Below are 230,686 nucleotides of genomic sequence, written 5' to 3'. Positions count from 1 at the left end.
GGCAGTGACCGCCCGGAGAGGAAGAAGTCCAGGCTCGTCTTCACGCTGCGTTTGGCCGCGAATCCGATGCCGAGGACGACGACGAAGTAGATGGCCAGGATCGTGTAGTCGAGCCCGTTGGTAGGGAGCCGTAGCCCCTCGGCCAGGGTGATCATGGTGGGAACTCGCTTCGTTGCGCGATCGGAACGCACAGAAAGCTACGCGCGGCCGGTCAGAAACTGAACACTTTTGTTCGGTTGAGTTGTTGGATCGTGATGGACGCGGCCGATATGTCAGTGAATGCCCGGTGGAGGGGCTGGCGTTGACGCAACTGTTTAGTTGTGCTTCATTGTGTTTGTTTGTGTTTGGTCGGAGGGGGAGGAGCTCCCGTGAAGAAGACGACGACGCGGCTCGCGGACGGCCGGGAGCTGATCTATTACGACTCGCGTGACGATGTCGTACGCGACGCCGTCGACCACCGCCCCCTCGACCCCGTCGCCACCGCCTCCGAGATCCGCCACGATCGCCTCCTCGGCGACGATGTCGCCATCGCCTCGCACCGCCAGGCCCGCACCTACCACCCGCCGGCCGACGAATGCCCGCTGTGCCCCTCCCTCGGGGGCCGGCTCTCCGAGATCCCCGCCCCCGACTACGACGTCGCCGTCTTCGAGAACCGCTTCCCCTCCCTCGCCGGCGACAGCGGCCGCTGCGAGGTCGTCTGCTTCACCTCCGACCACGACGCCTCCTTCGCCGACCTCACCGCGGAGCAGGCCGCCCTGGTCCTGGAAGCCTGGACCGACCGCACCGCGGAACTCTCCCAACTCCCGGGCGTGGAACAGGTCTTCTGCTTCGAGAACCGCGGCGAGGAGATCGGCGTCACCCTCGGCCACCCGCACGGCCAGATCTACGCCTACCCCTTCACCACCCCGCGCACCGAGCGGATGCTGCGCTCGCTCGCCGCCCACCGCGAGGCCACCGGCGGCAACCTCTTCGACGACGTGGTCGCCGACGAGCTGGCCGACGGCCGCCGCATCGTCCTCGAAGGCGAGCACTGGGTGGTCTTCGTCCCCTACGCCGCCCACTGGCCCTACGAGGTGCACCTCTACCCCAAGCGCCGGGTCCCCGACCTGCTCGCCCTCGACGACGCCGCGCGCACAGAATTCCCACAGATCTACCTGGAAGTCTTGCGACGCTTCGACCGGATCTTCGACGAGGGCAACGGCCGGGGAGAGCGCGCGGCCGGCGCCGCCCGCACGCCGTACATCGCCGCCTGGCACCAGGCGCCGCTGCGCGCCGAGCACCGTGCCGAATTCGCACTCCACCTCGAGCTTTTCACCATTCGCCGGACTTCCGGCAAGCTGAAGTTCCTCGCGGGTTCCGAATCCGGCATGAACGTGTTCATCAACGATGTGCCGCCGGAGGCCGCGGCCGAGCGACTGCGAGAGGTAGCGAGCGAGTCATGAGCAAGCCTGTGTCTTCCAAGTACCTGGTGACGGGTGGAGCCGGATACGTCGGAAGCGTGGTGGCCCAGCACCTGCTGGAGGCCGGTCACGCGGTGACCGTCCTCGACAACCTCTCCACCGGCTTCCGGGCCGGCGTCCCCGCGGGCGCCGAGTTCATCGAGGGCGACATCCGCGACGCGGCCAAGTGGCTGGATGCCTCCTACGACGCGGTGCTGCACTTCGCCGCCTTCTCGCAGGTCGGCGAGTCCGTCGTGAAGCCCGAGAAGTACTGGGACAACAACGTCGGCGGCACCATGGCGCTGCTGGGTGCCATGCGCGCGGCGGGCGTGCGCAAGCTCGTCTTCTCCTCCACCGCGGCGACGTACGGCGAGCCGGTGAACACCCCGATCACCGAGACCGACCCGACCGCCCCCACCTCGCCCTACGGCGCCAGCAAGCTCGCCGTCGACCACATGATCAGCGGCGAGGCAGCCGCCCACGGCCTGGCCGCCGTCTCGCTGCGCTACTTCAACGTCGCCGGCGCCTACGGCAGCTGCGGCGAGCGCCACGACCCCGAGTCGCACCTCATCCCGCTCGTCCTCCAGGTCGCCCAGGGCAAGCGCGAGGCGATCTCCGTCTTCGGCGACGACTACCCCACCCCCGACGGCACCTGCGTCCGCGACTACATCCACGTCGCCGACCTCGCCGAGGCCCACCTCCTCGCCCTCGAAGCGGCGACGTCCGGCGAGCACCTGATCTGCAACCTCGGCAACGGCAACGGCTTCTCCGTCCGTGAGGTCATCGAGACCGTCCGCAAGGTCACCGGGCACCCCATCCCCGAGATCACCGCCGCGCGCCGCGGCGGCGACCCCGCCGTCCTGGTGGCCTCCGCACAGACCGCCGTCGACCGCCTCGGCTGGCGGCCCAGCCGCGCCGACCTCGCCGGAATCGTCGCCGACGCATGGGCTTTCGCCCAGGAGAGCCGGACCGCGTAGATCCCGCGGGCCCGATCGCCCTCCGGGCTCGTCCTCACACGCCGGACGGGCCGGAATTCGCGGCCCGCACCACGACACACAGGACGAAGGATTCCACGTGACAGCCACGGAGCACGGTCCCAGCCGCACCGCAGCCGCCTTCCGCGACGTATACGGGACGGAGCCCCAGGGCACCTGGGCGGCGCCCGGCCGGGTCAACCTGATCGGTGAACACACCGATTACAACGACGGCTTCGTGATGCCACTGGCCCTCCCGCACACCACCCTGGCCGCCGCCTCGGCCCGCACCGACGGGGTGCTGCGACTGCACTCCGGCGGCGCCGACGGCGGCATCGTCGAGCTGCGCATCGACGCTCTGCGGCCGGCGCCGGGCTCGGCCTCCGAGGTGCTGGAACAGAGCCGGGGCGGAGCGCAGCGGAGCGGCGGCTGGGCCGCCTACCCGGCGGGCATCGTCTGGGCGATGCGGGAGGCCGGCCTGCCCGTGGGCGGCGCGGATCTGCACTACGACAGCACAGTGCCCACCGGCGCCGGACTCTCCTCCTCCGCCGCCCTGGAGGTCGCCACCGCGCTCGCGCTCAACGACCTCTACGGGCTGGACCTGGCCCCGCAGCGACTGGCGCAGCTCGCCCAGCGGGCCGAGAACGCGTTCGTCGGCGTGCCCTGCGGAATCATGGACCAGACCGCAGCGGCCTGCTGCACCGAGGGCCACGCCCTGTTCCTGGACACCCGCGACCTCACCCGGCGCCAGGTGCCGTTCGATCTGGCGCAGGAGGGGCTGCGGCTCCTGGTCGTGGACACCCGGGTGAAGCACGAGCTGGGGGACGGCGCATACGCCGAGCGGCGCGCCGGCTGTGAGCGTGGCGCGCGGGCGCTCGGCGTACGGGCCCTGCGTGATGTGCCCTACGCACATCTTCCCGAGGCGCTGGCCACCTTGGCCGACGAGCCGGTCGTACAGGCCCTCGTCCGGCACATCGTCACCGAGAACCACCGCGTCGAAGAGGTCATCGACCACCTCGACGCCGGCCGCACCCGCGCCATCGGCCCGCTGCTGACCGCCGGCCACGCCTCGCTCCGCGACGACTTCAAGATCTCCTGCCGCGAGCTCGATCTCGCCGTCGACACCGCCCACGCGGCCGGCGCCCTCGGGGCCCGGATGACCGGCGGCGGCTTCGGCGGCTCGGCGATCGTGCTGGTCGAGGCCGCGGACGCGACGGCCGTCAGCACGGCGGTCACCGAGGCGTTCGCGGCGGCCGGACATGCCGCGCCGAGGATCTTCGAAGCCGTCCCGAGCGCGGGAGCGCACCGCCTGCGGTAGGGCGCGACCGACGGCGTGCGGCCACCGGGAAAGCGCCAAATGGCCCGGGTGGGGGAGCAGTTTCGGCAATCACCTTCCCTTGCCGCACCCTGTCCGTACTCTGAGATCCAGCACCGGTGGGGGCCGGTGTGATCAGGGGGCGAGACCGTTCGGGTACGGCGCCCGGGGTGGGGTAGTCATGTCGGCACGGCGGCGGCCGTGCGGCTGAGGCGATCTTCAATCCGCGCGTCGTGCCCGCTATGGTCCGTTCACCGAGACAGGGGGTCTCTGTGCAACGCATCCGGGTTCTGGTGGTCGACGACCACCGCATCTTCGCCGAATCCCTGGCAGCCGCGCTCGCCGCGGAACAGGACGTGGACGTGGCGGCCGCGGGCAGTGCCCCGGCGGCCCTGCGCAATCTGGACCGGGCGGCCACCGACGGCCGCCGCTTCGACGTGCTGCTCGCCGACGCCGACCTCGCCGCGCCGCTGCTCGCGGTGCCCGCGCAGGCCGCGGTACGCGAGGCCGCACCGCGCGGCTGCCCGCGCGACGGCATCGCGCTGGTCTCCGGCCTGCGCACCAGCCACCCGTATCTGCGCACCGTCGTTCTCGCCGACCGCGACGACGCCCGCCGCGCGGCAGCGGCCCTGCAGGCCGGCGCCTCCGGCTGGGTCGCCAAGGACTGCTCGCTGTCCCGGCTGCTCGCCGTGATCCGCGGCGTACTGCGCGACGAGACGCATCTGCCGCCCGCCCTGCTGACGGGTGTGCTGCGCGAGCTGACGGCCGCCCGCAAGCACCGTTCGGAGAGCGAGCGGCTGGTGGAATCGCTGACACCGCGCGAGCGCGAGGTGCTGCGCTGCATGGTGGCGGGCCTGGGCCGCAAGGCGGTCGCCGAGCGGCTGTTCCTCTCCCCGCACACCGTCCGCACCCATATGCAGAACGTGCTCGGCAAGCTCGGGGTGCACTCCACCCTCGCGGCGGTGGCGCTGGCCCGCCGGGCCGGGGTGGGGCCGGTCGAACTGGAGGCGGCGGCCGCGGCGGCCTCGGTGCCGGTGCCCTGAGACCGCCGCACGGGCGTGTGGCCTTACGCGACGGGATCCGTCAGTACGGCCACCCCCCGGGCCGCCAGCGCGACCCGGCCTGTGGCTCCGGCCGCGTCCTGCGCTGCGAGGGCGTCCCGCATCGGCGCCGGCAGATCGACCTCGACGGCCTCGGCCCCGTGGTTGAGCAGGAAGACATACCGCTCGTCGGCGCCCTCGCGGACGGTGGCCTGGACGCCCGCCGGCAGCCCCGGCAGTACGGGCGTCACGCCGGCGGCCGCGCGGATGTCGTCCAGCAGGGCCCGCATCAGCGCCGCGTCGAGCCGGGTGCCGGCGTACCAGGCGGTGCCCTGCCCGTAGTTGTGCCGGGTCACCGCGGGCCGCCCGGCGAGCTCTCCGGTCGTGAAGTGGGCCAGCGCCTCGGCTCCTTCGAGGTCGATGGCCTCCGACCACAGGTCCGCCCGCCCCGTATACGCTCCGTCGCCGACCGAAACCGACCGGCCCGCGTCCAGCGGCCAGAACTCCTCCACCCGCAGCCCCAGCAGCTCCCGCAGCGGCGCCGGATAGCCGCCCGGATGCACCCGGTCGTGCGCGTCGACGATCCCGGAGAAGAAGGACACCAGCAGCTGCCCGCCGGTGCGCACATAGGCGGCCAGCCGCTCGGCGTCGGACGCGGTGAGCAGATACAGATTGGGCACGACCACCAGCCGGTAGCCGGACAACTCGCGCTGCGGCGGCACCACGTCGCAGGCCACCCCCGCCTCGAACAGCGGCCGGTAGTGGTCCAGCGCGATCCGCGAGTGGTCCAGCGCGGTCGACGGCTTGGAGTCCAGCTCCAGCGCCCACCAGCTGTGCCAGTCCGCCAGCAGCGCCACCTCGGCCCGTGACCGCGCCCCCTCGATGCCCGGCAGCGACGCCAGCTCCCGCCCCAGGTCCGCCACTTCGCGGAAGATACGGGTGTCGGTCCCGCCGTGCGGCAGCATCGCCGAGTGGAACTTCTCCGCGCCGCCCAGCGACTGCCGCCACTGGAAGTACAGCACCGCGTCCGCGCCCTGGGCGACGGCCTGCCAGCTCCACAGCCGCATCGCGCCGGGCGGCTTGGGGCCGTTGCGGGGCCGCCAGTTGACCGCGCTCGGCGCCTGTTCCAGCAGCATCCAGGGCTGCCCGGAGCGCGCCGAACGCATCAGGTCGAAGACATAGCCGGCCCGGATGTGGTCGTCGGACGCGTACGGGTCCTGGTAGAAGTCCAGCGCCATCGCGTCCATGTGCGCCGACCAGGCGAAGGCGTCGACCGGCTTGTGCTGCGGCATCAGATTGGTGGTGATGGGCACCTCGGGGGTCAGCCGCGTAAGGACCGCTTTCTCGGCGAGATAGCAGGCGCGCAGCGCCTCGTCACCGAAGCGCAGATAGTCCAGCTGCTGGGCGGGGTTGGGGAAGGTGGGCGCGGCGCGGGGCGGCAGCACCTCGTCGAAGTCGCCGTACGCCTGCGACCAGAAGGCCGTCGACCAGGCGGCGTTGAGCGCGTCGACGCTCTCGTAGCGCGCACGCAGCCAGCGACGGAAGTCGTCGGCCGACACCTCGCAGAAGCACTGGCGGGTATGGCAGCCGTACTCGTTGCCCACATGCCACATGGCGAGCGCCGGGTGGCCGGCGTAGCGGGTGGCGAGCTGCTCGACGAGGCGTACGGCGTGTGCGCGGTAGACGGGGCTGGAGGGGCAGTAGTGCTGCCGGCCGCCGGGCCAGCGGCGCTGCCCGTCGGGGCCCTCGGGCAGGATCTCGGGGTGGGCGCGGGAGAGCCAGGGTGGTGGGGAGGCGGTCATGGTCGCCAGGCAGACGGCGATACCGGCGCCCGCCAGACCGTCCATGACCCGGTCGAACCAGCCGAAGTCCCATTCCCCGGGCCGGGGTTCGACCTTCGCCCAGGAGAAGATCCCGGCGGTGACCATGGTGACATGGGCCGCCTTCATCAGCTTCAGATCCTCGGCCCACACCTCCTCGGGCCACTGCTCGGGGTTGTAGTCGCCGCCGAATTGGATGCCCATCGGACCCCCTGCATCGAAGCTCAGGACGGGGCGCGCCGCCCCGCCGCCCGGTTCACGAAGAGTTCTTGTACACGCTCCAGCCGCCGTCCACGACGAGGCTCGCACCGGTGACGAAGGACGCCTCGGGGGAGAGCAGAAAGGCGATGGCGGCGGCGATCTCCTCGGGCCGTCCCAGCCGCCGGGCCGCCGTCTCCGCGGCGCTGGCCTGCCGTTCCTCCTCGCCAATGTCCTCCCAGGCCGCCGTCAGGACGGGGCCCGGCAGCACGCTGTTGACCCGCACCTCGGGCCCGTACTCCACGGCCAGTTGGCGCCCCAGAGCGGTCAGTCCGGCCTTGGACGCGGCGTATGCGGGCCGCCCCGGCAGCCCGATCAGCGCATGCACCGACGAGGTCAGCACCACCGCGCCGCAGCGCGCCCGCAGATCGTCCAGGGCGGTGCGCACGCCGAGGAACGCGCCGGTCAGATTGACCGCCAGCTGCCGGTCCCAGTCCGCGAGCGGGGTGCGGTCGGCGGCCGCCACATACGGCAGATAGGCGTTGCTGACCAGCCCGTCCACCGGCCCGTAGCGCTGCCGCGCCGCCTCGATGGCCCGCCGCCAGTCGTCCTCGCCGGCCACATCGCAGTGCTCGTACGAGGCCCGGCCGCCGGCCGCCCGGATGCGCCGCGCGGTGTGTTCGCCGCGCGCGTCGTCGATGTCCAGGAGCAATACGCCGGCGCCCTCGGCGGCCAGTCGGTCGGCGGTGGCCGCCCCGATCCCGCCGGCGGCCCCGGTCACCACGACCGTACGGCCCTCGAACCGCCTGCCGTACGGGCCGTTCGCCGGATGCGGTACGCGCTGCTGGCTCATGGCGCGATCCAAGCCCACGAGAGGAGCGGCGGGCAAGGGGACGTGGTACAGGAGGGGCGCGTGCCGAAATAAGGGGCGCACGAAGAGTGTTCGCGCGCCCTCAAAAAGGGCGTGCACCACCCCGTCGCACGCCGTTGCGGGGCCTTGCCCGGAGGTGTGCGCGGGCTGGTCCGCCACCTCGGTCGACAGCGCCCGCGGCGCTCGCCCGGGAGTGTGCGCCCCCCACCCACCCCGGAAATGTGCCGCGCATCCGGCCGGGAACGGCGCCGGACGTCTACCCGGGGGTGTTGTCGAACGGAGCGGTCAACCGCCGCAGCAATCCGGCCAGTTCGCCGCGCTGCTGGCGGGAGAGCTCGGCGAGAATGGCGCGTTCCTGTATCAGCAGTCCGGCCAGCGACTGATCGGCCTTGTCACGGCCCTCGGCGGTCAGTCTGACCAGCACTCCACGCCGGTCACTGGGGTCGGGCAGCCGCTCGACGAGGTCCTTCTTCGCGAGCCGGTCGATGCGGTTGGTCATCGTGCCGGAGGTGACCAGGGTCTGGGTCAGCAGTGCCCCGGGGGAGAGTTGGTACGGCGCCCCGGCGCGGCGCAGCGCGGTGAGTACGTCGAACTCCCAGGGCTCCAGGCCCACCTCGGCAAAAGCGATGCGGCGGGCCCGGTCGAGGTGCCTGGCCAGCCTGGAGACGCGGCTGAGGACCTCAAGTGGTTCCACGTCGAGGTCCGGGCGCTCGCGCCGCCATGCTGCGACCAGTCGGTCGACCTCGTCCTCCATGACGATCAGTGTAGAGGGTCTGTCGACATGAAGTCTCTTGACGTCGAGATATATTTCGCTGGACTATGGGGCATCGTCGGCGGGGGCTCGGTTTCCAGCCGAGACGGCCCGAATCAGACCGTGCCGGCCTTGTGTCAGCCCTGCACCAGCAAAGGGGTTTCGAACATGCACGACGCACCAACCTGGGATCCGCAGCAATATCTCCGCCACTCCGGGCACCGTACCCGTCCCTTCCACGACCTGCTCGCCCGGATACCGGAACCCCCCTTGCAGGGCCGCCCCGCCCGCATCGCCGACCTCGGCTGCGGTCCCGGCAACGTCACCGCCCACCTCACCGCCCGCTGGCCCGACGCGCACATCACCGGCTACGACAACTCCCCCGAGATGCTCAAGGAAGCCGAGACCCACGCCGGCCCCGCCCCGGGCGGCGGCCATCTCGACTTCGCCCCCGCCGACGCCGCCGACTGGGCGCCCGACGAGTCCTACGACCTGATCGTCTCCAACGCGGCGCTGCAATGGGTCCCCAACCACCCCGAATCCTTCCCCCGCTGGATCGACGCCCTCACCCCCGGCGGCACCCTCGCCTTCCAGGTCCCCGGCAACTTCACCTCACCCAGCCACGCCCTCCTCGGCGAACTGTGCGACGCCCCCCAGTGGCGCGAGCGCCTGACCACCCACGGCCGCCGCTTCGTCCACATCCTCGAACCCGCCGACTACCTGGAACGCCTCACCGACCTCGGCTGCGCCGCCGACGTATGGGAAACCACCTACGTCCAGCTCCTGGAGGGCGACGACCCGGTCCTCGACTGGGTCAAGGGCACCGCCCTGCGCCCCGTCCTGACGGCCCTGGAAAACGATCCCGCCGCCCGCGAGGCCTTCCTCGCCGAATACCGGGATCTGCTCCGCAAGGCCTACCCCACCAGCCGCCACGGCACGGTCTTCCCGTTCCGCCGCATCTTCGCCGTCGCCCAGAAGCCGGCCATCTGACCCCACCCGCCCCACACCCCGAGGTGACGCCGTGATCACCGGCCTCGACCACATCCAGCTCGCCGCACCCCCCGGCACCGAAGACGCCCTCCGGGTCTACTACCGGGACCTCCTCGGCATGACGGAGATCCCCAAGCCCCCGGCGCTCGCGGCCCGCGGAGGCTGCTGGTTCGAGGCCGGCACGGCTCAGCTCCACCTGGGCATCGACCCGGACCACCGCCCGTCGGCCAAGGCCCACCCCGGCATCCGCGTCCACGGCATCGACGCTCTCGCCGCCCGCCTGACCGCCGCCGGAGCCCCCGTCACCTGGGACGACAACCTGCCGGGGCACCGGCGGTTCTACTCGCTCGACCCGGCGGGCAACCGGCTGGAATTCCTGGAGGCGCAGATCTGACGCTGAGGTCTTGCGTTGCCCGATCAGCCGCGGCTTCGGCTCCAGGCCGTCCAGGCCGTCCAGGCCAGAATTCACCAGATGCGCGGCGACCTCGTCCCCTGAGCAGCAGGCCCGCGGCCCGTGGACGGCAGAGCCGGCTACGGGATGGCGTCACCCTCGCCGAGCATGTGCGGGAAGAATCGCGCGCGTTCCTCCGCGTCGGGGCCCAGCAACGTCCCCCACGAGCCGTCGGAGAAACCGAATTGGACCTCGTTGAAGCTGCCGTCTTTCAGCCGGGTCCAGGAAAGGATGTCCCGGCGGAAGGACGCACCCAGTTCGATCGCCTCGTCCAGTTTCCCGTTCCAGCGGTTGTACTGGGCGTACACGAACTGGAAATTCCTTTCGGTGAACGCGACCGCGATGATGACGCCCACCTTGGCCCGCGGCTGAGCGGCTGCCAGCCACTGGCCGGCCATGCTGTCCCAGCCGCCGAAGAACGGCTTTTTCTTCTTCTGGCTCTTCGCCCTCTTGGCCGGATCGAGCGTCGTATCCGCCCGACCGGGCGACGGAACATCGGAGGTCGCGGCCCGGAAGAAGAATTCCCCGAGCTTTCCCAGGGAATCTCCCGAGCTGGACCGGCCGTCGGCCAGCACCACGGGCCGCCGCCTGTCCGGCACGTCGCAGCCGTCCGTACCGCTGGACAACGGCGAGCGCGCCGTGGTGAACCCGCCCAGGTAAACCTCGCCCGCGGGCAGTACCGCGGCGACCTTCTGCTCCAGATCGGTTCGCAATGCTCTCAGCTCCTCTCAGCCGAACAGGGAATCAGTCGTGGCGGAGGCGCGGATACACGGCGCGGTCACCTCAGCGGTGAACGTGCCGGCTCCGGTATCCACGGAGGCGGTGAACGCATGCCCCACCGACCGCTCGGGCGCCTCGTCCCCGGCCCAAAGGCGGACTCTTTCCCCGGTGCTTTCCCCGTCCGTCCGCCATCCTTGCGAGGCGAAGGACTCGACCACCCGCGGCAGTGCGCGCATGAGATCGTCGCTCGTCACATTGCCGATGTACCAGCCGTGCCGTGCCGAGCACGCGGACCGCAGGCCCTTGGCCCAGCATGGGGCACACGTGAGGGAGGTGATCTCTCCGCCGCCCATGCTGCCGTGCAGCGCGACGGCGTCCATCAGCCGGCTGGAGTGCCAGTACAGCTCCTGCTTCACTCCGTCCGCCGGCTCGACCGTGGTCGGGGCGCTCTGCCGCATGGCCCGGTAGTCCTCGACCTCCTGATCGGTACCCCAGTCGATGGTCTTCAGGATCTCGGCGAAGAGTTCGGAGTGCAGCTCCCAGTCCTCGCTGGACGGGGAGTCGAGCGCGAAGATCAGCATCTCGCCCGTGCCGGGCAACGGTATGTACACCTGGATCTGTGACTGTTGGACCGCCACCTCCTGACCCGTGGGCGACCATTGCGCGGAGATGATGAAGCCCGACGCGCCGATGCGGCTGAGAGCGGGTCCGCACGGCAGTTCCACGCGCTGGTACGCGTCGTCGGGGTGGGTCCGCTCCAGCGTCTGCTGCGTGGTGCGCAGGAGTTCCTCGTCGTCGTCGCTCTCGTGCTCGATCTGGCTGACGATGATGGTGGAGCCGCTCGGACGGCCCTCCACTTCGAGGAGGCAGAGGCCGGCGTAGATGACGTTGGCTTCCAGCATCAGGTCCATTTGGGACCCGAGCGCCAGCGCGAAGCGAAACCGCTCTTCGTCCGACCGGCCCGCCATCAGATCGGTGACCAGCGTGTACAACTGCTCCGCACCGGTCTCGTAGTCAGGTGCGTCCACGGGCAGTTCCCGTACGAACGGCGGCATGACCCAGCCAATGTTCAGCCGGGTCCGCCGAGGCGCCGGAGGCGCGGCGGTGACCGCCTCTTCGGCGGGGGCGGATGGATACGACATTCTTCGCTCCCTTCAGCCCTCAGGCGGCCAGCGTCTGATGGAACTTCGCACCGGACGGGCCGGGCGCCTGGGTCTTTGTGTCGCCGCCCTCGGTGAGTTGGTGATAGGCGCCGTTGAGGGTGGAGCCCGTCTTGATGATCAACTGTGTGGGGGCGCCCGGGAGTTCCGTCTTGAGGAGTTTGCTGGAGACCCAGTTGATCCCCTTCTGGCCCAGACCGTCGGAGAGTGCCTCAGCCATGCCCGAGGGGGTGTTCTTGATGACGTTCCCTGCCCCGAGCGCCTTGCCCGCCCCGGCCAGCTTTCCGCCGAACTTGGCTCCGGCCGCGGCGGCCGCGCCCCAGCCGCCCTTCGCCGCCTTGATCGCTCCGCCGACGCCCGGGACGATCCCGAGCGCATCGAGCCCGATCTTCCACCCCGGTGTGCCGTTGCCCCGTGCGTTGCCGATCCAGTGGCCTGCCATGGCACCCGCCGCGAAGACCGCTGAAGCTCCGCCGAGCACGGTGCCCACCGCCGTGCCGACACCGGGGATGATCTGGCACGCGAGAGCGGCAGCCGCCAGGCCGGAAGAGATGGTCGACAGGAGATCCGCGTTCTCCACCAGCCAGTCCGTGAATGCCCGGAAGCCGGCCTTCAGTCCGTCGATGGCCTTGTTCCACCAGTGGATGTCCGGCGGGTGGTTCTCCGAGGCCTTGAGAATCGCGCGCTCGGCCTCGCCGGCGCGGTCTTTCCACTGGGCGTAGATGCGCTCGGCTTCGCGGACGAGATCGTCCAGCTTGTCCTGGGAGTTGTTGACCTTGTGTGTAGCCGTGTCCAAATCAGCCATGAGCTGCTTGAACCCGGGGTCCTCCGCATCCACGGTCGCCAGGTTGAGCGAGTTGTACCGCTTTTCCAGCTGGTCGTAGTGTTCGCGGTTGGCCGTCACATCCTTGCGGGCTGCCGCGGCCTCCGCCTCGACCTTTCCGGCCTTGTCCTGGAATCCCTGCAGGTGGGTGTGCCAGCCCCGTAAGGCCTTTGCGCAGTCGTGCATGGATTCGCTGCCCTGGTGGAGGTACTTGGGCAGTTCGCCGAGTTTCTTCGCGAAGTTCTGCGCCGCCTCGCCTTCCCATGCGCCGTCGCTCTTACCGATCGACTTGAGCATATGGTCGAGTTCATCCAGCTCGTCGCCCACGGACTTCACATCCGAAGCGAGTGCCTGGATCTGGTCCAGATCTCCCTTGGCCGGATTGAATTTGACGCCGGGCCAGGCCGAGTCGTCATCGATGAACATGCTGCGCCAGGACATGTTTCTCCCCCTGTGGTCAATCTTTTCTGCGGTATTGTGCTGAGCTGGATCAGACTGCGCCGGTGGTTACTTCTTGCCCATCATCTTGGCGTTTTCTTCTTCGCCTGCCTTATAGGCGTCCAGCGTCAGCTTGAGCTTCTCGTGAATCTCCTTCGCGGCACCCGAGATGCGCTTGATGCCGTCGCCCCACTGATCCTGGAACTCGTCACATGCATCGTCGAGACCGTCGGTGCCCAGAGTCTTCGGGCCCACCTTGTTGAGTCGCTGCTGCGCGTCCCGCATGCGGTCGTCCGCATCCGCGAGCTTCTTGAGCATCGCCTGGATGCGCTCGACATCGATTTTGAAGTCTGTCGCCATGGCGCGATTCCCCCATCGCTCGGCTATTTCTTGAGCGCGACGATCCCGGATCGGCGCATCCGTTCACCGTATCGTGATCATCCGTTGGGGCGAAAGCGCCGAGGTAAAGGAGGGGCAATGTGAAGCGAGGGGAGTACGGCAAAGATATATTAAAGAAATGGGAAAGTCGGCGTGAGGCATGCCGGAAATGTCGCCAAATGCATCGAACTTCCACATGATGTCTGCGTAGCGGCGCTCCATGAAAAGGAGAGCAGCGCCCGGCTCCGGCGCTACTCGCCGTACAGCGCGGCCTGCGCATGGACGAGGCGCACATCCAGCAGCCCGGTGTCCGCGCGGTATCGACCGGTGTTGAAGTCGAGGGCGGCCTTCCTCGGTCCGCCGCCGGCCCGCATGCGCCAGCGGGCGCGGTGGGGCTTGCTCCACAGCGAACCGCTCGGATGCAGGTCACCGTTGAGGAGGTGAATCAGCGCCATAATGGCCCAGAACGGTGAGATCGCCCAATATGCGATCCAGCCGCGGATATTCCCTTTATAGGCGACCGCGCTGCACTGCTTGCCCGCGTCCTCGATGCGCCACGCCTGGCGAATTCCCAGTGGGGAACGCTCGTGGATGATCCGGCCGATGAAGCGACCGGATCCGTCATGCACCGCATACACGGTCTGCGGGTCGGCGGCGCCGGCCTGGGGGACGACGGTGCACAGGGTGTGGGCGGGCTCCGCCGCAGTCGTGAGGGCGAAGGTCGGCTCGTGGTCGTCACTTCCGCCGTGGCGATGAACCCGGGCCAGTGGTGATTCGGCGGCGAACCTCCCGTTTCCCGTCTGAAGAGCCCCCCATGCCTCATGCCCGGGCAGCGCGGTGAATTGCTGCGCAAACTCTTCCCGCGAAAGGCAGAAATTTATCTCGGTCATTCGGCTTATTGCTCCTGTTCCGGCACGCCTCGTTCCGCAAAGTTCTCACCCTCGCGTACCCGGATGACCGTCTCGTGGCTTCTGGTGAGGCGCGGTACATGACAACAGCCGACCAGTGTGTCAGAAGACGATCACCAGGTGGGTCGCCATTCGGACACCACTCACGTCCCTCAGTTCTTGCGGTGCCCTATCAGTCGCGGCTTCGGCTCCAGGCCGTCCAGGCCGTGCCAGGCCAGATTCACCAGATGCGCGGCGACCTCGGCCTTCTTGGGCTTGCGGACGTTCAGCCACCACTGGCCGGTCAGGGCGACCATGCCCACCAGGGCCTGCGCATAGAGCGGCGCCAGCTTGGGGTCAAAGCCACGGGCCTTGAACTCCAGGCCCAGAATGTCCTCGACCTGGGTGGCGATATCGCTGATCAGCGACGCGAAAGTGCCGGTCGACTGGGCCACGGGGGAGTCGCGGACCAGGATGCGGAAACCATCGGTGAAGGTCTCGATGTAGTCGAGGAGCGCGAACGCCGCCTGTTCGAGGAGTTCACGGGGATGGCCGGCGGTCAGTGCGCCCGTCACCATGTCCAGCAGCTGCCGCATCTCGCGGTCCACCACCACCGCGTACAGGCCTTCCTTGCCGCCGAAGTGCTCATAGACCACCGGCTTGGACACCCCGGCCTTGGCCGCGATCTCCTCCACCGACGTGCCCTCGAAGCCCCGCTCGGCAAAGAGCGTGCGACCGATGTCCAGCAGCTGCTCCCGGCGCTCCGCACCGGTCATCCGGACCCTGCGGGCCCGCCGCGTCCCCGCTGCCGGGGACGGCTTGCCTTTGCTGTTGCTCGCGCTGCTGTTGTCGATCGCCACCCGTCAATCATGCCTCCCCCGGCTACCGCTGGGAGGTACCCCCACCGGCCGTCTCCTTGCGCCGGGCATCGATACGGGACGCGTTCGGCCACCGGACGTCATACGCCCAGCCCGCCAGCTCGAACCAGCGGATCAACCGGGCGCTGGAGTCCAGCTGCCCCTTCATCACACCGTGCCGGGCGCTGGTCGGGTCCGCGTGATGGAGGTTGTGCCACGACTCACCGCAGGACAGCACCGCCAGCCACCAGACATTGCCGGAACGGTCACGGGATTTGAACGGGCGCTTGCCGACCGCGTGGCAGATGGAGTTGATCGACCACGTGACGTGATGCAGCAGCGCGACCCGGACGAGCGAGCCCCAGAAGAACGCGGTCAGCGCGCCCTGCCAGGACCAGGTGACCAGGCCGCCGACCAGCGGCGGGATGAGCAGCGACACCGCTGTCCACAGCACGAACTGGCGGGAGATCGTACGGATCGCATCGTCCTTGATCAGATCCGGTGCGTACTTGTGCTGCGGGGTCTGCTCCTCGTCGAACATCCAGCCGATGTGCGCCCACCACAGGCCCTTCATCAGGGCGGGCACCGTCTCACCGAAGCGCCACGGCGAGTGCGGGTCGCCCTCGGCATCGGAGAATTTGTGGTGTTTGCGGTGATCCGCCACCCAGCGCACCAGCGGCCCCTCGACGGCCAGCGACCCCATGATCGCCAACGCGATCCGCAACGGCCGCTTCGCCTTGAACGAACCATGTGTGAAGTAGCGGTGGAAGCCGATCGTGATGCCATGGCAGCCGACGTAGTACATCGCCGTCATCAGCCCGAGATCCAGCCAGCTCACCCCCCAGCCCCAGGCCAGCGGCACCGCGGCCACCAGCGCCACGAACGGGACGGTGATGAAGAGCAGGAGTGTGATCTGTTCGAGCGACCTGCGCTGCTCGCCGCCCAGCGTCGCGGACGGCACGGCGCCGGCAGCCGCATCGACGGACGAACCGGCAGGAATCGGTGGATCTTCTACGGCTTCAGGGCCAGCGGTCATGGTGTCCCTCGTCGGGGGGCTCGGGGCTCGGGGGCACGGCTACGGCTACGGGACCGTAACCTACGGTCTCGTAAGTATGGCAGCGACACCGCCACGGGCAAGGCCGTGACAGGCCCCCGCACCCCACCCGCCCCCGCGGATGCCCACCCAGCGGACGGTGTGATCCGCCGACGCCGGGCAGACCTATCCTGGGGACGTCGGACAGCGCGGTCCGCAACCCGCCCGCATCAGACGTGCCAACCCGTCGTCCGCGGCCACCCTTCCACGAGCCGCGGTGCGACGCCCCTCCTAGATCGCTGCAAGGAGCCGCACCTGTGAGCAGTGCCGACAACACCGCCGCCGAGACCACACCCACCGAGCGCCCCGAAGCCGGCACCAGCGACAACATCGCCCTGCGTGCCGACATCCGCCGCCTCGGTGACCTCCTCGGCGAAACCCTCGTGCGACAGGAGGGACAGGAGCTGCTCGACCTCGTCGAGCGGGTACGCGCCCTGACCCGCTCCGACGGCGAAGCCGCGGCCCGCCTCCTGGGCGACACCGACCTGGCCACCGCCGCCAAGCTGGTCCGCGCCTTCTCCACGTACTTCCACCTCGCCAACGTCACCGAGCAGGTCCACCGCGGCCGCGAGCTGCGCGCCCGACGCGCGGCCGAGGGCGGCATCCTCGCCCGCACCGCCGACATGCTCAAGGACGCCGACCCCGAGCACCTGCGCGAAACCGCGGCCAACCTCGGCGTCCGCCCCGTCTTCACCGCACACCCCACCGAGGCCGCCCGGCGCTCCGTCCTCACCAAGCTCCGCAAGGTCGCCGAGCTGCTGGACCGCACGGACACCACCGAGCGCCGCCGCGTCGACCTCCGCCTCGCCGAGAACATCGACCTCATCTGGCAGACGGACGAGCTGCGGGTAGCCCGCCCCGAGCCGACCGACGAGGCCCGCAACGCCATCTACTACCTCGATGAGCTGGGACGCGGCGCGGTCGGCGACGTCCTCGAAGACCTCGCCGCCGAGCTGGAGCGCGCCGGCACCGAGCTGCCCGCCGGCACCCGCCCGCTCACCTTCGGCACCTGGATCGGCGGCGACCGCGACGGCAACCCCAACGTCACCCCCCAGGTGACCTGGGACGTCCTGATCCTCCAGCACGAACACGGCATCACCGACGCCCTTGAGCACGTCGACGAGCTGCGCGGCGCGCTGTCCAACTCCATCCGCAACTGCGGAGCCACCGACGAACTCCTCGCCTCGCTCAACCGCGACCTCGAACTCCTCCCGGAGATCAGCCCGCGCTACAAGCGGCTCAACAGCGAAGAGCCCTACCGCCTCAAGGCGACCTGCATCCGGCAAAAGCTCGTCAACACCCGCGACCGCCTCGCCGGCGACACCCCCCACGTCCCCGGCCGCGACTACCTCGGCACCGCGGAACTCCTCGACGACCTCGCCCTCATCCAGAGCTCGCTGCGCGAACACCGCGGCGGCCTGGTCGCCGACGGCCGCCTGGAGCGCACCCTGCGCACCATCGCCGCCTTCGGCCTCCAGCTCGCCACCATGGACATCCGCGAGCACGCCGACGCCCACCACCACGCACTCGGCCAGCTCTTCGACCGCCTCGGCGAAGAATCCTGGCGCTATGTCGACATGCCGCGCGAGTACCGCCGCAAGCTCCTCGCCAAGGAACTGCGCTCCCGTCGCCCCCTCGCCCCCACCCCGCCGCCGCTCGACGAGGCCGGCGCCAAGACCCTCGGCGTCTTCCGCACCATCCTCGACGCCAAGCGGACCTTCGGCCCCGAGGTCATCGAGTCCTACATCATCTCGATGTGCCAGGGCTCCGACGACGTCTTCGCCGCCACCGTCCTCGCCCGCGAGGCCGGCCTGATCGACCTGCACGCCGGCTGGGCCAAGATCGGCATCGTCCCGCTCCTGGAGACCACCGACGAGCTCAAGATCGCCGACCAGCTGCTGGACGAAATGCTCGCCGACCCCTCGTACCGGCGCCTGGTCGCCCTGCGCGGCGACGTCCAGGAAGTCATGCTCGGCTACTCGGACTCCTCCAAGTTCGGCGGCATCACCACCTCCCAGTGGGAGATCCACCGCGCCCAGCGCCTGCTGCGCGACGTCGCCCACCGGCACGGCGTACGCCTGCGCCTCTTCCACGGCCGCGGCGGCACCGTCGGCCGCGGCGGCGGCCCCTCCCACGACGCGATCCTCGCCCAGCCCTACGGGACACTGGAAGGCGAGATCAAGGTCACCGAGCAGGGCGAAGTCATCTCCGACAAGTACCTGGTGCCGTCGCTGGCGCGGGAGAACCTGGAGCTGACCGTCGCCGCCACGCTCCAGGCGTCCGCCCTGCACACCGCGCCCCGGCAGTCCGACGAAGCCCTCGCCCGCTGGGACGCGGCCATGGAAACCGTCTCCGAAGCCGCCCACGGCTCCTACCGGCGCCTGGTCGAAGACCCCGACCTGCCCGCGTACTTCTTCGCCTCCACCCCCGTGGACCAGCTCGCCGAGCTCCACCTGGGCTCACGCCCCTCCCGCCGCCCCGACTCCGGCGCCGGCCTTGACGGACTGCGCGCCATCCCGTGGGTCTTCGGCTGGACCCAGTCCCGCCAGATCGTCCCCGGCTGGTACGGCGTCGGCACGGGCCTGAAGGCCGCCCGCGAAGCCGGACTCGACACCGTCCTCGACGAGATGCACGAGCACTGGCACTTCTTCCGCAACTTCCTGTCCAACGTCGAAATGACACTGGCCAAGACCGACCTGCGGATCGCCCAGCACTACGTCGACACCCTCGTCCCCGACGACCTCAAGCACGTCTTCGACGTCATCAAGGCCGAGCACGAGCTCACCGTCGCCGAGGTCCTGCGCATCACCGGAGAGACCGAACTCCTCGACTCCAACCCGGTCCTCAAGCAGACCTTCCACATCCGCGACGCCTACCTCGACCCGATCTCCTACCTCCAGGTCTCGCTGCTGCACCGCCAGCGCACCGCCGCCGAACGGAGCGAGGAGCCGGATCCGGTACTGGCCCGCGCCCTGCTGCTCACCGTCAACGGAGTCGCCGCCGGACTGCGCAACACCGGCTGACCCACCCCCGCCACACGACAGCGGCCCGCCCCCTCACCAAAGAGGAGGCGGGCCGCCGCCGTACAGGCCTACAACGCGGCAAACGCCGCCCCGAGCAACACCGCCCCCAACAACCCCATCACCCACGCCGTACGCCGCAACCGCATCCCCCCGGCCACCACCAACGCCGCCAGCAACAACGACCCGGCAAACGGCACCCACGCATGCAAGATCCCGGCCGGCCCCGTCCGCACCGCATGCGCCGTACCCGGCTTGATCGTCACCTCGACCCGCGCACCCTTGTCCGGCGCCGCCGCCTGCGCAATGGTCACCTTCGCCCGCCGCCGGCCCTCCCCCTCCGTCGGCACATACGGCCCCGTGCACCGCTCCGCCGCACACGCCGACACCGTCATCGTCCCGCGCTCCCGCGCCTTGACGAGCATCGCGTACTGCGCCGTGTTCCACGACGTCCACACCCCCGCGACCAGCAGGAGCAACGCCAGCAGACCCATCAACCCGGTCCTGGCGACAAGCAGCACCCCATAGGTGCTCTCACCGACCCGCCGGGAACGACTGCGTCTGACCGAACTGGTGCGCGTACTGCTTCTGGGCATGGCGGCGATCCTTGGCCATCCACCAGCACCCGGTCAACCTCGGACAACGGTTCGTCAGAGCCTGACCCCCGCTGTCCCATTCACGAGTTGTACGTACTCTGCGCCCGTTCCAAACCATCCACGATCAATGTCTCCACGGCATCCGAAGCACGATCCACGAAATAATCCAGCTCCCGGCGCTCCGCCGAAGAAAAATCCTTCAGCACAAAATCCGCCACCTGCATACGACCCGGCGGACGCCCGATCCCGAACCGCACCCGGTGATACTCCGCACCCAACGACTTCGTGATCGACTTCAAACCGTTGTGACCGTTGTCGCCACCACCCAGCTTCAACCGCAACGCACCGAAATCAATGTCCAACTCATCATGAATCGCAATGATGTTGGCCACCGGCACCTTGTAGAAATCCCGCAACGCCGTCGTCGGCCCACCCGACAGATTCATGAACGACAACGGCTTCGCCACCACCACCCGGCGACTCCCCAGCCCCGGCGGACCGACCCGCCCCTCCACCACCTGCGCCCGCGCCTTGTGCGCCTTGAAACGGCCACCCATCCGCTCCGCCAGCAGATCAGCCACCATGAACCCCACATTGTGGCGATTGCCCGCATACTCCGGACCCGGATTACCCAACCCCACAACCAGCCACGGATCAGCGTCCGCCATCTCAGCCACTCCCACATCCGCCGGCAACACCCACCGGCCCCGACCACAATTTGCCCATGAAACAGCCCAACCGCCACCCCGCACCCAAAGGCGCGCGGCAGCGGTTGGACAAAGCGCCAAGAGCCGTCTCAGCGAAAACGCCAAGAACCGTCCCGGCAAAAGCGACTCAGGCCTGGGCCTCTTCGCCCGCCTCGGCAGCCCCCTCGGCCGGCGCCTCCGCCTGCGCCGCGACGACCTGCAGCACCACAGCGTCCTCGTCAACGGCCAGCGACGAACCCGACGGCAGCGTGATGTCCTTGGCCAGCACCGAAGAACCGGCGTCCAGACCCGCGATGGAGACGGTCACCGACTCCGGGATGTGGGTGGCCTCGGCCTCGACCGGCAGGGTGTTGAGGATGTGCTCCAGCAGGTTGCCGCCCGGAGCCAGCTCGCCCTCGGTCTGGATCGGCAGCTCGACGGTGACCTTCTCGCCCTTCTTCACGGCCAGGAAGTCCACGTGGACCAGGAAGCCACGGATCGCCTCACGCTGCACGGCCTTCGGGATGACCAGCGCGCTCTTGCCGTCAACGTCCAGACGGAGCAGCACGTTCGGGGTCTTCAGAGCCATCATCAGCGCGTGGCTGTCGATCGCGACGTGCTGCGGCTCGGCACCGTGACCGTAGATGACGCCCGGAACCTTGTTCTCGCGGCGGGTCTGGCGGGCAGCGCCCTTACCGAAGTTGGTACGCACCTCAGCGGCAAGCTTGACCTCAGCCATGACTGCACTCCTCGTATCTCAGAAAAATCTGGTGGGCGTTACCCGGCCCACGACAGACCTGCTACGAAGAGCGCGTCGATAACGGACCGCCGTACCTCACAAAGAGGACGGCCTCCCTCGCCGAGCAACTCCACGAGTCTACCCGGCCGGGAGGCCGCCCCAAAGTCGATCTCCGATTACGAGATCAGACTCACTGCTCCTCGAAGAGGCTCGTCACCGAACCGTCCTCGAACACCTCACGGATCGCCCGCGCAATCGTCGGCGCCATCGACAGCACCGTGATCTTGTCCAGCTCCAGCTCGCCCGGCGTCGGCAGCGTATTCGTAAAGACGAACTCGCTCACCTTGGAGTTCTTCAGACGGTCCGCCGCCGGCCCCGACAGAATGCCGTGCGTGGCCGTCACGATGACATCCGCCGCACCATTGGCGAACAGCGCATCCGCCGCCGCGCAGATCGTGCCACCGGTGTCGATCATGTCGTCGACCAGGACACACACCCGGTCCTGCACATCGCCGACGACCTCATGGACGGTGACCTGGTTCGCCACGTCCTTGTCGCGCCGCTTGTGCACAATCGCAAGAGGAGCATCCAGACGGTCACACCAGCGGTCCGCCACACGCACCCGACCCGCGTCCGGCGAGACCACGGTCAGCTTGTCGCGGTCCACCTTCGCACCCACATAGTCCGCCAGGATCGGCAGCGCGAAGAGGTGGTCCACCGGGCCGTCGAAGAAGCCCTGGATCTGGTCCGTGTGCAGATCCACCGTGACGATACGGTCCGCACCCGCCGTCTTGAGCAGATCGGCGATCAGCCGGGCCGAAATCGGCTCCCGGCCACGGTGCTTCTTGTCCTGACGGGCATAGCCGTAGGAAGGGATCACCACAGTGATGCTCCGGGCCGAAGCCCGCTTGAGCGCATCAATCATGATGAGCTGCTCCATGATCCACTTATTGATCGGAGCCGTGTGGCTCTGAATCAAAAAGCAGTCCGCGCCACGCGCCGACTCCTGATAGCGCACATAGATCTCACCGTTGGCGAAGTCAAAAGCCTTCGTCGGGACCAGGCCCACACCCAGCTGATCCGCGACCTCCTCCGCCAGCTCGGGGTGGGCGCGGCCGGAGAAGAGCATCAGCTTCTTCTCGCCGGTCGTCTTGATCCCGGTCACAGCAAATCTCCTCGAATCACAGTTTGCCTGCGCTTATCACGGTACGCCCCGCACGGCGCACCCCTTGCACGATCACCGCTCGCCCTCGGACTCCTGGCGAGCAGCCGCAGCAGCCTGCGCGGCGGCACTTCCAGGCCGCTTACGCGCGACCCAACCCTCGATATTCCGCTGCTGGCCACGCGCGACCGCCAGCGAACCCGGGGGCACATCCTTGGTGATGACCGAGCCGGCAGCCGTATAAGCGCCATCCCCGACCGTGACAGGAGCCACAAACATGTTGTCCGACCCCGTCTTGCAATGCGAACCGACCGTGGTGTGGTGCTTCGCCTCACCGTCGTAGTTCACAAAGACACTCGCCGCGCCGATATTGGTGAACTCACCAATCGTCGCATCCCCCACGTAAGAAAGATGCGGCACCTTCGTGCCCTCACCGATCGACGCGTTCTTCATCTCCACATACGTACCGGCCTTCGCACGAGGACCAAGATCCGTCCCCGGACGCAGATACGCGTAAGGACCGACATTCGCGCCCTCACCGATACGCGCACCCTCGGCCACCGTGAACGACGCCACCGCACCCGCACCCACCGACGTATCCGCCAGCCGCGAATGCGGACCCACCTCGGCACCCGTGCCGATATGCGTCGAACCGAGAAGCTGCGTACCCGGATGCACCGTCGCGTCCTGCTCGAACGACACCGACACATCCAGCCACGTCGACGCCGGATCCACGATCGTCACACCGGCCAGCATCGCCCGCTCCAGCAACCGCTCGTTCAGCAGCCGGCGCGCCTCCGCCAGCTGCACCCGGTTGTTGATCCCGAGGATCTCCCGGTGATCGGCGGCCACCGCGGCACCGACCCGATGCCCGGCCTCCCGCACGATCCCCAGCACATCGGTGAGGTACTCCTCACCCTGACTGTTGTCCGTACGCACCTTGCCCAGCGCGTCCACGAGCAGCCGCGCGTCGAAGGCGAAGACCCCCGAGTTGATCTCCCGGATCGCCCGCTGGGAGTCGCTGGCGTCCTTGTGCTCGACGATCGCGGTCACCGCACCGGTGCCCGCCTCCCGCACGATGCGACCGTAGCCGGTGGAGTCCGGGACCTCCGCCGAAAGAACGGTCACGGCGTTACCGTCCGCCGCGTGCGTGGCACTGAGCTGCTCAAGGGTCTCGCCGGTCAGCAGCGGGGTGTCACCGCAGACCACGATCACGGTGCCGTCGAGGGCGACACCGCTGTTGGTCAGCTCGTCCAGAGCCGTACGGACGGCGTGGCCGGTGCCCTTCTGCTCGTGCTGCACCGCGGTGCGCACGGCCGGGTCGACCTCGGAAAGATGGGCCTGCACCTGCTCACGGGCATGGCCGACGACCACGATGAGATTCTCGGGGTCCAGCTCACGGGAGGCGGCGACGACATGTCCGACGAGGGAGCGGCCGCAGATGGCGTGCAGGACCTTTGGGGTCGCCGACTTCATGCGGGTTCCCTCACCCGCTGCGAGAACGACGACGGCTGCCGGGCGGTTGGCGCTCACGGGGATGCCCTTCGGCTTCTTGGCTACTTCGGGTGGTGGTCATCCGAAGGATACCGGTGCGTATTGCACCCGAAACGCGCGCGGGTCCTGACCTGGGGGTCAGGACCCGAACTTTGCTTGTCGTGATGCTTGCTCCCCTGCCAGGGCTCGAACCTGGAACAAGTCATCCAAAGTGACCCGTGTTGCCAATTACACCACAGGGGAGTGCGTAAGCTGCCAAACCGGACATTCCGTCAGGCTGGCCGCTTGGCACCCAACACTATGCCGTACCACCAGCCTTCGATGCGACGGTATAGGTCAGCGCTTTGCCGCACCCGGACCACGAGGCAACCGTGATAGCCCTCCCCGACGTTCTTGCGGATGGTCTTGGGGTTGTGTTTCTTGATGGTGGTCTTCTGGAGTGCGGCGACATCCACGCCGACAAGATCGGCCCAGTAGTGCTCGGCGGTTGCCACGTCCGCCGTGCTGTGGATCATCACCCGGTAGCCGACTCGCTCCGGTTCCACTCCGAGTAGGTTCAGCCACGCCAAGTAGAGCCGGATCACGTTTGGGTCGCTGTTGACGAAGGTGACGCCCTCCCGCCGGGCGTGCGGCTTGTCCTTTGTGCCTTCCGCCCAGTAGAGGGCGACCCCCGCGATGAACAGCTCGCGGTCCGAGAGCGTGCCGATTTCTCGGGCGGCATCGGTCTTGGTCTGCCGGCGCTCCTCCTCCCGCCGCTTGAGCGTCGCCTCCCAGCCGCGCCGGGCGATGGCGGACGCCTCCTCGCGTGTACGCGGAGCCGGCTTCGGCAGATCTCGTACCCACAGCGAGATCGAGCTCTTCGAGCAGCCCAGTTCGACCTGGATCTCGTCGTAGGTCATGCCCTGCAGGCGCAGCTCGCGTGCCTTCGCCCGTAGGTCGTCCTTGGCGTTCGGTCGGCGGGTCCAGTCCGGGGCCGGTACGCCTTCCAGGAGGCGGTTGAGGATGTCGTTGTTGTGGACGTGGAGGCGGTCGCGGATCTGGCGGCGGCTGAGGCCGGCGTGGCGCAGGGCGACGGCTTGGGGGCGTAACGATTCGTAGTCGGGGTGGTCCCGACGGGTGTGCGTCATGGGAACAGGGTGTCGGGTACACGTGTGCAGAAAGGGGGAAAATGTGGTCGATTCAACAGTTCGAGGGATAACCGGCGGTAAGGGCTCGTAATGGGCCTGACCTGTGCTCGGAACGCGGCGGGGGAACGGGGGCGGGCCGCCCGTAGGCTGGACGGTATGACCGCGACGGGGGCAAGTGAAGGTGTGGGCGCGCGGGGTGCGCCGGTGAGTGGGCCGTGGTGGTGGGCCCGGCGGCGCAGTGCCGTGCTGGATGTGTTTTTGGCGGCGGCTTCGGCGGCGGAGTGTGCGTTCGAGGGTGTGCTGTTCGCGCAGGAGGCGCAGCTGCCCGAGTTGGTCGGGGTGCTGCTCGGCCTGTTGGTGGGGCCGGTGCTGTTGGTGCGCCGGCGATGGCCCGTGGTGGTCGTGCTGGTCTCGATAGCGGTGATGCCCGCGGAGATGGGCGGGCTGCTGAGTGTGGTGGGGCTGTACACGCTTGCCGCGTCGGATGTGCCGCGTCGGATCACGGCGCTGTTGGCGTCGATGACCGTGGTGGGGACGTTGGTGACGACGTTCCTCAACCTGCGGCAGGACATGGCGGCGCAGGAGGACTTCAATCCGCCGATGTGGTTCGTGCCGGCGATGGCGCTTGCGGTGGGGCTGGTGCTGACGGCGCCGCCGGTGCTGTGGGGTTTGTACATCGGGGCGCGGCGGCGGCTGGTGGAGAGCTTGCGGGAGCGGGCGGACGGTCTGGAGCGTGAGCTGTCGCTGCTGGCGGACCGGGCCGAGGAGCGGGCGGAGTGGGCCCGTAACGAGGAGCGGACGCGGATTGCCCGGGAGATGCACGATGTGGTGGCGCACCGGGTGAGTCTGATGGTGGTGCATGCCGCGGCGTTGCAGGCGGTGGCGTTGAAGGATCCGGAGAAGGCGTCGAAGAACGCGGGTCTGGTCGGGGACATGGGGCGCCAGGCGCTGACGGAGTTGCGCGAGATGTTGGGGGTGCTGCGTACGGCCGAGGGGTCGGCGGTGCGTGGTGGTGCGGGGTCGGATGCGCCGGAGCGGTTGGCGGCGGTGGCTTCGCAGGTGGGGGCGAAGGTGCAGGTGTCGGCCTCGGCGGAGCGGGCTTCCGTGCGGTCGCCGTCCGGTGAGCGTGCCGGTGCCGGGGTGTCGGCGTCGGCGTCGTCGGCGGACGGTGCGGGGGAGTCGGATGCCGAGGGGCCGTGTCTGGCGGAGCTGGGGGATCTGGTGGGGCAGTCCCGGGCGGCGGGGATGGCGGTCGAGTTGTCGGTGGAGGGTGTCGGTGTCGTCGGGCGTCGGTATGCGGCGCGGGTGGAGCGGACGGTGTACCGGGTGGTTCAGGAAGCGCTGACGAATGTGCACAAGCATGCGCCGGGTGCGCGGGCGCGGGTGCGGCTGGCGCATCGGGACGGCGAGGTCGCGGTGCAGGTGGAGAACGGGCCGTGTGAGGGCGGTGCGGCGGATGCGGGGCTGCCGAGCGGCGGGAACGGTCTGGTGGGGATGCGGGAGCGGGTGACGGCGCTGGGGGGTGTGTTCGTTTCCGGCCCTACGGAGGCGGGTGGTTTTCGGGTGTCGGCCGTGGTGCCGGCATCGCATGTCGCCGGGTGATGTCGCCGTACCGCCGGGTGATGTCGCCGTACCGCCTGGTGGGGGGCTCAGTCCTGGCGTGTGAGGCCCAGGCGGGTGGGCCGGGTGCCGAGGACGAGGGTGCTCAGGGCGGTGTCGATGGTGGGGCCGAGGTACCAGTCGCCTGTGTGGTCGAGGCTGTAGATGCGGCCTTCGGTGTCGATGGCGAGGGTGGCCTGGGCGCAGGTGGTGCCGTCGGGGGCGGTGAGTTCTTCGCGGCCGAGGGGGGCGACGTCGGTTTCCAGGGCGCGGCCGAGGTCGCCGAGGGTGCGGGCGAGGTGGAGGCCGTGCAGGGGGTCGATGACGAAGGGGGCGGGGGCGAGGTGGCGGCCGGGGCCGGGGCCGGCGATGCGCAGGCCGCCGAATTCGGCCCAGGCTTCGACGGCGGCGGGGAAGACGGTGTGGCGGTGGCCTGCGGGGGAGGTGTGGGCGCGGAGGGTGTCGGCCCAGTGTTCGGCCTGCTTTATGTCCCAGCGGCCGGGTTGCCATCCTGCTTCGTGGAGGGCGACGTCGACGGCGGCGGGGAAGCGGGTGGAGTCGGTGCGGTCGTGGGCGGGGGTGCGGGGGCCGGGGGTGGTGGGCGGCATGGTGGCGGTCAGCTTCCTGTGGGCGTCGCGCCGATGGGCATGACGCCGAAGTGGGCGAGGAGCGCGTCGCAGGAGCGGCAGGGCGGGGCGTAGCTGCCGTGCTGGGGGTCGCCGTCCTCGCGGATGTGGCGTGCGGTGATTTTGGAGTGTTTCAGGGAGCGGCGGGCTTCGCCGTTGGTGAGGGGTTTGCGGGAGGCGCGTTTGCCGCGGTTGTTTTCGACGGCGGTGAGGTGGCGGGAGAGCAGGACGGCTTCGGGGCAGCGGCCGGTGAAGCGTTCGCGTTGTCCGGTGGCGAGGGTGTCGAGGAAGTCCTGGACGAGGGGGTGCAGGGTGGGGGGCTGTTCCGCCTTGCTTGCGGTGCAGGTGAGGGTTTGTCCGCGTACGGACAAGGCGGCGCCGATGGTGGGGAGGATGCCGTCGCGGCGGTGGTGCAGAACGGGCGCGCGTTCGGTGTCGGCGGTGCCGCTCCAGCCGATGCGTGGGTCGCCGGTGGCGGAGCTGTGGTGGCGTGCAGTGGTGCTCATGGTGGTGCTTTCCCTCCCTGCAATCCACCCCGGTTGCGAGGTCAGCCTGCCAAATGTGCTGGGTGTTGCGGTAGTCGGGAGCACTGTCGGTGATCTCACTGGGAGCTGACGGGGTGTTGGTCGGTGGGGTAACGGGGCTGGTGGGCGGGGTGGTGCGCGGGGGGCTCGGGGGTGGTGGGCCGGTGGGTGACGCCGGTGTGTCGCGGGGCTGACGTGCGGGGGCGGGGGCGGGGGGAGGGTGTTGCGGTACGGCATAGGCTGTGCCTCAAAGCCAGCTTCAGCCAGGGGGCAACCGCGATGACGACAGGTCGGCAGGCGGCGGGACATGCCGCGCCACCGAATACGGCCTATGCCGGGCAGGTCGTGCATTTCCCGGACCCGGTTCGTGCAGCGCGGTATCCCGCGGGGGTGCGGATGGACGGGCGGGGCTTCCCGGAGTTCTCGCCGTATGCCCGGGCGGCGGCGGAGATTGCCGAGCCGCCGGAGGGTTTCGGTGTCGATGAGTTGCGGCTGACGGATTATGTGTCGGCGAATGCCGCGCTCCATGCGCAGGGGCATGAGCTGTGGATAGATGTGCCGGCGGTGGCGACGCCGCACGGCTGGACCTGGCATCACGTGGCCGGTACCCGGCGGATGGAGCTGATTCCGGTCGAGGTGAAGGCGCTGTTGCGGCATCACGGTGGGCTGGCGACGGCTGCTGTGGAGCACGGCAAGCGCGGCACGCGGCCGTTGCAGGAGACCCGGCCGGTGCATTTCGGGCTGCCGCACCGTGATCTGTCGGTGGGTGAGGAGCAGGTGGCGCAGGCCGAGGAGGCGCTGGGCTATCGGCTGCCGGGTGCGTACCGGTCGTTCCTGAAGGCGGCGGGCGGGTGCGCGCCGGTGGGTGCGGCGCTCGACGCGGAGTTGGGGCTGCTGGTGGACCAGCCGTTCTTCACGGTGCGGGACGACGCGGCGGTCAACGATCTGGTCTATGTGAACAAGTGTCTGCGGGACCATTTCACCAAGGACTATCTGGGCGTGGCGTTCGTGCAGGGCGGTGTGGTCGCGGTGAAGGTGCGCGGCGAGGCGCTCGGTTCGGTGTGGTTCTGCCCGTATGACGATGCGCGGGATCAGGACGGGTGGACGGTGCAGGAGCGGGTGGAGCGGCTGTTGTTGCCGTGCGGTGCGGATTTTGACGAGTTCCTGCTGCGGCTGGCGGGGAATCCGCCGGAGTTGGAGACCGTGGCGAACCTGATGGTGGACGGCGGTTTCGCGTACGCCGTCGCGGTGGGGGGTTGAGCGCGGTGGTGACGTTCGCGCAGGCGCAGGAGCGCGCGGAGCAGTGGGTGAACGGCGAGGTGCCGGCGCCGCTCCATCGTGAGGTGCGGGTGCGGGAGTTCGATCTGGGTTTTGTGGCCTGGGCGGAGGACCGTGAGGGGGGTCCGGCGACGGATGGCGGCCGGGCGCGGCTGGTGATCGCGCGGGACAGCGGGGAGACGACGCTGTGGCCGGGGCTGCCGGTGGGTGAGGTGATCCGGCGGTACGAGGAGGCGTACGGCGCTCCCGTGGACGGCGGGTACGGCGCGGCCGAGCCCGCGCCGCAGCGGATCGATCTGGAGGCGACGTCGTTTCTGCTGACGCCGCCGGAGTGGTTGCAGGAGGCGGCGGACGCGATCGGCATTCCGGACCGGCGGGGTGAGGGGGGCGCGGCGTCGGGTGCCGGCCCGGCTCCTGCGCCTTCGCGGGCCGAGGTGCCGTCGCAGGCTGCCGCGCCGTCGGCTGCGGATGCCTGGGCCGAGGTGAGTGTGAACGGCGCCGAGGGCGGGGTCACGCAGCTCGGCGGGGATGCGGCGGAGGCGGGTGCCGGCGCGGCCGCGTCGGCCGGTTCCGCCGTTCCGTCGGGTGCGGCGACGCCGTGGGCCGGGACGGACACGACCGCCGAGGTGGGGGCCGAGGACCGGTCGGTGGGGCTGCCCGCGACGGTCTTCGCGCCGCCGCTGGCCGGTTTCGACGAGGAGGACGACACTCCTTCGACACCGCGGGCGCGGCCGGATGCGAAGACCGAACTGCTGCACGGCGGCAGTCAGTTGCCGCGTACGCAGGTTGCGCCCGCGCTGGATCTGCCGGGCGGGGCCGCGCCGCAGGGCGCTGCGGTCGGCGGGCCCGTACCGCCGCCGATGCCGCCGGTGCCGCCCGCGGCGGGGGGACTGCCGGATCTGCCGCCGCCGTCCGGGGCGCCGGTCGTGGAGGTGCCGCCCCCGCCGGGTGCCGGTTCGTCCGCTGCCGCCGAGCCGGGGGTGGTGCCGGTGCCCGCGCCGCCCGCGAGCGGTGGGGTGCATGCCGCGGCGACGATGCTGGCCGACGGCGCTTCGCTGCCCGGTAACGCGGCGGCGGGTCCGCCGCCGCCTCCGGGCGCGCCCGGCACCCCCGGGGCGGGCCGTGCCGGTGGGATGGACCGGGCGGGGGTCGCGGAGGCCGCTACGGGCAAGGCCGAGGTGCGTCCGCCCGGCGGGCCCGCGGCGTCCGGTCCCGGTGCGTCCGGTGCGCCGGCCGGTGGTTACGTACCGACGCAGCTGGTCTCGCAGCTGGACGGGGCGGATCTGGATCTCAGTGCGGTGGACGGCACGGGCGGGACGGGTGAGCCCGGTGCCGGTGGTACGGGTGCCGGCGGGGTGCATGCCGCGGCGACGATGTTCGCCGACGGTGCGGCTCTGCAGGCGAGCCTCGGGGGCGCCAACGGGCCGGGCGGTGCCGCCGGCGGGCCCGGTGTGCCGCCGCCTCCGGGTGCGCCCGGTGTGCCCGGTGCGCCCAAGCCTCCCGGTCCGCCCGGCAAGCCCGGTGCGTCCGCGGGCGGTCGGGGCTCCGGTGGTCAGGGCGGTCCGCCCCCGCCGCCGCCCGCTCCGCCCGCCGCCGGCGGTACCGGTGGCGGCGGGGTGCATGCCGCGGCGACGATGCTCGCCGGTGGTGCCGCACTGTCCGGCGGTCCTGGCGGCCCCGGTGTGCCGGCGCCGTCGGCCGGTCCCGGCACTCCGCCCCCGGGCGTCCCCGTGAGCCCGCCCGGTCAGCCCGCCCCGCCCGGGCCGTTGCCGGGCCCGCCCGGTGCGCAGGGCCCCGCAGGCCCCGGTGCGTACGGCTATCCGCAGGCGCCCAGCGGTCAACCGACCGTCGGCCCCGGCTATATGGCCGTCCTCAGCTATCGCGCGCCGGACGGTTCCGAGCAGAAGATCGTGCGCCGCTCGGCACCCGGTACGCCGCATCCGGAGTGGCAGCTGCTGCACGAGCTGCGCGGGATGAACGTTCCGCCGCAGCAGGTGCTGGAGCTCCACACCGAGCTGGAGTGCTGTGATCTGCCGGGTGGTTACTGCGCCCGGATGATCCGGGACAACTGGCCGCAGGTGCGGATCAGCCACACCGCCGCGTACGGCAAGGACCATGCCTCGCGCCAGCAGGGCGTACGGCATCTCGTCGAGCATCAGGGCGAGTTGCACCAGGTCGCGGACGGTCCGGCGCGGCCGGCGCCGGTGCGGGTGCCGTTGCCGCATCCCTCGCAGGTGCAGCCGGTGCCGCCGGTGCCGCCGCAGGCGATCGGCCAGGAGCTGGAGCAGGCGTTCGGGCCGCAGGGGATCTTCCGCTTCGACCAGCGGGCGGTCTCCCGCCACGGTGTGCCCGAGGTGGTGGCGCAGATGCTGGTGTGGGCCGGGCTGCCGGTCGATTTCGGGCCGTTCTTCTGGGCGCAGGCGCAGCCGGGCCGTCCGGTGCCGACGCTGGCGGAGCTGGCGGCGGAGCGGATGGTGCAGCCGGCGTCGGATGCCGGTTCGTATCTGGTGATGGGCAACGACTTCGGCCGTCAGCTGTGTGTGCAGTACGGGACCGCGCACATCGTGGCGGTGCCGATGGAGGCCGGAGCCCCCTCGGGACAGGGGAGTCATCCGGCGACGCCGCAGTTCGTCAACAGCGGGCTGCCGGAGTTTGTGCGCTGTCTGGCGATGCTGGGGCGGATGTGGCGGCTGCGCTACGGGCTGACGCCGGAGCAGGCGGGTCGTTGGACCGTCGACTTCCAGGCGCAGCTGGTCGCGCTGGATCCGCCGGCGCTGGGTTCGCCGGAGACCTGGTGGTCGGTGCTGCTCGAACAGATGTGGGACGGGCTGCTGTAGCGCGGACCGGGGGCACGGCAGCGGGGTCTGCCGTGAGGACATGGTCATGGCGCTCGACCTGCGGGATGGGCCGGGCGCCATGACCATGCGTATATGGGCCGTCCGATATCCCCGTTGCCGCAGTCGACGACGACGCTGTACCGGGCGGGGCGGTCGCGGTGGTGGCACCGGCGTGCGCCCTGCCGATGGCGCGGACCGGGCCCGTCCCGGCGCCGCGGGGCCTGGGGCACTGCGCTCCTGGTGCTGCTGGTGCTGGTCGTCCTGGTGGCGGCGGGCGGGGCCGGGCTGTACCTCTGGGCGGGGCAGCAGCTGCGGCATGTGTCAGCGCTGGGCGACTACGCCGGGCGGCCGGCCGCGGGCAGGGGCACGAATTGGCTGCTGGTCGGCTCGGACAGCCGCGGCGAGCTGACCCCGCGGCAGCGCAGGGATCTGCATGTCGGCAACAACCAGGTGCAGAACACCGACACGATCATGGTGCTGCACTCCGGCGGGCGCGCCCCCACGCTGGTCAGCCTGCCGCGCGACAGCTATGTCCCGGTGCCGGGGTACGGCAGCCGGAAGATCAACGAGGCGTATGCGGACGGCGGTCCGCAGCTGCTCACCCGAACGGTGGAACAGGCGACGGGGTTGCGGATCGACCGCTACGCCGAGGTCAGCTTCCTGGGGCTCGTACAGGTCGTGGACGCGCTGGACGGGGTGCGGCTGTGTCTGGACGAGCCGTTGAAGGACGAGAAGTCGGGCGCGGACTTCGCGGCCGGCTGCCGGCGGATGAACGGTACGCAGGCACTGGCGTACGTACGGGCCCGCTATGCCGACCCGGAGGGTGACCTCGGACGGGTGAAGCGGCAGCGGCAGCTGATCGGCGCGGTGGCGGACGAGATGCTCGGCGCCGATGTGCTGCTCGATCCCGTCCGGACGCAGCGCGTACTGGATGTCGCGCTGTCGGCGGTGGCGGTGGATGAGAGGGCGGGAATCGGGCAGTTGGCGAAGATGGGCTGGTCGATGAGGGAGATCGCCAAGGGGGGCGGGACGGCGACCACGGTGCCGGTGCGGCTGCCCGGAGTGATGGTCAGCGGCGCCGGTTCGGTGCTGCTGTGGGACGAGAACGGGGCGAGCCGGTTGTTCCGGGCCCTGCGCAACGATGATCCAATTCCGACTTCTGACGATAAATAACGCATCCTGTGTGGGTGGGTTGGGGCGGAGTGTCGCGATGGTGCGGCTTCGAGCCGGTCCGCAGGGAAGTGCGGGTAACTGCACAGTGCTGGACGGAGCCACGCGGAATGCCGCGGGAAGAGGGGCTTGAGGGATGAGTGCATCGGTTTCGCCTCACGGGTTCGAGACCGTACGAGGGCGCGGCTACCGGCCACAGGACGTGGATCGCCGCGTCGAGGGGCTCTCGATCGACCGTGACTCCTGCTGGGAGCGCGCCGCCCGGCTCACCGTCCTGTGCAACGAGATGGAGTCCGAACTCGTGGCACTGCGCGCCTATGTGGCGCAGCAGCCGCCGGAGACGTTCGAGTCCCTCGGCGCCGAGGCACGGCTGATCCTGACCACGTCGGAGTCCGAGGCGGAGCGGCTGCGGGCCGAGGCGCAGAAGGCGGCCGAGGAGGTCCGCAGTGAGGCCGTCGCGTACGCGGACCGGGTCCGTGACGCGGCGGACGAGGTGGCCTGTGCGCAGCGCACCGAGGCGGACGCGTGGGCGCGGCGCACGGAGGAGACGGCACGGGACGAGGCCGCCTCCCTGGTGACCGAGGCGGCCAAGGAGGCCGAGGAGCTGCGGGGCGAGGCGGCCGACGAGCTGGCCAGGACGGTTCGGCACAGCGCGCAGCTGCTCCGCGACCAGGAGAAGCAGCAGGCCGAGGAGGGGGATGCGGCCGCGCGGGAACTCGTCCGGCTGGAAGCGGAGATGGACCGGCTCGTCGCCGAGCTGGACGCCCGCGGGGAGGCCACGGTCGCCGAGCGTCGGCGGCTCGACGCGGAGGCCGCGGAGGCCGCCCGGCACCGCCAGGAGGATGCCGAGGACCGTGCCGCCGGGCTTTTGGCCCAGGCCGCGGTCGAGGTGGAGCGCATCGAGCGCGCCACCGACCGGGCGCTGCGCGAACACCAGGAGGAGCGCGAGGAGGTCCGCGCCCATATGACGCATGTCCGCAACACCCTGGCCGCGCTCACCGGGAAGGACCCGATGGCGGAGGCGGACGACGGCGGTGACCCCGACGGCGGACAGGCGGTCGACCCCGACGAGGAAGACACCCTGGAGACCCAACTGCCCCGCCGGGACGGCGTCGCGCGCGGCTGACCGTACGGCCCGCGCCTGCCCGTCTACGTCCCGCCCGGTTGCTCGCCCTCGCCCGTACGGGTCTGACCGCTCTCTCCCGTACGGGCGTCGGCGTGCACCGGGAAGCGCCGCGGCGCCAGCAGCAGAAGGGCGGTCAGGGCGAGCGCGGCGGCCGTGGCGGCACCGATGTAGACATGGTCGACGGTGATGGCGACGGCGCGGCGGAGGTAGTCGGCGGCCTGGGCGGTGAGCGTGCCGGCGTGTTCCAGGGCGCGCGAGGCCGCGTCGAGGTCGTCGGGCAGGCCGGGGCGGATGGCCGAAGGGGCGTGCGCGAGGCGGTCGTTGAGGGTGGCGTTGGCGATGGCGCCGAAGAGCGCGGCGCCGAAGGACTGGCCGACCTGGCGGCAGAAAAGTATCGAGGCGGTGGCGGTGCCGCGCTCCGCGTAGCAGACCGAGGACTGCACGCCGATGATCAGCGGGAGCTGGAAGAGGCCGATGGCGGCGCCCAGCGCCAGCATGATCAGGGCGGGCTGCCAGGCGGCGCCGGGGTAGGGCAGCAGGGGGAAGGCGAGCAGGATCAGACAGGCGGTGCCGATGCCGAGCATCGAGCAGTTGCGGATGCCGATGCGGCGGTAGACGTGGCTGCTGAGGGCGGCCGAGAGGGGCCAGCTCAGGGTCATGGCCGAGAGTACGAAGCCGGCCGCGGTGGGGCCCAGGCCCAGCACCGACTGGGCGTAGGTGGGCAGGAAGACGGTCGGGGCGACGATCAGCAGGCCCAGGGCGCCCAGGGCGAGGTTGACCGCGCAGATGGTGCGGCGGCGCCAGACCCAGCCCGGGATGATCGGTTCCGCGGCGCGGCGTTCGATCAGGACGGTGCCCGCCGCGCACACCGCGCTCCCGGCGAACAGCAGCAGCGACGGCGCGGAGAGTCAGGCCCAGGCGACGCCGCCCTGCACGAGGGCGGTCAGCAGCAGCCCGCCGCAGGCGAAGACCGCGAGCGCCCCGGGCCAGTCGACCCGGGGCCGGCGGGCCGGGGCGCCGGACTGCCGCGCCGGACGGCCCCGCCCGCCCCGTTCGTCCTCGACGAAATGCCGCACGATCAGCCACAGTGCCACCGCGCCCACCGGCACATTGACCAGGAAGATCCACCGCCAGCCGGCAAAGCTGGCGAGCAGTCCGCCCAGCGCGGGCCCGGCGACCGAGGAGGCGGCCCAGACGCTGGAGAGCTTCGCCTGGATCTTGGGGCGTTCCTTCATCGGGTAGAGGTCGGCGGCGATGGTCTGGACGGTGCCCTGGAGGGCGCCGCCGCCCAGGCCCTGCAGTACGCGGAAGGCGATCAGGGAGGCCATGTCCCAGGCGCCCGCGCAGGCCAGCGAGCCGACGAGGAACAGCACGATGCCGGTGACCAGGACGGGCTTGCGGCCGAAGGTGTCGGAGAGCTTGCCGTAGACGGGCAGGGTGACGGTGACGGCCAGCAGATAGCCGGAGAAGAGCCAGGAGAAGACCGCGAAGCCGCCGAGGTCGCCGACGATCTGCGGGACGGCGGTGGCGATGATGGTGGAGTCCAGCGCGGCCAGCGCCATACCGAGCATGAGGGCCGCGATGACCGGTCCGCGCCGTCGGGGGCGGGCCGGATCGGCCCCGGGAGCCGCCCCCGACGGGTCCGGGCCGCCGGTCCCCCGGTCCGTAGGGCTGTCGCTGTCCCTCGTCGTGCGGCCCACGGGTTCCCCCTCCGCAGTTGGGTGTAGTGGACACCGTTCCGGCCCACACCTTGGCACGTCGGGTCAGGATGCGGAACGGCGCTTCTCGGAGTCCGGGACGGCACCCCGGCCGGGCCCTCGCCGCCCGGGCCCCGCGGAGCCGCGACCGCTTCGGCGACAGGTTGTCGGCGGTCGGGCGTATCGTGGGCAACCCCCGCCCGTACGACGTTGCGGGCTGTTCGCGTTGTTCGCCTCGCTTGCTGGGACGGAACCTTTTCATGAGCCTGACTGGTCTGCTCGACGCCGTCGTACGGGACCCGGCGCTCGCCGAAGCGGTACAGGCCGCGGCCGACGGACACCGGCCGCATGTGGACGTGGTGGGGCCGCCGGCCGCCCGCCCGTTCGTGGTCGCCGCACTGGCCCGCGACGCCAAGCGCCCGGTGCTGGCCGTGACCGCCACCGGCCGGGAGGCCGAGGACCTGGCCGCCGCGCTGCGTACGCTGATGCCGGCCGGCGAGGAGAACTCCGTCGTGGAGTTCCCGTCCTGGGAGACGCTGCCGCACGAGCGGCTCTCACCGCGCTCGGACACCGTCGGCCGGCGCCTCGCGGTGCTCCGCCGGCTGACCCATCCGCGGACGGACGACCCGAGCGCCGGCCCGGTCTCCGTCGTCGTCGCACCGATCCGTTCCGTGCTCCAGCCGCAGGTCAAGGGGCTGGGCGAGCTGGAGCCGGTCAGTCTGCGTACGGGGCAGAGCGCCGATCTCGAAGAGATCGTCGACGGTCTGGCGGCGGCCGCCTACGCACGCGTCGAACTCGTCGAGAAGCGCGGTGAGTTCGCGGTCCGTGGCGGCATCCTGGACGTCTTCCCGCCGACCGAGGAGCACCCGCTGCGGGTGGAGTTCTGGGGCGACGACGTCGAGGAGATCCGCTACTTCAAGGTCGCCGACCAGCGGTCCCTGGAGGTCGCCGAGCACGGCCTGTGGGCGCCGCCGTGCCGTGAGCTGCTGCTGACCGACCAGGTGCGCGAGCGGGCCGCGGCGCTCGCCGAGCAGCACCCGGAGCTGGGCGAACTGCTCGGCAAGATCGCCGAGGGCATCGCCGTGGAGGGCATGGAGTCCCTGGCTCCCGTCCTGGTCGACGACATGGAGCTGCTGCTGGACGTGCTGCCCAAGGGCTCCATGGCCGTGGTGTGCGACCCGGAGCGGGTGCGTACCCGGGCCGCCGACCTGGTGGCCACCAGCCAGGAGTTCCTCCAGGCCTCCTGGGCGGCCAGCGCCGGCGGCGGGGCGGCGCCGATCGATGTGGGCGCGGCCTCCCTGTGGGGCATCGCGGACGTCCGCGAGCGGGCCCGTGAGCTGGGGATGCTGTGGTGGTCGGTCAGCCAGTTCACCTCCGGTGACCTCGCGGACGGCGCCGCCGGCCAGGAGCCGGCCGGGGACGATGCCGTGGACGGCGACACCCTCAAGCTGGGGATGCACGCCCCCGACAGCTACCGCGGTGACACCCAGCGGGCGCTGGCCGACACCAAGCAGTGGCTCGCGGACGGCTGGCGCACGGTCTATGTCACCGAGGCGCACGGCCCGGCGGCCCGCACGGTCGAGGTCCTCGGCGGCGAGGGCGTCCCCGCGCGCCTGGACGGCGACCTGGCCGCGATCTCCCCGTCCCTGGTCCATGTCGCCTGCGGCTCCATCGACAACGGCTTCATCGACCCGTCGCTCAGGCTCGCCGTCCTGACCGAGACCGACCTCTCGGGCCAGAAGGCGGCCGGCAAGGACGCGGCCCGGATGCCGGCCCGCCGCCGCAAGACCATCGACCCGCTCACCCTCCAGGCCGGCGACTTCATCGTCCACGAGCAGCACGGTGTGGGCCGCTACATCGAGATGGTGCAGCGCACGGTCCAGGGCGCCACCCGCGAGTACCTCCTCGTCGAGTACGCGCCGGCCAAGCGCGGCCAGCCCGGCGACCGCCTCTACATCCCCACCGACCAGCTCGAACAGGTCACCAAGTACGTGGGCGGCGAGGCCCCGACCCTGCACCGGCTCGGCGGCGCCGACTGGACCAAGACCAAGGCGCGCGCGAAGAAGGCCGTCAAGGAGATCGCCGCCGACCTGATCAAGCTGTACTCCGCCCGGATGGCGGCGCCCGGCCACACCTTCGGCCCGGACACCCCCTGGCAGCGCGAGCTGGAGGACGCCTTCCCGTACGCGGAGACGCCCGACCAGCTCACCACCATCGCCGAGGTCAAGGAGGACATGGAGAAGTCGGTCCCCATGGACCGCCTCATCTGTGGTGACGTCGGCTACGGCAAGACCGAGATCGCGGTCCGCGCCGCCTTCAAGGCTGTCCAGGACGGCAAGCAGGTCGCCGTCCTGGTCCCCACCACCCTCCTCGTCCAGCAGCACCACGGCACGTTCACCGAGCGGTACGGCCAGTTCCCGGTCAACGTCAAGGCGCTCTCCCGCTTCCAGACCGACACCGAGGCCAAGGCCGTCCTCGAAGGGCTGCGGGAGGGCTCCGTCGACCTCGTCATCGGCACCCACCGCCTCTTCTCCGCCGAGACCAAGTTCAAGGACCTGGGCCTGGTCATCGTCGACGAGGAGCAGCGGTTCGGCGTCGAGCACAAGGAGCAGTTGAAGAAGCTCCGCGCCAATGTCGACGTGCTCACGATGTCCGCCACCCCCATCCCGCGGACCCTGGAGATGGCGGTGACCGGCATCCGCGAGATGTCCACGATCACCACCCCGCCCGAGGAGCGGCACCCCGTCCTCACCTTCGTCGGCCCCTACGAGCAGAAGCAGATCGGCGCGGCCATCCGCCGTGAACTCCTGCGCGAGGGCCAGGTCTTCTACATCCACAACCGTGTCGAATCGATCGACCGCGCCGCCGCCCGGCTCCGCGAGATCGTGCCCGAGGCCCGCATCCAGACCGCCCACGGTCAGATGGGCGAGTCGGCGCTCGAACAGGTTGTCGTCGACTTCTGGGAGAAGAAGTTCGACGTGCTGGTCTCCACCACGATCGTCGAGTCCGGCATCGACATCTCCAACGCCAACACCCTGATCGTCGAGCGCGGCGACAACTTCGGCCTCTCCCAGCTCCACCAGCTGCGCGGCCGGGTGGGCCGTGGCCGCGAGCGCGGCTACGCCTACTTCCTCTACCCGCCGGAGAAGCCGCTCACCGAGACCGCCCATGAGCGGCTGGCGACCATCGCCCAGCACACCGAGATGGGCGCGGGCATGTATGTCGCCATGAAGGACCTGGAGATCCGCGGCGCGGGCAACCTCCTGGGCGGCGAGCAGTCCGGCCATATCGCCGGTGTCGGCTTCGACCTCTACGTACGGATGGTGGGCGAGGCGGTCGCCGACTACCGCGCCTCCCTCGAAGGCGGCGTGGAGGAGGAGCCCCCGCTGGAGGTCAAGATCGAACTCCCGGTGGACGCGCATGTCCCGCACGACTACGCGCCGGGCGAGCGGCTGCGCCTCCAGGCGTACCGCGCCATCGCCTCCGCCAACTCGGAGGAGGACATCGCCGCGGTCCGCGAGGAGCTCACCGACCGCTACGGCAAGCTCCCCGAGCCCGTCGAGAACCTCCTGCTGGTCGCGGGCCTGCGGATGCTGGCCCGCGCCTGTGGCGTCTCGGACATCACCCTGCAGGGCAGCAACATCCGCTTCGGCCCCGTGGAACTGCGCGAGTCCCAGGAGCTGCGCCTCAAGCGCCTGTATCCGCGTACGGTCCTCAAGCCGGCCACCCGCCAGATCCTGGTGCCCCGTCCGACGACGGGCAAGATCGGCGGCAAGCCGCTGGTCGGGCGTGAGCTGTTGGGTTGGGTGGGGGAGTTCCTGACTACCGTTTTGGGCTCGTAGCCCCGCTTTCCACGTTGTCGGGTGACCCGCCGTGGGTCGTCTGTGATTCCCCGCCTTCGGCGGGAGCGGGTGGGGTTGTTGGGTCGCGGGCGCCTGGTGGGTGGCGGGTGCCGGGTGTGGTCCTGCGGGGCCTGTTGTGTGGACTGCTTCGCTTTACGTCCACACAACAGGCCCCTCCGGCCCGCCCCCTCCCGTCTGGTGGGGCGGCTCCCGGCCCGGTGGGGGATGTGTCAAAGACCAGAAGCCCGGCCACGTCGTGGTGCGCCAGGCTTCTGGTCTTTCCTTCCCCTCCCACGGGTGGGGTCCCGTTCGCGTGCGGGAGGGGGCGGGGCCGGAGGGGTGGTGTTGTGGACGTAAAGCGAAGCAGTCCACAACACCACCCCTCCGGCCCCGGACCCGGCACCCACCCCACACCGGGGCCCCACCCCACAAACCCCCACCCCGCCGGAGGCGAGCGGGACTCAGCGGGCGGACGTCCGGTGGAGTACGAGGATGTCCGCGGCACCGCCGAGCACGACGTACGTGGACTTCGGGTGCCGCGCACTCGCCTCGGCGAGCGTCTGCGCCGGGGTGCGGCGCTCGCGTAGCTGGACGGCGATGTAGTCGGGTGATAGCCCGCCCGTGTCGCCGGTCCAGAAGACCCGGGTGCGGCCGGTGAGGCGGCTCAGCGGCCGGATGTCGGACTCCACGCTCGCGCCGTCGGGTATCCGGTCGAGCAGCCGCTCGGCGGCGGTGACGGTGGCGGGTTTGCGGTAGGTGTCGGCCTCGGTGAGGCGGGCCAGGGGGAGTGCGGTGGTCAGCGCGAGGGCGGCGGCCAGCACGGCGGCCGGTAGATGGTGGGCGTACGAGCGCAGCCAGGGGCGGGCGGAGACCCGGGCCGGCGGCAGGGCGTCGACCAGGGCGAGGAAGACCACCGGCATCAGAACGGCGTTGTAGTGCCAGTCGATGCCCCAGTAGTGCGGCTCGTGGGAGAGGAACCGCCAGCCGAGGGTGGGCAGCGCGACCAGGAGGAGGGGGGAGCGCAGGGCGAGCAGGCCGGTGGTGGGCACCAGGACCCAGAGCGTGGTGCGCAGGGCGGTGTCGAGGGGGATGGTGGCGCCGCCGCCGTCCGCACCGAATTTGCTCCAGTAGTCGTACGAGCCGGAGCCGTTGAAGCCGGGGATGATCACGCCGAGGGTGACGGCGGTGGCGCTGAGACCGAACGCGACCAGACCGATGCTCAGGGGGCTGGCGCGGCGGGTGCGGATCAGGGCGAGCGCGCCGATGGCGGCCGCGGTGACCCCCAGGTCCTCCTTGACCAGCACCAGCGGCGCGGCCCAGCACACCGCTGCGGTCCAGCGTCCGCGCAGCACCGCCTCCAGTGCGAAGGCGATCAGCGGCAGCGCGAAGGCGATCTCGTGGAAGTCGAAGTCGACGGCCTTCTGTACGCCCCAGGACAGGCCGTACGCGGCGCCGAGGGCCAGGCCCGGGAGCCGGCCCAGGTAGCGGGCGGCGGCGCGGGCGACCGGTATCGCGGACAGTGCGAACAGCGCGGCCTGGGCGATCAGCAGGGTCAGGGGTGAGGGGAACAGCCGGTAGAAGGGCGCGAGCACGATCAGGACCGGGCTGAAGTGGTCGCCGAGGATGTTGGTGCCGGGGCCCTTGAGGTCGACGATCGGCGCCTGGAAATGGGCGTAGCCCCGTACGGCCTGTTCGAAGATGCCCAGGTCCCAGGAGGAGCTGCCCATCGAGCGGAAGCGGCAGATCGCCAGCAGGGCGTACGCGACGAACAGGAACGCGGCCGTCCAGTACGGGTCGAGGTGCGGGGCGCGCAGCGGGACCGTGCGGTCGCGCAGACGGCGGGCGGTGCGCCGCAGGGCACCGGGGTGGTCCGGCGGTGTGCCGGTGGTCGCGGGGCCGGCCGGGGCGGCGGCCCGGGGCGGTGGCACGGTGCCGCCGTCTTCCCCCGGACTCCGCCCGGCGGCACCGGCCGTTGCTGCGGCCGTGTCCATGCGGGTCCTCACTCTCAACTGCCGAAAAGATACTCGAAGCGGCGAGCCGGGCCGCCGCTCCGTATGCTCGCCGCCCGCGTAGCCTCAACGGCACGGGGGGTGCCCCCGGTGGCAGCCGGGGGAGCCGCCCCAACCCCGCCCCTACGCTCCCGGATTGGACGCCTGCCTTGATACGGACCGCGCTTCCCGTGACCGCCGCCACCGTGCTGGCCGCCTTGCTGATCCTGACCGGCTGTGCCCCGGACGACACTTGGGGCGGCAGTGGTTCAGACGCCGAGGAGAGTCCGTCCGTTCCCGCGGGGGAGGCGGCCCCGGGCAGCGCGCTGCGGGCCGTTGCCTCGCTGGATGTCAAGGGCCGGGCCCCGAAGACGGGTTACGCCCGGGACCGGTTCGGCTCGGCCTGGGCGGACACGGACGGCAACGGCTGCGGAACGCGGGACGACATCCTCAAGCGGGATCTGCGGGACACGGCGTTCCGCGGCGGCGACTGCGTCGTGGTGTCCGGAACGCTGCCGAAGGACCCGTACACGGGGGAGTCGGTGCGCTACCGGCGCGGTCGCAGCAAGGTCGATATCGACCATGTGGTGGCGCTGTCGGACGCCTGGCAGAAGGGCGCGGGGCAGTGGCCGGGGCGCAAGCGGGTGGCGCTGGCCAATGACCCGCTGAATCTGATCGCGGTCGATGCGTCGGCGAACCGTCGGAAGAGCGACGGGGACGCGGCGACCTGGCTGCCCGCGTACACGGCGTACCGCTGTACGTACGTCGCGCGCCAGGTGGCGGTGAAGAAGAAGTACCGGCTGTGGGTGACGCGGGCCGAGAAGGACGCGATGGTGCGGGTGCTGAACTCCTGCCCGGGCGAGCGGCTGCCGGGCGGTGGCAGCCCCACGGAGGCGCCGGCGCGGTTCTCGGCGAAGTAGCACCGCACACACGGCCGTCGGCCCGGGACCGCGAGGGAGCGGTTCCGGGCCGACAGCGTGGTCTGCGGACGTGGAGCGGATCAGAGGGTCAGCTTCCAGTTCGCGGGGTCGAGCAGGAAGTCCGGCGTGATCTTGATGGAGAGCTCCTTGGCGGACGGCGGCGCGTCGAAGACCATCTCCACGCTGTCGGACTCATTGGGGTCGAGCGTCTTCTCCCAGTCGTGGTGGAGGATGCCGTGCTTGTCGTCGGCGACCTCTTCGGCCTTCTTGCCGTCGGCCTCCGCCTCGGTCGACATGACCGGGTTGGTGGCTGCCTTGTCGCCGGTGTTCTTGAGCGTGACGGTGACCTTGTACGCCTTGTTGCCCTCGACGTGGCCGCTGATCATGGTGCTCGGGTCGACGGTGTACGGGGTCGGCTTCGAGACGGTCACCTGAAGGCCGTTGTTGTACTTCGCCGCTTCACCGGCGCCGAGGTCCTTGATGTTGCTGCTGCTGCCCGACTGCTTGTCGAACTCCTCGTTCACCTCGTCGACCGCCTTGTTGACCGCCAGCACGGTGACGATGATGCCGACGATCGCGAGGATGATCGCGAGGCCACCCAGGATCGTGCCGGTCACGGCCACGCCCTTGTTCGTGGCCTGGCCCTTCTTGACGCGGCTGAGGCCCACCAGGCCGAAGATCAGGGCGAGGATGCCCAGCGGTCCGGCCAGCCAGAACAGGATCATCGGGATGCCGCTGAGCGCGCCGATGATGCCGAGGATCAGGGCGGCGACGCCGAGCCCGTTGCGGGCCGCCTGGGGGGCGTGAGCGCCGGTGGGCCCCTGGGGGGCGGGCTGGTAGTGCATCTGCTGAGACATGCGAAGGGGCCCCTTCCGGGCACTCGGATCGAATTCCGCCGAAGCGATGGGTCAATAACAACAGAGCCTGTGAACCGAGTCAACATGAGCGAGTGAATTCGATGAGTTCACGCTGTGAAGGTGGTCGTTGACCGTGCATGGGTATGCTTGCGGACACAGCTGTCGGGGGTCACGGGATGGGAGTCAGCCAGGTGCCGGACAACGCATCGCCGGACAATGCGACGGACACCAAGACGGCGGATACCGGCGCGGGCGGCCGCCCGACCGAGGTGACCGCCGCCGGGATCGCCCGGCTCGCCGGCGTCGGCCGGGCCGCCGTCAGCAACTGGCGACGTCGGCACGCGGACTTCCCCAAGCCGGTCGGCGGCACCGAGACCAGCCCCGCCTTCGCCCTCGGCGATATCGAGCAGTGGCTGCGCGACCAGGGCAAACTCGCCGAGGTACCGCTGCGCGAGCGGGTCTGGCAGCAGCTCGTCGGGCACCCGGCGGGCGCCGCGGCCGCGCTGCGGCAGGCCGGCGCCGTGCTGCTGCTGGTCCGCGAACGGCCGGCGACCTGGCAGCAGTTGCGCGGCGCCGCCGACGACGCCGAACTGACCGGTGTACTGCCCGCGATGCTCGACGCCGTCCTCGCCTCCCGGCTCGGCCCGGAGCACCCCGTACGCGGACTGACCCGCGAGGCGCTCGCCCCGTCCGCCGCGCTGGTACGGGCCGCCGGCGACCTCGCGGCCGTGGAGGGCGCCCCCGAGGCGTACGCCTTTTTGCTCGGCCGCCACCTGGACGCCAACCCCCGGCAGTACACCCTGACCCCGCCCGGACCGGCCGCGCTGATGGCCGAACTGGCCGCCCTGGCAGGCCCGTTGGGCACCGTCCTCGACCCGGCCTGCGGCGCCGGCGGCCTGCTGAGCGCCGCACAGGAGCGGGCCGGCGAAGAGTCCGCAGCCGACGGCACCGACGGCGGCCCGGTCACCCTGCACGGCCAGGAGGCCGACCCCGACCTCGCCGCGCTCACCGCGCTCCGCCTCGCCCTGAACACCCCCGACGCCCAGGTCCGGGTACGCGCCGCCGACACCCTGCGCGCCGACGCCTTCCCGCAGCTCGCCGCCGACGCCGTCCTGGTCCACCCACCGTTCAACGAACGCAACTGGGGCCACGACGAACTGGCCTACGACCCCCGCTGGGAGTACGGCTTCCCGGCCCGTACGGAATCCGAACTGGCCTGGGTCCAGCACGCGCTGGCCCGACTCCGCGAAGGCGGCACCGCCGTCCTCCTGATGCCGCCCGCCGCCGCCTCCCGCCGCTCCGGCCGCCGGATCCGCGCCGACCTGCTGCGCCGCGGCGCGCTGCGCGCCGTCATCGCGCTGCCCGCCGGCGCCGCCCCGCCCAACGGCGTCCCGCTGCACCTGTGGGTGCTGCGCAAGCCCGGCGGCGGCCCGCCGCCCACCCCGCAGCTCCTTGTCGTCGACACCGCGGGCCCCGCCACTGGCCCAGCCACCGGTGCTGCCACCGGCGCGGCCACCGGCCGCGACAAGCCCGACTGGCAGACCGTCCGCGCCACCGCCGTCGACGCCTGGCAGGTCTTCGACCGCGACGGCGGCATCGAGGAAGTGCCCGGCGTCCGGCGGTCGCTGGCCGCCATCGACCTTCTCGACGACGATGTCGACCTCGCCCCGGCCCGGCACCTCCCGCCGCCCGCCGCGGCCGGCGGCCCCGCCGAACTCGCCCGGGTACGCGACCGGCTGACCGCCACCCTCGCCCGTACCACCGAACTCACCCCGCGGCCCGGGGCCGGCGACACCCTGCCGGACCTCGCCGCAACCTCCCGCTGGCCCATGACCACCGTCGGCGAACTCGCCCGCTCCGGCGCCCTGGTACTGCGCGCCGGCGGCGGCGGTACCCGAGAACTCGGGGCAGGGCCGGCGGTGCTCACCGACCATGACGTCATCGGCGGCGGCGCCCCCTCCGGCACCCTCCCCGAAGCACCCGCCTCCGGGCCCGCCGAGGAACCGGTCCTGGTCCTCGTGGGCGATGTCGTCGTCCCGGTCCTCGGCGGCGGTGCCATCGCCCGGGTCGTCGACGAGGCCACCGCCGGTGCCGCGCTCGGCCGCAACCTCACCCTGCTGCGGCCCGACCCGGCCGCCGTCGACCCCTGGTTCCTGGCCGGATTCCTGCGCGGCACCGCCAACAACCGGCAGGCCAGCAGCTACGCCTCCACCGCCACCCGGCTCGACGTCCGCCGCCTCCAGGTGCCCCGGCTGCCGCTCGCCGAGCAGCGCCGCTACGGGCAGCGGTTCGGCGATCTGGCCGCCTTCGAAGGGGCCCTGCGGCTGGCGTCCCGGCTCGGCGAGCAGCTGGTCCAGGGCCTGTACGACGGGCTGACGGACGGCTCGGTGACCCCGGACTGACCCGGCGGACGGGCAGGGAGGGGCGGCGGGGCGGCGCCGTCGGGGACCGGCAGATCGGGCCGTCCATTCCGTACAACCCCGCACACGCGGTCGGCGTCGTAGATACGCTCGCAGGCACGTGCGCGTACCCTGCGCACCCCGCGCCCGCGCGCGAGGCCGCCGTGGCAGCACGGCCCCACCGGCCATGACCCGATCCGTCAGGAGCAGTAATGCACGGCCCCGTCCCTGCCCTCCCGCCGCACCGTCCCCCGGCGCGGGCGACGGTCATCCTGCTGCGGGTGGTCTTCGTGGCCGCCGCGGTGCTCAGCCTCGGCCTGCTGGCCTGGGCCACGCTGCTGCGGGCCGCGATGGTGCGGCGCGGGCAGCTGGGCTGGTGGCTGTTCGGTGGTGACCTGGTGGTGCTCATCGGCAGCTTTCTGCTGGTCACCGGCTATCCCGAAACGGACTGGCGCACCGACGTCGGGGTCGCGCTGGTGCTGATACAGATCGCCGTGGCCGTGGCGTACTACCTGGTCGTCGATATCCGCGCGCAGCGGACGACCGGATACGGTGACCGCCACGTCCCGGCGGCCTATCCCGGCATGCCGCCCGCCGCCGCACCCGCCGCGCATCACTACGGCCCGCCGCGGCCGCCCGTGCCGGCCCCGCTGTACGCCCAGGAGACCCAGCCGTACGGGGCGCCCGGCGCAGCACCCGTCAACCCGTACGCCATGACCGAGACCCGGCTGCCGCAGCCCCCGGCCCATGGCGCACCGCCGCACCCCTCGCCGCCGCCCGCGGGCCCGTACGCCCCGCCGCCCCAGGACCGGCCCCAGCCGCAGCGCATCGACCGTGTACGGGCCGAGCTCGATGAGCTCAGCGACTACCTCCGCAGGGAGGAGGGGCGGTGAACGGGCGGGTCATCGCCGAGCGCTACGAACTCTCCGCGCTGCTCGGCCAGGGCGGAATGGGCCAGGTCTGGATCGGCTACGACCGCCGGCTGGACCGCCGGGTCGGCGTCAAGCTGCTGCGCCCCGACCGGGTGGCGGGCACCCCGGACGGCGAGGAGATGCGCCGCCGCTTCGTCCGCGAATGCCGGGTGACCGCGCAGGTCGACCACCCCGGCCTGGTCACCGTCCACGACGCCGGAAGCGATGACGAGGACCTCTACCTGGTCATGCAGTACGTCGAGGGCGCCGACCTCTCCGACCACCTCGCCGAGCACGACCCCTACCCCTGGCCCTGGGCGGTCTCCGTCGCCGCCCAGCTCTGCGCCGTACTGGCGTCCGTCCACGCGGTACCGATCGTCCACCGCGACCTCAAGCCCCGCAATGTCATGATCCGGCCGGACGGCTCCCTGGTCGTGCTCGACCTCGGCATCGCCTCCGCCCTGGACACCGACACCACCCGCCTCACCCACACAGGCTCGCCCATCGGCAGCCCCGCCTACATGGCGCCCGAGCAGGCGATGGGCGGCGCGGTCGGCCCGCACACCGACCTCTACGCGCTCGGGGTGCTGCTGCACGAACTCCTCAGCGGCGAGGTCCCGTTCGCCGGCTCGACGGCCCTGGGCGTACTCCACCGCCACCTCCACGAGGAGCCCGTCCCGGTACGCAAACTGCGCCCCGACGTCCCCGAGGCCCTCGAAGCCCTCGTCCTCCACCTGCTGCGCAAGGACCCCCAGGCCCGCCCCGCCGACGCCCAGGAGGTCTACCAGGCGCTGGCCCCGCTGCTGCCCGCCGCCACCACGGGGCCGCAGGCCGCACAGTCCCCGCCCACCCCGCTCGCCCCGATGGACCCCACCCGCCCCTTCCGGCAGCCGCAGGCCCCCTGGCCGGTGCGCTCCTCAGGGGCGCCGGCCCCGGCCCCGACGCCGACCGCGCTGTCCACGCCGCTCGTTCCGGAGCCTGCCCTCGGCCCGGGGGCCGCCCCCGCGGCCGGCGGGACCGGCCGCCCGGCCACCGACCCCCGCACCTCCGGGGTCCCCGCGGCCCGTACCTCCCGCCCCGGCGCCCGGGCCTCCTCCCCCGACCCCCGCACCTCGTCCGGATCGTCCACCGGCCCGGACGTCGCGGCCGCCGTCGACGAGGTCAAGAGCCTGCTCGACCAGGGTCGGATCACCCGCGCCGTGGACATCCTCGGCGGCATCCTGCCGGCCGCCGCCGAGCGGCACGGCGCACACTCCCCGGTCGTCCGCACCCTGCGCAAGCAGTACGCCGCCACCCTCATGGACGACGGCCAGTACCGCCGCGCACTGCCCGAACTCCGGCTGCTGGCCGAGGAGTTCGCCAAGGAATCCGGCGCGGGAGCGACCCGCCAGGCCCTCCAGTTCCACTACGAGGCCGCCCAGTGCCTCGAACAACTCGGCGAGGTCGCCCAGGCCCTGGAGGAGTACCGCGCCCTGCTCCCGTACTTCGAGCACTACGCCGACGACCCCGCCCGCCCCCTGGAAATCCGCCGCTCCATAGGCCACCTGCTCCTGGCCCAGGGCGAACGCGGCGCCGCCCAGGAAACCCTCTCCCGCCTCCTCTACGACGCCGAACGCCTCCACGGCCCCCACCACGCCTTCCCGGAAGAACTACGCCGCACGCTGTACTGGCTGGGGCAGATGCAGGCGTGAGGCGGGGGCGCCGCCCCGTCGACGGGCCCGAACCCGCCCCCACCCCGAAGGGGATCAGGCGTTCCTGCCGATGGTCGTGATGGTCCTCCGAATCCAGTCCGCGTAGGCGGGCACATTGCTGTAGAGACCCGGCCCGTCCGAGCAGGCCAGGTCCGGGGCGCCGGGACCCGAGGTGGTCCCGACGAGTTCCCACCGCCCGCCCCTGCCCCGCTGGATCTGCGGTCCGCCGGAGTCCCCGAAGCACGCCATGGCGTCCGGCACGCGGCTGACCGTGCACAGCCGGGTCCTGCCCGCGTAGCCGGGGGCACACTCGGCGTCGGCCCCCCTGCGGGCTTCGAGTTCCTGCAGCCGGTCCGCGAACACCGCGTCGGGGAGCTTGGTGATGTCGACGGCGGTGCCGAAACCCAGGAGCCGGGTCGGGGTGCCGGGCCGCCCGGGCCGCGGCGCGATACGGATGGGCTTCTCGGCGACCGGGCGGTCAAGGCGGACCAGCGCTACGTCGTCCTGGTTGGCGGCTTCCCCTTCGCCATTCACATAGCCCGGGTGGACCACCGTCCGCTCGATGGCCCGGACGGTGCCCCCGGACTGCCGCTGCTTGCTGCCGATACGGACGATGCCGTCCAGCTTGACCTGCTTCTCCGCCACGCAGTGGGCGGCCGTCAGCACCCACTGCGGATCGATCAGTGACGCCCCGCAGACACCGTCGTCCAGCACGCCCGGGACCGTCATCGGGATCGACGCCATGAACGGGTAACGCTCCGTGGAATCCGTCCCGTTGACGATCGCTCCGGCGCTGCCGGTCATCGTGGTGGCGCACGCCGCGGCGGCGAGAGCGACGACGGCGGTGGCACGCGCCGCATGACGGCGGACCAACTTCAAGCCGAACACACAGTGTCCCTTCCATCGGAGATCCGGACGTGTTCAGCCTGCGCGTTCAAGATTCACCGAGCCATCCGGACAACGGGCCCGTGCACAGTAGGGACAACCCCCGCCCCTCGGCCGGAACCACTCCGGCAGCCCGCACGGACCGGCAACCGCATCCCAGAAGTCGTGGGGCGTCCCGATCGGTCGACCGCGCAGGTCAACGGTCGACTTGCTGCTTCCTCGGAGCCGCGGCCTCCAGGTCGTCGATGCTGCCGGACATGATCGTGCGGATGTGCTCGGTGATGTGCTCGGCCGGCCAGTCCCACCAGGCGAGGGCCAGGAGGCGGGCGATGTCCTCATCGCTGTAGCGGCGGCGGATCAGTCCAGCCGGGTTGCCGCCGACGATGCCGTAGTCGGGGACGTCGTCCACGACGACGGAACCTGAGGCGATGACCGCTCCGTGGCCGATACGGACGCCGGGCATCACCATGGCCCGGTAGCCGAACCAGACATCGTTGCCGACCACGGTGTCGCCTCTTCCGGGCAGTCCGGTGATCAGGTCGAAATGCTCGGCCCACGAACCTCCCATGATGGGGAAGGGAAAGGTCGAGGGGCCGGTCCATCCGGTGGTTGGCGCCGTTCATGATGAACCGCACGCCTTCGCCCAGGGCACAGAACTTGCCGATGACCAGCTTCTCCGGCCCGTAGTGATACAGCACATTGCGCGTCTCGAATGCCGTCGGATCGTCCGGGTCGTCGTAATAGGAGTACTCCCCGACGTCGATCAGCGGCGAAGTGACCAGCGGTTTCAGCAGCACCAGGCGCGGCTGCTCGGGCATGGGGTGAACCGCGGTCGGATCAGCGGGAACAGGCGGCATGGTGAATCGGTCTCCTCACAGATGGCGGGTGCTGGGTTTCCTGCGATTCAGGGTGTGGGCGTCAGGGGTGGTACCGGGCCGGGCAACGGGTCGGTGCCGGGCGCCAGGGCCGGCCGTCGGGAAGGTCCTGGCGAGCGCCGAGGAAGTAGTCGATGCCCTCGCGGAAGGCGGTGATCCCGAGGATTTCCCGCAGCGGTTCCCAGATGTCCGGAGGGACGGGGTATTCGCCGGCGAGCATCCATGCGTCGGCGCCGAGGGGGAAGAGGTGCCTGACCCGGATGAATTGCTCCCGGGGCAGCGAGGCGGACACCTCGATCCGGTCGTCAGCGCCGAAGCCGGTGAGCTCCCAGGCGAGATGGTGCCCGTCGGCGAAGGGATGGTCCTTGATCACCGGACCAGCCTAGGTCGGCCGAGGGTGCGGTCTCCTGCGGTTTTCGGCTCAAGGGCTTGTGTCAAAGGGGCTTGCGGCAAAAGGACTTGTGCCGGAGCGGGGTCGTTGCGGAACGGATGGCGCCCTCGGCCGGGTGCCGGCCCCGTCCGCGTGGGGAGAAACCGTCCTCGGCGCAGATCGTTGGCCGAAGCAGTGGCCTGGGCCACGCCGACTCCATAGCATCGACAGCTCAAGGTCGAGACTCCGTCGCACGATCTGCCGGGAGGCCAAGTGTTCCGCCGTAGGACAGCGCTCTCCGTATCCGCCACCGCCGCTCTGCTGGCCGCGACCCCGCTGCTCGCCGCCTGTAGTGGCGACGCCCACCCCGGTGCCGCGGCCATCGTGGACGGGAAGCGGATCACCGTCTCGCAGTTGCAGGCGAAGGTGAAGGACGTACGTGCGGCGCAGGCCAAGTCCCCGCAGGGCGGCCAGCTGATCATGAACACCGGCCGGCTGAGCCTGGCCACCCTCAACGGCATGATCTTCGACGAGGTGCTGGCGCGCGGCGCGAAGGACGCCGGGGTGACGGTCACCCGCGGCGACATCCAGAAGTGGCGGGCCCGGGCGGAGAAGCAGGCCGGCGGCGCCGAGCGGCTGAAGGCGATGTGGCTCCAGCAGGGCGTGGCCCCCGACGAGGTCGACGCCATGGTCCGCAACCAGCTGCTGCTCGACGGCCTCGCCAAGCACCTCGGCGCCGACCGCGGTAAGCCGCAGGGCCAGCAGAAGCTCGCCGAGGCGCTGGCCAAGACCTCCCGGTCCATGGGCATCGACGTCAATCCGCGCTTCGGCAAGTGGGACGACCAGCAGGTCATCCTCGGTGAGACCAAGGACCCGTGGATCACCACGGAGCATGTGAGGCAGCAGGCCTGAGCGGACGCCGTACGGCGGGAGGCCGTGCCCGGGTCCGTGGGCCGACCGGCGCCGGGTGTTGTCAGTGCGGTGCGTTACGTTCGATGCGTGAACCCTGACGCCTCTGCTGCCGACGCCGGCGCCGCCGCCCGCCCCGAGGGCACCGGCACCGGACGCCTGGTCCTGCTCACCACCAGCCATCGGGTCGCCCCGGGACTGCTGTCCTGGCCCGCGTGGCAGACCCTGCGCACGGCCCAGCGGGTGCTGTGCGCCGACCCGGACCATCCGCAGCTGCCGTATCTGCGGGAGGCCGGCATCGAGGTGGAGACCGCCGCCCCCTCCGCCCGCGAGCTGGTCGACTACTGCGTGCCCGAGGCCCGTACGGCCGTCGTCCTGACCTCCGCGGAGGGCGAGAGCGCGCTGACCGACGGCCTGGCCCGGCTGGCCGGCTCCGGCCGCGAGACCATGCCCGACCTGGAGCTGCTGCCCGGCTCCTACGACCTGCCCGGCGCCCGGCTGCTCGACCTCGTCCAGGTCATGGACCAGATCCGCGCCGAATGCCCCTGGAGCAGCATCCGTACGCACCGCGACCTCGCCAAGTACGGCATCGAGGAGGCGTACGAGCTCGTCGAGGCCATCGAGGAAGGCGACCGCGAGGCACTGCGCGAGGAGCTGGGCGATGTGCTCCTCCAGGTCGTCTTCCACGCCCGGATCGCCCAGGACGACCCCGATGAGCCGTTCTCCCTCGACGATGTCGCGGGCGGAATCGTCGAGAAGCTGATCCACCGCCATCCCCATGTCTTCGGCGAGGAGGACGCGGCGACCCCGGAGGACGTCAAGGCGCACTGGATGCGGACGAAGGCCGTGGAGAAGCAGCGGGAGTCGGTGACCGAGGGCATTCCGCTGGCCCAGCCCGGGCTGGCGCTGGCGGCGAAGCTGGCGTCGCGGGTGCGGTCGGCCGGCCTCGATGTCGCGCTGCCGATGGGCCAGGGGGTCGGGTACGAGCTGCTGGCGATGGCCGTACGGGCCGAGGAGGAGGGCGTCGACCCGGAGGCGGCGCTGCGGGCGGCGGCGCGGGCCTATCGGGATGCGGTGGTGGCTGCCGAGGGCGGTGCGGTGTAAGTAGCCTGGGGAAGGGCTTGTAGAGGGGGCGCGGGTGGAACGGGAGTTGAGCGAGCTGGTGGACTCGGGGGCGAGGGCCCTGGTCCAGGTGGTGGGCACGGAGGCTTGGGCGGATGTGCAGCGGCGCCTGATGGAGCTGTTCGGCCGAGCGGATGACCGTGGTGCCGCAGCACTCGCCCAGATGTTGGGTGAGTTGCCCACTGAACCCGCGCCGTCCCCGCGCGTCTTGTCGGGGTGGGAACTTCGGCTGTCTGACTTACTCGAACGCGACCCCCGGGCCGCCGTCGAACTCCGCGCCATTCTCGACGAGTTGCCCGCGCGACCGGACTCGGGACCGGACGACCCCCGCCCCGCCGCCCCGCCGCACAACACCATCTCCGGCGGCACCCAGGGCAGCGTCGTCCAAGCCGCCTCCATCGGTTCGGTCACCTTCCACGCGAGCCCGTACCACGGGGCCCTCCCCGACCCCCAGGACTGGCCCAAGGTCGAGGACGTAGATCCCATAGCTCTCGGCGTGCGGCCCACCCACCGCAGGGACGGCCTCCCGCCACTGCCTCCGTACGTCATCCGTGACCGTGACGACGAACTCATCGCGGCGATCACGCAGGCCGGGGCCCGCGGCGGGCTCGTGCTGCTGCTCGGTGAGCCGTTCACCGGCAAGTCCCGTTCCGCGCTGGAGGCGATGACCGAGGGGCTCGCCGGCTTCCGGGTGTTCGCGCCCGCGCGCGGCGCGGACCTGCGCGGGCTGCCCGCCCTGCTACAGGGGCGTCCGGGGCGGTATGCCGTATGGCTGGACGACCTCGACGGGCATCTCGGCGACGGCGGGCTGGAGCCGCGGCTGCTGGACCGGCTGGCCGGACTGCGGGTCGTCGTCCTCGCCACCATGCGCGACGACGCCTACGACGAGCACCGGCACGCGCCCCACGGCCGGGTCCTCGACCTCGCGCACACCGTCGAGCTGGCGCGCGAGTGGAGCCCCGCCGAGCGGGCCCGGCCGGCGCGGCGCGCCGAGCCCCCGGGGGATCCCCGGTTGGCCGACGCCGCCCGGTCGAGCGGCCCGGAAGGCGCCGCCGCCTACCTCGCCCTGGGCCCGCTCCTCTGGGAGGAGTGGTGGCGCGCCCGCCGAGCGGACCGCCACCCGCGCGGTCACGCCCTGGTCCGGGCCGCCCTCGACCTGGCCCGCTGCGGGCTCACCGGACCGCTGCCCATGGACCTGCTCCTCAAGGTGCACGGGGGCTACGCGGACGTGGCCGGCATGGACCGGGAGTCGGTGGAGGACGCCCGCGCATGGGCGACCGAGCGGCGGTACGGGCTGCTGCGATTCCTTGTCCGGGTCAGCGACGATACGTGGCGGGTAGCGCCCTTCCTCGTCGAGACCGCGACCTGGCACGCGGACCTGCCCGCGGTGGACAGCCAGGTCTGGGTCTGCGCCCTCGAATCGGCCCGCGCGGACGAGACGTACGACTTCAAGGCGATCGCCACGGCCGCGCACGAAGCCTTTCGGCTCGCTGCCGAAGCGGGCGACCGGCACGCCCTGCAAAACCTCGGCATATTGGCCGAATCGCTCGGCGAATGGGAGGACGCCGAGCGGTGGTTCCGGCGCGCTGCGGAGGCCGGGCTGCCACGGTCCGCCGGACGGCTCGGCCGGATGCTGGCCGAGAGGGGCGAGGGCAAGGCTGCGGAGCCCTTCCTGGAGATCGCCGCCGAAGCCGGGGACGCCGAGGCGGCGACCCTGCTCGCCAAGCTGCTTCGTGATCGGGCGCAGCACTGGCTGACGGTGGGTAGGACCTGCGGGAGCGCGGAGGCTTCTCACCTGTTGGGGGATCTGCTGCTGGGCAGCGGCGATGTGGACGGCGCTTTCGTCTGCTACTTGGACGCGGTCCGCGTCGGGTATCCGCAGGTCGCGGCGAGCTTTGCCACAGTGCTTCTCCTGTACAACGATCGCGAAGAGGCCGAAGTCTGGTTTCGGCGCGCGGCAGACGCGGGCGATGACCGGGCGGTCGAGGCGTTGGGGCAGCACTTCTCCGAAGGCCGATCGGCGGTTGAAGCCGAACGGGAACTCCGGGCCAACGCCGAAGAGGGGGCGATGGATGCCACCAGCTTGGGCGTTTATCTGGACCTACGCGGCCGCCCCGACGAAGCCCGTACCTGGTACCTCAAGGGCTACGAAACCGGCGACGCCTACGGCGCCTTCCGCCTCGCCGAGTTGCACAAGGCGAAGGGCGAGCGGACACAGGCCCAGGGCTGGTACCGCAAGGCCGCCGACATGGGCCACCCAGGCGCCCGGCGGGCACTCGGCGAGGGTCCGGAGACCGACGCCGGCACCGTCACGGTGTGAGGGAGGGAGCCGGCACGGGGGCCGCCACAGGCTGCTCCGCCGTCCGCGCGTCGGCCGCGGAAGGAGGGCGCAGCCGGTCGATGACCCAAAGCCCCGCCCCCGCCGCCGCGAGCCCGGCGCCCAACACGCTTACGCCAGCCCACCCCGCCGCGCCCCACACCACCGACGTGAGCGCCGAGCCGGCCGCCCCGCCCACGAAGTAGCTGGTCATATAGGCGGAGTTGAGCCGGTTACGAGCCTCGGGGCGGACCGCGTAGACCAGGTTCTGGTTGCTGACGTGGACCGCCTGTGCGGCCAGGTCCAGTACGACGACGCCGGCCAGCAGCGCGGCCAGCGACCAGGCCCCGCCCCCGCCGCCGGCCGCCAGCAGGCCCCAGGAGCCGAGCAGCAGGAACGCCGCGACGCCGGTGACCCGGTGTGCCAGGCCGCGGTCCGCCAGCCGTCCGGCCACCGAAGCGGCCAGTGAACCGGCCGCGCCCACCAGCCCCAGCAGGCCGATGGCCGACTCCTGCCAGCCGTAGGCCGGGCCGGACATCAAGAAGGCCAGCGCCGTCCACAGCACGCTGAAGCCCGCGAAGGACAGCGCGCCCAGCGCCGCCCGCCGGCGCAGCACCGGCTCCTGGGCGAACAGGGTCAGCGTGGAGCGCAGCAGTGCCGGATAGCGCAGCCCGGCCGTGGTGCGCAGGGCGGGCAGCCGGAGCCGCAGCAGCACGGCCACCAGCAGCATCAGCGCCGCGTTGACCCAGTAGACGGTGCGCCAGCCGCCGAGTTCGGCGAGCAGTCCGGCGGCGGTCCGGGCCAGCAGGATGCCCAGCAGCAGGCCGGTCATGAGGGTGCCGACGGTCCGGCCGCGTTCGGCGGGGGCCGCGAGGGTCGCCGCGAACGGCACGACGACCTGGGCGGCGACCGAGGTCAGGCCGGTCAGCGCGGTGCCCGTCAGCAGAAGGGTGGCGTTCGGCGCGCTCGCGGTGACGGTGAGGAAGGCGGCGGTGGCCAGTGTCAGGGTGACGGCCAGCCTGCGGCGTTCCAGCAGGTCGCCGAGCGGTACGAGCAGCAGCAGGCCGAGCCCGTAGCCGACCTGGGCGACGGTGACGACCAGCGCGGCGGTGGACGCGGACAGGTGCAGATCGTGGCCTATGACGTCCAGCAGGGGCTGGGCGAAGTAGTTGCCGGCGACCGAGAGGCCGGTGGCGACGGACATCAGCAGCAGCGTGCCGCGTCCCAGCCTCCCCGGTTCCGATCGGTGTGCGCGTGCCATGAGTTGACCTCCCCGTGTCGCCCGCGGCCACCGTGGCGGCGGGCACGTCCCAGCCTGGGCCCGGCACCATCGATGAGTCCAACACATCGTTGTCATCGCATCCATCGCATTTCGAGATCGATGGTCGCTAGCATCGACGGATATGGAGCTCCAGCAGATGCGCTATGTCGTCGCGGTGGCCGAGACCGGTGGGTTCACCCGGGCCGCCGAGCGGTGTCATGTCGTGCAGTCCGCGCTCAGCCATCAGATCGCCCGGCTGGAGAAGGAGCTCGGCGCCCGGCTCTTCGACCGGACCAGCCGCAGTGTCCGGCTGACCGTCGCCGGCGAGGCGTTCGTGCCGGTCGCCCGGCAGGCGCTGCAGGCGGCCGAGCGGGCCCGGGCGGAGGTGGCGGCGGCGACCGGCGAGGTGCGCGGCCGGCTCGCGGTGGGCGCGATCTCCACCGTCGCGGCCGTCGATCTCGCCCGTGAACTGGGCGCCTTCCGTACCCGCTGTCCGCAGGTGCGGATCAGTCTGCAGATGGAGATGAGCGATCCGCTCATCGAGAAGGTGCGACAGGGCGTGCTGGATGTCGCCTTCGTCGGGCTGGTGCCCGACGCCCGCACGGTCGGCGTACGGGAGAAGGAGCTGGCGCGCGGCGAGCTGGTCACGGTGGTGCCGCCGGGGCATCCGCTGGCCGGGCGGGAATGGACCACGCTGTCGCGCATGGCGCGGGAGACCTTTGTCGACTTCACGGCGGGTTCCGCGGCCCGCCGGCAGCGGGACGAGGCGTTCCGTGCGGCGGGGCTGACCTCGGAGGTGGCGTTCGAGGTGACCACCGTGGAGTTCCTGGCGAAGCTGGTACGCGCCGGCCTGGGCGTCGGCATGGTCCCCGAGGCGATCGCCTCCGAGCTGTCCGGGCTGCACATCGTGCGGGTACGGCCGGCGCCGGAGCGTACCGAGCGGGTGGTGTGGAGCGCGCTCGGCCCGTCGCCGGCGGCGCTGGCTTTCCTGGCCGGGCTGGGGGTGGATCCGGGGTAGCGGCCGGGTGTGCCGTGGGGCCCGGGTGGTCCGTCCGAGCGCCGGCGTGCGCCCACCGGTTACGGTCGGAAGGTGCACGACAAGCCCCACGCCCTCCCCGACGACGCCACCCGCGCGGACGCCCCCGCCGGCTGCCCCGCGGCCGAGGCTGCGCCCGAGCTGTTCACCTGGGAGTTCGCCTCCGACCCGTACCCGGCGTACGCGTGGCTGCGCGAGCATGCGCCGGTGCACCGGACCGCGCTGCCCAGCGGCGTCGAGGCCTGGCTGGTGACGCGCTACACCGAGGCGCGGCAGGCGCTCGCCGACGCCCGGCTCTCCAAGAACCCGGTGCACCACAGCGAGGCCGCACACGGCAAGGGCAAGGTCGGCATCCCGGGCGAGCGCAGCGCCAACCTGATGACACATCTGCTCAACATCGACCCCCCGGACCACACCCGGCTGCGCCGGCTGGTCTCCAAAGCGTTCACCCCGCGCCGGGTCGCGGCCTTCGCCCCGCGCGTCCAGGAGCTGACCGACCGGCTCATCGACGACATGATCGCCAAACAGGGCGGCGCGGAGTGCGGTGCGGCCGATCTGATCCATGAGTTCGCGTTTCCGCTGCCCATCTACGCGATCTGCGATCTGCTCGGCGTCCCGCGCGAGGACCAGGACGACTTCCGCGACTGGGCAGGCATGATGATCCGCCACGGCGGAGGACCGCGCGGCGGAGTCGCCCGTTCCGTGAAGAAGATGCGCGGCTACCTCGCCGAGCTGATCCACCGCAAGCGCGAGTCCCTGGGGGAGACCGCCGAGGCGGACGAGGATCTGATCTCCGGCCTGATCCGGGCCTCCGACCACGGCGAGCACCTCACCGAGAACGAGGCCGCCGCGATGGCGTTCATCCTGCTCTTCGCCGGCTTCGAGACCACCGTCAACCTCATCGGCAACGGCATCTATGCGCTGCTGCGCCACCCCGCCCAGCGCGAGCTGCTGCAGAAGTCGATCGCGGCGGGCGACACCGAGCTGCTGACCACCGGCATCGAGGAACTGCTCCGCTACGACGGGCCGGTGGAGCTGGCGACCTGGCGGTTCGCGACCGAGGAGCTGACGCTCGGCGGGCAGACGATCGCCGAGGGCGATCCGGTCCTGGTGGTGCTGGCCGCCGCGGACCGCGACCCGGCGCGCTTTGCCGAGCCGGATGTTCTCGATCTGACTCGGCGTGACAACCAGCATCTGGGATACGGACACGGCATCCACTACTGCCTGGGCGCACCGCTCGCCCGGCTCGAAGGACAGACCGCCCTCGCCACGCTGCTGACCCGGCTCCCGGACATCCGACTTGCCATGGAACCTGGCGATTTGCGCTGGCGCGGTGGTCTCATCATGCGCGGACTGCGGTCGCTGCCCGTGGAGTTCACGCCCGAGCGGCCCTGACCTGGGACGCAGTCATATGTGACGCAGCGTCACCCGCGTGACCTTTACGTGATCCGCGCTACACCGACTTGTGACTACCCGTGACCCCGGCTACCTTTCGATCGACGATCGACAGGCTTCACTCGATCGGGCGACGCGACGACGGGGCGAACCGGATTTTTGGTGCGCCTCGCCCGTATCGGCCGGCCGGGCAGCGCTTCGAACGGATCGTCGAACAACTCAACCGCTGCGCGAAAGGCATCCGTATGCGTTCCGGGAACGGCCGACACCGTCGCCCCCGTCAGGCACCGGCCATCTTTGTCACGGCGGGAGTGACCGGGGCCGGTATCGCCCTGCCACTGCTCGGCGCGAGCGGTGCCCACGCCGCCGACACCGCGACCTGGGACAAGGTCGCCCAGTGTGAGAGTGGCGGCGTGTGGAGCTCGGCCTCGGGCAACGGCTACTACGGCGGGCTGCAGCTGACCCAGGACATGTGGGACAACTACGGCGGCTCGGCCTATGCCTCGCGCCCCGACCTCGCCAGCCGCGCCCAGCAGATCGCGGTGGCCGAGTCGATCCTCGACGACCGAGGCCCGGACGCCTGGCCGAGCTGTGCCGTCGACGCCGGACTGACCAAGGACGGCCGCGCGCCGGAGGTCAACCCGGGCAGCACCGCCACCCCGCAGCCCGACCCGTCGGACGCCGAAGGCTCCTCGGACCCCTGGGACCGGTCCGATGCGTCCGACGAGCCCGACGGCTCGGACTCCTCCGGGCCGCACGACGGGCGGACCGGCGGGAAGAAGGACGGGCAGGCCGACGGACAGGCCGACGGACAGGCCGACGGACGGGCCGACGGGCGGACCGACGAGCCGTCCGGCACGACGCCCTCGCCGTCCGCGCCCGACGACTCGGATTCGGCCGGCTCCGGCGACGCGACCCAGGGCACGGACCGCACCCCGGAGCCGTCCGGCTCCACGAAGCCCGGCGAGGAGGACGGCGAAGCCTCGCACTCCGCCGACCCGGCCGACGGCGGCGGACGTACCGACAATGCCGGCATACCGGGTGAAGTGCCCGCGAAGGGCAAGCACCGCGGCGATGCGGGCGACGAGGGCGACGGCGACCGGACGTCCGGCGGCCGGCACGCCTCGCGCGGCGATGACGCGCACCGTACGGGCCCGGCGGCCGACGGCGACTACACCGTGCGCCCGGGTGACAGCCTGTCAGCCATCGCCCAGGCCCATCGGCTGCCCGGCGGATGGCCCGCGCTGTACGAGCGCAACGAGGGCGTCGTCGGCTCCGACGCGGACCTGATCCAGCCGGGTCAGCTGCTCGATCTCGGGCACAAGGAAGGCTAGTTCGCCGCCTTCGTCCCATTTCGTGAAAGTGAGACAAGGCTCTCGTTGCCCGTCACGCCCCAGTCTGCTCATTGCCGTCATAACGGGCTTCACCTGCGGATATGTGACCAACCCGTGATCAAAAACGGTCAACTTGGTTCAGATGGTGGGGTTTGAACATCAAGGGGGTTGCTGCTTACGGTCGGGACCGCTCGCCAAAGCGGGCCCGTCGATCACACGCCGAATCCTGCCGGTGATCGAAGGCAGTTGACGCGCAAGCGCCGAAGGCAGGAGCGGGGGAACCAAGGTAAGTGCCGGCCCCGCCCGCGAAAGCGGGTCAGCCGGCTTGGGGTGAAGCCGGGTGCGCCATGTGCACCCGGCCGGGCACTCACAGCCCGAACCCGACAGCTCACCTCGTAGGCGTCGGTGAGGAAACGAACGAACCATGCTGATCAACAAGGGCAAGCACCGTCGTCCCTCCAAGGCCGTCCGCGTCGCCACCCTCGCCGGTGTCGCCGGTGCCGCCGTCGCCGTCCCGCTGATGGGTGCCACCTCCGCCTCCGCCGCCTCCGTCGCCACCTGGGACAAGGTCGCTCAGTGCGAGTCCGGCGGCAACTGGTCGATCAACACCGGTAACGGCTACTACGGTGGCCTGCAGTTCTCCAACTCCAGCTGGGCCGCCGCCGGTGGCACCCAGTACGCGCCGCGCGCCGACCTGGCCACCAAGGACCAGCAGATCGCCGCCGCCGAGAAGCTCCTCGCCATCCAGGGCCCGGGCGCCTGGTCCTGCGCCGCCGCCGGCGGCCTGACCTCCGGTGGCCCCGCCGCCGACGTCAACCCCTCCGGCTCCTCCGCGCAGACCAAGTCCGCGCCGCAGGAGAACACCGCCGCCGTGAAGAAGACCCCGGCCGCCGCGCAGGAGAAGGCGCAGCCGGCCCCGAAGAAGTCGAACGGCCACGGCAACTACACCGTCAAGGCGGGCGACACCCTCGCCAAGATAGCCAAGGCCCACGGCACCAACTGGAAGTCGGTCTACGCGGCCAACAAGTCCGTCATCGGCGGCAACCCGAACCTGATCCTCCCGGGCCAGAAGCTCAGCATCTGATCCGTCCCCTCACCGGGATTCCGCGGGCCCGGGCGGCGGGCCCCGTTCTTCCTCCGTGAGACCACCCCGCCCGGCGCGCCGTTCCCCCCAGCGCGCCGCGGCGGGGTTTCTCGCACCCGGGCCGCACACCGGCCCGAACCCCGCGCCGTACCCGATCCGGCCGCACGTCCCTGACCAGCCCTCACGCGCGACTTTCCCCGTTTGGCGAACAATGCGCCCAAACATCCCGTGAACTGGGCATTTGGGAAGCTTTTCGGGCCATTCCGTCCCACGGAGCGGGCCAAGGGCAAGCGGACGCACCCAAGCCCGTTAGGCTCGTGCTGCAGAACTCCAGACACCCATGAAGGAGACAACGTGCCGTCCATCGACGTCGTCGTAGCCCGCGAAATTCTCGACTCGCGAGGTAATCCCACGGTCGAGGTCGAGGTCGGCCTCGACGACGGCAGCACGGGCCGTGCCGCCGTGCCGTCCGGCGCCTCGACCGGTGCCTTCGAGGCCATCGAGCTTCGCGACGGCGACCCGAACCGCTACCTGGGCAAGGGTGTGGAGAAGGCCGTCCTGGCCGTCATCGAGCAGATCGGCCCGGAGCTCGTCGGCTACGACGCGACCGAGCAGCGGCTGATCGACCAGGCGATGTTCGACCTGGACGCCACCGACAACAAGGGCTCGCTCGGCGCCAACGCCATCCTCGGCGTCTCCCTGGCCGTCGCGCACGCCGCCTCCGAGGCCAGTGACCTCCCGCTGTTCCGCTACCTCGGTGGCCCGAACGCGCATGTCCTGCCCGTCCCGATGATGAACATCCTGAACGGCGGCTCGCACGCCGACTCCAATGTGGACATCCAGGAGTTCATGATCGCCCCGATCGGCGCGGAGTCCTTCTCCGAGGCGCTGCGCTGGGGCGCCGAGGTCTACCACACCCTCAAGAAGGTCCTGAAGGCCAAGGGCCTGGCCACCGGCCTCGGCGACGAGGGCGGCTTCGCCCCGAACCTGGGCTCCAACCGCGAGGCCCTCGACCTCATCCTCGAGGCCATCAAGGAAGCCGGTTACGCCCCCGGCCAGGACATCGCGCTCGCGCTGGACGTCGCCGCCTCCGAGTTCTACAAGGACGGCAAGTACCAGTTCGAGGGCAAGGACCGCTCGGCCGCCGAGATGACCGAGTACTACGAGGAGCTGGTGGCGGCCTACCCGCTGGTCTCCATCGAGGACCCGCTGTTCGAGGACGACTGGGCCGGCTGGAAGGTCATCACCGACAAGCTCGGCGCCAAGGTGCAGCTCGTCGGCGACGACCTGTTCGTCACCAACCCCGAGCGCCTCGCCCGCGGCATCGAGGAGGGCTCCGCCAACGCGCTGCTGGTGAAGGTCAACCAGATCGGCTCGCTGACCGAGACCCTGGACGCCGTCGAGCTGGCCCAGCGCAACGGCTTCAAGTGCATGATGTCGCACCGCTCCGGTGAGACCGAGGACGTCACCATCGCCGACCTCGCCGTCGCCACCAACTGCGGCCAGATCAAGACCGGCGCCCCGGCCCGCTCCGAGCGCGTCGCCAAGTACAACCAGCTGCTGCGCATCGAGGAGATCCTCGACGACGCCGCGGTCTACGCCGGCCGCTCCGCCTTCCCGCGGTTCCGCCAGGGCTGATCACGGCGGCAAGGGCTAATCGGGCGAGCCAACCGCCCAGCACCCCGTACGTCCCCGGTGGCGGTCCCGTACCGTTGCCGGGGACGTACCTGCTTCAGCAGTCAGGCGTCAGGGAGTGAAGGGGAGACGACGTGCCCGCGGACCGGTTCTCGACCGCGACCCGACTCAAGGCGCTCGGCGAGCAGGCCGCCGCCCGCGTCTACCGCGCCCGCCCGGCCCGCCGCAATCGCCTCACCGGCCGCGCCGCCCTGCTGGCCCTGGTGATGTGCTCCCTGGTCGTCGCCCTCGCGTATCCCATAAGGCAGTACGTCTCCCAGCGTTCGGACATCGCCGACCAGCGCCGTAAGGCCCAGGACGCCGGTGCCGCACTCGACCGGCTGCGCGAGCAGAAGGCCCGCTGGCAGGACCCGGAGTACGTACGGCAGCAGGCCCGCCGGCATCTGCACTACGTCATGCCGGGCGAGACCGGATTCATCGTCCAGGACGGCACCGGCGTCACCGCCGCACCGAAGGGGGCGCGAGCGGCGCAGCGCCCCTGGTACGAGAATCTGTGGGACACCGTCGACTCGGCCGACAAACCGGCCGGCAAACGGTAGGACACGCCCCGGCCCGTACCGCCCGCGAGCGGCAGCCCGTACTGTCGACAAGGGGCGGCCCGCACCGCCGCACCGCCACCCCATTACTCACCTCACCGAAAGCGCACATGGACACCCCCCCGCCCCAGACCGAGCCCACCGAGCCCACCGCCGCGGACATCGCCGCCTTCAAGGAGCAGCTCGGCCGCCCGCCGCGCGGACTGCGCGCCATCGCGCACCGCTGCCCCTGCGGACAGCCGGATGTCGTCGAGACGGCGCCGCGCCTGGAGGACGGCACGCCCTTCCCCACGCTCTACTACCTCACCTGCCCGCGCGCGGCCTCCGCGATCGGCACGCTGGAGGCCAACGGCGTGATGAAGGAGATGTCCGAGCGGCTGGCGACCGACCCGGAGCTGGCCGCCGCCTACCGCGCGGCCCACGAGGACTACATCCGGCGGCGGGACGCCATCGAGGTGCTCCAGGGCTTCCCGAGCGCGGGCGGTATGCCCGACCGGGTCAAGTGCCTGCACGTCCTGGTCGGCCACTCGCTGGCGGCCGGCCCGGGGGTCAACCCGCTCGGCGACGAGGCCCTCGCGATGCTGCCGGAGTGGTGGAAGAAGGGGCCGTGCGTCTCCCCGTGCCAGGACACCCAGGACGCTTCCGAAGGAGACGCCCAGTGAAGCGGGTCGCCGCCATCGACTGCGGTACGAACTCCATCCGGCTGCTGGTCGCGGACGCGGACCCGGCCACCGGTGAGCTGAAGGACCTGGACCGCCGGATGCAGATCGTCCGGCTGGGCCAGGGGGTGGACCGCACCGGACGGCTGGCGCCGGAGGCGCTGGACCGCACCTTCGCGGCCTGCCGGGAGTACGCCGCGGTGATCAAGGGCCTGGGCGCCGAGCAGATCCGCTTCGTGGCGACCTCGGCCTCGCGGGACGCGGAGAACCGCGAGGACTTCGTCCGCGGTGTGGTGGACATCCTGGGTGTGGAGCCCGAGGTGATCACCGGCGACCAGGAGGCGGAGTTCTCCTTCAACGGCGCCACCAAGGAGCTCACGGGCCGCGCGGACCTCTCCAAGCCCTTCCTCGTCGTGGACATCGGCGGCGGCTCTACCGAGTTCGTCCTCGGCGACGACCACGTACGGGCCGCGCGCTCGGTCGATGTCGGCTGCGTACGGATGACAGAGCGGCATCTGCTGCACGGCGGGGAGATCAGCGACCCGCCCACCCCGGGCCAGATCACCGCCATAAAGGCCGATATCGCCTCGGCGCTGGACCGGGCGGAGGAGACCGTGCCGCTGAGCGAGGCCGCCACCCTGGTGGGCCTGGCCGGCTCGGTGACCACCGTCGCCGCCATCGCCCTGGGCCTCGACCACTACGACTCCGAGGTCATCCACCACTCCCGGGTCTCCCTGGCGAAGGTCCGTGAGATCACCGGCGATCTGCTGTCCTCCACCCATGCCGAGCGTGCGGCCATCCCGGTCATGCACCCGGGCCGGGTCGATGTGATCGCCGCGGGCGCGCTCGTACTGCTTTCGATCATGGAGCGGATGGGCGCCGAGGAGGTCGTCGTCAGCGAGCACGACATCCTGGACGGCATCGCCTGGAGCATCGCCGACTGAGGTGCCGAGGGGGGCGGGTGGGGGCCGGTAACGGCCTCCATCAAGTGGTCTTTTGAGCGGGTGACCTGCCCGTCTGAGCGGCTTTCAGGTGCCTTCAGGGGGCTCGGCGGACGGGTCCCGAAAAAAGGTTCGTGAAATCCTTCACATGAAAAAGCCTCCCGTTGGGCGAACAATCTGATCGTCCGACCCTCATTCGAAGGTCCTAGGACCCCTCGACCCGGAGATTGCGCGGTCGCCGGCGGATCGGCGATGCGCCCGCGCGGGGCTTGGTTCGGCCGCCCGAGGGCCCACAAGCCCTGATCAACGGGGGTCTCCAACGCCTCACGTACTACGGTGGTTCCATTCCGCGCTATGGCGTCGGTCACGAAGCCGGCGGAGTGTAGCAGATGCCCCCCGGGTGCTTGTGAAGGGGCTCACGAGCGACCCCCCATGTGGGGGTGGATACTCGATTGCATGAGCACCACGGAGCGTCCCAGGATCCTCGTTGTAGGCGGTGGGTACGTAGGCCTGTACGCGGCACGTCGCATCCTCAAGAAGATGCGGTACGGCGAGGCGACCGTCACGGTCGTCGACCCGCGCTCGTACATGACGTACCAGCCCTTCCTCCCTGAAGCTGCAGCCGGCAGCATCTCCCCCCGCCACGTCGTGGTTCCGCTACGACGCGTGCTGCCCAAGGCGGAGGTTCTCACCGGCCGGGTCACCACCATCGATCAGGACCGCAAGGTCGCCACGATCGCCCCGCTGGTCGGCGAGGCGTACGAGCTGCCTTTCGACTACCTGGTCATCGCGATGGGCGCGGTCTCCCGCACCTTCCCGATTCCCGGCCTGGCCGAGAACGGCATCGGCATGAAGGGCGTGGAAGAGGCCATCGGCCTGCGTAACCACGTCCTGGAGCAGCTGGACAAGGCCGACTCCACGACCGACGAGGACGTCCGCCGCAAGGCGCTCACCTTCGTCTTCGTCGGTGGTGGCTTCGCGGGCGCGGAGACCATCGGTGAGGTCGAGGACATGGCCCGCGATGCCGCGAAGTACTACAACAACGTGAAGCGCGAGGACATGCGCTTCCTGTTGGTCGACGTCGCCGACAAGATCCTCCCCGAGGTCGGCCCGAAGCTCGGCGCCTACGGCAAGGAGCACCTCGAGGGCCGCGGCGTCGAGATCTACCTCAAGACCGGCATGGACTCCTGCGTCGACGGTCACGTCGTGCTCAACAACGGCCTTGAGGTCGACTCCAACACCATCGTGTGGACCGCGGGCGTCAAGCCGAACCCGGCGCTGTCCCGCTTCGGTCTGCCGCTCGGCCCGCGTGGCCACGTCGACACCGGCGCCACCCTCCAGGTGCAGGGCACCGACTACATCTGGGCGGCCGGCGACAACGCGCAGGTCCCCGACCTGGTCGGTCGCAAGAACGGCAACGAGAACGCCTGGTGCCCGCCGAACGCCCAGCACGCGCTGCGGCAGTCCAAGGTCCTCGGCGACAACGTGATCTCCGGTATGCGGGGCTTCCCGCAGAAGGAGTACAGCCACGCCAACAAGGGTGCGGTCGCCGGTCTCGGCCTGCACAAGGGCGTCGCGATGATCGTCATGGGCAAGATGAAGATCAAGCTCAAGGGCCGTCTCGCCTGGTACATGCACCGCGCGTACCACGGCATGGCGATGCCGACGTTCAACCGCAAGATCCGGGTCTTCGCCGACTGGACGCTGGCCACGTTCCTCAAGCGCGAGGTCGTCTCGCTCGGCGCCATGGAGAACCCCCGCGAGGAGTTCTACGAGGCGGCCAAGCCGGCCCCCGCTCCGGCGGCCGCGGCCGCCGGTGGCGACAAGCCGAAGGCCAAGGCTTCCTGAACCACCGGTCGGGTACTCCGACCAGCCCGAAGGGCGTCCGCCATCCGTGGGGCGGGCGCCCTTTGGCGTGTGCGCCGTGGCGAAGAGCCGCCGATTTGTTGTTCTCTTACGTGCGAACGGGACTATCTGGACGCCCAATTGGCGTTTACGTGGTGGGTGAATCTTCTTTGCCCGACTCGTCAACACGGAGGTGTGCGACATGGCCGACGCCGCTGGGCGGCTCACCAAGCTCGCCGAGGAGGTGCTGGGAACCCCGCTCCCGGTGCGGATCCGCGCCTGGGACCGTAGCGAGTCCGGCCCGCCGGGGGCACCCACACTGGTCATCCGCCGACGCCGCGCGCTGCGCCGGCTGCTGTTCAAGCCGGGCGAGCTGGGCCTGGCCCGCGCCTGGGTGGCCGGCGACATCGACGTCCAGGGCGATCTCTACGAAGCGCTCGATCTGCTGGCCGGACTGATCTGGGAGCGCGGCGGCGATGCCCCCAAGCCGCGCCGCGCCGCCATGCTGCGCGCCCTGGCCCGCCCGGAGATCCGCTCCGCCGCCCGGGAGCTGCTGATGCTGGCCGGCGCCCCGGTCCCGCCGACACCGCCCGCCGAGGAGGTCAGACGGCGCCGTGGACCGCTGCACACGCTGCCGCGCGACAAGGAAGCCATCAGCCACCACTACGACGTCGGCAACGACTTCTACGCGCTGGTGCTCGGCCCGTCCATGGTCTACTCCTGCGCCTACTGGGGGACCGCCGGGACCGAAGATACCGTCGCCACGCTGGAGGACGCCCAGCGCGACAAACTCGACCTGATCTGCCGCAAGCTCGGCCTCCAGGAGGGCCAGCGGCTGCTGGACGTGGGCTGCGGCTGGGGCTCGATGGTGCTGCACGCGGCCCGCGAGTACGGCGTACGGGCGGTCGGCATCACCCTCTCCGAGGAGCAGGCGGCCCTGGCCCGTAAGCGGATCGCCGAGGCCGGGCTCGCCGACCGGGTCGAGATCCGGGTGCAGGACTACCGCGAGATCCACGATGAGCCGTTCGACGCGATCTCCTCGGTGGGAATGGCCGAGCATGTCGGCCGGGCCCGCTACGCGGAGTACACCGGCGCCCTGTACGCGCTGCTCAGGCCCGGCGGGCGGCTGCTCAACCACCAGATCGCGCGGCGGCCCGTGGTGGACGAGGAGGCGTACCACGTCGACGAGTTCATCGACCGGTATGTGTTCCCGGACGGTGAGCTGGCGCCGGTCGGCCGGACCGTCGGCCAGCTGGAGGACGCCGGGTTCGAGGTACGGGACGTGGAGGCGATCCGGGAGCACTACGCGCTGACGCTGCGCGCCTGGGTCGCCAACCTGGAGAACCACTGGGACGAGGCGGTGCGGCTCACGTCCGAGGGGCGGGCGCGGGTGTGGCGGCTGTACATGGCCGCGTGTGCGCTGTCCTTCGAGCGGAACCGGATAGGAGTCAACCAGGTGCTGGCCGTCCGTACCCGGGAGTCCGGGGACGCGGGGATGCCGCTTCGGGCGCGCGACTGGCGGAGCTGACGCGCGCGGCGGCTTCCGCGCACGACGGTCTCCGCCCGCCCGTCTCCCTCGGAAGGGCGGCGGGCGGGCGGAGCACTCATCGGCGCGGCGCGCCGTAGCGCTATTCGGCCTTGATCGCGGCCAGCATGTTCAGCCGGGCCGCCCTGCGCGCCGGCCACAGCGCGGCCAGGACGCCGACGAGCGCGGCCAGGGCGAGGAAGATGCCCATCCGGCCCCACGGCAGCACCAGCTCGTACGTCGGCAGCGTGCCGCTGATCAGCTCACCGGCCGCCCAGCCGAAGAACACGCCCAGGCCGATGCCGAGCACCCCGCCGAAGAGCGAGATCACCAGCGACTCCAGCCGCACCATGCGCTTGATGCCGCGCCGGTCCAGGCCGATGGCGCGCAGCATGCCGATCTCCTGGGAGCGTTCGAAGACCGACATCGCCAGGGTGTTGATCACGCCGAGCACCGCGACGATCACGGCCATGGCCAGCAGCCCGTAGAGCATGTTCAGCATCAGGTTGAACATCTTCGCGATGCCGTCGGAGACGTCCTGCTTGTCCGCGATGGAGATCGCCGGGTTCTTGCCGAGCGCCTTGACCAGCGAGTCCTTGGTGGCGTCGGTGGGGCCGCCGGTCGTCTTGACCATCACCTGCATATCGGTGATCTGCTTCTGGTGCGGGGCCAGGGTGGCGTTGTCGAGGAGGATGCCGTTGATCATCTGGTTGCCCTGGTAGACACCCGAGACGGTCAACGTGCCCTTCTTGCCGTCCTCGTACGTCACCGGGATACGGGAGCCGGGCTGCCAGCCCTTCTCCTTGGCGGTGACGTCGTCCACCACGGACCGGCCGCCGCGCAGGTCGCCGAGCGAGCCCTTGGTGAAGTCGAGCCGGGTGAGCTTGCCGAAGTCCCGGCCGTTGACGCCGGTCAGATACGCGGTGTCGGTGCCGATACGGGACGGGGAGTGGCGCAGCGGGCTGGACGCGGTGACCTCGCCCAGACCGGCGATCTTCTTCGCGACGTCGGGGGAGAGCGGCGTATGGCTCGCCATGGAGACGACATAGTCGGCCTTGAGCGAGTCGGTGGCCATCTTGTCGATGCCCTTCTGCACGCTGCCCGCGATCACCGTCAGACCGGTGATCAGCGTCAGCCCGACCATCAGCGCGGAGGCCGTGGCGGCCGTACGGCGCGGATTGCGGACCGCGTTCTGCCGGGCGAGGGAGCCGGCGACCCCGAAGGCGCGCAGTACGGGCGAGGCCAGCGCGATCAGCGGACGCGACAGCAGCGGCGTCAGGATGAACACGCCGATCAGCAGCAGCACCGCGCCGCCGCCCATCACGACCTTGCCGTCGTCCATGCCGGTGGCGACCAGGACACCGGCCGCACCGGCGCCCGCGAACAGCGCACCGATGGTGTTGCGGACCACCAGCGACTTGGTGGTGGCGGTGGCGTGCACGCTGTTCATCGCGGCGACCGGCGGAATCTTCGCGGCGCGGCGGCCCGGCAGCCAGGCGGCCAGGACGGTCACCACGATGCCGACGAGCAGCGAGGCCAGCACCGTGGACGGCTCGATCACCAGCGGTCCGTCGGGGACCGTCGCGCCGGTGCTGCTCATCAGCGCGCGCAGTCCGGCGCCGATGCCGATACCGGCGGCCAGGCCCGCGACCGCGGCGACCGCGCCGACGACGAACGCCTCCAGCAGCACCGAGCGGGTCACCTGGCGGCGGCCGGCGCCGACCGCGCGCATCAGTGCCAGCTCCTTGGTGCGCTGGGCGACCAGCATGGTGAAGGTGTTGGCGATGATGAAGATGCCGACGAAGAGGGCGATCCCGGCGAAGGCCAGCAGGCCGTTCTTCATGCCGTCCATGCTCTGGGCGATCGCCTTGGCCTGGTCGTCGGCGAGCTGCTTGCCGGTGGTGGCCTCGGCGCCGTCCTTGGGCAGGACCTCGTCGATCGCCGACTTCAGGGCCGTCTGGGAGGTTCCCGCGGCGGCCTTGACATCGATCTCGCTGAACTCGCCGGGCGTCGCGAACAGCTTCTGGGCGGTCGGGGTGTCGAACAGCGCGAGGCTGCCGCCGGCCGCGACGGTGCCGTCGTCGGTGGTGAAGATGCCGGTCAGCTTCTGCTCGCGGACCGGTCCGTCGACGGAGATCCGTACGGTGTCACCGACCTTGTAGCCGGCCTTGTCCGCGGTGTGGGCGTCCAGCGCGAACTCGTGCGGGCCCTTGGGGACGGTGCCGCCGCGCATCGGGTAGCGGGCGTCCTGGCCGTCCTTGCCGGGGAAGTAGTTGCCGCCGAGGGTGGAGAAGCCGTCGCCGATCAGCTCGCCCTTCTTGTCGGCGATGGCGGTGAAGCCGGAGACGGTGCCGGTGGCGGAGGCGGCGCCGGGCACCCGGGCGGCCTTGTCCAGCAGCTTCTGGTCGAGGCGGGGGGCCGCGCCGGGCGCGCTGCTGTGGCTGTCCTGGGACCGCGGCGAGATGGCCACGTCGACGTTGTCGTAGCCCTTTTGGGAGCTGGCCTGGAACGCGTCGGAGATGGTCGAGGTGAAGACCAGGGTGCCGGAGACGAAGGCCACGCCGAGCATCACGGCGAGGACGGTCATCAGCAGCCGGGCCTTGTGCGCAAGCACATTGCGCAAGGCGGTACGGAACATGAGTGGGTCAGTCCTGGAGGAGAGGTCCGAAGTACGGGTGGCGGCTGCCGCTGGTCAGCTTGTACGCCCCTTGGCGTCGAAGCCCTTCATCCGTTCCAGCACCATGTCGGCGGTCGGGTCGGGCATGTCGTCGACGATCCGGCCGTCGGCGAGGAAGATCACGCGGTCCGCGTAGGAGGCGGCGACCGGGTCGTGGGTCACCATCACCACGGTCTGGCCCAGTTCACGCACGGAGTTGCGCAGAAAGCCCAGGACCTCGGCGCCGGAGCGCGAGTCGAGGTTTCCGGTCGGCTCGTCGGCGAAGATGATCTCGGGCCGGGAGGCGAGTGCGCGGGCGACCGCGACGCGCTGCTGTTGGCCGCCCGAGAGCTGGCTGGGGCGGTGCTTGAGGCGGCCGGCCAGGCCGACGGTCTCCACGACGCGGTCCAGCCAGGCGCGGTCCGGCTTACGGCCCGCGATGTCCATGGGCAGGGTGATGTTCTCCAGGGCGTTCAGGGTCGGCAGCAGATTGAACGCCTGGAAGATGAAGCCGATCTTGTCGCGTCGCAGCTGGGTGAGCTTCTTGTCCTTCAGCCCGGTCAGTTCGATGTCGCCGATCCTGGCGGAGCCGCCGGAGATCGCGTCCAGCCCGGCCATGCAGTGCATCAGCGTCGACTTGCCGGACCCGGAGGGGCCCATGATCGCGGTGAACTGGGCCTGCCGGAAGTCGACGGAGACCGCGTCCAGGGCGACCACCTTGGTCTCGCCCTGCCCGTAGACCTTGCTGAGATCCGTGGCGCGGGCGGCCACCGCGGTGGCGCGGCCGGTGGTGGAGACGCCGGAGTGGGTGGTGGTGGTCACGGGAAGGAGCTCCTGTCGGGACGGGGACCATCTGATCCGCGGCGGCCGGGACGGCGCACGCCGCGGACGGAAGCGGACGCTTTCCATCGTGGGTCAGCTCAAGGGCGGCGGACGTCAACCCCTGTGACCGTCCTTGACCACCCCTGGGAAGTAGCCGCGGTATGCGCGGTCATCCCTGGGGAGGAGACCGACCCTGATGCCGATGGCGCGTCAGCCGTGGCCGGGCGGGCGGCCACGCAGCGGTGACGGGGGCGTCGAGGGGGCGTCGAGGGGGCGTCGAGTTTCCGTCAATTCGGGCCCGAATTTGCGTCCGGGTGCGCCATGGCGAAGGTGGGCTTCAGGCATGTGCCGAAGGCGTGTACCTGGCGCTGATGCCCCCTCAGTTGCCAATAAAATAAGACAACCTCGGGAAGAGCGGCCGATCTGCGTCGTGCGCTGCGGGCTACGCTCGTGCTGCCCTCTTTGAGGTGGCATGGGGGATCCCAGGCCCGGATGGTGGAATGCAGACACGGCGAGCTTAAACCTCGCTGGCCTACGGGCCGTGCCGGTTCAAGTCCGGCTCCGGGCACTCCCCGCGAGCAGCGGGGTCAAAGACAGGGCTTACGACTTACCTGAAAATTCAACGAGGAGAGGCCCGCCGGTGAAAGCCGGCGGGCCTCTCCTCGCTTTGTGTGTTCTCGGCTCAGCGCTCCACGAGTGCGAACAAGCTCTCCCAGCGGCCGACAATCTCATCCGTGGAGAACCGCTGGATGTTCTCGCGGGCCGCTTCGCCCATCGCGTCCCGAAGGTCCTTGTCGGACATCAGGGCGTCGAGATGCCGGGCGAATTCGGTGATATTGCCCGGGGGAGCGAGGAGGCCGTCCTCGCCGTCCGAGATGATCTCGTGGACGCCCGGCGCCACATCGAAGGCCACACACGGCACGGCGGTCGCCATCGCCTCCATGGGAGCCAGTGGGAAGCCCTCACCGCGCGAACTCAGCGCGAACACCGCGCTCTCCCGCAGCGCCCCGGGCACATCGCTCGTGCGCCCCATCCAGTCGACGGAGGAGGCGATGCCCAGCTCGGCGGCCTGCTTGCGCAGCGCCCCCTCTTCCTCGCCGGAGCCGTAGATCCGCAGCGTCCACTCCGGGTGCTGCGGCGCGACCTTCGCCCAGGCCTCCAGCAGCAGGTCCACGCCCTTCTCCTCGTGCAGCCGGCCGATGCTGACCACGTACTTGTGGGACCGGCTTGAGGGGGCGTCAGGGAAGAAGGGCAGCGGGTTCGGCATGAAGCCGACATTGTCCATCCGCTGCCTGATCCAGCGGTCGGCGTCCTCACGCGTGAGCGTCAGCATCCGGTCGACGTCCCCGTAAAACCGCTTGACCCGGCCGAAGCGGGACGACTTGCGGCAGGTGTCGAACGATTCATGGCTCATCCCGATCACGGTCAGACCCGCGGTGTCGGCCAGCGCGACCCACTCCATCGCCCACACCTGCGTGACGATCACCACTCCGCCCGGCTTCGCCGCCCGGAACAGCGCGCTCATCTTGGCCGCCTGCTCATGCATCCCGGCCTCCCGGGCGGCCCGGCGGCGCTGCTCGGCCACGTTGAGCCGGCCCTTGAGGCCGCGGGCGGGACGGACCGTCGGCGGGTGCTCGGCGTAGAGCGTGGTGGTGTTGAACGGCAGATCGTCGGCCAGCTCGTGGACCCGCCCCTCGGGCGGCGGCACCACGCCGACGATGTGCACCCGGTGGCCCCGCTCGCTGAACAGACGGGCCATCTGGTGCGACCAACTGGTGATGCCACCCAGCTCGTTGACGCTGTTGGAGACGAAGAAGATGTCCCGCGGCTCGGCTGCGTACGACTTGGTCATCAACGGCTCCACTGCGCAAAGAACTGATCGACGATGCTCTGAGCGGCGTCGCCCTGGTCGTATTCTCCGAACTTGGCGACGAATTCCTTGCGGCTCTTCGCGAATTCCAGAGCCTGCGTCTCGAACGACTTGATCGTCTCGTGGAAATCGTCCTCGGTACGGACCACCGGGCCCGGCGCATGCTCCAGCAGATCGAAGTAGGTGCCCCGGCCCTCGTGCACATACTCGTCGTAGTCGTAGGTGAAGAACACCAACGGCCGGTCGAGCAGCGCATAGTCGAACATCACCGACGAATAGTCGGTGATCAGCCCGTCGGCCAGCGCCAGCAGGGGCGTCACATCATGGCGTGCCGATACGTCGATGACCCGGCCCTCCACCGTCGGGGGCAGCACCACATGATTGAGGTAGTGCGAGCGCACCAGGAGGACATAGCGGTCGCCGAACTGGTCGGCGAAACGCTCCACGTCGAAGGGCAATTCGAAGCGCCCGTGCCGGCCCCCCGCCTTGCGGAACGTCGGTGCGTAAAGCAGTACGGTCTTGTCGTCGGGAATGCCCAACTCGGCGGCCAGCGGCCCGCGTTCACGCCGCCCCAGCTCCGTTTCCCGCCGCCGGGTACGCACCAGCGCGTCATTGCGCGGGTAACCCACCCGCAGCAGCGTCTTCTCCTTGAGCCGGAAGGCCCGGGCAAGGGTGTGCACATCGTGCTCGGAGCGGATCAGGAAACGGTCGAAGCGGTCCAGCGAACGCTGCTGCTCCGCCTGCTGCTGCCGGGTCTGCGCCTTCAGCGTCGGCTGGTCGAAGCCCATGTTCTTCAGCGCCGAGCCGTGCCAGGTCTGGAGGTAGGTGGTTTCCGGGCGCTTGGTGAGCTTGAGCGGGTAACTCTGGTTGTCCACCCAGAACTCGGCCTGCGCCAGCGCCTTGAGATACGGCAGCGACCAGCGCCGGACGAGCGTGACGCCCTTCGGGAACGCCTTCGGGGACCCGCTGTACGACCAGATCGCCTCGAAGTCCAGGCCCTGCCGGCGCATTTCCTCGTAGATGGCGCGCGGGCTGTCGCTGTACTGCTTGCCCAGGTGGCTTTCGAAGACCACCGTGCGCTTCTTGATCGGCAGCCGGCTGAACACCTCGTGATAGGCGCGGAGCTTGTTGTCGCCGGAGGTGACCTTCTTGCGCAGCTCCTTGGCCTTGCGATAGCCGGTCTTGGCCAGCGTCCCCGGCTTGCCACGCACTCCGCGGGTGATCAATTCCTGCACCCGCTCGCCGTTGCGGCCCTCGCTGACCAGGCGGAACGCCAGATGCCCCTTGGCCGAGACATGCGGCTCCAGATGATCGGCGACCATCCGCGTCAGCCGCGGCCGGACCGGCAGCCCGCCGGACAGCTCGGTGTCGGCGACGGTGAGCCGGGTCGTGGTGCGCACCCCGTCCACGACCAGGCGCAGACGTACGTCCCAGATGGTGTCGACGATGCCCAGCGGGCGCAGCTTGGCGGTGAGGTCCGCCGCGGTCTCCCAGAAGACGGTGTCACCTTCATGGCGCAGCGCCTGCACCGGGAACTGGAAGGACTGCAGACTGCGCCGCCGTGCGCTGAACTCCAGCTCACCCTTCAGCTGCGCACCGGCGGGGATGACGCCGAGCGGATTGGTGATCCGCCCGGCCAGCGAGACGGTCCTGCCGGACGCGCTGAAGCGGGTCAGCTGATTGCGCAGGAACAGCTGGTTGACCGGCTTCTCGTGGTAGCCGATGTCGGTCACGTCCAGCACTTCGCGCCCGAACGCGTCATCGAAGTGGCCGTCGCACCAGTAGATCCGGCCGTCGTGCTCGGCGAGCGGCGAGGAGACCTTGTCGCGGTTGATGAGGGTGTCCACCGCCGGGATCAGATTGTCCCAGTCACTCTGCTGGAGCAGATACGCGCAGATGGCCTGTATCGGCTGGACGCGCTCATACGCCTCGGGAGCGATGCTCGCGAGGTATTCCTGGGAGAGTTCGGCGAACTCCCGGCGGTAGGAATCGTCGCGGAACGGCAGATCCCGCAGATGCAGTACCAGGTCGTGCTTGAGGAATTTGACGTCCTTGGCGAGCTTCATCTCGGGCAGGCCACGCTGTTCCAGCAAGGCGTCAATACGCTTGTGGACTTCCAGCCGGTGGATGTAGTTGGTCATCTCGTGCCGTCGGTTCGTCACCGACTTCACGGCGGCCTGCTCGTGAACGTTCCAGAAGTAGACCTGATTCGGGATCAGGGTGATGCCGTTCGCCGCGAGGTAAGCATCGGCGATAAACAGCAGATCCTCGTAGAACATTCCCTTGGGGAACACGAGATTGTTCTCGACGAGGAAATCTCGGCGGTAGCATTTGTTGGTGCACAAGGTGTCCCACACAAACAGGTCCGGCAATTCCGTGACGGACTCCAGGGTGCGGGTCGTGGAGTACAGCCAGGAATACCACTCGTCCCGCTTCTGGTTGCGGGTGTCCTTGTGCAGCCGGACGCACAGACCGGAAACGATGTCCGACCCGGATTCCTCCGCGGCCTCCAGCATATTCCGGCACGCATTGAGTTCCAGGACGTCATCGCTGTCCAGGAACATGACGTAACGGCCCTTGGTGTGCTGGATGCCGACGTTCCGCGGCTCGCCTCCGGCACCGCTGTTCTCCGGCAGCTGGAAGGCTCTGACGCGCCCCGGATGGGTGGCCGCGAGGTGCTGCGCCACTTCGAAAGAACGGTCGGTGCTGCAATCGTCGACGATCACCACCTCGACGTCCCGGAGCGTTTGATCCAGCACGGACTGGACCGCGGTCGGCAACCGGTCGGCGTCGTTGTAGACGATGACGACTACTGAGACGTCAGGCACAGGCACCTCAACCCTCTTTCGCTACTGTTTCCCGCCAGAATAGCCCCATCTGTACCCTCGCGATATACCGATCGCACCCATAGCGTTACGGACAGTGAGCTGCCGGCGCATCGGGAAGGGGCACTCCGGTGTTCGGATCTTGACCATGCGTCATCTCTGGAGATCCGCCCACCAGGGCTGGTTCCGGGCCAGCAGGGAAGACGGCCGCTCCCGTGAATCGGTTGCCTGCCGGGTATGTGACGTCCGTTGCGATCAGACATTTATCGGATTCCGTCACGACGGCAGCGCACGACGGCAATCGGCGGTACGCGACAACAACACAAGACGGCAACGGTGGCGTCGTCGGCCCCCGGTCCGGGCACGTCCGCGGCCTCCCATACGTCCTCCCCATGGCGGAGGCGTCAGCCCGGGTTCAGGGAAAGATCCTGCTCAAGAACTAGCGACGCGCCTTTGCCAAGCCATTACGCTTGCCGTCAAGGCCGCGCAGGGCGGCCATGGAGGAGTGAGATGAGGAGCAGCAACCCGGTCTTCTCGCGACGGGGGTTCAGCCGCGACACCGGCTACGCGGGCTTCAACGCACCGCCGCAGGCCGGGGGCCCCACCGCGAACCCGTACGCCGGCACGAACCCTTACGCGCAGGGCGGCAACCCCTACGCACAGGGCACGGACAACCCGTACGCCCAGGGCCAGCAGCCCGTCACCCAGGCACCGCCGCAGTACACCCCGCAGACCCGCCCGATGACGATGGACGATGTCGTCGCGCGTACGGGCATGACGCTCGGCACGGTCGTCGCGGGCGCCACCGTCGGCTGGCTGTTCCTGACCGAGAACCTCGGCTTCGCCATCGGCGCCGGCCTGGTCGCGATGGTGCTGGGGCTCGTCCAGTCCTTCAAGCGCAAGCCGTCGCCCGCGCTGATCCTGTCGTACGCGGCGCTGGAGGGTCTCTTCCTCGGCGCGCTCAGCGGCTTCATCAACGACCTGCCGAAGATGAACGGCGCCCCCATGCAGGCGGTGCTGGGCACGATGGCGGTTTTCGTCGCCATGCTGGTCGCCTACAAGACGCGGATCGTGCGGGTCACCGCCCGCTTCACCCGCTTCGTGATGATCGCGGCCATGGGCTTCGTCCTGCTGTCGCTGGTCAACCTGATGTTCATGGTGTTCGGCGGCGGCGAGGGCCTCGGCTTCCGCAGCGGTGGTCTGGGCATCCTCTTCGGCGTCGTGGGCGTGGTCCTCGGCGCGCTGTTCCTGGCCCTGGACTTCAAGCAGGTCGAGGACGGCATCGCCTACGGTGCGCCGCGCGAGGAGTCCTGGCTCGCGGCGTTCGGTCTGACGCTGACCCTGGTGTGGATCTACATGGAGATGCTGCGGCTGATCTCGATCCTCCGGGGCGACTGACCTCGCACGGCGCGCTCGACGCGCGCGACGAAGGGCCCGCGGGCAGCAGCCTGCGGGCCCTTCGTCGTTGAGTGGGTCGAGTACGGTGCGTGGGGCGCGTTCAGTGCCGGAAGGGGCGCTGAGCCCGTCCTCGCGGATCAGAACTTGCGCGCGGCGCGCCTGAGGTCGTGTTCATGGACGATCGCCTTGGCATGTCCGTAGGCGAGGTTGTGCTCGCCACGGAGCCAGCTGACCTTTTCGTCGAAACGGAAGAGAGCGGGGCCTTCGTCAACGGTGCGGAGCCAGTCGGAGATTTCCCGGCCGGTGCAGTGCGGGATACGGGAGAGCATGTTCCGGTGGGTCTCTTCGGAGAAGAGCTGAGACATCGGCGCCTCCGGACGCGGTCGATGCTGGTTCTTCAGCACACCGTGCCTGAGCGTTCCGCCGTTGGCAACCACCCGGGGGTGGCGCATAGGCTCACAGCGTGCTTGACGTGACCCCCTTGCAGACCGCCGTGGACGCCCTCGCCGACCGCCTCAGGTCGATGCCGCAGAGCAGGCTCGGCCAGGGCGCCGCGGCCGAAGGGCTTGCGCTGGCGCGGCAGTTGGCGACCCGTGCGCAGCTGATCGAGCGGCCGGGGGAGCCGCCGCACGAGCTGCCGGACGCCGGGATGTTCGCGGCCGGTGATCAGCTGGCGGTGGCCGGCCATGATTTGGTCGAGGCGCTGCGGGCCGCGGCGGCCCGGGTGGCCGACACGCCGGCCGACTCTGACGCGAAAGTGGCCCCCGCCCAAGAGCTGGCGGAGGCCGTGCGAGGGGTCCGGGCGGCGGCGGAACGCTGCTAGGGCGAGTCTCTCGCGCCGCCGCGCCGGGTCAGAGTGAGGCGATGACGCGGTCGGCGAGGATGTAGACGCTCTCGTCGCGGCTCTCGCCCCAGGAGAAGGTCAGCGCGTACGCGCCGGAGATACCGGAGCCGCCCAGCAGTACCGGGGTGCGGCCGGAGTGCAGTGCGCCGGCGACGCGGTCCGCGGTCTCGCGCTGTCCGGGGGTCAGGCAGAGCGTGGTGCCGTCGGCGAAGACGTAGACGTCCAGGGTGCCCAGCGGGCCGGGGCGGACGTCCGCGAGCGGGGTGGCCTGCCGGGCCAGCTCCTCCAGGCGCGCGACGGTGCGCTCGTGGTCGCCGATCACGGGGGAGGGCGAGAAGTCCGGGTGCGAGGGGTGGCGCCGGCGCGCGGCGGCCAGCTCGGCGGACTCGGTCTCCTCGACGGGCTCCAACTCCGGAGCGTCCAGGGCCTCCAGCGCCTCCATGGACTCCAGGGTGTCCATCGCCTCCAGGGCGTCCGGGCCCAGCAGCGGCTCCAGGCCGGCCAGGTCCGCCTGCCGGGGCAGGAACGGCTGGGTGTCGAGCCGGTCGAGCTCCGGCCGCTCGGGCAGCTCGCGCTGGTCGGCGCGGGCGTCCAGCGGGCCCTCGTCACCGAGTCCGACCAGGCCGCCCAGCAGGGAGGGGGCGTCGGCGGCGTCCCTGGCCTCCTGCGCGGCCCAGAAGGCGCGCGCCTCGGCCAGTTCGCGCTCCCGCTCCTCGGCGAGTGCGTCCGCGACCGCGGCACGTATGTCCGCGAGCGGGGTCTCGACGGCCGGGGTGGTGCGGGCGGCCGGGATGGTCGCGGTGGCTGCGTCTGCTGCGTGTGCCGTCTCGGCGCGCGCGGCGGCGTCCTGACGGGCGGCGACGAGCTCGGCGTGCAGCTCGGCGATCTGGCGGCGCAGCGCGCGGGCGGTGTGCAGGGCGACGGCGCCCAGCGTGACGGCGACGACCGCGGCCAGCAGCAGGACGAGGGTGGTGACGCTCATGCCGAAACCTCTCTTTGTTCGGTCTCGCATGTGCGAGACGCGCACCGTTCGATCATTCGCCCCCAGCCTTCGGCCGGGGGGACCCCCATGTGGCGCTCGCTCATACGTCCTCCCCACTTCGCTCGGCGGCCCAGATCCCACGGGCCGCGCATCGATGAACGGACTTCCCCCGGCCTTCGGTCGGGGTGAGCCCCTTGATGCGCTCGCTCACGGGGCTACTCCTGGTGGCGGCTCGCTCACCGGCGTACTCCCGTTAGCAGAATGTTCTCCGACTTCCTACATCAGGCTGCCGGGGGTCGGCGACCGCTCCCAGTGCACTATGTCCCGAAATGCCGGGGGCGATAGGCCTTATACGCCGGGGTGACCCCATGCTGACCTGCAAGAACGCTTCTCCCCCAGGGCGTTGGTCACAATCCTGGGGGAGATTGGGTCGCGATCTTGTTAACGCGTGACGCAGGTCACGCCGTGTCGCCGCCCGTGTTCATGCGACAGCGAAGGGTGTGCGCGGGGCGGAAGTTGGTCCGTTTTCCGCGCACACCCTTCGAACTGGCCGGGGACGGAGTCCGCCCCCCGGCTCAGCTCAGCTCAGCCGCTCGTGCTGTTGGTCGCGCTGGGCTTCGCTTCCGCTGCGGGCAGGTGCCGGGCACTCGTTCCTCGCACCCGCCCCCTACCCTCCGCTGCAGCTCAGCTCAGCCGCTCGTGCTCTTGGTCGCGCTGGGCTTCGCTTCCGCTGCGGGCAGGTGCCGGGCACTCGTTCCTCGCACCCGCCCCCTACCCTCCGCTGCAGCTCAGCTCAGCCGCTCGATGACCATCGCCATGCCCTGGCCGCCGCCCACGCACATCGTCTCCAGGCCGAACTGCTTGTCGTGCCACTGAAGGGAGTTGATGAGGGTGGTGGTGATGCGGGCGCCGGTCATGCCGAAGGGGTGGCCCACGGCGATCGCGCCGCCGTTGACGTTCAGCCGGTCCAGGTCGATGCCCAAGTCGCGGTAGGAGGGGATCACCTGGGCGGCGAACGCCTCGTTGATCTCGACCAGGTCGATGTCGGAGACCGACAGGCCGGCGCGCTGGAGCGCCTGCTTGCTGGCCTCCACCGGGCCGTACCCCATGATCTCGGGGGACAGGCCCGAGACGCCGGTGGAGACGATCCGCGCCAGCGGGGTCAGGCCCAGCTCGCGCGCCTTGGTGTCGGACATGATGACCAGCGCCGCGGCACCGTCGTTCAGCGGGCAGCAGTTGCCGGCGGTCACCAGGCCGTCGGGGCGGAAGACCGGCTTGAGGCCGGAGACGCCCTCGACGGTCACGCCCGCGCGCGGGCCGTCGTCCTTGGAGACGACCGTGCCGTCGGGCAGCTCGACCGGAGTGATCTCCCGCTCCCAGAAGCCGTTGTTGATCGCCTTCTCGGCGAGGTTCTGGGACCGCACACCGAACTCGTCCATGTCCTGGCGGGTGACGCCCTTGAGGCGGGCGAGGTTCTCCGCGGTCTGGCCCATCGCGATGTACGCGTCCGGGATCAGGCCGTCCTCGCGCGGGTCGTGCCAGTCGGCGCCCTCCTGCTCGGCGCGCGCCGCGGTACGGGCCTCGGCGTCGGCGAACAGCGGGTTGTGGGTGTCGGGCAGACCGTCGGAGGTGCCCTTGACGCTGCGCGAGACCATCTCGACACCGGCCGAGATGAAGACGTCGCCCTCGCCGGCCTTGATGGCGTGCAGTGCCATCCGGGTCGTCTGGAGCGAGGAGGAACAGTAACGGGTGACGGTGCAGCCCGGGAGGTGGTCCATCCCCATCTGGACGGCCACGATGCGGCCGAGGTTGTGGCCCTGCTCGCCGCCGGGCAGGCCGCAGCCGAGCATCAGGTCGTCGATGTCCCTCGGGTCCAGCTCGGGGACCTTGGCGAGGGCGGTCTCGATGATCTTCGCGGTCAGGTCGTCCGGACGCAGATCCTTGAGCGAGCCCTTGAAGGCGCGGCCGATCGGGGAGCGGGCGGCTGAGACGATCACGGCTTCGGGCATCACACGGCTCCAAGTGCGCGGGAAAGGGCGGACTGTGAGGGAAGTTACCTGCACGTAGTGCTGAGGTCACGGGGTCCGCGCTGTGATGCGGGCCTCTTTTCTAAGCGGGCGCTTATGGGAACGGGGAAGGGCCGCCGGGTATTCCCGTACGGGCCCTCCCGTACCGCTTCGCGCCGCTCCTGGCCTGCCCGGCGGCCGCACCCGTCATCCCGTGACGGACGACCGGTCCGTGGGCTCCTCCGTCGGCAGCTGGCGACGCCTGCGGTGCTTGAGCAGCGCCCAGGGCGCGCGGGAGGCGGTGACCTCCGTACCGCCCTCGGAAGCCGCTTCGGCGGCCGCCTGCTCGACCGGCAGGATGCCCTCGCCACGGGCGGGCTCCGGACGCTCCTCCTCAGGCCACAGGCCGAGCGAGGCGCACAGCGTCGGCAGCAGGGCCATCGCGGCGGTGGCGTAGCCCTCGGCCGACGGGTGGTAGTTGTCCGGCCCGAACAGCTCCCGCGGACGCGCCTCGAACTCGGGGCCGAGCAGATCGCCCAGCGAGACCGTCCGGCCGCCGCTCTCGATCACACCGATCGTCTGGGCGGCGGCCAGCTGCCGGGAGAGCCGCCGGGCCACCCAGCGCAGCGGCTGATAGACCGGCTCGATGGTGCCCAGATCAGGGCAGGTGCCGACAACCACCTCGCAGCCGACGGCGCTGAGGGCGCGCACCGCCTCGGACAGATGGCGTACGGACTGGGCGGGCGGCATCCGGTGGGTGACATCGTTGGCGCCGATCATGATGACGCAGACGTCCGGGGTCTTGGTGCCGTCCGCCAGCATCAGGGCCACCTGACGCGCCAGATCGTCGGACTGCGCGCCGGGCAGCGCCACATTGCGGAAGTCGACGGGCAGCTCGGAGAGCGCGGCCAGGCCGGAGGCGAGGAGAGCGCCCGGGGTCTGGGAGGCGCGGTGCACGCCCTGGCCCGCGGCGGTGGAGTCGCCGAGGAAGCCGAGCCGGAGCGGTGGTCGGTCGGTGCGGTGGCCGAAGGCGGCGCCGTAGCGGCCGTCGGCGCACGGCGGAATGTCGCTGGAGCCGCCGACCGTACGGCGGGCCAGCCGGACCTCGGTCAGCAGCACCCCTACGGTGGCGACGCCGAGCAGGCCGATGCCGCCCCCGCCGAACGCGGCGGCGGTGGCGATCCGCCGGGCCACTCTCGCCCTGGACATCGTCATCGGCATGGGCCGGGCACCTCCCCGTGCAGCGCGTGCGTGCCACGGCCCGGAGGCCGGACGCGCTCTTGAAACGGCAAGAACTCCTACAACAGGGTGTTGCCCGTTCCCGCACGGAACGCAACGCATCCTTCCCCGGCGTGTCCATCAGCTCACGGCGGGTCCGCTCCCCGAGCCGAAAGACACGCCCGGACGGACCCGGGCAATAGGCTGGCGGCACGGGCGCAGGAGAGCGTGCCCCCGACCGCGGAGACCACCGTGCAGTTTTACGATTCGATGATTGAGCTAGTCGGCAACACCCCGCTCGTGCGGCTCAACAACGTGACTCGAGGAATCCAGGCCACCGTCCTGGCGAAGGTCGAGTACTTCAACCCCGGCGGTTCGGTCAAGGACCGGATCGCGGTGCGGATGATCGAGGCCGCCGAGCAGTCGGGTGAGCTGCAGCCGGGCGGCACGATTGTCGAGCCGACGTCCGGGAACACCGGCGTCGGGCTCGCGATCGTGGCCCAGCAAAAGGGTTACAAGTGCATCTTTGTCTGCCCGGACAAGGTGTCCACGGACAAGATCAATGTGTTGCGGGCGTACGGCGCCGAGGTGGTGGTCTGCCCGACCGCCGTGGACCCCGAGCACCCGGACTCGTACTACAACGTCTCGGACCGGCTGGTGCGCGAGACGCCCGGTGCCTGGAAGCCCGACCAGTACAGCAACCCGAACAATCCGCGCTCGCACTACGAGACGACCGGACCCGAGCTGTGGGCGCAGACGAACGGGCGGATCACCCACTTCGTGGCGGGCGTCGGCACCGGCGGCACGATCAGCGGCACCGGCCGTTATCTCAAGGACGCCAGCGACGGTGCGGTCCGGGTCATCGGCGCCGACCCGGAGGGCTCGGTCTACAGCGGCGGCTCCGGGCGCCCGTATCTGATCGAGGGCGTCGGTGAGGACTTCTGGCCGACGGCCTACGACCGTACGGTCGCGGACGAGATCGTCGCGGTCTCGGACAAGGACGCCTTCCAGATGACCCGGCGGCTCGCCAAGGAGGAGGGCCTGCTGGTCGGCGGCTCCTGCGGGATGGCCGTGGTGGCCGCGCTGGAGGTCGCCTCGCGGCTCGGCCCGGACGATGTGGTGGTCGTGCTGCTGCCCGACAGCGGCCGCGGCTATCTCTCCAAGATCTTCAACGATGAGTGGATGGCCGACTACGGCTTCCTGGAGGAGGGCGGCACCGCCGCCCGGGTCGGCGAGGTGCTGGCGCACAAGGAGGGCGCGCTGCCCTCGCTGGTGCACATGCACCCGGAGGAGACCGTCGGCGAGGCGATCGAGGTCCTGCGCGAGTACGGCGTCTCGCAGATGCCGATCGTCAAGCCGGGCGCCGGACACCCCGATGTGATGGCCGCCGAGGTCGTCGGCTCGGTCGTCGAGCGGGAGCTGCTGGACGCGCTGTTCACCCAGCGCGCCTCGCTGAGCGACCCGCTGGAGAAGCACATGTGCCCGCCGCTGCCGCAGGTCGGCTCGGGCGAGCCGGTCGCCGACCTGATGGCGGTCCTGGAGAACGCGGATGCGGCGATCGTCCTCGTCGAGGGCAAGCCGAAGGGCGTGGTGAGCCGGCAGGACCTGCTGGCCTACCTGGCGCGCGAGGCCGGAAAGTAGCGGCGGACCCCGGCGGCCGCCCGTGTGGCGGCCGCCCCTTTGGGATCCGGCACGGCGTCAAGTGGCCGTCAGGAAACGGGCCGTCGCCGCAAGATGTACGTATGTGTCATGTGCTCGCAGCGCGGGCTTAACACTCGTCAGGCACATTGATGTCCATGGCGATACGGAACTCCGGAGCGGCTCCCGGACCTCCATGATCGCCACCCGGATGCGAAGACCGGCCCTGACCCGGATCGCGTCCCTTGCGGGGACCGCCGTCGTCCCGCCCCCGGCTCGGCCGGGGTGCGGCGGTCCCCGCAACACCTCTCTTGCCTTCGCCGTCCTGGCGGAGCGTCAGTCCCACTCCCCGTCCTGCTGGTTCGTACGCGGCCGCAGCAGATTCCGCAGGCCCACGCTGTGGACGGCGTTGACGCCGACGATCCCGGCCCAGCACACCAGCAGACCCGGCAGCCCGGCATTGATCGTGGCGATCGCGGACAGCGGGACGGCCAGCACCAGCGAGAGGGCGGCGACCCCGAACCGCTCCCAGAAGTCCCGGCCGGCGACCTCCCGGCGCGGCGGCCGGTCGCCGCGCGCCACCTGCACCTGCTGCTCGGCGAGTTGCCGCCGCACCCGCCGGTCGACGTTCTTGTCCAGCTTCTCCAAGAAGGACTCCACCAGTTCCGACTCGTACTCCGGCCCCAGCTCCTTGCGGGTCTGAAGGGTCGCGTCGAGTTCTTTCCGCAGATCGGGGTCGTGTGTCGCCATGGTGCCGAGATTACGGCCGGCGGGCGGGCGGCGCGGTAGGGCTAGCCCCCCAATCCGGCGGGGGTCGCTTCGCCGTCGTGCGCCGCGGGTTCCGGGATGCGCGCGGTGTCGCCGCGGGCGGCCAGCCAGTACAGGACGGCCGGTACGGCGAGCCCGATCAGCCAGGAGATGTCGGCGCCGCCCAGCGGCTCCACCAGCGGGCCGGTGTAGAAGTGCGTGGCCAGGAAGGGGAGTTGGGCGAGCACGCCGAGGGCGTAGACCGTCAGCGCCCGGGCGTTCCAGGCGCCGTAGCGGCCGGCGGGGTCGCTGAGCGCCGGGATGTCGTAGCGCTCCTTGGAGATCAGGTAGTAGTCGACGAGGTTGATCGCCGACCAGGGCGTGAAGAAGGTGAGCAGGAAGAGCAGGAAGTCCTTGAAGGACGTCAGGAAGGAGTCCTTGCCCAGGAGGGCGACGGCGGTGCCGGCCACCATGATTCCGGCGATGTAGGCGGCGCGGCCGCGCGGCGAGAGGGTGCGCTGCCCACGGAAGCCGCTGACGCTGGTGACCAGCGACATGAAGCCGCCATAGGTGTTGAGGATGTTGATGGTGAGCTTGCCGAGGGCGATCACGAAGTAGAGGAACGAGGCGATCAGCCCGGCGCCGCCCAGGCCGACGATGTAGCCGACCTCGTGCCCCACGAACGCGGCGGGCGCCGCGGCGGCCGCCAGCGCGCCGAACGTCATCGACCACTGCGAGCCGAGCACCGAGCCGGACAGCGTCCACCAGAACGTGGCGCGCGCCGAGGTGTGCCGCGGGAGGTAGCGCGAGTAGTCGGCGACGTACGGGCCGAACGCCAGCTGCCAGGAGGCCGAGAGCGAGACGGCGAGCAGGAAGACCGGCAGCCCGAAGCGGTGGTCGTGCAGCAGTGCGCCGAGGTCGGCGCGCTGCACGAGCCGGATGCCGAGGTAGACGAAGGCCAGCGCGCAGACCAGCCCGGCGATCTTGCCGAGGGTGTGGATGAGGCGGTAGCCGACGGTCGCGGCGACGGCGGTGACCGCGGCGAAGAGCACGATTCCGGGTGTCTCGCCGAGGTGCGTCAGCTCACCGACCGCCTGGCCGGCCAGCACGCTGCCGCTGGCGAAGAAGCCGATGTACATCACGATCACCAGCGCCAGCGGGACCACCGCCCCGCGGACGCCGAACTGCGCTCTCGAGGTGATCATCTGCGGCAGTCCGAGCCGCGGTCCCTGCGCGGAGTGCAGTGCCATCACCGCACCGCCCAGGAGGTTGCCGAGCAGCAGCCCGATCAGCGACCAGAACGCGTTCGCCCCGAAGACGACGGCCAGCGCGCCGGTGATGACGGCGGTGATCTGGAGATTGGCGCCCAGCCAGAGCGTGAACTGGCTGACCGCGCTGCCGTGCCGTTCGTCGTCGGGGACGACGTCGATCGAGCGTTGTTCCACCACACCTGCCATGAATGCCGCCTCGCGTCCGCCTGTATGGATTCATGCAGGATCAACGGCAATGAATGGAAGGTCAATAGGTGGGAGTTAATTAGAGGTAACGAGCGGCGTCCGGCCCCGAGGTGGGGCCGTTCGTCAGGCCCGGGGAAGGGGGCGCGCGTCGGGCCCCGGGGCGGGGCCGCGCATCAGGCCGCCGGCACCTCGCCCATCGGCCGCAGCTCGTCCGCGTACGAGACCGAGACCCGTCGCATCAGCCCGTCCTCGGTGATGTCGTACTGGCCCAGGCGCCACAGCGGCGGCGAGTAGGCATGGACGGAGACCGCGTCGTCGGTCGCGCCGGTGAGGCGGTGGATGTGGTCGGGGCCGAAGCAGAAGGAGGCGCCCGCGCCGACGGCGGTGGCCAGATGCTCGCCGCCGATCCGGGGGTTGGACTCGGTCAGTACGCCCTGGACGACGCGCACCGCCCCGGAGGAGATGTCGTGGTCGTGCCAGCCGGTGTCGTTCTGCCGGGTCCAGCACAGCAGCCAGACATCGACGAACTCATCGCGGTACAGGGATGCGTAGTGGCGCTCGCTGTCGGAGAACGCGACCTGCTCGCGCCACAGGTCCGGGCGGGACGCGAGCTCGTCGACCAGGGCCTGCAGCTCGTGCTTTTCGAGATTGCGCTCGGGCAGTGTGGTGAACGGCTGCTCGCCGTCGGGGACCTCACGGGCGGCGTCGGCCTGGGAGGTGCGGTACGTCATGGACGGGCTCCTTTCATCGGGCCCAGCAAGCGGGCCGGGTTGGCGGTACGCAGGGCGTGGACGGCGGCATCCGCGCCGAGGTCGGGGATCACGGGTTCGGCATACGGGCGGTCGCTGCCGCTGACGACCACATCGATGCCGACGGCCCGTACGAGCGCGTCCACCGCGCGGGTTCCGTACGAGGACGTCTCGTAGAAGGCGCCTGCGTCCACCCGGCCGCGGTCCCGGCCCCCGCCGCGTGCGACCAGCCGCTCGCCGTGCAGCGGCGCCAGACCGGCCAGCGCCGCGAAGCAGACCCGCAGATCCGGGTGGCGCGGCCGGCCGAAGGCGCGGAAGGCGAACCAGGAGGCGTGCATCTGCTGGAGGTAGGGGACCAGGGCGGGCCACCAGGCGGGCGCGCCGGCGTCGGCGGGAGGGGCCGCGCCCGGGTGGATGAACAGCGGCTTGTCCAGCTCGGCGGTGACATCCAGCAGCGGCGCGCAGCGGGCCCAGCCCGCGGCGTCGAGCAGCGCGGTGGCCGGCAGTTGCAGCCCCACGCAGCCGCGGGTCAGCTCGTGCCGCAGCGCCTCGGTGTCCGGTTCGGGGGCCGAGAGGCAGGCCGAGGCCCAGACGCCGAAGGGGGCGGGCAGGTCCAGCGCGCCGTCGTGGAAGGCGGCGAGCAGTGGTGCGGCCTCCTCGGGCGGCAGATATTCGATGCCGAGCGGGCTGGAGAGCGACACCAGGGCCAGATCGAGGCCGTCGGCGCGGGCGAGCCGGGCGCGGGCGGCGATGTCGTGGTCGGCGGGGCCGACGGCGTACGGAGGTTCGCCGGGCAGATGCAGCGTCCAGCCGTCGAGCCGCGGTGGGGCGGTGCGCGCCCGTAGCAGCGCGACGAACTCGGGCGGCCAGATGTGCTGGTGGACGTCGGTGGGCACGGGCCTCCTCAACCGCTTCACTTAACCGCTTAACTGATGCGTTTAAGTGAAGCGGTTAACAGGCTGTGCTGTCAAGGCCGTAGCGGCTCGGTGGGGGGTGCCACGCCCTCCTTGGGTAGGCTTCCGGACATGGCCAGGCCCAATAAGCGCACCACCCTCCGCGAGGTGGCCGAGGCCACCGGACTCTCCACCGCAGCCGTCTCCTACGCGCTGCGCGGCAAGCATGTCTCCAAGGAGACCGAGGAGCGGGTGCGCAAGGCCGCCGCCGAGCTCGGCTACGAGGCCGATCCGATCGCCCGCGCCCTCGCCAGCGGCCGTACGAGCACGGTCGGTGTACTCGCCGGCGATCTGCAGGACCTCTGGCAGCAGCAGCTGATGGCCGCGATAGGGCGCGAGCTGCTGGCCGGCGACCGCTATGCGCTGATCCTCGACGCGGGCGGCGACCCCGAGCGCGAGCTCGCGCTCGCCAAGCAGCTGCGCGACCAGCGCGTGGACGGTCTGCTGGTCTCGCCCGTCGACCCGTCCGCCGAAGGCTGGTCGAAGATCGCCGACGCCGTGCCGGTGGTCTCCATCGGCGACGCGCTGAGCCGGGCCCGTACGGCCGGCGAGGTGCTCTTCGACAACCGCGCCGGCATCGACGCCGTCCTGGACTACCTCCGCGGCCTGGGCCACCGCCGTGTCACCGTCCTCACCCCCACCGGCCCCTCCACCCCCGACCGGCCCGCCGACGTCTATGTGCGCGAGGCCGCCGACCGCCTCGGTATCGACGTCGAAGTCCTGCCCTGCGCCCAGGAGCTGGGCGAGGCGACCGCGATCGCCCGCCGGGTGCTGACCAACAGCCCGGACGGCCGCCGGCAGACCTCCGCCGGCCTCGCCCCGCCCACCGCCGTCTTCTGCTTCTCCGACTCCATCGCGTACGGCGTCTACGCAGCCGCCGCCGAGGCCTCGCTGACCGTCGGCCGCGACATCTCCGTCGTCGGCTTCGACGACCACCCCGTCTCCCGTGTCCTGACCCCGCCCCTGACCACCGTCGACTGGGGCCTGACCGACATCGCCAAGGAGGCCGCCCGCCTCGCGGTCGCCGCGATCGAGGGCCGCCGGGTCCGCCGCAAACGCATCCTGTGCGCCCCGCGCCTGTCGGAGCGGGGGTCGGCGCTGCGGGTGGCGGAGTAGCGGGCCTCCGGGCGCGGTGACCGGCGAGTCTTCGGGCGCGGTGCCCGGCGGGCCTCCGGGCGCGGTGACCGGCGAGTCTCGGGCGCGACGCCCGCGTTCTCATGCCCGTCGCGCCCGCACCATCAGCCAGTCGCGGTGGGTGGACCAGCGGGTGTGGCCGGTCACGGTGAAGCCCGCGGTGGCGAGCTGGGCGGTGAGCGGGGCCAGGCGGTGCTGGACATACCAGCGACGGAGGTCCGGGGCGTAGGGGACGGGTTCCCAGCCCTCGCCGTCGCCCTCGGCGAGGCTCAGGACGAGCAGTCCGCCCGGTCGTACGACACGGGCGAACTCGCCCAGCGCCGTGGGGACTTCAGGGCGCGGAACATGGAGCAGCGCGGCCACGCACCAGACCGCGTCGAGGGCGGCACGGGCCAGGGGCAGGGCGCGCATATCCGCCTGGACGAGGCCGGGGACGGCGTCGGCGGCGAGCATCTCGCGGGAGAGATCGAAGCCGGTGACCTCGAAGCCCCGGTCGCGCAGCAGGCAGGTGAGGTGGCCGGGGCCGCAGCCGATGTCCGCGATCCGCGCGCCCGAGGGGAGCAGCGCGGCGAGACGGTCGGCCTCGGCCGCTACCTGGGGCGGGGCGGAGCGCCACCGCCGGGCGTACGCGGGGGCGATGGCGTCGTATGTGTCGCGGGTGGCGGCGGTGTGGTCGGTCATGCGCGCACCTTAGGACGGCGTGCCCCGGGTGGGCCCCGGAACGCGAAGTTCCGGCTGTACGTCTCCGGCCGCACGTCCCCGAAGTGGGTCTCCGGCTGCGGGCCTCCCGCCGAGGGAGCAGACTGGTGCGGCGTGCTCCGGTACCGTCGAGGCGCGGTGCCGGTGGTCGGCCGACGGGCGGATGGGCGGGTTCTCGATGAAGCGGTCCTCGATGAGCGAAGCCACGGCGGTGAGCCGGGACACGGCGGCGGAGGCTGCCGAACAGGGCGCGCCCGACGGGGAGTTGGCGGACCGGCTGGAGGCGCACCGTACCGAGCTGACCGGCTACTGCTACCGGATGCTGGGGTCCGCCTTCGAGGCCGAGGACGCCGTGCAGGAGACCATGGTGCGGGCCTGGCGGAGCTATGACCGTTTCGAGGGCCGGGCGTCGCTGCGGTCGTGGCTGTACCGGATCGCCACGAATGTGTGTCTGGACCTGCTCAAGGGCAGCCGGCGCCGGGCCCGGCCGATGGACCTTGCCTCCCCGTCGAGCGTGGACACACCGGTCGGGGCGGGTCTGCCCGAGGCGACCTGGATCGGGCCGGTCCCGGACGAGCGGGTGCTGGCGTCCGCCGGGGACCCGGCGGAGGCGGCCGTCGCCCGGGAGTCGGTCCGGCTCGCGTTCATCTCCGCGCTCCAGCGGCTGGCGCCACGGCAGCGGGCGGTGCTGATCCTGCGGGAGGTGCTCAGCTGGTCGGCGCGCGAGGTCGCCGAGCTGCTGGGCAGCTCGGTCGCCTCGGTCAACAGTGCGCTGCAGCGGGCCCGCGCCACTCTCGCCGCGTCCGGCGACACCGCCGGCGAACCGCCGCGCCCCCTGGACGACGCCCAGCAGGCCCTGCTGGGCCGCTATGTCGACGCCTTCGAACGCTTCGACATGGACGCCCTCACGGCCCTGCTGCACGAGGACTCCACGCTCTCCATGCCGCCGTACGCACTGTGGTTGCGCGGCCGCGAGGACATCCTGAAGTGGCTGCGCGGTCCCGGCCACGGCTGCGAGGGGTCGCATCTGGTGGCCGTCGCCGCCGCGAACGGCCGGCCGGCGTTCGGGCAGTACCGCGCGGACGGCGAGCCCTGGGCGATCCAGGTCATCGACACGGCGGACGGACGGATCACCGCACTCAATTCGTTCCTGGACACCGAGCGGCTGTTCCCGCTGTTCGGTCTGCCGCTCCGGTACGGCGGTCAGCTCGAAGAGGCATAGCGGCCCGGTCAGGGAACAATGGGCGGCGCCTTCCGGGCGCGGTCGACGGGCAGGGCTTCGGTCGGCCCCGTCACCGCGAGGAGGAGCCGGAGCGCCTTCGGGTACGTGGCGCAGCCGGATGCCGTGCCCCAGCCGACGGACGGTGATCCGGCCGCCCGCCCCGCCTCAGCCCAGCTTGTGCTTCTTCAGCCAGGCGTCGGCCACCCGGTCCGGGTCCTGCTTCTCCTTGTCGACAAGGCGGTTGAGCTCGGTGAGCTGGGGCGTGGTGAGGGTGTTGCCGAGCCGGGCGAGCGCCTTGCGGACCTTGGAGTCGGCCTTGCGGGAGGCGATCAGCGGGACGATGTGCTGGGCGGGGATCAGATTCTTGGGGTCGGCGAGCAGCACCCAGCCGTTCTCCACGATGTCGACATCGGTGGTGAAGACATTGGCGATATCGATGTCGCCCTTTTTCAGCGCGCCCTTGACCAGCGGCCCGGACGAGTCCAGCGCCTTGAATTCCTTGAATTCCACGCCGTATTGGTCCTTGAGGCCGACGACCCCGACGACGCGCTTTTTCATTTCGGCGGCGGCGCCGAACACCAGCTTGCCGTTGACCTTGCGCAGATCGGCGAGCGTCTTGAGGCCGAAGCGGTCGGCGGTCTCCTGGGTCACGGCGAAGCTGTCGCGGTCCTCGGCGGCCGCGTACGGGAGGACTTCGAGACCGTCCGGCACCACGGTGGCCAGCGCGTTCTGCATCGCGCCCGCCTCGGTCTCGGTGGCCTTCTTGTCGAGATAGAGCAGCAGGCTGCCCTGGTATTCGGGGAGCAGATCGATATCGCCGGAGCGCAGCGCGGGCACCACGATCTCGCGGGAGCCGAGGTTGGGCTTGACGGTGGTCTTGACCCCGGCGGCGTTCAGCACGCCCGCGTACAGGTAGCCGAGGATCTGGTTCTCGGTGAAGTTGGCGGTGCCGATGGTCAGTCCGCCGCTGCTGTTGCCGCTGTCACCGCCGGCGCCGTCCCCCTTGAGGGAGGTGATGCCGGAGGAACAGGAGGCCAGCAGTGGGGCCGAGGCGCCGGCGAGGAGGGTGGTCAGGACGGTACGACGGTTCATGGGCGGAGCTCCTCGGACGTACGTAGGGGCGGGGGCGGCGGGTGCTCAGCGGGCGGCGGCCGGGCGGCCGCGGAACAGCAGCCGCGTCAGGCCGCCCAGGGCCAGGTCGGCGGCGACGGCGAGCACGGCGACCAGGGCCGCACCGCCCAGGACCTGCACCAGGTCGCGCTGCGCCAGACCGTCGAAGACATAGCGGCCCAGCCCGCCGAAGCTGACGTAGGCGGCGATGGTGGCGGTGGCGACGACCTGCACGGTCGCCAGCCGTACGCCGGTCATGATCAAGGGGAGGGCCAGCGGGAGTTCGACCTGCCACAGGATCTGGCGGCCGCGCAGTCCCACGCCCTTGGCGGCGTCCTTGACCTCGGGGTCGACGGCGGCCATGCCCGCGTACGTATTGGTGATGATCACGGGCACGGCGAGCGCGACCAGGGACACATACACCGGCCAGACGCTCAGTCCGCCGGCGAGGAAGACCAGGGTGACCAGGCCGACGGTGGGCAGCGCCCGGCCGAAGGAGGAGAGGTTGACGGCGAGGAAGGCACCGCGGCCGGTGTGCCCGATGAGCAGACCGATCGGCAGTGCGATCACGGCCGCGGCGAGGGTGGCGAGCACCGAGTACTCCAGGTGCTCCAGGATGCGGGTGGCGATGCCCTCGGGGCCCGACCACTGGGCCGGACTGGTCAGCCAGGAGGCGAGGTTCTTCAGGAGTTCGAGCATCGGTACGTCACGCCCGCTTCCACAGCTTGGAGGTGCGCTGCCGGGAGGTGCCGCGCCGCCAGGGGGTGCACAGCCACTGGACGGTCACCAGCAGCGCGTCGGCGACCAGGGCGAGCAGCAGGGTCAGGATCACGCCGGCGATGACCGGGGTGGGGTAGTTGCGCTGGAAGCCGTCGGTGAAGAGCTGGCCGAGGCCGCCGTATCCGATGTAACTCGCCACGCTGACAAGGGAGATGGACATCACCGTGGCGACCCGTACGCCCGCCATGATCACCGGGAGGGCGAGCGGTAGCTCGACGGTGAGCAGGGTGCGCAGCGGCTTGGTCCCCATCGCCTTCGATGCCTCGCGGGCCTTGACCGGGACCGCGTCCAGGCCCTCGACGGTGTTCCGTACGAGCACGACCAGGGTGTACGCGGTCAGACCGACGATCGCGGTGGTGCGGGTCAGACCGGTGATCGGCAGCAGCAGGACGAAGAAGGCGAGGGAGGGAATGGTGTAGAGGATGTTGGACGCGCCGAGGACGAAGCCGCGCAGCGGCCGTACGCGGTGCGCGAGGACCGCCAGCGGCAGCGCGATCAGCAGGCCGAGGAGGACGGCGGGCACGGCGGTGGCGAGGTGGTCCGCGGTCAGGCGGGTCATCTCGTCGGCATGGTCGGGGAACCAGCCCCATTCGATGGTCATGCGGGGCGCTCCGCGGTGGGGGCGGTCTTGCGGAGCGTGGTGTTCTCGGTGGCGGGCGCGGCAGGGGCGGTTTCCTCGGTGGCCGCCGCCCGTCCCGCCTCCGCGTGGCTGCGGCCGGCCCGCTCGTGGATGGCGTCGCGCGAGGTGAGGCCGGTCAGGATGCCGTCGGCGGTGACCCGGGCGACGGCGGCGGCCGGGGAGGAGACCGCCTCGTTGAGCGCCGAGAGCAGCGAGTCGGTGTCCCGCAGCGCCCGTACGGTCTCCAGACGAGCCTCGCCGGCCGTCCCGCCGCTGGGCAGTGCGTCGGTGTCCAGCCAGCCCAGCGGTTCGCCGCGCGGGGAGGTCACCAGACGCCAGCGCGCCCCGTCGCGGGAGATCTTGCCGACCGGTTCGTCCGCGCGTATCGCCTGGCCGGGCGCGTACGGCACATCCGCGAGGGTGGTGAGCGAGAGCAGCTTCAGCCCGCGCTCGGCGCCCAGGAAGTCGGCGACGAAATCATCGGCGGGGCGGGCCAGCAGCTCGGCGGGCTCGGCGCACTGGACGAGCCGGCCGCCGGTGCGGAAGACCGCGATCCGGTCGCCCAGGCGGACCGCCTCGTCGATGTCGTGGGTGACGAAGACGACGGTTTTGCGCAGTTCTTCCTGGAGCCGCAGCAGCTCGTTCTGGAGCTGGGTGCGTACGACAGGGTCGACCGCGCCGAAGGGCTCGTCCATCAACAGGACGGGCGGGTCGGCGGCGAGTGCGCGGGCGACGCCGACGCGCTGCTGCTGGCCGCCGGAGAGCTGGTGCGGATAGCGCTTGCCGGCGTCGGCCGGCAGACCGACCAGCTCCAGCAGCTCGGCGGCCCGGGCGCGCGCCTTGCGCCTGCCCCAGCCCAGCAGCAGCGGGACCGTCGCGATGTTGTCCAGGATCGTACGGTGAGGGAAAAGGCCGGACTGCTGGATGACGTAGCCGATGCCGCGGCGCAGCTCGGCGGCGTCCGCCTCCAGGATGTCGCGGCCGCCGACGCTGATGGTGCCGGAGGTCGGCTCGACCATGCGGTTCACCATCCGCAGGGTGGTCGTCTTACCGCATCCGGATGATCCGACGAGGACGGTGACGCCGCCCTCGGGGAGATCCAGGGACAGATCGTCCACGGCGGTTGTGCCATTCGGGTATCGCTTGCTGACTGCGTCGAACTTGATCATCCGCTGCCCCTTGCCCGGCCTGCATAGTGTCATGCAGAGTCTTAGGCACGTGAATAGAAGTCAATAGGCGCGGGTAAATCGCCTGTTACATCGCCCGTTAATTGCCTGTTACTTCGACTCACCGTACGGAACGAGGTGTCGGACTTCCGTCCACAAAGAGCGTTATAAGAGGGAGTTGAGCCCCTTGGTTTCCCACATGCTGGACAGCGGTCGACGGGCCGGCCGGCGCATCACACTCGACGGCACCGGGCTGCGCACCGCCGATATCGCCGCCCTCGCGGAGCGCACCGCGCACCCCGCGGCGCCCGACCCCAAGGCCCTCGCCCGCGCCGAGGAATCCTGGGACACCGCCCGCCGCCTCGCCGCCACCGGCCGGGTCTACGGGCGCAGCACCGGCGTCGGGGCCAACCGTACGGAGGACGTCGGGGCCTCCGACGCCGAACACGGACTACGGCTGCTGCGCAGCCACGCCGGCGCGATCGGCGACCCACTGCCCGGACGCGAGGTCCGCGCCATGCTCGTGGTGCGCGCCAACCAGCTGCTGGCGGGCGGCGCCGGCCTCAACCCCGCGGTCATCACCTCCCTGCTGGCCGCCCTGGACTCCGGCGCGCACCCCGTCGTCAACGAACACGGCGCGGTCGGCACCGGCGACCTCGCCGCGCTCGCCCAGACCGGCCTCGCGCTGGCCGGCGAACACCCCTGGCACTGCAGCCGGGGCGGCCGGGCCCCCGCGCCCATCGCCCTCGACAACAACGACGCCCTCGCCCTGATCAGCAGCAACGCCCTCACCTTGGGCCAGTCCGCGCTCGCCCTCGACGAACTGCGCCGGCTGCTGGCCGCCTCGCTCCCCATCGCCGCGCTCTCCCTCCTCGCCGTCGGCGGCTCGTACGAACCCTTCGCCGAGCCGGTCATGCTCGCCCGCCCGCACCCCGGCTCCGCGGCCGCCGCCGAGCGCATCCGCACGCTCTCCGGCATCCCGCCCCGCCCCACCCCGCCCCTCGGCCGCATCCAGGACCCTTACGGCTTCCGCTGCATCCCCCAGATCCACGGCCCGGCGCTGGACGCCGCCGACACCCTCGACGCCGTACTCACCGTCGAGGTGAACGCCGCTGCCGAAAACCCGCTGATCAGCATCGAGGACCAGGCCGCCTACCACCACGGCAACTTCTACGCCGCACACGCCGCGCTGGCCCTGGACGCCTTCCGGCTGGCCGTGCTGCAGACCGCCCGGCTGTCCACCGCCCGCCTCGCCGCGCTCTCCGAGCCCGACTTCACCCGCCTGCGCCCGTTCCTGGGCGATGCCGCGCCGGCCAGCTCCGGCGTGATGATCCTGGAGTACGCGGCCGGCGCGGCGCTCGGCGAGATGCGCGCGGTCTCCCACCCCGCCTCGCTCGGCCACGCCGTCCTCTCCCGCGGCGTCGAGGAACAGGCCAGCTTCGCCTCGCTGGGCGCCCGCCAGACCCTGCGCGCCTGCACGTATTACCGCCAGGTCCTCGCCTGTGAACTGGTCGCCGCGGTAAGGGCGTTGCGCATGCGCTCCCTGGAGCCCGAGCCCGGCCTCCCGCTCGCCGCCGCCTTCGCGCTGGCCGCCGAGGCCCTCGACCCGCGGATGGAGGACCGCCCGCTGACGGACGACGTCGCGGTGGCGACGGGGCTGCTGGACGAGCTGGCGGGGCTGTGAGAGGCACCGGGGAGCATGCGTCGCGGCGCTCGCGGGCCGGGACGATCCGGGATGATCCCGTACGGCCGGAACCGTACGCGTAGCCCGGACCGGCGCGGGCCAGGAATTCCGTACAGTCGGTCGACACAGGACAAGGCCCCGCACGAACGGGCCGGGAAGAAGAGGCGATGAGCGGGGACGGGGACAACGGCGGTGGCATCGGCGGCGCGGCCGACGACGAGTCGAGGGGTGACGCGTTGCGGGATCGCGCGTCGCGGGATGGCGAGTCGAGGGGTGGAGGGTCGAGGGCTGACGAGCCGAGGGGTGACGAGTCGAAGGGCGGGGCCGACCGGGCACCGGCCGCGGAGGCGGTGACCGTCACGGAGGCGGTGACCGTCACGGAGGCGGTGACCGTCACGGAGGCGGGCACAGGCACCGAAGCGGCCACCGGTACCGCCGCCCGCCTGCAAAAGCTCTTCGAGGGCCACCGGCTGACACCCACCCAACGCCGGATCGCGCACTGCATGGTCCGCCGGGCCGCCGATGCGCCCTTCCTCTCCAGCGTCGAACTGGCCGAACTGGCCGGCGTCAGCCAGCCGTCCGTCACCCGCTTCGCCGTCGCGCTCGGCTTCGACGGCTACCCGGCGCTCCGCCGCCATCTGCGCGAGGTCGCACCCGCCGAGAAGCCCGGTGACACCGGCTCGTACAACGAGTACCAGCAGGCCGTCCAGGCGGAGATCGACAACCTCCGCCATCTCGCCGCCGCCCTCGCCGACCCGTCCCCGGTGATCGAGGCCGGCCGCCTCTTCGCGGCCTCCCGCCCGCTCCCCGTCCTCGGTCTGCGCGCCGCCACCGCCCAGGCCGCCGGTTTCACCTACTTCGCCCGCAAGGTCCACCCCGACGTCCGCCTCCTGGACGAGGGCGGCACCATGCTCGCCGACCGCGTCGACGCCGCCGTACGGGCCGGGGCGAGCGCCCTGCTCTGCTTCGCGCTGCCCCGCCATCCCCGCGAGGTCGTCGACGCCCTCGAATACGCCCGCACGGCCGGCCTGACCGTCGTCACCGTCGCCGACAGCGTCTTCGCCCCTGTCGCCCACCACACCGACCTCCTCCTCCCGGCCGCGGTCGGCACCGGCCTGGCCTTCGACACAGCCTGCGCCCCCATGCTCCTGGGCCGCGTCCTCCTGGAGGCGATGTGCGACGCCCTCCCCGACGCCCAGGCCCGCCTGGAGGAGTTCGACGCGAAGGCGGCGGCGCGGGGGCTGTTCGTGGAGTGACGGGCGTGTTCGTGGAGTGAGGGACGTGTTCGTGGAGTGAGGGGGCGGCGGGGGCACCCGTTCGGGTGGCGGCCGTCTCAGAAAATCCTCATCCGGGCTGGCTACGCTCCGGCGCCGATAGAGGTGTGACGTCCGGCCGCCGCGCACGGGGGTGTGATGTGGCGGTCCTGACGGTCTCGGCGGTAGGAGGTCTGTCGTGGGGCGCGGGGCGTATGCGTTGGCGCGGGTGGCGGTGGTGGTGCGGGCACCGGCCGGCTGGCTGTGGTGGCCGGGGCTGCTGGCCGCGGGTATCGGGGCGCTGGTACCGGGGCTGACCGGGCGGACGATCGGGCTGCTGGCGGGGGCGGCGCTGTTCGTGATCGCGGCGTTCGTGGTGTTCGCGGTACGGCGCGGGCGGTATACGGCGCTGGCACGCGGGGCGTCGCGGGCCCGGAAGGCCGTCATCCTTCAGGACCGGTCGGTCACCATCCGGATCTGGCGGCGGGCGCACCGCTGGTGGCTGCTGCTCGCCTTCCTGGCGGCGGTCGGCTCCTCGTTCGCGCTGCCGGCGGCCGGCGGTCTGCTGATGGCCGGGGCGGCGCTCGGGCTCTGGGGCAAGGCGTGGTGGCTGGGCCGCTGGGAGCGGGAGCACGACGCGCTGCTGTGGGTGCGCACGGAGTCCGCCGGGCGGGGCGGCGCCGCGGGCAAGGAGCTCCATGGGTACGAGTTGACCGGAATGGCCGCAGGCGACGCGCGGCCCGGGGGAGCGCGCGCCGGGGCGTCGCGGTCCGGGGCGTCGCGCTCCAGGGCGGTACGGTCCGGGGCGTCGCGCTCCAGGGCGGTACGGTCCGGGGCGTCGCGCTCCAGGGCGGTACGGTCCGCGGCGCCACGGACCGGCCGCTGAGGGCTCAGGGAGGGGCGTGTCCTACGGACTCCCCAGATCGCGCAGTGCCTCCGTATGCGCCCCGCCGCTCTCCGCGGTGAGTTCCTCCACGGTCTGCGGGGTGCGGACGGTCGCGAAGCGGACGGTGCCGTCGTCGGCGGCCGCATAGCCGTAAATCCCCGGGCGGGGGAGGGAGTTGTAGGCGAAGTGGGTGGAGAAGTAGTACGCGCCGGTGTCCAGGAGGGCGGCGTGATCGCCGGACTCCAGGAGGGGTAGCGGGCGGTTCTCGGCGACCAGGTCGCCGGCGAAGCAGCACGGCCCGGCGATGTCCTGGGCGACCGGCTCGCCCGTCTTGGGGCGGCCTTCGGCGTCGTACGCCGCGACCCGGATCGGCCAGGCCTCAGGGACGAAGACCGTACGGGTGGCGACCTGGGCGCCGGCATGGGTGACCGCGATGGGGCGGCCGCCCGCCGATTTCGCGTACTCGACACGGGCGAGGACCGTGCCGTGCTTGGCCAGCAGCGAGCGGCCGAATTCGGTCACGAGCCCATAGCGTCCGGAGAGCAGACCGGGGACCGCCGAGCGGAGCAGCGCGGCGTACTCGCGGTAGGTCGGGGTGGTGGCGTCCGAGGAGAAGTTGACCGGCAGGCCGCCGCCGATGTCGAGGGTGTCGACCTGGCGCCGGCCGGCCTGCTCATTGATCTCCTCGGCGAGATCGAACAGGCTCCGTACGCCCGCGGCCATCAGCTCCAGCGGCATGCCCTGGGACCCGACATGGGCGTGCAGCCGGGTCAGCCACGGGCGGGCGAGGAAGGCGCGTACGACCCATTCGCGGGCGCCCCCGTCCCGCAGCGCGACACCGAACTTGGAGGTGTCGGTGGCGGTGCTCATCGCCCCGATGCTGCCGCCGCCGATCTGCGGATTGACCCGCAGACCGAGGGGTGCGGTGCTCGGCGCGGAGGACATCAGCCCGTCGATACGGGCCAGTTCCTCGGGGTTGTCGGCGTTGACGGCGATCCCGAGGGCCAGCGCCTCGCGCAGTTCGGCGAGGGTTTTGGCGGGCGAGTCCAGGACCGTGCGCGCGATCGGCACCCCGGCGGCGCGGGCCAGTGCCAGCTCACCGGGGCTGGCCACCTCGCAGCCGAGCCCCTCCTGCGCAAGCAGCCGCAGGACGGGCACGAGCGAGGCGGCCTTCACCGCGAAGGCGTGCAGAACCGGGGTTCCGGGCGCCGTGAACTCCTCGAAGGCGGCCCGGAGTTCGCCCGCAGCCCGCCGAATCCCGGCAACATCGAGCAGCCCCACAACGGGCTCCCCGGCCCCCACCAGCCCCCGCGCAACGGCTGCCTGTACGGCACGGTCTCGATCCGTGAAGGTCATGAGCCAACTCCATCATTGAGCGGGGGTGCGGCGCCATGGGATACCGGCTGGCCATGGGAGGGCGGTTGGCCAGGGGACGCGGAGGGGGCGGGTGGGGCTGGCGGGTGCCTGGTGTGCGTCGGGCTACGCCGTGCGGGCGCCGCCGAGCCCCGCCTTGCGGTGGCGTTCGGTGAGGCGGGAGCCGGACTCGCGGCGGGCGGCGCGGCGCAGGAGGGGGATGGCGAGGAGGAAGCCGAGGGCGGCCCAGGCGGTGAGTATCAGGGCGACCGTCGGCAGCTCCCAGGAGCCGGCCGGTTCCGCGGCGCGTGCGGCGTCCGGCAGCAGGGCCGAGCGCAGACCCTGCGCCATCCACTTGAGCGGGAAGACGGAGGCGATCTTCTGGACCACCAGCGGCAGCTGGGTGAGCGGGAACATCGCACCGGAGGTGATCAGCAGCCCCATCGCGGGCAGCATGATCAACGCAAGCGCCTCGCGGGGGTTCGGCAGCACGGCCCCGATGGCCGCCCCCAGCGGTACGACGGCGAGCAGACCGAGCGCGCTGACCCACAGCAGCGTCAGCCAGCCGCCGGGCCCGTGCGGCAGCGGCCCGTCCACCAGCAGTGCGGCGGCTCCCAGCAGGACGACCAGGGTGCCCAGCGCCATGGCGACCACCATCAGCGACTTGGCGACGAGATAGGCCGGTATGCCGCCGGGTGTGGCGCGCAGCCGCAGCAGAGCGCCCTCCTCCCGTTCGGTCACCAGAATCTGCGGGAGGTTGACCAGCCCGATCTGGAACAGCAGATAGGCGGCGAAGCCGGCGAGCGTCAGATGGGCCATCGGGACGTGCGTGCCGGGCACTTTGTCGCTGATGTAGCCGGCGAGCAGCAGCGCGACGACGACATTGACCAGATGGCCGCTCATCTCCTTGGGGTTGCGGACGAGGTGGCGCAGCTCGATGCCGCCGCGCAGGAATCCGGCGCGCCAGTAGCGGCGGTGTGGGCGCGGGCCGGTCTGCCCCGTGGCCCCGTCGGTGGTCTGCCCCGTGGCCCGGTCGGTGGTCTGCCCTGTGGTCCCGTCGGTCGTGCCGATCCCCTCGGCCATGTCCCCCGTGATGCCCCGCCTCATGTCCCGCCTCATGTCCTCCCCCATGTCCCCGTGCATGTCCCCCGCCACGTTCTTGGTCGTGTCCGTCACCGCGGTCACCTGCGTCCCCCTCATGCGGCTCGCTTCTCCCCGTCCGAGGCCCCGGACTCGTTCTCACGCCTGGACCCGGCCCCGGCGGTCTCCCCGATCCCGGCGCCTGTGGAGTCCCCGGTTCCGGCCCCGGCCGGGTCCTCCCGATGCACCATGTGCAGATAGGTGTCCTCCAGCGTCGGGCGGCGGACCTCCAGGTCGGCGATCGGTCCGCCCGTGTCCCGGTGGAGTTCCCAGACCAGCCGGGACGGGTCCTCGGTGCGCTCGCGGCGGGCCGAGCCGTCGGCCGTCGTCCAGCGGACCTCGGCCTGTGCGGCGGCCCGCCGGGCCAGTTCCGACGGAGTGCCGCAGGCCCGGATCCGGCCGTTGACCAGCATCGCTATTCGGTCGGCCAGCCGCTCGGCCTCCGCCAGGTCGTGGGTGGTGAGCAGGATCGTGACGCCCTCGTCGCGGGCGAGCCGTTCGACCAGATCGTGGAAGCCGCGACGGGCCTCGGGGTCGAAGCCGGTGGTCGGCTCGTCCAGGAAGAGGAGCTCAGGGCGGCCGACGATGGCGAGCGCCACGTCCAGCCGGCGGCGCTGGCCGCCGGAGAGCCGGTCGACCTGCTGGTCGGCCTGTTCCGTGAGGCCGACCAGGGCCAGGAGTTCGGCGGGGTCGCGCGGTGCCGGGTAGTACGTGGCGAAGTGCTTGAGCAGCTCGGCGACCCGCCAGCGGCGGTGGTCGCGCCAGGACTGCAGGACCAGGCCGATCCGGCCGCGCCAGGCGTCGCCGCCGCGCGCCGGGTCCGTACCCAGGACGCTGACCTCCCCGGCGGAACGCCGGCGGAAGCCCTCCAGGATCTCGACGGTGGTGGTCTTTCCGGCGCCGTTGGGGCCGAGCAGCGCGAAGATCTCGCCGCGGTGGATCTCCAGGTCGACGCCGTGCAGCACATCGGTGCTGCCGTACGACATCCTCAAGTCGCTCACCCGGATGACGGGTTGGGCGGATTCCGTGGCTGCGCCGGGCGTCGTGGCCGCGGCGGGCGTGGCCGGGGCCACAGGGCTGTGCTCGGGTATGGTCATCGGCCTGCCTCCGCGTGGTGCTGGTGTCGTTCCCCGGTCGCCGCCTTTGCGGCGGGCTCCGTTGACGAGGTGGGTACGGCCGTCGGCCCCGCGCCCTCGACGATCGCGCGGAGTGCGGCCACATGGCCTTCGAAGGCGGTGCGGCCGCGGCTCGTCAGCCGAACCTTGGTGCGCCGCTTGCGGCCGCCGCCCTCCTTGCGTATCTCCAGATATCCGGCCTCTTCCAGCGTGTGCAGCTGCTTGGAGAGCGCGGAGTCGCTGAGCGAGAGGCTGTCGCGGATGAAGGAGAAGTCGGCCCATTCCGTGGCGGCGAGCAGGGCCACCACCGACAGCCGGGTGGACGGGTGGATCAGCTCGTCGAAGCCGCTCGGAGTGCTCATTGCCCCACCCCCTTCTGCGCGGCTCTGATACCGCGGTCGCGCAGTGAGCCGACCGCCCAGCGGTTCACCGGGCCGGTGAAGAGGACGAACGCGCCCGCCGAGACGGTGGCCTGGATCAGGCTGCCGTACGGCAGCGTCAGCGACTCGACCAGACGGCCCGAGGCCAGGACCGTCACGCCGGTCACCACCATGCCCGCGACGAAGGCGGCGACGGATCGCCAGTCGTGGCGCGAGCGGTGCAGCCGCATGCGGGTCCTGCGGTTGTAGATCACGGCCAGTGAGCCGAGCACCGTGACGTAGGCGGTGAGCGCCAGCCAGAACGCCCACTGCGGCAGATCCAGGCCCGAGACGGCGAGGAACACCCACATGATTCCGGCCGTGGTGTACGTCGCCCCGGCTCCGCCGTGCGCGCAGCGCTCGATCTCGTCGTACACCCGCTCCTGTGGCACTCGGATGCGCTGCAGATCTTGCCAGGCCCGTTCGGCATCCACCGATGTACTCATGGTCATCGCCTCCCCAAGGCGGTTCAAGCTGTTCCCCGTTGACTTGCTCACTAGGAAAGTTAACGCAGACTTTCCTGCTCGGCAAGTCGAAAATCCGGACCCGGATGGCCGGTTCCCGCGCCTCGCGGGCAGTACCTCCTCGCGCCCTGTTGACTAGCGCTATTCAGTGGCTCCAGTATGTGAATAGCTCAATCCATTCGACGTCAGGGAGGCACGGCCCATGTCGGGACCGCGACCCGTGCGGGCACCGCGCGGTACGGAGCTGAGTGCTCGGGGATGGCAGCAGGAAGCCGCGCTGCGCATGCTGCAGAACAACCTCGATCCGGAGGTGGCCGAACATCCGGACCAGCTCGTCGTCTACGGCGGCACGGGCAAGGCCGCCCGTGACTGGCGCTCCTTCGATGCGATGGTGCGCACGCTGACCACGCTCAAGCAGGACGAGACGATGCTCGTCCAGTCCGGCAAGCCGGTCGGCGTGATGCAGACGCACGAGTGGGCGCCGCGGGTGCTCATCGCCAACTCCAACCTCGTCGGCGACTGGGCCAACTGGGAGGAGTTCCGCCGCCTGGAGGCCCTCGGCCTGACCATGTACGGGCAGATGACGGCCGGTTCGTGGATCTACATCGGGACGCAGGGAATCCTGCAGGGAACGTACGAGACGTTCGCGGCCGTCGCGGCCAAGAAGTTCAACGGCACGCTGGCCGGGACGATCACGCTCACCGCCGGCCTCGGCGGCATGGGCGGCGCCCAGCCGCTCGCCGTCACCATGAACGACGGCGTCGCCATCTGCATCGACTGCGACCCGCGGGCCATCGAGCGGCGCATCGAGCACCGCTACCTGGACGTGAGGGCGGACAGCCTCCAGCACGCCCTCCAGCTCGCCGTCGAGGCCCGTGACCAGCGCAAGCCGCTCTCCATCGGCCTGCTCGGCAACGCCGCGGAGCTGCTGCCGCAGATGCTCGCCGAGGGCGCCCCGATCGACATCGTCACCGACCAGACCAGCGCCCACGACCCGCTGGCCTACCTGCCCGTCGGTATCGACTTCGCCGACATGGCCGCCTACGCGGCGGAGAAGCCCGCCGACTTCACCCAGCGGGCGCGCGAGTCGATGGCCAGGCACGTCGAGGCCATGGTCGGCTTCATGGACGCCGGCGCCGAGGTCTTCGACTACGGCAACTCGATCCGCGGCGAGGCCCAACTCGCCGGGTACGAGCGGGCCTTCGCCTTCCCCGGCTTCGTCCCCGCCTACATCCGGCCGCTGTTCGCCGAGGGCAAGGGGCCGTTCCGCTGGGCCGCGCTGTCCGGCGACGCCCGCGACATCGCCGCGACCGACAAGGCGATCCTGGACCTCTTCCCGGAGAACGAGTCGCTGGCCCGCTGGATCAAGTTGGCCGGTGAACGCGTCCACTTCCAGGGCCTGCCCGCCCGCATCTGCTGGCTCGGCTACGGCGAGCGCGACAAGGCCGGCGAGCGCTTCAACGAGATGGTCGCCGACGGCACCCTGGCCGCACCGCTGGCCATCGGCCGTGACCACCTCGACTGCGGCTCCGTCGCCTCGCCCTACCGCGAGACCGAGGCCATGAAGGACGGCTCGGACGCGATCGCCGACTGGCCGCTGCTCAACGCCATGGTCAATGTCGCCTCCGGTGCCTCCTGGGTCTCGCTGCACCACGGCGGCGGTGTCGGCATGGGCCGCTCCATCCACGCCGGCCAGGTCACCGTCGCCGACGGCACGCCGCTCGCCGGCGAGAAGATCCGCCGGGTGCTCACCAACGACCCCGGTATGGGCGTCATCCGGCATGTCGACGCGGGCTACGAGCGCGCCGACGAGGTGGCCGCCGAGCGCGGTGTCCGCATCCCGATGCGCGAGGGCGAAGGCGAGGGCGCGTGACCGCCTCGTTCCACGAGATGTGGCAGGAGTTGCGGCCCATCGGCCGCAACTCCTCCTCCGGGGGCTATCGCCGCTACGCCTGGACCGGCGCCGACGCCGACTGCCGTGCGTGGTTCAAGGCGCAGGCAGAGGCCCGCGGGCTCGCCTACGAACTGGACCGCAACGGCAACCAGTGGGCCTGGCTCGGCGCCACCGGCTACCAGGACGTGGCCCCCGGCGACGCCGTCGTCACCGGCTCACACCTGGACTCCGTACCGGACGGCGGTGCCTTCGACGGCCCGCTGGGCGTCGTCTCCTCCTTCGCCGCGCTGGACGAACTTCGCGGGCGGGGAACGGCGCTCGACAAGCCGCTGGCGATCGTCAACTTCGGCGACGAGGAAGGCGCCCGCTTCGGCCTGGCCTGCGTCGGCTCCCGGCTCGCCGCCGGGGCGCTGACCACCGAGGCCGCCCACCAGCTGCGCGACGGCGACGGCACCACCCTGCCGCAGGCCATGGAGCGCGCCGGATACGACCCCGAGGCCATCGGCCCGGACCCCGAACGGCTCGCCAGGATCGGCGCGTTCGTCGAACTCCACGTCGAGCAGGGCCGCGCCCTCGACCTGTCCGGTGACCCGGTCGGCATCGCCTCCGCCATCTGGCCGCACGGCCGCTGGCGGTTCGACTTCCACGGCGAGGCCAACCACGCCGGCACCACCCGCCTGGAGGACCGCCGCGACCCGATGCTCAGCTACGCCGCGACCGTGCTCGCCGCCCGCGAGCAGGCCCGGCTGGCCGGCGCCCTGGCCACCTTCGGGAAGATCAGCGTGGAGCCGAACGGCGTCAACGCCATCCCCTCGCTGGTCCGCGGCTGGCTGGACTCCCGCGCACCCGACCAGGACACCCTGGACACCGTGATCCAGGGGATCGAACGGGCGGCCGCCGAGCGCGCGGCCCGCGACGGAGTGGACCTGACCGTGGTCCGCGAATCCTTCACCCCCGTCGTGGAGTTCCAGCACGCCCTGCGGGACGAGCTGAGCGCGATCCTCGCCAAGACGGGGGAGCGGACGGTGCCCGTCCTCGGCACCGGCGCGGGACACGACGCCGGTATTTTGTCCGGAACCGTCCCCACCGCCATGCTGTTCGTCCGCAACCCCACCGGTATCTCGCACTCACCCGCCGAAGCGGCGAACGAGGACGACTGCACCGCCGGGGTCACCGCACTCGCCGACGTACTGGAGGGGCTGGCGTGCCACTGACGCCGCAGGCAACACCGACGACGTACTGGCTCGAACACGCCTGGCTCGACACGCACGTCGAGCCGGGCGTCGCGCTGGACGTCGAGGGCGGGCGGATCGCAGCCGTCCACACCGGGGCCGACACCCCGCCGCCCGGCGCCGTCGTGCTGCGAGGCCTGACCCTGCCCGGCCTCGCCAACGCCCACTCGCACGCCTTCCACCGCGCACTGCGCGGCACCGTCCAGGTCGGCTCCGGGACCTTCTGGACCTGGCGCGAGTTCATGTACCAGGTCGCCGGCCGGCTCACCCCCGACACCTACTACGCCCTCGCCCGCGCCGTCTATGCCGAGATGGCCCTGGCCGGCATCACCTGCGTCGGTGAATTCCACTACCTCCACCACGCGCCCGGCGGCACCCGCTACGACGACCCCAACGCGATGGGCGAGGCGCTGATCGCGGCCGCCGCCGACGCCGGTATCCGGATCACCCTGCTCGACACCGCCTACCTCTCCGCCGGTTTCGGCGCCCGGCCCAACCAGCTCCAGCTGCGCTTCTCCGACGGCACCGCCGACGCCTGGGCACAGCGCGCCGACGCGCTCGAGGGGGGCCGCGAGCACGCCCGCATCGGCGCCGCGATCCACTCCGTACGCGCCGTCCCCGCCGGGCAGCTGAGCATCGTCGCGGACTGGGCCCGCGAGCGGCAGGCACCGCTCCACGTCCACCTCTCCGAGCAGACCGCCGAGAACGACGCCTGCCGCGACGCCCACGGCCGCACCCCCACCCAGCTGCTGGCCGACCACGGCGTGCTGGGCCCCCGCACCACCGCCGTACACGCCACCCACCTCACCGGCGACGACATCGGGCTGCTCGGCAACTCCCGCACCGGCGTATGCATGTGCCCGACCACCGAACGCGACCTCGCCGACGGCATCGGCCCGGCCGTCCAGCTCCAGGCGCACGGCTCCCCGCTGTCCCTCGGCAGCGACAGCCACGCGGTCATCGATCTGCTCGAAGAGGCCCGCGCCATGGAGCTCGACGAGCGGCTGCGCACCCGCACCCGCGGGCACTGGACGGCCAACGCCCTGCTGCGCGCGGCGACCGCCGACGGTCACGCCGCCCTGGGCTGGGACGAGGCGGGCACCCTCGCCACCGGCGCGCTCGCCGACCTCACCACGATCGCACTGGACTCCGTACGCACCGCCGGACCACTGCCCCGGCTGGCCGCCGAGACAGCCGTATTCGCCGCCTCCGCGGCGGATGTGCGACACACCATCGTCGGCGGCCGGCAGATCGTCCGCGACGGTGTGCACACTCTTCTCCCCGACGTACCCACCGCCCTCGCAGAATCCATCGCCGCCGTACGCGGCTGAAGGAGAACACCCCCGCGATGACGACGACCTCCGCGCCCACCACCGCCATCACCCACATCGCCCAGCTCGTCACCAACGACCCCTCCCTCGGCGAAGGCCCCCTCGGTCTGATCCAGGACGCGGCGGTCGTCATCGACGGCGACCGCATCGCCTGGGTCGGTGCATCCAGCAAAGCACCCGCCACTGACAACGCCGTCGACGCCGGCGGCCGGGCCGCCATCCCCGGCTTCGTCGACTCCCACTCCCACCTGGTCTTCGCCGGCGACCGCACGGCGGAGTTCAACGCCCGGATGTCCGGCCGCCCTTACTCCGCCGGCGGCATCCGCACCACCGTCGCCGCCACCCGCGCCGCCACCGACGACGCCCTGCACGCCAACGTCGCCCGCTACATGGCCGAGGCGCTCCGCCAGGGCACCACGACTCAGGAGACCAAGTCCGGCTACGGCCTCACCGTCGAGGACGAGGCCCGTGCGCTGCGCATCGCCGCCGCGCACACCGACGAGGTCACCTTCCTCGGCGCGCACATCGTCCCGCCCGACTACGCCGACGACCCGGCCGGCTATGTCGACCTGGTCACCGGCCCGATGCTGGACGCCTGCGCCCCGCACGCCCGCTGGGTCGACGTCTTCTGCGAGAAGGGCGCCTTCGACGGCGACCAGGCCCGCGCCATCCTGACGGCGGGCCAGGCCAAGGGCCTGCAGGCACGGGTGCACGCCAACCAGCTCGGCCACGGCCCCGGCGTCCAGCTCGCCGTCGAGCTCGGCGCCGCCTCGGCCGACCACTGCACCCACCTCAGCGCCGCCGACATCGACGCCCTCGCCCAGTCCGACACTGTCGCCACGCTCCTGCCCGGCGCCGAGTTCTCCACCCGCGCGAAGTGGCCCGACGCCCGCCCGCTGCTCGACGCCGGCGCCACCGTCGCGCTGTCCACCGACTGCAACCCGGGCTCGTCCTTCACCAGTTCCATGCCGTTCTGCATCGCGCTGGCCGTCCGCGACATGGGGATGACACCCGACGAGGCCGTGTGGTCGGCCACCGAGGGCGGCGCCCGCGCCCTGCGCCGCACGGACGTCGGCCGGATCACCCCCGGCGCCCGCGCCGACCTCGCCCTCCTGGACGCGCCCTCGCACGTCCACCTCGCCTACCGGCCCGGCGTCCCGCTCGTATCGGCCGTGTGGCACAAGGGAGTTCTCGTCCGAGAGCCCTGACTGCCGCAGGCCCGGCCCGCGATTGTCGGACCCCGTCGGTGGGCGGTGTCCACATCGTCATGGACGACCATGACCTCGTCCAACTCTCCCCGGATCTCGACCACTTCACCCGCGTCCTGGAGGGCGTACCGCCACGTGGAGGCCTGCTGGCACCCCTACCCTGACGAGGGTGGGCCGAGCGCCTTTCTCGGCGAGAGGGACGCCCTCGCGCCGGGCACGGTGGACTCCGACGGCCCCGGCGGGGTGATGTGGAGTTACCGGGACTCTTGCGGAAGGCCCCGGCGTTCATGACGGGGATGAATGCATTCCAGGACTGTTCTGACCTGCACGTTAGAGCGGGCGTTTTTGCTGCTCGATGTACTGGCGGACGATCGCCAACGGTGCTCCGCCGCAGGATGCCGAGAAGTGCGAGGGCGACCACAGGTGCCCGTGCATGGTGGCGCGGTTGATGTGGCCGGTGAACTCTCCCCCAGCCTTCGGCCGGGAGGTACCCCCAGGCGCATCCGTCGGGCGGAGGCGCCCTTGAGGCTGTTGACCAGCTTGGAGACGGCGACCTTGGGCGGGTAGTTGATCAGGAGGTGGACGTGATCGCGTTCGCCGTTGAACTCCTTCAGCTCCGCCTCGAAGTCCTCGCACACCTTGCGCATGCTCTCTTCACAGCGCGTCAGCATCTCGTCGTTGAAGACTCCACGCCGGTACTTCGTCACGAAGACCAAGTGCACATGCATCGCCGAAATGACGTGCCTGCCACGCCTGTAGTCGTTCTGCCTGTCCATGAGACCAATCGCAGTAGGGTCTTGGTTATGCAGCTCCGCTACAACTACCGGGCCTACCCGGATGCCACCCAGCGCAGTGCGCTGGCCCAGGCGTTCGGGTGCGCCCGCGTGGTGTGGAACGACTGCCTGCGCGACCGCAAGGAAGCGCACGCGGCGGGGCTGCCGTATGTGAAGTCGGCCCAGTTGTCCCGGCTTCGCATCACCCAGGCCAAGCGCACCGAGGAACGCGCCTGGCTCGCCGGCGTGTCAGCGGTCGTTCTGCAACAGTCCCTTCGGGACCTCGATGCCGCCTACCAGAACTTCTTCGACAGCCTCAGGGGCAAGCGGCAGGGCCGGAAGGTCGGGCCGCCCCGGTACAAGTCGAAGAAAGACACCCGGCAGTCGATCCGCCTCAACACCAACGCCTTCTCCCTGAAGGAGAACGGCACGGTGTACGTGGCCAAGGTAGGCAATCTCAAGGTCAAGTGGTCCCGCCGGCTTCCGGTCGCGCCCACGTCCCTGACCGTCACCAAGGACAGCTGTGGCCGGTACTTCCTCAGCTTCGTCGTGGACACCGAGCCGGACATCCTCCCCGAGCTGGAGGCGGAGGCCGGTATCGACCTCGGCCTGTCCGCCTTCGCGGTCCTGTCCGACGGCCAGAAGATCGACAGCCCCCGCTTCCTGCGCCGGGCGGAGAAGAAACTGGGGCGCCTTCAGCGGGAGCTGTCCCGCAAGGCCAAGGGATCGAAGAACCGGGCCAAGGCCCGCATCAAGGTCGCACGCCAGCACGCCAAGGTGGCCAACCGGCGCCGGGACTGGCACCACAAGGCATCCACACAGATCATTCGCGACAACCAAGCGGTGTATGTGGAAGACCTCGCGGTGTCCGGCCTCGGCCGCACTCGGCTTGCCAAGTCCGTGTACGACGCGGGATGGTCCGCGTTCGTCGGCATGCTGGAGTACAAGGCGGCCAAGCACGGCCGCACCTTCGCCAAGGTGGACCGCGCTTTCCCGTCCTCTCAGGTCTGCTCGGCTTGCGGATTCAGGGACGGCCCCAAGCCCCTGCACGTCCGGGAGTGGACGTGCAGCGAGTGCGGCACCGTGCACGACCGCGACCACAACGCAGCATGCAACGTCCTCTTCGAAGGACGCCGTATCGTCGCCGCCGGACGGGCGGAGACGCGAAACGCCTCGCAGAGCGCCGGTAGGACCAGGACGAAAGTCCCGGCACAGCGCGTTGAAGCAGGAAGCCCCCGGAAGGGTCGGACGACCCAGGCCGGAATCCCTGGACTTCAGGCCAGGGAGCACGTCAATTCGTCGCAGGCATCACGGAGTTGAACGAGGACGGTTTCCAGCCCGGGGGAGTAGCAGGGGCACGGGCAGGGGCACGGGCTGCTCAGCAGAGGAGGGCCCGTCCCGAGAAATCCCGGGGCAGGCCCTCCTCTGCGCGGGCGGCTGCCGGTCGCGGGGACCGGCAGGGACCGCGGTCCCTCACTCCTCGATCATCAGCCCCTTGCGGAGCCGTACGAGCGTGCGGGAGAGCAGACGGGAGACATGCATCTGGGAGATGCCCAGCTCCTCGCCGATTTCGGACTGCGTCATATTGGCGACGAAGCGCAGCGAGAGAATCTTGCGGTCGCGCGGGCCGAGTTCGGCGATCAGCGGCTTGAGGGATTCGACGTACTCGATGCCCTCCAGGCCGTGATCCTCGTAGCCGATGCGGTCCGCCAGCGCGCCTTCGCTGTCGTCCTCCTCGGGCTGGGCGTCCAGCGAGCTCGCGGTGTAGGCGTTGCTCGCGGCCATCCCCTCGACGACCTCGTCATTGGTGATTCCGAGGCGTTCGGCGAGTTCGTGCACCGTGGGGGCGCGGTCCAGCTTCTGGGCCAGTTCGTCGCCCGCCTTGGCAAGGTCCAGGCGCAGTTCCTGCAGACGCCTCGGTACGCGCACCGACCAGCTGGTGTCGCGGAAGAAGCGCTTGATCTCGCCGACGATGGTCGGCATCGCGAACGTCGGGAACTCGACGCCACGGCTGAGTTCGAACCGGTCGATCGCCTTGATCAGGCCGATCGTGCCGACCTGGACGATGTCCTCCATGGGCTCGCTGCGGGAGCGGAACCGGGAGGCCGCGAACTTCACCAGGGCCAGATTGAGCTCGACCAGGGTGTTGCGGACGTACGCGAATTCGTGCGTGCCTTCCTCGAGCGATTCGAGCCGCTCGAAGAGGGTCTTGGACAGAGCCCTCGCGTCCACCGGGCCCACCTCGTCGAACGGCGGGATCTCGGGCAGATCGTCGATCTCAGGGATTCCTGCCGACTCTGATTCGGCAGGGAGGGGCTGGGAAGGGATGTGCCCGGTCGGGTCGGACAGGGGTGTCGACGATGCGGACTGCCGGATGTTGTCGTCGGTGCGCAGTTCGTCGAGCCGGGGTGACATGGTCTCCTCCATCGTTCTCGGCATATGGCTGCCGATGCCTCTACGTGAAGCTGCGGTGTGCGGCGCCTCCAAAGCCGGCCGTTTCGAATGTGTCCTTCTACGCCTACCTGGCTTTGCCTGAAGATGGCAAGTGCGTGTTGTCCGTATATTGGGCAATATGCGGATTGTTCGGCTACCCGCGTGTGTCAGGAAGGCGTAGGGTTCGACGAGCGCAGTCGTAAGCAATCAGTCGTTGTCGAGACAGCAAAGGGGTGCGCGCGCATGGACCGCGGGACGGTCGGCAGTGCAAGCCGGGGGCGGCTTCACGTCGAGATCCGCCATCACGGCGCCAGCGCGGTCGTGACGGTCGCGGGTGAGCTTGATCACCACACCGCGGATCTGTTGCGTGAGTCACTCGAAGGCTGTGTCGACGACGGCTATGCACGTCTGGTGGTGGACTGCTCACCCCTTGAGTTCATGGACTCCACCGGTCTCAACGTTCTGCTCGGCGCGCGCCTCAAGGCGGAGGCCGAGGGGGGCGGGGTCCATCTGGCGGGAATGCAGCCGGTGGTTGCCCGGGTTTTCGAGATCACTGGCGCGGAGGCGGTCTTCACGGTGCATGAATCGCTCGATGCGGCCTTGGCCGACTGACGTGACACCAGTGCCCGGAACGTTCCATTCCGGGCACGTAGTACGTGTCACAACTTCCGTACCCAACAAGTGGGTGTTCTCGCGGTCCGGTCGGGCAGGAGACATCTGAATCCGTTGCAATCAGTCAGTTATCTGTTCTCCGTGAATAGGCGAATCGGTGAGGTGAAGCGCTGATGGGCACCACCCGGCCGTACCCGCCGGGCGATCTCGGCCCGGAGTCGGGCGGCGCCGGTGCTTCCGCCGCCGTTCCGGCCGCCACCGCGCCGGCGGGTCAGATCCGCCGGCTGCGCCTGGCGGGCACCCGGGGCGCCGTGGCGCGCGCCCGTGACTTCGCCCGGCAAGCCCTGCACGACTGGGGTTGGCTGCCGGCCGCCAACGCCGATCAGCGTGCCGCGGCCGAGGATGTACTGCTCGTCGTCTCGGAGTTGGTCACCAACGCCTGTCTGCATGCCGAAGGGCCCGAGGAGCTGCGGCTGCGCTGCACCTCCAAGGTGCTGCGCCTGGAGGTCAGCGACCTCGGCGCGGGTTCCCCGGCGCCGCGCAGCCCGCACCGTCCGGGCCGCCCCGGGGGCCACGGCATGTTCATCGTGCAGCGGCTGTGCCTGGACTGGGGTGTGGTGCGCAACGCCGACGGCACGGGCAAGACCGTCTGGGCGGAGCTCGCCGCGCCGTCCTGAAGGCGGCCGGACACGGCCGGGGAGCGGCCGGGGAGAGGTGAGCGCGGGCCTGCGGGCCCGCGCTTCGTCGTCTGCGGAAGCGTCCGCGGAAAAGCGTCCGCGGAAAAGCGTCTGCGGAACCCCCGTACGTCCGCCGTCGTGCCGCCGTACGGCGGCGGACGTACGGGGGTTCCGCTGTATACGAGGCCGGATCGCCCCGCCGCCCCGGGCCCGGAGCGATCGGGGCTGTGCTTTGCCTTCCCTCGACAAGGTCCCCGGCGTACCTTGAGCGGCCAATCTGATGTGCCGTCAGTAACACTCGGCGGTGCGCTCACCGGGAGAAGGGGAACGGAACGTGGCCCGCTTCTACGAACAGCACGGCAGGCGCCCGCGCCGGGCCGCCGGCCTCGCCGCTGCCGTGGCGATGACCGCGGGGTCCGCGGTGATGCTCACCGCACCGGCCGCCCACGCCGAGGTCGTCGACGTCAACTACCAGTGCAAGACACCCATCGGAAACAAGGGCGCGGTCTCGCCCATCGACATCAAGAGCACCCCCAGCGGCGGTGCCTACAAGCTCGTCATGTCCTTCCAGAAGGGCGTCTCCTCCAGCCCCGTGGAGCTGGGCAAGGGCGCGATGAAGCCGAGCGCGCTGATCAAGCTGGGCGGTGCGGAGAGCGGTACGGTGCCGGTCTCCGGGCCCCCGAACGACCAGGCGATACCGGCCAACACCCCGATCAAGATCAGTGACTTGAGCGGTACCTATACGCCCAAGGGCAGCGGCAAGGTCACCTTCACCGCCTCCACGCTCACCATCAAGGCGCTGGGCACCACGACCACCTGCACGCCCAGCAACCACCCCCAGCCCTCGCTGACCCTCGAGGTGAAGGGGTCCGGCGGCTCGGGCGGCAGCACCGGCGGCTCGGCCACCGGTGGCTCGGGCGGCGGGCAGCTGCCGCAGACCGGGCCCGCGGACTCCGCCATCGCGCTGGGCACCCTCGGCGGCACCGTGCTGCTGGCCGGTGCGGCCGGTGTGCTCTGGCTGACCCGCCGCCACCAGCGGGCCTGACGCGCCCGGTCCCCGCATCACGCGTACGAGCACCAGGAGCCGCCGATGCCGTTCCGTACTCGCGCAGCGGTCAGCGGCGCGGTCCTCGCGACCGCCGCCGCGCTGCTGTGCCCCGCCGCGGCCGCGGCCGCACCGGCGGAAACGGGCTGGTCCGCCGCGCCCGCACCCGGTGACGGCGCCGGGCCGAGCGCGCAGGACCGACCGTACTTCTACCTGGAGGGCGCGCCGGGCACCGTCATGAACGACCGGCTGTCCCTCAGCAACCCCACCGGCCGGGCCGTCACCGTACGGCTGCACAGCTCCGACAGCGGAGCGTGGATCGCGCTCGCGGCGAAGGAGGTGAAGGTCCCGCCGCGTACCCGGGCGAGCGTCCCGTTCACGGTGACCGTGCCGCGCGACGCGGCCCCCGGCGGCCACCCCGGCGCGCTCATCGCGACCAGCGGGGGCAAGGGTGGCGGCCGGGCCGCCGTACCGGTCCATCTGCGGGTGACCGGGCCGACGCTCTCCGCGCTGACCGTCGAGAACGTGTCGGTGCGCGGGCAGGGGGACGCGGCGGTCATCCGGTACACGCTGGTCAACCGGGGCAACACGGTGCTCACCCCGCGGGTCACGGTGCGCGCGGACGGGGTGTTCGGGCCGGTGCTGCGGCGCGCGGCGCGCACCCTGCCGCTCGCGCTGCGGCCCGGACAGGGCGTCGATCTGACGGAGAAATGGCCGGATCCGCCCGGTCTGGACGCGGTGGACCTACGGCTCACGGTGACGGCGCGGGGCGGAGCGCACGGGTCCGCCTCCACCTCGTACGCGGCGGTCCCGTGGGGCGCCACCGCTGGGGCGGCGCTCGCCCTGGCGGCGGGGGCGGGCGGCCTGGTGGTCGTACGCCGGCGACGCCGTTCCCAGGGGGCGGGCGGGGGGCCGGGCGAGCGGGGCGCGGCCGCCGGCGAGCGGCCGTCCGGGACCGAAGTGGCCGATGCGGCAGGGGAATTGGCGAGCACGGGATCAGGAGCGCGATCGTGAACGGCGAGACGGGCAGGTCAACGGCCATCGCAGCAGCCGGCGCCGAGGCGCGTCCCACCGCGGACGCCGGACGGCCGCGCCGAGGGCGGGCGGCCGCACTGGCCCTGTGTGCGGTCCTGGCGCTGGCCCTGCTGCCGGACACCGTCGCCGGCGCGAACGTCCGCTCCGTTCGCGAACCCACCGTCCAGCTCTCCAAGAAGGAGGCCGGCAAGGGCGGCAACGTCACCGTGACCGGCCGTGGCTGGCGGCCCAAGGCCCTGCTCACGCTGCTGATCTGCGGACAGAACATGATCGGCGGCACCAACTCCTGCGCCAACGGCGACGGACGGGCCGTCACGACGGACTCGCAGGGCGCCTTCCACAAGAGCCTCCCGGTGGCCGAGCCGCCCAAGTCGTGCCCCTGTGTGGTGCATGTGGCGACCGTGACGGGGGCGGCGTCAGCAGCGGATGCCGCGTTCAAGGTGGCGGGCCACCCGGTGGCGCCGCTGCCCAAGGAGAGCACCGGCGGCCGGCTGACGGTGCTGGCCCAGCCGCGGCTGGCGGGCAGCAGTGGCCTGCTGACCTGGTTCGGCGCGCCGCCGCAGCGCGAACTGACCCTCACCCTCGGCAATCTCGGTTCGTCCCCCGCCAAGGACCCCGTCTTCCAGGTCGGTACCTCGCACGGTGTCTTCGCGCCCAAGTGGGAGGAGCAGCAGTGGCGGGGGACCGTACCCGCCGGGAAGAAGGCCGAGGTCACACTGCCGGTCGAGCTGGCGGCCGGCGCACACGGGGACTATCTGGTCTCGCTCAAATACGGCGACAAGGTCCTGGTCGAGCAGCCCTGGGGGGTCGGCAGGCCGTGGGGCGTGACGCTCTTCTGGGTGCTGCTCTGTGTGGTGATCCCGACGGCGGTGTTCCGCATCGGGATGGCGGTCGTGGAACGGGTGCGCCCGCGCCGTACGACGGTCACCGCGAGCGGCACCACCCCACGCGCCGGCAGGCACATCAAGGCCCGCACGCGCGGGCGCATCGGTAGAGGAACCGTACGCGGCCGCGCCACGGAAGAGCCCGGTACGCCGGGCGACTCCGCCGCGCTGCCGTGGTTCACCCCGGACACCGCACCGTCCACCACCACATCAACCGAACGACCGACGTCGAAAGGTTCTGCGTGATGAGGCAACGGAGGAGAGCTGCGGGGGCCTCGGTGGCCGCGCTGGTGCTCGCGGGTGCGGGCATCATGACCGCGGCGGGTACCGCCCAGGCAGCGGAGGTGTCGTACAAGACGGAGTGTCTGCCGCCACCGATATCGGGGCTGCCGCCGATCGAGGGCACCACGAAGGTGGACGTCAGCGCGCCCGCGACCGCCAAGGTCGGCGACGAGATCGAGGTGGTCTGGAAGACGATCGAGGGGGCGTCCAAGAACCCCGACATCCTCGACCTGGGCGAGAACACCGTCCAGCCGACCGGCACGATCAAGGTGGCCGGCGCACAGACCGGCGATCTGGCGATGGAGGGGCCGCGGCAGAACCCGCCGATCCCCAAGGGCAGCCCGATGAAGCTGTCCGACATGAAGGGCAAGCTGAAGCTGGAGAAGCCCGGTGAGATCACCCTGACGCCCGGCTTCTACAACATCAACGTCAACAAGCCGATCTCCACGGACACCAAGTGCTCGCCCAAGGAAGCGGTGAAGCCCGCGGTCACCATCAAGGTGACCGACGGCGGCGGCGATTCCGGCGGCACGACGAGCGGCACGACATCCGGGACGACTTCAGGGACGACTTCAGGGACGACCGGCGGTACGACGAGCGGCGGCACGGACGGTGGCACCTCCGCGGGTACGGCCGCGGGCGGCAGCACCGACGGCGGAACCAGCGCCGGCTCGACCGGCGGCTCCGGCGGCGACCCCGACGGCACCGCGTACAAGGGCAAGGAAGTGCTGGTCGCGTACGCCTGCAAGACGCCCATCGGGGACAAGAAGGCGACCTCGCCGGTCCAGATCAACGCCGTGAAGAAGGGCGGCAGTTACGACCTGACCGTGCAGTTCAAGAAGTCCGTCATGGACAGCCCGGCGGACATCCCCAAGGACTCCGTCAAACCGTCGATGGACGTCAAGGTGGGCGGCGCCGACAAGGGGTCGGTCAAGGTGGAGGGCCCGACGAACGACAAACCCATCAAGTCGGGCGATCCGATCGAGATCCCCGACCTGAAGGGCACCTACAAGCCGGGCGCCACCGGCAAGGCCACCCTGACCCCGGGAGTCCTCACCGTCAACGCTCTGGGGACGACCACGACCTGCACCCCGGAGAAGGACCCGGGGGTCTCGCTCGCGCTGGACACCTCGGCGCAGCAGGGCGGCACCTCCGGTGGCTCGACGGGCGGTTCCGCGGGCGGCGCGGCGGCTTCCGGCGGCAGTGCGGCGGGACCGGCCAGCGTCTCGGGAGGCAGCGGCGGTCTCGCCGAGACCGGTGCCGGTGACCACGGTGCGCTGACCGCGCTCGGCCTGGTCGCGGGCACGGTCATCCTGCTCGGCGGCGCGGTCTTCACCTTCACCCCGTGGCGGCGGCTGCGCCGCTGACGGCCATCCGTCCGCCCCACCGCATACGGAAGGGCCCGGCACACAACCGTGTGCCGGGCCCTTCCTGGTGCGCAGGCGTCAGCGAACGTCGCCCATGAGCGCCACGATCTTCCGGCGGTAGGACCACACCGCGAAGCCGGCCAGCACCGCGAGCGCGGCCTCGATGCCCAGCATGGTGGTACCGCTCAGGTCCACGCCGCCGATGGACAGCAGACCCGTGAGGCAGTCACCCGCGGTCACGGCGAGGAACCAGACGCCCAGCATCTGGCTGGCGTACTTCCGCGGCGCCATCTTGGTGGTCACCGACAGGCCGACCGGGGACAGGCACAGCTCACCGATGGTCTGGATCATGTAGATCGAGATCAGCCACATCGGGCTGACCTTCGTGCCGTCCGAGGACATCATCATCGGGACGATGAAGACGAAGAACGAGGCGCCGATGAGGACCATCGCCATCGCGAACTTCACCGTGGTGCTGGGCTCACGGTCCCGGCGCGCCATCCACAGCCACAGCCAGGCGAAGACCGGCGCCATCGCCATGACCCACAGCGGGTTCACGGACTGGAACCAGGAGGACGGGAAGCTGAGTCCGAAGACCTCGCCGGCGGTGTTCTTCTCGGCGAAGGCGGACATCGTCGAGCCGCCCTGGTCGTAGATCATCCAGAACACCGCGGCGGCCACGAAGAACCAGATGTAGCCGCTGACCTTGGTCTGCTCGGAGGCCGTGAGCTCCTTGTCGCGCTTGATGCGCGCCAGCACGGTGATCGGGATGATCAGGCCGAGCAGGGTGATCGGGACCAGCGCCCAGTTGAGCGTGAAGTGACCGGTCAGCACGACCGCGCCGTAGAAGACCACGGCGACGGCGAGCCAGATCAGGCCCTTGCGCAGCCACATGGTGCGCTCCTCGGCCCGCAGCGGGGTCGGAACGACGCTGGACTGCGGGTTGAGGTGGCGGGTGCCGATCAGGAACTGGACCAGGCCCAGGGCCATACCGAGCGCCGCGAGCGCGAAGCCCAGGTGCCAGTTGACGCTCTGGCCGACGGTGCCGATGACCAGCGGCGCGGCGAAGGCACCGAGGTTGATGCCCATGTAGAAGATGGTGAAGCCGCCGTCCCGACGCGGGTCCTGCGGACCGTCGTAGAGGTGGCCGACCATGGTCGAGATGTTGGCCTTCAGCAGACCCGAGCCCGCCGCGACCAGCCCCAGACCGACAAAGAACATCGCCTGGCCCGGTACGGCCAGCGCCAGGTGGCCGGCCATGATGACGCCGGCCGAGACGGCCACCGTCTTCCGCGGTCCCCAGACCCGGTCGCCGAACCAGCCGCCGGGGAGGGCGAGGAGGTAGACCATCGCCAGGTAGACGGCGTAGATGGCCGACGCGGTGGTCAGATTCATGGCCAGACCGCCGCCCTGAGCTCCCTTTTCGGCGTCCGCGCCGCCGGAGATCAGGTAGACCACGAGCAGGGCCCGCATGCCGTAGAAGCTGAAGCGCTCCCACATCTCGGTCATGAAGAGAGTGGCCAGTCCGCGGGGGTGGCCGAAGAAGGTCTTGCCGCCGTCTACAGGGTTCCCCTGCTGGGCCGCGTCCTTCGTCAGGCTGGACGCCATGGTGCTTCCTTGCTGCTCGGGACGCGTTCGAAGGCCGTTACGCGCCCGGTGGGGGATGACCGGTACCGGCGTGGACCTGCCCGCCCCCACGTCCGGGGGGTTCGACACCACATGAAGGGGTGCCGGCAGGACGGTCCTACACCGGGATCCACGCCCCCCGTTGCTACTAGCGCGGTGGACCCGGTCGACAGGTCGTTCACTGTGTATCAGGACTGGGGGTTCCAGCCCCGCACACAACGGGGGACCGCTGACCTCAGTTGAGAGTCACGGTCCCCGGGATGGTGCGATGGACGTCCCGCCACCATACGTCTGGTTCTGCCACCGTTGGAGCCCGTGAGACAACGCTCACACCGGTGCAGGGAACCGCGGGCGCCCCCGCGGACGACCGCGCGCCCTCGCGCGCGCCCATGGACTCGCGCAGCTCACGGCCGTAGCGGTGCAGGAACGGTCCGCCGTCGGCCATCCGCGCTGGTCCGCCCCCTCGGCCCCGATACATCGGACTACCATCGGCCCATGACCCGTGTACTGCTCGCCGAGGATGACGCGTCCATCTCGGAGCCGCTCGCCCGCGCACTGCGCCGCGAGGGTTACGAAGTCGAGGTGCGCGAGGACGGCCCGACGGCGCTCGACGCCGGTCTCCAGGGCAATATCGACCTCGTCGTCCTGGATCTGGGGCTGCCCGGCATGGACGGCCTGGAGGTCGCCCGCCGGCTGCGCAACGAAGGCCATTCCTTCCCCATCCTGGTGCTGACCGCCCGCGCCGACGAGGTGGACACCGTCGTCGGCCTGGACGCCGGCGCCGACGACTACGTCACCAAGCCCTTCCGGCTCGCCGAACTCCTCGCCCGCGTACGGGCCCTGCTGCGCCGCGGTTCCACCGCCGAGCCCCAGCAGCCGCCGGCCACCCACGGCGTACGGATCGATGTCGAGTCGCACCGCGCGTGGATGGGCGAGGAGGAACTCCAGCTCACGGCGAAGGAATTCGATCTGCTGCGGGTCCTGGTGCGGGACGCCGGCCGGGTCGTCACCCGCGACCAGCTGATGCGCGAGGTCTGGGACACCACGTGGTGGTCCTCCACGAAGACCCTCGACATGCATATCTCCTGGCTGCGCAAGAAGCTCGGGGACGACGCCGCCAACCCCCGCTACATCGCCACCGTCCGCGGTGTCGGCTTCCGCTTCGAAAAAAGCTGAAAAGAGCCAGCAGCCCGTGCGCCGCCGCCTGATCAACTCCACGCTCGCCGTGGTGCTCGTCGTGATCGCCGTCTTCGGTGTCTCGCTCGTCATCGTCGAGACCCGCACGATCCAGACCGGTGCGCAGGAAAGCGTGGCGTCCGAGGCGGTCCGGCTCGTCGGGATCGTCGAGAGCCGGCTGGGCAGCGGCGAGAAGATCACGCCGGAGATCCTCTCCGAGCAGATCACCGCCAAGAGGTACGCCCGGATCAAGGTGCCCGGCAAGGCGCCGATCGAGATCGGGAAGCGTCCCTCGGGCGATGTCATCGAGTCGGAGGCGCGGGGCGACCGCGGTGAGTCCGTCACCGTCCAGGAGTCCCGCTCCATGGTCAGTTCGGAGATCGGCCGGACGCTGCTGGTCATTCTGGCCGTGGCGCTGCTGGCGATCGTCGCGGCCGTCATCCTGGCCGTCCGCCAGGGCCGCCGGCTGACCGCGCCGCTCACCGATCTCGCCGAGACCGCCGAGCGGCTCGGCTCCGGCGACCCGCGCCCGCGCCACCGCCGCTACGGCGTCCAGGAGCTGGACCGGGTCGCCGATGTGCTGGACGCCAGCGCCGAGCGGATCGCCCGGATGCTGACCGCCGAGCGACGACTCGCCGCGGACGCCTCCCATCAGCTGCGTACGCCGCTGACCGCGCTGTCCATGCGGCTGGAGGAGATCACCCTCACCGACGACCCGGAGACCGTGAAGGAAGAGGCCACCATCGCGCTGGCGCAGGTGGAGCGGTTGACGGATGTCGTCCAGCGGCTGCTGACCAATTCGCGGGATCCGCGCAGCGGCTCCGCGGTCGCCTTCGACCTGGACGAGGTCGTCAAGCAGCAGATCGAGGAGTGGCGGCCGGCTTACCGCAGCGCGGGGCGGGCCATCGTCCGCTCCGGCAAGAAGGGGCTGCGGGCCGTCGGCACGCCGGGCGCGGTGGCCCAGGTGCTGGCCACCCTCATCGAGAATTCGCTGATGCACGGCGACGGAACGGTCGCGCTGCGCACCCGCGTCACCGGCAACCAGGCCGTCGTCGAGGTCACCGACGCCGGGCCCGGGGTCCCGCCGGACCTCGGCTCCCGGGTCTTCGAGCGGACCGTCTCCGGCCGTAACTCCACGGGGCTGGGGCTCGCGGTGGCGCGTGATCTGGCGGAGGCGGACGGCGGGCGGCTGGAGCTGCTCCAGCAGCATCCGCCGGTCTTCGCGCTGTTCCTGGCGCGTGAGGCGGGGCCCGCCGAGGAGTGAGGCCTGCGCGGCCCGGCGCACGGGCCGGCGCCGCTACTTGCGGGTGGTGCTGCGCGGCCGCTGTGAGCCGTCGGCCAGGAAGGACTCCGCGGTCTCTATCGCCTTGCGCGCGGGCAGCGCACGGAAGACCCAGGTGCGGTAGGACCAGAAGCGGAAGAGCGTGGCGACGGCGATGCCGACGAACTTGAAGAGGTTGCTCTGCAGCGGGGTGTCCCAGTGGAACCCGTACGTCGCGACGTAGAGCAGGCCGTTCTCGATCACCAGGCCGATCGCGCTGAACAGCAGGAAGAGCGTCAGCTCCTTGGTACGGCCCTGCTTGTCGCGGTCGCGGTAGGTGAAGTAGCGGTAGCCGAGGTAGTTGGTACCGGTCGCCACGACCGTCGCGATGATGCTGGCCCGGACCACGGGCACCTCGGTCAGATGCCGTACGAGGTTGAACACCACGAAGTTGACCACGACACCCGCACCGCCGACGGCGCCGAACTTCACGACTTCCCGAGTGAGCGCCTCCAGCCTCGACCGCAGTGCGCTCCGTTCACTCATGGTGATCGCTCAGCTCCCCGTCGTGGGCGGTGTGTGCGGCCGTCAACCCTGGTCCGCCCCCTCATGCTATCCACGGCCGGATGGCGGTGCCCGCCGTCTGTCGCATCGTGCGCAAACCCGGCCAACGGCGCCCGTCAGCCGACGGTGACACGGAAGTTGAGGCTGCGGGCGCCCGCCTCGTCGGCGGCGCCGGTGCCGCAGCTCCGGCAGCGCAGCAGACGTAAGTCCGTACGGCCCGGGTGGACCGCCTCGAAGTCGAGATAGCGGGCGGCGCCGGAGCCGGACGGTGGTGCACCGTCGGGGACCTCGCGCCCGCCGGCGGCCTTGAGGACGGCCGGGTCGGGGCGGGGCTCGGCGATGATCCAGCGGTAGCCGTCCGCGGGGGAGTCGGCGACCTTCACGCTGAAGCGGTCACCGGCGGAGACCGCGATCTCGGTGTCGTCCGCGCCGTAGACCTTCGGCGCGGACAGCTGGCTGAACACGGAGTGCAGGGCTATCAGCAGCGCGGCGATCGCGACGACGATCACCAGCGTCCTGGAGCCCTTCGCTATGCCACTGTTCTCCATCGGGCCTCTCCTTCGCCGGGCCCGGACCGGGCGCCGGGCCCACGCCCCCGGGCCCGAGGGTAACGGCCCATGTCGATCTTGAACCGGCGATCTTCGAACGTGCGAACTCGGAGGATCATCCAAGCCGGGGTCGGGGTAGCGGCGCCGTGCGGATACCCTGGGGGCGTGACGTTCCCGGTAGTCGGCATGGTCGGCGGCGGTCAGCTCGCCCGTATGACCCACGAGGCGGGTATCCCCCTCGGCATCAAATTCAAGCTCCTCAGCGACACCCCGCAGGATTCGGCGGCCCAGGTGGTCAGCGAAGTCGTCATCGGCGACTACCGCGACCTGGAGACGCTGCGTGCCTTCGCCCGTGGCTGCGATGTGATCACGTTCGATCATGAGCACGTTCCCACCGAGCACTTGCGTGCGCTGGAGGCCGACGGCATCCCCGTGCGGCCCGGTCCCGACGCGCTGGTGCACGCCCAGGACAAGGGGGTGATGCGGGCGAAGCTGGACGCGATCGGCGTCCCGTGCCCGCGTCATCGCATCGTCTCCGACCCGGCCGACGTCGAGCGGTTCGCGGCCGAGATCAGCGGGGGCGGCGCGGAGCGCCTCGATGAGGGGCGGTGGCCGGGCGACGGGTCGGGCGGCTTCCCGGTGATCCTCAAGACCGTCCGCGGGGGCTATGACGGCAAGGGTGTCTGGGTCGTGCGATCCTCCAAGGAGGCGGCGGAACCGTTCCGTGCCGGAGTGCCCGTCCTGGCGGAGGAAAAGGTCGATTTCGTCCGCGAGCTGGCGGCCAACATCGTCCGCTCCCCGCACGGCCAGGCCGTCGCCTATCCGGTCGTGGAGTCCATCCAGGTCGACGGCGTCTGCGACACCGTGATCGCGCCGGCGCCCGATCTCGACCCCGAGCTGGCCGGCCAGGCCCAGGAGCTGGCGCTGCGCATCGCCAAGGAGCTGGACGTCGTCGGCCACCTGGCCGTCGAGCTCTTCGAGGCCGTCGCTCCCGATGGCGCCCGCCGCATCCTGGTCAACGAGCTCGCCATGCGCCCGCACAACTCCGGCCACTGGACCCAGGACGGCGCGATCACCTCGCAGTTCGCCAACCACGTCCGTGCCGTGCTCGACCTCCCGCTCGGAGATCCGCGCCCGCGCGCCCGCTGGACGGTCATGGCCAACGTTCTCGGCGGCGATTATCCCGACATGTATTACGCGTACCTCCATTGCATGGCGCGGGACCCGCAGTTGAAGATCCATATGTACGGGAAGGACGTGAAGCCCGGCCGTAAGGTCGGACACGTCAACACCTACGGCGACGACCTGGCCGACGTGCGTGAGCGCGCCGCGCACGCCGCCGGCTATCTGCGAGGAACGATCACCGAATGACTTCCAGCTCCCCCGCGGCGGCCGGCGCCCCGCTCGTCGGCATCGTCATGGGCTCCGACTCCGACTGGCCCGTCATGGAGGCCGCCGCCCAGGCCCTCGCCGAGTTCGAGATCCGCTTCGAGGTCGATGTCGTCTCGGCCCACCGGATGCCGCGCGAGATGATCGCGTACGGCGAGCAGGCGGCCGAGCGCGGCCTGAAGGCGATCATCGCGGGCGCCGGCGGCGCGGCCCACCTCCCCGGGATGCTCGCCTCCGTCACCCCGCTGCCGGTCATCGGCGTCCCCGTCCCGCTGAAGTACCTCGACGGGATGGACTCGCTGCTGTCCATCGTGCAGATGCCGGCCGGCGTGCCGGTCGCCACCGTCTCGGTCGGCGGGGCCCGTAACGCCGGGCTGCTCGCCGCCCGGATCCTCGCCACCACTGACGCCGAACTCCTCGGCCGGATGCGGGAGTTCCAGCAGGAGCTCAACGAGCAGGCCACCGAGAAGGGCAAGCGGCTGCGCAACAAGGTCTCGACCCCGAACGGCTTCGGCTTCGGGGTCGGCAAGTGAGCCCCTCCCAGGACGCCGCACGGGATCTGCTGGCCCGCTGGCCCGTCGTCGACGGCCACAACGACCTGCCCTGGGCGCTGCGCGAGCAGGTCCGCTACGACCTCGACCGGCGCGATATCGCCGCCGACCAGTCCGCGAACCTCCACACCGACCTGCCGCGGCTGCGGGCCGGCGGCGTCGGCGCGCAGTTCTGGTCCGTCTACGTACGCGCCGACTACGCGGGCGACACGGCGGTCAGCGCCACTCTCGAACAGATCGATGTGGTGCGGCAGCTGGTCGCCCGCTACCCGGACGAGCTGCGCCTGGCGCACACCGCCGACGACATGGAGACGGCCCGCGCCGAAGGCCGGATCGCGTCCCTCATGGGCGCCGAGGGCGGCCACTCCATCAACAACTCGCTGGCCACCCTGCGCGCGCTGCACCAGCTCGGCGTCCGCTATATGACGCTCACCCACAACGACACCATCGCCTGGGCGGACTCCGCGACCGACGAGCCGCGCCACAACGGTCTGTCGGCCTTCGGCGAAGCGGTCGTCCGCGAGATGAACCGCTGCGGGATGCTCGTCGACCTCTCGCACGTCTCGGCCGACACCATGCGCGACGCGCTGCGCGTCAGCACCGCACCGGTGATCTTCTCGCACTCCTCCGCGCGCGCCGTCTGCGACCATCCGCGCAACATCCCGGACGACGTCCTCGCCCAGCTGCCGGCCAACGGCGGTGTCGCGATGGCCACCTTCGTGCCGAAGTTCGTGCTGCCGGCCGCCGTCGAGTGGACGCTGCGCGCCGACGAGAACATGCGGGCGCACGGGCTGCACCATCTCGACACGACCGCGGAGGGGATGGCGGTCCAGCGGGCCTTCGAAGCCGCCCACCCGCGCCCGAAGGCCACCGCGGCCACCGTCGCCGACCATCTCGACCATATGCGTGAGGTCGCCGGTATCGACCACATCGGGATCGGCGGCGACTTCGACGGCACCGCCTTCACCCCGGACGATCTGGCCGATGTCGCCGGCTACCCGAATCTGATTGCCGAGCTGCTGGACCGCAAGTGGTCCGAGGCCGAGCTGGCCAAGCTCACCTGGCAGAACGCGGTGCGTGTGCTGCGCGGTGCCGAGGACGTGGCGCGGGCCGAGCAGCAGCGGCGCGGCCCGTCCCACGCGACGATCGAGCAGCTGGACGGCTGACGACCGCCGGCTGCTTCAGCCGGCGGTCACTTCCGGCAGAGGCAGAACGGGTGCCCCACCGGGTCGAGGTAGACCCGGAAGTCGCGCACGCCCTCGTCGTGCTGGACGAGTTTGGCGCCCAGCGCGACGACCGTGCGCTCGGCCTCGTCGATGTCCGCGCTCGCCACGTCGAAGTCGAGGTGCAGCTGCTGGGGGACGTCCTGCCCCGGCCACTGCGGCGGCCGGTAGTCCGCCACCCGCTGGAAGGCGAGGGCGCGGCCGTCCGGTCCGGCGACCTCGACCCACTCGTCATCCCCTCCCGTCACCTGCCAGCCGAGCACCTTGGCGTAGAAGTCGGCGAGCGCCTGGGGATCGGGACAGTCCAGTGCGACGACGCCGAGCTTGATCAGGCTCATGGCGTTACCTCCTCATCACTTCAACCGGTAACCTCGTTACTGCATGATGGCAGGTATCGGTAACATCGCAAGAGTGGCATCCCGAACAGCTCCGGATTCCCTGCTGTTGGTGCAGGACCTGGTGAACACCCTCGATATCGAGACCGGCGAGGACGCGCTGATCGCCGAGGGCGGCCTCGGCGCCTTCCTCCGCGACCATGACCTGCCCGAACTCGCCCAGGATGCCGACGAGTTGGCGGCGCCCGGGGAAATCCGGGAGCTGCGCGAGGCGCTCCGGGCGGTCTGTCTGGCGCATACCGCCGGCACCGCCGTACCCGAGCGGGCGGCCCGCGCACTGGACCGGCTGTTGGCCGCCGCGCCCCTCGTGCTGTCCGTACGCCCCGACGGCGGCGCCGCGCTGCGCCCGGCCGACGGGCTCCGGGGCGCGGCCCGGGTCACCGCCCGTATCGCCGCGGGCATCGCCACCGCGGTCGCCGACGGTACCTGGACCCGGCTCAAGGCCTGCGAGGCCCACGACTGCCGCTGGGTCTTCTACGACAAGAGCCCGGCCGGCCGCAGCCGCTGGTGCACCATGGCGGTCTGCGGCAGCCGGGCGAAGATGCGGACCTACCGCGCCAGACGCGCGGAGTCCGAGTAACCGAGGGCCGGGCGATTACGCCTGCGGGCGGCCCAACGCGCGATACGTCCAGCCGGCCTTGCGCCACAGCTCCGGGTCCAGGGCGTTGCGGCCGTCCAGGATGCGGCGCTCGGCGACCACATCGCCGAGGGCGGCCGGGTCCAGCTCACGGAACTCGCGCCACTCCGTCAGATGCAGCACCGCATCCGCGCCGCGCACCGCCTCCAGCGCGCTGTCGGCGTACCCCAGCGTCGGGAAGATCCGGCGGGCGTTGTCCATGCCCTTCGGGTCGTAGACGGTGACCTGGCCGCCCTGGAGGTGGATCTGGCCGGCGACATTGAGCGCGGGGGAGTCGCGTACGTCGTCCGAGTCCGGCTTGAAGGTCGCGCCGAGGACGGCGACCCGCTTGCCGAGGAAACCGCCGCCGACCGCGTTACGGGTCAGCTCGACCATGTGGCCGCGCCGCCGCATATTGATCGAGTCGATCTCGCGCAGGAAGGTCAGCGCCTGGTCGGCGCCCAGCTCACCGGCGCGCGCCATGAAGGCCCGCAGGTCCTTGGGCAGGCAGCCGCCGCCGAAGCCGATGCCGGCCCGCAGGAACTTCTTGCCGATCCGCTCGTCGTGCCCGATGGCCTCGGCCAGCTTCACCACATCGCCGTCGGCCGCCTCGCACACCTCCGCCATCGCATTGATGAAGGAGATCTTCGTCGCCAGGAAGGAGTTGGCGGAGGTCTTCACCAGCTCGGACGTCGGGTAGTCCATGACGATGAACGGCGAGCCCTCGGCGATCGGTGTGGCGTACACCTCGCGCAGCAGCTCCTCGGCCCGCTCGCCGGCCACACCGACCACGATCCTGTCCGGGCGCAGGGTGTCCTGCACGGCGAACCCCTCGCGCAGGAACTCCGGGTTCCAGGCCAGCTCGGCTGCCGCGCCGGCCGGGGCGTCGGCCGCCAGCCGCTCGGCGAGCCGGGCCGCGCTGCCCACCGGCACCGTCGACTTGCCGACCACCAGCGTGGGCCGGGTCAGATGTGGTGCCAGCGAGTCGAAGGCGCTGTGCACGTACGACATGTCGCAGGCGTACTCACCGTGCTTCTGCGGGGTGTTCACACAGACGAAGTGCACATCGCCGAAGGCCCCGGCCTCCTCGTAGGAGGTGGTGAAGCGCAGCCGGCCGCTGGACCCCTCGATCCCGGCGACATGGCGGCGCAGCAGCTCCTCCAGGCCGGGCTCGTACATCGGGACCTCGCCCCGCTGCAGCATCTCGATCTTCTCGGGCACCACATCGAGCCCCAGCACCTCGAAGCCCAGCTCGGCCATGGCCGCGGCGTGGGTGGCGCCGAGGTAGCCGGTGCCGATCACGGTGATCTTGAGGGCCATCGATGCTCCAGACACGTACAAGGGGAAAACGGCGCTGACCGAGCATAGTCGCGGCCGCCACGGCCTACTCCAGCCGTGGCGCGCGCAGCCCCGTAACTGTCGGCAACCTCACGTATCCGCGGGCCGGGGTCGGCACCTAGAATCCGGAGAGATAACGGGTTACTTAACGGTAGTTAGCACTGCCGGCAGCTCACAGGGGAGTGAGAAACCGTGGCGGGAACCGCTGATTTCGATCTGTACCGGCCGTCCGAGGAGCACGACATGCTCCGCGAGTCGGTGCGCTCGCTCGCCGAGGCGAAGATCGGGCCGTTCGCCGCCGCGGTGGACGAGGAGGCCCGCTTCCCGCAGGAGGCGCTCGACGCGCTGGTCGCCAACGACCTGCACGCGGTCCATGTACCGGAGGCCTACGGCGGTGCCGGCGCCGACGCGCTGGCGACCGTCATCGTCATCGAGGAGGTGGCCCGCGTCTGCGCGTCCTCCTCCCTGATCCCGGCCGTCAACAAGCTCGGCTCTCTCCCGGTGATCCTCTCCGGCTCCGAGGAGCTGAAGAAGAAGTACCTGGGCCCGCTCGCCAAGGGAGACGGGATGTTCTCGTACTGCCTCAGCGAGCCGGACGCCGGCTCCGACGCGGCCGGCATGAAGACCAAGGCCGTCCGCGACGGCGACCACTACATCCTCAACGGCGTCAAGCGCTGGATCACCAACGCCGGCGTCAGCGAGTACTACACGGTGATGGCCGTCACCGACCCCGAGAAGCGCTCCAAGGGCATCTCGGCGTTCGTCGTCGAGAAGGGCGACGAGGGCGTCTCCTTCGGCGCCCCGGAGAAGAAGCTCGGCATCAAGGGCTCCCCGACCCGCGAGGTCTACCTCGACAACGTCCGGATCCCCGCCGACCGCCTCATCGGCGCCGAGGGCACCGGCTTCGCCACCGCCATGAAGACCCTGGACCACACCCGCATCACCATCGCGGCCCAGGCGCTCGGCATCGCCCAGGGCGCCCTGGACTACGCCAAGGGCTACGTCCAGGAGCGCAAGCAGTTCGGCAAGCCGATCGGCGACTTCCAGGGCGTGCAGTTCATGCTCGCCGACATGGCCATGAAGGTGGAGGCGGCCCGTCAGCTGACCTACGCCGCGGCCGCCCGGTCCGAGCGGATATCGGCCGGCGGCAAGGGCGAGGACCTGACGTTCTTCGGCGCGGCGGCCAAGTGCTATGCCTCCGACGCGGCCATGGAGATCACCACGGACGCCGTCCAGCTGCTCGGCGGCTACGGCTACACCCGTGACTACCCGGTCGAGCGGATGATGCGGGACGCCAAGATCACTCAGATCTACGAGGGCACCAACCAGGTCCAGCGGATCGTGATGGCGCGCAACCTGCCGCAGTAGGCAGGGCGCAGGCACAGAGGAGGGGCCCCGGACCGCCACTGCGGTTCGGGGCCCCTCCTCTGTCAGGCCGCTTCTTTTGTCAGGTCGTTCGTCGGGCCGCCCGTCAGTTGCCGGAGACCGTGACCTTCTCGTCGTTCTTCAGCTGCTGGACCAGCTGCTGGAGCTTGGCCTTGTCCCAGAGCAGGTTGCCGCCGGTGCTGCCGGAGACCGGCATGTTCATCGACTTGCCCTCGCCGCCCGTGACGCCCTTCATCGCGAAGAACATCTGGCCCAGGTCCCACAGGCTCATGTCCTTGTCGACGACGAGCGTGTCCAGGCCGGCGCCCATCGTCGGGTAGAGCTTGAACGGGTTGAGGAGCGTGCCGGGGGTGGCGGTCTGGCTCGCCAGGGCGGACAGGAACTTCTGCTGGTTCTTGGTGCGCTCCAGGTCCTGGGTCGCGAACGCGTGCCGGGTCCGGACGAAGGCGAGCGCCTGCTGGCCGTTGAGCGTCTGCTTGCCGGCCGGGAAGTCGGCGCCGGAGTCCTTGTCCTTGAAAGCCTTGGGGATGTTCATCTCGACCCCGCCGATCGCATCCACGATGTTGGCGAAGCCGGCGAAACCGATCTCGACGTAGTGGTCGATGTGCAGCTTGGTGTTGTACTCGACGGTGCGCACCAGCAGCTCCGGGCCGTCCTCGGCGTAGGCCGCGTTGAGCTTGGTGTGCCGCCCGGTGCCCGGGTACTTCTTGCCGGAGTCGGAGCCGACGAACGAAGGTATCTCGACGTCCGAGTCGCGCGGCAGGGATATCAGCGTCGGGCCGTTGCCGCCGTCGTGCAGGATCATCATCGAGTCGGTGCGCTTGCCCTCGGCGGAGCCGGTGTGCAGCTTCTTCTTCTGGTCGGCGGACATGCCCTCGCGGCTGTCCGAGCCCACGATCAGGTAGTTCGTGCCGTCGCCCGCCTCGGGCCGGTCGATGACCTTGCTCAGGTCGACCTGCCGGCGGAGCTTGCCGTCCGCCCAGAAGTACGTGGCGACCGAGGCGACCGCGAGCACCACGACCACGGTGATGACCGTCCACTTGATGCGGCGGCCCCAGCGGGGGCGCGGCCGGCCGCCGCGGCCGTCTCCGTAACCGTCGTCGTAGCCGTTACCGTCACGGCCGCCGCCGTAGACCTGGCCGGTGTTGTAGCCGTCGTCGTATGCGTCGTCGTAGCCCTGGGACTGCTGCGGCGGCACGCTCGCGCCCCTGCGCGGGGACATCGACGGCGGCAGCGGAGGCTCATGCCGCTGGTAGCCGGGGCCTGCGTCGCGCCGCACCTGGGGCATGGCGCGCGCACCCTCCGGCTCGGCGCTGTTGCTGCCGCGTCCGTACCGGTTGCCGCTCTGGTCGCCTGACCACCCATTGGGCCACTCATTCATACGGGGAAGTGTGCACGGCCCAGGGGGCTGCCCCATAGGGCGGGTGCCGGATCGGGCCATGGCTGTTGCAGAGCTGATGCAAAGCTACGGCGGCCTTCCGCCGCATACCGCAAGGGGACGTGACCATTCCGACCTGGGCGAATGGAAGCAACCATTCCGGATGGTTTCCGGCGGGAGGCGCGAGACCCGTGTCACGGCGAGACCTGTGTCACGGAGAGGAGGGCGGCGAGACCTGCGTCACGGATCGGCGAGGACGGGCGGGCGCCGGGCGAGATCTGTGTCACGGACGGTGCGCGGCGGCCTCGTACGGGTCCCCGCTTACGCTGGCTCCATGACCGAACTCGTCACCAACAGCCCCGAGGATGCGCTTGAGGGCAAGCCCACCTCCGCGTCCCGCATCACGCTCAGCCACATCATGACGGCCGGCGACACAAACCTCCTCGGGACGGTGCACGGTGGCGTGATCATGAAACTGGTCGACGACGCGGCGGGCGCCGTGGCCGGGCGCCACTCCGGCGGCCCGGCCGTGACCGCCTCCATGGACGAGATGGCCTTTCTGGAGCCGGTCCGGATCGGCGACCTCGTGCATGTGCGCTCCCAGGTCAACTGGACCGGCCGGTCCTCGATGGAGGTCGGCGTACGGGTCCTGGCCGAGCGCTGGAACGAATCCAGCCCGGCCCAGCAGGTCGGCTCCGCCTACCTCGTCTTCGCCGCCGTGGACGAGCAGGGCAAGCCGCGCCGGGTGCCGCCGGTGATACCGGAGACCGAGCGGGACAAGCGCCGCTACCAGGAGGCGCAGATCCGCCGTACGCACCGCCTCGCCCGGCGGCGCGCGATCATGGAGCTGCGCGAACGGCGTGCCGCGGAAGGCCTCGACGACGCATAACGGCGACCGCCAGCCGGCCGAGCAGCGCCAGCCCCGCGCCGATGGCCGCACCGGTCGCCGCGCACATCACATCGTCGATATCGGCGATCCGCCCGGCCCGCATCAGCAGCTGTGCCGTCTCGGTGACCAGGCACAGGCCCACACACAGCAGGAACGCCAGGGCGGCCGAGGCGCGCGGCGCCGCGAACCGCAGCAGCAGCGGCACCGGAACGAACAGCGCCGCATTGGCGATCTGCCGTCGCACCAGCATCGCCAGCTCCCCGGGCTCCAGCTGGGCGCCCAGTTCGAACAGCCCCTCGCCGGGCCGCCACCACACCGTCGCGTCCCCCGAGCCGATCGGCTGGGTCGGCGCGAGCGTCGCCACCAGGAGCAGCAACAGCCAGCCGGCCAGCAGCGCCCGGGCCGTGGTGCGCGGCGCGCAGCTGCCGGGGGCGAGGGCGGCCCACAGGGCGAGGGTCACCGCCAGTCCCAGTGCCGCGATGAGGAAGAGCGTCACCGTGGTGGGGGTGATGCCCAGCACAACCTGCCACACGATGCGCCCCTTTCAGGACATCCCGGACATCAACTGCAGCTCCATTTTGTGACGTAGACCGTCTGCCCGCGTTCCATGACCCCCCGGATGCATTCGTCCGAGAGCATCTCCACCCGGCCGCTCAGCTCGACGGAGCCGCCCTGTGTCCGCCGGGTGCCGAACCAGCCGGGGAACGCGGTGATCCGGGCGTTCTTGCGCTGGTAGCCGAGCCGCACGGTGATCGCATCGAGTCCCACCGCCGCCCCGTGCCGGCGGTAGGTCGCGGTGTACATCCCGTCGGATCCCACCGGACCGCGCAGACACAGCTGACCGCGCACCAGATCCCCGCAGCCGGTCGGCGCGGCGGGCGCCGGCGGCGCCGCGGCGGCGGTGGCCACGACCAGGCACATCGCGGCAACCGCGACAGAGACCCGGCGCGCATAGTGGTGCGCGTCCGGGTGCCGCGCGGGCGGCCCGGGCACGGTGCGACGAGGCGCTGGGACACTCATGCCGAAGCCTCGCTTCGCTCGGCCTCGCATGCGCGAGGCACGCACCTTTCGATGATGACCTCGCTGCGCTCGCTCATGGGCACACTGCCTCGTCACCGGTGATCGCCGAGATCCCGCCCGGCGTCTGCGGCGGCTCCTCGGCCCGTACCCGGCGCACCGCCCTGTGGCCCTGGCCGACCGTCACCTGCATCACCGGCCCCTGCCCGGCCACCGGCCGCAGCTGCGCGCCCGGCAGCGCGGCGGCCAGCGAGCGGGCCGAGCGGTCCCAGCGCGGGTCGTAGGCGATGACCGTGCGGGTCACCTTGCCGATGGTGGAGTTGCCGGGGGTGGCGGTGGTGGCGAAGCCGGTGGCATGCAGCTCCCCGGCCACCGTGGCGCCCAGCCCCGCCCGGTCGCTGCCGTTGTTGACCTGTACCTGGACCTGGCCGGGAGGTACGTCCACGACCATGGCGCGCGGATCCTTCCGGGCCCGGTGCACCGCGATCGGCTTGTCCTCGCGGATCGCCTGGAAGAGCTTCGGCGCCTGCACCGGATCCCACCGCACGGTCGAGCCGACGCCCGGCACCGGCTGGGCCAGATCGCCCAGCGGCACGGACGTGAACTCCGAGGACGACGGGCTGAAGCCGCGCATCGCCTGCCCGAGATCGACCAGGTCGTTGGCCCGGAAGCCCGAGTCGGCCCGCACGGACCCCAGCATCGTGTCGGCGACGTCCTTGAAGCGGATCGGGTTCATCAGCACTCCGGAGGAGGTGATCTTGTGGATGAGGGCGGCCAGGAAACGCTGCTGGCGCTGCATCCGGCCGAGGTCGGCGGACCCGTCGATATGCCGCGAGCGCACGTACTGCAGCGCCTGGCCCCCGTTGAGCCGCGACTTGCCGACCGGTAGATCCAGGCCCGTATAGCTGTCGCGCAGCCGCCGTACGGTGCAGATCTCCACCCCGCCGACCGCGTCCACGCTGCGCATGAAGCTGGTGAAGTCGACCTCCAGATAGTGGTCGATATGCACCCCCGTCATGTGCTCGACGGTCCGCACGGTCAGGTTCGGGCCGCCCTCCGCGTACGCCGCGTTCAGCTTGATCGGGTGCTTGGCGCGCTGGGTGCCGGTGACCGCGTCCAGATGCGCCGGGACCTCGGCGTAGGAGTCGCGCGGCAGGCTGATGACGCTGGCGCGGTCCCGGTCGGCGGACAGATGCACCAGCATCAGGGTGTCGGTGCAGTGACAGGGCGCGCCGCCCAGGTGGTACTTCCGCTTCTCGCCCTCGGTGAGCTTGTCGCGCCCGTCCGTGCCCACGACCAGGAAGTTCAGGCCGTCGCCGCCTCCGGGACGGTTGCTCATGCCCTTGAACGGGTCCACCCGGCCGATGCCGCTCTCCACGCCGGTGACCATGGCGTGCCCGACGCCGCTGGCCGCCAGCAGCAGCGCGGACGTGACGGCGCCGATCCGCAGCCCCCAGCGGGGGCCCGACGGCCGCCGGCGCGCGGCGGGCCGGGCGGCCCGGCGCCGGGCCGGGCGGGGGGAGCGGAACGGCGCGGTCACGGGGGACACCTCCGCGGCTGGACGGGCGTGATCGGCGCCCGTCGGGGAGCGGGTCACGGACGGGGGAGGGGACAGGTGGGGGCGAAGCAGGCGGGAACACCGTAGGTCAATACGATCTCCTGCAAAGCACCACACGCCGGGCATCGGCCGCCCGGCCACCCGGCTGCGTCCGAGCGCGTCCCCCATTCGCGGTAACGTGAGGCGCGATCCTGCAGTCCCCCGGCGGGCGCTGCCGTCGCTGGCGGCTCGCCACGGGCCGTACCCCCGAGGAACCATGCCGCAGCAGCAGCCCCCGGCCGTCTCCGTGATCATGCCGGTGCTCAATGAGGAACGTCACCTGCGCAATTCCGTCCGGCACATCCTGGAGCAGGAGTACGCCGGCGAGATGGAGGTGGTGATCGCCCTCGGCCCGTCCACGGACCGTACGGACGAGATCGCCGCCGAGCTGGTCGCCGAAGACGCCCGGGTGCACACCGTGCCCAACCCCACCGGCCGTACCCCCGCGGCGCTGAACGCCGCGATCAAGGCGTCCCGGCACCCGATCGTGGTCCGCGTCGACGGCCACGGCATGCTCTCGCCGAACTACATCGCCACCGCCGTGCGCCTCCTGGAGGAGACCGGTGCGGCGAACGTCGGCGGCATCATGCACGCCGAGGGCGAGAACGCCTGGGAGGACGCGGTCGCGGCCGCGATGACGTCCAAGATCGGCGTCGGCAATGCCGCCTTCCACACGGGCGGCCAGGCCGGCCCCGCCGAGACCGTCTACCTCGGGGTGTTCCGCCGCGAGGCGCTGGAGCAGCAGGGCGGCTACAACGAGGAGTTCATCCGCGCCCAGGACTGGGAGCTGAACTTCCGTATCCGCGAGGCCGGCGGCCAGATCTGGTTCTCGCCCGAGCTGAAGGTGCAGTACCGCCCGCGGCCGAGCATCAAGGCGCTGGCCAAGCAGTACAAGGACTACGGCAAGTGGCGCCATGTCGTCGCCCGCTACCACGCCGGCTCGATCAACCTGCGCTATCTCGCGCCGCCGACCGCGGTGTGCGCCATCGCGGCGGGCCTGGTGGTCGGCGCGGCGGTCACGCCCTGGGGCTTCGTCGTCCCGGCCGGCTACCTCGCCGCGATAGCGGCGGGCTCGGTCCCGGCCGGCAAGGGCCTCTCCCTGAAGGCACGCGCCCAGATCCCGGTGGCCCTCGCCACCATGCACATGTCCTGGGGCGTCGGCTTCCTGACCAGCCCCCGCTCGCTCGCCAAGAGGGTCATCGCCAGCCGCCGCCCGGCGGTGCTGAACCCGGCGACCGGCGCCGAGTAGACCGGTCGGCCCGGGCCGCATCCGGCCCGGGCCTCCCCGTCTAGAACGTGTACTGCGGATTCACCTTCATACAGGCCTTGGTGTCCTCGCCGTTGAGCGCGTCCGCGCTGTCCGGGGCCTTGTCGGCGCCCTTCTTGTCGCCGGACTTCGGGTACGTCGACCCGCTGCGCCAGTCATTGCCGACCACCAGCCGCATGCCGGTGGCCGAACTCGACTCCCGGACCGCGTCCTTGGGCAGACCGAGCGCCTTGGCCAGCGCCAGCGCGTCGCCCCGCTGACCCTTGTCCCGGTACGTGAGGGTGGTGTCGGCCTGTGTGGTGAGCGCCGAGTCGGTGCCGGCCGAGGTGTAGCCGAGGCCGGCCAGCTGCTGCTGGATGACGGAGGCGCGGCCGGAGACCGGTCCGGTCACCGTGCTGTTGGTGCCGTTCTGCACCACAACTTTCAGCTGGTCCTTGGGGGTTGACGCCTTGGGGTCCGGCGTCGGCTTCTTCTTCTTGTCCTTGCCGTCCAGCGCGGTGTCGTTGCGCAGCAGCGCGAAGGTCTCCTCCGCGTCGCCGGGCTTGGGCATGACGTATTGCTCGCCGGGCCCGTACTGCCAGGGCATGGTGACCATCGTGATGCGCTTGGTCGGCACCCGGCTGAGGTCACCGCCCAGGTCGTAGAGCTTCTTGACGGTGTCGAGGCCGTCGTCGACGGTCAGGGCGTTGGTCGCGGCCTCCGCCAGGTCACGCAGCTCCCCCGGGTTGGTGAGCTTGGCGTCCTTCTTCAGCTGACGGACCATCGAGTTCATGTACATGTGCTGGGCCTTGGCCCGGCCGATGTCGGTGTTGTCCTCGAAGCCGTAGCGGGTGCGCAGCCATTGGAGCGCCTGGACGCCCTTGACGGGGTGGGTGCCCTCCTTCATCCGCAGCCCGCTGCCGTGGCCCTTGCTGTCGTGCGAGTAGACGTTCTTGTCGACGCAGACCGGGACACCGCCGATGGCGTCCGCCATGTCCACCACGCCGGAGAAGTCGACCATCATGAAGTGGTCGATATAGACGCCGGTCAGCTCCTGCCAGGTGGCGAGCGTGCAGCCCGGACCGCCGTGCTGGAGCGACTCGTTGATGGCCGCGGTGGTCTGCGAAAAGACCTCATGGGTCTTCGGGTCGGTGCACTGGGGGATCGTCACCCGGGTGTCCCGCGGGATGGAGATCACCGACATGTTGCTGCGGTCGGCGGAGACATGCACCAGCATCTGGACGTCGGCGAGCGGCTTGCGGTCCGCGTCCTGGCGGGCGCCGCCGAGCTTGATGTTCTCCTTGCTGTTCCGGCCGTCGGAGCCGAGCAGCAGGATGTTCAGCGGGCTCTGGCCGAACGCGTTGGGGTCCGGCTTCTTCAGGCCGCCACCGCCCAGCGATCGGGGCTCCTTGCGGAGGTTGGCGTTGAGGTGCTCGTAGTACCAGTAGCCGGCGCCCGCGCCGCCCACTATGACGACGGCGAGGGTGAGGGCGGTCCAGCGCAGCACCTTGCGGCCCTTGCCGCCCTTGCGGCGACGCGGCTGCCCCCCTTTGCGATGGCCGCCGTCGGCCGGCACCTCACCGTCGTCGGTGGGCACAGCGCCGCCTTCGGCGGGCACAGCGCTCCCTTCGGCGGGCGTCCAGCCGGGCGCGTCCGGCGGCAGCCCCTTGTCCTCGTACATGCTGTCGTCCCAGCCCAGCTGCTGTGCGTCCGGCTGGCGCCGCCGGCGTGATCGGTCACCACGCACACTGCTCTGCCGCATTCGGCCCTCTCCCCGTTGTCAGTTCGGTGGTGCGCTCGGCGCCTCGGCAGGGCGGCCGGATCCCGCTCAGATCACTTCGCGCAGACGTTCTTGTCATCGGCATTGACGTTCTGCACCCCGTCCGGGGTTTCCGTCGGTGCCTCGATCGGGGTGCCGGGTGCCTTGAAGTCCTTGCCGAGGATGAGCTTCATCGGGACCCGGTCTCCGGCGTCCTGCGACGACTTCTTCAGCGCGCTCTTGGGCAGGCCCATCCAGTCGGCCAGAGCGGCGGCCTGGTCGGCCTGGTTGGGGGCGTACTCAAGGCGGGTGGCGGCCAGCTTGGCCGGGGCGTTGCCGGCGTTGGTGGAGAGCTTGGCGCCCTTGTTGTTCTGCAGCCAGTCCACGGTCTCCTGCGCCGAGCCGATCGGCCCGCCGCCGTTGGTGACATCGACCCGTACGAGCTCGGGCGGCGCCTTCTTGGCCGGGCCGGAGCTCTTGCCCTTGCTCTTCTTGTGCTTGGCCAGGGTGTGGTCGGCCCGCACCATCGCGAACAGCGGGTCCGCCTTGGCCTGGTCCAGGATGACGGTGGCCTTGTCGTTGGGGTTGTCCAGCACCGGCACCGTGGCGAAGGTGACCTTGTCGATGTCGACCTTCTTGAGGTCGTTGCCGAAGTCCAGCAGCTTGCCCGCCGTACCGATACCGGTGTCGACGGTGAGCGCCCTGGTCGCCGCCTGGCTGACGTCGTAGAGCTTGCCGGGGCTGGAGAAGGCGCTGGACTTCAGCTTGCGGATCAGCGAGCTGAGGAACTGCTGCTGCATCTTGATCCGGTCCAGGTCGCTGCCGAATCCGATGGCGTGCCGGGTGCGGACGAACGCCAGCGCCTGCTCGCCCTTGACGGTGTGCCGGCCGGCCTTCAACTTCAGGTGCGACTTGGGGTCGTCGATGTCCTTGGCGGCGCAGACCTCGACGCCGTCCACCGCTTCGGACAGCTCCTTGACCGCGTTGAAGTCGGCCATCATGAAGTGGTCGACCTTCAGCCCGGTCAGCTTCTCCACGGTGCGCCAGGTGCAGCCGGGGTCCCGGCCCTCCTGGCCCAGGCTGGTGTTGAAGCGCACCTCGTGCTCACCGGGGATGACCTTCTTCGAGCCGTCCTTCTGCTTCGTCGGGCAGTTGGGGATGTCGGTGATCAGGTCGCGCGGGATGCTCAGCGCGGTCGCGTTCGACCGGTCCTTGGAGATGTGCATCAGGATCGTGGTGTCCGCGTGCCCGACGCTGCCGGAGTCGCCGTATCCCGCGTTGCCCTTACCGGAGCGCGCGTCCGTCCCGATGATCAGGAGGTTCACCGGGCCGTCGGACACCGCGTCGTTCTCGACGCCGACATCGACCTTGGAGATGTTCCCGTCCAGCTGCTGGTAGAGGTAGTACGCACCACCGCAGCCGACAACGAGGACAAAGCCGACCACGCCGGCCGTCCAGTAGAGAGCCTTCTTCTTCCCGGACTTCTTCGGCTTGCGCTTACGGCGGCTCGCCGGACCCGCTGCCGATGCCGTCGCGGTAGCGGTACGGCCGGCGGCCGCCCGGCGCGCCGCCCGCCCGCCGGTGGGGGGCTCGCCGGTGTCGTCCGCGGCGCTCCGGCCCCGGCGGCCGCCCTGGGTCGGCAACGGACGGGTGTCCGTGTCGCCGACCGCGCCACCCGGGTTGCGCGCGGCGCGTCTGGAGCCGGGCACCTTGCGGTCGGAAGGCCGAGCGGGGGCTTGACCGGCAGGGTCAAGCCGCAGCTCGTAGTTGCCGGTGTTCGGATCGAACACCCACTGATCGGCGGGATCGACATTGTCGTCGCCCGCCCGCCCACGGCCTTGCGCGTCCACGGTGCCTTGAATCCTCCGTCGGTGCCACGCGGCGCCATCCCCTCAAGGCGCTCGGTCGGTCGATCGTGCAATGCATGGTCATCGGTCTGCCAGAGAGCGGACCGGATCGCACACACTATCCGCCCAGTTCAGCGCCCCGCGACGCTCGTGACAAATTCCACTTCCCTACAACTGGGCAATCCGCCCAATCCATTCGAGTCGCCGGGCGTACTTTGCGGCATCTTTATTCGCAGATCCCGTGTTCCGCGGTCGTCCCGGGAAAGGTCGGGCCCGAACTCGCCGACGGCGCGGGTGATCCCTCCGGCTTGCCGTCCGAGGCGCCGCCGCCGGTGCGGACCGGCTCCTCCCCGGCGTCGCGCGTCGGTGCCACGGTCACCGGAAGATCCCTGCGCAGCTGCCCGAAGAGCCGGCCGGCGTCCGGTTGCACCAGCTCGTCGCGGTTGGGGTCGTAGCGGTACTCCTGGCGCGGCACGGTCAGGAACTGGACCCGGTCGGTGGGAATGCCGCGGGTGCTGCGCACCAATTCGTACAGCCCCCGCAGTGAAGCCAGCGCGCTGTCCGTGGTCAGCGAACTCGTCGCGGCATCCAGGACCGGATACAGCCGGGTCGGATTGAGCAGGACACCATTACTCTGCACTTTCTTCACGAGAGCACCAAGAAACTGCTGTTGCCTCTCCATACGCTGGGTGTCGCTGCCGTTGCCCAGGCTCTTACGGGCCCGTACGTAACCGAGCGCGGCCTCACCGTGCAGGGTCTGCCGGCCGGCGGGCAGCCGGAGATCCGCCTCGTCGTCCTGGATGGGCTGCGGCAGACACACCTCGACGCCGTCCACCGCGTCCACCATCTTCTCGAACCCGACGAAGTCGATGATCATGTAGTGGTCGATGCGGATGCTGGTCGTCTTCTCGACCGTACGGATCGTGCAGGCCGCGCCGCCGAAGGCGAACGCCCAGTTGAACTGGGCCGTCCGGGGCGGGGACTCCTCGCCGTCGGAGCGCTTGCAGTGCGGCACCTCCACCATCAGATCGCGCGGGATGCTGACCGCGGTCGCGCTCTTCCGGTCCGCCGCCAGGTGCAGCAGCATCGTGGTGTCCGAGCGCTGGCCGCCGCTCCGGCCGTATTTGCGGTTGCCGCCCTTACGGCTGTCGGAGCCGATCAGCAGCAGGTTCTCGGCGTTCGGCGGGCCCGCGGGGGGCCGCTCGGATTCCCACTTCCGCAGCTCCCGCTCAGTGGCGCTGTCGGTGCGGATATTGCTGTTCAGCTTGGAGTACAGCGCCCAGCCGGCACCGGCCCCGGCCAGCACCGCACCGGCGGCCCCGAGCGCGACCCAGCGCCGCCAGCGCCTGCGGTGCCGCGGCGTGCGCACCGGCCCCGGCCCCCTGGCCGGGCGCTCGTCCCAGCCGGCGAACCTGGGGGGCTCGGGGGTATCGGTCACGTGTGCGTCCATCCCTCACGGAGTCGGCGTCGCGCCCGCACGCGGGGCCCGGAAGGAGGAGACGGGCGAACCCCGCGCATGGTGGTACGTACTCAAGATCATGGACCGGAACGGGCGCAGTGGCCCGCCCTGGACGCCTCCGGTCCGCCGGACGGGGGAGCGCGGCTCAGGAGACCGGCGGCGCCCGGAACGTGATCTTCTCGCTGGTCTCGCGGGCGGCCGCGGCCGGTGCGTCCAGCCGGTCCGGATGACGGCACAGCACCACGGAGCCGCCGGTCGCCAGCGGCGCGTACAGCCCGAACGACAGGCCCTCCCAGGTGTCGTACGGCAGTCCCGACAGCACCCGCGGCGCCTTGGGCATCCCGGCGGCGGCCGCGTCGGCCAGCGCCCGGGCCCCGATCCCGGTGCCGGTCAGCTCCTCGCCGCCGACGACCAGCGCCACCGCGTCCGGGTTCACCGGCGCGTACGGCGCGAAGCGGTCGCCCTGGCTCGGCACCTCGACCGCGTAGTCCGCAAAGCCCTCGGGAGGCTGCGGGAAGCGGCCGCCCAGCGGGCGCAGCGCCAGCGCCACCCGCTCCCCGGAGCAGCCGCGCGCCGCGTCGAGCCGGTCCGGCCCGGCGACGACGAGATCGGCGGCGGACGGATCGCCGTCCAGGTCCGCGACCACGCCCACCGACGAGCAGGCCAGCAGCCACACGGCGGTCTGCCAGTGCGCGGGCAGCAGCAGCGCGAGCCGGTCGCCGGGCTCGGCGGCCAGATCGCCCTGAAGGTAGTTGGCGGTCTTGGCCACCCAATTGGCGAAGGTCGCGACGGACAGTTCCACGCGCTCGCCGGTGGCGTCGTCGTAGAAGGTCACCAGCGGGCGGGCCGGGTCCGCGGCGAGCGCGGAACTCAGCAGGTCGGCGGGGGTGCGATCAGTGGCGTTCATCGCGGCCAGGGTACGCGCGGCGGCGGCCGGGGCCGGGGCGGGCACGGCAGGCCCGGGCCACCGGATCGGCCGATGCGCCGTCAGATCACCGTTGGCGCATCGTGTCCCGCCATGTTCACGATTTTGTCCATGCGCCCCTTCCTCGCGATCTGCCTCGGCGCGGCGTGCACCGCCGCCTTCGCCCTGCCCGTCGTGCCGGACGCCGGTGCCGGCGCCCGTCGTCCGGCCGCCCCGAGCGCCGGTGACCTGCCGGGCAGCACCCAGTCCCTGCCGGTGGCGGCCCTCGGCGCACCCGCCCCGCACACCACCGACCGCGACACCCCCACGGCCCCCGCCGCCCAGGCGCTCGGTCTGCCGGCCCGCAGCGTACGGCCGTTCTCCCTTCTGGGAGTCGTCTGGGACGACGCCGACGCCCAGCTACGGGGCCGGGTCCAGGTCCGCACCCGCGCCACCGGCAGCGGCGCCTGGTCCGGCTGGCAGGACGTACAGACCCACAACGACGACGCCCCCGACCTCGGCGCCGCCGAGCGGCACGACAGCGACGTACGCGGCAGCACCGCGCCGCTGTGGGTCGGCGACTCCGACGCCGTCCAACTGCGCATCACCCCCGAGACCCGGCACCGCGCACCGGCCACCCTCCCCGGCGGCCTCCGGCTGGAACTCGTCGACCCCGGCGAACAACCCCGCACCGACCGCGGCCGGCGCGACGGTCCGCCGACCCCGCTCACCCCCGAGGCCGCCGCGGCCTCCGCCGCCAACGCCAAGCTCGCACCGCTCGGCGCCACCGAGATCCCGGCCCTCGACCACGCCGCCTCCCAGGCCGATGTCGCCGCCGTGGACGGGCCGCCCTCGGCACAGACCTCCGTCGGGCCGCGCCCGCGGATCGTCACCCGGGCCGGCTGGGGCGCCGACGAGCAACTGCGCGAGAAGGCCTTCACCTACACCCACACCGTGCGCGCCGCCTTCGTCCACCACAGCGGATCGGGCAACAACTACACCTGCGCACAGGCTCCTTCGCTGATCCGCGCCATGTACCGCTTCCACGTCAAGAGCAACCACTGGCGCGACATCGGCTACAACTTCCTCATCGACAAATGCGGAACGGTCTACGAAGGCCGCGCGGGCGGTGTCGCCAAGCCCGTCATGGGCGCCCACACCCTCGGCTTCAACAACGACAGCACCGGCATCGCCGTCCTCGGCACCTTCACCGACATCGAGCCGCCCAAGCGCGCCGTCGACGCCGTCGCCCGTCTGACGGCCTGGAAGCTCGGCCTCTACGGCGTCGATCCGCGCGCCACCATCGCGGTGCTGTCCGGCGGCAGCAACCGTTTCCCCAAGGGCGTCAAGGTCCGACTGCATGTCATCTCCGGCCACCGGGACGGCTTCACCACCGACTGCCCCGGCGTCCACCTCTACAACAAGCTCGCCGCCACCCGGCTCGCGGCGGCCGGCCTGCAGGGCCGCTGACCCGGTTCCGTCGGGTCACGTCGGTGCCGTGCGGGTTTGTACGGGTCTGCGGGTTTGCGCGGGTCTGCTGTGACACAAGTTGCAGGGAAGAATGAACCGTTCCTGCCGCTGACGCGTCTTATCGACCACGACGTGTGCGCTCCCGGAATACCGTCTGCCTACACTGGTCCGCCGATCGGCCGACCCCAGCAGGAAGCAGAGAAGACAAGGTGACTGAAGCGATCCTCCTGGTCGGCGGCAAGGGCACGCGGCTGCGCCCGCTGACGGTGCATACGCCCAAGCCCATGGTCCCGGCGGCGGGTGTGCCGTTCCTCACCCATCAACTGGCCCGCGCCCGGGCCGCAGGCGTCGAGCACATCGTCCTCGCCACCTCCTACCTCGCCGAGGTCTTCGAGCCGTACTTCGGCGATGGATCGTCGCTCGGCCTGCATCTGGAGTACGTCACCGAGCGGGAGCCGCTGGGCACCGGCGGCGCCATCCGCAATGTCGCCTCACGGCTGCACTCCGCCCCCGGCGACCCGGTGCTGATCTTCAACGGCGACATCCTCACCGGCCTGGACATCGCGGCCCTCGTCGACACCCACCGCACCTCCGGCGCCGATGTCTCCCTGCACCTCACCCGGGTCGAGGACCCGCGCGCCTTCGGTCTGGTGCCCACCGACGACACCGGCCGGGTCACCGCCTTCCTGGAGAAGCCGCAGACGCCCGAGGAGATCGTCACCGACCAGATCAACGCCGGCGCCTATGTGTTCAACCGGTCGGTCATCGACACCATCCCGGCCGGCCGCCCGGTCTCCGTCGAGCGCGAGACCTTCCCCGGACTGCTCGCCGACGGCGCCCACCTCCAGGGCATGGTCGACTCCACCTACTGGCTCGACCTCGGCACCCCGCAGGCCTTCGTCCGCGGCTCCGCCGACCTGGTCCTCGGCCGCGCCCCCTCCCCGGCGGTGCCCGGCCGCTGCGGCGACCGCCTGGTCCTGGAGACCGCCGACGTCGCCACGGACGCCAAGCTCACCGGCGGCACCGTCGTCGGCCCGCGCACCGTCATCGGCGCCGGCGCCCGGATCGACGGCAGCGCCGTTCTCGAAGGCGCGGTCATCGAGCCGGGCGCCCAGATCCATGACTCGCTGATCGGCGCCGGGGCGCGCATCGGGGCCCGTACGGTCCTGGACGGCGCCGTCATCGGCGACGGCGCACGGATCGGCGCCGACAACGAGCTGCGCGGCGGCATCCGCATCTGGTGCGACGCCGACATCCCGGCCGGGTCGGTGCGCTTCTCCTCCGACCAGTAGGCAGCGCCTTCCCGTCTTCCCGTGGTGCACCACTTCGCGTGGTGCACCACGGAACACGGAATACCGCCCCGGCCCCCCGCGTTGTGGCCCCGTAGGGGGCGCTCGCACCCCCTACGGGATGTGTTCGCCCACCCCCTAGGCCCCACCCCCCTAGGCCCCGGCCGGGCCCAGGCCCGTTGTCACCCCCATCGCCTAACCTGGCCGCATGCCCGCCCGCACCTGGGTCCCGCCCGGCCCGTACGACCTGCACCGCACGCTGTGTGTGCTGCAGCGCGGCCCGGGCGACCCCGCGTTCGCGGTGCGCGGCGGCGAGCTGTGGCGGTCCTGCCGTACGCCCGAGGGCCCCGGCACGCTGCGCGTCGCGGCCCGCCCGGCCGCCGGCAGCGTCGAGGCCGAGGCCTGGGGGCCGGGCGCCGACTGGCTGCTGGACCGCCTTCCCGACCTGCTGGGGGAGTCCGACGACCCGACGGAACTGACCGCCCGGCACCGCATCGTCCATGAGGCGCGCCGCCGCCACCCCGGCGTCCGGCTCGCCAGGACCGGCCTGGTCCTGGAGTCGCTGATCCCCTCGATCCTGGAGCAGAAGGTCACCAGCGACGAGGCCTACCGCGCCTGGCGGCTCCTCCTGCAGCGGCACGGCGAGCCCGCGCCCGGCCCCTGGGAGCGGATGCGGGTGATGCCCGAGCCGCGCGGCTGGGCGCTGATCCCCTCCTGGGAGTGGCACCGCGCGGGCGTCGACGCCAAGCGCTCCTCCGCGATCCTGCGCGCGGTGCAGGTGGCCCGCCGGATGGAGGAGGCCGCGCGGATGGATCTCGCGGACGCCACCCGGCGGCTGACGGCCCTCCCCGGCATCGGCCCGTGGACGGCCGCCGAGACGCTGCAGCGCACCCTCGGCGCACCGGACGCGATCACGGTCGGCGATCTCCATCTGCCGAAGATCATCGGCTATGCCCTCACCGGCCGCCGCGGCACCACCGACGAGCAGATGCTCGAACTCCTCGCGCCCTACGAGGGCCAGCGGCACCGGGCGGCCCGGCTGATCCTGCTCTCCGGCATCACACCGCCGCGGCGGGCGCCGCGGTTCCCGGTGGGGGACATCGCCCGTCTGTGACCGCGCCGACGGCGCGGGTCAGCGCAGCACGACGAAGTCGTCGGCGTTCCGCGCCGCCCGGGTCCTCGGTGCTTCCGCGGGACGCCCGATGGCCACCGCCCCCATCGGTTCCCAGTCCTCGGGAAGCCCGAGCACGTCCCGGACCACGTCCCGGCAGAACATCGTCGACGAGACCCAGGCGGAGCCGAGGCCCTCGCCCGCCAGCGTGACCAGGAAGTTCTGGATGGCCGCGCCGTTCGCGACCACGAACATCTCCCGCTCGGCCGCGCCGCGCCGTGCGTCCGGATACGTGTGCGAACCGTCCATCACCATGCACGGCACCGCCACGTACGGCGCGGCGCGCAGCAGATCACCGCGCCGTACCCGCTTGGCGATGGACTCCGCCGACTTGCCGTCACCGCGCAGATCCGCGATCCAGGCGTCCCGCATCGCATCCAGCAACCGCAGCCGCGACTCCGCCGACTCCAGGAGGACGAACCGCCACGGTGTGGTGTGGTGCGGCGCAGGTGCGGTGATCGCCGCCGCCACGGCGCGCCGCACCGCCCCCGGATCGACCGGATCATCGGTGAACGCGCGGACCGTACGCCGCGCCGTCACCGCCTCCCGTACGGCCTCCGATGTGCCCAGCCGGAACATGTCGTGCTCGGATTCGCGCACCATCGCCCGCGCCCCCTCGCCGTCGCCCGTCTCCTCGACGACATGCGGGAGCCCGCGCACCACCGCGACCGGCAGCCCGGCGGCCTTGCCCTTCACCAGGTCGCCCGCCGCGGCCAGTTCGTCCGCGGTGGCCACCACCGTCGCGCTGAGCGGATTGCCGTACGCGTCCGTGCCGCCGCGCAGATCGTCCAGCACCCGCACCCCGGCCGCCCCGATGGCGACATCGGTGAGGCCGGTGCGCCACGGCCGCCCGAAGGTGTCGCTGATGACGACGCCGACCTCGACGCCGAGTGCCTCGCGGATCCCGGCTCGCAGGGCGCGGGCCGAGGCATCCGGGTCCTCCGGCAGCAACAGCACCGTCCCGGAAGGGGTGTTGGAGGCATCGACACCGGCCGCCGCCATCACCAGGCCCTGCCGGTTCTGCACGATCCGCAGCGTGCCGCGGCGCGCCACCACCCGCACCGTCTCCTGGTCGATCGCCGCCTCGCGGTCGGTGGCCTCGACCACCCGGCCCTCGGCCTTGCTGACGATCTTCGAGGTCACCAACAGCACATCGCCGTCGATGAGTTGGGGCAGTCCGTCGGCGGTCGCCGCCGCGGCGATCAGCTTGACCAGGTCGTCGCCGGGCCGCACCTCGGGGATCCCCGGCAGCGCCCACACCCGGTAGCCGGGCACCTCGCCGGCGCCGCCGGTCATGCCCGGACCTCCTCGGCCAGCGCCAGTGCCTCACGCACCATCGCGGCCGTGGCGTCCAGGTCCGTCATCATCAGCGGCACGGCCCGGCAGCGGATACCGGCCGCCTCGACCTCGGCCACCACGCCCGCGTCGACGGAGTCGACCAGCCAGCCGTCCAGCAGCCCGGAACCGTAGTGGCGGGCCACGGCCGCGGCGGTCGACTCCACACCCACCGCCGCCAGCACCTTGTCGGCCATACCGCGCACCGGGGCGTCCCCGACGATCGGCGACAGACCGATCACCGGCACCCCGGCGTCCGCGATGGCCTCACGGATGCCCGGCACCGCCAGGATCGTGCCGATGCTCACCACCGGGTTGGACGGCGGGAACAGCACCACATCCGCCCCGGCGATCGCCTCCAGCACGCCCGGCGCCGGCTTGGCCTGCTCGGCGCCGACCGGCACCACGGCGTGCGCGGGCACCGAGGCGCGCATCCGCACCCAGTACTCCTGGAAATGGATGGCCTTGCGCTCGCCGTCCTCGTCGACGGCGACATGGGTCTCGACCCGGTCGTCGGACATCGGCAGCAGCCGTACGCCGGGCTTCCAGCGTGCGCACAGCGCCTCGGTGACGGCGCTCAGCGGATATCCGGCGCTCAGCATCTGGGTCCGCACGATGTGCGTGGCGAAGTCCCGGTCGCCGAGGCCGAACCACTCGGGGCCGACGCCGTAGGCGGCCAACTCCTCCTTCACCCGGAAGGTTTCGTCTGCGCGGCCCCAGCCCTGCTCCTCGTTGATGCCGCCGCCGAGCGTGTACATCACGGTGTCGAGGTCGGGACACACCTTGAGCCCGAACAGATGGATGTCGTCGCCGGTGTTGCCGATGACGGTGATGTCCGCGTCCGGAGCCGCTGCCTTCAGTCCCCGCAGAAAGCGGGCGCCGCCGATACCGCCGGCCAGAACCACGATTCGCATGGCGACAGTCTGTCAGCCGGGCGGGGGCCTCGTTGCGTCAGGAGGCGGCGGTCTCGCGGGCCGAGGGTGTGCAGTGGGCGGTGGGGGTCCCGCCGGCCGAACGCAGCCGGTTCTCGGGGAGCATCGGCATCTCGGTCAGGCCCGGGAAGTAGACATGCAGGCTGACGGCCGGCACCAGGGCGTCATTGACGACCTCGTGGACGTAGCCGGGGGCGAACACCCGCTGGGCGCCGGCCGTGAGCGTACGGTGGCCGGCCTCGGCGCGCTCGGTCAACTCGCCCTCCAGGACGGTCAGCACACCGGAGGACGGCCCGTGGTCGTGCCGGCCGCTGCCCTGGCCGGGCACCCAGCTCAGCAGCCACACCTCGTAGCCGATTGGGGCCTCCCCTGCTCGAGCGGAGCCGAGAGCTTGGGGAACGGTGCGCAGCCGGTGGTACCAGCGGGTGGTGGCGTCGTAGCGGACGAGCGGGGCCCATGCGGCGCGGTCGGCGGCGATCGAGCGGGCCAGCCCGGCGAAGCCGGCGACGGTGGCCGGGTGCGCGGGAACGGGCGGCAGCAGGTGGGGGATGGCGAGCGGGTCGCCGGCGATCTGAACGTCGCTGTTCATCGGGTTTCGGGTTCCTCGGCGAAGTGCTGGGGTGACGCTGGGGGTACCGCGTGGGGGTACCCCCAGCGTTAGCTGGGGGAGGATGCGGCACGGCGCCGGCTTTCCCTGTGGGGGGCGCGGCGTGGGGGGCGCGGAGCAGGGGCGCTGCGGGGTGGTGCGAGCGAAGAGGCTGGAGCTCAGTGGCTTCGACAGCTGGAACAGCGACAGCGAGCCTGCGCAGCACAGAGCGACCCGTAGGCACGGGTCAGTCGGGGCGCGGGAGTCGCTGGCATGGGGTCAAGGAGACCGGGTCCACGGCGCAATGTCAACCGGATGCCTGGTTTGCCGTAAATCTTTCACCTCATCCGGTTACTCCGTCCGCAGAAAGGTTTGTGCAGTCGTTGGTACGGAGACATCGACCGGCAACCGCCCCTCCAAACACCGTTGCGGCCCCGTGATCCGTCTGTGATCTTCCCCGCTTCGGAGTGCGGGGGTGCAACGTGAATGCCGCTCGATCGCGTCTGAGTAAGCGAAGAGGACGTGCCGGGTGGCACGCCCGCGGAAGTGTCCTGGTTTTTACTGATTTGAACACTTTCCGCATCCGCTTGGTTCCGCCGAGTGAATAAGAGGCTCAATAGCAGATCTCGGCTTGACTGGCCCGGATCACCACACTTGTAATTTCACTCGTGTCGTTCAGCCGAAATCGATCACGGCTTGATCACGGGGACGTAAAGACAGACGAGGGGCGCACATGACCGAGCTGTTCCAGGAATTGCTGGTCGAGGAGGCGGATGAGGAGCTCGGCTGGCAGGAGCGCGCACTGTGCGCCCAGACCGACCCCGAGTCCTTCTTCCCGGAGAAGGGTGGCTCCACCCGCGAGGCCAAGAAGGTCTGTCTCGCCTGCGAAGTACGGTCCGAGTGCCTTGAATACGCCCTCGCCAACGACGAGCGCTTCGGCATTTGGGGCGGCCTGTCCGAGCGCGAGCGGCGTCGGCTGAAGAAGGCTGCCGTCTGACGATGACAGGACAGCCCTCAGGGCCGACGGCGCGCGGTCTCCCGGACCACGCCGCCGTACCACCCCAACTCCCCATATCCCCCTATAGCGAACTCTCCGCCTCCGACGCCCCGGCCGCCGGAGGCGGACTGCTGTGTACTGCTTCGTACGGGCCACGTCGGGGCACCGGCGCGAACCATTAGTGTGGGGCCCCGTCCGAGATGCGCCGCCGCCCCGCCGGGCGCGCGCGTCGCCTCGTAGTCCGTCGCAGTGTCTTCCGGGGGCGGGGGCCCTGAGCGACTCCGCCGAGGGCCTTCGAACTCCCGGGTCCGGAGGGCCCGTACCTCGATGTCCGTGCACAGCCAGTCGGCGGCCCAGGCCGCCTCAAATGAAGCCGCCACCCCAGAGTTCCCGCGGCATGTCGTCACCGCCGTGATCGTTTCCCATGACGGTGCCCGCTGGCTGCCCGATGCGCTCGCCGGCCTGCTCGGCCAGGAGCGCCCGGTGCAGAACGTCATCGGCGCCGACACCGGCAGCGCGGACACCTCCGCCCAGCTGCTCGCCGAGGCGATCGGGGACCAGCGGGTGCTGCATCTCGCCCGCCGCTCCGGATTCGGCACCGCCGTCGACGAAGCCGTCCGCACGGCCCCCGAACTCACCCCCGACGACCTGCCGTATCTGCGACGGCCCAGCGGCTGGGACCCGGTCAGCCGCACCTGGCGCGACGAGGCCTACGAGATGCCGGAGCTGCCGCACGGCGAACCGGTCCAGTGGCTGTGGCTGCTGCACGACGACTGCGCACCCGAGCCGGACGCGCTCGCCGAGCTGCTGCGGGTCGCCGACGCCAGCCCGTCCACGGTCATCGTCGGCCCCAAGCTGCGCAGCTGGTACGACCGCCGTCAGCTGCTCGAAGCCGGCGTCAGCATCGCGCGCAGCGGCCGCCGTTGGACCGGCCTGGACCGCCGCGAACAGGACCAGGGGCAACACGACCAGGTGCGCCCCGTCCTGTCCGTCTCCACCGCCGGCATGCTCATCCGCCGTGACGTCTACGAGCAGTTGGGCGGCTTCGACCGCCGGCTGCCGCTGATGCGCGACGACGTCGACCTGTGCTGGCGCGCCCAGGCCGCCGGCCACCAGGTGCTCGTCGCACCGGACGCCATCCTGCGGCACGCCGAGGCCGCCGCCCGCGAGCGCCGCCCCATCGACTGCGTCGGCCGCTCGGTGGCCAACCCGCACCGCGTCGACAAGGCCGGCGCCGTCTACACCCTGCTCACCAACACCCGCGGCCGGGTGCTCCCGTACGTCCTGCTGCGACTGCTGATCGGCACCTTCCTGCGGGTCATCGCCTACCTCGTCGGCAAGGTCCCCGGCCAGGCGCTCGACGAACTCGCCGGACTCTTCGGCACCCTGCTGCGGCCCGGCAAGATCCTCGCGGCTCGCAAGAAGAGAGGCCGGCCCGCGGTCGACGCGAGCGAACTCCGGCCACTCTTCCCGCCGCCCGGCGCGACCGTACGGGCCACCGCCGAACAGGTCGCCGGCAACCTCGCCGGACGTGCCGCGCCCGACGTGGCCTCGGCCGGCCGGCACGGCGCCGTCGAGTCCGGGCCCGGCGGCGACGACGCCGACTTCCTGGAGATCGAGCAGTTCGCCCGGCTCAAGCGGATCGCCCGCAAGCCCGCACCGTTGCTCTTCCTCGTCCTGCTGGTGGTCTCGCTGATCGCCTGCCGCGAGCTGCTCGGGTCCGGCGCGCTGACCGGCGGCGCGATGCTGCCCGCGCCCGGCAGCCTGTCCGACCTGTGGTCGGCGTATCTCGACAGCTGGCATCCGGTCGGCGTCGGCGGCAGCGCCTCCGCACCCCCCTACCTGGCGATCCTCGCCCTGGTGTCGAGCGTCTTCGTCGGCAGCACCGGATTCGCCGTCACCCTGCTGCTGGTCTGCTCCGTCCCGCTGGCCGGCCTCACCGCCTACTTCGCCTCCCGCCCGCTGGTCGCCTCCCGGCTGCTGCGGGCCTGGGGGAGCATCGCGTACGCCTTCCTGCCCGCGGCCGCCGGCGCGCTGGCGGGCGGCCGGCTGGGCACCGCGGTGCTCGCCATCCTGCTGCCCCTGATGGCGCGCGCCGCGATCGCCGCGAGCGGACTGCGGCTGCCGGCGGGCACCCGGCCCAGCTGGCGCGCCACCTGGGCGTATGCGCTGCTGATCACCTTCACCATGGCCTTCACCCCGGTCGTCTGGCCGATCGCGGCGCTGCTCGGCATCGGCCTGCTGGTGCTGCGTTTCCTGGATGGGAGCCGCGACCAGCTGTTCGCGTATCTGCTGCGCTTCCTGGTCGTGGTCGTCGCCCCGCTCGTCGTGCTCGCCCCCTGGTCGCTGTCCCTGCTGACCCATCCCGCCCGCTTCTTCCAGGAAGCCGGACTCGACTACGGCGCCGGCTCCGCCTCCGTGGTGGACCTCATCGGCCTCAGCCCCGGCGGCCCCAAGGCAGCCGGCGGGGTGCTGCTCTTCGGCATCGTCCTGGCCGCGCTGGCCGCGACGCTGCGCGACGCGCGGCAGCTCGCGATCCGTACCGCCTGGGTGGTGGCGCTGACCGGGCTGCTGTTCGCGGCGCTCGGCAACGGCTCCGGCTGGACCGGCCCCGCGATGCTCGTCTACGGCCTGGCGCTGCTGTGTGCCGCCGCGGTCGGCGCCGAGGGCATCCGCACCCGTATGGCCAGCCTCGGCTTCGGCTGGAAGCAGCCGGTCGCCGTGTTGATCGCGCTGGCGTCCGTGCTCGCCCCGCTCTACGCCGCGGCCAGCTGGATGATCACCGGCGCGGACGGACCGCTGGAGCGGCGCAACCCGGAGCAGGTCCCGGCGTTCGTCGCCGAGGAGTCCGGCAGCGTCGACCGCGCCCGCACCCTGGTCCTCGACGGCAGGCCCGGCCATGTCGACTACTCCCTCGTCCGCGGCTCCGGCGCCCGGCTCGGTGACGCCGATCTGGCCGCCGAAGCGGGCGAGGACAAGCGGCTCGGCGGCATCGTCGCCAACCTCGTGGCCGGATCCGGCGCCGACCAGACCAACCAGCTCGGCGGCTACGCGGTCCGCTATGTGCTGGTCAGGGACGGCGCGCCGCGCGAGATGGGCCGCGTACTGGACGCGACCCCGGGCCTGACCCGGCTCAGCCAGGACGACGGCAGCGCCCTGTGGCGGGTCGACCGCCGGGTCTCGCGGGTCTCGATCGTGGCGGGCGAGGCCAAGGACGGCACCAGCGCCGACGAGGCCGCCGCGCCCATCGCCGTACCGTCCGGCCCCGTCGAGGCACACACCAAGGTGCCCACCGGCGCCGACAGCCGGGTGCTGCGCCTCGCGGACGCCGCCGACGAGGGGTGGCGGGCCACGCTCAACGGCACCCCGCTCAAGCCCGTCACCGTCGACGGCTGGGCGCAGGGCTTCGCGCTCCCCGCGGGCGGCGGCACGCTCGACCTCACCCACGAGAACCCGCTCGGCCACACCCTCTGGCTGTGGGCCCAGGGCCTGCTCGCCGTCGTCCTGGTGGTGCTGGCGCTGCCGGGCCGCCGTCGCGAGATCGACGACGACCTGCCCGAGGACGCCGTCGCCGCCCAGGCCACCGCGGCCGCCGGCGACGGCCGCCGGGCCCGCCGTCTGCGCGCCCAGGCCGAGGCCGCCGGCGCCCCCGAGACGGCCGGAGCCGACATCCCCGCGGCGCGTGGGGAGCAGCAGCCGCTCGATCCGGCCGCCGACCCGTCGGCCGGCGAGGTCCCCGTCCAGGATCCGTACGTGGCGGTGCCGCAGCAGCAGTCGTACGAGGAGTGGCAGGCCGCCCAGCAGGGCGTGCCGCTCCAGCCCGGTCAGCCCGGTCAGCCCGGTCAGCCGGGGCACGCCGCCGAGCAGCAGCCCTACCAGCCCGCCGACCCGTACCAGGCCGGGCAGTACGGGGCGCAGTACCCGCAGGCGGACCCGCACCAGGCCCCCGACCCGTACGCCGCCGACCCCTACCAGGCGGGCGCCTACGACCCGTACGGCTACGGGCAGCAGCAGTACCCCGACGGCCGGCAGCAGCCCCAGCAGCCCTACGACGACGGCACTGAGTACCCGGGGTACTCCGGCTCCTACCCCGAGCCGCGCCGTGACGGGAGCGACCAGCAGTGAAGCGCACCATGATGTCCCTGATCGGCGTGGCCGTCGCGCTGGCCGCCGTCTCCGGCGTCGCCGCCGTGGCGGCCCCGGACGGCGGTGCCAAGGAGGCGCCCGGCAGCGGCACCCGGCTGCCCGTCCAGCGCTCCGCGCTGCTCTGCCCGGCCCCCACCTCCTCCGAGGTCGGCGAGACCACCTACACCGCCTTCGCGCCCAAGGGCGCCGCCGCCGGTGCGGACGCCAAGAAGGGCACCGCCAAGCTGCTGCCCGCCGGAACCGTCCGGGACGTCGGCAGCGGCGACGACGGCAAGAGCGGCAAGAAGCAGGGCGGCAAGGGCGGCAAGGCCCAGGACAGCGGCGCGGACGCCACCGGGCAGACCGTCGCGCCCCGCGACACCAAGCCCGTCGTGCCCCTCCAGGAGGCCGGAAAGCCGGTCACCGTCACCACCGACCGCTCCGACGCCCCCGCCCTCGTGGGCACGGCGGACGGCACCCTGGCCCCCGGCTGGACCGTCCAGCAGACCACCTCGGTCGCCGCCGGTTCCGGCCGCGGGCTCCTCGGCCTGAGCTGCACCACCCCCGACACCACGTTCTGGTTCCCCGGCGTCAGCACCGCCACCGACCGCCAGGACTACGTCCACCTCACCAACCCGGACTCGACCCCGGCCGTCGTCGACCTCGAACTGCACGGCAAGGACGGTTCGTTGACCGGTTCGGCCGGCGAGGACATCGCCGTACCGCCGCACACCACCGTCCCCGTACTGCTCTCCACCCTGACCACCGGCCCGACCACCAACGCCGCCCTGCACGTCGTCGCCCGCGAGGGCCGCGTCGGCGCCGCCGTCCAGGCGAGCGACACCAAGCTCGGCAGCGACTGGCTGCCGGCCGCCGCCGACCCGGCCCCGAGCGTGGTGCTGCCCGGCATTCCCAAGGACGCCACCTCCGTCCGGCTGGTCGCGATCGCGCCCGGTGAGTCCGACGCCGACCTGAAGGTGCAGCTCGCCACCCCCACCGGGCTGATCACCCCGGCCGGCCTGGAGAGCCTGCATCTCAAGAGCGGGATGACCACGGCGGTGGACCTCAAGGACATCACCAAGGGCGAGGCCGGTTCGCTGGTCCTCACGCCCTCCGAGGGCGGCTCCAAGGCCCCGGTCGCCGCCGCGCTGCGGGTCACCCGGGGCAAGGGCGACAAGCAGGAGATGGCGTTCATCCCCGCGACCCGGCCGGTCGAGAAGCGCGCCACCGCCGCCGACAACCGCGACCAGGGCAGCACCCTGTCGCTGGTCGCGTCCGAGAAGGGCAAGGACGCGAAGGTGACGGTCACCGCGTCGGCCGGCAGCGGCGGCGGCACCCCGGTCAGCAAGACGTACACGGTCAAGGGCGGCACCAGCCTCGACATCGCGCCGCCCCGCCCGCAGGGCCTCAAGGGCGGCTACGCGCTGACCGTGGAGCCGGAGTCCGGCAGCGGCCCCGTCTACGCGGCCCGGATGCTGGCCCGGCCACAGGGCGGCGTGCCCGCCTTCACCGTCCAGCCGCTGCCCGACGACCGGGGCTCGGTCGTCGTCCCGACCGCGGGCCAGGACCTGTCGGTGCTGACGGACTAGCCGACGGGCTCCGCTCCGTCTGCGTCACCGGACCCGCGCTCCCGGCCTCACTCCTGGCCGTAGCGCGGGTCCACCGATTCCGGCGCCAGCCCCAGGAGTTCGGCGACCTGCTCGACCACCACCTCGTGGACCAGCAGCGCCCGCTCGTCACGGGTCTTCGTACGGATCTCCACCGGCCTGCGGTAGATCACGATCCGGTCGCGATGTCCGCCGGCGGCCGGCAGCACCCGCCCCAGCGGAACGGTCTCCTCGTCGACGACCGCGTCCGGACCGTCGTCCGGGCCGAAACCGGGCACTTCGAGGATCAGGAAGTCGACCTGGGAGAGCTGCTGCCAGCGCCGCTCCAGACGGTCCCGGGAGTCATACACAAGATCCACAAAGGCGTCGGCGCGGGTCACCGACAGCGGCACCTGGGGTGGCGCGATCGGCCCGCGCATGCCACGGCCGTGGCGGTCGCGGCGGCGGAGCCGCGGCTCCGTCGGTCGGGGAGGTACGGGGCTGTCCATCAGCATCGAGCGTAGCCGTCACGGGCCCTCGCGCACGGGAGAGCGCGACGATCCGCAACAAGAAGCCGGCTGTCGCCGACTGACCGGACCGGACCGCGTCGGTTTCGTTTCCCTCCCTGCATCAGATCGCGGATCGCCCGCGGAATGTCAGGAAATGTACCGAGTGGTGACAAGATTCATCGCCGCGTGCCGTCCGTCCCGGCGCACCCGGCCCAGGTCAGGTCGAGCGGGTGCAGGTCAGACGCATCGGACGAAGCGGGACGACACGGTTGGGTGAGCCGGGGGAGAGTCGTCGCGGCCCGCTCAAGAGTGCGGTACCGTCCAACGTCGTGAGCCCTGTACGTCGCTGTTCGCGCACTGCGTGCGGCCGCCCCGCCGTCGCAACGCTGACGTACGTCTATGCGGATTCGACCGCCGTGCTCGGACCGCTCGCCACCTACGCCGAACCGCACTGCTACGACCTGTGCGCCGAGCACTCCGAGCGGCTGACCGCCCCCCGCGGTTGGGAAGTCGTCCGCCTCGCCCTCGACTCGGGCCCGGCCCGCCCCAGCGGCGACGACCTCGAAGCCCTGGCCAACGCCGTCCGTGAGGCGGCCCGTCCCCAGGAACGCGCCGCCGGTGCCGCCGGATCGCCCGCCCCCGGCGACCGCGACTCCCGACCCATGGGAGGAGGCCGCCGCGGCCACCTCCGGGTACTGCGCTCGCCCGATTCCTGAGCGGCCGATTCCGGCCCCTCGCCGCATCCCCGGCAGCCCCGCGCCGCGCACAACACCCCCTCGTGACACCGCACTCGGCCACGTACGGGCTACGCGGCCCGCGCACAGGCCCGCCCGGTAGGTTGGAACTCCGCAAATACCCCAGGAGGGCTGGCTTGTGACTGATCTGTCGCAGATCGTGAAGGCGTACGACGTCCGCGGTGTCGTCCCCGCCCAGTGGGACGAACCGCTGGCGGAGCTGTTCGGCATGGCCTTCGTCGAGGTCACCAGCGCCGACGCGATCGTGATCGGGCACGACATGAGGCCCTCCTCGCCCGGCCTGTCGGGCGCCTTCGCGCGCGGCGCGGCGGCCCGCGGCGCGGACGTCACCAAGATCGGCCTCTGCTCGACCGACGAGCTGTACTACGCGAGCGGCTCGCTCGGCCTGCCCGGCGCGATGTTCACCGCCTCGCACAACCCGGCCCAGTACAACGGCATCAAGATGTGCCGGGCGGGCGCGACGCCGGTCGGCCAGGACAGCGGACTCACCGATATCCGCACGCTGGTCGAGCGGTGGTCCGACGAGGGCGCCCCGGAACCGGTCGCCAAGCCGGGCGGCATCACCGAACGCGACGTACTGGGCGACTACGCCGCCTACTTGCGCAGCCTGGTGGACCTGAGCGGTATCCGTCCGCTGAAGGTCGTGGTGGACGCCGGCAACGGCATGGGCGGGCACACCGTACCGACCGTCTTCGAGGGGCTGCCGCTCGAACTGGACGCGATGTACTTCGAGTTGGACGGTTCGTTCCCCAACCACGAGGCCAATCCGCTGGACCCGAAGAACCTCGTGGACCTCCAGGCGCGGATGCGCGAGGTGGGCGCCGACATCGGACTCGCCTTCGACGGCGACGCGGACCGCTGCTTCGCCGTCGACGAGAACGGCGACCCGGTCTCCCCGTCCGCGATCACCGCCCTGGTCGCCGCCCGCGAGCTGGCCAAGCACCCCGGCGGGACGATCATCCACAACTGCATCACCTCCTGGTCGGTGCCCGAGGTCGTCAGGGAGAACGGCGGCACCCCCGTCCGCACCCGCGTCGGCCACTCGTTCATCAAGGACGAGATGGCCAGGACCGGCGCGATCTTCGGCGGTGAGCACTCCGCGCACTACTACTTCCGCGACTTCTGGAACGCCGACACCGGCATGCTCGCCGCGATGCACGTCCTGGCGGCCCTCGGCGGCCAGGAGGGCACGCTGTCGCAGCTGGTCGCGCAGTACGACCGGTACGCCGCCTCCGGCGAGATCAACAGCACCGTCGACGACCAGGCCGGCCGCCTCGCCGCGATCAAGGCCGCCTACGAGGGCCGTCCGGGCATCACCCTCGACGAGCTGGACGGCCTGACCGTCACCGCCGACGACTGGTGGTTCAACGTGCGCCCCTCGAACACCGAGCCGCTGCTCCGGCTGAACGTCGAGGCCCGGGACGCGGCCGGCGTCGACCGCGTCCGCGACGAGGCCTTGGCGATCATCCTCGGCTGACACCGGTCGCAGGACCGGAGGCCGGCTCCGGGGGCCGGGGCGGTATCCGCCGCCCCCGCCCCCACCACCGCAAATCCCCTCCGAGCAGGCCGGGGCGTGTCATGCGGCGGTACGCTGGCACAGCCGCAACCACCCCGAAGGAGCAGCGTCCATGCCGGTCGAAGCAAGCTTGATCCAGATCCTCGCCTGCCCGGCGTGCCACGCCCCACTGGAGGACCGGACCGCCTCGGACCCCGCGGAGCTGATCTGCACCTCGGGCGACTGCGGCCTCGCCTACCCCGTCCGGGACGGCATCCCCGTACTCCTCGTCGACGAAGCCAGCCGCCCCGCCTGACCGGGCGCCGCCGGGCCCGCCCCGGCACCGCCCGGTGTTCCCCCGCCCGTGCCGGCGATCGGAGGCCGCGCCCACCATGCTCGACGAGTCACTCCTCGACACCCCTGACGCACTGGCCGGCGCGGACCGTTTCGGTCTGCTGCGCGGCGTCGCAGAATCCGGCGCCCGGGTCCGGACCGCCGTCCGCAGCGCCACCGAATCCGGCATCCCCGATCTGACCCCCGACGGGCGGCCGCGCGCCGTCCTCGTCGCGGGGCCCGGCCCGGCCGCGGCCGGCGTCGCCGACCTCCTGGGCGCCCTCAGCGGCGGCAGCTGCCCGGTCAGCCTCATCCAGCCCACCGGCGTCGCGCCGCTGCCCGGCGCGCTGCGCTGGACGCTGCCCGGCTGGACCGGCCCCCTGGACCTGCTGCTGCTGGCCGGACCCGACGCCGACGACCCCGGCCTCGCCGAACTGGTCGAACAGGCCTACCGCCGCGGTTGCTCCGTCGTCGCCGTCACCCCGGCCGGCGGCCCGCTCGCCGACGCCGTCATCCAGGCCCGCGGCCTCCCCGTCCCGCTGGCGACCACGCCGTACGACGCCGAATTCGACGTCGAGGGCGCCCCGCCGGCCGCCCCCGGCACCCTCTGGTCGGTGCTCATCCCGCTGCTCATGCTCGGCGACCGGATCGGCCTGCTGAGCGCCCCGCCGGACGCCCTGAACAAGCTCGCCGACCGCCTCGACCAGCTCGCCGAACGCTGCGGCCCGGCCATCCCGACGTACACCAACCCTGGCAAGACGCTGGCCGCCGACCTCGCCGACGCCCTCCCGCTCATCTGGACGGAAGGCGCCATCGCCGGCGCCGTCGGCCGGCACTTCGCGACCGAGCTGGCCGGGCTCGCCGGCCGCCCCGCGCTCGTCGCCGAGCTGCCCGAAGCGCTCACCACCCACCGCACGCTGCTGGCCGGTGCGCTGGCCGCCGGCGCCGACCCGGACGACTTCTTCCGCGACCGGGTCGACCAGCCCGCGGCGATGCACGCCCGGGTCGTGCTGCTGCGCGAGGAGGAGCCGGGCGCGCTGTCCGCCACCCGGGCCGCCCATGTGCTGGCCGAGGAGCGCGACACCGCCGTCAGCGAGCTGGAGGCGGACGCCGGAAGCGATCTGGAGAAGGCCGCTGAACTTCTCGCCATCGCAGATTTCGGCGCCGTTTACCTGGCGCTCGCCGGGACCGAGTGATCTTTGACGGTCGGCCCGCGGTCCGCGGGCCCGCAGCGTCACCCACAGACACGCAGTCGTACGAACGTCAGGAAGCAGCAGCCCGATGGACCGCCTCGTCAACACCGTGCGCCCCTACGCCTGGGGCTCCGTCACCGCCATCCCGGAGCTCCTCGGCACCGCGCCGACCGGCGAACCGCAGGCCGAGATGTGGATGGGCGCCCACCCCGGCGCCCCCTCCCGCATCGACCGCGGCTCCGGCCCCGTCTCGCTGGCCGAGGTGATCGACGCCGACCCCGAGACCGAACTGGGCCCCGACACCGTCCGCGCCTTCGGCCCCCGGCTGCCCTTCCTCCTCAAGCTGCTCGCGGCCGGCTCGCCGCTCTCCCTCCAGGTCCACCCCGACCTCGCACAGGCCAAGGAGGGCTTCGCCGACGAGGAGCGGCGCGGTGTCCCGATCGACGCCGGCCACCGCAACTACAAGGACGCCAACCACAAGCCCGAGCTGATCTGCGCGCTCACCCCCTTCGACGGCCTGTGCGGCTTCCGGCACCCGGCGCAGGCCGCGGACCTCCTGGAGGGCCTGGGCGTCGACGACCTCAAGCCGTACGTCGACATCCTGCGCGCCAGCCCCGAGGAGGCCGCGCTGCGCGAGGTGCTCACCGCCGTACTGAGCGCCGAGCACCACGCGATCGCCGGGACCGTCGAGCGCACCGCCGTCGCCGCCGACCAGCTGGCCGCCAAGGGCGGGCCGCACGCCGCCGCCTACGCCGCCTGCGCCGTCCTCGCCCACCACTTCCCCGGCGACCCCGGCGTGCTCGCGGCCATGCTGCTCAACCACGTCCAACTCCAGCCCGGCGAGGCGCTGTTCCTCGGCGCGGGCATCCCGCACGCATACATCAGCGGCCTCGGCGTCGAGCTGATGGCCAACTCCGACAATGTGCTGCGCTGCGGTCTGACCCCCAAGCACGTCGATGTACCGGAACTCCTGCGGGTGGTCCGCTTCGAGGCCGGCGACGCGGGCGTGCTGCGCCCCGAGGACGTCGACGGCGAGGAGATCTACGAGACCCCCATCGACGAGTTCCGGCTCTCCCGCTTCGTGGTGGCCCCCGGCGCCGCACCGCGGCCGCTGGTCTCCCGTACGCCGCAGATCCTGCTGTGCACGGCCGGCACGGTCCAACTCCGGGGCGGCGATGCCGAGCTGACCCTGGCACCCGGCGAGTCCGCCTTCGCACGGGCCGGCGAGCACCTCACGCTCTCGGGAGAGGGCACCCTCTTCCGCGCGACGGTCGTTGCCTAGCCGCCTCAGGGCGCCGGAACCTGTCCGGCTGGTGGCCTCATGGCGGCCGCCGGGCACCGGGCTGCAACAATGACCGCCCAGCAGTAATTAAAGGGGCGGTAAAGCGGTAGAGCTCCGCCGACGGAAGGGACATGCGGCACTTATGAGCGCATCAGGCGGGACAAAGGCGATCGTTGCGGCGCTGGGCGCCAACCTGGCGATCGCCGCAGCGAAGTTCGTGGCCTTCGCCTTCAGCGGCTCGTCCTCGATGCTGGCCGAGGGCGTGCACTCCGTCGCGGACTCCGGCAACCAGGGACTGCTGCTGCTCGGCGGCAAGAAGGCCCAGCGCGCGGCGACCGCGGAGCACCCCTTCGGCTACGGCCGCGAGCGCTACATCTACGGCTTCCTGGTCTCCATCGTCCTGTTCACCATCGGCGGCGTCTTCGCGCTCTACGAGGGCTACGAGAAGATCCACGACCCGCACAAGCTGGACAACTGGTACTGGCCGGTCGGTGTCCTGATCTTCGCGATCATCGCCGAGGGCTTCTCCTTCCGTACGGCCATCAAGGAGTCCAACGAGCTGCGCGGCAAGCAGACCTGGACCCAGTTCGTACGCCGCGCCAAGGCCCCCGAGCTGCCGGTCGTCCTGCTGGAGGACTTCGGCGCGCTGGTCGGTCTGGTCCTCGCGCTCGGCGGCGTCGGCCTCACCCTCGCCACCGGCAACGGCGTCTGGGACGGCATCGGCACCATGTGCATCGGCGCGCTGCTGGTCGTGATCGCGCTGGTGCTGGCCGCCGAGACCAAGTCGCTGCTGCTGGGCGAGGCGGCCGGCCCCGAGCAGGTCGCCAAGATCCGCGCCGCGGTCGTCGACGGCGATGTCGTCACCCGCCTCATCCACATGCGCACGCTCCACCTCGGCCCCGAGGAGCTGCTGGTCGCCGCCAAGATCGCGGTCCGGCACGACGACACCGCCACCCGGATCGCGGAGGCCATCAACGCCGCCGAGGCCCGCATCCGCGAGGCCGTGCCGATCGCCCGGGTCATCTACCTGGAGCCGGACATCTACGACGAGGCCGCGGCCACCGCCGGCACCGACGCGGCGAAGGCGCCGGAAGGGCACTGAGCCGCCCCATGATCGAGCAGGCCCCCGCACTCCTGGCGAGTGCGGGGGCCTTTGCCATACGGCGTTGCGGGGCCTGTGCCATACGGCGAAGCCTGCGGCGCCGAGCCTGGGGCGCCGAGCCTGTCGATCACGGCCCGTCGATCATGCCGTGAGCCACGGGAATGCCGCCCCGGGGACCTCACGGGAATGCCGCCCCCGGCCCTCACGGGGATACCGCCCCGGGCCCTCACGGGGATACCGCCCCGGGACCCCACGGGGATACCGCCCCCGGCCCTCACGGGAATACCGCCCCGGGACCCCACGGGGATACCGCCCCCGGCCCTCACGGGAATACCGCCCCGGGACCCCACAGGAATACCGCCCCCGGCCCCACAGGAATACCGCCCCCAGACCGCTGCGTTGTGGCCCCGAAGGGGGCGCTTGCATCCCTTACGGGATGTGTTCGCCCACGCCCTAGTGGATCTCGCCGAGGGCGCGCAGAATCGCCGCCTTGTCCTCCGCGCCCTGCAGCCGGGCCCGGAAGTCGGTGTCCATCAGCTTCCGCGACAGCAGCGCCAGGATGCGCAGATGCTCGTCCCCGGCCGCCGCCTCCGGTACCGCGATCATGAAGACCAGCTTGGCGAGCGTGCCGTCCAGCGAACCCCAGTCGATGCCGTCCGCGGACCGCGCGAAGCCGACGACCGGAGCGGTCACCGCATCCGTCTTGGCGTGCGGGATGGCGATCTCCTCACCGAGCCCGGTGGTGCCCTGCGCCTCCCGCGCCAGCGCCACCCGGACCAGCTCCGCCACGTCCGCCACCTTGCCGGTGCCGGCCACCAGCTCGGCCATCTCACGGATCGCCGCTTCCTTCTCGTCGGCGGCGAGCTGCGTCTTGACGGTCTGCTCGGTCAGATAGCCGGACAGCACCCGATCCTCGTCCCCGGCGGGATCCTCGTCCCCGACGGGCGCCTTCTCCTCCGTACGGGTCTCGGCCGCCGGAGCCTTGGCCAAGGTGGCCGTGGCCGTACCGCCCGCCGCACCGGCACCGGCGCTCGCGACGGCACCCGCTCCACCGGCTACGGCCACGGCTCCGACTCCGGCTCCGGCCGGCGCGGGCACGGGGCTCAGGGGAGCCGCCGCGGCATCGCCCTTCCTGCGCTCCGAGATATCGACCAAGGTGACCGTGGCCAGCGCGGTGACCACCGTTCCGATGGCGACGGCGACGAAGAAGACCGGCACCCCGCCGACCGCACCCAGCACGGCCACGATCGGCCCGCCGTGCGGCACCGCGTCCGTCACCCCGGCCATCCCCGCGACGGCACCGGCCACCGCACCACCGAGCATGTTCGCCGGGATGACCTGCGCCGGCCGCGCCGCGGCGAACGGGATCGCGCCCTCGGAGATCCCGAAGAGCCCCATGAACAGCGCCGCCATGCCCGTCTCCCGCTCCTGCTCGGAGTACAGGCGCCGGCGGATCAGCGTGGCCAGCCCCTGACCGAGCGGCATGACCGGGATCGCCGCGGCACACATGCCCATCACGGTCTGGTTGCCGGACGCGATCAGCCCCGCCCCGAACAGGAACGCGGTCTTGTTGACCGGACCGCCCATGTCGAACGCGATCATCAGGCCGAGGATCGCGCCGAGCAGAATCGCACTGGACCCGGTCATCCCGCCGAGCCAGTCGGTGAGATGCGTGAACACCCACGAGATGGGCTTGCCGACGACATAGATGAAGAACAGCCCGAGCGCCGTCGTCGCCACGATCGGGATCACGATGATCGGCATGATCGGCCGGACGAACCTGGGGACCTTGACCTTCTTGATCCACAGCACCAGATACCCGGCCAGGAAGCCGGTGACGATCGCGCCGATGAAGCCCGCGCCCGCCTTGGAGTCGTACAGCGCACCGGTATTGGCGATCCAGCCGCCGATCATGCCCGGCACCAGCGCCGGCCGGTCGCCGATCGCGTACGCGAGATAGCCGGACAGGATCGGCACCATCAGCGTGAAGCCGATGACACCGATGTCATTGACGTGCTTCCAGAACGACCCGTCGGGGATGACCAGACCGCCGTCGGCCTGCGGGTGCCCGCCCAGCGCCAGCGAGATCGCGATCAGCAGACCGCCGACCACCACGAACGGGATCATGTAACTGACGCCGTTCATCAGCGCCTTGTACGCGACGCTGCGCTCCTTGCCGCCACCGCTGCCCCCGGAAGACGGGGCCGCACCGGCCCCGTCGCCCTCCTCGCGGCCGTACACCGGAGCGCTCTGCACCCGCTCGATCAGCTGCTCCGGATGGTGAATGCCCTCCGCGACACCGACCGCCAGGACCTTCTTGCCGACGAACCGACCGCGGTCGACGTCCTTGTCCGCGGCGATGATGATGCCGTCCGCCTCTCTGACATCGTTGTCGGACAGTACATTCTCAGCCCCGATGGAGCCCTGCGTCTCCACCTTCATCTCGTGCCCGAGGGACCGGGCGGCCTGCGCCAGCTTCTCCGCGGCCATGTAGGTGTGGGCGATGCCGGTCGGGCAGGCGGTCACTGCGAGCAGCTTCAGCCCGCGCCCGCCCGTCCCCGCGTCCTTGGGGGGATCGGCTGGACTCGTGGTCACGTATCTCTCCTTACGAACGTGCACGCGGCCTAACGAACATGCGCGCGGCCGTGCGAGTGTTCCCGCGCTGCAGGCATCCTGCATGACGCGACAGCGCGCGCAAAGCCCTCCGGCTCCGGAGCCCCGAGCAGCCAAGACCTCGATCGCCGACGTGCCGGACCCCGGTCATCACCGGCCGTCCCGCCGCCTCTCCCTGGCCGGGACCGCACGGAATCGGCCCATCCGGGCTGGGGTCGCTGGGCCGATCGGTGTAGATTCGTGACCAGTGCCAGACGTCGCTGCTGATGGCGGTCGGGCGGCCCGCCCCGCGGACCGGCCGAGGGAGAGAGGGCCTCCGACGGACTGCGCTGCGGCCGGGGGAGAGGTGTATCCGCTTCCGCGTACGCTCCTTCACCCCAGCTATGGCTGGGGACCCCAGCCCGCGCCGCAGACTGCCAGCCCATCCACCTCGACGCTCGAGGAGCAGCCCGCATGACGACAGCAGCCACCGGCCAGGACTTCAAGGTCGCCGACCTGTCCCTCGCCGCCTTCGGCCGCAAGGAGATCACCCTCGCCGAGCATGAGATGCCCGGTCTGATGGCGATCCGCAAGGAGTACGCCGCCGCCCAGCCGCTGGCCGGCGCCCGGGTCACCGGGTCCCTGCACATGACCGTGCAGACCGCCGTCCTGATCGAGACCCTGGTCGCCCTGGGCGCCGAGGTCCGCTGGGCGTCCTGCAACATCTTCTCCACCCAGGACCACGCCGCGGCCGCCATCGCGGTGGGCCCGAACGGCACCCCCGACGCCCCGCAGGGTGTCCCGGTCTTCGCCTGGAAGGGCGAGACCCTGGAGGAGTACTGGTGGTGCACGGAGCAGGCGCTGACCTGGCCGAACTCGCCCACCGGCGGCCCCAACATGATCCTCGACGACGGTGGTGACGCCACCCTCCTGGTCCACAAGGGCGTCGAGTACGAGAAGGCCGGCAAGGTCCCCTCGGTCGAGACCGCCGAGAGCGACGAGCACCGCGCCATCCTGGAGCTGCTCACCCGCACGCTCGGCGAGGCCCCGCAGAAGTGGACGAACCTGGCCTCGGAGATCCGTGGTGTCACGGAGGAGACCACCACCGGTGTGCACCGTCTCTACGAGATGCAGCGCGACGGTGACCTGCTCTTCCCGGCGATCAACGTGAACGACGCCGTCACCAAGTCGAAGTTCGACAACAAGTACGGCTGCCGCCACTCCCTGATCGACGGCATCAACCGCGCCACCGACGTCCTCATCGGCGGCAAGACCGCCGTGGTCTGCGGCTACGGCGACGTCGGCAAGGGCTGCGCGGAGTCGCTCCGTGGCCAGGGCGCCCGCGTCATCGTCACCGAGATCGACCCGATCTGCGCGCTGCAGGCCGCGATGGACGGCTACCAGGTCACCACCCTCGAAGAGGTCGTCGAGACCGCCGACATCTTCATCACCACCACGGGCAACAAGGACATCATCCTGGCGTCCGACATGGCGCGGATGAAGCACCAGGCGATCGTCGGCAACATCGGCCACTTCGACAACGAGATCGACATGGCCGGCCTGGCCAAGCTCCCGGGCATCGTCAAGGACGAGGTCAAGCCGCAGGTCCACACCTGGACCCACCCCGACGGCAAGGTCCTGATCGTGCTGTCCGAGGGCCGCCTGCTCAACCTGGGCAACGCCACCGGCCACCCGTCCTTCGTGATGTCCAACTCCTTCGCGGACCAGACCCTGGCCCAGATCGAGCTGTTCACCAAGCCGGAGGAGTACCCGACCGACGTCTACGTGCTCCCCAAGCACCTCGACGAGAAGGTCGCCCGCCTCCACCTCGACGCGCTGGGCGTCAAGCTCACCGAGCTGCGCCCCGAGCAGGCCGCCTACATCGGCGTCCAGGTCGAAGGCCCCTACAAGCCCGACCACTACCGCTACTGAGCCGACCCCCGACCACCAGCTGATCGCGTACCACTGATCCGCTGGTGCTCGGTGCTCACCCACAGCAGCCGGTGAACCCAGGCCCCCGCCCCTCACGGCGGGGGCCTGGCCCATAAGGACCCCGCACAGACCCGCCATCGCCCCCTCACCGGCCCGCCCGAAGGACTGCACCCCCATGCCCCGCGGCCACTACTCCCTCCACGACCCGCACGATCACACCCCTCTCGGCGAGGAGCACTTCCACTGCGCCACCGGCCCCTCCGGCTGGCGCTACGTCTCCCAGATCGTCAGCCCCACCGGCGACCACACCGGCTCCGTCGACCTCACCCTCGACGAACTCGGCCGCCCGATCCGCCTCGAACTCCACGCCTCCGCCTGGCAGGTCCGCGGCGCCGCCCTGGAAGGCGTCACCTGGGTCCGCACCGACCCGACCGGCGAACACGCCACCGAAGGCAACGCCCCGGCCCACGCCTTCACCGGCGCTTCCCCCGCCTTCCTCATCGCCACCGCTCGCCTGCTGCGCCCCACCCTCGGCGCCGGCGCCATCCGCACCCGCCTCGTCGCCTTCACACCCCCCGTCCTCGCCCCCCGCACCCTCGACCAGTCCTGGGCCCTGCTGTCGAGCACACCACACGCCACTGACAACGCCCCGCTCATCGCCGACGAATACCAGGTCAACGATTTGGAGACCGGCGAACAGCACACCATCCACATCACCGGCGACGTCGTCCTTTCCGCCCCCGGCATCGAACTCGAATCCCTCGAATCCCCACCGTCGACCTTCACCTGAGGCGCGCCGGTGCCACTCCGCTCCACCGGTTCCGGGCCCGCGGCCGCCGGACGGGAAAGCAAGAACCGCGAAGAGCGCCACACCGAGGGACGAACACAAGCCCAGAGGGCCGGGCCCTGCCTCCCGCCTGTCCGCCCGCGCCCTTGGCACGTTGCACTGAGCCCACGGGCCCGCCGCCCATCGGCTCACCGGCCCATCAGGCGCGCCCGGCGGCCGATCTCGAACGTCCGGACCCGCTGGCGGCCGACGACACAACCCCCACCTCTACGCGCGGCCCGCAGCCTCTGGCCCGACCACCGCGACGCTGACGACGTGCCCCACCCCTACCCCGCACCCCGCCCGCACCTCACACCGGCGGCGCAAACCCCGTACGCGGCGGCCGCCCCTCATCGCCCCCGCCACCCTCACCGGCCCCACGCTCCCGAACCGGCGCCCCGGAAAGCCCCGCACCGCCATAGGCCGCAACACCGCCACCAACTCCCGGAGCCCCGCCCCCACCCCCTGGCGGCGCCCAAGCCCCACCCGCCGCCGACGTCGAGCCCGTCGCCACATCCCCACGCCCGGACGACACCACGTCCCCCACATCCCCCACATCCCCCGCCACACCCACCGACCCGCCCGACAACGACGGCGCCCCGGCCCACCGCTCCCGGCCGCCCCCATCGCCCGAGGCATCTCCCCACGCATCGCCCCACGCCGGAGGCGTCGCCGCCGCCACCGCGGCCGCCGCCCCGAACGCCCTCCGCGACTCCCGTGCCTGCCGCTCCCCGACCACCGCCGTCAGATACTCCGCCGGATGCACCCCCGCCGGCACCGGCACCCCGGTGAACCCCCGCAAGTCCTCCGCCAGCCGCCCCGCCATCGCCCCACCGACCTGCGGATCCAGCTGCCCCATGCGCGTCAGGTACTGCCGCACCGCCAGCCACCACCCATCGGGCACCCGGGACAGATCCAACGCCCCGGCCTCCGCCGCCAGCCAGGAAGACGGAGGCGGCAGCGCCGCCCCCACCTCGGCCACGGGCATCCGCTCCCGTATGACCAGCGTCCCCGCGAACACATCCCCCACCCGACGCCCCCGCGCCGAGACCAACGAGGCGATGGCCGCCACCACCCCCATCGTCAGCACGATCTCGATGGCCCCCATGGCCCCGCGCACCAACGCATGCCGGAACCGGATCGGCCCGCCGTCCTCCCGTACGACCCGCAGCCCGCAGAGCAGCTTCCCCAGCGACCGGCCATGGCTCAGCGTCTCGACCACGATCGGTATCCCGACCTGCACCAGCACGAACGTCGCCACCGAGACGGCCGCCACCGCCGCGCTGTCCATCGACGACGTCGCGCTCAGCAGCAGCATCGATATGGCGAGGTAGCAGCTCCAGCCCACGGCCACATCGACCGCCACCGCCAGCCCCCGGCTCGGCAGCCTGGCCGGCCGCAGCCCCAGCACCACCGCTTCACCCGTTACGAGCTCACTCACGCCGCGCCCACTCCCTCTCGCACCCCGAAGCCGCGTGCCCCGAGGCCTCGTCCTCCGAAGCCCTGCCCACCCCACGCCGGGCACGGCCAGTCTGCCAAGCTGACCCGGCACCCACCCACGGCGCTGCGAGGAGCGACACCGTATGGATCTCGATGTCTTCGTCACGGCACACGGCGCCGAATGGGACCGCCTGGACGCGCTGCTGCGCCGCAAGCACAGCCTCACCGGCGCCGAGGCCGACGAACTGGTCGCCCTCTACCAACGCACCACCACCCACCTCTCCCTCGTCCTCTCCAGCGCCCCCGACCCCGCGCTGACCAGCCGCCTCACCTCCCTGGTGGCCCGCGCCCGCAGCACGGTCACCGGCGCCCGCAAGGCCTCCTGGCGCGATGCCGCCCGCTTCTTCACCACGGCCTTCCCGGCAGCGGTCTACCGCCTGCGCCACTGGTGGATCCCCACCGCGATCCTCTCCACCGTGGTCGCCGCCCTCATCGGCTGGTGGATATCCGCACACCCCGAGGTCCAGGCGGCGATCGGCGCCCCGGAAGACCTCCGCGCCATGACCCGCCCCGGCGGCCAGTACGAGACGTACTACTCCAGCCACCCCGCCGCATCCTTCGCCGCCCAGGTATGGACGAACAACGCCCAGGCCGTGGCCCTGTGCCTCGTCCTGGGCGCCTTCCTCGGCCTCCCGGTCCTGTGGATCCTCTTCCAGAACATGCTCAACCTGGGCGTCGGCATCGGCCTGATGTCCTCGGCGGGCCGCCTCGACACCTTTCTCGGCCTGATCCTTCCGCACGGCCTCCTCGAACTCACCGCCGTCTTCATCGCCGCCGGCATAGGCCTGCGCCTGGGCTGGACCCTTATCGACCCGGGCCCACGCACCCGCCGTACGGCCCTCGCGCAGGAAGGCCGCTCCGCCCTCGGCGTGGCGATCGGACTCGCCGCCGTTCTCTTCGTCTCCGGCGCCCTCGAAGGCTTCGTCACCCCTTCGGGCCTGCCCACCTGGGCCCGCATCAGCATCGGCATAGCCGCCGAGCTGGCATTCCTCCTGTACGTCTACGTCCTGGGCGGCCGCGCCGTACGTGCCGGAGAGACCGGCGACGTCGACATCAGCGACCGCGACGCCACCCTCCCGACCGCCGCCTGATGTGCGCAGAGCCTCGCTGACCTGCTAATCTCCTCCTCGTCCCAGAAACCCGTTGACACGGGCAGACGGGGGAGGTAGATTTGAACGGTTGCAACGAACTGGACAAGTTCATCAGCGACGGTTAGCATCTCTTCCGCTTCGGCCGGAACTTCAATTCGGCGAGGCGCAACCGACCACTTACCGGAAGCCCCGGCCGATCAATTCGGCCGAATCCCTTCTGATAAAGTCGGAAAAGCCAAAAGGTAAACCCCCTCCGACGGGAAATCGGAAACGAATTCGGGCCGGCAACGGCACGAACAAGTTCTGATAGAGTCGGAAAGGCCGAAAAGCGAAAGCCGAACGGCCAACCCCGCTCCAACAGGGGGCCGGAGACGGAAACGGATCTGGTAAGGTTGGAACCGCGAAGAAGCCGAAAGGCCGAATCGCACCGGCGAAAATCGGAGCCGCAAGGATCTGATAGAGTCGGAAACGCAAGACCGAAGGGAAGCGCCCGGAGAGCCTGGTGAGACAGGCACAAAGGAAGCGTCCGTTCCTTGAGAACTCAACAGCGTGCCAAAAGTCAACGCCAGATATGTTGATACCCCGTCCAGCCGGAAGCATCCGGCGGATGAGGTTCCTTTGAAAGTCCTATCGACACCATGTGCCGGTAGGCAACACACAGCGAGGACGCTGTGAACGAGAGGGCTTATTCCGCCCACTCGTTCCGCTCAACGCGAGTGTCACCCGATTACGGGTAAACATTCACGGAGAGTTTGATCCTGGCTCAGGACGAACGCTGGCGGCGTGCTTAACACATGCAAGTCGAACGATGAAGCCTTTCGGGGTGGATTAGTGGCGAACGGGTGAGTAACACGTGGGCAATCTGCCCTTCACTCTGGGACAAGCCCTGGAAACGGGGTCTAATACCGGATATGACACACGACCGCATGGTCTGTGTGTGGAAAGCTCCGGCGGTGAAGGATGAGCCCGCGGCCTATCAGCTTGTTGGTGGGGTGATGGCCTACCAAGGCGACGACGGGTAGCCGGCCTGAGAGGGCGACCGGCCACACTGGGACTGAGACACGGCCCAGACTCCTACGGGAGGCAGCAGTGGGGAATATTGCACAATGGGCGAAAGCCTGATGCAGCGACGCCGCGTGAGGGATGACGGCCTTCGGGTTGTAAACCTCTTTCAGCAGGGAAGAAGCGAGAGTGACGGTACCTGCAGAAGAAGCGCCGGCTAACTACGTGCCAGCAGCCGCGGTAATACGTAGGGCGCAAGCGTTGTCCGGAATTATTGGGCGTAAAGAGCTCGTAGGCGGCTTGTCACGTCGGATGTGAAAGCCCGGGGCTTAACCCCGGGTCTGCATTCGATACGGGCAGGCTAGAGTTCGGTAGGGGAGATCGGAATTCCTGGTGTAGCGGTGAAATGCGCAGATATCAGGAGGAACACCGGTGGCGAAGGCGGATCTCTGGGCCGATACTGACGCTGAGGAGCGAAAGCGTGGGGAGCGAACAGGATTAGATACCCTGGTAGTCCACGCCGTAAACGTTGGGAACTAGGTGTGGGCGACATTCCACGTCGTCCGTGCCGCAGCTAACGCATTAAGTTCCCCGCCTGGGGAGTACGGCCGCAAGGCTAAAACTCAAAGGAATTGACGGGGGCCCGCACAAGCAGCGGAGCATGTGGCTTAATTCGACGCAACGCGAAGAACCTTACCAAGGCTTGACATACACCGGAAAACCCTGGAGACAGGGTCCCCCTTGTGGTCGGTGTACAGGTGGTGCATGGCTGTCGTCAGCTCGTGTCGTGAGATGTTGGGTTAAGTCCCGCAACGAGCGCAACCCTTGTTCTGTGTTGCCAGCATGCCCTTCGGGGTGATGGGGACTCACAGGAGACTGCCGGGGTCAACTCGGAGGAAGGTGGGGACGACGTCAAGTCATCATGCCCCTTATGTCTTGGGCTGCACACGTGCTACAATGGCCGGTACAATGAGCTGCGATACCGCGAGGTGGAGCGAATCTCAAAAAGCCGGTCTCAGTTCGGATTGGGGTCTGCAACTCGACCCCATGAAGTCGGAGTTGCTAGTAATCGCAGATCAGCATTGCTGCGGTGAATACGTTCCCGGGCCTTGTACACACCGCCCGTCACGTCACGAAAGTCGGTAACACCCGAAGCCGGTGGCCCAACCCCTTGTGGGAGGGAATCGTCGAAGGTGGGACTGGCGATTGGGACGAAGTCGTAACAAGGTAGCCGTACCGGAAGGTGCGGCTGGATCACCTCCTTTCTAAGGAGCACTTCTTACCAAGCCTGGCTTGGTCAGAGGCCAGTACATCAGCGAATGTCTGATGCTGGTTGCTCATGGGTGGAACGTTGACTATTCGGCGCACTTGATTCTTGGACGTTAGTACTGCTTCGGCGTGGAACGCATCTGGGGGTTGAGTGGGTCGGGCACGCTGTTGGGTATCTGAGGGTGCGGGCTTTCGAGTCTGAACCTTCGCGATGCCGGCCCCGGTGAAAATCTGCTTCGGTGGGTTGTGACGGGTGGCTGGTCGTTGCTTGAGAACTGCACAGTGGACGCGAGCATCTGTGGCCAAGTTTTTAAGGGCGCACGGTGGATGCCTTGGCACCAGGAACCGATGAAGGACGTGGGAGGCCACGATAGGCCCCGGGGAGCTGTCAACCAAGCTTTGATCCGGGGGTGTCCGAATGGGGAAACCCGGCAGTCGTCATGGGCTGTCACCCGCTGCTGAACACATAGGCAGTGTGGAGGGAACGCGGGGAAGTGAAACATCTCAGTACCCGCAGGAAGAGAAAACAACCGTGATTCCGGGAGTAGTGGCGAGCGAAACCGGATGAGGCTAAACCGTATTGGTGTGATACCCGGCAGGGGTTGCCAGTGCGGGGTCGTGGGAGTTCTCTTTCATCGTCTGCCGGCGATGAGACGAGTCAGAAACCGTTGATGTAGGCGAAGGACATGCGAAAGGTCCGGCGTAGAGGGTAAGACCCCCGTAGCTGAAACATTGACGGCTCGTTTGAGAATCACCCAAGTAGCACGGGGCCCGAGAAATCCCGTGTGAATCTGGCGGGACCACCCGTTAAGCCTAAATATTCCCTGGTGACCGATAGCGGATAGTACCGTGAGGGAATGGTGAAAAGTACCGCGGGAGCGGAGTGAAATAGTACCTGAAACCGTGTGCCTACAAGCCGTGGGAGCGTCGCGCATCGAGTTTACTCGGTGCGTCGTGACTGCGTGCCTTTTGAAGAATGAGCCTGCGAGTTTGCGGTATGTTGCGAGGTTAACCCGTGTGGGGAAGCCGTAGCGAAAGCGAGTCCGAATAGGGCGTTGAGTAGCGTGCCCAAGACCCGAAGCGGAGTGATCTAGCCATGGGCAGGTTGAAGCGGAGGTAAGACTTCGTGGAGGACCGAACCCACCAGGGTTGAAAACCTGGGGGATGACCTGTGGTTAGGGGTGAAAGGCCAATCAAACTCCGTGATAGCTGGTTCTCCCCGAAATGCATTTAGGTGCAGCGTCGTGTGTTTCTTGCCGGAGGTAGAGCACTGGATAGGCGATGGGCCCTACCGGGTTACTGACCTTAGCCAAACTCCGAATGCCGGTAAGTGAGAGCGCGGCAGTGAGACTGTGGGGGATAAGCTCCATGGTCGAGAGGGAAACAGCCCAGAGCATCGACTAAGGCCCCTAAGCGTGTGCTAAGTGGGAAAGGATGTGGAGTCGCAGAGACAACCAGGAGGTTGGCTTAGAAGCAGCCACCCTTGAAAGAGTGCGTAATAGCTCACTGGTCAAGTGATTCCGCGCCGACAATGTAGCGGGGCTCAAGCACACCGCCGAAGTCGTGTCATTGCAGCAATACTCCTAACGGAGGCTGTGATGGGTAGGGGAGCGTCGTGTGCCGGGTGAAGCAGCCGTGGAAACGAGTTGTGGACGGTTCACGAGTGAGAATGCAGGCATGAGTAGCGATACACACGTGGGAAACGTGTGCGCCGATTGACTAAGGGTTCCTGGGTCAAGCTGATCTGCCCAGGGTAAGTCGGGACCTAAGGCGAGGCCGACAGGCGTAGTCGATGGACAACCGGTTGATATTCCGGTACCCGCTTTGAAACGCCCAATATCGAATCAGACGATGCTAAGCCCGTGAAGCCGGCCTGGAGTCTTCGGACAAAGGGACGTGGTGGAGCCGGTGACCCGGATCTGTAGTAGGTAAGCGATGGGGTGACGCAGGAAGGTAGTCCAGCCCGGGCGGTGGTTGTCCCGGGGTAAGGGTGTAGCCCGAGAGATAGGCAAATCCGTCTCTCGTTAAGGGTGAGACCTGATGCCGAGCCGATTGTGGTGAAGTGGATGATCCTATGCTGTCGAGAAAAGCCTCTAGCGAGTTTCATGGCGGCCCGTACCCTAAACCGACTCAGGTGGTCAGGTAGAGAATACCGAGGCGTTCGGGTGAACTATGGTTAAGGAACTCGGCAAAATGCCCCCGTAACTTCGGGAGAAGGGGGGCCATTTCCGGTGATGAGACTTGCTCTCTGAGCTGGGGGTGGCCGCAGAGACCAGCGAGAAGCGACTGTTTACTAAAAACACAGGTCCGTGCGAAGCCGTAAGGCGATGTATACGGACTGACGCCTGCCCGGTGCTGGAACGTTAAGGGGACCGGTTAGTCAATCTTCGGGTTGGCGAAGCTGAGAACTTAAGCGCCAGTAAACGGCGGTGGTAACTATAACCATCCTAAGGTAGCGAAATTCCTTGTCGGGTAAGTTCCGACCTGCACGAATGGCGTAACGACTTCTCGACTGTCTCAACCATAGGCCCGGTGAAATTGCATTACGAGTAAAGATGCTCGTTTCGCGCAGCAGGACGGAAAGACCCCGGGACCTTTACTATAGCTTGATATTGGTGTTCGGTTCGGCTTGTGTAGGATAGGTGGGAGACTGTGAACTCTGGACGCCAGTTCAGGGGGAGTCATTGTTGAAATACCACTCTGGTCGTGCTGGATGTCTAACCTGGGTCCGTGATCCGGATCAGGGACAGTGTCTGGTGGGTAGTTTAACTGGGGCGGTTGCCTCCTAAAGAGTAACGGAGGCGCCCAAAGGTTCCCTCAGCCTGGTTGGCAATCAGGTGTTGAGTGTAAGTGCACAAGGGAGCTTGACTGTGAGACTGACGGGTCGAGCAGGTACGAAAGTAGGGACTAGTGATCCGGCGGTGGCTTGTGGAAGCGCCGTCGCTCAACGGATAAAAGGTACCCCGGGGATAACAGGCTGATCTTCCCCAAGAGTCCATATCGACGGGATGGTTTGGCACCTCGATGTCGGCTCGTCGCATCCTGGGGCTGGAGTCGGTCCCAAGGGTTGGGCTGTTCGCCCATTAAAGCGGTACGCGAGCTGGGTTTAGAACGTCGTGAGACAGTTCGGTCCCTATCCGCTGTGCGCGTAGGAGTCTTGAGAAGGGCTGTCCCTAGTACGAGAGGACCGGGACGGACGAACCTCTGGTGTGCCAGTTGTCCTGCCAAGGGCATGGCTGGTTGGCTACGTTCGGAAAGGATAACCGCTGAAAGCATCTAAGCGGGAAGCCTGCTTCGAGATGAGGGCTCCCACCCCCTTGAGGGGTTAAGGCTCCCAGTAGACGACTGGGTTGATAGGCCAGATATGGAAGCGCCGTAAGGTGTGGAGTTGACTGGTACTAATAGGCCGAGGGCTTGTCCTCAGTTGCTCGCGTCCACTGTGTAGGTTCTGAAGTAATGACCTGTGTCTTTGCCGGGTTGGTTAACTTCATAGTGTTTCGGTGGTCATAGCGTTAGGGAAACGCCCGGTTACATTCCGAACCCGGAAGCTAAGCCTTTCAGCGCCGATGGTACTGCAGGGGGGACCCTGTGGGAGAGTAGGACGCCGCCGAACAATCATTGTGGGGAAGCCCCGCACCTTATGGTGCGGGGCTTTTCTGCGTTTGAGGCCAGGAACAAGGAACACCTGTACCTGAGATCCGGTCCGGCCGGCGGGATGGGGCGCTGGGGTGCTGAACGAGACGTTTGAAGAACGAGCCCTCGGCCAGCCGGACGAAGTTCTACCAGCGGTGGGCGTTGCGTAGCGGTTGCTGGGGTCGGGGCTTTCTATCGGCGGCGCTGGGTTCGTACGGATGAGGCGGGCGGCGCTGATCGGAAGAATGGTGCTGCTGTTGAGGGCTGATGGTCCCGGCAGTTGCGCGGTGGCCAGGGTGGCCAGGACGCCGTTGGATGTGCGCCAGGTGGTGGGTCGCGGGGTGGTGACTGCGGTGGTCGGCGCGGCTTGTAGGGCTGGTGCCGTTGGGAACCAACCTGCTACGCGTCCCCTACACGTCCACGTCCCGTCTACTTCCCGCCTACATCCCGTGTCTCTGAGCGGGGTGGGTGGGAATTGCGGCCGTTACAACCGGCCAGTGGCCTTCAGGGTGAGGTAGGCGTCGGCCAGGTTGGGGGCCAGGTGGGCCGGGGTGGAGTCGATGACGGTGATGCCGTGGTGGCGGAGGCGGTCCGCGGTGCGGCGGCGGGCGGCGCGGGTTTGCTCCGCGGCAGCTGCTGCGTAGACGGCCTGGGGGGTGTGGCGGCCGACGGCCATTTCCTCGATGCGGGGGTCGGCGACGGCCGCGACGATGAGTTCGTTGCGTTGGGTGAGGCTGGGGAGGACGGGCAGGAGGGCCTCCTCCACGGGGGCCGCGTCCAGGCCGGTGAAGAGCACGATGAGGGACCGGCGCGGGGTGCGGCGGTGGATGGTGGCGGCCAGGCCGCGGGCGTCCGCCTCGACGAGTTCGGATTCGAGGGGTGCCAGGGCGTCGGTCAGGGCCGGGAGGAGATCGCGGGCGGCGCGGCCCTGTACGGAAGCGCGGACGCGGCGGTCGTAGGCGAGCAGGTCCACGCGGTCGCCGGCGCGGGCCGCGAGGGCGCCGAGCAGCAGGGCGGCGTCCATGGAGGCGTCCAGGCGGGGGATGTCGCCGACGCGGCCGGCTGAGGTGCGGCCGGTCTCCAGGACGAGCAGGATGCGGCGGTCGCGTTCGGGGCGCCAGGTGCGGACGGCGAGGTTCTGCCGTCGGGCGGTGGCGCGCCAGTCGATGGAGCGGGTGTCGTCGCCGGGGGCGTAGTCGCGGAGGCTGTCGAATTCGGTGCCTTCGCCGCGGGTCAGGATGCTGGTGCGGCCGTCGAGTTCGCGGAGGCGGGCGAGCTTGGCGGGGAGGTGCTTGCGGCTGGTGAACGGCGGCAGCACACGCAGCGTCCACGGCAGGTGGTGACTTCCCTGCCGGGCAGCCAGGCCGAGCGGTCCGAAGGAGCGGACGGTGACGCGGACTGCGTGGTGGTCGCCGCGGCGGGTGGGGTGGAGCGTGGTGGTGAAGCGGCGGCGTTCGGCGGCGGGGATGCGCGCGGTGTGACGGGATGCGGGGATGTCCGAGCCGGGGCGGAAGGTGCTCGGGGGCCAGGCGTCGCGGATCTGGGCACGCAGCGTTCGGCGGCTCGAGTTGGTGATGGTGAGGTGTGTGTGGGCTTCGCCTGTTAGTCGAACAGTTGTGTCACCGGTTCGGGTGAAGTGGAGCTTTCGCACTGGCGCGGCGAGCGCGAGATCGCACAAGATTGCTATCAGCAAGGCGAGTTGGACGGCGAGGACGCCGAGCCAGCTGGGCAGCACGAAGCCGACGAAGAGGGCTCCGAGTGCGGAGATGAGGGCGGTGCGTCCGGTGAGGGCCACGGTGTCGTCTCAGCGGGGGACGGGGAGATGAGCGAGTACGGCGTTGATCACGGAGTCTGCGGTGACTCCCTCCATCTCCGCTTCGGGGCGGAGCTGGATGCGATGACGAAGCGTGGGAAGAGCAAGGGCCTTGACGTCGTCAGGGGTGACATAGTCGCGGCCGGTGAGCCAGGCCCAGGCGCGTGAAGTCGAGAGCAGGGCGGTGGCGCCTCGGGGGGAGACGCCGAGAGAGAGCGAGGGGGATTCGCGGGTGGCTCGGCAGATATCGACGATATAGCCGGTGACTTCGGGGGAGACGGCGGTCTTGGCGACCGCGTCTCGCGCCGCGTCGAGGTCGGCGGTGGAGGCGACGGGGCGTAGTCCTGCGGCGCTGAGATCGCGGGGGCTGAAGCCGGCCGCGTGACGGGTGAGGATGTCTATCTCGTCGTGGCGGGCGGGGAGCGGGACCGTCAGCTTCAGCAGGAACCGGTCGAGCTGGGCCTCGGGGAGCGGGTAAGTGCCCTCGTATTCCACGGGGTTCTGCGTGGCGGCAACCAGAAATGGCTCCGGCAGGGGGCGGGGTGTGCCGTCGACGGTCACCTGACGCTCTTCCATCGCTTCGAGCAGGGACGCCTGGGTCTTGGGAGGCGTGCGGTTGATCTCGTCGGCGAGGAGGAGGTTGGTGAAGACGGGGCCCGGCTGGAAGGAGAACTCGGAGCTGCGGGCGTCGTAGACCAGTGAACCGGTGACATCGCTCGGCATCAGGTCGGGGGTGAACTGAACGCGCTTGGTGTCGAGTTCGAGGGCGGCCGAGAGGGCGCGTACGAGCAGGGTCTTGGCGACGCCGGGGGCACCTTCGAGGAGTACATGACCGCGGCAGAGGAGTGCGACGACCAGGCCGGTGACGGCGGGGTCCTGGCCTACGACGGCCTTGGCTATCTCGGTGCGCAGGTCCTCGAGGGAGGCTCGGGCGCTGTCAGCGGTCGGGGTGCTCACGGGGGGCGTGCCTCTCTGGGGAAACGATCGAGGATTCGAGTTCGTCGAGTTGGTCGGCCAGACGTACCAAGGCCTTGTCGTCCGTTGGAACCGGGCCGAAGAGCAGGGTGTGGAGATCTGTCGAGGCGTCAGGGTCGGAGGCCAAGTGGGTGTGGAGGGCCGGGAGTAGGAGGTCAGGGGTGTGGGCGTGAGTGGGGGACACGCCGAGGAGGGGGGCGAGCCGGGTGCGGGTCGCGGAGCGCAGCACGGCTGAAGCCCGGTCGCGGGCGTTGGCCTGCTCGTAGAGGCGGGCGTGACCCTCGGTGGTCTCGGCGGCCGGGACGGTGACGGGAAGTCTTTCCGGCACCAGTGGGCCGAGTCGGCGGGCACGCCAGAGGGCTGCGAATACGGCGGCGAAGGCGAGTTGGAGCAAGGCCCAGCGCCAGCCGGAGGGGATCAGGTCGAGGAAACCGCGCTGGTCGTCATGGGCGGATGACGGGTCGCTCACGGAGGGGAGGTACCAGACCAGATGCTTGTGCGTACCGAGGAGTTGAAGGGCCAGCGAGGCGTTGCCGTGCTCGGCGAGGTGGTGGTTGTAGAGGAGGTCGGGGGAGCCGAGGAGCACGGTGTCGCGGCCGGCTTCGGGGGCCGGCAGGCGCAGCAGGGTGGGCAGGCCGCCGCTGGGGTAGCAACGGTCGGCGCTGTCGGTGGGCGGGGTGTAGCGGAGGCCGCCGAGGAGGGCGCTGCCCGCGCGGCGGGCGTCGGGCAGGGAACAGGCGGGCCGGCGTGCGGAGATGCGGACCGGGGGTTCCATCAGGACGCCGGGTGCGAAGCGTTCGAGGGCTGGGGTGCCGGGGGCGAGCAGGACGGTGCGGCCGGGGGTGTGTGCGGTCGCGGTGTGCAGGCCCGTCAGCTGATTTTGCGTCAGCACGTCGGGATCGGTGATGAGCAGGGTGGTGTCGGGGCCGGCCGCGGCGGCGGCTTCCTCGGAGGTGGTCACGACGTGCGTGGAGACGCCGTGGGAGGCCAGGAGTTGGGCGATTGCCCGGCTTCCGGCCCGGTCGGCGGAGCGGGGGTCGAGCCGGCCGTGCTGTTCGCCGGACTGCAGGGCGGCGAGGACCACGCCGCTGACGACGAGCAGGAGGAGCGCGAGCAGCGGTCCGCGGGACCGGGTCCACAGCCGGCGAGCGGTGGGGGTGAGCGCAGGGGTGTCCGGAGTGGCCGTGGTCATCAGCGGCTCCTGGTCCGGGTGGCGGCCAGGTCGGGCTTGGCCTGCTGCAGGTCGGTGTCGAGGTGGGCCAGGAGGGTGTACGCCTGTTCCGTACCTGCGCGGCCGCCGTATGTGACGTCGTCGAAGGTGCGGGCGGCGGTGCGCAGTTGGTCGGCGTACCGGGGGAGCGTCCGGCCTGCTTCGGTGGCGGCCTCGTCGGCGGTGCGGCCCGGGCCGGGGGTGAGCAGGGCGCGTTCTTCGAGGGCGAGGACGAGGGCGCGCATGCGGTCCTGGATCGCTTGGTTCCAGCGGCCCTCGGCGGCGTGCCGGTCGGCTGCGGATCGGTGTTCGGCGGCGGTGCGGGGGGTGTCGGCGAAGAGTGCGCCGCCTGTGGTCGGAGTGCGGCGCACCGCGCCGAGCCGCAGGCGAAGCGCGACGGCCAGCAGCAGGACGAATGCGGCGATGGCCAGGAGCCCGATCCAGCCGCCGGGTGTGGCGCCGGAGGCCGCGCGGAAGAGTTCGTCGACGCGTTCCCAGAGCCAATCGAGGGCTCGCTGGAGCGGGTTGGGGTCGTGCTGGTGGTACCGGGGATCGGACAGTTCGCGCTCGGCCGCCTCGCGGGCGGGGAGGCGAGGAGTCCGTACCGGTATGTCGTCGTCGGCACGCGCTATGAGTCGTCCGAGCGCGGCCATGTTCCCCCCTGTGGTCACCGCATCAGCTTCCTGGTGCGGTGTCGGTGGGGCGTTGCCCGGGACCGTCTGCCTCGTTGCCGGTTGTCGCGGTGTGGTCCGCCTTCGCCTCGTCTGCAGGTGTGTCAGCGGTGCTCGGGACGGCTGCTGCTGGCGCGTCGGTGGCGGTCGGGTCCTGGGCAGCGGGGGCGGGCGTGGCCGGGCCGGCGGTGGGGGCGTCGGCGCCGTAGCCGGGGAGGCCCGCGGCGCGGGCGAGTTCGAGGTCGAGCGCCTCGCGGCGGATGCGCTGGTCCATGTAGAGGAGCGCGGTGACGCCGGCGCTGATCGGGAAGGTGATGGTGGAGCTGATGACGGCGCCGATGCCCAGCACGATCAGGAACGACCAGCCGGTGCTGTTGCTGGTGCCGTTCGCCCAGTCCATGAGGCTCTCGCCGCCGATGAGGAAGGCGATGAGGGTGGCCGGGATCTGGATGATGAACTCGACGATGGCGATCAGGAGATAGGCGAGCAGCTGCGCGCCCAGCACCCGCCACCAGGAGCCCCGTACGAGCTTCGCGGAGCGGCGCATGGAGGCGATGACGCCCTGCTTCTCCAGCATCAGGGCAGGGGAGGCGAGGCTGTAGCGGACCCACAGCCAGATGCTCACGATGGCGGCGGCCAGTCCGCCGAACAGTGCGAGGACCAGGCCCATGTCCAGCGTGCCCGTGGCGGTGAGGATGACGCCGGGGGCCACGCCGACCGCGAATATGGCCGTGACGATCAGGGGGAGCAGTACGAGGAGGCCGAGCAGGCGCGGGAGTTGGGCGCGGGCGTCGTGCCAGGCTTCCCCGGCGGTCACCGAGCGGCCCAGGACGGCACGGCTGACGACCATGGTCAGCAGTCCGGTGGCGATGAGGGCGGCGAGCAGGCCTATCGCCGAAGTGAGGGCGGTGCCGGCGAGCGAGTTGCCGAGCTCGCGCATGGTGCTGCGGAGGGGCGGGACGTTGCCGTTCGACAGAGTGGGTGCGCGGCCGGCGTCCTGGAACCACAGTCCGGTGACGATGGTGACGGCGGTCTGCGAGACGACCGCGACGATCAGCGAGATGCCGAGGACGGTGCGCCAGTGGGCGCGCATGGTGGCGACCGCGCCGTCGAGGATCTCGCCGATGGCGAGCGGGCGCAGCGGAATGACGCCGGGCTTGGCGGCCTGCGGTGTCGGGGCCCAGCTGCCGCCCCAGGGGGGCTGACTTCCGGGGCCCTGCGGGCTGCCCCAGCCGGGCCGGCCGGAGCCGGACGACGAGGCACGGGTGCGGTCGTCGGCGCCTCGGCCGCTCCGCCCCTGGGGGCCGCTCTGGCTGGGGATGCCGGCGGGGGCCGACCACTGGCCGGCGGGCGGCTGTTCCTTGGACCAGTTCGGCGGGGACGGCTGCTCGGCTGTGCCGGGCCGTTCTTCCGGGGCGGAGGGCTGACTGGGCTGCTCCTGAGTGCCGCGGCCCGGCTCGTCGGAGGGAGTGGATCCGGGCGAGGCCCAGCCCGGAGAGTTGTTCATCGTCGCTCCTTCTTGCCGCCCGTCCGCCGGGGCGGCCGGGGTCCGGGGTCCGCGGTGGCAGTCATCGTGTCATGGCGCCAGGCGTTGTGTACCGGTGCCCTGAGGGTGAGGGGAGCTTCTGTTCGAGGGGCTGTCAGCGGCAGACTGAGTGAATGGGCGATCACTACGAGGTATCCGAGGCGCGCGCCGGAGCGCTCGCCATCCCGTCGTTGCGTTGGGAGGAGCCGCCCGAGGGGCCCGTATTGGTCCTTCTTGATCAGACCCGGCTGCCGGCCGAGGAGGTCGAGCTGGTCTGCACGGACGTACCGGCGCTGGTGCAGGCGATCCGGACGCTGGCTGTGCGCGGGGCGCCGCTGCTGGGCATCGCCGGTGCCTATGGCGTCGCGCTGGCCGCGGCGCGGGGCTTTGATGTGGAGGAGGCGGTGGCGGCGCTGGCGCAGGCCCGGCCGACCGCGGTCAATCTGGGGTACGGCGTGCGCCGGGCCGCGGCTGCGTATCGGGCGGCGGTGGCGGCGGGAGCCGGTGCTCAGGCGGCTGCTGCGGCGGCGCTGGCCGAGGCGCGGGCCGTGCATGCCGAGGATGTCGAGGCCAGCGCGCGGATGGCGGAGCACGGTCTGGCGCTGCTGGGCGAGCTGCTGCCGGGTGGTGGCCACCGGATCCTCACGCACTGCAATACGGGGGCGCTGGTGTCCGGGGGCGAGGGCACCGCCCTGGCGGTGGCGCTGGCGGCGCACCGGGCCGGTGAGCTGCGCCGGCTGTGGGTGGATGAGACGCGGCCCCTGTTGCAGGGGGCGCGTCTGACCGCTTACGAGGCGGCGCGGGCGGGGATGGCGTACACGGTGCTGTCGGACGGTGCCGCGGGGTCACTGTTCGCCGGGGGTGAGGTGGACGCGGTGCTGATCGGTGCGGATCGGATCGCGGCGGACGGGGCGGTCGCCAACAAAGTGGGCAGTTATCCGCTGGCGGTGCTGGCGCGATACCACCACGTTCCGTTCGTGGTGGTGGCACCGATCAGCACGGTGGATCTGGAGACCCAGGAGGGGGCGGATATCGAGGTGGAGCAGCGTCCGGGCCAAGAAGTGACGGAGTTCTCTTTGCCGTTTGTGCAGGGCGCCGGGGCGGAGGCAGGGACGGGGATACCGGTGGCGCCTTTGGGCGCGCAGGCCTACAACCCGGCCTTCGACGTCACTCCGCCGGAGCTGGTGACGGCGATCGTGACGGAGGCCGGAGTGGTCTCGCCGGTCACCCGGGACAGGCTTGCAGAGGTGTGTTCCACGTCACGATGGAGTAAGTCACGATCAGGTAATGGGATGATGGCCGAATGAAGGGACGCGTCCTGGTCGTCGACGACGACACCGCACTGGCAGAGATGCTCGGCATCGTGCTGCGCGGCGAAGGCTTTGAACCGTCGTTCGTGTCGGACGGTGACAAGGCCCTGGCTGCCTTCCGCGAGACCAAGCCCGATCTTGTCCTGCTCGATCTGATGCTGCCCGGCCGGGACGGTATCGAGGTGTGCCGGCTGATCCGGGGAGAGTCCGGCGTCCCGATCGTCATGCTGACCGCCAAGAGCGACACGGTGGATGTGGTGGTGGGGCTCGAATCGGGCGCCGACGACTACATCGTCAAGCCGTTCAAGCCCAAGGAGCTCGTGGCCCGGATCCGGGCCCGGCTGCGGCGTTCGGAGGAACCCACGCCCGAGCAGCTGGCGATCGGTGACCTGGTCATCGACGTGGCGGGTCACTCGGTGAAGCGGGACGGGCAGTCGATCGCGCTGACCCCGCTGGAGTTCGATCTGCTGGTGGCGCTGGCACGTAAGCCGTGGCAGGTGTTCACGCGTGAGGTGCTGCTCGAGCAGGTCTGGGGCTATCGGCACGCCGCCGACACCCGGCTGGTCAACGTCCACGTGCAGCGGCTGCGCTCCAAGGTCGAGCGGGACCCGGAGCGGCCGGAGATCGTGGTGACCGTGCGCGGGGTCGGCTACAAGGCCGGGCCGAGCTGAGATGATCCGGGACGGTTCGACCCCGGAGGGAAAGCGGGGGCGTACCGCTGGCCCGGCAGGTGATATGTCCTTTTCGGGGCGATTGATTGCTCGATTGCTGCGCGGTGGGCAACTGCTGCCCGACGGCGCGGTGAGCGGGCCGGTCCACCCCCTGCTGCGGCTCTTCAGCCGCTGGGTGCGGCGGCCGCTGCTGCCTGCCCTGCGGCTGTGGCGGCGCAACATCCAGCTGCGCGTGGTGGCGACCACGCTGTTGATGTCGCTCGCCGTGGTGCTGCTGCTCGGTGTCGTGGTCGTCGGACAGGTCCGTAACGGCCTGCTCACGGCCAAGGCGCAGGCCGCGCAGAGCCAGGCCGTGGGCGGCTTCGGTGTCGCCCAGAAGATGGCCGACGGTGCCGATGGCACCCGGACCGACGACGGCGCCCGCACCGGAAATCGCGGCACCCAGGACTCCGCGACCTGGCTGACCGGCCTGGTCGAACAGCTCGCCAGTGGCGGGCAGGGCGTGTTCTCGGTCGTGGCGCTCAGCTCCGACTCCGACGAACCGTTCGGTGATTCCAGCCCCGGCACCCGCGGGCCGCGCGCCTCCGGCGATGTCGACCCTGAGCGGAGCGTGCCCGCCGAGCTGCGGCGGAAGCTGGACACCAAATCCGGGACATTCCGTCAGTACACCCAGATCAAGCGCATCGGGTCGGACGACGGGATGCCGGCGCTGATCATCGGCAAGCGGCTCAACGATGTGAACAGCAACCAGTACCAGCTCTACTACCTCTTCCCGTTCAGCCAGGAAGAGGAGTCGCTCAAGCTCGTGACGGGGACGCTCGCGACGGCCGGGGTGTTCGTCGTGATCCTGCTCGGCGCGATCGCCTGGCTGGTGGTCCGGCAGGTCGTCACGCCCGTACGGATGGCCGCCGGGATCTCCGAGCGGCTGGCCGCCGGCCTCCTCCAGGAGCGGATGAAGGTCACCGGCGAGGACGACATCGCCCGGCTCGGCGAGTCCTTCAACAAGATGGCGCAGAACCTCCAGGTCAAGATCCAGCAGCTGGAGGAGCTGTCCCGGATGCAGCGCCGCTTCGTCTCGGACGTCTCGCACGAGCTGCGTACGCCGCTGACGACCGTCCGGATGGCGGCCGATGTCATCCATGACGCGCGCGACGAGTTCGACCCCGCCACGGCACGCTCCGCCGAGCTGCTGTGGGGCCAGCTCGACCGCTTCGAATCGCTGCTCGCGGAGCTGCTGGAGATCAGCCGGTTCGACGCCGGCGCGGCCGCGCTGGAGGCCGAGCCGATAGACCTGCGCGATGTGGTGCACCGCGTCATCGAGGGCGCCGAGCCGCTGGCCGAGCGCAAGGGCACCCGCATTCTGGTGCGCGGCGCCGAGCAGCCCGTCATAGCCGAGGCCGACACCCGCCGGGTGGAGCGGGTACTGCGCAATCTCGTGGTCAACGCCGTCGAGCACGGGGAGGGGCGCGACGTGGTGGTGCGGCTCGCCTCCGCGGGCAGCCGGAGCGGCGGCGCGGTGGCCGTGGCGGTGCGTGACTACGGCGTCGGACTCAAGCCTGGCGAGGCCACGCGGGTCTTCAACCGTTTCTGGCGCGCGGACCCGGCCCGGGCCCGTACGACCGGCGGTACGGGCCTCGGCCTGTCCATCGCCGTCGAGGATGCACGGCTGCACGGCGGCTGGCTGCAGGCCTGGGGCGAGCCGGGCGGCGGCTCGCAGTTCCGGCTCACGCTGCCCCGTACGGCCGGCGAGGCGCTGCGCGGGTCCCCGATACCTCTGGAGCCGGAGGACTCGCGGCGTAACCGAGGACTGGACGAGGCGGGTCAGCCGCGCGCCGGTGCGGGCCGCAAGGCGTCCACGATCCCGGTCCAGGCGCGTGCCCCGCAGGCGGGCGGCGCGGAGCCGCTCCCCTCGGAGCCGCGCGACCTGGCCCGGACGGCGGCCGATCCGGCCGCGCTGCCCGGCCATGGCGCCCGTGTGGTGCCGCAGAGCGGGGGCGTACGGAGCGAAGGGGCGGCGCGCGACGAGAGTGCGCGCATCGACGAACCGATCCGTGAGACCACGGCCGCCGACGGTCCCGGCGTCGATGGTGCCGTTGGCGCTGTGGGCGGCGGAGTCCTGCGCGACGGGGCCGAGCAGGACGCCGGACGGGGCGTGGATCGGGAAGGCGGGCTGCGTGGACACTGAGCGCGGAAGCGAGCGCGGGGTGGGGACCACGTACCGTAGGCGCACCCGTAAGGGAGCCGGGCCGGCACGGACGTTCGTCCTGCTCGGTTGTGCGGCGGCGCTGCTGGCCGGGTGCGCGTCGATGCCGGACAGCGGAGAGGTCACGGCCGTCGACCAGTCGCCGCGCGCCGAGGGCGACTCGCAGGTGCGGGTCTACGGAGTACCCCCGCAGGACGGTGCGCAGCCGACCAACATCGTGCGCAGCTTCCTCGACGCGACGACCAGCGACGAGGCGGATTTCCGTACGGCCACCCAGTATCTGGCCAAGTCGGCGAAGCGCACCTGGCGGCCGTTCCAGGCCACCAAGGTGCTCCAGGAGCGCCCGAAGTCCGAGCCGCAGGTGCAGCCCAACCGCGAGGACGTGAACGGCTACACGGTCTCGCTCTCCGGCATCCAGGTGGCGACGGTGGACGACAACCACGCCTACAGCCCGGAGGAGAAGCCGTACCGCCAGGCGATCCACCTCATCAAGGAGGGGGGTCAGTGGCGTATCGACCGGCTGCCCAACGGGCTGGTGCTGGGGCTGTCCGACTTCCAGCGCATCTACCGCTCCGTCAACAAGTACTACTTCGCCTCCTACAAGTCGGAGTCGGAGGAGCCCAAGGCCAGCCGGAACGTGCTCGTCGCGGACCCGGTCTATCTGCGGCAGCGGATAAAGCCGATCACGGCCAGTGTGGAGGCGCTGCTGTCCGGGCCCACCGACTGGCTGAACCAGGTGACGACGTCGGCGTTCCCGTCCGGCACCCGGCTTGCCACACGTGATCTCGCGCTGGACGACTCCAATGCGCTGCGGGTCAAGCTCAGCAAGCAGGCGGTGAGCACGGACACCGCCCAGTGCAAGCAGATGGCGGCTCAGCTCTTCTTCACCGTCCAGGACATGACACGGGCCTCGAAGATCAGAGAGGTGGAGCTCCAGGACAACAGCGGCAACTCGCTGTGTGCGCTGTCCCAGGAGCAGGCGGAGCGCGACTTCGCCCCGTCCCCGCGCGCCGGGCGCCCCGCCAGGGAGTACTTCATCGACGCCGACCACAAGGTCGTCGCCATGTCGGACTCGGCGACCGAACCGACGCCGGTGCGCGGGCCGTTCGGTACCGGCAAGACCCCGCTGCGCTCGGTCGCCATCTCGCGCGGCGAGAACACCGCGGCCGGGGTGTCGAGCGACGGCCGGTCCCTGTATGTGGCCGCCCTGGAGGACGGCATCGAGCGCGGTGATCCGCTGCTGACCAGCGCCGGCTCGGCCAAGAACGCCGACGAGGGGCTGACCGCGCCGAGCTGGGACGGTCTGGGCGATCTGTGGATCGCGGACCGCGATGCGCACGGTTCGCGGCTGCTGCGGATGCGCGAGGGCAAGGGCGACCCCGAAGAGGTCGCGGTGCCCGGCCTCGGCGGACGGCGGATCAAGGCGATCAAGGTGGCCGCGGACGGCATACGGATCGCGGTCCTGGTGGAGGACAAGGGGCGTACGACGCTTCAGCTCGGCCGGGTCGAGCGCGGTGGCAGTTCGGCGCATCCGGTGCTCTCGGTGCAGGAACTCCGGCCGATCGCGCCGCAGTTGGAGGACGTGGTGGCCGCGTCCTGGGCGGGCGGCAGCCGGCTGGTGGTCGTCGGGCGGGAGTCCGGCGGGGTCCAGCAGATGCAGTTCATGGAGACCGACGGCTCGGCCTCCAACGCGCAGACGCTGCCGGGTGTCAACGGCGTCAAGGCGGTGGCGGCCTCGGAGGACGAGACCAGGCCACTGATCGCCGATGCCACCGAGGGGATTGTGCGGCTGCCTCTGGACGCGAACTGGAAGACCGTGGCGAAGGACGGGACGGCGCCGGTCTACCCCGGGTGACGCCGCGGGGCGGCCGGGTGAAGTCTCACCCGTTTGTCCCACCCGTTTGTCCCACCCGTTTGTCTCACCCGTATGTCCGCTCCCGTAAGCCTGCCCCATGTGGCCGTGCTCGGTGGCCGTGCCGGTGTCCGTGCTCGGTGCCCCCTGCCCCCTGCCCGTTGTCCCTGCCCGGTGCCCCCTGCCCGGATCTCTGCGGCGGTGGTTATCCACAGGGGTGGTGGCGGGGCGCGGACGGCGGGACAGTGGAGTCATGCAGGGGGTGTGGCGCGAACTGGCCGGTCTGATGCTGCCGGTCGACTGCGCGGGGTGTGGTCGGCCGCGTACGGAGCTGTGTGCGCAGTGCCGTCAGGCGCTGACGCGGGACGGGCGAGGGGCGCGGCGGGTGCGGCCGCGGCCGGGGCCGGCGGGGCTGCCTCGGGTGTGGGCGGGTGCGCCGTATGCCGACGAGGTGCGGGCGGTGCTGCTGGCCCACAAGGAGCGGGGTGCGTTGCGGTTGGCCGGGCCGCTGGGGGCGGTGCTGGCCGGCGCGGTGCGGGGGCTGCGGGCCGTTGGCGGGCCGCTGCTGCTGGTGCCGGTGCCGTCGGCACGAAGATCGGTGGCCGGCCGGGGGCATGATCCCGTGCGCAGGATCGCGCTGGCGGCGGCCGGCGAGCTGCGGCGGGCCGGGGCGGGCGCCCGGGTGCTCGCGGTGCTGCGGCAGCGTCGCGCGGTGGCCGACCAGGCGGGGCTGAGCGCCCGGCAGCGGCTGGCGAATGTCGCGGGTGCACTGGAGGTGCCGGGCGGGGCCAGGAGGCTGCTGACGGGGCGGCCAGTGGTGCTGGTGGACGATCTGGTGACGACGGGAGCCACGCTCGCCGAGGCGGCACGGGCTGTCGCGGCGGCCGACGGCAGGGTGATCGGTGCGGCGGTCGTGGCGGCGCCGAGCACCGCTTTCGAAATCGAGGTGCACCGTCCGGCCGGCCGGGGAAAGGAATTCCCCGTGGCAAGTAGTTGAGGACGAAAGGTCACCCAAACGGAGCTGAGGGCTCCGAGGGGGTGCCGACATCCGTCCCGGAGAGCTATGTTCGGTTGTGAGGACTTGGCGGATGTTTTGCCTCGGATGTCGCGATAAATGCGTTCAGGGGCGTTTGCAGCGACCCTGAAAACGGGGGAGTGGAGAGCTTGTCGTCGGGGGAGGAGGAGGTGAAAGTCGCCAAGTCCGAGGCTTCGGCAACCACCGGAGCCTGGTGCAAGAAGGAATTGCCCCGCTGGATGAGCGGAGCGATCCGGGAACGGAGTTCTGCGTGGACATCGTCGTCAAGGGCCGCAAGACCGAGGTGCCCGAGCGGTTCCGCAAGCACGTGGCCGAGAAGCTGAAGCTGGACAAAGTCCAGAAGCTCGACGCCAAGGTGATCAGCCTGGACGTCGAGGTGTCCAAGGAGCCCAATCCGCGGCAGGCCGACCGTTCCGACCGAGTGGAGATCACCCTCCGCTCCCGCGGCCCGGTGGTCCGGGCCGAGGCGGCCGCAGCTGATCCCTACGCCGCGCTGGACCTGGCAACCGCCAAGCTGGAGGCGCGTCTGCGGAAGCAGCACGACAAGCGCTTCTCGCGTCGCGGCAACGGTCGCATTCCGGCGAGCGAAGTCGCCGTCACCGTGCCCGACGCCGCGAGCCTGAACACCAACGGCGAACTCGCCGCCGAAGCGGATCAGAAGGTGCCGACCACGAGGATGGGATCCATCGACGTCCAGGGTGAAGGACCCCTGGTCGTCCGGGAGAAGACCCACTCCGCCGCACCGATGTCGCTCGACCAGGCGCTCAACGAGATGGAGTTGGTCGGACACGACTTCTATCTCTTCGTCGACGCCGACACCAAGCTGCCGAGTGTCGTCTACCGGCGGCACGCATACGACTACGGCGTCATCCACTTGAACCCCGATTCGTTCGGGGAGGAGGAGCCCGGCGGCGCAGGCGGCGCGCTGGGCGGCTGAACCCCACCCGCTCGGTGCCCCCGGCGTACGCCGGGGGCACCATCGTGCCCGGAGATAGCAGGAGTTGAAGCCGTATAGTGTTTGTGCCAGCCAGGGAGTTTGTGGACACGAAACGGCGACATGCCGGGGAGACGGTCGTATGGCATTGATCGGGCTGGCCGCGGGGGGCTGTTGTCAACCAGCCTTATTTCCAAGCTCTGGCCGTTCGGCCGAGTAGTTGACGGGGAGGATCAGTGGGGGACAGTTTCGGGCCCGTGCGCGGTGACGCGGACGACGACCAAAGCGGCGGCGGGGGCGACGACGGAGCCGGCCGGGCCGTAAGCGTGCCGCGCAAGGAGCCGATCCGGGTCCTGGTGGTGGACGATCACGCACTCTTCCGGCGCGGCCTGGAGATCGTGCTGGCCCAGGAAGAGGACATCCAGGTCGTCGGCGAGGCGGGGGATGGCGCGGAGGCGGTCGACAAGGCCGCGGATCTGCTGCCCGACATCGTGCTGATGGACGTCCGGATGCCCAAGCGCGGCGGTATCGAGGCGTGTACCTCCATCAAGGAGGTGGCTCCCAGCGCGAAGATCATCATGCTGACGATCAGCGACGAAGAGGCCGATCTCTACGACGCGATCAAGGCTGGAGCCACCGGCTACCTCCTCAAGGAGATCTCCACCGACGAGGTGGCGACCGCGATCCGTGCCGTCGCGGACGGCCAGTCGCAGATCAGCCCGTCGATGGCGTCCAAGCTCCTGACGGAGTTCAAGTCGATGATCCAGCGTACGGACGAGCGCAGGCTGGTGCCCGCGCCCCGGCTCACCGACCGTGAGCTGGAGGTCCTCAAGCTGGTCGCCACGGGCATGAACAACCGCGATATCGCCAAGGAACTCTTCATCTCCGAGAACACGGTGAAGAACCACGTCCGCAACATCCTGGAGAAGCTGCAGCTGCACTCCCGGATGGAGGCGGTGGTCTACGCGATGCGGGAGAAGATCCTCGAGATCCGGTGAGAGAGCGCGCCGGTGCGTGAGAGGTACGGCGGGCCGGTGACCGGACAGCCGGGGTCCGGGGGCGTGTGAGCGAGCCCCCGGAGTCGTCGGCCGGCGCCTTCTAGTCGCCCATGTGGGTGAGTTCCGTGCGCAGGGCGGCGGCCAGTTTCGGGTCGTCGCAGCGTTCGACACGTACGGAATCGCAGCCGACCCAGGTCGCGGCCTCCCGGAGGGCCTGGGCCATCGGGGTGATGGCCTTGGGGCCGCCCATCGAGACCTGGCGGGCGACGAGGGTGCTGCCCTCGCGGGCCGGGTCCACCCGGCCCACCAGCTGACCGCCGGCCAGCAGCGGCATCGCGAAATAGCCGTGTATCCGCTTGGGGCGCGGGACGTACGCCTCCAGGCGGTGGGTGAAGCCGAAGATCCGCTCCGTGCGCGGCCGGTCCCAGATGAGGGAGTCGAAGGGCGAGAGCAGGGTCGTGCGGTGCCGGCCGCGGGGTGGTGCGGTCAGCGCGGCCGGGTCGGCCCAGGCGGGCTTGCCCCAGCCCTCGACCTCGACCGGGACCAGACCCGAGTCCGCGACGACGGCATCGACCTGCTCGCCCTTCAGACGGTGGTAGTCCGCCAGGTCGGCGCGGGTGGCCACGCCCATGGCGGCGCCGGCCTGGGCGACCAGCCGGCGGATGCACTCGGCGTCGTCCAGATCGTCATGGAGCAGGTCGTCCGGGACGGCGCGCTCGGCGAGGTCGTAGACGCGCTTCCAGGCGCGGCGTTCCGTACAGACCACCTCGCCGGTGTCCAGCAGCCACTCCACCGCGATCTTGGTCTCGGACCAGTCCCACCACTCCCCGCCGTTCCTGCCGCCGCCCAGTTCGGAGGTGGTCAGCGGGCCGTCGGCCTTCAGCCGGTCCAGGACGGCGGCGCAGGAGCGCTCGGAGTCCGCCATGACGTGCCAGCGGTGGCCCCTGGCCCGCCGGGCGCGGCGGCGGAAGGCGAAGTGCGGCCACTCCTCGATGGGCAGGATGCAGGCGGCGTGCGACCAGTATTCGAAGCTGTGGGGCCGGGCCGCAGGCGCGCCGACGGGACTCGCGCTCCAGTAGGCGGCCTCGACGGCCGGGCGGCCGACCGCGCCGAGGCGGGCGTACGGGACCAGCTCATGGGAGCGGGCCAGCACCGAGATCGTGTCCAGCTGCACCGCGCCCAGATGCCGCAGCACCCCGCGCACGCCGGCCCGGCGGTCCGGGGCGCCGAGCAGGCCCTGGGCCCGCAGCGCTGTCCGCCGGGCGTCGTCGCGGGACAGGGTGGTCACGGGCTTCGGCAGCGGCGTCGGCTGGGTCACGGCGGTCATGCGGGAAAGGGTAGGGGCGGGCACTGACAACGGCCCCGGGCCTGCGCATGACCGCTGGTGGGGACGGTGCCGGGGCCCGCTCGGGGTGCCCGCCCGCGGTGCTCAGCCGGGGTAAGGGAGATACGGCGTCGTGTCCGGGACCGGCGTGCCGGTGGAGCCGGACGGTTCGAACCCCTCGAACCCCTCGGGCAGGTCGGAGGGGAGCAGCGAGCCGATCCAGACGTCCCGGCGGGTGCCCCGGTACAGCAGCTTGGCGCGCAGGGTGCCCTCCATCCGGAAGCCGACCTTGCGGGCGACCGCCCGGGAGCCTTCGTTGCCGGCCTCCGCGAGCCACTCCATGCGCTCCACCCCGAGATCACGGAACGCCCAGCGCACCACCGCGCGGGCCGCCTCGACGGTGTACCCCTGGCCGCGGTGCTCCTTGGCGGTCCAGTAGCCCAGCTCGGCCTGCCGCTCGGGGGTGCGCAGCTGGGCGAGGCGTACCAGGCCCATCGCGCCGACCAGGGCACCGTCCGTCTTGGTGACGACGGCGAGGTTGTAGGAGGTGTCGTCGCGCCAGCCCTCGGGGACGATCGTGCCGACGAACTGCTCCGCGTCCCGGAGGCCGTACGGCGAGGGGACGCTCGTCCAGCGCGGGATGTCCGGTTCCTGGCAGGCGGCGTGGACCGCGGGCGCGTCGGCGGGCTCGAAGGGCCGCAGCACGAGGCGCTCGGTGGTGAGGGTGACGGGCTTCATGTGGTGAGTCTGCAAGGTCGCGAAGAGCGCGGCGAAGGGTTTTCGCCGGGATTCGGGGCACCTGCCCGGCACCTTCTCGCGGCCTTGCGCGTTCACGTGAGGAGGGGATAGCGGGGTTCGCTGCGGCGCACCTCCCGGCCCGGCGTCGTCCTCCCTTACGATGGCCGTTGCGGCGGGGCCTGCCCCCTTGGAAAATGCCGCGCCCGCGCACTCGACCGTGCAGGCCCGACCGGCAAGGAGACCAGCCCAAGTGTCCGTCTTGACGAAGATCATGCGTGCAGGCGAAGGAAAGATCCTGCGCAAACTGCACCGCATCGCGGGCCAGGTCAACTCCATCGAGGAGGACTTCGCGGCCCTCTCCGACGCTGAGCTGCGGGCGCTCACGGACGAGTACAAAGCGCGGTACGCGGACGGCGAGAGCCTGGACGACCTGATGCCCGAGGCGTTCGCCACGGTCCGCGAGGCCGCCAAGCGGGTGCTCGGCCAGCGGCACTACGACGTCCAGCTGATGGGCGGCGCGGCCCTTCACATGGGGTACGTCGCCGAGATGAAGACCGGTGAGGGCAAGACCCTGGTCGGTACGCTCCCGACGTACCTCAACGCCCTGTCCGGCAAGGGCGTCCACCTGATCACGGTCAACGACTATCTGGCCGAGCGCGACTCCGAGATGATGGGGCGCGTCCACAAGTTCCTGGGTCTGTCGGTCGGTTGCATCCTCGCCGACATGACGCCGGCCCAGCGTCGTGAGCAGTACAACTGCGACATCACGTACGGCACGAACAACGAGTTCGGCTTCGACTATCTGCGTGACAACATGGCCTGGTCGCAGGACGAACTCGTTCAGCGGGGCCACAACTTCGCGGTCGTCGACGAGGTCGACTCGATCCTCGTCGACGAGGCCCGTACGCCGCTGATCATCTCCGGCCCGGCGGACTCGGCCACCAAGTGGTACGGCGACTTCGCCAAGTTGGTGCAGCGCCTGAAGCGGGGCGAGGCCGCCAACCCGCAGCGCGGCATCGAGGAGACCGGCGACTACGACGTCGACGAGAAGAAGCGCACCGTCGGCATCCACGAGTCCGGTGTCAGCAAGGTCGAGGACTGGCTGGGCATCGACAACCTGTACGAGTCGGTGAACACCCCGCTCGTCGGTTACCTCAACAACGCGATCAAGGCCAAGGAGCTCTTCAAGAACGACAAGGACTACGTCGTCATCGACGGCGAAGTCATGATCGTCGACGAGCACACCGGCCGTATCCTCGCCGGCCGCCGCTACAACGAGGGCATGCACCAGGCCATCGAGGCGAAGGAAGGGGTGGAGATCAAGGACGAGAACCAGACGCTCGCCACGATCACCCTGCAGAACTTCTTCCGCCTCTACGGCAAGCTCTCCGGCATGACCGGTACGGCCATGACCGAGGCCGCAGAGTTCCACCAGATCTACAAGCTCGGTGTCGTCCCGATCCCGACGAACCGCCCGATGGTCCGCATGGACCAGCCGGACCTGATCTACCGCACCGAGCCCGCGAAGTTCGACGCGGTCGTCGAGGACATCGTCGAGAAGCACGGCAAGGGCCAGCCGATCCTGGTCGGCACGACCTCTGTGGAGAAGTCCGAGTACCTCTCCCAGCAGCTCAACAAGCGCGGAGTGCCGCACGAGGTCCTCAACGCCAAGCAGCACGACCGGGAGGCGTCGATCGTCGCCCAGGCCGGCCGCAAGGGCGCCGTGACCGTCGCCACGAACATGGCCGGCCGCGGTACGGACATCAAGCTCGGCGGCAACCCCGACGACCTCGCCGAGGCGGAGCTGCGCCAGATGGGCCTGGACCCGGTCGAGCACGTCGAGGAGTGGGCGGCCGCGCTGCCCGCCGCCCTGGAGCGTGCCGAGGCCGCGGTCAAGGCGGAGTTCGAAGAGGTCAAGGAGCTCGGCGGCCTCTACGTGCTGGGCACCGAGCGGCACGAGTCGCGCCGGATCGACAACCAGCTGCGCGGTCGCTCCGGCCGTCAGGGCGACCCCGGCGAGTCGCGGTTCTACCTCTCCCTGGGCGACGACCTGATGCGGCTGTTCAAGGCCCAGATGGTCGAGCGGGTCATGGCGATGGCCAACGTCCCCGACGACGTCCCGATCGAGAACAAGATGGTGACCCGGGCGATCGCCTCCGCCCAGTCGCAGGTCGAGCAGCAGAACTTCGAGACGCGTAAGAACGTCCTGAAGTACGACGAGGTGCTCAACCGCCAGCGTGAGGTCATCTACGGCGAGCGCCGCCGCGTCCTGAAGGGCGAGGATCTGCAGGAGCAGATCAAGCACTTCATGGACGACACCATCGACGCCTACATCCAGGCGGAGACGGTCGAGGGCTTCGCCGAGGAGTGGGACCTGGACCGTCTGTGGGGCGCGTTCAAGCAGCTCTACCCGGTCAAGGTCACCGTCGAGGAGCTGGAGGAGGAGGCCGGCGACCGCGCGGGCATCACCTCCGAGTTCATCGCCGAGGCCGTCAAGGACGACGTCCACGAGCAGTACGCGGCCCGTGAGGAGCAGCTCGGCTCGGACGTCATGCGCGAGCTGGAGCGCCGGGTCGTGCTCTCCGTCCTGGACCGCAAGTGGCGTGAGCACCTCTACGAGATGGACTACCTCCAGGAGGGCATCGGCCTGCGGGCGATGGCCCAGAAGGACCCGCTGGTCGAGTACCAGCGTGAGGGCTTCGACATGTTCACCGCCATGATGGAGGGCATCAAGGAGGAGTCCGTCGGCTACCTGTTCAACCTGGAGGTCCAGGTCGAGCAGCAGGTCGAGGAGGTTCCGGTGGAGGAAGCGGCGGAGCAGCCCTCGCTGGAGAAGGCCGCGCAGGATGTCGTGCCCGCCGGTGCGGGGCGCCCGGAGATCCACGCCAAGGGCCTGGAGGCGCCGCAGCGGCCGGACCGGCTGCACTTCTCCGCTCCCAAGGTGGACGGCGAGGGCAGCGTCGTCGAGGGCGACTTCATCAGCGATGACGAGGCCGGCACCCCGGCCCGCTCCGAGGCGGACGGACTGACCCGCGCGGAGCGCCGCAAGGCCCAGAAGAGCGCCGGTCGTCGCCGTAAGAAGTAATAAGAAGTAAGCAGTGAGCGGTGATCCGGCACGGGGTGCCGGGGCCGCGTAGCAGAGGGCGCCCCGGCCGGAGAACGGCCGGGGCGCCTTTGCGTCGGGTGGTCATGAGGCCGGGGCCCGGACGGCGGGGGTGGGGCCGATGTCCAGGGCGGCGCAGCGCCACCGGGAGTCGGCGCCCAGCTCCAGCCGGAAGGCGAGGGCCCGCAGCCGTTCCCCCGCCGCGATCCGGGCGAATGCCTCGATGACGCCGCGGCGCGGCCTGCACAGCCCGCAGTTCCGCACGGTCGGGACGGCCCCCGGCCGGTCCGGACCCAGGGCCGGCCACAGCGGCGCCTGCGGGGCGAGCTCGGCCAGCCGGTCGTACGCGGCGGGCAGCGCATGCCCGAGCAGGGCGTGCACCGGCCGTTGCCCGCTGAGCGTGAGCACCAGCTGATGGGCGAACCAGTGATGCGGCCGGCTCTCGTGTGCCCGGCGCTGCGCCCCGACGGTCGGGAGCGGGGCGCCTGCGGCGTTGACGGGGGTGGCGGGGGCTCCGGGGCCGGGGCGTCGGCCAACGGCGGCGGCAGGGCCGGTGGGGCGGCCGAGGCGTGGGCCGGTACGGGTGGGGCCGCGGCCCGCGGAGCCGGGCCCCCGACCGGCCGTGCCGGGGCCGCTGCCGGCGGGGCCGAGGGGGCGGCGGTCGCCGGGGGCGCGCCGGGGCCGGGGAACGGTCGGGGCGGTCCCCGGCGCCGCCGGACGCAGGCGGATGTCGCGGGTCTTGGCGGCGTCCTGCGGAGTGGGCGCGGCGGGCCGTGCGGGGCGCCCGGTGAGGGCGCGCGCGGTGTTCGCCGTCGTGCCGCCCGTCGTGCTGCTCATCGTGCTGTTCGTCATGTTGCTCGTCGTGCTGCTTGTCCGGGTGTTCGTCGTGGTGTCGTCGGTGTCGGTCATGGCAGTGCTCGCCCCCGTTGTGCCGGGCCCGGTGGATTACTGGGCGGTAGCTTTGGTGGGGATCTTCGTATCGACGGAGCCGGGGCGGCGGCAAGGCGCGGGCGGGTGGCGATGAGGGGTGCGCAGAGTTCACCCGTCCGTGGCGCGGGCCCGGTGTGAGGCCTTGGGAGCGGGGCGGGGGACCGGGTCGGGGTGCGCGGCACGGGGGTTGTGGGGGCGGCACGATGGGGGACTCACGCCCGTATGCTGGCGGGGCAATCTTCGGAGTCGAGCGAATCGAGCGGAAGCGGCTGCCATGCGCGTCTATGTCCCCCTGACCCTCTCCGGTCTCGCAGAGGCGCACAAGAACGGCGAGCTGGGCGGCCCCGGCCCGCTGGGTGCGTACGCCGTCACGCCGGCGCTGCGCGAGTGGTACGTCTCGGACGACATCGAGGAGCTGGAGTACGCGGCGCTGAACCGCGCGGCCCAGGCATCGCTGCGGCTGCTCGCCGGGAACCCGCAGGTGGCGCGGCGGCGCGTGGTGGTGGCCGTGGACGTGCCGGAGGGCGCGGCGGTCGCGGATCCGGACCGCGGGCTGGACCAGTCCGCACTGGGTGAGGTGCGCCTCGCCGGACCGGTGCCGCTGTCCGAGGCGGCGGCGGTGCATGTGGATGCCGCGGACGCGGAGGCGGATGTCGCGGCGGCCGCGGCGGCGCTCGGCGCGGCGGACCAGGGCGATGACGATGCGCAGTTCACCGTGGACGGCGCGGAGGACCACGATCTGATGTGGTTCGGTGTGCAGGAGATCCCCGAACTGATCAAGTGAGGGGCGAACCCGCCGGTCCGGCTGCGTTGTCAGTGGCGGCGGGTACTTTTTCCTTCATGGGGAAGCGCACGGGAAACGACCTGGGGAACCGCATGGGGAACGGTATGGCCAAGCACGTCACACACATCGTCTGGGACTGGAACGGCACGCTGTTCCATGACGTCGACGCCGTCATCGGGGCGACCAACTCCGCCTTCGCGGAGATCGGGCTGGAGGCGATCACGCTCGAGACGTATCGGGAGCTGTACTGCGTGCCCGTGCCGCGGTTCTACGAGCGGCTGATGGGGCGGCTGCCGACGGACGCGGAGTGGCTGGTGATGGACGAGGCGTTCCACCGCCACTACACCGAGCACCGGGTGGGCTGTGGGCTCGCCGAGGGTGTGGATCTGCTGCTGGAGGGGTGGCAGGCGGCCGGGCACAGCCAGTCGATTCTCAGCATGTTCGGGCATGACGAGCTGATACCGCTCGTGCGGGGCTTCGGGATCGAGTCGCGGTTCGTGCTGGTGGAAGGCAGGACCGGGCCGTCCGGGGGCACGAAGAGCGCGCAGATGGTGCGGCATCTGGCGGCGTTGGAGCGGGTGGACCCGGGGCGTACGGTGGTGATCGGTGACGCGGTGGACGATGCGGTGGCCGCGCGGGACGCGGGTGCGCATGCCGTGCTGTACACGGGCGGCTCGCACAGCCGCGGGAGTCTGGAGGCCGCCGGGGTGCCGGTGGTGGACAGCCTCGCCGAGGCGGTCGAGCTGGCGGGCGCCCTCGCTTCCTAGCGGGCGCCGTCGTGTCCCAGGGGCCTGCCCGCCTCCGGGTGGCACGCTCGCCATACGTCCCCATGCGCGGCTCTTCGCCGGGCGGGCCGGGCCTGCGTCCGCCACGCGGCCACGCATATTCCACCCCGGCACCGCCTTGTCCAGAGGGTCCAAGTTCGGGCTGAGGTTTTGTACGTACACGGCCCATGACGGCACCCGTGTCGGGAGCGATAGCCTTGCACCGTGATCAGCGCGATAACCCGCGGGGGCATCGAGGCCCCTGCCGTGCGCCCGGGGCACCACCGTGACCGGGCGGTCGCTGGTCTTTGCGGCCAACACTCCATGTCGACATTGTCAAAGATTGTCGATAACGGCACGGCCTTCTCTCATCGCGGCATAGCGTCGACAGCGACAGGACACTCCGCGTCGCGGCGGCGTTGTGCGGCTTCCCCAACGTTCTTCCACAACGTCACGCAACGGCGCGCGACAGGAGCCAGAGGACATGCAGACCAAGCTGGACGAAGCCAAGAACGAGCTGCTCGCAAGGGCCGCCCGGGTCGTTGATAGCAGCCCGACCGGGGGCAAGCACCCGGTACGTGGTCTCGACCCGGACACCCTTGCGGGATACCTCCAGCGCTACTACCTGCACACCGCCCCCGAGGACCTCGTCGACCGTGACCCGGACGACGTCTTCGGCGCCGCGCTCTCGCACTACCGCCTCGCGGAGACGCGCCCGCAGGGCACCGCGAACGTCCGGGTGCACACCCCGACCGTCGAGGAGAACGGCTGGACCTCCAGCCACTCCGTCGTCGAGGTCGTCACGGACGACATGCCCTTCCTGGTCGACTCGGTCACCAATGAGCTGTCGCGACAGGGCCGCGGTATCCACCTGGTGATCCACCCGCAGGTGATCGTCCGCCGTGATGTCACCGGCAAGCTCATCGAGGTCTTCGACTCCAGCTGCGACGCGCACGGCAGGACCGGCAAGGGCAAGGCCGCGAAGCTGCCGCACGACGCGGTGACCGAGTCCTGGATCCATGTCGAGACCGACCGCGAGACCGACCGCGAGGACCTCAAGCAGATCACCAAGGATCTGCGACGGGTGCTGTCCGATGTCCGCGAGGCCGTCGAGGACTGGGACAAGATGCGCGGCGCCGCACTGCGCATCGCCGACGAGATGCCCTCCGAGCCGCTCGCCGACGACCTGCGTGAGATGGAGGTCGAGGAGGCCCAGGAGCTGCTGCGGTGGCTGGCCGACGACCACTTCACCTTCCTCGGCTACCGCGAGTACGAGCTCGCCTCCGCGCCCGGTGAGGGCGGCACCCAGGAAGACGTGCTGACCGCCGTGCCCGGCACGGGCCTGGGCATACTGCGCGCCGACCCGCCGCACCGCGAGAGCGACGCCGGCCACCCCGTCTCGCCGTCCTTCAACCGGCTGCCCGCCGACGCCCGCGCCAAGGCCCGTGAGCACAAGCTGCTCATCCTGACCAAGGCCAACAGCCGCGCCACCGTCCACCGCCCCTCCTACCTCGACTACGTCGGGGTGAAGAAGTTCGACGAGCAGGGCAATGTCATCGGTGAGCGGCGCTTCCTGGGCCTGTTCTCCTCGGCCGCGTACACCGAGTCCGTGCGCCGGGTCCCGGTCATCCGCCGCAAGGTCGTCGAGGTCCTCGAAGGCGCGGGCTTCAGCCCGGACAGCCACGACGGCCGTGACCTGCTCCAGATCCTGGAGACCTACCCGCGCGACGAGCTCTTCCAGACCCCGGTCGACGAGCTGCGGTCCATCGCCACCAGCGTGCTCTACCTCCAAGAGCGCCGCCGGCTGCGGCTCTTCCTGCGCCAGGACGAGTACGGCCGCTACTACTCCGCGCTGGTCTACCTCCCGCGCGACCGCTACACCACCGGCGTCCGGCTGCGTCTGATCGAGATCCTCAAGGAGGAGCTGCGCGGCACCAGCGTCGACTTCACGGCCTGGAACACCGAGTCGGTCCTGTCCCGGCTGCACTTCGTCATCCGTGTCGAGCCCGGTGCGACCCTCCCGGACCTCACCGACGCCGATGCGGACCGCATCGAGAGCCGGCTGGTGGAGGCCGCCCGCTCCTGGGCCGACGGCTTCGCCGAGGCGCTGATCGCCGAGGTCGGCGAGGAGCGCGCCGCCGAGCTGCTGCGCCGCTACGGCCACGCCTTCCCCGAGGGCTACAAGGCCGACAACAGCCCGCGCAGCGCGGTCGCCGACCTCCAGCACCTGGAGAAGCTCACCGGCGAGCCGGGCCACGACTTCTCGGTCAGCCTCTACGAGCCGGTCGGCGCGGGCCCCGGCGAACGCCGCTTCAAGATCTACCGCAGGGGCGAGCCGGTCTCGCTGTCCCGGGTGCTGCCCGGCCTGAACCGCCTGGGCGTCGAGGTCATCGACGAGCGCCCGCACGAGCTGCGCTGCGCCGACTCCACCATCGCCTGGGTCTACGACTTCGGCCTGCGGATGCCGGAGCACGTCAAGGGTGACGACGCCCGCGAGCGCTTCCAGGAGGCGTTCACGGCGGTGTGGACCGGCGCCGCCGAGAGCGACAACTTCAACAAGCTGGTGCTGCGGGCCGGCCTCAACTGGCGCCAGGCGATGGTCCTCCGGGCGTACGCCAAGTACCTGCGGCAGGCCGGGTCGACCTTCAGCCAGACGTACATGGAGGACACCCTCTCCAACAACGTCCACACCACCCGGCTGCTGGTCTCGCTCTTCGAGGCGCGGATGTCCCCGGACCGCCAGAGGGCGGGCACGGAGCTGACGGACGGGCTGCTGGAGGAGCTGGACGGCGCGCTCGACCAGGTCGCCTCCCTGGACGAGGACCGGATCCTGCGGTCCTTCCTCACCGTCATCAAGGCGACGCTGCGCACCAACCACTACCAGAAGAACAGCCAGGGCCGGCCGCACGCCTACCTGTCGATGAAGCTGGACCCGCAGGCCATCCCCGACCTGCCGGCGCCCCGCCCGGCGTACGAGATCTGGGTGTACTCCCCGATGGTCGAGGGCGTCCACCTGCGGTTCGGCAAGGTCGCGCGCGGTGGTCTGCGCTGGTCGGACCGCCGGGAGGACTTCCGTACGGAGATCCTCGGCCTGGTCAAGGCGCAGATGGTCAAGAACACCGTCATCGTGCCGGTCGGCGCGAAGGGCGGCTTCGTCGGCAAGCAGCTCCCGGACCCCTCGCTGGACCGGGACGCCTGGCTCGCCGAGGGCATCGCCTGCTACAAGACCTTCATCTCCGGTCTGCTGGACATCACCGACAACCTCGTGGGCGGCGAGGTCGTGCACCCGCGGAACGTCGTTCGCCACGACGAGGACGACACCTACCTGGTCGTCGCCGCCGACAAGGGCACCGCGACGTTCTCGGACATCGCCAACGAGGTCGCCGAGTCGTACGGCTTCTGGCTCGGTGACGCCTTCGCCTCCGGCGGCAGCGCCGGCTACGACCACAAGGGCATGGGCATCACCGCCCGCGGCGCCTGGGAGTCGGTCGAGCGGCACTTCCGCGAGCTGGGCCACGACACCCAGACCCAGGACTTCACCGTGGTCGGCGTCGGCGACATGTCCGGTGACGTCTTCGGCAACGGCATGCTGCTCAGCGAGCACATCCGGCTGGTCGCCGCCTTCGACCACCGCCACATCTTCATCGACCCCAACCCGGACGCGGCGACGTCGTACGCCGAGCGCCGCCGGCTCTTCGAACTGCCCCGCTCGTCCTGGGCGGACTACAACACCGAGCTGCTCTCCCAGGGCGGCGGCATCCACCCGCGCTCGGCCAAGTCCATCCCGATCAACGCGCAGGTGCGGGCCGCCCTCGGCATCGAGGCCGGCGTGAAGAAGATGACCCCGGCCGATCTGATGCGGGCGATCCTCAAGGCGCCGGTCGATCTGCTGTGGAACGGCGGCATCGGCACGTATGTGAAGTCCTCGGCGGAGTCCAACGCCGACGTGGGCGACAAGGCCAACGACGCGATCCGCGTCAACGGCGAGGACCTGCGGGTCAAGGTCGTCGGCGAGGGCGGCAACCTGGGGCTGACCCAGCTGGGCCGGATCGAGTTCGCCATGGCCGGCGGGAAGATCAACACCGATGCGATCGACAACAGCGCCGGTGTGGACACCTCCGACCACGAGGTCAACATCAAGATCCTGCTCAACGCCGTGGTCACCGAAGGGGACATGACGGTCAAGCAGCGCAACAAGCTGCTCGCCGAGATGACCGACGAGGTCGGCGCGCTGGTGCTGCGCAACAACTACGCGCAGAACACCGCGCTGGCGCTGGCACAGGCCCAGTCCTCCAGCATGCTCCACGCCCAGCAGCGCTTCATGCGCCGCCTGGTGCGCGACGGCCATCTCGACCGGGCGCTGGAGTTCCTGCCCGCCGACCGGCAGATCCGTGAGCGGCTGAACGCCGGCCGCGGGCTGACCCAGCCCGAGACCGCGGTGCTCCTGGCGTACACCAAGATCACGGTCGCCGATGCGCTGATCCAGACTGGGCTGCCGGACGACCTCTACCTCCAGCGGCTGCTGCACGCCTACTTCCCCTCGGCGCTCTACGACCGCTTCGCCGAGCAGGTCGACGGGCATGCGCTGCGCCGGGAGATCGTCACGACGGTGCTGGTCAACGACACCGTCAACACCGGCGGTACGAGCTTCCTGCACCGTATGCGGGAAGAGACCGGCGCCTCCCTCGAAGAGGTCGTCCGGGCGCACACCGCGGCCCGCGCCATCTTCCGGCTCAACCAGGTCTGGGACGATGTCGAGGCGCTCGACAATGTCGTCGCGGCCGATGTCCAGACCCGGATCCGGCTGCACTCACGCCGGCTGGTCGAGCGCGGCACCCGCTGGCTGCTCAACAACCGCCCGCAGCCGCTGGAGCTGTCGCCGACCATCGACTTCTTCTCGGATCGGGTCGAGCAGGTCTGGGCGGAGCTGCCGAAGCTGCTGCAGGGCAGCGACCTGGAGTGGTACGAGACGATTCTGGAGGAGCTGACCGGCGCGGGTGTGCCCGAGCCGCTGGCCGTCCAGGTGTCCGGCTTCTCCTCGGTCTTCCCGGCGCTGGACATCGTCGCCGTCGCGGACCGCATGGGCAAGGAGCCGCTGGAGGTCGCCGAGGTCTACTACGACCTGGGTGAGCGGCTGCGGATCAACCAACTCCTCGACCGTATCCTGGAGTTGCCGCGTAACGACCGCTGGCAGTCGATGGCCCGCGCCTCGATCCGCGAGGACCTCTTCGCGGCCCATGCGGCGCTGACCGCCGATGTGCTGTCGGTGGGCAACGGCACCTCGACGCCCGAGCAGCGGTTCAAGGCCTGGGAGCAGGCGAACGCGGCGATCCTCAGCCGGGCCCGGGCGACGCTGGAGGAGATCCACGGGTCGGAGGGCTTCGATCTGGCGAACCTGTCCGTCGCCATGCGGACCATGCGTACGTTGCTGCGTACGCACAGCTGAGGCGGGGGCGCCTCGGCGCCCGTGTCCTCGAATGCCGGACGGGCTGACAAAAGCGCCGGCCGGGCTGAAGTTTTCAGCCCGGCCGGCGCTTTTGTGTGGGGGGAGGGGATCAGGAGCGGGTGAAGTCCTCGTATGCCTTGATCACTTCGTCGGTCGGGCCGTCCATCAGCAGCTCGCCGCGCTCCAGCCACAGGACCCGGTCGCAGGTGTCCCGGATCGACTTGTTGTTGTGGCTGACCAGGAAGACCGTGCCGGCTTCCTTGCGCAGTTCGCGGATGCGGGCCTCGGAGCGCTTCTGGAAGCTGCGGTCACCGGTGGCCAGCGCCTCGTCGATCATCAGCACGTCGTGGTCCTTGGCCGCGGCGATGGAGAACCGCAGCCGGGCCGCCATGCCGGAGGAGTACGTGCGCATCGGCAGCGAGATGAAGTCGCCCTTCTCGTTGATGCCGGAGAAGTCGACGATGCCGTCGTAGCGCTCGCGGACCTGGTCGCGGGACATGCCCATCGCCAGCCCGCCGAGGATGACGTTCTTCTCGCCGGTCAGGTCGTTCATCAGGGCCGCGTTGACGCCCAGCAGCGAGGGCTGGCCGTGCGTGTAGACCTTGCCGCGCTCGGCGGGGAGCAGGCCGGCGACCGCCTTGAGCAGCGTCGACTTGCCGGAGCCGTTGGAGCCGATCAGACCGATGGACTCGCCGCGGTACGCGGTGAAGGAGACACCCTTGACCGCGTGCACCTCGCGTACGCCCGACGAGGGCTTGCGGCGGATGATGCGGTTGAGGGCGGCGGTGGCGCTGCCCCTGCCCGCTCCTGTGCCGTAGACGCGGTAGACGATGTGCAGATCGTCCGCGATCACGGTGGGGATCCGGGCCTCGGCCGCCTGCGTCGGCTGGACGCCGTTCTTCTGCTCAGCCACGTCCGTACCGCTCCTCAGCCTTCCAGAAGTACACAAAGCCGACGACGCCCATCAGCAGCGCCCAGCCACCCGCGAACGCCCACACATGCGGGGGCAGCTTGTCCGCCGTGAAGCTGTCGATCAGCGCGAAGCGCATCAGGTCGATGTAGACGGCGGCCGGGTTGGCGTTGAGCAGGACCTCGACGAACGCGGGGACGTGCTTGCCCTTGAGGATCAGGTCGATGCTGAACATCACGCCGGACGCATACATCCACGTACGCATGATGAACGGCATCAGCTGCGCCAGGTCCGGCGTCTTGCTGCCCAGCCGGGCCATGACCATCGCCAGGCCGGTGTTGAAGAGGAACTGCAGCGCCAGCGCCGGGACGACCAGCAGCCATGACCAGGTCGGCATCTGCCCGAAGCCGAGCAGGATCAGGACCAGCACGCCCATGGAGAACAGCAGCTGCTGGAGCTGCATCAGGCAGAAGGAGATCGGCAGACAGGCGCGCGGGAAGTGCAGCGCACGCACCAGACCGAGGTTGCCCGAGATCGCCCGCGTACCGGCCATCACCGAGCTCTGGGTGAAGGTGAAGATGAAGACGCCGGTCACCAGGAAGGGGACGAAGTCGGGGACGCCCTTCCTCGTGCCGATCAGCACACCGAAGATCAAGTAGTAGACGCCCGCGTTGAGCAGCGGGGTCATCACCTGCCAGAGCTGGCCGAGCTTCGCGGTGGTGTACATCGCGGTGAGCCGGGCGGTGGCGAACGAGGCGATGAAGTGCCGGCGCGCCCACAGCTGACGGGTGTACTCGGGCAGCGAGGGGCGGGCGCCGCTCACCGTGAGGCCATGGCGTTCGGCCAGCGCGCGCAGCTCGGAGTCGGGGGATGCGCCGGGGGTGGGCACCCGGGCGGGCGCCGGGGCCGGGGGATCGAGGGTCTGGGGCATGGGGGCCGCTTTCGCTTGCGTACGGGGGCCGCAGAACGGGAGCCGACGACGGAACGGGTCCGTATCGTCGCGACGCCGACACTAAAGGGAGCTCGCGTCGAAACGCAACCGTAGCGTCGTGACGCTAGGCTCAAGCCATGGCAAAAGACGGCAGCGGGAGCGACCCCGCGGCGGCGCGCCGGGCCCCGGCGGGCGCCGCTGTACTGCGCGAGGACAAGACCGAGGCGATCCGCGCAGCGGTCTTCGAGGAGCTGGCCGCGGTGGGCTTCGCCCGGATGTCGATCGAGGGCATCGCCCGGCGGGCCGGCGTCGGCAAGACCGCCGTCTACCGGCGGTGGCGCTCCAAGCTGCACCTCGTACTGGATGTGGTCTCCGCGGTGGCCGCCGCCGGACTGCCGGCACCCGACACCGGGTCGCTGCGCGGGGACGTGCGGATGCTGCTGGAGGTCGCGGCCCGGGCGCTGCGGCACCCGATGGCCTCGCAGATCATCCCGGACCTGCTGGCGGAGGCGGCCCGCAGCCCGGAGCTGGCGCAGGCGCTGAAGGCGGCGCTGCACGACAGTCAGGAGGGCGTCGCGGCCGCGGTGATGGCACGGGCGGTGGAGCGCGGCGAGCTGCCGCAGGACGTGGATACCCGCCTCGCGCTGGATCTGCTGACCGGGCCGCTGTACTGGCGGCTGCTGGTCGTCCGCGACGAGCTGCCCAAGGGGTACCTCGACGCGCTGTCGGGCTCGGTGGCGGTGGCGCTCGGGGCGGAGTGAGCTCGGGGTGGAGTGAGCTCGGGGTGGGGTGAGCTCGGGGTGGGGTGAGAGGGCCACCTAGGGCGGGGGCGAACACATCCCGTAGGGGACGCGAGAGCCCCCTTCGGGGCCACAACGAGGAGGGGGCGGGGTGGTGTTCCCGCGGCCCACAGTGTGAGCGTGGTATTCCCGTGGCCCGCGGTACGAGCGGAGAGAAGCGCCCCAGCAGACCTCAGCCCCGCCCCAGCAGACCACCGCCCCGCCCCAGCCCACCACCGCCCCGCCCCAACGCACCACCGCCCCCGGCCGGGATCCGGTCGGGGGCAGTGGTGTCTGCGTGGGGGACGGGCGTCAGCCCGCCAGCTCGATGTCCGAGGCGTCCGATGCCGGTGCGTCGCCGCTCGCCGCGGTGCGCTGCGCCGGCAGCTTGACCAGCCCGGCCGCGGCGGCGGCCGCACGCGGGGACGGCGCCACGGTGCGCTCGTCCTGCGGCAGCGTGGCCGGGCCCTCCTGGCCGAGGAAGACCTGGCGCACCACCCGCTCGGCGGCGTGCCCGTCGTCCCACTGGCAGAACCGCGCACGGAACGCGGCGCGCAGCCCGGTGGCCCGCTCGTCGTCCCAGCGGCCGCTGCGGAACGCCTCGATCAGCTCGTCCTCGGTGGTGGCGATCACGCCCGGGGTGTCGCCCGGCTTGCCCGAGAGCAGGTCGAAGGTGACACCGCGGGAGCGGACGTAGGTGTCCCAGTCGTCGGCGTAGTTGATGATCGGCCGGTCGAGGTTGGCGTAGTCGAACATGATCGACGAGTAGTCGGTGACCAGGGCGTCGGCGGCCAGGCACAGCTCCTCGACGACCGGGTGGCCGGAGACGTCGATCAGCGCGCCGCGCTCCTGGAGCTCCTGGAGGCCCTGGTCCTGGTCGTAGAAGTAGTGGGTACGCACCAGCAGTACGAAGTCCTGGCCGCCCGAGCCCAGTTCGCGGGAGATCTTCTCCAGGTCGAGCCGCGGAACGTAGCCGACCTGGTAGTCGCGCATGGTCGGCGCGTAGAGGACGGCCGTCTTGCCGGGGGCGATGCCCAGGCGCTCGCGGATGTCCAGAACGTCCTGGGCACTGGCCCGGTAGTAGACGTCGTTACGGGGGTAACCGGCGTCCACCGACTGGAAGTTGCAGGGGTAGACGCGCTCCCACTGCTCGGTGGTGTGCTGGTTGGAGGAGAGCGAGTAGTCCCAGCGGTCGGCGCGGGCCAGCAGCTTGCGGAAGCTCATGCCCTTGGCGGCGGCCGGGTAGCGCTTCTGGTCGGTGCCCATGGACTTCAGCGGGGTGCCGTGGTGGGTCTGGAGGTGGATCTGGCCCTCGCGCTTGATCACGCCGTCCGCGAAGTTGACGTTGTTGACGAGGTACTTGGCGCGGGCCATGACCTCCCAGTAGCGCGGCGAGTTCAGCACGACATGGTCGACGCCGGCCGGGACCTGGTCCGCCAGGCTCTGCTTGACGACCCACACGCCGTGGACGTTGGGGGCCAGCTCCTTGGCCTTCTCGTAGATCGCCAGCGGGTTGCAGGCCGGCAGCCGGTTCCAGTACGCGGAGTAGACCGCGAGGTTCTCGTCCAGCGGCTGCCGCAGCAGCGCCTGGTAGCGCAGGTCCATGGCCTTGCGCTTGGCCTGCTTGACCCGCTTGGCCGCCTGCTTGCGCACCGTGCGCTGGACCTTGCCGGCGACCTTGAGGCCGGCCAGCGCCGGGTAGGCGTCCTTGGCGAGCAGCGCGTACTTGCCGCCGGCCATGCCGGTGGGGCGCACGAAGCCGGCCGGGACCCGCTTGCGGTAGTCGCGGGCGGCGCGGTGGAAGAACTCGGCCTGGGCGTTCTGCGGCAGCCGGCCGGGCTTGTCCAGGACGGTCAGATAGTGGTCGATCATCTTGCGGAACATCTGCGGGCGCCAGCGCGACAGCTCGGGGTGCGCGTCGAGGTAGTCGAAGACCCGCTCGTACTGGTCGAAGACGTCGAAGTGCTTACGGCTGGTGGTGCGCAGGATGTTGCCGCCCTGCCGGCGCTGGCGGTAGTGCAGCAGTACCCGGTCCAGGACCGCGATCCGCTGGGCGGTGATCAGCGTGCAGAACGTCCAGGGGGCGTCCTCGTAGTAGCCGACCGGGAATTCGAAGCCGTGCTCCTCGACGAAGTCGCGGCGGTAGGCCTTGTTCCAGACGATCTGCAGCAGATCGAGGATCTCGGGGCGCTCGGCGAGCGTGAAGGTGGGCGCGCCGGACTCGTCGAGCAGCGCGGAGAGCGCATTGCGCCGGGCGGAGCCGTCCCAGTAGGTCCGCGCGTAGTCGAAGATCAGGATCTCGGGGTTCTCGGTGGCGTCCAGCCGCTCGGCGAGGGCGCCGAGCGCGCCGGGCACGAGGGTGTCGTCGCTGTCGAGGAAGAGGATGTAGTCGCCGCGGACCTTCGCAAGGCCCGCGTTGCGGGCCAGGCCCAGGCCGACGTTCTCCGGAAGGTGCAGGACCTGGACGCGGTCGTCGCGAGCGGCGTACTCGTCCAGGATGGCGCCGCTGCGGTCGGGCGAGCAGTCGTCGACAGCGATGAGCTCGAAGTCCGTGTAGTCCTGCGTCAGCACGGAGTCCATGCACTCGCGCAGGAAGCCCTGCACTCTGAACACGGGCACGATGATGCTGAAGCGGGGTACGACGTCGAGGCCTATCTCGGACATGCGGTGCTACTCCTCGTGACGAGCTGAGTACAGAACGCAAAAATGCCCCAAAGGGGTCTCTTGCATTGTCAGCTTTCTGACTCCTGTTCACCCGAAAAGGTTGTTGTTCGTAACCTGAAAGTTCTGTGGTGCTCATCACGGATATGGCTAAGTGCCGAAATTTTCGGACGAGCGGGATCTCCGGAGTGACCGAATACTGAGGACGTGTCACCCCCGCGCCCGCCCCGTATATCCCGCCGCCGGCTGCTTGAGGCCACCGCCGGCGGTGTGCTCGCCGCGACGGCGGGAGCGGGCGTATGGGCCTGGCACTCGGACCGGCTCCCCCGGATGGCCGAACCGGCGGGCGGGGGACGGTCCTTGGCGGATCCGGCGGACCAGTCCTTCCTGCATATCGTCGCGCACGCCGATGACGGCCTGTACTTCATGAACCCGGACCTGGAGCAGGCCATCCGCAGCGGGGCGCGCTCGGTCACCGTCTGCCTCACCGGCGGCGAGGCGGACGGCCACAACGTCAGCAGGAAGGCCCGCGACCCCGACCACGTCCCCAAGGACCGGGCGGCCTTCGCCCGGGCGCGGGCCAACGGGCTGCGCGCCGCACATGCCGCGATGGCCACCGGCAACCCGGCCGCCCGCTGGGACGTCGCCGCGGTCTCCCTGCTCCCCGGCTTCCAGGTGGAGATCCAGACCCTGCACGACGCCCCGCAGAACCAACTGATCTTCCTGGAACTGGTGGAGTCCAGAGCCGTCTGGCAGGCCCGCGCGACCAGCCTGCGCGGCCTCTGGCTCGGGGCCGCCGGCACCCTCCCCACGCTGCGCCCCACCGGCTCCCCCGTACAGCGCCGGTTCCATTACACCCGGGACCAGGTCACCGCGACCCTGCTGGCGGTGCTCGACCGGGTCAGGCCCACGGTCGTACGGACCCTGGACCCGAACGCGGTGCACTCGCGCAAGCGGCCGCCGGCCACCTCGGACCGCGACCCCCGGCTGGCCGGCCTGCGCTACTACGACCATCAGGACCACACCGCCTCCGCCTACTTCGCGCAGGCCGCGCTGGCCGCCTACCGGGCGCGCGACCGCCCCGCCATCGTGGAGAACTACCTCGGCTACGAGGCCGGCGCGCTGCCCAACGACGTCGACCTCAAGACCGCCCGCCGCAAGGCCGCACTGCTGTCGCTGTACGGCTGGGCCGACCACCGCGTCTGCGGCGACCCGGCGGGCTGCGGCGACCGCAAGGTGGGCGGCTCGGCGCTGAGCGGCGGCTCACGCAACTGGACCCGCTCCACCCGGCTGCGCGCCCCCGGCTCCAACGCCTGGATCCGCCCCGCCGGGGACGGCCGGCTCGCCGCCTTCGCGGTCATGGGCGGCACGGCGTACTGCTGGACCGAGACCCGCCCCGGCAGCGGCAGCTTCGGCGCGCCGGTGCCGGTCGGCGGCACGCTGCTGCAGGGGCAGATCCATGTGGTGCGCCGCCCAACCGACGGTGCGCTGCAGCTGTTCGCCTCCCGCACCGTGCTGCCGGGCCGTAACGCCGCGCACCGCCGCGAGCTGCTGACCGCGTCGCAGACCGGCACCGCACCGGACGGCGGGCCCCTCTTCGCGCACTGGGAGTCGCTGGGCTCCCCGGACGCGGACCCGGTCCGCTCGCTGGAGATCGGCTTCCCGGCGGCGGTGGCCACCCCGGACGGCAGGGTGCATGTCTTCGTACGGACCTGGGACGGCAATATCGCCCACCGCGGCGGCCCGCACGGTGGGCGGTGGTCGCTGTGGGAGCGGCTGGAGGGCCCGGTCGGCACCCTGAAGGCATCACCGCGGATCGTCGACGGGCTGGATGCCTGTGTGGACTCCGACGGGCTGATCCACCTGGTCGCGCCGAGCGCCGGGACCGTGCACCACTGGGTGTCCAAGGAGGCCGGGCAGATACCCCGGCCGGGCGCGGCCACCGGGCTGCCGCAGCCGGCCGGCCCGGTCAGCGTCGTCCCGCTGGCCGACGGTGTGGTCCGGGTCGTCTTCCGGCGCTCGGTCACCGCGCAGGTGCTGATCGCCGAGCGGCAGCGGATGATCGGCGGCTGGCGGGTGTCGGCGCAGTGCGAGCCGGTCGGCGGCTACGGGCGGGTGGCGGCGGCGCCGGTCGGCAGCGGCGACCGGATGGTGCTCGCGGCGCGGGACGACGCCGGTGAGGTGCGGATCGCGATGGCCCAGGACGGGCCCAAGCCCTGGCAGCGGGGCAGGGTGCCGCACTCGGCGGCGGCCGGTGTCGTCCAGGACGCCGTCGGGCGCGCGGTGGCGGTCGCGCTGGGCCACGACGGCCGGCTGTATGCGGCCCGTCAGACATCGGTCGGGCAGACCGCGCTCTTCGGGGCCTGGCGGGCTCAGGCGGGTTCGCTGGAGCGGACCGGCGGCGGTTCGCCCTGATCGCAGGGGGCGGTCCGGGCGGAGGGACCGGTCCGGGCGGAGGGACCGGTCCCGGCGTAGGGGCGCAGAATGCGCCGGGAGACCAGATAGGTGAACGGGATGGCGCCGAGCGCCGCCGCCAGCGGCGCCACCGTGCTGTTCATTCCGCACCAGCTCACCAGCGCCACCAGACCCACGCTCTGCACCCCGTAGTTGGTGACCTGCGTCAGCGGGAAGAGCAGGAACTTCTTCCAGGTGGGGCGGGTGCGGTAGGTGAAGTAGGTGTTCAGGAAGAACGAGCAGACCATGCTCGTCACAAAGCCGGCCGTGTACGCCGCGAAGTACGGCAGCAGGCGGTGCAGCGGCAGATAACAGGCGTAGAACGTCAGGGTGTTGACCCCGCCGACGGCGGCGAAGCGCAGGATCTGGCCGGGCGGGCCGAGCGCCGGCAGACCGCGCATCAGCCGGCCTGCGAGGTGGCGGTCGCCGGGTCCCCCGGGCCGGTGGCCGGCGCCGGGGCGCGGTCGGCGTTGCTCTCCTTGACCAGGAAGTGCGGCCGCCGCTTGGTCTCGTAATAGATCCGGCCGATGTACTCGCCGATCAGTCCGAGCATCAGCATCTGCAGCCCGCCCAGGCCCACGATGATCGCCACCAGCGTCACATAGCCCGGCGCGGTGACCCCGCCGACGACCGCGGCGCCGATGATCCACAGGGTGTAGAGCGTGGCGAGCGAGGCCAGGCCGAGCCCGGCGTAGATGGCCAGCCGCAGCGGGCGGCAGTTGAAGGAGAGCATGCCGTCGATGCCGTAGTTGACCAGCGAGCCGAAGCGCCATTTGGTCTCGCCGGCCTCCCGGGCGGCGTTGCGGTAGTCGAAGGTGATGGTGTCGAAGCCGATCCAGGAGAACAGGCCCTTGGAGAAGCGGTTGTACTCCGGCAGCGAGAGCAGCGCGTCCACGGCCTTGCGGGACAGCAGCCGGAAGTCGCCGACGCCGTCGGTGAGTTCGACATCGACCCAGGTGTTGACGGCCCGGTAGTAGAGCCGGCTGAGCGCGCTGCGCAGCCGGCGGTCGCCGTGCCGGCTGCGTTTGGCGATGACCTGGTCGTGGCCGAGCTGATAGAGGTCGAGCATCTTCTCGATGAGCTCGGGCGGATGCTGCAGATCGGCGTCCATGATGATCACCGCGTCGCCGGTGGCCGCTCTGAGGCCGGCCAGTATGGCGGGCTCCTTGCCGAAGTTACGGCTGAAGGAGAGATAGGTGGTGTCGTGGTGCTGCTGGGCGAGGCTGCGCAGCCGGGGCAGGGTGCCGTCGGCGCTGCCGTCGTCCACGTAACACAGCTCGTACTCGACGGCGAGTCCACCGAGGGCCGCACGGACCGTCTCATCGAAACGGCTCAGCACGGCCTCTTCGTTGTAGCAGGGGACGACGAGGGAGAGCTTCATGAGCGGGCCTCCTTGGTGGAGTGCGGCCGTGGCCGAGCGCGGCCCCGTGGACGGCCCCCGGTCGCGGCCGCCGCGAGCACCAGCGCGGCCACGCCGCTCGCCGCCAGCCCCGGCTTCAGGCCCGGCGGAACGTACGCACACGACAGCCGCCGCGCCCCGGACCCCAGCGGGACGGCCAGCAGCCCGCCGAACGAGGACGGGGCCCGGTACGGACCGCCGTCCACCGCACAGCCCCACCCCGCGACGGCCGGGAGCGCCAGCACCGCATGGCCCTTGCTGCCCCGGGGCAGCCGGGCCGTCAGACCGTGCCCGCCGGTGGTCAGCGAGCGGGGCCCGCGCAGGGCGCGCACCGCCGTGGCGAGCCGGGCCCGCGACAGACACCCGAGGGCGTGCTCGGGTACGAGCTGCCGGCCCTGGCCGATGAAGCGCACCGAGACGGTGCCGTCGGCCGGCACCCGGCCCAGCTCCCGCACCGGATTCGCGGTGACATCGCGCCGGCCGATCCCCTCGGTGCGCGCGCCCAGGCCGCTGACCTGCCCGGAGAACCATGGCGCCGACCAGACGACGGTGCTGCCCGGGGTGCACCGCGCCGTAAAGGTGGTCCCCGCGCCGTCGGGGCCCGCGGAGGGCGGCCCGGCGTCCGGCAGCGGCCAGCCGCCGCGGTCGGGCGCCGGGATCGCGCCCCCGGCGGGCGTCAGGGCCGGCACCTCGTAGACGGCGGCGCCCAGCACCCGCTCCTGGCGGGCGAATACGGTCTCCTTGCCGGCCGGGGGGCGCGGAAGGGCGCCGCGTACGGTCAGCAGCGGGGCCGGGCGCGCACGGTGTGCGGTGAACCGGGCGCGGTGGTGCCCCACCGGGGACAGATGGCTGCTGACACCCATGAGCGCCTGGCCCACCGGGTCCTCGAAGCTGAGGGTATGACGGCCCTTCATGTACCAGCCGGCGCCCAGGCCCCGCAGGGCGCGGGCGGTCGCGGCCGGCACATAGCTGCTGTAGTACGCGCCGCCCTCGCCGCCGATCAGCAGCGGGTCGTTGTTGGCGAACTCGTGCGGGCCCGGGTCGGTGCGCGAGCGCGGCCAGTCGGAGCGGGCGACCAGCCCGTCCTGGGCCTTCAGCGACGGCCCGGTCAGTGTGATCTTGGGGCGGAACCAGGCGATCTTGTCCCGTACCGCCGTCACCGAGAACGCCGTGTACGCCGAACAGAGCAGCACCGTGCCGGTGAGCGCGGCGGTGGCGGCGGTACGGGCCCGGGCGTTGCGCGGCGCGGTGAGCGCGGCCAGCCCCAGCAGGGTCGCGGCGCCGCCGCCGGCCACCAGGATCCAGGTGGCGGTGCCGACCGCGCCCTGGTCGTGGCAGAGCCGGGCGAGCAGCGCGACCAGCGCCCCGCCCGCGGCCAGTTCGCCGAGGCGTGGGCGGTGCGCCAGCGCGAGCCAGGAGATCATCACGAGGATCCCGCTGAGCACGAAGGCGGCGCGGTACGGGCTGCCGTTGGGCAGCGCGAAGCCGTGCCACAGCAGGATCGTCGGCTCCCAGACGAACGAGGCGGCGACGCCCGCCGCCAGGACGTACCAGCCGATCCGCGTCCGCAGCGGCACCGCGCGCAGGAACGGGAAGGTGGCGACCAGCAGCAGCCCGGGGATCCCGATGAAGATGTTGGGGGTCGGCACCGTGCCGTGGCCGCCGGGCAGCAGCTGCGCCAACTGGTAGAGCAGCGAGGGGCGGTCGTCGTAGAACACCTCGGGCGCCGGCTGGGCGGCCCGGCTGGCCGCAAAGGTGACGGTCAGTACGGGCGCCGCGAGCAGGATGCCGGTCAGCGCCATGGTGGTGGCCCGGGCCAGTGCGCACAGCCGGTCGCGCGACGGCATCTGCGCGGCCGTCAGCAGCCGCAGGACCAGCACCAGCGCCATGGCGAGGGTGGCCATCGCCGCCGTGTAGAAATTGCCGGCCCAGGCGAGGGCGACCAGCAGGGTGCCGGCCACCCAACGGGTGCGGCGCACACACCAGTCCGCCGCGATGCCGAGCAGCGGCAGCGCGACCAGGCCCCACATCCACATCGGGTCGGCGAAACCGTCGTTCAGCACCCAGGCGCACAGCCCGTACCCCACCGACAGCAGCGCCCGCAGCAGGCCGGGGCCCGGGTGCAGCCGGCCCAGGAAGACGGTCATCAAGGCGGCGCCCAGACCGATGCTGAACAGCGTGACCAGGAAGACCGGGAGGTCGGCCAGTTCGCGCGGGAAGAGCCCGACGAGCCAGGAGAACGGGTTCATCAGGTAGGTGAAGAAGTCGGCGAGGAACGGGACGCCGTATCCGCTGCTCCAGTTGAAGAGCAGATCGCCGCTGGTGTTGCCGTGCATCAGGTCCCACAACCGGGCGTGGAACGGGACGAACTGATTGCCCAGATCGTTGACGGCACGTGAGCGCGGGCCGAACGGGTAGCTGCCGTAGAGGGCCAGCCCCAGGCAGTACGCTCCCATGGACAGCGCCGCCGCGAGCCAGGGCGCGGGCAGGCGCCGGCGGGTTCTGCGGACCGCCTTCAGGGGTTCCCCTGCGGGAAGGCGCCGGTCGGCCTCCTGGGGCCGGACCGCCTCATGTGGGGTGGCGGGCGTCGGGGCCACCGGCACTCCTCCACGGTCGGCGAACTTTCACCCAACGTTATATGTCTTAATAGTCCATTTTGCCCTGTTGGGACGCCGAGTATTTCGAGGGATTGCAGAAAACGAACGGAGCGCACGGTGCCCGTCCATGCCGACATCGCGGCCGCGGCCCCCACGGGCCCGGCCCCCACCGACCTGGCCACCACGGGGCCGACCGTCTCCGTGATCGTGCCGGTGCACAACACCAGGCGCTACCTCGACCGCAGCCTCGGCTCGGTCTTCGCCCAGACGATGGACCAGCGCCGCATCGAAGTGATCGCGGTCGACGACGGATCCACCGACGGCAGCGCGCAATGGCTCGCCGAGCAGGCCCGCAGCCACCCCAATCTGACGGTGCTGCGCCGGCCGGCGTCCGGCGGCGCGGGCAGACCGCGCAACATCGGCCTGGACCGGGCCACCGGCGACTACGTCTTCTTCCTCGACTCCGACGACCGCCTCGGCGCCGCGGCGCTGTGCCGGCTCACCCACATGGCCGAGCGGCACGGCTCGGACATCGTCTACGGCCGGATCGTCGGCGCCGACGGCCGCGCCGCCCCCATCGACCTGCGCACCACCAGCGCCGGTGTCTCGGTCTTCGACTCCCCTGTCTACTGGTCGCTGGCCGCCTACAAGCTCTTCCGCCGCTCCTTCCTCGAACAGCACCGGCTGCGCTTCGTCGAGGGCCGGCTGCTCGCCGAGGACCTGCCGTTCGGCATCACCGCCCTGCTGCGCGCCGAGGTCGTCTCCGTCGTCGCCGACTACGACTGCTACTACCTGCACGGCCGCGACGACAACAGCAACGCCAGCCGCCAGGACATGGACTGGTGCGACTACCTCGACTACATCGGCACCGTCCTCGCCGGTGTCGCGGCCGAGGTCCCGCCCGGCGAGGACCGCGACAAGCTGATGGTCCGGCACTTCCACGGCGAGATCCTGATGCCGTTCGCCGCCCCCTACCTCGCCCGCGACACCGCCGGCCGGCAGGCCATGGCGGCCGCCGCCCGCCCGCTCGTCGAGCGCTACCTCACCGACCGGGTGCTGGCCGCCCTGCCGCCCCGGCTCCGGCTGCGCGCCCACTGCCTGCGCACCGGACTCGACGACGAGCTGACCGCCGTCGTCCGCGCCGACACCGAGACCGCGCCGGCACCCGCGCACATCGACGCCGACGGCCGTGTCTACGCCGGCTACCCGTACTTCCGCGACCCGCGGCGCACCATCCCCGACGCCTGCTACGACCTCACCGACCGCCTCGTACTGAGCCAGCGGCTGACCCGCCTCCACTGGGTGGCCGGCGTACTGCACCTGAGCGGCACCGCCACCCTCCCGGAACTCGGCGGCGACGCCGTCGAGATCCTGCTGCACCGCGACGGCACCGAACACCGCGTCCGGGCCCACTGCACGGACGGCGCATGGCACGCCACCCTCGACCCGGCGACCGCCGCGGACGGCGGACCACTGCCCGACGGCATCTGGGACCTGAAGATCGCGGCCACCGCCCACGGCACGGGCCCCGCGGCAGCACACGCGGTACGCCGCGAGGCATGGCTGAGCCCCCAGCACGACCCCGCACTACGCCCACGGGCCGTCGACCGAGGCCCGATCGGCCCGGCCCGCGCCACGCTCTTCCGCTCCCCGCCGCACGGCCGTCTCCAGCTCGAACTGGAGGAGCCGGGCGAGCCGGAGGGGGCCGCGGTACGCCGGCCACCGGACGCGTGAGCCCGCACTATGGGCGGGCCACTCCAGGGCTCAGCCCCGCCGGCCCTCCGCCTGGTGGTGCTGCCAGCCTTCCCAGGCTGAGGTGATCATGGAGCGGACGTCGTGGTGGGCCTTCCAGCCCAGTTCGGTGGTGATGCGGTCGGCGGACGCGACGACCCGGGCCGGGTCGCCGGGGCGGCGCGGGGTGACCTCGGCGGTGACGTCCTCGTGGCCGGTGAGCTCGGTGATCAGGTCGACCAGCTCGCGTACCGAAACGCCTTCGCCGCGGCCGATGTTGAGGGTCAGATCGCGTACCGGGCCCGGCTCGGCGAGCTTGCGGGCGGCCGCCACATGGGCGTCGGCGAGGTCGGCGACATGGATGTAGTCGCGGATGCAGGTGCCGTCGGGGGTGTCGTAGTCATCGCCGAAGATGCGCGGTGCGGCGCCCTCGGTGAGCTTCTCGAAGACCATCGGGACGATGTTGAAGACACCGGTGTCGGCCAGTTCGGGCGTGGCCGTGCCGGCGACGTTGAAGTAGCGGAGGCAGGCGGTGCTGATGCCGTACGCCTTGCCCACCGCGCGGGCCATCCACTCGCCGACGAGCTTGGTCTCGCCGTACGGGTTGATCGGCACGCACGGGGTGTCCTCGGTGACCAGCTCGACATCCGGCATGCCGTAGACCGCGGCCGAGGAGGAGAAGACCAGCCGGCCGACGCCGCCCGCGGCCATCGCCTCCAGCAGGGTCTGCAGACCGTGGACGTTCTCGCGGTAGTAGAGCAGCGGCATCTCGACGGACTCGCCGACCTGCTTCTTGGCGGCCAGGTGGACGACATCGGTGATGCCGTGCTCGGCGATCGTCTCGTCGAGCAGGGTGCGGTTGAGCGTGGAGCCCACGACCAGCGGGACGCCCTCCGGGAGCCGGGCGGCCACGCCCGTCGTCAGGTCGTCCAGCACGACGACCTGCTCACCCGCCTGGCGCAGGGCCCGTACGACATGGGCGCCGATGTAGCCGGCACCACCCGTGATCAAGTAAGACATAGGGCCAATCCTAGGCTCGGTGGAGAACGACGGTGGGGGAGCGGTCGGGCGGCGGGTCAGCGGCGCAGGCGGCGGGCGGCGATCCGCCATACGCTGCGCAGCCCCGAGGCGACCCGCAGCGAGAGCGCGCCGCCGTGCGTCGCATACGGCTGCACCAGCAGCAGAAGGTGGCGCCGGCTGGGCAGCACCCGGCGGCGCAGCCCCGGCCCGGTGGCCCGCAGCGCGGCGCGGAAGCCGGCGCCGTCCGCGCAGCCGACCTGCGCCATCAGGTCCCAGGGCTCGGGATCGGCCGAGCTGCTGCCGCGCTCGATCAGCGCGTCGAGATCCAGCACCACCTCGGCGGTCCAGCCGGCCGGTGACCCGGGGCCGGCCGGGGCCGCGGTGAGGGCCGCGGTGTGGACCGGGCCGCGCCGGTCGTCCCGGCGGCGGCGCAGCTCGATGTCGATGCTCTCCGGCTCGGCGGCGGCCAGCCGGCCGTACAGATCGTGTATGCGCAGGCGCAGCACATTGCGGTTGCCGAGGGCCGGTTCCGCGTCGATGGTCACCGGCAGCCGGTGCGTCGGCTTGGTGCCGATCGCGTCCAGCTCGACGCCGGGCAGGTCCGCCGACCACACGGCGCGGCCGTCGGCCTCCGCGTACGGCGGCAGCAGCCGGCCGGGCCGGGCCGCCAGCTGGGTCAGCCGCTCCAGGTCCCGCGGGGCCGGGGAGGCGAGCACGACCCGGGCCAGCCAGCGGGCCGGGGCGCGGGCGGCGCGCAGATCGGCCTCGTCGAAGCCGGCGAGATAGTCGCGGGTCAGCCGCCACCACTCGGCGCGGTAGTCGGCGCCGCGGGTGTGCAGCTCACGGACGTACATCCGCAGATCGTGGTCGAGGAATTTGGTGGCGGCGGCGTGCGCCAGCGCCTTCAGCCCGGCGTCCTGGAAGATCCGCACGCTGGTGCGGTGCGCCTCGATCCGCGCCTTCCAGTTGGCGACGTCCTTGCGGTCCAGCGAGATCGACTGCTTGGCGGCCGAGCGGCGGACGTGCCAGACGTAGACGCTGTCGGGGATCGTCGCGAGCCGCGGGGCGGCGGCCAGTACCCGCGCGGTGAAGACGAAGTCCTCGTAGGTGAAGCGGCCCTCGGGGAAGGTGATGGTGTGCTTGTCGAGGAAAGCCCGCTCGTAGACCTTGTTGACGCACAGGGTGTCCCTGACCAGCTGGGGGCTGGATTCGGGGGAGTCGTGCACCGCCGGCTCGCGGTAGAGGCCCGGCTGCCAGGGGACGTCGCGGTGCGCGGGCAGCTCACGGCGCACGCAGGCGCCGGCCACGACCGGGGCGTCGTGCCGCAGCGCGGCGGCGAGCAGCGCCCGGACCGCGCCCGGGGGCAGCACATCGTCGCTGTCCAGGAACATCACAAAGCGTCCGGTGGCGGCGCGCAGACCGTCGTTGCGCGGGGTGCCGCAGCCGCCGCTGTTCTCGCTGCGGTGGATGACCCGCAGCCGCGGCTCGGTGCGGGCGAGGGCGTCCAGCGCGGCGCCGGTGCCGTCGGTGGAGGCGTCGTTCACCGCGATCACCTCGGTGACCGGCTCCCCGGGCGTCCCCTGCGCGAGTGCGGAGCGCACCGCATCGCAGACATGGCCGACATCGTTGAAGGCGATGACGACGATGCTGACCTGTGCGGATGGCGTGATGGTGGGCCCTGGCAGCGGATCGAGGGCTTCTTTCACAGTCACTAAATCTACATTTCGTGTCGACAGCATCTCTTGGCGCGAGCGGGGTCCGAACCCATTTCCGATGGGTCAGAGGGCGAAACCCGCCGTGCGGTTGCACCCGCCGCCCCGTCTTTCCGCCCTCTTGCCGTCTTCTTACCTGGCGGGAGCCGGGACTTGGGTGTGCAGTGGCCCGTAAGAGCTCCTGCACATGCTGTAACGACGCGAGTGGCGTGCGATGCCGATCCGCACGCCATCACCTTGCGGCGAACCGGCCCGGTCACCGCTTCGCCCTTCACCGCTCCATCAGGTCGGCGACCCGGCCCGCCGCACCGCCGTCGTCCCGATGGCAGAACGTCGCCCGGAAATCCGCGTACGCCTCCGCCCCCGCCGCCGCGATCGCGTCCAAGTCGCCCAGTGCGTCGATCAGTTCACCGGTCGTGGTGAGCAGCGGCCCCGGCGCCCTGGCCTCGAAGTCGAGGGTGAAGCCGCGCAGGGTGTCGCGGTAGTGCGGCAGGTCGGGCGTCAGAAAGAGCATCGGGCGGCCGGTGTTGGCGAAGTCGGCGGCCAGCGAGGAGTAGTCGGTGACCAGGACGTCCGCGGCCAGCAGCAGTTCGGTGGCGTCGGGGTGGGTGGAGACGTCGAGGGCGAAGGGGGCGTGGTGGGCGGGCAGCCGGTCGGCGACCAGCGGATGGCTGCGGACCAGCAGGACGTGGTCGTCCGCCAGCTCGCGCCGCGCCAGATCGAGATCGAGCGGCAGATGCAGCCGGTGGTGACCCGCGTCGTAGGCCAGATCGTCGCGGGGCGTCGGCGCGTACAGCACCACTTTCTTGCCGGGCTCGATGCCGAGCCGCTCGCGTACCGCCTCCGCCGTCCGGTCGCGATCGGCGGCGAACAGCGCGTCGGTACGCGGCAGCCCGGTCTCCAGCAGCCGGCCCGAGTAGCCGAGCGCGGAGCGCAGCACCGGTGTGCTGTGCGCGTTCGGCGACAGCAGCACGCTCCACTGCCGGCTCACCCGCGGCCGCGGCGCCAGATGAGCGAGCCCCGAGCACAGGGTGCCGGCCAGGTCGGCGCCGATCCGCTTGAGCGGGGTGCCGTGCCAGGTCTGGATGGTGCGCTGGCCGCCGCGCCGGGTGAACCACCACGGCAGATGGGTGTTGGTGACCACCCAGCGGCTGTGCGCCAGCGCGCCGTGCCACTCGGCGCTGCCCACCACCACCGCACGGGCCGACTCCGGGACCGCGGTCTGCGCATCGCGCACCGCCCACAGATGCTCCACATCCATGCCCCGGCGCACCAGCTCCTCGTGCACCGCGCGCGGCGAATCCCCGTACGCACGGCCGCCGAAGCTGCTGTAGAGGACGGTGTCGCGCAACGGGCGGGAGCGGTGCAGCGAGTAGTGCTGCTCGCGCAGCAGCCGGCGCCGGTACGGGCCGCGGTCGGTGGCCGGCAGCGCGGGTCCGGCGACCACGAACGCCTCGTCCTGCCGGTGCCGGTCGAGGGTGAGCGGCTTGCCGCGGACCGTACGGGAGGCCGGCAGCCCGTCGAGGACGGACGGCGCGCAGCGGACCGGGGCGTCCAGCACGGAGCCGGGCGCGCCCTGTTCGCGCAGATGCAGCGTCCAGCGGCCCTCGCGCAGCGGCACCGGCCCGGCGAGCGAGGGCAGCGCGCCCAGCGGCAGCGCGCCGTGGAACCGGCCGTCGTCGTGGGTGGTGGGGAAGGCCAGCTCGGCGGCGTGCGCGGCGTGTTTGAGGACCAGCTCGGTGGCGTGCGGCGCGGCGTCCGGCAGCCCGCCCGCCACCAGCAGGGTGCCGTCCGCGCGCCACATCACCCGGTCCAGATACGGCTGCGGGGTGCGGTCGTGCAGTACGAGGTTCCCGGCCGGGGAGGCCGCCACCACCAGCTCGCGGCCGTGCGAGAGCGGATGGGAGACGGGGGTGAGCCCGAGGTCGCAGGCGATCGGGTCGGTGGAGCCGTCGGGCAGCACCAGCTCGGGCGCCCAGCTCTCGGTGTGCGCCGGCGGGATCGCCCGCGGCGCGCCGTCCCGGGTGGGGCGCGCGGCGGCCAGGGCGTCGAGGCGGACGCGGACGGTGAGCCGCGGGGGCGCGGCGCCGCCCGCCACCTTGGCCGTCCCCGGCGTGTCACCGGGCGCCGTCCGTACGGGCCCCGTCTGCGCCGTCCCGGCCTCCACCGCCCCCGTCTCCACGGGGAGCGACACCACCGTGCCGGTCCCCTGGTGGGTCAGCCGCAGGGCGGCCGGCGCCGGGCCGGGTGCGGTGACGGTCAGGTCCAAGGCGCCGGCCGCCACCGCATGATGGCCGGCCAGGTGCCGGGTGCGGCGAGCCACGGACAGCCGCAGCCGCCCGTCCGCGTACCAGGGCGTGATCCGCACCCTGCCGTCCGCGCCCTCGTCGGCCACCTCATGGGCGCCCGGTGCGGCGCCCGAACCGGTCTCCGCTGCGCACAGCGCCGCGGCCCGCAGCACGCTCGCCGACGCCAGCACCACCCCGGCCGTCCACTCGCCCTCCTCCCAGCGCCCGCCCTTGCGCAGCCGGGCCGGATCGAGCCGCACCTCGAAGCCCGACCAGTCGTAGCAGTGCAGCTCCTGGCCGGACTCGGCGGTCGCCTCCGGCATCGCCACCGGCCGCAGCGGCAGCAGGATCCGGCGCCGCCCGCACGCCAGCACGACCGTTCTGAGATAGCTGTGCCGGGTCGCGGCGTCCAGATTGCGGATATAGGCGTAGCCGCGCAGCAGCAGCGCGCCGTCGTGCCACACCGCCTCCTGGACCCGGGCCCGTACGGGGAAGTCGACGCGGTCCAGCCGGGTCACGCCCGGTGGCAGCTCCAGCGGCGGCGTCAGCGGCAGCACCGCCCGCTTGCGCAGCGGCGGCCCGGCGACCGTGAACCCGGCCGGGTTGCGGGCCTCGTGCGCGAGCAGGGTGAGCAGGTCGGTGAGCCGCCCGGAGCGGATCAGATACCAGCGCATCCGCAGCTGGACGGGGAGCGTGGGGAACAGCCGCGGGTCGACACCGGAGAGGAAGTCGCGGGCGCAGTCCAGGAACGCGGTCCGGGTCTCCGGTGCGACCGCCGGCAGCGCATCGACGAGGTCGAGCAGCCCGTCGGTGAGCTGCGAGCGGTCGTAGTCGCGCTGATGGCCGTTCACCCGGGCGCGGGCCGGGTCGGCGAGGAAGCGGCGGATACCGGCCACCGCGGCGAACCGGTCCCGTACGCCCTGGGCATCGATCCGCCGGTGGCGGTCGGGCCCCTCCGGCAGCCGCCGGTAACAGACGTGCTCATGCAGCACGTCGACCGCCTCGGCGAGGAAGTGCGCGGGCAGTGTCACCGCCGCGTCATGGCACAACGCGCCCTCGGGAAAAGCCAGTTCATGCTTGTCCCAGAAGGTGCGGCGGAAGACCTTGTTGCGGGCGAAGTGGTCCGACAGCAGGGTGAGGTCCTCGGTGATGTGGGTGCGCAGCGCCGTGTCACGGGTCGCCGAGTGGTGCGCGGACTGGCGGCGGCCGCCCGCGCCGAGCAGATAGACATTGCCGGTCGCCAGGTCCGCGCCGGACTTGTCCAGCAGACCGATGAGGTCCTCGTACGCGCGGGGCAGCAGCACATCGTCGGCGTCGAGGAACGCCAGATGGTCGGTGTGCGGATAGGCGTGCCGGGCACCGGCGTTGCGGAGCGCTCCGCAGCCGGGGGCCGGATCGCCGCCGGGGTGGTGGACGATGCGGAACCGCGGGTCGCGCTCGGCGAAACGGCGGGCGAGGGCTGTGGGCGAGCCTTCCGTGGCGGTGGTGGCACCGGTCCCCTCCGCGGGCCCGCCGTCCACCATCACCACATCCAGCTCGGTCAGCGTCTGGGCCGCCACCGACTCCAGGCACTCCTCCATATTCCGCTCGGATCCCTCGATGCGATGGACCGGGACGACGACGGTGAGCCGAGGCTTCATACGTGGACCAAGCCTTTCCGGACTGGCGATGCACAAGACCGGTCCGTTCAACTCGCGCATCGGCGACACGGTCACCGGATCTGCGCTGAAAGGGTGAGGCGCCTCATCGACAGCGCGTGTTCGGGTGATTACGCTCGGTGCGCGAAGTCGGCGCGCCACAGCGCCGGGCCGCGTCCGATGCCGTAGACCCGTTGCACAGCGTTATGGCGCCCCGCGCGCCGCATCCCCAGGGAAGGTGACCGCGTCCCGATGCCCGGCCGAACCGACAGCTCCGCCGCCACCGACAGCCCCGACGCCGGGCCGCCGCCCGGCGGTGACACCCGGACCGCCCGGACGGTGTCCTCCGCGGGCACCGCACCGTCCGCCTCGACCGCGCGGCTGCCGGCCGACCGGGTCCGCTGTGGCCTGGCGCGGCTGCTGCCCGCCCGGTCCCCGTACCGCAGCCAGCTGCGGCGGATCGGTTCCGGGCGGGTGCTGGAGATCGGCTGCGGGGCGGGCGACATGCTCGCCGACTGCGCGCCCGGGAGCGTCGGGGTGGACCATGATCCGCGCTCGGTGGAGCACTGCCGGGCGCGCGGGCTGACCGCCTATACGGCCGACACCTTCCTCGCCGGCCCCCATGCCAGACCCGGCGCCTTCGACGCGCTGCTGTCCGCGCATGTCCTGGAGCATCTGGACGACGAGCAGGTGGAGGGCCTGCTGCGGGCCTATGTCCGCTACGTACGGCCGGGCGGCGGGGTGCTGCTGATCACCCCTCAGGAGGCCGGGCACCGCGCCGGTCCCGCCCCGGTCCGCTTCACCGACTTCGCACTGCTGCGCGCCTTCGCGGAATCCGCGGGCCTGGCCGTACGGCGTGCGTACTCCCATCCGCTGCCGCGCCCGGCCGGGATGCTGCTGCGGTCCAATGTGTTCGTGCTGGTGGCGCAGGTGCCGCGGTAGCGCGGGCCGGGGCGGAGCGCCGCCCCGGCCCGCGCCGGGTACGTCAGCGGTTACGGGACCGCTTGCGGGCCTTGACGAGGGCCCGGGTGACGATCGGCGGCAGGACATCCAGCGCGACCCGGCGCACCGTGCTGCGTGTCGGGATCGGCGGACGGGCCGCCGGGCGGGCCGCGGACGCCGCCGGGGCCTGGGCCGCCGGGCGCTGCGGGGCGCGGACGGCCGCCGGCTTGTGGCGGGAGACCGGCTGGGCGGGCTCCTTGGCGCCCTTGGCGCTCAGCCGGATCAGCGGGGCGTCATTGACGTACTGCACCTCGTGCCAGATGTCGCCACGGGCCTTGATCCAGTCCACCAGCGCCTTCTGGAGCGGCTCGGGGTCGCCCCAGGTCCCGTAGAACTTGGTGCCGGTGATGCAGATGGGGCGCAGCTCCTCGTTCGCCACGGCCTGCCAGGTGGCGGCGGCCACCCCCGGGCAGTGCTCGGCGCGGTAGTCGTCCAGCACCACCACGCCGTTGTCGGTGAGCAGCTCACGCACCGCCAGGATGTCGCCGTGGACATGCTCGTACAGATGTGAGGCATCGATATGGGCGAAGCGCACCGAACCGGCGTCGACATGGTCGCTGACGATCGAACTGAGGCCCTGGATGATGGTGGGCAACTCCTCGTGGAACGCGAGGTAGTTGGCCTCGAAGGCGCGGCGCGTCAGGGTCGCGTAGGACTTCTTCATCTCCTTGGAGTTGGAGGCGTCCTCGGCGGGGGAGTCGAAGAGATCGCAGACCGTGAAGCGTTCGTCGGCGCGCAGCCGTGCCCCGAGGAAGATTGCACTCTTGCCCATATACGCGCCCAGTTCGAGCAGATCACCCGGCTCGGAACGGTCCTGCTGGTGCGCCAGGAACCAGTCGAAGAGCAGCTGGTCGGCGGTGAAGAACCAGCCTTTGACGTCGGACAGCCGGGTGGGGCGCGGGAGCTGTTCGGCACTCTGGTCTGCGATGGGGGCAGTCATGTGCGGTCCGTCTCCAGACGGTCGGGAACGTGGGGCGGGTGACGACGCGTGGGTGGGGATGCGGTCTGTGCAGTTATGGGCGCGCCCGGCGCCAGGGCCGCTGCGCAGGGGCGCGGCCCGCGCGGGGCCAGGGCGCCACCACTCGATACGAAAGACGTTCGAGCGCCGCCCAGGCAGTCTCCATGACGGAGCCCCGTCGCACCATGCGTTTCACGGCAGTGACCGACATCGTAGGGGGAGTGACATGAACGGGAGATAACAACGGAAGACTCCGCGGCACCGGTCCTGTGCGGGTCTCACTTCACCGCGCCGGCCATCACACCCGAGACGAACTGGCGCTGGAAGGCGAAGAAGACGATCAGCGGCACCACCATCGACACAAAGGCGCCGGGCGCCAGTACATCGATGTTGTTGCCGAACTGCCGCACCTCCTGCTGGAGAGCGACGGTGATCGGCGGATTGCCGCTGTCCGCGAAGATCAGCGCGACCAGCATGTCGTTCCACACCCACAGGAACTGGAAGATCCCCAGCGAGGCGATCGCCGGCCCGCCCAGCGGCATCACGACCCGGGTGAACAGCCGCAGCTCGCCCGCCCCGTCCAGCCGCGCCGCCTCCAGCAGCTCGCGCGGGATCTCCGCGAAGAAGTTCCGCAGCAGGAAGACCGCGAAGGGCAGCCCGAAGGCCGTATGGAAGAGGATCACCCCGGCCGTCGTCTCGAACAGCCCGACCGCGCCGAACAGCTTCGCCACCGGGATCAGCGCCACCTGCACAGGGACCACCAGCAGCCCGACGACGACCATGAACCAGCCGTCGCGGCCGGGGAAGTCCATCCAGGCGAAGGCATAGCCGGCCAGCGCCCCGATGACGACCACCAGCACCGTCGCCGGCACGGTGATCGCCGCGGTGGTCAGCAGCGAGCCCATCACCTTGTCGTTGGACAGCAGCTGACTGTAGTTGTCCCAGGTGATCTGGGCCGGCTTGCTGAAGACCTGCCACCAGCCGGATTCGGCGATCTGCTGCGGGCTGCGCAGCGAGGACAGCAGCAGCCCCACCGAGGGCATCAGCCAGAACAGGGCGATGAGGATCAGGAAGATCCGCATCGCACCGCCGCCGGTCCGCGCCGCGATCCGCGCGGCGAGCGACGGCCTCGCCCGTACGGCACCGGCAGCCTCGGGGCGCCGGTCCGCCACGCCTCCGTCGACGGTCGTCATCGGCGACGCTCCTTCCGTATGCGCCGGAGATTGACGTACATCACCGGCAGCACGAGCAGCAGCAGGAATACGGCGATCGCGCTGCCCAGGCCCTCGTCGACATCCGTACCGAACGACGACTGGAAGAGCTGGAGGGCCAGCACATTGGCGGACCGGAGGCTGGAGCCCGGCGCGATGATGTAGACCAGGTCGAAGATCTTCAGCACATTGATCATGAGTGTGACCAGCACGACGACCAGGACGGGCGCCAGCAGCGGCACCGTGATCCGCCGGAAGACCTGCCACTCGCCCGCGCCGTCCACCCGTGCCGCCTCCAGCAGCTCGCGCGGCACCCCCGCAAGACCCGCGGCGATCAGCACCATCGCGAAACCGGCCCACATCCAGACGTAGGAGCCGATGATGGCCGGGGTCACCAGCGCCGGGCCGAGCCAGTCCACGCCGTTGTAGGCCTCGGCGAAGTTGGCCGCGGGCAGCCGGAGCCGGGCGCCGTCGGCCTTGTCGGCGGGCAGTGCGTACGTCCCGTCGGCCGCCGTCGTCGCCGAGGCGACCACCGTGCCGCCCTTGACCGCCTCGATCCGCAGACCGGCCAGCGCCTTCTCGTCGCCGTCGATCACATGGGGCCGGCCGCCGCCACCGCGGGTGAAGTCCAGCCAGACGGTGCCGGTGATCTTGCCGGGCCGTGGCTGCGCGGCGGCCGCCGGCTTCGCGTTCCGTACGTCGTCCGGCTGTACGGCGACCAGCGGCAGGTTCGCCGGGGACGCCGCCCGCACCGCCGACGTCGTGGTGAACGCGCCGCCGCCGGACGGCCTGAGGCCGGCGTTCGGCCGTGGCCCCGCGCCGGGGAACGGCGCCGGGTCGGCGAAGGTGTCATGGATGCCGACCCACACCGCGTTGCCGACCCCGCGCTCCGGGTTCTGGTCGTAGACCAGCCGGAAGATGATGCCGGCCGCCAGCATCGAGATCGCCATCGGCATGAACACGATCAGCTTGAAGGCGGTGCCCCAGCGGATCCGCTCGGTCAGCACCGCGAAGATCAGCCCCAGCGCCGTCGAGACGGTCGGCGCCACCACGACCCAGATGATGTTGTTCTTCAGCGCCGTACGGATGCCGTCGTCCGAGAACATCTCGCCGTAGTTGCCCAGCCCCACAAAGCCGTCACCGGACGCGTCGAACAGGCTGCGGTAGACGGAGAAGACGATGGGATAGACGACCAGCGCGCCGAGCAGCAGCAGGGCCGGCAGCAGGAACACCGCGGCGACCCAGGGGCGGGTGCCCATGAGGCTCTTGCGCCCCTTGCGCCCCTTGTTCCTCGTGGCGTTCCCGCTGGGCTGGTTGCTGACCTTGCTGACCTGTACGTCGCTCATCGCGCAGTCCCCCGGTCCCGGTCGAGGTGGTCGGCGGCAGGCTCTCAGTGCCCGAACGACTTGGCGGCGTCCTTCTCCAGCTGTGCCTGGGTGCCCGCGACGTCCTTCGGGTTCTTCAGGAAGTCCTGGAGGTCCTTCCACTCGCCCTGGCCCGGCTTGCCGCCGAAGGAGGCCGGCGCCTGGTCGGACATGTCGAAGCGGAAGTCGTCGCCCGCCGCGACCAGCGCCTTGGCGATCTCGCGCATCACGTCATTGGCGTACGCCGCCTGGTCGAGCTTCTTGTTGGGCGAGATGAACCCGCCCGCCTGCGCCCAGATCTTGGCGGCGTCCGTCGACGCCAGGAACGTCAGCAGCGCCTGCGAGGCCTTGTTGTCCTTGAGGGCCACCGCCACATCGCCGCCGGTCACCACCGGGGAGCCGGCACCCACCGCCGGGAACGGGAAGACCTTGGCGTCCGTGCCGACCTTGGCCCTGGTCTGGCTGATGTTGGCGGCGGCGAAGTCGGCCGAGGAGACCATCGCGGCCTTGGGGGTGTCGCCGCTGAAGGTCTGGGTCACCGACGTCGGGAAGTCCGTCTGCAGGGCGCCGGAGTTGCCGCCCGCGAGCAGATCCTTACGGCCGAAGAGCTGGCCGAGCGTGGTCAGCGCCTGCTTGACGGAGGCATCGGTCCACTTGATCTTGTGCTGTGCCAGCTGGTCGTACTTCTTCGGACCCGCCTGGGAGAGGTAGATGTTCTCGAACCAGTCGGTCAGCGTCCAGCCGTCCGCACCGCCCACCGAGACCGGCTCGACACCCGACTCGGCGATGATCTCCGCCGCCTTGACGAAGTCCGGCCAGGTCTTCGGCTCGTGGGCACCCGCGTTGTCGAACGCCTGGGCGTTGTACCAGACCAGCGACTTGTTGCTGGCCTTGAAGTACACGCCGTACGCGGTGCCCTTGTGGGTGCCGAGGTCCTGCCAGCCCTTCGAGTAGTTCTTGGCGAGCTGTTCCTTGGCGGTCGCGCCGAGCGGCTTGAGCCAGCCCTTCTGCGCGAACTCGCCCAGTACCCCGACCTGTTGGAGCATCGCGATGTCCGGCGGGCCACCACCGGCGATCTTGGAGCCGATGAAACCGGCCATGTCGTCGCCGCTGGGGACGAAGTCGACCGTGGCGCCGGTGCGCTTTTCGAACTCGTCCAGCACCTTGACGAAGTTCTCCCGCTCGGGGCCCGTCCAGACCGCGGTGACCTGGAGCTTTTGGCCGCTGAGCTTGGGGAGCTGCACGGTGGGGGCGGTGCTGCCGCCCTTGCCGCCGCCGCTTGTGTGGTCCTTCGTGCCGCCGCCGC

At 70.9% G+C, this 230,686-nt stretch carries 175 protein-coding genes, 2 tRNA genes, 3 rRNA genes, 5 pseudogenes and 1 riboswitch (2 of these 186 running past the window's edge); of the genes and pseudogenes, 93 read left to right on the top strand and 92 right to left on the bottom strand.

Annotated features, from left to right (window positions below; translation table 11 throughout):
- Positions 1-155, bottom strand: partial view of a sodium:solute symporter family protein gene (locus KI385_RS19040; protein ID WP_238573360.1) — the start only. 1,519 nt of this gene lie to the left of the window's left edge; only the first 155 of its 1,674 coding nucleotides appear in the window; its start codon is at positions 153-155; its stop codon lies beyond the left edge, outside the window.
- A gap of 213 nt (positions 156-368) precedes the next feature.
- Between KI385_RS19040 and galT the strand changes: the two genes are divergently transcribed.
- The 4 genes from galT to KI385_RS19020 all read left to right on the top strand — a co-directional run bounded on the left by galT (position 369) and on the right by KI385_RS19020 (position 4,771).
- Positions 369-1,442, top strand: a complete 1,074-nt coding sequence (gene galT / locus KI385_RS19035) for a galactose-1-phosphate uridylyltransferase (RefSeq protein WP_128508747.1) — start codon at positions 369-371, stop codon at positions 1,440-1,442.
- Between the two features lie 8 nt (positions 1,443-1,450).
- Positions 1,451-2,416 (top strand): UDP-glucose 4-epimerase GalE, encoded by a 966-nt coding sequence (galE, locus tag KI385_RS19030; RefSeq protein ID WP_238577751.1) that lies wholly within the window; start codon positions 1,451-1,453, stop codon positions 2,414-2,416.
- A 97-nt stretch (positions 2,417-2,513) separates the two neighbouring features.
- The gene (galK, locus tag KI385_RS19025; protein ID WP_238573359.1) at positions 2,514-3,731 is read left to right on the top strand and encodes a galactokinase; all 1,218 of its coding nucleotides are present in this window, start codon (positions 2,514-2,516) and stop codon (positions 3,729-3,731) included.
- Positions 3,732-4,000: 269 nt separating this feature from the next.
- Positions 4,001-4,771: a response regulator transcription factor gene (locus tag KI385_RS19020; RefSeq protein WP_128508745.1), complete on the top strand. Its 771-nt coding sequence runs from the start codon at positions 4,001-4,003 to the stop codon at positions 4,769-4,771.
- Positions 4,772-4,794: 23 nt separating this feature from the next.
- Here KI385_RS19020 and KI385_RS19015 read toward each other — a convergent pair whose 3' ends face one another.
- The 3 genes from KI385_RS19015 to KI385_RS19005 all read right to left on the bottom strand — a co-directional run bounded on the left by KI385_RS19015 (position 4,795) and on the right by KI385_RS19005 (position 8,411).
- Positions 4,795-6,792: a beta-galactosidase gene (locus KI385_RS19015; RefSeq protein WP_238573358.1), complete on the bottom strand. Its 1,998-nt coding sequence runs from the start codon at positions 6,790-6,792 to the stop codon at positions 4,795-4,797.
- Between the two features lie 52 nt (positions 6,793-6,844).
- Positions 6,845-7,639 carry an SDR family NAD(P)-dependent oxidoreductase gene (locus tag KI385_RS19010; protein ID WP_128508743.1) on the bottom strand — a complete coding sequence of 265 codons (795 nt, stop codon included), beginning with the start codon at positions 7,637-7,639 and terminating at the stop codon, positions 6,845-6,847.
- Between the two features lie 274 nt (positions 7,640-7,913).
- Entirely contained in the window at positions 7,914-8,411 is a 498-nt protein-coding gene (locus KI385_RS19005; RefSeq protein WP_128508742.1) for a MarR family winged helix-turn-helix transcriptional regulator, read from the bottom strand.
- A gap of 165 nt (positions 8,412-8,576) precedes the next feature.
- On the opposite strand from KI385_RS19005, the gene KI385_RS19000 reads away from it, so the two are divergent.
- Entirely contained in the window at positions 8,577-9,398 is an 822-nt protein-coding gene (locus tag KI385_RS19000; protein ID WP_238573357.1) for a trans-aconitate 2-methyltransferase, read from the top strand.
- Positions 9,399-9,429: 31 nt separating this feature from the next.
- Positions 9,430-9,792 carry a VOC family protein gene (locus KI385_RS18995; RefSeq protein ID WP_238573356.1) on the top strand — a complete coding sequence of 121 codons (363 nt, stop codon included), beginning with the start codon at positions 9,430-9,432 and terminating at the stop codon, positions 9,790-9,792.
- A gap of 6 nt (positions 9,793-9,798) precedes the next feature.
- Here the strand turns inward: KI385_RS18995 and KI385_RS18990 are convergent.
- The 8 genes and pseudogenes from KI385_RS18990 to KI385_RS18955 all read right to left on the bottom strand — a co-directional run.
- Positions 9,799-9,885 (bottom strand): annotated as a pseudogene (locus KI385_RS18990) (TetR/AcrR family transcriptional regulator); the annotation flags it as partial.
- Between the two features lie 44 nt (positions 9,886-9,929).
- Positions 9,930-10,562, bottom strand: a complete 633-nt coding sequence (locus KI385_RS18985) for a hypothetical protein (RefSeq protein ID WP_238573355.1) — start codon at positions 10,560-10,562, stop codon at positions 9,930-9,932.
- A gap of 15 nt (positions 10,563-10,577) precedes the next feature.
- On the bottom strand, positions 10,578-11,711 hold the full coding sequence (locus tag KI385_RS18980) for a hypothetical protein (protein WP_238573354.1): 1,134 nt from the start codon (positions 11,709-11,711) through the stop codon (positions 10,578-10,580).
- Between the two features lie 19 nt (positions 11,712-11,730).
- Complete coding sequence (locus KI385_RS18975) at positions 11,731-12,993, bottom strand: WXG100 family type VII secretion target (protein WP_238573353.1); 1,263 nt, start codon at positions 12,991-12,993, stop codon at positions 11,731-11,733.
- 66 nt (positions 12,994-13,059) lie between these two features.
- Entirely contained in the window at positions 13,060-13,350 is a 291-nt protein-coding gene (locus tag KI385_RS18970) for a WXG100 family type VII secretion target (RefSeq protein ID WP_238573352.1), read from the bottom strand.
- A 269-nt stretch (positions 13,351-13,619) separates the two neighbouring features.
- Positions 13,620-14,258 carry a hypothetical protein gene (locus tag KI385_RS18965; protein WP_238573351.1) on the bottom strand — a complete coding sequence of 213 codons (639 nt, stop codon included), beginning with the start codon at positions 14,256-14,258 and terminating at the stop codon, positions 13,620-13,622.
- Between the two features lie 170 nt (positions 14,259-14,428).
- A complete protein-coding gene (locus tag KI385_RS18960) occupies positions 14,429-15,115 on the bottom strand; it encodes a TetR/AcrR family transcriptional regulator (RefSeq protein WP_181923783.1) in 687 nt (228 codons plus the stop codon).
- Positions 15,116-15,137: 22 nt separating this feature from the next.
- Positions 15,138-16,148 carry an acyl-CoA desaturase gene (locus KI385_RS18955; protein ID WP_238573350.1) on the bottom strand — a complete coding sequence of 337 codons (1,011 nt, stop codon included), beginning with the start codon at positions 16,146-16,148 and terminating at the stop codon, positions 15,138-15,140.
- A 314-nt stretch (positions 16,149-16,462) separates the two neighbouring features.
- Here KI385_RS18955 and ppc point away from each other — a divergent pair, with 314 nt between their 5' ends.
- The gene (ppc, locus tag KI385_RS18950; protein ID WP_425356931.1) at positions 16,463-19,228 is read left to right on the top strand and encodes a phosphoenolpyruvate carboxylase; all 2,766 of its coding nucleotides are present in this window, start codon (positions 16,463-16,465) and stop codon (positions 19,226-19,228) included.
- 68 nt (positions 19,229-19,296) lie between these two features.
- Here ppc and KI385_RS18945 read toward each other — a convergent pair whose 3' ends face one another.
- From KI385_RS18945 to KI385_RS18915, 7 genes are all read right to left on the bottom strand, one after another.
- A complete protein-coding gene (locus KI385_RS18945) occupies positions 19,297-19,821 on the bottom strand; it encodes a hypothetical protein (protein WP_238573349.1) in 525 nt (174 codons plus the stop codon).
- An 80-nt stretch (positions 19,822-19,901) separates the two neighbouring features.
- Positions 19,902-20,489 carry an aminoacyl-tRNA hydrolase gene (pth, locus tag KI385_RS18940; RefSeq protein WP_238573348.1) on the bottom strand — a complete coding sequence of 196 codons (588 nt, stop codon included), beginning with the start codon at positions 20,487-20,489 and terminating at the stop codon, positions 19,902-19,904.
- A gap of 166 nt (positions 20,490-20,655) precedes the next feature.
- Positions 20,656-21,246 carry a 50S ribosomal protein L25/general stress protein Ctc gene (locus tag KI385_RS18935; protein ID WP_238573347.1) on the bottom strand — a complete coding sequence of 197 codons (591 nt, stop codon included), beginning with the start codon at positions 21,244-21,246 and terminating at the stop codon, positions 20,656-20,658.
- Between the two features lie 190 nt (positions 21,247-21,436).
- Positions 21,437-22,411 (bottom strand): ribose-phosphate diphosphokinase, encoded by a 975-nt coding sequence (locus KI385_RS18930; protein WP_128508730.1) that lies wholly within the window; start codon positions 22,409-22,411, stop codon positions 21,437-21,439.
- Positions 22,412-22,483: 72 nt separating this feature from the next.
- Positions 22,484-23,941 (bottom strand): bifunctional UDP-N-acetylglucosamine diphosphorylase/glucosamine-1-phosphate N-acetyltransferase GlmU, encoded by a 1,458-nt coding sequence (gene glmU, locus KI385_RS18925; RefSeq protein WP_342593461.1) that lies wholly within the window; start codon positions 23,939-23,941, stop codon positions 22,484-22,486.
- A 132-nt stretch (positions 23,942-24,073) separates the two neighbouring features.
- Positions 24,074-24,145 (bottom strand) — tRNA-Gln (locus KI385_RS18920).
- A 29-nt stretch (positions 24,146-24,174) separates the two neighbouring features.
- On the bottom strand, positions 24,175-25,029 hold the full coding sequence (locus KI385_RS18915; RefSeq protein ID WP_238573345.1) for a hypothetical protein: 855 nt from the start codon (positions 25,027-25,029) through the stop codon (positions 24,175-24,177).
- A 156-nt stretch (positions 25,030-25,185) separates the two neighbouring features.
- On the opposite strand from KI385_RS18915, the gene KI385_RS18910 reads away from it, so the two are divergent.
- A complete protein-coding gene (locus KI385_RS18910) occupies positions 25,186-26,631 on the top strand; it encodes a sensor histidine kinase (RefSeq protein WP_238573344.1) in 1,446 nt (481 codons plus the stop codon).
- 47 nt (positions 26,632-26,678) lie between these two features.
- On the opposite strand, the gene KI385_RS18905 is transcribed toward KI385_RS18910, so the two are convergent.
- Positions 26,679-27,236 carry an SUKH-3 domain-containing protein gene (locus KI385_RS18905; protein ID WP_238573343.1) on the bottom strand — a complete coding sequence of 186 codons (558 nt, stop codon included), beginning with the start codon at positions 27,234-27,236 and terminating at the stop codon, positions 26,679-26,681.
- An 8-nt stretch (positions 27,237-27,244) separates the two neighbouring features.
- Positions 27,245-27,760, bottom strand: coding sequence for a YwqJ-related putative deaminase (locus KI385_RS18900; RefSeq protein ID WP_238573342.1), 516 nt, complete (start codon positions 27,758-27,760; stop codon positions 27,245-27,247).
- Positions 27,761-28,057: 297 nt separating this feature from the next.
- Between KI385_RS18900 and KI385_RS18895 the strand changes: the two genes are divergently transcribed.
- The 4 genes from KI385_RS18895 to KI385_RS18880 all read left to right on the top strand — a co-directional run bounded on the left by KI385_RS18895 (position 28,058) and on the right by KI385_RS18880 (position 34,189).
- Entirely contained in the window at positions 28,058-29,038 is a 981-nt protein-coding gene (locus KI385_RS18895) for an SMI1/KNR4 family protein (RefSeq protein WP_238577749.1), read from the top strand.
- A gap of 5 nt (positions 29,039-29,043) precedes the next feature.
- Positions 29,044-31,893 carry an SUKH-4 family immunity protein gene (locus KI385_RS18890; protein WP_238577748.1) on the top strand — a complete coding sequence of 950 codons (2,850 nt, stop codon included), beginning with the start codon at positions 29,044-29,046 and terminating at the stop codon, positions 31,891-31,893.
- Positions 31,894-32,130: 237 nt separating this feature from the next.
- The gene (locus KI385_RS18885) at positions 32,131-33,066 is read left to right on the top strand and encodes an LCP family protein (RefSeq protein WP_425357080.1); all 936 of its coding nucleotides are present in this window, start codon (positions 32,131-32,133) and stop codon (positions 33,064-33,066) included.
- Between the two features lie 133 nt (positions 33,067-33,199).
- Positions 33,200-34,189, top strand: coding sequence for a cellulose-binding protein (locus tag KI385_RS18880; protein ID WP_238573340.1), 990 nt, complete (start codon positions 33,200-33,202; stop codon positions 34,187-34,189).
- Positions 34,190-34,212: 23 nt separating this feature from the next.
- On the opposite strand, the pseudogene KI385_RS18875 reads toward KI385_RS18880, so the two are convergent.
- Positions 34,213-35,889, bottom strand: a pseudogene (locus KI385_RS18875) (MFS transporter).
- 257 nt (positions 35,890-36,146) lie between these two features.
- Between KI385_RS18875 and mfd the strand changes: the two are divergent.
- Positions 36,147-39,728, top strand: a complete 3,582-nt coding sequence (gene mfd, locus KI385_RS18870; RefSeq protein WP_238573339.1) for a transcription-repair coupling factor — start codon at positions 36,147-36,149, stop codon at positions 39,726-39,728.
- Between the two features lie 461 nt (positions 39,729-40,189).
- On the opposite strand, the gene KI385_RS18865 is transcribed toward mfd, so the two are convergent.
- Positions 40,190-41,719, bottom strand: a complete 1,530-nt coding sequence (locus KI385_RS18865) for a DUF2079 domain-containing protein (RefSeq protein WP_238573338.1) — start codon at positions 41,717-41,719, stop codon at positions 40,190-40,192.
- A 188-nt stretch (positions 41,720-41,907) separates the two neighbouring features.
- Here KI385_RS18865 and KI385_RS18860 point away from each other — a divergent pair, with 188 nt between their 5' ends.
- Positions 41,908-42,636, top strand: a complete 729-nt coding sequence (locus KI385_RS18860) for an HNH endonuclease family protein (protein ID WP_238573337.1) — start codon at positions 41,908-41,910, stop codon at positions 42,634-42,636.
- 80 nt (positions 42,637-42,716) lie between these two features.
- Here the strand turns inward: KI385_RS18860 and KI385_RS18855 are convergent, their stop codons facing one another.
- A complete protein-coding gene (locus KI385_RS18855; protein ID WP_238573336.1) occupies positions 42,717-43,493 on the bottom strand; it encodes a DUF4190 domain-containing protein in 777 nt (258 codons plus the stop codon).
- 191 nt (positions 43,494-43,684) lie between these two features.
- Here KI385_RS18855 and KI385_RS18850 point away from each other — a divergent pair, with 191 nt between their 5' ends.
- The 3 genes from KI385_RS18850 (at position 43,685) to KI385_RS18840 (ending at position 48,494) form a co-directional block, all read left to right on the top strand.
- Positions 43,685-45,895, top strand: coding sequence for an N-6 DNA methylase (locus tag KI385_RS18850; protein WP_425356930.1), 2,211 nt, complete (start codon positions 43,685-43,687; stop codon positions 45,893-45,895).
- Between the two features lie 209 nt (positions 45,896-46,104).
- Positions 46,105-46,785: a hypothetical protein gene (locus KI385_RS18845; RefSeq protein WP_238573335.1), complete on the top strand. Its 681-nt coding sequence runs from the start codon at positions 46,105-46,107 to the stop codon at positions 46,783-46,785.
- On the top strand, positions 46,782-48,494 hold the full coding sequence (locus KI385_RS18840) for a serine/threonine-protein kinase (protein WP_281066876.1): 1,713 nt from the start codon (positions 46,782-46,784) through the stop codon (positions 48,492-48,494). Before KI385_RS18845 ends, KI385_RS18840 begins: the two co-directional genes overlap by 4 nt.
- A 54-nt stretch (positions 48,495-48,548) precedes the next feature.
- Here the strand turns inward: KI385_RS18840 and KI385_RS18835 are convergent, their stop codons facing one another.
- The 3 genes and pseudogenes from KI385_RS18835 to KI385_RS18825 form a co-directional block, all read right to left on the bottom strand.
- The gene (locus KI385_RS18835; RefSeq protein ID WP_238573334.1) at positions 48,549-49,382 is read right to left on the bottom strand and encodes a S1 family peptidase; all 834 of its coding nucleotides are present in this window, start codon (positions 49,380-49,382) and stop codon (positions 48,549-48,551) included.
- A 193-nt stretch (positions 49,383-49,575) separates the two neighbouring features.
- Positions 49,576-50,236, bottom strand: a pseudogene (locus KI385_RS18830) (CatB-related O-acetyltransferase).
- A gap of 61 nt (positions 50,237-50,297) precedes the next feature.
- The gene (locus KI385_RS18825) at positions 50,298-50,627 is read right to left on the bottom strand and encodes a hypothetical protein (protein WP_238573333.1); all 330 of its coding nucleotides are present in this window, start codon (positions 50,625-50,627) and stop codon (positions 50,298-50,300) included.
- A 270-nt stretch (positions 50,628-50,897) separates the two neighbouring features.
- Between KI385_RS18825 and KI385_RS18820 the strand changes: the two genes are divergently transcribed.
- The 3 genes from KI385_RS18820 to KI385_RS18810 all read left to right on the top strand — a co-directional run bounded on the left by KI385_RS18820 (position 50,898) and on the right by KI385_RS18810 (position 54,975).
- Positions 50,898-51,536 (top strand): SurA N-terminal domain-containing protein, encoded by a 639-nt coding sequence (locus tag KI385_RS18820; RefSeq protein ID WP_238573332.1) that lies wholly within the window; start codon positions 50,898-50,900, stop codon positions 51,534-51,536.
- A gap of 87 nt (positions 51,537-51,623) precedes the next feature.
- The gene (locus KI385_RS18815; protein ID WP_238573331.1) at positions 51,624-52,637 is read left to right on the top strand and encodes a nucleoside triphosphate pyrophosphohydrolase; all 1,014 of its coding nucleotides are present in this window, start codon (positions 51,624-51,626) and stop codon (positions 52,635-52,637) included.
- A gap of 34 nt (positions 52,638-52,671) precedes the next feature.
- A complete protein-coding gene (locus KI385_RS18810) occupies positions 52,672-54,975 on the top strand; it encodes an SEL1-like repeat protein (RefSeq protein WP_281066875.1) in 2,304 nt (767 codons plus the stop codon).
- Here the strand turns inward: KI385_RS18810 and KI385_RS18805 are convergent.
- The gene (locus tag KI385_RS18805) at positions 54,965-56,233 is read right to left on the bottom strand and encodes an MFS transporter (RefSeq protein WP_238573329.1); all 1,269 of its coding nucleotides are present in this window, start codon (positions 56,231-56,233) and stop codon (positions 54,965-54,967) included. The two genes, KI385_RS18810 and KI385_RS18805, sit on opposite strands and share 11 nt — an antisense overlap.
- 142 nt (positions 56,234-56,375) lie before the next feature.
- Between KI385_RS18805 and KI385_RS18800 the strand changes: the two genes are divergently transcribed.
- From KI385_RS18800 to KI385_RS18755, 10 genes are all read left to right on the top strand, one after another.
- Entirely contained in the window at positions 56,376-57,251 is an 876-nt protein-coding gene (locus KI385_RS18800; RefSeq protein ID WP_238573328.1) for a LysR family transcriptional regulator, read from the top strand.
- Between the two features lie 72 nt (positions 57,252-57,323).
- On the top strand, positions 57,324-58,664 hold the full coding sequence (locus KI385_RS18795; protein ID WP_425356929.1) for a cytochrome P450 family protein: 1,341 nt from the start codon (positions 57,324-57,326) through the stop codon (positions 58,662-58,664).
- A gap of 245 nt (positions 58,665-58,909) precedes the next feature.
- On the top strand, positions 58,910-59,998 hold the full coding sequence (locus KI385_RS18790; RefSeq protein WP_238573327.1) for a transglycosylase family protein: 1,089 nt from the start codon (positions 58,910-58,912) through the stop codon (positions 59,996-59,998).
- 248 nt (positions 59,999-60,246) lie between these two features.
- A riboswitch (cyclic di-AMP (ydaO/yuaA leader) is annotated at positions 60,247-60,415 on the top strand.
- 7 nt (positions 60,416-60,422) lie between these two features.
- Complete coding sequence (locus tag KI385_RS18785) at positions 60,423-61,082, top strand: transglycosylase family protein (protein ID WP_238573326.1); 660 nt, start codon at positions 60,423-60,425, stop codon at positions 61,080-61,082.
- Positions 61,083-61,436: 354 nt separating this feature from the next.
- Positions 61,437-62,720 carry a phosphopyruvate hydratase gene (eno, locus tag KI385_RS18780; RefSeq protein WP_238573325.1) on the top strand — a complete coding sequence of 428 codons (1,284 nt, stop codon included), beginning with the start codon at positions 61,437-61,439 and terminating at the stop codon, positions 62,718-62,720.
- Positions 62,721-62,851: 131 nt separating this feature from the next.
- On the top strand, positions 62,852-63,316 hold the full coding sequence (locus KI385_RS18775) for an FtsB family cell division protein (RefSeq protein WP_238573324.1): 465 nt from the start codon (positions 62,852-62,854) through the stop codon (positions 63,314-63,316).
- 107 nt (positions 63,317-63,423) lie between these two features.
- A complete protein-coding gene (locus tag KI385_RS18770; RefSeq protein WP_238573323.1) occupies positions 63,424-63,975 on the top strand; it encodes a DUF501 domain-containing protein in 552 nt (183 codons plus the stop codon).
- The gene (locus KI385_RS18765; protein ID WP_238573322.1) at positions 63,972-64,916 is read left to right on the top strand and encodes a Ppx/GppA phosphatase family protein; all 945 of its coding nucleotides are present in this window, start codon (positions 63,972-63,974) and stop codon (positions 64,914-64,916) included. Before KI385_RS18770 ends, KI385_RS18765 begins: the two co-directional genes overlap by 4 nt.
- A 453-nt stretch (positions 64,917-65,369) precedes the next feature.
- Entirely contained in the window at positions 65,370-66,761 is a 1,392-nt protein-coding gene (locus KI385_RS18760) for an NAD(P)/FAD-dependent oxidoreductase (protein WP_128503673.1), read from the top strand.
- A gap of 199 nt (positions 66,762-66,960) precedes the next feature.
- Positions 66,961-68,286: an SAM-dependent methyltransferase gene (locus KI385_RS18755; protein WP_238573321.1), complete on the top strand. Its 1,326-nt coding sequence runs from the start codon at positions 66,961-66,963 to the stop codon at positions 68,284-68,286.
- A gap of 100 nt (positions 68,287-68,386) precedes the next feature.
- Here KI385_RS18755 and KI385_RS18750 read toward each other — a convergent pair whose 3' ends face one another.
- Entirely contained in the window at positions 68,387-70,921 is a 2,535-nt protein-coding gene (locus KI385_RS18750; protein WP_238573320.1) for an ABC transporter permease, read from the bottom strand.
- Positions 70,922-70,975: 54 nt separating this feature from the next.
- Positions 70,976-71,761 carry an ABC transporter ATP-binding protein gene (locus KI385_RS18745; protein WP_238573319.1) on the bottom strand — a complete coding sequence of 262 codons (786 nt, stop codon included), beginning with the start codon at positions 71,759-71,761 and terminating at the stop codon, positions 70,976-70,978.
- Positions 71,762-72,247: 486 nt separating this feature from the next.
- On the opposite strand from KI385_RS18745, the gene KI385_RS18740 reads away from it, so the two are divergent.
- Positions 72,248-72,329: transfer RNA gene (locus KI385_RS18740), tRNA-Leu, on the top strand.
- Between the two features lie 114 nt (positions 72,330-72,443).
- Here the strand turns inward: KI385_RS18740 and KI385_RS18735 are convergent.
- Positions 72,444-73,613 (bottom strand): glycosyltransferase, encoded by a 1,170-nt coding sequence (locus KI385_RS18735; RefSeq protein WP_238573318.1) that lies wholly within the window; start codon positions 73,611-73,613, stop codon positions 72,444-72,446.
- The gene (locus KI385_RS18730) at positions 73,613-76,459 is read right to left on the bottom strand and encodes a bifunctional glycosyltransferase/CDP-glycerol:glycerophosphate glycerophosphotransferase (RefSeq protein WP_238577744.1); all 2,847 of its coding nucleotides are present in this window, start codon (positions 76,457-76,459) and stop codon (positions 73,613-73,615) included. Before KI385_RS18730 ends, KI385_RS18735 begins: the two co-directional genes overlap by 1 nt.
- A 507-nt stretch (positions 76,460-76,966) precedes the next feature.
- Here KI385_RS18730 and KI385_RS18725 point away from each other — a divergent pair.
- Positions 76,967-77,854, top strand: a complete 888-nt coding sequence (locus KI385_RS18725) for a Bax inhibitor-1/YccA family protein (protein ID WP_128503663.1) — start codon at positions 76,967-76,969, stop codon at positions 77,852-77,854.
- Positions 77,855-77,991: 137 nt separating this feature from the next.
- On the opposite strand, the gene KI385_RS18720 is transcribed toward KI385_RS18725, so the two are convergent.
- Positions 77,992-78,219, bottom strand: coding sequence for a DUF4287 domain-containing protein (locus tag KI385_RS18720; RefSeq protein WP_006605171.1), 228 nt, complete (start codon positions 78,217-78,219; stop codon positions 77,992-77,994).
- A gap of 98 nt (positions 78,220-78,317) precedes the next feature.
- On the opposite strand from KI385_RS18720, the gene KI385_RS18715 reads away from it, so the two are divergent.
- Positions 78,318-78,677: a hypothetical protein gene (locus tag KI385_RS18715; RefSeq protein WP_238573317.1), complete on the top strand. Its 360-nt coding sequence runs from the start codon at positions 78,318-78,320 to the stop codon at positions 78,675-78,677.
- Positions 78,678-78,705: 28 nt separating this feature from the next.
- Here the strand turns inward: KI385_RS18715 and KI385_RS18710 are convergent, their stop codons facing one another.
- The 3 genes from KI385_RS18710 to KI385_RS18700 form a co-directional block, all read right to left on the bottom strand.
- Positions 78,706-79,680, bottom strand: coding sequence for a hypothetical protein (locus KI385_RS18710; protein WP_238573316.1), 975 nt, complete (start codon positions 79,678-79,680; stop codon positions 78,706-78,708).
- A gap of 788 nt (positions 79,681-80,468) precedes the next feature.
- On the bottom strand, positions 80,469-81,689 hold the full coding sequence (locus tag KI385_RS18705) for an acetyl-CoA C-acetyltransferase (protein ID WP_238573315.1): 1,221 nt from the start codon (positions 81,687-81,689) through the stop codon (positions 80,469-80,471).
- Between the two features lie 204 nt (positions 81,690-81,893).
- Positions 81,894-82,907, bottom strand: coding sequence for an SGNH/GDSL hydrolase family protein (locus tag KI385_RS18700; RefSeq protein WP_238573314.1), 1,014 nt, complete (start codon positions 82,905-82,907; stop codon positions 81,894-81,896).
- Between the two features lie 249 nt (positions 82,908-83,156).
- Between KI385_RS18700 and KI385_RS18695 the strand changes: the two genes are divergently transcribed.
- Entirely contained in the window at positions 83,157-84,545 is a 1,389-nt protein-coding gene (locus tag KI385_RS18695; protein ID WP_238573313.1) for a cystathionine beta-synthase, read from the top strand.
- Between the two features lie 333 nt (positions 84,546-84,878).
- Here KI385_RS18695 and KI385_RS18690 read toward each other — a convergent pair whose 3' ends face one another.
- The 4 genes from KI385_RS18690 to KI385_RS18675 form a co-directional block, all read right to left on the bottom strand.
- On the bottom strand, positions 84,879-85,292 hold the full coding sequence (locus KI385_RS18690; protein ID WP_238573312.1) for a hypothetical protein: 414 nt from the start codon (positions 85,290-85,292) through the stop codon (positions 84,879-84,881).
- A 41-nt stretch (positions 85,293-85,333) separates the two neighbouring features.
- Positions 85,334-86,746 carry a purine-cytosine permease family protein gene (locus KI385_RS18685; RefSeq protein WP_238573311.1) on the bottom strand — a complete coding sequence of 471 codons (1,413 nt, stop codon included), beginning with the start codon at positions 86,744-86,746 and terminating at the stop codon, positions 85,334-85,336.
- A gap of 173 nt (positions 86,747-86,919) precedes the next feature.
- Complete coding sequence (locus KI385_RS18680; RefSeq protein ID WP_238573310.1) at positions 86,920-87,477, bottom strand: cysteine dioxygenase; 558 nt, start codon at positions 87,475-87,477, stop codon at positions 86,920-86,922.
- Positions 87,474-88,391: an amidohydrolase family protein gene (locus KI385_RS18675; RefSeq protein ID WP_238573309.1), complete on the bottom strand. Its 918-nt coding sequence runs from the start codon at positions 88,389-88,391 to the stop codon at positions 87,474-87,476. Before KI385_RS18675 ends, KI385_RS18680 begins: the two co-directional genes overlap by 4 nt.
- Positions 88,392-88,520: 129 nt before the next feature.
- Here KI385_RS18675 and KI385_RS18670 point away from each other — a divergent pair, with 129 nt between their 5' ends.
- A complete protein-coding gene (locus KI385_RS18670; RefSeq protein ID WP_238573308.1) occupies positions 88,521-89,564 on the top strand; it encodes a LacI family DNA-binding transcriptional regulator in 1,044 nt (347 codons plus the stop codon).
- Between the two features lie 99 nt (positions 89,565-89,663).
- On the opposite strand, the gene KI385_RS18665 is transcribed toward KI385_RS18670, so the two are convergent.
- Positions 89,664-90,263 (bottom strand): class I SAM-dependent DNA methyltransferase, encoded by a 600-nt coding sequence (locus KI385_RS18665; protein ID WP_238573307.1) that lies wholly within the window; start codon positions 90,261-90,263, stop codon positions 89,664-89,666.
- 211 nt (positions 90,264-90,474) lie between these two features.
- Between KI385_RS18665 and KI385_RS18660 the strand changes: the two genes are divergently transcribed.
- Positions 90,475-91,503, top strand: a complete 1,029-nt coding sequence (locus KI385_RS18660; RefSeq protein WP_238573306.1) for a sigma-70 family RNA polymerase sigma factor — start codon at positions 90,475-90,477, stop codon at positions 91,501-91,503.
- Positions 91,504-91,668: 165 nt separating this feature from the next.
- Here the strand turns inward: KI385_RS18660 and KI385_RS18655 are convergent, their stop codons facing one another.
- The 4 genes from KI385_RS18655 to KI385_RS18640 are packed head-to-tail and all read right to left on the bottom strand — an operon-like array spanning position 91,669 to position 95,181.
- Positions 91,669-92,595: an ABC transporter substrate-binding protein gene (locus KI385_RS18655; RefSeq protein WP_238573305.1), complete on the bottom strand. Its 927-nt coding sequence runs from the start codon at positions 92,593-92,595 to the stop codon at positions 91,669-91,671.
- A 45-nt stretch (positions 92,596-92,640) separates the two neighbouring features.
- Positions 92,641-93,312 (bottom strand): ABC transporter permease, encoded by a 672-nt coding sequence (locus tag KI385_RS18650; RefSeq protein WP_238573304.1) that lies wholly within the window; start codon positions 93,310-93,312, stop codon positions 92,641-92,643.
- A gap of 7 nt (positions 93,313-93,319) precedes the next feature.
- A complete protein-coding gene (locus KI385_RS18645; RefSeq protein ID WP_128503631.1) occupies positions 93,320-93,994 on the bottom strand; it encodes an ABC transporter permease in 675 nt (224 codons plus the stop codon).
- Positions 93,991-95,181 carry an ABC transporter ATP-binding protein gene (locus KI385_RS18640; protein WP_238573303.1) on the bottom strand — a complete coding sequence of 397 codons (1,191 nt, stop codon included), beginning with the start codon at positions 95,179-95,181 and terminating at the stop codon, positions 93,991-93,993. The genes KI385_RS18645 and KI385_RS18640 overlap by 4 nt, the downstream gene beginning before the upstream one ends.
- A gap of 196 nt (positions 95,182-95,377) precedes the next feature.
- Between KI385_RS18640 and KI385_RS18635 the strand changes: the two genes are divergently transcribed.
- The 3 genes and pseudogenes from KI385_RS18635 to KI385_RS18625 all read left to right on the top strand — a co-directional run.
- Positions 95,378-96,862, top strand: a complete 1,485-nt coding sequence (locus KI385_RS18635; RefSeq protein ID WP_238573302.1) for an aromatic amino acid ammonia-lyase — start codon at positions 95,378-95,380, stop codon at positions 96,860-96,862.
- A gap of 167 nt (positions 96,863-97,029) precedes the next feature.
- On the top strand, positions 97,030-98,118 hold the full coding sequence (locus tag KI385_RS18630) for a MurR/RpiR family transcriptional regulator (RefSeq protein WP_238573301.1): 1,089 nt from the start codon (positions 97,030-97,032) through the stop codon (positions 98,116-98,118).
- 196 nt (positions 98,119-98,314) lie between these two features.
- Positions 98,315-98,869: pseudogene (locus tag KI385_RS18625) on the top strand (hypothetical protein); the annotation flags it as partial.
- 153 nt (positions 98,870-99,022) lie between these two features.
- Here the strand turns inward: KI385_RS18625 and KI385_RS18620 are convergent.
- The 5 genes from KI385_RS18620 to KI385_RS18600 all read right to left on the bottom strand — a co-directional run bounded on the left by KI385_RS18620 (position 99,023) and on the right by KI385_RS18600 (position 103,474).
- Complete coding sequence (locus tag KI385_RS18620; protein ID WP_238573300.1) at positions 99,023-100,357, bottom strand: type III PLP-dependent enzyme domain-containing protein; 1,335 nt, start codon at positions 100,355-100,357, stop codon at positions 99,023-99,025.
- A gap of 123 nt (positions 100,358-100,480) precedes the next feature.
- The gene (locus KI385_RS18615) at positions 100,481-101,437 is read right to left on the bottom strand and encodes an ABC transporter permease (protein WP_238577743.1); all 957 of its coding nucleotides are present in this window, start codon (positions 101,435-101,437) and stop codon (positions 100,481-100,483) included.
- A gap of 113 nt (positions 101,438-101,550) precedes the next feature.
- Positions 101,551-102,591, bottom strand: a complete 1,041-nt coding sequence (locus tag KI385_RS18610) for an ABC transporter ATP-binding protein (RefSeq protein ID WP_425356928.1) — start codon at positions 102,589-102,591, stop codon at positions 101,551-101,553.
- Positions 102,588-102,971: a transcriptional regulator gene (locus KI385_RS18605; protein WP_238573299.1), complete on the bottom strand. Its 384-nt coding sequence runs from the start codon at positions 102,969-102,971 to the stop codon at positions 102,588-102,590. The genes KI385_RS18610 and KI385_RS18605 overlap by 4 nt, the downstream gene beginning before the upstream one ends.
- Positions 102,968-103,474, bottom strand: coding sequence for a hypothetical protein (locus KI385_RS18600; protein ID WP_238573298.1), 507 nt, complete (start codon positions 103,472-103,474; stop codon positions 102,968-102,970). The genes KI385_RS18605 and KI385_RS18600 overlap by 4 nt, the downstream gene beginning before the upstream one ends.
- A gap of 220 nt (positions 103,475-103,694) precedes the next feature.
- Between KI385_RS18600 and hutU the strand changes: the two genes are divergently transcribed.
- The 4 genes from hutU to hutI are packed head-to-tail and all read left to right on the top strand — an operon-like array spanning position 103,695 to position 109,157.
- A complete protein-coding gene (gene hutU, locus KI385_RS18595; protein WP_128503612.1) occupies positions 103,695-105,365 on the top strand; it encodes a urocanate hydratase in 1,671 nt (556 codons plus the stop codon).
- Positions 105,366-105,382: 17 nt separating this feature from the next.
- Positions 105,383-106,600 (top strand): allantoate amidohydrolase, encoded by a 1,218-nt coding sequence (locus KI385_RS18590; RefSeq protein WP_238577741.1) that lies wholly within the window; start codon positions 105,383-105,385, stop codon positions 106,598-106,600.
- Entirely contained in the window at positions 106,591-107,949 is a 1,359-nt protein-coding gene (locus KI385_RS18585; RefSeq protein WP_238573297.1) for a formimidoylglutamate deiminase, read from the top strand. Before KI385_RS18590 ends, KI385_RS18585 begins: the two co-directional genes overlap by 10 nt.
- A 17-nt stretch (positions 107,950-107,966) precedes the next feature.
- A complete protein-coding gene (gene hutI, locus KI385_RS18580) occupies positions 107,967-109,157 on the top strand; it encodes an imidazolonepropionase (RefSeq protein ID WP_238573296.1) in 1,191 nt (396 codons plus the stop codon).
- 330 nt (positions 109,158-109,487) lie between these two features.
- On the opposite strand, the pseudogene tnpA reads toward hutI, so the two are convergent.
- Positions 109,488-109,933 (bottom strand): annotated as a pseudogene (gene tnpA / locus KI385_RS18575) (IS200/IS605 family transposase).
- Positions 109,934-109,960: 27 nt separating this feature from the next.
- Here tnpA and KI385_RS18570 point away from each other — a divergent pair.
- Positions 109,961-111,250, top strand: a complete 1,290-nt coding sequence (locus KI385_RS18570) for an RNA-guided endonuclease InsQ/TnpB family protein (RefSeq protein ID WP_238573295.1) — start codon at positions 109,961-109,963, stop codon at positions 111,248-111,250.
- 153 nt (positions 111,251-111,403) lie between these two features.
- Here the strand turns inward: KI385_RS18570 and KI385_RS18565 are convergent, their stop codons facing one another.
- Positions 111,404-112,357 (bottom strand): RNA polymerase sigma factor SigF, encoded by a 954-nt coding sequence (locus KI385_RS18565; protein ID WP_425356927.1) that lies wholly within the window; start codon positions 112,355-112,357, stop codon positions 111,404-111,406.
- A 249-nt stretch (positions 112,358-112,606) separates the two neighbouring features.
- Between KI385_RS18565 and KI385_RS18560 the strand changes: the two genes are divergently transcribed.
- The 6 genes from KI385_RS18560 to KI385_RS18535 all read left to right on the top strand — a co-directional run bounded on the left by KI385_RS18560 (position 112,607) and on the right by KI385_RS18535 (position 118,265).
- A complete protein-coding gene (locus tag KI385_RS18560) occupies positions 112,607-112,975 on the top strand; it encodes an STAS domain-containing protein (RefSeq protein WP_128503604.1) in 369 nt (122 codons plus the stop codon).
- 173 nt (positions 112,976-113,148) lie between these two features.
- Positions 113,149-113,652: an ATP-binding protein gene (locus KI385_RS18555; RefSeq protein ID WP_238573293.1), complete on the top strand. Its 504-nt coding sequence runs from the start codon at positions 113,149-113,151 to the stop codon at positions 113,650-113,652.
- 334 nt (positions 113,653-113,986) lie between these two features.
- On the top strand, positions 113,987-114,697 hold the full coding sequence (locus tag KI385_RS18550) for an LPXTG cell wall anchor domain-containing protein (protein ID WP_238573292.1): 711 nt from the start codon (positions 113,987-113,989) through the stop codon (positions 114,695-114,697).
- A 45-nt stretch (positions 114,698-114,742) separates the two neighbouring features.
- Positions 114,743-115,711, top strand: coding sequence for a COG1470 family protein (locus KI385_RS18545; RefSeq protein WP_238573291.1), 969 nt, complete (start codon positions 114,743-114,745; stop codon positions 115,709-115,711).
- A complete protein-coding gene (locus KI385_RS18540) occupies positions 115,708-116,862 on the top strand; it encodes a hypothetical protein (protein ID WP_425356926.1) in 1,155 nt (384 codons plus the stop codon). Before KI385_RS18545 ends, KI385_RS18540 begins: the two co-directional genes overlap by 4 nt.
- Positions 116,862-118,265, top strand: coding sequence for a hypothetical protein (locus KI385_RS18535; RefSeq protein WP_238573290.1), 1,404 nt, complete (start codon positions 116,862-116,864; stop codon positions 118,263-118,265). Before KI385_RS18540 ends, KI385_RS18535 begins: the two co-directional genes overlap by 1 nt.
- A gap of 78 nt (positions 118,266-118,343) precedes the next feature.
- Here the strand turns inward: KI385_RS18535 and KI385_RS18530 are convergent, their stop codons facing one another.
- Positions 118,344-119,873 (bottom strand): peptide MFS transporter, encoded by a 1,530-nt coding sequence (locus KI385_RS18530; RefSeq protein WP_238573289.1) that lies wholly within the window; start codon positions 119,871-119,873, stop codon positions 118,344-118,346.
- Positions 119,874-120,386: 513 nt separating this feature from the next.
- Here KI385_RS18530 and KI385_RS18525 point away from each other — a divergent pair.
- A complete protein-coding gene (locus KI385_RS18525; RefSeq protein WP_033266590.1) occupies positions 120,387-121,067 on the top strand; it encodes a response regulator transcription factor in 681 nt (226 codons plus the stop codon).
- A 16-nt stretch (positions 121,068-121,083) separates the two neighbouring features.
- On the top strand, positions 121,084-122,331 hold the full coding sequence (locus tag KI385_RS18520) for an ATP-binding protein (protein ID WP_238573288.1): 1,248 nt from the start codon (positions 121,084-121,086) through the stop codon (positions 122,329-122,331).
- Positions 122,332-122,364: 33 nt separating this feature from the next.
- On the opposite strand, the gene KI385_RS18515 is transcribed toward KI385_RS18520, so the two are convergent.
- Both KI385_RS18515 and KI385_RS18510 read right to left on the bottom strand, forming a co-directional pair.
- Positions 122,365-122,874, bottom strand: a complete 510-nt coding sequence (locus KI385_RS18515; protein WP_238573287.1) for a GtrA family protein — start codon at positions 122,872-122,874, stop codon at positions 122,365-122,367.
- A 134-nt stretch (positions 122,875-123,008) separates the two neighbouring features.
- Positions 123,009-123,440 (bottom strand): protease inhibitor I42 family protein, encoded by a 432-nt coding sequence (locus tag KI385_RS18510; protein ID WP_238573286.1) that lies wholly within the window; start codon positions 123,438-123,440, stop codon positions 123,009-123,011.
- A 165-nt stretch (positions 123,441-123,605) separates the two neighbouring features.
- On the opposite strand from KI385_RS18510, the gene KI385_RS18505 reads away from it, so the two are divergent.
- From KI385_RS18505 to KI385_RS18495, 3 genes are read left to right on the top strand one after another with little or no spacing between them, the layout of a single operon-like run.
- A complete protein-coding gene (locus KI385_RS18505; RefSeq protein ID WP_281066874.1) occupies positions 123,606-124,811 on the top strand; it encodes a 5-(carboxyamino)imidazole ribonucleotide synthase in 1,206 nt (401 codons plus the stop codon).
- 47 nt (positions 124,812-124,858) lie between these two features.
- Complete coding sequence (purE, locus tag KI385_RS18500) at positions 124,859-125,362, top strand: 5-(carboxyamino)imidazole ribonucleotide mutase (protein ID WP_128511794.1); 504 nt, start codon at positions 124,859-124,861, stop codon at positions 125,360-125,362.
- Positions 125,359-126,546 carry a dipeptidase gene (locus KI385_RS18495; RefSeq protein ID WP_238573284.1) on the top strand — a complete coding sequence of 396 codons (1,188 nt, stop codon included), beginning with the start codon at positions 125,359-125,361 and terminating at the stop codon, positions 126,544-126,546. Before purE ends, KI385_RS18495 begins: the two co-directional genes overlap by 4 nt.
- Before the next feature lie 26 nt (positions 126,547-126,572).
- Here the strand turns inward: KI385_RS18495 and KI385_RS18490 are convergent, their stop codons facing one another.
- Entirely contained in the window at positions 126,573-126,941 is a 369-nt protein-coding gene (locus KI385_RS18490) for a VOC family protein (RefSeq protein ID WP_238573283.1), read from the bottom strand.
- A 73-nt stretch (positions 126,942-127,014) separates the two neighbouring features.
- Here KI385_RS18490 and KI385_RS18485 point away from each other — a divergent pair, with 73 nt between their 5' ends.
- Positions 127,015-127,578 carry a CGNR zinc finger domain-containing protein gene (locus tag KI385_RS18485; protein ID WP_238573282.1) on the top strand — a complete coding sequence of 188 codons (564 nt, stop codon included), beginning with the start codon at positions 127,015-127,017 and terminating at the stop codon, positions 127,576-127,578.
- A 15-nt stretch (positions 127,579-127,593) separates the two neighbouring features.
- Here the strand turns inward: KI385_RS18485 and KI385_RS18480 are convergent, their stop codons facing one another.
- Positions 127,594-128,934, bottom strand: a complete 1,341-nt coding sequence (locus KI385_RS18480; RefSeq protein WP_238573281.1) for a UDP-glucose dehydrogenase family protein — start codon at positions 128,932-128,934, stop codon at positions 127,594-127,596.
- A gap of 210 nt (positions 128,935-129,144) precedes the next feature.
- Here KI385_RS18480 and KI385_RS18475 point away from each other — a divergent pair, with 210 nt between their 5' ends.
- A complete protein-coding gene (locus KI385_RS18475; protein ID WP_238573280.1) occupies positions 129,145-130,320 on the top strand; it encodes an acyl-CoA dehydrogenase family protein in 1,176 nt (391 codons plus the stop codon).
- A gap of 103 nt (positions 130,321-130,423) precedes the next feature.
- Here the strand turns inward: KI385_RS18475 and KI385_RS18470 are convergent, their stop codons facing one another.
- Entirely contained in the window at positions 130,424-131,719 is a 1,296-nt protein-coding gene (locus KI385_RS18470; protein ID WP_238573279.1) for an LCP family protein, read from the bottom strand.
- Positions 131,720-132,050: 331 nt separating this feature from the next.
- Here KI385_RS18470 and KI385_RS18465 point away from each other — a divergent pair, with 331 nt between their 5' ends.
- The gene (locus KI385_RS18465; protein ID WP_238573278.1) at positions 132,051-132,605 is read left to right on the top strand and encodes an acyl-CoA thioesterase; all 555 of its coding nucleotides are present in this window, start codon (positions 132,051-132,053) and stop codon (positions 132,603-132,605) included.
- On the opposite strand, the gene KI385_RS18460 is transcribed toward KI385_RS18465, so the two are convergent.
- The 3 genes from KI385_RS18460 to KI385_RS18450 form a co-directional block, all read right to left on the bottom strand.
- Positions 132,556-133,137, bottom strand: coding sequence for a VanZ family protein (locus KI385_RS18460; RefSeq protein WP_238573277.1), 582 nt, complete (start codon positions 133,135-133,137; stop codon positions 132,556-132,558). The two genes, KI385_RS18465 and KI385_RS18460, sit on opposite strands and share 50 nt — an antisense overlap.
- A gap of 29 nt (positions 133,138-133,166) precedes the next feature.
- Positions 133,167-133,625, bottom strand: a complete 459-nt coding sequence (locus KI385_RS18455; RefSeq protein WP_238573276.1) for a hypothetical protein — start codon at positions 133,623-133,625, stop codon at positions 133,167-133,169.
- Between the two features lie 73 nt (positions 133,626-133,698).
- Entirely contained in the window at positions 133,699-135,162 is a 1,464-nt protein-coding gene (locus KI385_RS18450) for an LCP family protein (protein WP_238573275.1), read from the bottom strand.
- Positions 135,163-135,436: 274 nt separating this feature from the next.
- Between KI385_RS18450 and KI385_RS18445 the strand changes: the two genes are divergently transcribed.
- Entirely contained in the window at positions 135,437-136,468 is a 1,032-nt protein-coding gene (locus KI385_RS18445; protein ID WP_238573274.1) for a glycosyltransferase family 2 protein, read from the top strand.
- A gap of 40 nt (positions 136,469-136,508) precedes the next feature.
- Here the strand turns inward: KI385_RS18445 and KI385_RS18440 are convergent, their stop codons facing one another.
- The 4 genes from KI385_RS18440 to KI385_RS18425 form a co-directional block, all read right to left on the bottom strand.
- On the bottom strand, positions 136,509-138,227 hold the full coding sequence (locus KI385_RS18440; RefSeq protein WP_238573273.1) for an LCP family protein: 1,719 nt from the start codon (positions 138,225-138,227) through the stop codon (positions 136,509-136,511).
- 71 nt (positions 138,228-138,298) lie between these two features.
- Positions 138,299-140,074, bottom strand: coding sequence for an LCP family protein (locus tag KI385_RS18435; protein ID WP_238573272.1), 1,776 nt, complete (start codon positions 140,072-140,074; stop codon positions 138,299-138,301).
- A 223-nt stretch (positions 140,075-140,297) separates the two neighbouring features.
- Positions 140,298-141,509: an LCP family protein gene (locus KI385_RS18430; protein ID WP_238573271.1), complete on the bottom strand. Its 1,212-nt coding sequence runs from the start codon at positions 141,507-141,509 to the stop codon at positions 140,298-140,300.
- Between the two features lie 166 nt (positions 141,510-141,675).
- Positions 141,676-142,437 (bottom strand): TIGR03089 family protein, encoded by a 762-nt coding sequence (locus KI385_RS18425; protein WP_238573270.1) that lies wholly within the window; start codon positions 142,435-142,437, stop codon positions 141,676-141,678.
- Positions 142,438-142,566: 129 nt separating this feature from the next.
- Between KI385_RS18425 and KI385_RS18420 the strand changes: the two genes are divergently transcribed.
- The 3 genes from KI385_RS18420 to KI385_RS18410 all read left to right on the top strand — a co-directional run bounded on the left by KI385_RS18420 (position 142,567) and on the right by KI385_RS18410 (position 146,307).
- Positions 142,567-143,904: a peptidoglycan recognition protein family protein gene (locus KI385_RS18420; protein WP_238573269.1), complete on the top strand. Its 1,338-nt coding sequence runs from the start codon at positions 142,567-142,569 to the stop codon at positions 143,902-143,904.
- 209 nt (positions 143,905-144,113) lie between these two features.
- Positions 144,114-145,196: a mannose-1-phosphate guanylyltransferase gene (gene manB / locus KI385_RS18415; RefSeq protein ID WP_238573268.1), complete on the top strand. Its 1,083-nt coding sequence runs from the start codon at positions 144,114-144,116 to the stop codon at positions 145,194-145,196.
- 205 nt (positions 145,197-145,401) lie between these two features.
- Positions 145,402-146,307 carry a DNA-3-methyladenine glycosylase family protein gene (locus tag KI385_RS18410; protein ID WP_238573267.1) on the top strand — a complete coding sequence of 302 codons (906 nt, stop codon included), beginning with the start codon at positions 145,402-145,404 and terminating at the stop codon, positions 146,305-146,307.
- Positions 146,308-146,325: 18 nt separating this feature from the next.
- Here KI385_RS18410 and KI385_RS18405 read toward each other — a convergent pair whose 3' ends face one another.
- The 3 genes from KI385_RS18405 to KI385_RS18395 are packed head-to-tail and all read right to left on the bottom strand — an operon-like array spanning position 146,326 to position 149,220.
- Positions 146,326-147,660 carry a coenzyme F420-0:L-glutamate ligase gene (locus KI385_RS18405; protein WP_238573266.1) on the bottom strand — a complete coding sequence of 445 codons (1,335 nt, stop codon included), beginning with the start codon at positions 147,658-147,660 and terminating at the stop codon, positions 146,326-146,328.
- Positions 147,657-148,613, bottom strand: coding sequence for a 2-phospho-L-lactate transferase (gene cofD / locus KI385_RS18400; RefSeq protein ID WP_238573265.1), 957 nt, complete (start codon positions 148,611-148,613; stop codon positions 147,657-147,659). Before cofD ends, KI385_RS18405 begins: the two co-directional genes overlap by 4 nt.
- A gap of 37 nt (positions 148,614-148,650) precedes the next feature.
- Positions 148,651-149,220, bottom strand: a complete 570-nt coding sequence (locus tag KI385_RS18395; protein ID WP_238573264.1) for a cysteine dioxygenase — start codon at positions 149,218-149,220, stop codon at positions 148,651-148,653.
- Positions 149,221-149,950: 730 nt separating this feature from the next.
- On the opposite strand from KI385_RS18395, the gene KI385_RS18390 reads away from it, so the two are divergent.
- The 3 genes from KI385_RS18390 to KI385_RS18380 all read left to right on the top strand — a co-directional run bounded on the left by KI385_RS18390 (position 149,951) and on the right by KI385_RS18380 (position 155,928).
- Positions 149,951-150,214 (top strand): WhiB family transcriptional regulator, encoded by a 264-nt coding sequence (locus tag KI385_RS18390; protein WP_003983763.1) that lies wholly within the window; start codon positions 149,951-149,953, stop codon positions 150,212-150,214.
- Positions 150,215-150,541: 327 nt separating this feature from the next.
- Positions 150,542-154,339: a glycosyltransferase gene (locus KI385_RS18385; protein ID WP_238573263.1), complete on the top strand. Its 3,798-nt coding sequence runs from the start codon at positions 150,542-150,544 to the stop codon at positions 154,337-154,339.
- Positions 154,336-155,928, top strand: coding sequence for a DUF5719 family protein (locus tag KI385_RS18380; protein WP_238573262.1), 1,593 nt, complete (start codon positions 154,336-154,338; stop codon positions 155,926-155,928). Before KI385_RS18385 ends, KI385_RS18380 begins: the two co-directional genes overlap by 4 nt.
- Positions 155,929-155,975: 47 nt before the next feature.
- Here KI385_RS18380 and KI385_RS18375 read toward each other — a convergent pair whose 3' ends face one another.
- Entirely contained in the window at positions 155,976-156,434 is a 459-nt protein-coding gene (locus tag KI385_RS18375; RefSeq protein ID WP_238573261.1) for a metallopeptidase family protein, read from the bottom strand.
- 269 nt (positions 156,435-156,703) lie between these two features.
- On the opposite strand from KI385_RS18375, the gene KI385_RS18370 reads away from it, so the two are divergent.
- From KI385_RS18370 to KI385_RS18345, 6 genes are all read left to right on the top strand, one after another.
- A complete protein-coding gene (locus tag KI385_RS18370; RefSeq protein ID WP_238573260.1) occupies positions 156,704-157,150 on the top strand; it encodes a DUF3499 domain-containing protein in 447 nt (148 codons plus the stop codon).
- Between the two features lie 157 nt (positions 157,151-157,307).
- A complete protein-coding gene (locus KI385_RS18365; protein ID WP_238573259.1) occupies positions 157,308-158,666 on the top strand; it encodes a phosphomannomutase/phosphoglucomutase in 1,359 nt (452 codons plus the stop codon).
- Between the two features lie 151 nt (positions 158,667-158,817).
- The gene (locus KI385_RS18360; protein WP_238573258.1) at positions 158,818-159,000 is read left to right on the top strand and encodes a Trm112 family protein; all 183 of its coding nucleotides are present in this window, start codon (positions 158,818-158,820) and stop codon (positions 158,998-159,000) included.
- Between the two features lie 76 nt (positions 159,001-159,076).
- Positions 159,077-160,213 (top strand): SIS domain-containing protein, encoded by a 1,137-nt coding sequence (locus tag KI385_RS18355; RefSeq protein ID WP_238573257.1) that lies wholly within the window; start codon positions 159,077-159,079, stop codon positions 160,211-160,213.
- A gap of 85 nt (positions 160,214-160,298) precedes the next feature.
- On the top strand, positions 160,299-161,492 hold the full coding sequence (gene manA / locus KI385_RS18350; protein WP_238573256.1) for a mannose-6-phosphate isomerase, class I: 1,194 nt from the start codon (positions 160,299-160,301) through the stop codon (positions 161,490-161,492).
- Between the two features lie 142 nt (positions 161,493-161,634).
- On the top strand, positions 161,635-162,594 hold the full coding sequence (locus KI385_RS18345; RefSeq protein WP_238573255.1) for a cation diffusion facilitator family transporter: 960 nt from the start codon (positions 161,635-161,637) through the stop codon (positions 162,592-162,594).
- A 453-nt stretch (positions 162,595-163,047) separates the two neighbouring features.
- On the opposite strand, the gene KI385_RS18340 is transcribed toward KI385_RS18345, so the two are convergent.
- The gene (locus tag KI385_RS18340; RefSeq protein ID WP_425357079.1) at positions 163,048-165,120 is read right to left on the bottom strand and encodes a fructose-specific PTS transporter subunit EIIC; all 2,073 of its coding nucleotides are present in this window, start codon (positions 165,118-165,120) and stop codon (positions 163,048-163,050) included.
- A 540-nt stretch (positions 165,121-165,660) separates the two neighbouring features.
- On the opposite strand from KI385_RS18340, the gene ahcY reads away from it, so the two are divergent.
- Positions 165,661-167,118, top strand: a complete 1,458-nt coding sequence (gene ahcY, locus KI385_RS18335) for an adenosylhomocysteinase (RefSeq protein WP_238573254.1) — start codon at positions 165,661-165,663, stop codon at positions 167,116-167,118.
- Between the two features lie 175 nt (positions 167,119-167,293).
- On the top strand, positions 167,294-167,908 hold the full coding sequence (locus KI385_RS18330) for a hypothetical protein (protein WP_238573253.1): 615 nt from the start codon (positions 167,294-167,296) through the stop codon (positions 167,906-167,908).
- Positions 167,909-168,254: 346 nt separating this feature from the next.
- Here KI385_RS18330 and KI385_RS18325 read toward each other — a convergent pair whose 3' ends face one another.
- Positions 168,255-169,385: an RDD family protein gene (locus tag KI385_RS18325; protein ID WP_238573252.1), complete on the bottom strand. Its 1,131-nt coding sequence runs from the start codon at positions 169,383-169,385 to the stop codon at positions 168,255-168,257.
- A gap of 142 nt (positions 169,386-169,527) precedes the next feature.
- Between KI385_RS18325 and KI385_RS18320 the strand changes: the two genes are divergently transcribed.
- The 4 genes from KI385_RS18320 to rrf all read left to right on the top strand — a co-directional run bounded on the left by KI385_RS18320 (position 169,528) and on the right by rrf (position 176,419).
- Positions 169,528-170,535 (top strand): stage II sporulation protein M, encoded by a 1,008-nt coding sequence (locus KI385_RS18320; RefSeq protein WP_238573251.1) that lies wholly within the window; start codon positions 169,528-169,530, stop codon positions 170,533-170,535.
- Positions 170,536-171,275: 740 nt separating this feature from the next.
- Positions 171,276-172,802: ribosomal RNA gene (locus KI385_RS18315) — 16S ribosomal RNA — on the top strand.
- Positions 172,803-173,106: 304 nt separating this feature from the next.
- Positions 173,107-176,228 (top strand): 23S ribosomal RNA (locus tag KI385_RS18310).
- Positions 176,229-176,302: 74 nt separating this feature from the next.
- Positions 176,303-176,419: ribosomal RNA gene (gene rrf / locus KI385_RS18305) — 5S ribosomal RNA — on the top strand.
- The 16S, 23S and 5S rRNA genes sit together here, the layout of an rRNA operon.
- 504 nt (positions 176,420-176,923) lie before the next feature.
- Here rrf and KI385_RS18300 read toward each other — a convergent pair.
- Genes KI385_RS18300 through KI385_RS18280 form a run of 5 tightly spaced genes read right to left on the bottom strand, consistent with a single transcriptional unit; the run spans position 176,924 to position 182,615 of the window.
- Positions 176,924-178,234 (bottom strand): DUF58 domain-containing protein, encoded by a 1,311-nt coding sequence (locus KI385_RS18300; RefSeq protein ID WP_238573250.1) that lies wholly within the window; start codon positions 178,232-178,234, stop codon positions 176,924-176,926.
- Positions 178,235-178,243: 9 nt separating this feature from the next.
- Positions 178,244-179,209, bottom strand: coding sequence for an AAA family ATPase (locus tag KI385_RS18295; RefSeq protein WP_238573249.1), 966 nt, complete (start codon positions 179,207-179,209; stop codon positions 178,244-178,246).
- Positions 179,190-180,419, bottom strand: a complete 1,230-nt coding sequence (locus tag KI385_RS18290) for a DUF4350 domain-containing protein (protein WP_238573248.1) — start codon at positions 180,417-180,419, stop codon at positions 179,190-179,192. The genes KI385_RS18295 and KI385_RS18290 overlap by 20 nt, the downstream gene beginning before the upstream one ends.
- Positions 180,419-181,090: a DUF4129 domain-containing protein gene (locus tag KI385_RS18285; RefSeq protein ID WP_238577737.1), complete on the bottom strand. Its 672-nt coding sequence runs from the start codon at positions 181,088-181,090 to the stop codon at positions 180,419-180,421. Before KI385_RS18285 ends, KI385_RS18290 begins: the two co-directional genes overlap by 1 nt.
- 22 nt (positions 181,091-181,112) lie before the next feature.
- Positions 181,113-182,615 carry a DUF7847 domain-containing protein gene (locus KI385_RS18280; RefSeq protein ID WP_238573247.1) on the bottom strand — a complete coding sequence of 501 codons (1,503 nt, stop codon included), beginning with the start codon at positions 182,613-182,615 and terminating at the stop codon, positions 181,113-181,115.
- Between the two features lie 152 nt (positions 182,616-182,767).
- Here KI385_RS18280 and mtnA point away from each other — a divergent pair, with 152 nt between their 5' ends.
- The 7 genes from mtnA to KI385_RS18245 all read left to right on the top strand — a co-directional run bounded on the left by mtnA (position 182,768) and on the right by KI385_RS18245 (position 191,637).
- Positions 182,768-183,940 (top strand): S-methyl-5-thioribose-1-phosphate isomerase, encoded by a 1,173-nt coding sequence (mtnA, locus tag KI385_RS18275; protein WP_238573246.1) that lies wholly within the window; start codon positions 182,768-182,770, stop codon positions 183,938-183,940.
- Positions 183,937-184,614 (top strand): two-component system response regulator MtrA, encoded by a 678-nt coding sequence (gene mtrA / locus KI385_RS18270; protein ID WP_128511972.1) that lies wholly within the window; start codon positions 183,937-183,939, stop codon positions 184,612-184,614. The genes mtnA and mtrA overlap by 4 nt, the downstream gene beginning before the upstream one ends.
- A 1-nt stretch (position 184,615) precedes the next feature.
- Positions 184,616-186,799 carry an MtrAB system histidine kinase MtrB gene (mtrB, locus tag KI385_RS18265; RefSeq protein ID WP_425356925.1) on the top strand — a complete coding sequence of 728 codons (2,184 nt, stop codon included), beginning with the start codon at positions 184,616-184,618 and terminating at the stop codon, positions 186,797-186,799.
- A complete protein-coding gene (locus tag KI385_RS18260; protein ID WP_425356924.1) occupies positions 186,789-188,672 on the top strand; it encodes an LpqB family beta-propeller domain-containing protein in 1,884 nt (627 codons plus the stop codon). The genes mtrB and KI385_RS18260 overlap by 11 nt, the downstream gene beginning before the upstream one ends.
- Positions 188,673-188,922: 250 nt before the next feature.
- Positions 188,923-189,666: a ComF family protein gene (locus KI385_RS18255; RefSeq protein WP_238573244.1), complete on the top strand. Its 744-nt coding sequence runs from the start codon at positions 188,923-188,925 to the stop codon at positions 189,664-189,666.
- Between the two features lie 289 nt (positions 189,667-189,955).
- Entirely contained in the window at positions 189,956-190,642 is a 687-nt protein-coding gene (gene hpf / locus KI385_RS18250; protein ID WP_238573243.1) for a ribosome hibernation-promoting factor, HPF/YfiA family, read from the top strand.
- Between the two features lie 233 nt (positions 190,643-190,875).
- Entirely contained in the window at positions 190,876-191,637 is a 762-nt protein-coding gene (locus KI385_RS18245; RefSeq protein ID WP_238573242.1) for a response regulator, read from the top strand.
- Between the two features lie 100 nt (positions 191,638-191,737).
- Here the strand turns inward: KI385_RS18245 and KI385_RS18240 are convergent, their stop codons facing one another.
- Together KI385_RS18240 and KI385_RS18235 are read right to left on the bottom strand one after the other, a co-directional pair.
- Positions 191,738-192,964, bottom strand: a complete 1,227-nt coding sequence (locus KI385_RS18240) for a winged helix-turn-helix domain-containing protein (RefSeq protein WP_238573241.1) — start codon at positions 192,962-192,964, stop codon at positions 191,738-191,740.
- A 102-nt stretch (positions 192,965-193,066) separates the two neighbouring features.
- The gene (locus KI385_RS18235; protein WP_238573240.1) at positions 193,067-193,699 is read right to left on the bottom strand and encodes a GNAT family N-acetyltransferase; all 633 of its coding nucleotides are present in this window, start codon (positions 193,697-193,699) and stop codon (positions 193,067-193,069) included.
- Between the two features lie 250 nt (positions 193,700-193,949).
- On the opposite strand from KI385_RS18235, the gene secA reads away from it, so the two are divergent.
- On the top strand, positions 193,950-196,784 hold the full coding sequence (secA, locus tag KI385_RS18230; protein ID WP_238573239.1) for a preprotein translocase subunit SecA: 2,835 nt from the start codon (positions 193,950-193,952) through the stop codon (positions 196,782-196,784).
- Positions 196,785-196,886: 102 nt separating this feature from the next.
- Here secA and KI385_RS18225 read toward each other — a convergent pair whose 3' ends face one another.
- Positions 196,887-197,639, bottom strand: a complete 753-nt coding sequence (locus KI385_RS18225) for an Rv3235 family protein (protein WP_238573238.1) — start codon at positions 197,637-197,639, stop codon at positions 196,887-196,889.
- On the opposite strand from KI385_RS18225, the gene KI385_RS18220 reads away from it, so the two are divergent.
- From KI385_RS18220 to KI385_RS18205, 4 genes are all read left to right on the top strand, one after another.
- The gene (locus tag KI385_RS18220) at positions 197,605-197,826 is read left to right on the top strand and encodes a hypothetical protein (protein WP_238573237.1); all 222 of its coding nucleotides are present in this window, start codon (positions 197,605-197,607) and stop codon (positions 197,824-197,826) included. The two genes, KI385_RS18225 and KI385_RS18220, sit on opposite strands and share 35 nt — an antisense overlap.
- A gap of 180 nt (positions 197,827-198,006) precedes the next feature.
- Entirely contained in the window at positions 198,007-198,516 is a 510-nt protein-coding gene (locus tag KI385_RS18215; protein ID WP_238573236.1) for a DUF6912 family protein, read from the top strand.
- Positions 198,517-198,620: 104 nt separating this feature from the next.
- A complete protein-coding gene (locus KI385_RS18210) occupies positions 198,621-199,283 on the top strand; it encodes an HAD family hydrolase (RefSeq protein ID WP_238577735.1) in 663 nt (220 codons plus the stop codon).
- Between the two features lie 481 nt (positions 199,284-199,764).
- Complete coding sequence (locus KI385_RS18205; protein WP_238573235.1) at positions 199,765-204,726, top strand: NAD-glutamate dehydrogenase; 4,962 nt, start codon at positions 199,765-199,767, stop codon at positions 204,724-204,726.
- A 109-nt stretch (positions 204,727-204,835) separates the two neighbouring features.
- On the opposite strand, the gene KI385_RS18200 is transcribed toward KI385_RS18205, so the two are convergent.
- Together KI385_RS18200 and KI385_RS18195 are read right to left on the bottom strand one after the other, a co-directional pair.
- The gene (locus KI385_RS18200) at positions 204,836-205,639 is read right to left on the bottom strand and encodes an ABC transporter ATP-binding protein (RefSeq protein WP_238573234.1); all 804 of its coding nucleotides are present in this window, start codon (positions 205,637-205,639) and stop codon (positions 204,836-204,838) included.
- Positions 205,632-206,567: an ABC transporter permease gene (locus tag KI385_RS18195; protein WP_238573233.1), complete on the bottom strand. Its 936-nt coding sequence runs from the start codon at positions 206,565-206,567 to the stop codon at positions 205,632-205,634. The genes KI385_RS18200 and KI385_RS18195 overlap by 8 nt, the downstream gene beginning before the upstream one ends.
- Before the next feature lie 137 nt (positions 206,568-206,704).
- Here KI385_RS18195 and KI385_RS18190 point away from each other — a divergent pair, with 137 nt between their 5' ends.
- Complete coding sequence (locus KI385_RS18190; RefSeq protein WP_238573232.1) at positions 206,705-207,328, top strand: TetR/AcrR family transcriptional regulator; 624 nt, start codon at positions 206,705-206,707, stop codon at positions 207,326-207,328.
- A 330-nt stretch (positions 207,329-207,658) separates the two neighbouring features.
- Here KI385_RS18190 and KI385_RS18185 read toward each other — a convergent pair whose 3' ends face one another.
- Positions 207,659-210,010, bottom strand: a complete 2,352-nt coding sequence (locus KI385_RS18185) for a bifunctional glycosyltransferase/CDP-glycerol:glycerophosphate glycerophosphotransferase (protein ID WP_238573231.1) — start codon at positions 210,008-210,010, stop codon at positions 207,659-207,661.
- Between the two features lie 204 nt (positions 210,011-210,214).
- Here KI385_RS18185 and KI385_RS18180 point away from each other — a divergent pair, with 204 nt between their 5' ends.
- Entirely contained in the window at positions 210,215-212,422 is a 2,208-nt protein-coding gene (locus KI385_RS18180; RefSeq protein ID WP_238573230.1) for a PIG-L family deacetylase, read from the top strand.
- Here KI385_RS18180 and KI385_RS18175 read toward each other — a convergent pair.
- Genes KI385_RS18175 through KI385_RS18165 form a run of 3 tightly spaced genes read right to left on the bottom strand, consistent with a single transcriptional unit; the run spans position 212,380 to position 216,457 of the window.
- On the bottom strand, positions 212,380-212,862 hold the full coding sequence (locus KI385_RS18175; RefSeq protein ID WP_238573229.1) for a GtrA family protein: 483 nt from the start codon (positions 212,860-212,862) through the stop codon (positions 212,380-212,382). The two genes, KI385_RS18180 and KI385_RS18175, sit on opposite strands and share 43 nt — an antisense overlap.
- Positions 212,862-213,842 (bottom strand): glycosyltransferase family 2 protein, encoded by a 981-nt coding sequence (locus KI385_RS18170; protein WP_238573228.1) that lies wholly within the window; start codon positions 213,840-213,842, stop codon positions 212,862-212,864. The genes KI385_RS18175 and KI385_RS18170 overlap by 1 nt, the downstream gene beginning before the upstream one ends.
- Positions 213,839-216,457, bottom strand: coding sequence for a YfhO family protein (locus KI385_RS18165; protein ID WP_238573227.1), 2,619 nt, complete (start codon positions 216,455-216,457; stop codon positions 213,839-213,841). The genes KI385_RS18170 and KI385_RS18165 overlap by 4 nt, the downstream gene beginning before the upstream one ends.
- A gap of 117 nt (positions 216,458-216,574) precedes the next feature.
- Between KI385_RS18165 and KI385_RS18160 the strand changes: the two genes are divergently transcribed.
- The gene (locus KI385_RS18160; RefSeq protein ID WP_238573226.1) at positions 216,575-218,191 is read left to right on the top strand and encodes a glycosyltransferase family 2 protein; all 1,617 of its coding nucleotides are present in this window, start codon (positions 216,575-216,577) and stop codon (positions 218,189-218,191) included.
- Between the two features lie 30 nt (positions 218,192-218,221).
- Here the strand turns inward: KI385_RS18160 and galE (KI385_RS18155) are convergent, their stop codons facing one another.
- From galE (KI385_RS18155) to KI385_RS18145, 3 genes are all read right to left on the bottom strand, one after another.
- Positions 218,222-219,208 (bottom strand): UDP-glucose 4-epimerase GalE, encoded by a 987-nt coding sequence (gene galE, locus KI385_RS18155; RefSeq protein ID WP_238573225.1) that lies wholly within the window; start codon positions 219,206-219,208, stop codon positions 218,222-218,224.
- A gap of 56 nt (positions 219,209-219,264) precedes the next feature.
- Positions 219,265-220,914: a glycosyltransferase family 2 protein gene (locus KI385_RS18150; RefSeq protein WP_238577734.1), complete on the bottom strand. Its 1,650-nt coding sequence runs from the start codon at positions 220,912-220,914 to the stop codon at positions 219,265-219,267.
- Between the two features lie 277 nt (positions 220,915-221,191).
- On the bottom strand, positions 221,192-224,848 hold the full coding sequence (locus KI385_RS18145; RefSeq protein WP_238573224.1) for a bifunctional glycosyltransferase/CDP-glycerol:glycerophosphate glycerophosphotransferase: 3,657 nt from the start codon (positions 224,846-224,848) through the stop codon (positions 221,192-221,194).
- A gap of 249 nt (positions 224,849-225,097) precedes the next feature.
- Here KI385_RS18145 and KI385_RS18140 point away from each other — a divergent pair, with 249 nt between their 5' ends.
- Positions 225,098-225,787 carry a class I SAM-dependent methyltransferase gene (locus KI385_RS18140; RefSeq protein WP_238573223.1) on the top strand — a complete coding sequence of 230 codons (690 nt, stop codon included), beginning with the start codon at positions 225,098-225,100 and terminating at the stop codon, positions 225,785-225,787.
- Positions 225,788-225,830: 43 nt separating this feature from the next.
- Here the strand turns inward: KI385_RS18140 and KI385_RS18135 are convergent, their stop codons facing one another.
- The 4 genes from KI385_RS18135 to KI385_RS18120 all read right to left on the bottom strand — a co-directional run.
- Positions 225,831-226,787, bottom strand: coding sequence for a class I SAM-dependent methyltransferase (locus KI385_RS18135; RefSeq protein WP_238573222.1), 957 nt, complete (start codon positions 226,785-226,787; stop codon positions 225,831-225,833).
- Between the two features lie 296 nt (positions 226,788-227,083).
- Entirely contained in the window at positions 227,084-227,998 is a 915-nt protein-coding gene (locus tag KI385_RS18130; RefSeq protein WP_238573221.1) for a carbohydrate ABC transporter permease, read from the bottom strand.
- The gene (locus KI385_RS18125) at positions 227,995-229,362 is read right to left on the bottom strand and encodes a carbohydrate ABC transporter permease (protein WP_425356923.1); all 1,368 of its coding nucleotides are present in this window, start codon (positions 229,360-229,362) and stop codon (positions 227,995-227,997) included. The genes KI385_RS18130 and KI385_RS18125 overlap by 4 nt, the downstream gene beginning before the upstream one ends.
- Positions 229,363-229,406: 44 nt before the next feature.
- Positions 229,407-230,686, bottom strand: partial view of an ABC transporter substrate-binding protein gene (locus KI385_RS18120; protein WP_238573220.1) — the 3' portion only. It continues 91 nt past the right edge of the window; only the last 1,280 of its 1,371 coding nucleotides appear in the window; its start codon lies off the right edge, out of view; the stop codon is at positions 229,407-229,409.

Origin of the sequence: Streptomyces inhibens (genome assembly GCF_022221585.1) — a bacterium.
GTDB classification, from domain to species: domain Bacteria; phylum Actinomycetota; class Actinomycetes; order Streptomycetales; family Streptomycetaceae; genus Streptomyces; species Streptomyces inhibens.
Note: the sequence above shows the minus strand (reverse complement) of the source record. Positions and strands in the feature narration are given on the sequence as shown.

Excerpts from the sequence above, each read along its gene's own strand:
- KI385_RS18710 (WP_238573316.1), bottom strand. The coding sequence starts at position 79,680 with ATGAGCGTCACCACCCTCGTCCTGCTGCTGGCCGCGGTCGTCGCCGTC.
- mfd (WP_238573339.1), top strand. The coding sequence starts at position 36,147 with ATGAGCCTGACTGGTCTGCTCGACGCCGTCGTACGGGACCCGGCGCTC.
- KI385_RS18760 (WP_128503673.1), top strand. The coding sequence starts at position 65,370 with ATGAGCACCACGGAGCGTCCCAGGATCCTCGTTGTAGGCGGTGGGTAC.
- KI385_RS18855 (WP_238573336.1), bottom strand. The coding sequence starts at position 43,493 with ATGTCTCAGCAGATGCACTACCAGCCCGCCCCCCAGGGGCCCACCGGC.
- KI385_RS18525 (WP_033266590.1), top strand. The coding sequence starts at position 120,387 with ATGACCCGTGTACTGCTCGCCGAGGATGACGCGTCCATCTCGGAGCCG.
- KI385_RS18980 (WP_238573354.1), bottom strand. The coding sequence starts at position 11,711 with ATGTCGTATCCATCCGCCCCCGCCGAAGAGGCGGTCACCGCCGCGCCT.
- KI385_RS18185 (WP_238573231.1), bottom strand. The coding sequence starts at position 210,010 with ATGTCCGAGATAGGCCTCGACGTCGTACCCCGCTTCAGCATCATCGTG.
- mtrB (WP_425356925.1), top strand. The coding sequence starts at position 184,616 with ATGATCCGGGACGGTTCGACCCCGGAGGGAAAGCGGGGGCGTACCGCT.
- KI385_RS18205 (WP_238573235.1), top strand. The coding sequence starts at position 199,765 with ATGCAGACCAAGCTGGACGAAGCCAAGAACGAGCTGCTCGCAAGGGCC.
- KI385_RS18290 (WP_238573248.1), bottom strand. The coding sequence starts at position 180,419 with ATGACCACGGCCACTCCGGACACCCCTGCGCTCACCCCCACCGCTCGC.
- KI385_RS18385 (WP_238573263.1), top strand. The coding sequence starts at position 150,542 with ATGTCCGTGCACAGCCAGTCGGCGGCCCAGGCCGCCTCAAATGAAGCC.
- KI385_RS18545 (WP_238573291.1), top strand. The coding sequence starts at position 114,743 with ATGCCGTTCCGTACTCGCGCAGCGGTCAGCGGCGCGGTCCTCGCGACC.
- KI385_RS18770 (WP_238573323.1), top strand. The coding sequence starts at position 63,424 with ATGGACACCCCCCCGCCCCAGACCGAGCCCACCGAGCCCACCGCCGCG.
- KI385_RS18640 (WP_238573303.1), bottom strand. The coding sequence starts at position 95,181 with ATGATCAAGTTCGACGCAGTCAGCAAGCGATACCCGAATGGCACAACC.
- KI385_RS18915 (WP_238573345.1), bottom strand. The coding sequence starts at position 25,029 with ATGACGCACACCCGTCGGGACCACCCCGACTACGAATCGTTACGCCCC.
- KI385_RS18535 (WP_238573290.1), top strand. The coding sequence starts at position 116,862 with ATGAGGCAACGGAGGAGAGCTGCGGGGGCCTCGGTGGCCGCGCTGGTG.
- mtnA (WP_238573246.1), top strand. The coding sequence starts at position 182,768 with ATGGGCGATCACTACGAGGTATCCGAGGCGCGCGCCGGAGCGCTCGCC.
- hutI (WP_238573296.1), top strand. The coding sequence starts at position 107,967 with ATGACGACGACCTCCGCGCCCACCACCGCCATCACCCACATCGCCCAG.
- manA (WP_238573256.1), top strand. The coding sequence starts at position 160,299 with ATGGACCGCCTCGTCAACACCGTGCGCCCCTACGCCTGGGGCTCCGTC.
- KI385_RS18720 (WP_006605171.1), bottom strand. The coding sequence starts at position 78,219 with ATGTCTCAGCTCTTCTCCGAAGAGACCCACCGGAACATGCTCTCCCGT.
- KI385_RS18390 (WP_003983763.1), top strand. The coding sequence starts at position 149,951 with ATGACCGAGCTGTTCCAGGAATTGCTGGTCGAGGAGGCGGATGAGGAG.
- KI385_RS19015 (WP_238573358.1), bottom strand. The coding sequence starts at position 6,792 with ATGGGCATCCAATTCGGCGGCGACTACAACCCCGAGCAGTGGCCCGAG.
- KI385_RS18175 (WP_238573229.1), bottom strand. The coding sequence starts at position 212,862 with ATGCGCGGTCTGCCGGCGCTCGGCCCGCCCGGCCAGATCCTGCGCTTC.
- KI385_RS18565 (WP_425356927.1), bottom strand. The coding sequence starts at position 112,357 with ATGGAGGAGACCATGTCACCCCGGCTCGACGAACTGCGCACCGACGAC.
- KI385_RS18785 (WP_238573326.1), top strand. The coding sequence starts at position 60,423 with ATGCTGATCAACAAGGGCAAGCACCGTCGTCCCTCCAAGGCCGTCCGC.
- KI385_RS18680 (WP_238573310.1), bottom strand. The coding sequence starts at position 87,477 with ATGACGTACCGCACCTCCCAGGCCGACGCCGCCCGTGAGGTCCCCGAC.
- KI385_RS18635 (WP_238573302.1), top strand. The coding sequence starts at position 95,378 with ATGCTGGACAGCGGTCGACGGGCCGGCCGGCGCATCACACTCGACGGC.
- KI385_RS18690 (WP_238573312.1), bottom strand. The coding sequence starts at position 85,292 with ATGGCGACACACGACCCCGATCTGCGGAAAGAACTCGACGCGACCCTT.
- KI385_RS18620 (WP_238573300.1), bottom strand. The coding sequence starts at position 100,357 with ATGACCTTCACGGATCGAGACCGTGCCGTACAGGCAGCCGTTGCGCGG.
- galE (WP_238573225.1), bottom strand. The coding sequence starts at position 219,208 with ATGTCTTACTTGATCACGGGTGGTGCCGGCTACATCGGCGCCCATGTC.
- KI385_RS18425 (WP_238573270.1), bottom strand. The coding sequence starts at position 142,437 with ATGAACGCCACTGATCGCACCCCCGCCGACCTGCTGAGTTCCGCGCTC.
- KI385_RS18135 (WP_238573222.1), bottom strand. The coding sequence starts at position 226,787 with ATGACTGCCCCCATCGCAGACCAGAGTGCCGAACAGCTCCCGCGCCCC.
- KI385_RS18345 (WP_238573255.1), top strand. The coding sequence starts at position 161,635 with ATGAGCGCATCAGGCGGGACAAAGGCGATCGTTGCGGCGCTGGGCGCC.
- KI385_RS18590 (WP_238577741.1), top strand. The coding sequence starts at position 105,383 with ATGTGGCAGGAGTTGCGGCCCATCGGCCGCAACTCCTCCTCCGGGGGC.
- KI385_RS18375 (WP_238573261.1), bottom strand. The coding sequence starts at position 156,434 with ATGGACAGCCCCGTACCTCCCCGACCGACGGAGCCGCGGCTCCGCCGC.
- KI385_RS18210 (WP_238577735.1), top strand. The coding sequence starts at position 198,621 with ATGGCCAAGCACGTCACACACATCGTCTGGGACTGGAACGGCACGCTG.
- KI385_RS18665 (WP_238573307.1), bottom strand. The coding sequence starts at position 90,263 with ATGACCGACCACACCGCCGCCACCCGCGACACATACGACGCCATCGCC.
- KI385_RS18510 (WP_238573286.1), bottom strand. The coding sequence starts at position 123,440 with ATGGAGAACAGTGGCATAGCGAAGGGCTCCAGGACGCTGGTGATCGTC.
- KI385_RS18965 (WP_238573351.1), bottom strand. The coding sequence starts at position 14,258 with ATGACCGAGATAAATTTCTGCCTTTCGCGGGAAGAGTTTGCGCAGCAA.
- purE (WP_128511794.1), top strand. The coding sequence starts at position 124,859 with ATGGGCTCCGACTCCGACTGGCCCGTCATGGAGGCCGCCGCCCAGGCC.
- mtrA (WP_128511972.1), top strand. The coding sequence starts at position 183,937 with ATGAAGGGACGCGTCCTGGTCGTCGACGACGACACCGCACTGGCAGAG.
- KI385_RS18195 (WP_238573233.1), bottom strand. The coding sequence starts at position 206,567 with ATGCCCCAGACCCTCGATCCCCCGGCCCCGGCGCCCGCCCGGGTGCCC.
- KI385_RS18630 (WP_238573301.1), top strand. The coding sequence starts at position 97,030 with ATGAGCGGGGACGGGGACAACGGCGGTGGCATCGGCGGCGCGGCCGAC.
- KI385_RS18865 (WP_238573338.1), bottom strand. The coding sequence starts at position 41,719 with ATGGACACGGCCGCAGCAACGGCCGGTGCCGCCGGGCGGAGTCCGGGG.
- KI385_RS18935 (WP_238573347.1), bottom strand. The coding sequence starts at position 21,246 with ATGGCTGAGGTCAAGCTTGCCGCTGAGGTGCGTACCAACTTCGGTAAG.
- KI385_RS18420 (WP_238573269.1), top strand. The coding sequence starts at position 142,567 with ATGCGCCCCTTCCTCGCGATCTGCCTCGGCGCGGCGTGCACCGCCGCC.
- KI385_RS18405 (WP_238573266.1), bottom strand. The coding sequence starts at position 147,660 with ATGACCGGCGGCGCCGGCGAGGTGCCCGGCTACCGGGTGTGGGCGCTG.
- KI385_RS18555 (WP_238573293.1), top strand. The coding sequence starts at position 113,149 with ATGGGCACCACCCGGCCGTACCCGCCGGGCGATCTCGGCCCGGAGTCG.
- KI385_RS18490 (WP_238573283.1), bottom strand. The coding sequence starts at position 126,941 with ATGAGCCTGATCAAGCTCGGCGTCGTCGCACTGGACTGTCCCGATCCC.
- KI385_RS18440 (WP_238573273.1), bottom strand. The coding sequence starts at position 138,227 with ATGCGGCAGAGCAGTGTGCGTGGTGACCGATCACGCCGGCGGCGCCAG.
- KI385_RS18975 (WP_238573353.1), bottom strand. The coding sequence starts at position 12,993 with ATGTCCTGGCGCAGCATGTTCATCGATGACGACTCGGCCTGGCCCGGC.
- KI385_RS18605 (WP_238573299.1), bottom strand. The coding sequence starts at position 102,971 with ATGAGCACTCCGAGCGGCTTCGACGAGCTGATCCACCCGTCCACCCGG.
- KI385_RS18225 (WP_238573238.1), bottom strand. The coding sequence starts at position 197,639 with ATGAGCAGCACGACGGGCGGCACGACGGCGAACACCGCGCGCGCCCTC.
- KI385_RS18480 (WP_238573281.1), bottom strand. The coding sequence starts at position 128,934 with ATGGCCCTCAAGATCACCGTGATCGGCACCGGCTACCTCGGCGCCACC.
- KI385_RS18130 (WP_238573221.1), bottom strand. The coding sequence starts at position 227,998 with ATGACGACCGTCGACGGAGGCGTGGCGGACCGGCGCCCCGAGGCTGCC.
- KI385_RS18530 (WP_238573289.1), bottom strand. The coding sequence starts at position 119,873 with ATGGCGTCCAGCCTGACGAAGGACGCGGCCCAGCAGGGGAACCCTGTA.
- KI385_RS18360 (WP_238573258.1), top strand. The coding sequence starts at position 158,818 with ATGCCGGTCGAAGCAAGCTTGATCCAGATCCTCGCCTGCCCGGCGTGC.
- KI385_RS18240 (WP_238573241.1), bottom strand. The coding sequence starts at position 192,964 with ATGACCGCCGTGACCCAGCCGACGCCGCTGCCGAAGCCCGTGACCACC.
- KI385_RS18645 (WP_128503631.1), bottom strand. The coding sequence starts at position 93,994 with ATGACCATCGAATGGGGCTGGTTCCCCGACCATGCCGACGAGATGACC.
- KI385_RS18660 (WP_238573306.1), top strand. The coding sequence starts at position 90,475 with ATGAGCGAAGCCACGGCGGTGAGCCGGGACACGGCGGCGGAGGCTGCC.
- KI385_RS18455 (WP_238573276.1), bottom strand. The coding sequence starts at position 133,625 with ATGAGTGTCCCAGCGCCTCGTCGCACCGTGCCCGGGCCGCCCGCGCGG.
- KI385_RS18255 (WP_238573244.1), top strand. The coding sequence starts at position 188,923 with ATGCAGGGGGTGTGGCGCGAACTGGCCGGTCTGATGCTGCCGGTCGAC.
- KI385_RS18280 (WP_238573247.1), bottom strand. The coding sequence starts at position 182,615 with ATGAACAACTCTCCGGGCTGGGCCTCGCCCGGATCCACTCCCTCCGAC.
- KI385_RS18285 (WP_238577737.1), bottom strand. The coding sequence starts at position 181,090 with ATGGCCGCGCTCGGACGACTCATAGCGCGTGCCGACGACGACATACCG.
- KI385_RS18725 (WP_128503663.1), top strand. The coding sequence starts at position 76,967 with ATGAGGAGCAGCAACCCGGTCTTCTCGCGACGGGGGTTCAGCCGCGAC.
- KI385_RS18910 (WP_238573344.1), top strand. The coding sequence starts at position 25,186 with ATGACCGCGACGGGGGCAAGTGAAGGTGTGGGCGCGCGGGGTGCGCCG.
- KI385_RS18900 (WP_238573342.1), bottom strand. The coding sequence starts at position 27,760 with ATGAGCACCACTGCACGCCACCACAGCTCCGCCACCGGCGACCCACGC.
- KI385_RS18515 (WP_238573287.1), bottom strand. The coding sequence starts at position 122,874 with ATGAGTGAACGGAGCGCACTGCGGTCGAGGCTGGAGGCGCTCACTCGG.
- KI385_RS18145 (WP_238573224.1), bottom strand. The coding sequence starts at position 224,848 with ATGAAGCCTCGGCTCACCGTCGTCGTCCCGGTCCATCGCATCGAGGGA.
- KI385_RS18215 (WP_238573236.1), top strand. The coding sequence starts at position 198,007 with ATGCGCGTCTATGTCCCCCTGACCCTCTCCGGTCTCGCAGAGGCGCAC.
- KI385_RS18190 (WP_238573232.1), top strand. The coding sequence starts at position 206,705 with ATGGCAAAAGACGGCAGCGGGAGCGACCCCGCGGCGGCGCGCCGGGCC.
- KI385_RS19010 (WP_128508743.1), bottom strand. The coding sequence starts at position 7,639 with ATGAGCCAGCAGCGCGTACCGCATCCGGCGAACGGCCCGTACGGCAGG.
- KI385_RS18970 (WP_238573352.1), bottom strand. The coding sequence starts at position 13,350 with ATGGCGACAGACTTCAAAATCGATGTCGAGCGCATCCAGGCGATGCTC.
- ahcY (WP_238573254.1), top strand. The coding sequence starts at position 165,661 with ATGACGACAGCAGCCACCGGCCAGGACTTCAAGGTCGCCGACCTGTCC.
- KI385_RS18955 (WP_238573350.1), bottom strand. The coding sequence starts at position 16,148 with ATGACCGCTGGCCCTGAAGCCGTAGAAGATCCACCGATTCCTGCCGGT.
- KI385_RS18140 (WP_238573223.1), top strand. The coding sequence starts at position 225,098 with ATGCCCGGCCGAACCGACAGCTCCGCCGCCACCGACAGCCCCGACGCC.
- KI385_RS18750 (WP_238573320.1), bottom strand. The coding sequence starts at position 70,921 with ATGTTCCGTACCGCCTTGCGCAATGTGCTTGCGCACAAGGCCCGGCTG.
- KI385_RS18685 (WP_238573311.1), bottom strand. The coding sequence starts at position 86,746 with ATGGCAGGTGTGGTGGAACAACGCTCGATCGACGTCGTCCCCGACGAC.
- KI385_RS18845 (WP_238573335.1), top strand. The coding sequence starts at position 46,105 with ATGCACGGCCCCGTCCCTGCCCTCCCGCCGCACCGTCCCCCGGCGCGG.
- KI385_RS18895 (WP_238577749.1), top strand. The coding sequence starts at position 28,058 with ATGACGACAGGTCGGCAGGCGGCGGGACATGCCGCGCCACCGAATACG.
- KI385_RS18650 (WP_238573304.1), bottom strand. The coding sequence starts at position 93,312 with ATGCTCGAACTCCTGAAGAACCTCGCCTCCTGGCTGACCAGTCCGGCC.
- hutU (WP_128503612.1), top strand. The coding sequence starts at position 103,695 with ATGTCGGGACCGCGACCCGTGCGGGCACCGCGCGGTACGGAGCTGAGT.
- KI385_RS18755 (WP_238573321.1), top strand. The coding sequence starts at position 66,961 with ATGGCCGACGCCGCTGGGCGGCTCACCAAGCTCGCCGAGGAGGTGCTG.
- KI385_RS18615 (WP_238577743.1), bottom strand. The coding sequence starts at position 101,437 with ATGGCCGAGGGGATCGGCACGACCGACGGGACCACAGGGCAGACCACC.
- KI385_RS18355 (WP_238573257.1), top strand. The coding sequence starts at position 159,077 with ATGCTCGACGAGTCACTCCTCGACACCCCTGACGCACTGGCCGGCGCG.
- KI385_RS18395 (WP_238573264.1), bottom strand. The coding sequence starts at position 149,220 with ATGAACAGCGACGTTCAGATCGCCGGCGACCCGCTCGCCATCCCCCAC.
- KI385_RS18700 (WP_238573314.1), bottom strand. The coding sequence starts at position 82,907 with ATGCCGATGACGATGTCCAGGGCGAGAGTGGCCCGGCGGATCGCCACC.
- KI385_RS18610 (WP_425356928.1), bottom strand. The coding sequence starts at position 102,591 with ATGACCATACCCGAGCACAGCCCTGTGGCCCCGGCCACGCCCGCCGCG.
- KI385_RS18320 (WP_238573251.1), top strand. The coding sequence starts at position 169,528 with ATGGATCTCGATGTCTTCGTCACGGCACACGGCGCCGAATGGGACCGC.
- KI385_RS18330 (WP_238573253.1), top strand. The coding sequence starts at position 167,294 with ATGCCCCGCGGCCACTACTCCCTCCACGACCCGCACGATCACACCCCT.
- KI385_RS18235 (WP_238573240.1), bottom strand. The coding sequence starts at position 193,699 with ATGAAGCCCGTCACCCTCACCACCGAGCGCCTCGTGCTGCGGCCCTTC.
- KI385_RS18560 (WP_128503604.1), top strand. The coding sequence starts at position 112,607 with ATGGACCGCGGGACGGTCGGCAGTGCAAGCCGGGGGCGGCTTCACGTC.
- KI385_RS18805 (WP_238573329.1), bottom strand. The coding sequence starts at position 56,233 with ATGGCACGCGCACACCGATCGGAACCGGGGAGGCTGGGACGCGGCACG.
- KI385_RS18465 (WP_238573278.1), top strand. The coding sequence starts at position 132,051 with ATGACCGAACTCGTCACCAACAGCCCCGAGGATGCGCTTGAGGGCAAG.
- KI385_RS18735 (WP_238573318.1), bottom strand. The coding sequence starts at position 73,613 with ATGACCAAGTCGTACGCAGCCGAGCCGCGGGACATCTTCTTCGTCTCC.
- KI385_RS18945 (WP_238573349.1), bottom strand. The coding sequence starts at position 19,821 with ATGCCCAGAAGCAGTACGCGCACCAGTTCGGTCAGACGCAGTCGTTCC.
- KI385_RS19005 (WP_128508742.1), bottom strand. The coding sequence starts at position 8,411 with ATGGAGGACGAGGTCGACCGACTGGTCGCAGCATGGCGGCGCGAGCGC.
- KI385_RS18570 (WP_238573295.1), top strand. The coding sequence starts at position 109,961 with ATGCAGCTCCGCTACAACTACCGGGCCTACCCGGATGCCACCCAGCGC.
- KI385_RS18470 (WP_238573279.1), bottom strand. The coding sequence starts at position 131,719 with ATGAATGAGTGGCCCAATGGGTGGTCAGGCGACCAGAGCGGCAACCGG.
- KI385_RS18410 (WP_238573267.1), top strand. The coding sequence starts at position 145,402 with ATGCCCGCCCGCACCTGGGTCCCGCCCGGCCCGTACGACCTGCACCGC.
- KI385_RS18880 (WP_238573340.1), top strand. The coding sequence starts at position 33,200 with ATGAGTGCATCGGTTTCGCCTCACGGGTTCGAGACCGTACGAGGGCGC.
- KI385_RS18600 (WP_238573298.1), bottom strand. The coding sequence starts at position 103,474 with ATGAGTACATCGGTGGATGCCGAACGGGCCTGGCAAGATCTGCAGCGC.
- KI385_RS18905 (WP_238573343.1), bottom strand. The coding sequence starts at position 27,236 with ATGCCGCCCACCACCCCCGGCCCCCGCACCCCCGCCCACGACCGCACC.
- KI385_RS18170 (WP_238573228.1), bottom strand. The coding sequence starts at position 213,842 with ATGAAGCTCTCCCTCGTCGTCCCCTGCTACAACGAAGAGGCCGTGCTG.
- cofD (WP_238573265.1), bottom strand. The coding sequence starts at position 148,613 with ATGCGAATCGTGGTTCTGGCCGGCGGTATCGGCGGCGCCCGCTTTCTG.
- KI385_RS18655 (WP_238573305.1), bottom strand. The coding sequence starts at position 92,595 with ATGAACCGTCGTACCGTCCTGACCACCCTCCTCGCCGGCGCCTCGGCC.
- KI385_RS18705 (WP_238573315.1), bottom strand. The coding sequence starts at position 81,689 with ATGCCCGAAGCCGTGATCGTCTCAGCCGCCCGCTCCCCGATCGGCCGC.
- KI385_RS18670 (WP_238573308.1), top strand. The coding sequence starts at position 88,521 with ATGGCCAGGCCCAATAAGCGCACCACCCTCCGCGAGGTGGCCGAGGCC.
- KI385_RS19000 (WP_238573357.1), top strand. The coding sequence starts at position 8,577 with ATGCACGACGCACCAACCTGGGATCCGCAGCAATATCTCCGCCACTCC.
- KI385_RS18800 (WP_238573328.1), top strand. The coding sequence starts at position 56,376 with ATGGAGCTCCAGCAGATGCGCTATGTCGTCGCGGTGGCCGAGACCGGT.
- KI385_RS18125 (WP_425356923.1), bottom strand. The coding sequence starts at position 229,362 with ATGAGCGACGTACAGGTCAGCAAGGTCAGCAACCAGCCCAGCGGGAAC.
- pth (WP_238573348.1), bottom strand. The coding sequence starts at position 20,489 with ATGGCGGACGCTGATCCGTGGCTGGTTGTGGGGTTGGGTAATCCGGGT.
- KI385_RS18445 (WP_238573274.1), top strand. The coding sequence starts at position 135,437 with ATGCCGCAGCAGCAGCCCCCGGCCGTCTCCGTGATCATGCCGGTGCTC.
- KI385_RS18790 (WP_238573327.1), top strand. The coding sequence starts at position 58,910 with ATGCGTTCCGGGAACGGCCGACACCGTCGCCCCCGTCAGGCACCGGCC.